Source organism: Rhodococcus sp. ARC_M5 (assembly GCF_022810405.1).
Lineage (GTDB): Bacteria > Actinomycetota > Actinomycetes > Mycobacteriales > Mycobacteriaceae > Rhodococcoides > Rhodococcoides navarretei.
On record NZ_JALGQE010000010.1, the window covers coordinates 1 to 183,494 of the forward strand.

Annotated in this window: 172 protein-coding genes, 3 pseudogenes and 1 riboswitch; of the genes and pseudogenes, 100 read left to right on the forward strand and 75 right to left on the reverse strand. The window is 62.9% G+C overall.

Annotation, left to right across the window (positions count from 1 at the left end; genetic code table 11):
* Positions 1 to 511: 511 nt before the first annotated feature.
* From MTX34_RS16370 to MTX34_RS16380, 3 genes are read right to left on the reverse strand one after another with little or no spacing between them, the layout of a single operon-like run.
* Positions 512 to 913 (reverse strand): RidA family protein, encoded by a 402-nt coding sequence (locus tag MTX34_RS16370; protein WP_243610058.1) that lies wholly within the window; start codon positions 911 to 913, stop codon positions 512 to 514.
* The gene (locus tag MTX34_RS16375; protein ID WP_243610059.1) at positions 910 to 1,707 is read right to left on the reverse strand and encodes an IclR family transcriptional regulator; all 798 of its coding nucleotides are present in this window, start codon (positions 1,705 to 1,707) and stop codon (positions 910 to 912) included. Before MTX34_RS16375 ends, MTX34_RS16370 begins: the two co-directional genes overlap by 4 nt.
* Positions 1,704 to 2,726 carry a sugar kinase gene (locus MTX34_RS16380; RefSeq protein WP_243610060.1) on the reverse strand — a complete coding sequence of 341 codons (1,023 nt, stop codon included), beginning with the start codon at positions 2,724 to 2,726 and terminating at the stop codon, positions 1,704 to 1,706. The genes MTX34_RS16375 and MTX34_RS16380 overlap by 4 nt, the downstream gene beginning before the upstream one ends.
* A gap of 121 nt (positions 2,727 to 2,847) precedes the next feature.
* On the opposite strand from MTX34_RS16380, the gene MTX34_RS16385 reads away from it, so the two are divergent.
* From MTX34_RS16385 to MTX34_RS16400, 4 genes are read left to right on the forward strand one after another with little or no spacing between them, the layout of a single operon-like run.
* On the forward strand, positions 2,848 to 4,137 hold the full coding sequence (locus MTX34_RS16385; RefSeq protein WP_243610061.1) for an amino acid deaminase: 1,290 nt from the start codon (positions 2,848 to 2,850) through the stop codon (positions 4,135 to 4,137).
* 14 nt (positions 4,138 to 4,151) lie between these two features.
* Positions 4,152 to 5,765 (forward strand): amidohydrolase family protein, encoded by a 1,614-nt coding sequence (locus MTX34_RS16390; protein ID WP_243610062.1) that lies wholly within the window; start codon positions 4,152 to 4,154, stop codon positions 5,763 to 5,765.
* Positions 5,762 to 6,400, forward strand: a complete 639-nt coding sequence (locus MTX34_RS16395) for a bifunctional 4-hydroxy-2-oxoglutarate aldolase/2-dehydro-3-deoxy-phosphogluconate aldolase (protein ID WP_243610063.1) — start codon at positions 5,762 to 5,764, stop codon at positions 6,398 to 6,400. Before MTX34_RS16390 ends, MTX34_RS16395 begins: the two co-directional genes overlap by 4 nt.
* The gene (locus MTX34_RS16400) at positions 6,397 to 7,839 is read left to right on the forward strand and encodes a GntP family permease (RefSeq protein WP_243610064.1); all 1,443 of its coding nucleotides are present in this window, start codon (positions 6,397 to 6,399) and stop codon (positions 7,837 to 7,839) included. Before MTX34_RS16395 ends, MTX34_RS16400 begins: the two co-directional genes overlap by 4 nt.
* Positions 7,840 to 7,873: 34 nt before the next feature.
* Here the strand turns inward: MTX34_RS16400 and MTX34_RS16405 are convergent, their stop codons facing one another.
* Positions 7,874 to 8,983: a hypothetical protein gene (locus MTX34_RS16405; RefSeq protein WP_243610065.1), complete on the reverse strand. Its 1,110-nt coding sequence runs from the start codon at positions 8,981 to 8,983 to the stop codon at positions 7,874 to 7,876.
* 70 nt (positions 8,984 to 9,053) lie between these two features.
* Positions 9,054 to 10,235 (reverse strand): NAD(P)/FAD-dependent oxidoreductase, encoded by a 1,182-nt coding sequence (locus tag MTX34_RS16410; protein WP_243595348.1) that lies wholly within the window; start codon positions 10,233 to 10,235, stop codon positions 9,054 to 9,056.
* Positions 10,236 to 10,504: 269 nt separating this feature from the next.
* On the opposite strand from MTX34_RS16410, the gene MTX34_RS16415 reads away from it, so the two are divergent.
* Positions 10,505 to 10,774, forward strand: a complete 270-nt coding sequence (locus MTX34_RS16415) for a hypothetical protein (RefSeq protein ID WP_243595349.1) — start codon at positions 10,505 to 10,507, stop codon at positions 10,772 to 10,774.
* 168 nt (positions 10,775 to 10,942) lie between these two features.
* Complete coding sequence (locus tag MTX34_RS16420; RefSeq protein ID WP_243610066.1) at positions 10,943 to 11,350, forward strand: VOC family protein; 408 nt, start codon at positions 10,943 to 10,945, stop codon at positions 11,348 to 11,350.
* A gap of 12 nt (positions 11,351 to 11,362) precedes the next feature.
* Here the strand turns inward: MTX34_RS16420 and MTX34_RS16425 are convergent, their stop codons facing one another.
* Positions 11,363 to 12,337, reverse strand: coding sequence for a sigma-70 family RNA polymerase sigma factor (locus MTX34_RS16425; RefSeq protein ID WP_243595351.1), 975 nt, complete (start codon positions 12,335 to 12,337; stop codon positions 11,363 to 11,365).
* 91 nt (positions 12,338 to 12,428) lie between these two features.
* Between MTX34_RS16425 and MTX34_RS16430 the strand changes: the two genes are divergently transcribed.
* From MTX34_RS16430 to MTX34_RS16445, 4 genes and pseudogenes are all read left to right on the forward strand, one after another.
* Positions 12,429 to 13,409: a GTP pyrophosphokinase family protein gene (locus tag MTX34_RS16430; RefSeq protein ID WP_243595352.1), complete on the forward strand. Its 981-nt coding sequence runs from the start codon at positions 12,429 to 12,431 to the stop codon at positions 13,407 to 13,409.
* 50 nt (positions 13,410 to 13,459) lie between these two features.
* Positions 13,460 to 14,929, forward strand: coding sequence for a DUF2079 domain-containing protein (locus tag MTX34_RS16435; protein ID WP_243610067.1), 1,470 nt, complete (start codon positions 13,460 to 13,462; stop codon positions 14,927 to 14,929).
* Positions 14,930 to 15,037: 108 nt separating this feature from the next.
* Positions 15,038 to 16,180, forward strand: a pseudogene (locus tag MTX34_RS16440) (sulfite reductase subunit alpha); the annotation flags it as partial.
* 78 nt (positions 16,181 to 16,258) lie between these two features.
* On the forward strand, positions 16,259 to 17,077 hold the full coding sequence (locus MTX34_RS16445; protein WP_243610068.1) for a hypothetical protein: 819 nt from the start codon (positions 16,259 to 16,261) through the stop codon (positions 17,075 to 17,077).
* A 21-nt stretch (positions 17,078 to 17,098) separates the two neighbouring features.
* On the opposite strand, the gene recD is transcribed toward MTX34_RS16445, so the two are convergent.
* From recD to recC, 3 genes are read right to left on the reverse strand one after another with little or no spacing between them, the layout of a single operon-like run.
* Positions 17,099 to 18,961 carry an exodeoxyribonuclease V subunit alpha gene (recD, locus tag MTX34_RS16450; RefSeq protein WP_243610069.1) on the reverse strand — a complete coding sequence of 621 codons (1,863 nt, stop codon included), beginning with the start codon at positions 18,959 to 18,961 and terminating at the stop codon, positions 17,099 to 17,101.
* Positions 18,958 to 22,275: a UvrD-helicase domain-containing protein gene (locus MTX34_RS16455; RefSeq protein WP_243610070.1), complete on the reverse strand. Its 3,318-nt coding sequence runs from the start codon at positions 22,273 to 22,275 to the stop codon at positions 18,958 to 18,960. Before MTX34_RS16455 ends, recD begins: the two co-directional genes overlap by 4 nt.
* Positions 22,272 to 25,538 (reverse strand): exodeoxyribonuclease V subunit gamma, encoded by a 3,267-nt coding sequence (recC, locus tag MTX34_RS16460; RefSeq protein ID WP_243610071.1) that lies wholly within the window; start codon positions 25,536 to 25,538, stop codon positions 22,272 to 22,274. The genes MTX34_RS16455 and recC overlap by 4 nt, the downstream gene beginning before the upstream one ends.
* 146 nt (positions 25,539 to 25,684) lie before the next feature.
* Here recC and MTX34_RS16465 point away from each other — a divergent pair, with 146 nt between their 5' ends.
* Both MTX34_RS16465 and MTX34_RS16470 read left to right on the forward strand, forming a co-directional pair.
* Positions 25,685 to 26,035, forward strand: a complete 351-nt coding sequence (locus MTX34_RS16465; protein WP_243610072.1) for a VOC family protein — start codon at positions 25,685 to 25,687, stop codon at positions 26,033 to 26,035.
* 171 nt (positions 26,036 to 26,206) lie between these two features.
* Positions 26,207 to 26,896 (forward strand): excalibur calcium-binding domain-containing protein, encoded by a 690-nt coding sequence (locus tag MTX34_RS16470; protein ID WP_243610073.1) that lies wholly within the window; start codon positions 26,207 to 26,209, stop codon positions 26,894 to 26,896.
* 6 nt (positions 26,897 to 26,902) lie between these two features.
* Here the strand turns inward: MTX34_RS16470 and MTX34_RS16475 are convergent, their stop codons facing one another.
* Together MTX34_RS16475 and MTX34_RS16480 are read right to left on the reverse strand one after the other, a co-directional pair.
* Positions 26,903 to 27,412, reverse strand: coding sequence for an O-acetyl-ADP-ribose deacetylase (locus MTX34_RS16475; protein WP_243610074.1), 510 nt, complete (start codon positions 27,410 to 27,412; stop codon positions 26,903 to 26,905).
* Positions 27,409 to 28,335 (reverse strand): ADP-ribosylglycohydrolase family protein, encoded by a 927-nt coding sequence (locus MTX34_RS16480; RefSeq protein WP_243610075.1) that lies wholly within the window; start codon positions 28,333 to 28,335, stop codon positions 27,409 to 27,411. The genes MTX34_RS16475 and MTX34_RS16480 overlap by 4 nt, the downstream gene beginning before the upstream one ends.
* A 61-nt stretch (positions 28,336 to 28,396) precedes the next feature.
* Between MTX34_RS16480 and MTX34_RS16485 the strand changes: the two genes are divergently transcribed.
* From MTX34_RS16485 to MTX34_RS16520, 8 genes are all read left to right on the forward strand, one after another.
* The gene (locus MTX34_RS16485; protein ID WP_243610076.1) at positions 28,397 to 29,071 is read left to right on the forward strand and encodes an NUDIX domain-containing protein; all 675 of its coding nucleotides are present in this window, start codon (positions 28,397 to 28,399) and stop codon (positions 29,069 to 29,071) included.
* Between the two features lie 24 nt (positions 29,072 to 29,095).
* Positions 29,096 to 30,286, forward strand: coding sequence for a hypothetical protein (locus tag MTX34_RS16490; protein ID WP_243610077.1), 1,191 nt, complete (start codon positions 29,096 to 29,098; stop codon positions 30,284 to 30,286).
* A gap of 91 nt (positions 30,287 to 30,377) precedes the next feature.
* Positions 30,378 to 31,679 (forward strand): hypothetical protein, encoded by a 1,302-nt coding sequence (locus tag MTX34_RS16495; RefSeq protein WP_243610078.1) that lies wholly within the window; start codon positions 30,378 to 30,380, stop codon positions 31,677 to 31,679.
* A 92-nt stretch (positions 31,680 to 31,771) separates the two neighbouring features.
* Positions 31,772 to 32,791, forward strand: coding sequence for a diiron oxygenase (locus MTX34_RS16500; protein ID WP_243610079.1), 1,020 nt, complete (start codon positions 31,772 to 31,774; stop codon positions 32,789 to 32,791).
* 62 nt (positions 32,792 to 32,853) lie between these two features.
* Positions 32,854 to 34,449 (forward strand): FAD-dependent oxidoreductase, encoded by a 1,596-nt coding sequence (locus MTX34_RS16505; protein WP_243610080.1) that lies wholly within the window; start codon positions 32,854 to 32,856, stop codon positions 34,447 to 34,449.
* 186 nt (positions 34,450 to 34,635) lie between these two features.
* The gene (locus MTX34_RS16510; RefSeq protein WP_243610081.1) at positions 34,636 to 35,445 is read left to right on the forward strand and encodes a hypothetical protein; all 810 of its coding nucleotides are present in this window, start codon (positions 34,636 to 34,638) and stop codon (positions 35,443 to 35,445) included.
* Positions 35,446 to 35,534: 89 nt separating this feature from the next.
* Complete coding sequence (locus MTX34_RS16515) at positions 35,535 to 36,836, forward strand: DUF2786 domain-containing protein (RefSeq protein WP_243610082.1); 1,302 nt, start codon at positions 35,535 to 35,537, stop codon at positions 36,834 to 36,836.
* A 21-nt stretch (positions 36,837 to 36,857) separates the two neighbouring features.
* Complete coding sequence (locus MTX34_RS16520) at positions 36,858 to 38,474, forward strand: AMP-binding protein (protein WP_243610083.1); 1,617 nt, start codon at positions 36,858 to 36,860, stop codon at positions 38,472 to 38,474.
* A 10-nt stretch (positions 38,475 to 38,484) separates the two neighbouring features.
* Here the strand turns inward: MTX34_RS16520 and MTX34_RS16525 are convergent, their stop codons facing one another.
* Complete coding sequence (locus MTX34_RS16525) at positions 38,485 to 40,080, reverse strand: ABC-F family ATP-binding cassette domain-containing protein (RefSeq protein WP_243610084.1); 1,596 nt, start codon at positions 40,078 to 40,080, stop codon at positions 38,485 to 38,487.
* A 363-nt stretch (positions 40,081 to 40,443) separates the two neighbouring features.
* Between MTX34_RS16525 and ehuB the strand changes: the two genes are divergently transcribed.
* Genes ehuB through ehuA form a run of 4 tightly spaced genes read left to right on the forward strand, consistent with a single transcriptional unit; the run spans position 40,444 to position 43,511 of the window.
* The gene (ehuB, locus tag MTX34_RS16530) at positions 40,444 to 41,334 is read left to right on the forward strand and encodes an ectoine/hydroxyectoine ABC transporter substrate-binding protein EhuB (protein WP_243610085.1); all 891 of its coding nucleotides are present in this window, start codon (positions 40,444 to 40,446) and stop codon (positions 41,332 to 41,334) included.
* A 23-nt stretch (positions 41,335 to 41,357) separates the two neighbouring features.
* The gene (gene ehuC, locus MTX34_RS16535; RefSeq protein WP_243610086.1) at positions 41,358 to 42,089 is read left to right on the forward strand and encodes an ectoine/hydroxyectoine ABC transporter permease subunit EhuC; all 732 of its coding nucleotides are present in this window, start codon (positions 41,358 to 41,360) and stop codon (positions 42,087 to 42,089) included.
* Positions 42,086 to 42,730: an ectoine/hydroxyectoine ABC transporter permease subunit EhuD gene (ehuD, locus tag MTX34_RS16540; RefSeq protein WP_243595373.1), complete on the forward strand. Its 645-nt coding sequence runs from the start codon at positions 42,086 to 42,088 to the stop codon at positions 42,728 to 42,730. Before ehuC ends, ehuD begins: the two co-directional genes overlap by 4 nt.
* Positions 42,731 to 42,749: 19 nt before the next feature.
* Positions 42,750 to 43,511 carry an ectoine/hydroxyectoine ABC transporter ATP-binding protein EhuA gene (gene ehuA / locus MTX34_RS16545; protein WP_243610208.1) on the forward strand — a complete coding sequence of 254 codons (762 nt, stop codon included), beginning with the start codon at positions 42,750 to 42,752 and terminating at the stop codon, positions 43,509 to 43,511.
* Positions 43,512 to 43,553: 42 nt separating this feature from the next.
* On the opposite strand, the gene MTX34_RS16550 is transcribed toward ehuA, so the two are convergent.
* A complete protein-coding gene (locus MTX34_RS16550) occupies positions 43,554 to 44,231 on the reverse strand; it encodes a vancomycin high temperature exclusion protein (protein WP_243610087.1) in 678 nt (225 codons plus the stop codon).
* 320 nt (positions 44,232 to 44,551) lie between these two features.
* On the opposite strand from MTX34_RS16550, the gene MTX34_RS16555 reads away from it, so the two are divergent.
* Positions 44,552 to 45,925, forward strand: a complete 1,374-nt coding sequence (locus MTX34_RS16555) for a dicarboxylate/amino acid:cation symporter (protein ID WP_243610088.1) — start codon at positions 44,552 to 44,554, stop codon at positions 45,923 to 45,925.
* A gap of 60 nt (positions 45,926 to 45,985) precedes the next feature.
* Here the strand turns inward: MTX34_RS16555 and MTX34_RS16560 are convergent, their stop codons facing one another.
* From MTX34_RS16560 to MTX34_RS16570, 3 genes are all read right to left on the reverse strand, one after another.
* Complete coding sequence (locus MTX34_RS16560; RefSeq protein WP_243610089.1) at positions 45,986 to 46,213, reverse strand: hypothetical protein; 228 nt, start codon at positions 46,211 to 46,213, stop codon at positions 45,986 to 45,988.
* A 5-nt stretch (positions 46,214 to 46,218) separates the two neighbouring features.
* The gene (locus tag MTX34_RS16565; protein ID WP_243610090.1) at positions 46,219 to 46,797 is read right to left on the reverse strand and encodes a DUF3558 family protein; all 579 of its coding nucleotides are present in this window, start codon (positions 46,795 to 46,797) and stop codon (positions 46,219 to 46,221) included.
* Between the two features lie 64 nt (positions 46,798 to 46,861).
* Complete coding sequence (locus MTX34_RS16570) at positions 46,862 to 47,551, reverse strand: DUF998 domain-containing protein (protein WP_243610091.1); 690 nt, start codon at positions 47,549 to 47,551, stop codon at positions 46,862 to 46,864.
* Positions 47,552 to 47,658: 107 nt separating this feature from the next.
* On the opposite strand from MTX34_RS16570, the gene MTX34_RS16575 reads away from it, so the two are divergent.
* Positions 47,659 to 48,000 carry a metalloregulator ArsR/SmtB family transcription factor gene (locus tag MTX34_RS16575; RefSeq protein WP_243610092.1) on the forward strand — a complete coding sequence of 114 codons (342 nt, stop codon included), beginning with the start codon at positions 47,659 to 47,661 and terminating at the stop codon, positions 47,998 to 48,000.
* 45 nt (positions 48,001 to 48,045) lie between these two features.
* Entirely contained in the window at positions 48,046 to 48,489 is a 444-nt protein-coding gene (locus MTX34_RS16580) for an SRPBCC domain-containing protein (RefSeq protein ID WP_243610093.1), read from the forward strand.
* 24 nt (positions 48,490 to 48,513) lie between these two features.
* Here MTX34_RS16580 and MTX34_RS16585 read toward each other — a convergent pair whose 3' ends face one another.
* Complete coding sequence (locus MTX34_RS16585) at positions 48,514 to 49,059, reverse strand: hypothetical protein (protein WP_243610094.1); 546 nt, start codon at positions 49,057 to 49,059, stop codon at positions 48,514 to 48,516.
* A gap of 145 nt (positions 49,060 to 49,204) precedes the next feature.
* Positions 49,205 to 50,224, reverse strand: coding sequence for an SMP-30/gluconolactonase/LRE family protein (locus tag MTX34_RS16590; RefSeq protein WP_243610095.1), 1,020 nt, complete (start codon positions 50,222 to 50,224; stop codon positions 49,205 to 49,207).
* 87 nt (positions 50,225 to 50,311) lie between these two features.
* Between MTX34_RS16590 and MTX34_RS16595 the strand changes: the two genes are divergently transcribed.
* Positions 50,312 to 50,965, forward strand: coding sequence for a DedA family protein (locus MTX34_RS16595; RefSeq protein WP_243610096.1), 654 nt, complete (start codon positions 50,312 to 50,314; stop codon positions 50,963 to 50,965).
* A gap of 4 nt (positions 50,966 to 50,969) precedes the next feature.
* Here MTX34_RS16595 and MTX34_RS16600 read toward each other — a convergent pair whose 3' ends face one another.
* A complete protein-coding gene (locus tag MTX34_RS16600; protein WP_243610097.1) occupies positions 50,970 to 51,230 on the reverse strand; it encodes a LuxR C-terminal-related transcriptional regulator in 261 nt (86 codons plus the stop codon).
* Between the two features lie 173 nt (positions 51,231 to 51,403).
* On the opposite strand from MTX34_RS16600, the gene MTX34_RS16605 reads away from it, so the two are divergent.
* Positions 51,404 to 52,654, forward strand: a complete 1,251-nt coding sequence (locus MTX34_RS16605; protein ID WP_243610098.1) for a TetR family transcriptional regulator C-terminal domain-containing protein — start codon at positions 51,404 to 51,406, stop codon at positions 52,652 to 52,654.
* A gap of 18 nt (positions 52,655 to 52,672) precedes the next feature.
* On the opposite strand, the gene MTX34_RS16610 is transcribed toward MTX34_RS16605, so the two are convergent.
* The 4 genes from MTX34_RS16610 to MTX34_RS16625 all read right to left on the reverse strand — a co-directional run bounded on the left by MTX34_RS16610 (position 52,673) and on the right by MTX34_RS16625 (position 56,310).
* A complete protein-coding gene (locus tag MTX34_RS16610) occupies positions 52,673 to 53,125 on the reverse strand; it encodes a hypothetical protein (protein ID WP_243610099.1) in 453 nt (150 codons plus the stop codon).
* 186 nt (positions 53,126 to 53,311) lie between these two features.
* Positions 53,312 to 54,058, reverse strand: coding sequence for a hypothetical protein (locus tag MTX34_RS16615; RefSeq protein ID WP_243610100.1), 747 nt, complete (start codon positions 54,056 to 54,058; stop codon positions 53,312 to 53,314).
* Positions 54,059 to 54,834: 776 nt separating this feature from the next.
* Positions 54,835 to 55,296 carry a Fic family protein gene (locus MTX34_RS16620; protein ID WP_243610101.1) on the reverse strand — a complete coding sequence of 154 codons (462 nt, stop codon included), beginning with the start codon at positions 55,294 to 55,296 and terminating at the stop codon, positions 54,835 to 54,837.
* A gap of 510 nt (positions 55,297 to 55,806) precedes the next feature.
* Entirely contained in the window at positions 55,807 to 56,310 is a 504-nt protein-coding gene (locus MTX34_RS16625) for a hypothetical protein (protein ID WP_243610102.1), read from the reverse strand.
* Positions 56,311 to 56,400: 90 nt separating this feature from the next.
* On the opposite strand from MTX34_RS16625, the gene MTX34_RS16630 reads away from it, so the two are divergent.
* The 4 genes from MTX34_RS16630 (at position 56,401) to MTX34_RS16645 (ending at position 59,340) form a co-directional block, all read left to right on the forward strand.
* On the forward strand, positions 56,401 to 57,903 hold the full coding sequence (locus tag MTX34_RS16630; protein ID WP_243610103.1) for an SAM-dependent methyltransferase: 1,503 nt from the start codon (positions 56,401 to 56,403) through the stop codon (positions 57,901 to 57,903).
* Positions 57,900 to 58,313, forward strand: coding sequence for a hypothetical protein (locus MTX34_RS16635; RefSeq protein ID WP_243610104.1), 414 nt, complete (start codon positions 57,900 to 57,902; stop codon positions 58,311 to 58,313). The genes MTX34_RS16630 and MTX34_RS16635 overlap by 4 nt, the downstream gene beginning before the upstream one ends.
* 5 nt (positions 58,314 to 58,318) lie before the next feature.
* Entirely contained in the window at positions 58,319 to 58,468 is a 150-nt protein-coding gene (locus MTX34_RS16640; protein ID WP_243610105.1) for a hypothetical protein, read from the forward strand.
* Positions 58,469 to 58,548: 80 nt separating this feature from the next.
* Positions 58,549 to 59,340, forward strand: a complete 792-nt coding sequence (locus MTX34_RS16645; RefSeq protein ID WP_243610106.1) for an acyl-CoA thioesterase II — start codon at positions 58,549 to 58,551, stop codon at positions 59,338 to 59,340.
* On the opposite strand, the gene MTX34_RS16650 is transcribed toward MTX34_RS16645, so the two are convergent.
* The 4 genes from MTX34_RS16650 to MTX34_RS16665 form a co-directional block, all read right to left on the reverse strand.
* Positions 59,328 to 60,806: a mannitol dehydrogenase family protein gene (locus MTX34_RS16650; RefSeq protein ID WP_243610107.1), complete on the reverse strand. Its 1,479-nt coding sequence runs from the start codon at positions 60,804 to 60,806 to the stop codon at positions 59,328 to 59,330. The two genes, MTX34_RS16645 and MTX34_RS16650, sit on opposite strands and share 13 nt — an antisense overlap.
* Before the next feature lie 102 nt (positions 60,807 to 60,908).
* Positions 60,909 to 61,880 carry an ABC transporter substrate-binding protein gene (locus MTX34_RS16655; protein ID WP_243595392.1) on the reverse strand — a complete coding sequence of 324 codons (972 nt, stop codon included), beginning with the start codon at positions 61,878 to 61,880 and terminating at the stop codon, positions 60,909 to 60,911.
* Positions 61,881 to 61,935: 55 nt separating this feature from the next.
* Entirely contained in the window at positions 61,936 to 63,033 is a 1,098-nt protein-coding gene (locus MTX34_RS16660) for an ABC transporter permease (RefSeq protein WP_243610108.1), read from the reverse strand.
* Positions 63,030 to 63,809 (reverse strand): ATP-binding cassette domain-containing protein, encoded by a 780-nt coding sequence (locus MTX34_RS16665; RefSeq protein ID WP_243595394.1) that lies wholly within the window; start codon positions 63,807 to 63,809, stop codon positions 63,030 to 63,032. Before MTX34_RS16665 ends, MTX34_RS16660 begins: the two co-directional genes overlap by 4 nt.
* Positions 63,810 to 64,216: 407 nt before the next feature.
* Between MTX34_RS16665 and MTX34_RS16670 the strand changes: the two genes are divergently transcribed.
* Entirely contained in the window at positions 64,217 to 64,942 is a 726-nt protein-coding gene (locus MTX34_RS16670; protein WP_243610109.1) for an SDR family oxidoreductase, read from the forward strand.
* A gap of 31 nt (positions 64,943 to 64,973) precedes the next feature.
* The gene (locus MTX34_RS16675) at positions 64,974 to 65,981 is read left to right on the forward strand and encodes a LacI family DNA-binding transcriptional regulator (RefSeq protein ID WP_243610110.1); all 1,008 of its coding nucleotides are present in this window, start codon (positions 64,974 to 64,976) and stop codon (positions 65,979 to 65,981) included.
* On the opposite strand, the gene MTX34_RS16680 is transcribed toward MTX34_RS16675, so the two are convergent.
* Positions 65,966 to 66,520: an AAA family ATPase gene (locus MTX34_RS16680; protein ID WP_243610111.1), complete on the reverse strand. Its 555-nt coding sequence runs from the start codon at positions 66,518 to 66,520 to the stop codon at positions 65,966 to 65,968. The genes MTX34_RS16675 and MTX34_RS16680 overlap by 16 nt on opposite strands.
* Positions 66,521 to 66,622: 102 nt before the next feature.
* Between MTX34_RS16680 and MTX34_RS16685 the strand changes: the two genes are divergently transcribed.
* The 5 genes from MTX34_RS16685 (at position 66,623) to MTX34_RS16705 (ending at position 72,793) form a co-directional block, all read left to right on the forward strand.
* Positions 66,623 to 67,627 carry a LacI family DNA-binding transcriptional regulator gene (locus MTX34_RS16685; RefSeq protein ID WP_243610112.1) on the forward strand — a complete coding sequence of 335 codons (1,005 nt, stop codon included), beginning with the start codon at positions 66,623 to 66,625 and terminating at the stop codon, positions 67,625 to 67,627.
* 10 nt (positions 67,628 to 67,637) lie between these two features.
* Entirely contained in the window at positions 67,638 to 68,993 is a 1,356-nt protein-coding gene (locus tag MTX34_RS16690; protein WP_243610113.1) for an L-fuculokinase, read from the forward strand.
* Positions 68,994 to 69,063: 70 nt separating this feature from the next.
* The gene (locus MTX34_RS16695) at positions 69,064 to 69,948 is read left to right on the forward strand and encodes a hypothetical protein (protein WP_243610114.1); all 885 of its coding nucleotides are present in this window, start codon (positions 69,064 to 69,066) and stop codon (positions 69,946 to 69,948) included.
* Between the two features lie 71 nt (positions 69,949 to 70,019).
* Positions 70,020 to 71,099, forward strand: a complete 1,080-nt coding sequence (locus tag MTX34_RS16700) for a S9 family peptidase (protein WP_243610115.1) — start codon at positions 70,020 to 70,022, stop codon at positions 71,097 to 71,099.
* A 68-nt stretch (positions 71,100 to 71,167) separates the two neighbouring features.
* Positions 71,168 to 72,793 carry a long-chain fatty acid--CoA ligase gene (locus MTX34_RS16705; protein WP_243610116.1) on the forward strand — a complete coding sequence of 542 codons (1,626 nt, stop codon included), beginning with the start codon at positions 71,168 to 71,170 and terminating at the stop codon, positions 72,791 to 72,793.
* 78 nt (positions 72,794 to 72,871) lie between these two features.
* On the opposite strand, the gene aztD is transcribed toward MTX34_RS16705, so the two are convergent.
* The 4 genes from aztD to aztB form a co-directional block, all read right to left on the reverse strand.
* Positions 72,872 to 74,107 carry a zinc metallochaperone AztD gene (gene aztD, locus MTX34_RS16710; protein WP_243610117.1) on the reverse strand — a complete coding sequence of 412 codons (1,236 nt, stop codon included), beginning with the start codon at positions 74,105 to 74,107 and terminating at the stop codon, positions 72,872 to 72,874.
* 83 nt (positions 74,108 to 74,190) lie between these two features.
* Positions 74,191 to 75,087, reverse strand: coding sequence for a zinc ABC transporter substrate-binding protein AztC (gene aztC / locus MTX34_RS16715; RefSeq protein ID WP_243610118.1), 897 nt, complete (start codon positions 75,085 to 75,087; stop codon positions 74,191 to 74,193).
* On the reverse strand, positions 75,084 to 76,307 hold the full coding sequence (locus tag MTX34_RS16720; protein WP_243610119.1) for a hypothetical protein: 1,224 nt from the start codon (positions 76,305 to 76,307) through the stop codon (positions 75,084 to 75,086). The genes aztC and MTX34_RS16720 overlap by 4 nt, the downstream gene beginning before the upstream one ends.
* Before the next feature lie 53 nt (positions 76,308 to 76,360).
* Positions 76,361 to 77,194: a zinc ABC transporter permease AztB gene (gene aztB, locus MTX34_RS16725; protein ID WP_243610120.1), complete on the reverse strand. Its 834-nt coding sequence runs from the start codon at positions 77,192 to 77,194 to the stop codon at positions 76,361 to 76,363.
* 21 nt (positions 77,195 to 77,215) lie between these two features.
* Between aztB and aztA the strand changes: the two genes are divergently transcribed.
* Positions 77,216 to 77,863, forward strand: coding sequence for a zinc ABC transporter ATP-binding protein AztA (gene aztA / locus MTX34_RS16730; RefSeq protein WP_243610121.1), 648 nt, complete (start codon positions 77,216 to 77,218; stop codon positions 77,861 to 77,863).
* Between the two features lie 7 nt (positions 77,864 to 77,870).
* Here aztA and MTX34_RS16735 read toward each other — a convergent pair whose 3' ends face one another.
* Together MTX34_RS16735 and MTX34_RS16740 are read right to left on the reverse strand one after the other, a co-directional pair.
* Positions 77,871 to 78,158 (reverse strand): hypothetical protein, encoded by a 288-nt coding sequence (locus MTX34_RS16735; protein WP_243610122.1) that lies wholly within the window; start codon positions 78,156 to 78,158, stop codon positions 77,871 to 77,873.
* 132 nt (positions 78,159 to 78,290) lie between these two features.
* Entirely contained in the window at positions 78,291 to 78,752 is a 462-nt protein-coding gene (locus MTX34_RS16740; protein WP_308198546.1) for a TerD family protein, read from the reverse strand.
* Between the two features lie 95 nt (positions 78,753 to 78,847).
* Here MTX34_RS16740 and MTX34_RS16745 point away from each other — a divergent pair, with 95 nt between their 5' ends.
* The 3 genes from MTX34_RS16745 (at position 78,848) to MTX34_RS16755 (ending at position 80,644) form a co-directional block, all read left to right on the forward strand.
* Positions 78,848 to 79,669 (forward strand): hypothetical protein, encoded by an 822-nt coding sequence (locus tag MTX34_RS16745; protein WP_243610124.1) that lies wholly within the window; start codon positions 78,848 to 78,850, stop codon positions 79,667 to 79,669.
* Complete coding sequence (locus tag MTX34_RS16750; RefSeq protein WP_032384867.1) at positions 79,666 to 80,043, forward strand: hypothetical protein; 378 nt, start codon at positions 79,666 to 79,668, stop codon at positions 80,041 to 80,043. Before MTX34_RS16745 ends, MTX34_RS16750 begins: the two co-directional genes overlap by 4 nt.
* 136 nt (positions 80,044 to 80,179) lie before the next feature.
* Positions 80,180 to 80,644, forward strand: a complete 465-nt coding sequence (locus MTX34_RS16755; RefSeq protein ID WP_243610125.1) for a nucleoside deaminase — start codon at positions 80,180 to 80,182, stop codon at positions 80,642 to 80,644.
* A 39-nt stretch (positions 80,645 to 80,683) separates the two neighbouring features.
* On the opposite strand, the gene MTX34_RS16760 is transcribed toward MTX34_RS16755, so the two are convergent.
* The 3 genes from MTX34_RS16760 to MTX34_RS16770 all read right to left on the reverse strand — a co-directional run bounded on the left by MTX34_RS16760 (position 80,684) and on the right by MTX34_RS16770 (position 82,375).
* Positions 80,684 to 81,112 (reverse strand): mandelate racemase/muconate lactonizing protein, encoded by a 429-nt coding sequence (locus MTX34_RS16760; protein WP_243610126.1) that lies wholly within the window; start codon positions 81,110 to 81,112, stop codon positions 80,684 to 80,686.
* A gap of 28 nt (positions 81,113 to 81,140) precedes the next feature.
* Positions 81,141 to 81,259, reverse strand: a riboswitch (SAM riboswitch).
* Positions 81,260 to 81,404: 145 nt separating this feature from the next.
* A complete protein-coding gene (locus MTX34_RS16765; protein WP_243610127.1) occupies positions 81,405 to 81,806 on the reverse strand; it encodes a hypothetical protein in 402 nt (133 codons plus the stop codon).
* 14 nt (positions 81,807 to 81,820) lie between these two features.
* Positions 81,821 to 82,375 carry a DUF3558 domain-containing protein gene (locus MTX34_RS16770; RefSeq protein ID WP_243610128.1) on the reverse strand — a complete coding sequence of 185 codons (555 nt, stop codon included), beginning with the start codon at positions 82,373 to 82,375 and terminating at the stop codon, positions 81,821 to 81,823.
* Positions 82,376 to 82,624: 249 nt separating this feature from the next.
* Between MTX34_RS16770 and MTX34_RS16775 the strand changes: the two genes are divergently transcribed.
* The 3 genes from MTX34_RS16775 (at position 82,625) to MTX34_RS16785 (ending at position 85,198) form a co-directional block, all read left to right on the forward strand.
* Positions 82,625 to 83,278: a hypothetical protein gene (locus tag MTX34_RS16775; RefSeq protein WP_243610129.1), complete on the forward strand. Its 654-nt coding sequence runs from the start codon at positions 82,625 to 82,627 to the stop codon at positions 83,276 to 83,278.
* Positions 83,279 to 83,371: 93 nt separating this feature from the next.
* Positions 83,372 to 84,610: a DUF6461 domain-containing protein gene (locus MTX34_RS16780; protein ID WP_243610130.1), complete on the forward strand. Its 1,239-nt coding sequence runs from the start codon at positions 83,372 to 83,374 to the stop codon at positions 84,608 to 84,610.
* A 210-nt stretch (positions 84,611 to 84,820) separates the two neighbouring features.
* Positions 84,821 to 85,198 carry a hypothetical protein gene (locus MTX34_RS16785; protein ID WP_243610131.1) on the forward strand — a complete coding sequence of 126 codons (378 nt, stop codon included), beginning with the start codon at positions 84,821 to 84,823 and terminating at the stop codon, positions 85,196 to 85,198.
* Positions 85,199 to 85,263: 65 nt separating this feature from the next.
* Here the strand turns inward: MTX34_RS16785 and MTX34_RS16790 are convergent, their stop codons facing one another.
* The 4 genes from MTX34_RS16790 to MTX34_RS16805 are packed head-to-tail and all read right to left on the reverse strand — an operon-like array spanning position 85,264 to position 89,526.
* The gene (locus MTX34_RS16790; protein WP_243610132.1) at positions 85,264 to 86,346 is read right to left on the reverse strand and encodes a glycerate kinase; all 1,083 of its coding nucleotides are present in this window, start codon (positions 86,344 to 86,346) and stop codon (positions 85,264 to 85,266) included.
* Complete coding sequence (locus MTX34_RS16795; RefSeq protein WP_243610133.1) at positions 86,343 to 87,194, reverse strand: sugar phosphate isomerase/epimerase; 852 nt, start codon at positions 87,192 to 87,194, stop codon at positions 86,343 to 86,345. The genes MTX34_RS16790 and MTX34_RS16795 overlap by 4 nt, the downstream gene beginning before the upstream one ends.
* Positions 87,191 to 88,372, reverse strand: coding sequence for a dihydrodipicolinate synthase family protein (locus MTX34_RS16800; RefSeq protein WP_243610134.1), 1,182 nt, complete (start codon positions 88,370 to 88,372; stop codon positions 87,191 to 87,193). Before MTX34_RS16800 ends, MTX34_RS16795 begins: the two co-directional genes overlap by 4 nt.
* Positions 88,369 to 89,526, reverse strand: coding sequence for a Gfo/Idh/MocA family protein (locus MTX34_RS16805; RefSeq protein ID WP_094741597.1), 1,158 nt, complete (start codon positions 89,524 to 89,526; stop codon positions 88,369 to 88,371). Before MTX34_RS16805 ends, MTX34_RS16800 begins: the two co-directional genes overlap by 4 nt.
* Before the next feature lie 211 nt (positions 89,527 to 89,737).
* Here MTX34_RS16805 and MTX34_RS16810 point away from each other — a divergent pair, with 211 nt between their 5' ends.
* From MTX34_RS16810 to MTX34_RS16855, 10 genes are all read left to right on the forward strand, one after another.
* Complete coding sequence (locus MTX34_RS16810) at positions 89,738 to 90,766, forward strand: LacI family DNA-binding transcriptional regulator (RefSeq protein ID WP_243610135.1); 1,029 nt, start codon at positions 89,738 to 89,740, stop codon at positions 90,764 to 90,766.
* Positions 90,767 to 90,882: 116 nt separating this feature from the next.
* Complete coding sequence (locus MTX34_RS16815; protein ID WP_243610136.1) at positions 90,883 to 91,752, forward strand: ABC transporter permease; 870 nt, start codon at positions 90,883 to 90,885, stop codon at positions 91,750 to 91,752.
* Between the two features lie 34 nt (positions 91,753 to 91,786).
* Positions 91,787 to 92,815, forward strand: a complete 1,029-nt coding sequence (locus MTX34_RS16820) for an ABC transporter substrate-binding protein (protein ID WP_243610137.1) — start codon at positions 91,787 to 91,789, stop codon at positions 92,813 to 92,815.
* Between the two features lie 9 nt (positions 92,816 to 92,824).
* Positions 92,825 to 93,634 carry an ABC transporter ATP-binding protein gene (locus MTX34_RS16825; protein WP_243610138.1) on the forward strand — a complete coding sequence of 270 codons (810 nt, stop codon included), beginning with the start codon at positions 92,825 to 92,827 and terminating at the stop codon, positions 93,632 to 93,634.
* Between the two features lie 127 nt (positions 93,635 to 93,761).
* On the forward strand, positions 93,762 to 95,684 hold the full coding sequence (locus MTX34_RS16830; protein ID WP_243610139.1) for a GAF domain-containing protein: 1,923 nt from the start codon (positions 93,762 to 93,764) through the stop codon (positions 95,682 to 95,684).
* Between the two features lie 138 nt (positions 95,685 to 95,822).
* Complete coding sequence (locus MTX34_RS16835) at positions 95,823 to 97,103, forward strand: hydroxymethylglutaryl-CoA reductase, degradative (RefSeq protein WP_222099951.1); 1,281 nt, start codon at positions 95,823 to 95,825, stop codon at positions 97,101 to 97,103.
* A complete protein-coding gene (locus tag MTX34_RS16840) occupies positions 97,100 to 98,104 on the forward strand; it encodes a hydroxymethylglutaryl-CoA lyase (protein ID WP_243610141.1) in 1,005 nt (334 codons plus the stop codon). Before MTX34_RS16835 ends, MTX34_RS16840 begins: the two co-directional genes overlap by 4 nt.
* A gap of 23 nt (positions 98,105 to 98,127) precedes the next feature.
* Entirely contained in the window at positions 98,128 to 99,486 is a 1,359-nt protein-coding gene (locus MTX34_RS16845) for an MFS transporter (protein WP_243610142.1), read from the forward strand.
* A gap of 29 nt (positions 99,487 to 99,515) precedes the next feature.
* Positions 99,516 to 100,751, forward strand: coding sequence for a CaiB/BaiF CoA-transferase family protein (locus tag MTX34_RS16850; protein WP_243610143.1), 1,236 nt, complete (start codon positions 99,516 to 99,518; stop codon positions 100,749 to 100,751).
* Positions 100,751 to 101,560, forward strand: a complete 810-nt coding sequence (locus MTX34_RS16855; RefSeq protein WP_243610144.1) for a MaoC family dehydratase N-terminal domain-containing protein — start codon at positions 100,751 to 100,753, stop codon at positions 101,558 to 101,560. The genes MTX34_RS16850 and MTX34_RS16855 overlap by 1 nt, the downstream gene beginning before the upstream one ends.
* A gap of 133 nt (positions 101,561 to 101,693) precedes the next feature.
* On the opposite strand, the gene MTX34_RS16860 is transcribed toward MTX34_RS16855, so the two are convergent.
* The 6 genes from MTX34_RS16860 to MTX34_RS16885 all read right to left on the reverse strand — a co-directional run bounded on the left by MTX34_RS16860 (position 101,694) and on the right by MTX34_RS16885 (position 107,717).
* The gene (locus MTX34_RS16860) at positions 101,694 to 102,527 is read right to left on the reverse strand and encodes a CoA ester lyase (protein WP_243610145.1); all 834 of its coding nucleotides are present in this window, start codon (positions 102,525 to 102,527) and stop codon (positions 101,694 to 101,696) included.
* Positions 102,524 to 103,687: an acyl-CoA dehydrogenase family protein gene (locus MTX34_RS16865; RefSeq protein ID WP_032393088.1), complete on the reverse strand. Its 1,164-nt coding sequence runs from the start codon at positions 103,685 to 103,687 to the stop codon at positions 102,524 to 102,526. Before MTX34_RS16865 ends, MTX34_RS16860 begins: the two co-directional genes overlap by 4 nt.
* Positions 103,688 to 103,711: 24 nt before the next feature.
* Positions 103,712 to 105,082 (reverse strand): MmgE/PrpD family protein, encoded by a 1,371-nt coding sequence (locus MTX34_RS16870; protein ID WP_243610146.1) that lies wholly within the window; start codon positions 105,080 to 105,082, stop codon positions 103,712 to 103,714.
* Entirely contained in the window at positions 105,079 to 106,296 is a 1,218-nt protein-coding gene (locus MTX34_RS16875) for a CaiB/BaiF CoA-transferase family protein (protein ID WP_243610147.1), read from the reverse strand. Before MTX34_RS16875 ends, MTX34_RS16870 begins: the two co-directional genes overlap by 4 nt.
* The gene (locus MTX34_RS16880; protein ID WP_222073815.1) at positions 106,293 to 106,841 is read right to left on the reverse strand and encodes a MaoC family dehydratase; all 549 of its coding nucleotides are present in this window, start codon (positions 106,839 to 106,841) and stop codon (positions 106,293 to 106,295) included. The genes MTX34_RS16875 and MTX34_RS16880 overlap by 4 nt, the downstream gene beginning before the upstream one ends.
* 132 nt (positions 106,842 to 106,973) lie before the next feature.
* Positions 106,974 to 107,717, reverse strand: a complete 744-nt coding sequence (locus MTX34_RS16885) for a FadR/GntR family transcriptional regulator (RefSeq protein ID WP_374639858.1) — start codon at positions 107,715 to 107,717, stop codon at positions 106,974 to 106,976.
* A 317-nt stretch (positions 107,718 to 108,034) separates the two neighbouring features.
* Between MTX34_RS16885 and MTX34_RS16890 the strand changes: the two genes are divergently transcribed.
* From MTX34_RS16890 to MTX34_RS16910, 5 genes and pseudogenes are all read left to right on the forward strand, one after another.
* Positions 108,035 to 109,051, forward strand: a complete 1,017-nt coding sequence (locus MTX34_RS16890) for an ABC transporter substrate-binding protein (RefSeq protein WP_243610149.1) — start codon at positions 108,035 to 108,037, stop codon at positions 109,049 to 109,051.
* A gap of 30 nt (positions 109,052 to 109,081) precedes the next feature.
* Positions 109,082 to 109,891, forward strand: coding sequence for an ABC transporter ATP-binding protein (locus tag MTX34_RS16895; RefSeq protein ID WP_243610150.1), 810 nt, complete (start codon positions 109,082 to 109,084; stop codon positions 109,889 to 109,891).
* A complete protein-coding gene (locus tag MTX34_RS16900) occupies positions 109,888 to 110,712 on the forward strand; it encodes an ABC transporter permease (RefSeq protein ID WP_243610151.1) in 825 nt (274 codons plus the stop codon). Before MTX34_RS16895 ends, MTX34_RS16900 begins: the two co-directional genes overlap by 4 nt.
* On the forward strand, positions 110,712 to 111,533 hold the full coding sequence (locus MTX34_RS16905) for an ABC transporter permease (protein ID WP_243610152.1): 822 nt from the start codon (positions 110,712 to 110,714) through the stop codon (positions 111,531 to 111,533). The genes MTX34_RS16900 and MTX34_RS16905 overlap by 1 nt, the downstream gene beginning before the upstream one ends.
* A 183-nt stretch (positions 111,534 to 111,716) precedes the next feature.
* Positions 111,717 to 112,277, forward strand: a pseudogene (locus MTX34_RS16910) (hydantoinase B/oxoprolinase family protein); the annotation flags it as partial.
* Positions 112,278 to 112,877: 600 nt separating this feature from the next.
* Here MTX34_RS16910 and MTX34_RS16915 read toward each other — a convergent pair.
* Positions 112,878 to 113,597 (reverse strand): alpha/beta hydrolase, encoded by a 720-nt coding sequence (locus tag MTX34_RS16915; RefSeq protein ID WP_308198542.1) that lies wholly within the window; start codon positions 113,595 to 113,597, stop codon positions 112,878 to 112,880.
* Positions 113,594 to 114,940, reverse strand: coding sequence for an MFS transporter (locus tag MTX34_RS16920; RefSeq protein ID WP_243610153.1), 1,347 nt, complete (start codon positions 114,938 to 114,940; stop codon positions 113,594 to 113,596). The genes MTX34_RS16915 and MTX34_RS16920 overlap by 4 nt, the downstream gene beginning before the upstream one ends.
* A 1,418-nt stretch (positions 114,941 to 116,358) precedes the next feature.
* Here MTX34_RS16920 and MTX34_RS16925 point away from each other — a divergent pair.
* Positions 116,359 to 117,750: an MmgE/PrpD family protein gene (locus MTX34_RS16925; protein WP_243610154.1), complete on the forward strand. Its 1,392-nt coding sequence runs from the start codon at positions 116,359 to 116,361 to the stop codon at positions 117,748 to 117,750.
* Between the two features lie 434 nt (positions 117,751 to 118,184).
* Here the strand turns inward: MTX34_RS16925 and MTX34_RS25770 are convergent, their stop codons facing one another.
* The 8 genes from MTX34_RS25770 to MTX34_RS16970 are packed head-to-tail and all read right to left on the reverse strand — an operon-like array spanning position 118,185 to position 125,421.
* Positions 118,185 to 118,718 carry a 2,4'-dihydroxyacetophenone dioxygenase family protein gene (locus MTX34_RS25770; RefSeq protein WP_308198543.1) on the reverse strand — a complete coding sequence of 178 codons (534 nt, stop codon included), beginning with the start codon at positions 118,716 to 118,718 and terminating at the stop codon, positions 118,185 to 118,187.
* On the reverse strand, positions 118,715 to 119,836 hold the full coding sequence (locus MTX34_RS16940; RefSeq protein ID WP_243610155.1) for an iron-containing alcohol dehydrogenase: 1,122 nt from the start codon (positions 119,834 to 119,836) through the stop codon (positions 118,715 to 118,717). Before MTX34_RS16940 ends, MTX34_RS25770 begins: the two co-directional genes overlap by 4 nt.
* Entirely contained in the window at positions 119,824 to 120,810 is a 987-nt protein-coding gene (locus tag MTX34_RS16945) for a transketolase family protein (RefSeq protein WP_243610156.1), read from the reverse strand. The genes MTX34_RS16940 and MTX34_RS16945 overlap by 13 nt, the downstream gene beginning before the upstream one ends.
* A complete protein-coding gene (locus tag MTX34_RS16950) occupies positions 120,803 to 121,633 on the reverse strand; it encodes a transketolase (protein WP_243610157.1) in 831 nt (276 codons plus the stop codon). Before MTX34_RS16950 ends, MTX34_RS16945 begins: the two co-directional genes overlap by 8 nt.
* Positions 121,634 to 121,663: 30 nt before the next feature.
* The gene (locus MTX34_RS16955) at positions 121,664 to 122,428 is read right to left on the reverse strand and encodes an SDR family NAD(P)-dependent oxidoreductase (protein WP_279393410.1); all 765 of its coding nucleotides are present in this window, start codon (positions 122,426 to 122,428) and stop codon (positions 121,664 to 121,666) included.
* Entirely contained in the window at positions 122,421 to 123,929 is a 1,509-nt protein-coding gene (locus MTX34_RS16960) for a tripartite tricarboxylate transporter permease (protein WP_243610159.1), read from the reverse strand. Before MTX34_RS16960 ends, MTX34_RS16955 begins: the two co-directional genes overlap by 8 nt.
* Entirely contained in the window at positions 123,926 to 124,438 is a 513-nt protein-coding gene (locus MTX34_RS16965; protein ID WP_243610160.1) for a tripartite tricarboxylate transporter TctB family protein, read from the reverse strand. Before MTX34_RS16965 ends, MTX34_RS16960 begins: the two co-directional genes overlap by 4 nt.
* Positions 124,435 to 125,421 (reverse strand): tripartite tricarboxylate transporter substrate binding protein, encoded by a 987-nt coding sequence (locus tag MTX34_RS16970; RefSeq protein ID WP_243610161.1) that lies wholly within the window; start codon positions 125,419 to 125,421, stop codon positions 124,435 to 124,437. Before MTX34_RS16970 ends, MTX34_RS16965 begins: the two co-directional genes overlap by 4 nt.
* A 123-nt stretch (positions 125,422 to 125,544) precedes the next feature.
* Between MTX34_RS16970 and MTX34_RS16975 the strand changes: the two genes are divergently transcribed.
* On the forward strand, positions 125,545 to 126,321 hold the full coding sequence (locus MTX34_RS16975; protein WP_243610162.1) for an IclR family transcriptional regulator: 777 nt from the start codon (positions 125,545 to 125,547) through the stop codon (positions 126,319 to 126,321).
* 512 nt (positions 126,322 to 126,833) lie between these two features.
* Here the strand turns inward: MTX34_RS16975 and MTX34_RS16980 are convergent.
* Positions 126,834 to 127,667 (reverse strand): LysR family transcriptional regulator, encoded by an 834-nt coding sequence (locus MTX34_RS16980; protein ID WP_243610163.1) that lies wholly within the window; start codon positions 127,665 to 127,667, stop codon positions 126,834 to 126,836.
* 90 nt (positions 127,668 to 127,757) lie between these two features.
* Here MTX34_RS16980 and MTX34_RS16985 point away from each other — a divergent pair, with 90 nt between their 5' ends.
* Positions 127,758 to 128,450: an SDR family oxidoreductase gene (locus tag MTX34_RS16985; RefSeq protein ID WP_243610164.1), complete on the forward strand. Its 693-nt coding sequence runs from the start codon at positions 127,758 to 127,760 to the stop codon at positions 128,448 to 128,450.
* Positions 128,451 to 128,771: 321 nt separating this feature from the next.
* Here the strand turns inward: MTX34_RS16985 and MTX34_RS16990 are convergent, their stop codons facing one another.
* Positions 128,772 to 129,266 (reverse strand): DUF4190 domain-containing protein, encoded by a 495-nt coding sequence (locus tag MTX34_RS16990; RefSeq protein WP_243610165.1) that lies wholly within the window; start codon positions 129,264 to 129,266, stop codon positions 128,772 to 128,774.
* Positions 129,267 to 130,184: 918 nt separating this feature from the next.
* On the opposite strand from MTX34_RS16990, the gene MTX34_RS16995 reads away from it, so the two are divergent.
* A complete protein-coding gene (locus MTX34_RS16995; protein WP_243610166.1) occupies positions 130,185 to 130,634 on the forward strand; it encodes a hypothetical protein in 450 nt (149 codons plus the stop codon).
* Here MTX34_RS16995 and MTX34_RS17000 read toward each other — a convergent pair.
* Together MTX34_RS17000 and MTX34_RS17005 are read right to left on the reverse strand one after the other, a co-directional pair.
* Positions 130,627 to 131,481 carry an SIR2 family protein gene (locus tag MTX34_RS17000; protein WP_243610167.1) on the reverse strand — a complete coding sequence of 285 codons (855 nt, stop codon included), beginning with the start codon at positions 131,479 to 131,481 and terminating at the stop codon, positions 130,627 to 130,629. The two genes, MTX34_RS16995 and MTX34_RS17000, sit on opposite strands and share 8 nt — an antisense overlap.
* Positions 131,478 to 132,509 (reverse strand): ParA family protein, encoded by a 1,032-nt coding sequence (locus MTX34_RS17005; protein WP_243610168.1) that lies wholly within the window; start codon positions 132,507 to 132,509, stop codon positions 131,478 to 131,480. Before MTX34_RS17005 ends, MTX34_RS17000 begins: the two co-directional genes overlap by 4 nt.
* Before the next feature lie 545 nt (positions 132,510 to 133,054).
* Here MTX34_RS17005 and MTX34_RS17010 point away from each other — a divergent pair.
* The 4 genes from MTX34_RS17010 (at position 133,055) to MTX34_RS17025 (ending at position 139,999) form a co-directional block, all read left to right on the forward strand.
* Positions 133,055 to 133,351: a hypothetical protein gene (locus MTX34_RS17010; protein WP_243610169.1), complete on the forward strand. Its 297-nt coding sequence runs from the start codon at positions 133,055 to 133,057 to the stop codon at positions 133,349 to 133,351.
* A gap of 274 nt (positions 133,352 to 133,625) precedes the next feature.
* Positions 133,626 to 135,596, forward strand: coding sequence for a class I SAM-dependent DNA methyltransferase (locus MTX34_RS17015; protein ID WP_243610170.1), 1,971 nt, complete (start codon positions 133,626 to 133,628; stop codon positions 135,594 to 135,596).
* Positions 135,593 to 136,885, forward strand: coding sequence for a restriction endonuclease subunit S (locus MTX34_RS17020; RefSeq protein ID WP_243610171.1), 1,293 nt, complete (start codon positions 135,593 to 135,595; stop codon positions 136,883 to 136,885). The genes MTX34_RS17015 and MTX34_RS17020 overlap by 4 nt, the downstream gene beginning before the upstream one ends.
* 3 nt (positions 136,886 to 136,888) lie before the next feature.
* Positions 136,889 to 139,999, forward strand: a complete 3,111-nt coding sequence (locus MTX34_RS17025) for a type I restriction endonuclease subunit R (RefSeq protein ID WP_243610172.1) — start codon at positions 136,889 to 136,891, stop codon at positions 139,997 to 139,999.
* Here MTX34_RS17025 and MTX34_RS17030 read toward each other — a convergent pair.
* Both MTX34_RS17030 and MTX34_RS17035 read right to left on the reverse strand, forming a co-directional pair.
* Positions 139,996 to 140,463, reverse strand: a complete 468-nt coding sequence (locus MTX34_RS17030) for a hypothetical protein (RefSeq protein WP_243610173.1) — start codon at positions 140,461 to 140,463, stop codon at positions 139,996 to 139,998. The two genes, MTX34_RS17025 and MTX34_RS17030, sit on opposite strands and share 4 nt — an antisense overlap.
* 150 nt (positions 140,464 to 140,613) lie before the next feature.
* Positions 140,614 to 141,399 (reverse strand): SDR family NAD(P)-dependent oxidoreductase, encoded by a 786-nt coding sequence (locus MTX34_RS17035; protein ID WP_243610174.1) that lies wholly within the window; start codon positions 141,397 to 141,399, stop codon positions 140,614 to 140,616.
* A gap of 86 nt (positions 141,400 to 141,485) precedes the next feature.
* Between MTX34_RS17035 and MTX34_RS17040 the strand changes: the two genes are divergently transcribed.
* The 5 genes from MTX34_RS17040 (at position 141,486) to MTX34_RS17060 (ending at position 145,679) form a co-directional block, all read left to right on the forward strand.
* Entirely contained in the window at positions 141,486 to 142,361 is an 876-nt protein-coding gene (locus MTX34_RS17040; protein ID WP_243610175.1) for a helix-turn-helix transcriptional regulator, read from the forward strand.
* Between the two features lie 56 nt (positions 142,362 to 142,417).
* Positions 142,418 to 143,191 (forward strand): hypothetical protein, encoded by a 774-nt coding sequence (locus tag MTX34_RS17045; protein WP_243610176.1) that lies wholly within the window; start codon positions 142,418 to 142,420, stop codon positions 143,189 to 143,191.
* Positions 143,192 to 143,273: 82 nt separating this feature from the next.
* Positions 143,274 to 143,843 (forward strand): hypothetical protein, encoded by a 570-nt coding sequence (locus MTX34_RS17050; RefSeq protein ID WP_243610177.1) that lies wholly within the window; start codon positions 143,274 to 143,276, stop codon positions 143,841 to 143,843.
* Between the two features lie 268 nt (positions 143,844 to 144,111).
* Entirely contained in the window at positions 144,112 to 145,209 is a 1,098-nt protein-coding gene (locus MTX34_RS17055; protein ID WP_243610178.1) for a serine hydrolase, read from the forward strand.
* Positions 145,206 to 145,679 carry a helix-turn-helix transcriptional regulator gene (locus tag MTX34_RS17060; RefSeq protein ID WP_243610179.1) on the forward strand — a complete coding sequence of 158 codons (474 nt, stop codon included), beginning with the start codon at positions 145,206 to 145,208 and terminating at the stop codon, positions 145,677 to 145,679. The genes MTX34_RS17055 and MTX34_RS17060 overlap by 4 nt, the downstream gene beginning before the upstream one ends.
* 19 nt (positions 145,680 to 145,698) lie before the next feature.
* On the opposite strand, the gene MTX34_RS17065 is transcribed toward MTX34_RS17060, so the two are convergent.
* Together MTX34_RS17065 and MTX34_RS17070 are read right to left on the reverse strand one after the other, a co-directional pair.
* Positions 145,699 to 146,223 carry a hypothetical protein gene (locus MTX34_RS17065; RefSeq protein ID WP_052055070.1) on the reverse strand — a complete coding sequence of 175 codons (525 nt, stop codon included), beginning with the start codon at positions 146,221 to 146,223 and terminating at the stop codon, positions 145,699 to 145,701.
* A gap of 26 nt (positions 146,224 to 146,249) precedes the next feature.
* Positions 146,250 to 146,771 carry a hypothetical protein gene (locus MTX34_RS17070; RefSeq protein ID WP_243610180.1) on the reverse strand — a complete coding sequence of 174 codons (522 nt, stop codon included), beginning with the start codon at positions 146,769 to 146,771 and terminating at the stop codon, positions 146,250 to 146,252.
* Between the two features lie 262 nt (positions 146,772 to 147,033).
* Between MTX34_RS17070 and MTX34_RS17075 the strand changes: the two genes are divergently transcribed.
* The 14 genes from MTX34_RS17075 (at position 147,034) to MTX34_RS17140 (ending at position 160,089) form a co-directional block, all read left to right on the forward strand.
* A complete protein-coding gene (locus MTX34_RS17075) occupies positions 147,034 to 147,699 on the forward strand; it encodes a hypothetical protein (protein ID WP_243610181.1) in 666 nt (221 codons plus the stop codon).
* On the forward strand, positions 147,699 to 148,346 hold the full coding sequence (locus MTX34_RS17080; protein WP_243610182.1) for a hypothetical protein: 648 nt from the start codon (positions 147,699 to 147,701) through the stop codon (positions 148,344 to 148,346). The genes MTX34_RS17075 and MTX34_RS17080 overlap by 1 nt, the downstream gene beginning before the upstream one ends.
* A gap of 98 nt (positions 148,347 to 148,444) precedes the next feature.
* Positions 148,445 to 148,975, forward strand: a complete 531-nt coding sequence (locus MTX34_RS17085) for a hypothetical protein (protein WP_243610183.1) — start codon at positions 148,445 to 148,447, stop codon at positions 148,973 to 148,975.
* 154 nt (positions 148,976 to 149,129) lie between these two features.
* Positions 149,130 to 150,113: a substrate-binding domain-containing protein gene (locus MTX34_RS17090; protein WP_243610184.1), complete on the forward strand. Its 984-nt coding sequence runs from the start codon at positions 149,130 to 149,132 to the stop codon at positions 150,111 to 150,113.
* Entirely contained in the window at positions 150,110 to 151,672 is a 1,563-nt protein-coding gene (locus tag MTX34_RS17095; RefSeq protein ID WP_243610185.1) for a sugar ABC transporter ATP-binding protein, read from the forward strand. Before MTX34_RS17090 ends, MTX34_RS17095 begins: the two co-directional genes overlap by 4 nt.
* A gap of 1 nt (position 151,673) precedes the next feature.
* Positions 151,674 to 152,726 (forward strand): ABC transporter permease, encoded by a 1,053-nt coding sequence (locus MTX34_RS17100; RefSeq protein WP_243610186.1) that lies wholly within the window; start codon positions 151,674 to 151,676, stop codon positions 152,724 to 152,726.
* A gap of 39 nt (positions 152,727 to 152,765) precedes the next feature.
* Entirely contained in the window at positions 152,766 to 153,860 is a 1,095-nt protein-coding gene (locus MTX34_RS17105; RefSeq protein ID WP_243610187.1) for a zinc-binding dehydrogenase, read from the forward strand.
* Between the two features lie 2 nt (positions 153,861 to 153,862).
* A complete protein-coding gene (locus MTX34_RS17110) occupies positions 153,863 to 155,041 on the forward strand; it encodes a DUF4380 domain-containing protein (protein ID WP_243610210.1) in 1,179 nt (392 codons plus the stop codon).
* The gene (locus tag MTX34_RS17115; protein WP_222100207.1) at positions 155,038 to 155,778 is read left to right on the forward strand and encodes an SDR family NAD(P)-dependent oxidoreductase; all 741 of its coding nucleotides are present in this window, start codon (positions 155,038 to 155,040) and stop codon (positions 155,776 to 155,778) included. The genes MTX34_RS17110 and MTX34_RS17115 overlap by 4 nt, the downstream gene beginning before the upstream one ends.
* A gap of 31 nt (positions 155,779 to 155,809) precedes the next feature.
* Positions 155,810 to 156,529 carry a FadR/GntR family transcriptional regulator gene (locus tag MTX34_RS17120; protein WP_094609877.1) on the forward strand — a complete coding sequence of 240 codons (720 nt, stop codon included), beginning with the start codon at positions 155,810 to 155,812 and terminating at the stop codon, positions 156,527 to 156,529.
* Positions 156,526 to 157,674, forward strand: coding sequence for a galactonate dehydratase (dgoD, locus tag MTX34_RS17125; RefSeq protein WP_243610188.1), 1,149 nt, complete (start codon positions 156,526 to 156,528; stop codon positions 157,672 to 157,674). Before MTX34_RS17120 ends, dgoD begins: the two co-directional genes overlap by 4 nt.
* 26 nt (positions 157,675 to 157,700) lie before the next feature.
* Complete coding sequence (locus MTX34_RS17130; RefSeq protein ID WP_243610189.1) at positions 157,701 to 158,327, forward strand: bifunctional 4-hydroxy-2-oxoglutarate aldolase/2-dehydro-3-deoxy-phosphogluconate aldolase; 627 nt, start codon at positions 157,701 to 157,703, stop codon at positions 158,325 to 158,327.
* Entirely contained in the window at positions 158,324 to 159,256 is a 933-nt protein-coding gene (locus tag MTX34_RS17135; protein WP_243610190.1) for a sugar kinase, read from the forward strand. The genes MTX34_RS17130 and MTX34_RS17135 overlap by 4 nt, the downstream gene beginning before the upstream one ends.
* A complete protein-coding gene (locus tag MTX34_RS17140) occupies positions 159,253 to 160,089 on the forward strand; it encodes an SMP-30/gluconolactonase/LRE family protein (protein WP_243610191.1) in 837 nt (278 codons plus the stop codon). Before MTX34_RS17135 ends, MTX34_RS17140 begins: the two co-directional genes overlap by 4 nt.
* Before the next feature lies 1 nt (position 160,090).
* On the opposite strand, the gene MTX34_RS17145 is transcribed toward MTX34_RS17140, so the two are convergent.
* Positions 160,091 to 160,486, reverse strand: a complete 396-nt coding sequence (locus tag MTX34_RS17145) for a RidA family protein (protein WP_037191120.1) — start codon at positions 160,484 to 160,486, stop codon at positions 160,091 to 160,093.
* A gap of 129 nt (positions 160,487 to 160,615) precedes the next feature.
* On the reverse strand, positions 160,616 to 162,541 hold the full coding sequence (locus MTX34_RS17150; RefSeq protein ID WP_243610192.1) for an NAD(P)/FAD-dependent oxidoreductase: 1,926 nt from the start codon (positions 162,539 to 162,541) through the stop codon (positions 160,616 to 160,618).
* A gap of 183 nt (positions 162,542 to 162,724) precedes the next feature.
* On the opposite strand from MTX34_RS17150, the gene MTX34_RS17155 reads away from it, so the two are divergent.
* From MTX34_RS17155 to MTX34_RS17170, 4 genes are read left to right on the forward strand one after another with little or no spacing between them, the layout of a single operon-like run.
* Positions 162,725 to 163,387, forward strand: a complete 663-nt coding sequence (locus tag MTX34_RS17155; RefSeq protein WP_032383742.1) for a nitroreductase family protein — start codon at positions 162,725 to 162,727, stop codon at positions 163,385 to 163,387.
* A gap of 29 nt (positions 163,388 to 163,416) precedes the next feature.
* A complete protein-coding gene (locus MTX34_RS17160; protein ID WP_243610193.1) occupies positions 163,417 to 164,979 on the forward strand; it encodes a class I adenylate-forming enzyme family protein in 1,563 nt (520 codons plus the stop codon).
* Positions 164,976 to 165,602, forward strand: coding sequence for a TetR/AcrR family transcriptional regulator (locus MTX34_RS17165; RefSeq protein WP_243610194.1), 627 nt, complete (start codon positions 164,976 to 164,978; stop codon positions 165,600 to 165,602). Before MTX34_RS17160 ends, MTX34_RS17165 begins: the two co-directional genes overlap by 4 nt.
* A complete protein-coding gene (locus MTX34_RS17170) occupies positions 165,592 to 166,725 on the forward strand; it encodes a serine hydrolase (protein WP_243610195.1) in 1,134 nt (377 codons plus the stop codon). Before MTX34_RS17165 ends, MTX34_RS17170 begins: the two co-directional genes overlap by 11 nt.
* Before the next feature lie 67 nt (positions 166,726 to 166,792).
* On the opposite strand, the gene MTX34_RS17175 is transcribed toward MTX34_RS17170, so the two are convergent.
* The 5 genes from MTX34_RS17175 to MTX34_RS17195 form a co-directional block, all read right to left on the reverse strand.
* Positions 166,793 to 167,824 carry a zinc-binding dehydrogenase gene (locus tag MTX34_RS17175; protein WP_243610196.1) on the reverse strand — a complete coding sequence of 344 codons (1,032 nt, stop codon included), beginning with the start codon at positions 167,822 to 167,824 and terminating at the stop codon, positions 166,793 to 166,795.
* Positions 167,825 to 167,961: 137 nt separating this feature from the next.
* Positions 167,962 to 169,065 carry an LLM class flavin-dependent oxidoreductase gene (locus tag MTX34_RS17180; protein WP_243610197.1) on the reverse strand — a complete coding sequence of 368 codons (1,104 nt, stop codon included), beginning with the start codon at positions 169,063 to 169,065 and terminating at the stop codon, positions 167,962 to 167,964.
* Between the two features lie 29 nt (positions 169,066 to 169,094).
* A complete protein-coding gene (locus MTX34_RS17185) occupies positions 169,095 to 170,141 on the reverse strand; it encodes an ABC transporter substrate-binding protein (RefSeq protein ID WP_243610198.1) in 1,047 nt (348 codons plus the stop codon).
* Between the two features lie 37 nt (positions 170,142 to 170,178).
* The gene (locus MTX34_RS17190) at positions 170,179 to 170,898 is read right to left on the reverse strand and encodes an ABC transporter ATP-binding protein (RefSeq protein ID WP_243610199.1); all 720 of its coding nucleotides are present in this window, start codon (positions 170,896 to 170,898) and stop codon (positions 170,179 to 170,181) included.
* Between the two features lie 3 nt (positions 170,899 to 170,901).
* Positions 170,902 to 171,756, reverse strand: a complete 855-nt coding sequence (locus MTX34_RS17195; RefSeq protein WP_243610200.1) for an ABC transporter permease — start codon at positions 171,754 to 171,756, stop codon at positions 170,902 to 170,904.
* 121 nt (positions 171,757 to 171,877) lie between these two features.
* Between MTX34_RS17195 and MTX34_RS17200 the strand changes: the two genes are divergently transcribed.
* On the forward strand, positions 171,878 to 172,408 hold the full coding sequence (locus tag MTX34_RS17200) for a GNAT family N-acetyltransferase (protein WP_243610201.1): 531 nt from the start codon (positions 171,878 to 171,880) through the stop codon (positions 172,406 to 172,408).
* Between the two features lie 150 nt (positions 172,409 to 172,558).
* Positions 172,559 to 173,584: a ParB/Srx family N-terminal domain-containing protein gene (locus MTX34_RS17205; RefSeq protein WP_243610202.1), complete on the forward strand. Its 1,026-nt coding sequence runs from the start codon at positions 172,559 to 172,561 to the stop codon at positions 173,582 to 173,584.
* A 141-nt stretch (positions 173,585 to 173,725) separates the two neighbouring features.
* Here the strand turns inward: MTX34_RS17205 and MTX34_RS17210 are convergent, their stop codons facing one another.
* Complete coding sequence (locus MTX34_RS17210; protein WP_243610203.1) at positions 173,726 to 174,553, reverse strand: SDR family oxidoreductase; 828 nt, start codon at positions 174,551 to 174,553, stop codon at positions 173,726 to 173,728.
* Positions 174,550 to 176,091, reverse strand: a complete 1,542-nt coding sequence (locus tag MTX34_RS17215; RefSeq protein WP_243610204.1) for an aldehyde dehydrogenase family protein — start codon at positions 176,089 to 176,091, stop codon at positions 174,550 to 174,552. Before MTX34_RS17215 ends, MTX34_RS17210 begins: the two co-directional genes overlap by 4 nt.
* 456 nt (positions 176,092 to 176,547) lie before the next feature.
* Here MTX34_RS17215 and MTX34_RS17220 point away from each other — a divergent pair, with 456 nt between their 5' ends.
* Positions 176,548 to 177,399, forward strand: a complete 852-nt coding sequence (locus tag MTX34_RS17220; RefSeq protein WP_243610211.1) for a CdaR family transcriptional regulator — start codon at positions 176,548 to 176,550, stop codon at positions 177,397 to 177,399.
* Here the strand turns inward: MTX34_RS17220 and MTX34_RS25775 are convergent.
* Positions 177,397 to 177,492: pseudogene (locus tag MTX34_RS25775) on the reverse strand (Glu/Leu/Phe/Val dehydrogenase dimerization domain-containing protein); the annotation flags it as partial. The gene MTX34_RS17220 and the pseudogene MTX34_RS25775 overlap by 3 nt on opposite strands.
* Positions 177,493 to 177,682: 190 nt before the next feature.
* Here MTX34_RS25775 and MTX34_RS17225 point away from each other — a divergent pair.
* The 4 genes from MTX34_RS17225 to MTX34_RS17240 all read left to right on the forward strand — a co-directional run bounded on the left by MTX34_RS17225 (position 177,683) and on the right by MTX34_RS17240 (position 183,163).
* On the forward strand, positions 177,683 to 178,840 hold the full coding sequence (locus tag MTX34_RS17225) for a CaiB/BaiF CoA-transferase family protein (RefSeq protein WP_243610205.1): 1,158 nt from the start codon (positions 177,683 to 177,685) through the stop codon (positions 178,838 to 178,840).
* Between the two features lie 107 nt (positions 178,841 to 178,947).
* Positions 178,948 to 180,090 (forward strand): TAXI family TRAP transporter solute-binding subunit, encoded by a 1,143-nt coding sequence (locus tag MTX34_RS17230; RefSeq protein WP_243610206.1) that lies wholly within the window; start codon positions 178,948 to 178,950, stop codon positions 180,088 to 180,090.
* Positions 180,091 to 180,296: 206 nt separating this feature from the next.
* A complete protein-coding gene (locus MTX34_RS17235) occupies positions 180,297 to 182,204 on the forward strand; it encodes a TRAP transporter fused permease subunit (protein ID WP_243610207.1) in 1,908 nt (635 codons plus the stop codon).
* 122 nt (positions 182,205 to 182,326) lie between these two features.
* Positions 182,327 to 183,163 carry an enoyl-CoA hydratase/isomerase family protein gene (locus MTX34_RS17240; RefSeq protein ID WP_374639885.1) on the forward strand — a complete coding sequence of 279 codons (837 nt, stop codon included), beginning with the start codon at positions 182,327 to 182,329 and terminating at the stop codon, positions 183,161 to 183,163.
* Positions 183,164 to 183,494: the final 331 nt, after the last annotated feature.

The window sequence follows — 183,494 nt, forward strand, 5'->3', positions numbered from 1 at the left end:
GTTAAGCACGCCGCCAGCGTTCGTCCTGAGCCAGGATCAAACTCTCCGTAAAAGACCTGCGAAACAACAACCCCCGAAAAGGGCTGCGAATCAGTCAAAGACATCAAGTCAAATCACTAGCAAAAAAACTCAACTAGCATTTCAAAACAACACCCGACAACAACCACCACAAGCGGATGGCTGATACATCGAATGCTTTCACCAAATAAAATTCGGCACTGACATTCATCGACACACTGTTGAGTTCTCAAAGAACACGCACACACCATCACTACCGTATGCACGGTAACTCCGGGGCTTACACGCTCGAACCCCAGACATGACTCATTACTTTCGAGCCTTGCCTGGGTTGGTCAGTGCATACTCCGTACAACCTCGTTGTCCCTGTCCGTGAAGACCGGGTCGGTGTCCGTGTCGCTCTGACTCGACAAAAGTTACGCGAAGACCAACGCATACGCAAATCGCCAGGTCAGATGTTATTTCCGTGTGAACATCTTGCGCACGGCGTCGATCAGATGATCGCGACGGCGTCTATCTCGACCAACATCTCTTCCCTGGGCAATCCGGTGAACACAGTCGTTCGACTCGGCAGGACGTCACCCGAGGTGTGCGCCGACACGAAGTGCCCGTAGGCGTCGTTCATGGTGGGAAAGTCTTCCCGCTTGGTCAGATAGACCCGCAACATCACGACGTCGTCGAACGTTGCGCCGCTGGCCTCGACGATGGCTTTGACGTTCTCGAGCGTGCGAGTGGTCTGCGCAGCGACATCACCTGGGTACAGATACTCGCTGGTGGTTGGGTCGACGGGCCCCTGCCCGGAGACCTGTACGAACGGTCCCTTGCGGACTCCCTGGGAGAAGGTATGGGCCGGCGCAGGAGCACCCGTGGTTCGAATTTCGATCTTCTCGCTCATTGCATCCCTTTCGTATGACTCGGATTTTCTGTCGTTTCGTTCCGTTCTCGGCTGGGTCGCCAGCCCAGTCCCTCGGAGATCGCCGCTGCCGCGCGTTGCACATCGGGGAGCGCCGCAAGCACCTGCTGGTGATCGAGCACCATGTCGGGCACGGACATCGACACAGCCGCAACCACGTCACCTGTTCCGTTGCGAACTGCGCAGCCGATGCAGTTGACGAAGGACTCGTGCTCCTCGCGATCTTCGGCGAAGCCTTGCTCCAGCACGAGTTCGAGCTCACGCAGATAACCCTCGGCCGTCGTGATGGTTCGTTCCGTGAACGGCGTGTAGGTGATGCCGTCTGCGATCTTCGCGCGCTCGGCCTCGGGGCGAGCGGAGATCAGAATCTTCCCCACGGCTGTGCAGTGCAGCGGTGCAGGCTTTCCGATCCGCGAGTACATACGAACGCTCTGTTGGGCGTCGAACTTGTCGATGTAGATGACAACGCCCGCCTCGTAGGTGGCGAGGTGGACGGTCTGACCGGTGATCGAGTTCAGTTCTGCCAAGTGCGGCCGCGCGATGGTCCGAACGTCACGCTGTTCCAACGCATGATTGGCGAGCTCGAACAGCCTGGATCCGAGCTGATATCGGTGATCCGCGTCGTGCTGGACGAATCTGTCGGCTTCCATCGTGCGAAGCAGCCGAAGCACGGTCGTCTTGTGGACCTCGAGCACCGACGCCAACTCGTCCAGTGATCGCGGTCCGTCGCCGAGCAAGCCGAGAAGTGTCATCGCGCGAGCGAGGCTTTGACTCACTGCGGCACCTCCGACCGACTCACGGCCATGGCTGCGTAGTCCAGCCTCGCCCAATCGGCGTCGTGCAGTTCCGCCAATTCGGTCAGCACCGCCAGGGGCAGCACCGACGCAATGTCGCCGTGCCCGGTCAGGGCTCCCGCTGCGCACAGATGCCCGAACCGAACACGCGCGACAGCACTCTTACCGAGCAACAATCCGGTCAGGTAACCGCCCGCGAAGGCGTCTCCGGCACCGATCTTTTCGACCACGTCGAGTTTCAGAGCAGGGACGTCGACCCGAGAATTTCCCTCGAACGCCGTCACCGTGTGTGCGTCGTTCTTGATGACCAGGTGTCGTGGTTCCGGAAACAATTCGCGTAGCTCGGCGGGATCGGACGTTCCGAACACGAGTCCTGCCTCGTCGGCACCCATCGACACCACATCGCTTCCCCGAACATGTTCACCGAGCACGCGTGCAGCTGCGTTCGGTCGAGATTTCCACAGAGCCTGCCGATAGTTCAGATCGAAGCTGACGACTGTGGGTGAATCCATCAGGCATCTCGTTAGGTCGGCCGCGGTTTCCGAGATGGCCACGGTGATTCCGGTGAAGTGAATCAAGTCTGCGCCGGCGATCAGGTCCGAAGCAGTATCGCGAATATCACTGGGAGACAAAGCACTCGCAGCCGAGCCGGCACGGAAGTACGTCATCGCACTGTCTCCGAACGCAAGGTCGTGACGGTCGCCGGAGCCAGAGCCGCGTTCCTTCACGTACATACCCGTGGGTCGCTCGGCGTCGATCGCCACACCGGAAGTGTCGACGCCCGCCCCTACCAGTTGCCGAACCAGGTATCGGCCGAATCCGTCGTCGCCCACTCGCGAAATCCACGATGCATCGACGCCCAGCTGGCCGAACACCCTGGCCACGTTGGCTTCCGCACCCCCGGACGTGCGGTGGAACACGGTCGATTGCTCCAGTGGGCCCGGCTCGGCAACCAGAACGACGAGGCCTTCGCCTACACACACCGCTCGTGGTGCTTTCACGTCGATCTCCTCGAACTCTTGCGGGAACGCTGACTTTCGTTGCAGACTACAAAGCATAAACACATTGCGCAACTAGCGTTGCAGAATACGCAACGTATCTGAGATTTCCCGGACCGAGGAGATGACCGTGATCGACACCGATGCCGTCGAGGCACTCAACCGAAGAGTGCTCGGACCCGAGCACAAGGCACTGCCCCCGAGATCGTGGGGACACACCATCGAGAGCTTTCTCGCCACGTCGCCACGGCTCTCCGAGTTCACGACGCCGATACTCACTTTGGATCGAGAGCGAATCGCATCGAACATCTCGGTCATGGCCGAGTGGACGGCGCGCGCGGGCGTGCTGCTCGCACCCCACGGCAAGACATCGATGGCCCCTCAACTGTGGAAGCAGCAACTCGACGCCGGTAGCTGGGCCATCACCCTCGCAACCGGGTGGCAGGTTCAGGCGGCGCGCGCGTTCGGGGTCGAACGTATCGTTCTTGCCAACGCCGAGATCGACCCGGTGGCATTGACGTGGATTGCGGCCGAACTGGATTCGCATCCGACCTTCGAGTTCTACTGCTGGGCGGACAGCGTGGCGACGGTGCACGAGATGGACCGCATTCTTTCGACGCAGGGAACCCGCCCGGTCTCGGTCGTGGTCGAACTCGGTGGCCCGCACGGCCGAACCGGCGCGCGCACGATCGAGGAGGCAACCGCGACAGCCCGTGCGATCGCGTCGTCCTCCCGGCTCACCCTGGCCGGGGTCGGCGGCTACGAGGGCGCACTGAGCCACGACCGCTCGGACAGTGGCCTGGGGGCAGTTCGGACATACCTCGACAACGTCGCTGCCCTCCATCGCGCCCTCGATGCCGAAGGGTTGTACGGCAAGCATGCGATTGTGACCGCCGGCGGGAGCGCCTACCAGGACCTCGTTGTCGAGCGGTTACATTCCCTCACCACCGGGGAGGGGGTATCTACCGACGTAGTGCTGCGCTCGGGAGCCTACGTGGTGCACGACGACGGCTTCTACTCGCAGATCTCACCACTCACTCCCGCCCGAACCGACGCACCACTGATGTCTGCGATGCACGGATGGGCACGCACGGTATCTCGTCCGGAGCCCGGGCTCGCACTGCTCGACGCAGGAAAGCGCGACTTCCCCTTCGACGAAGGAATGCCTGTCGCGCAACATATTCGAGGGACCGAGATCCTCGACCCGAGGGCCGAGGTCACCGCGCTGAACGACCAACACGCCTTCCTTCGACTCCCGGCCGAGGACAACACTGCGCTGCCGGTGGGGTCCGTCGTACGCCTGGGCCTGTCTCACCCCTGCACGGCCTTCGACAAGTGGCGACTCGTTCCCGTCGTCGACGACGCGGACGGCGAGGACCCCCACGTGGTCGACCTCGTGCACACATTCTTCTAGAGAGACGAAACCCAATGCCCAGCACTCTCTTTCGCGGTGCCGATGTCATCGACGGCACCGGAGCGCCACGTGTGCGTCGCGACGTTCTCGTGAGCGACGGAATCATCACATCGATCGCCGAACCCGGAACCGTGCCCGGTGCCGACAAAATCGTCGACGCCTCGCCGGGCCAGGTCCTCTCCCCCGGGTTCATCGACATGCACGCGCATTCCGACCTACGTTTGTTGACCGACCCCGACCACTTTCCGAAAATCAGTCAGGGCGTCACGACCGAGGTCATCGGACAGGACGGCATTGCCTACGCTCCGATCGACGACGCGACGCTCGACGTGGTGCGGCGTCAGATCGCCGGATGGAACGGCAATCCCGTCGACCTCGACTTCTCGTGGCGTTCGGTATCGGAGTACCTCACTCGCCTCGATCAGGGAATCACCCCGAATGCTGCCTACCTCGTTCCCCAGGGAACATTGCGATACCTGGCGGTAGGTGCCGATCAGCGACCCGCGACGCCGTCCGAGATAGCCCACATGCAGGAGCTGTTGGCACAGGGACTGCAGGAGGGTGCCGTCGGAATGTCCAGCGGTTTGACGTACACGCCCGGAATGTACGCGGACACAAGTGAATTACGTGCACTGTGTGAGGTCGTCGCAGAATTCGGCGGTTTCTATGCACCCCACACTCGTTCGTACGGCGCAGGGGCGCTCGACGCGTACCAGGAGATGCTCGACCTCTCCCGCGACACGGGATGCGCACTGCACCTGACGCATGCAACGATGAACTTCGGCGTCAATCGGGGCCGGGCACGCGAGTTTCTCGACCGCGTCGATTCTGCCATCGCCGACGGGTGCGACGTCACCCTGGATACGTATCCGTATCTGCCCGGAGCCACCACTCTGTCTGCGCTGCTACCGAGTTGGGCGATGTCGGGTGGCCCGGATAGCGCACTCGAACGACTCGGCGATCCGGACATGCGTCGACGCATCGCACAGGACGTCGACGTCGACGGGTCCGACGGCTGCCATGGCGTCACCGTCGAGTGGGAGACCATCCAGCTCAGTGGAGTGGCGAATCCGGAGCTCGATCGCTACGTCGGGCGCACGATGTCCGACATAGCGGCCGAGGCGGGTCGGTCCCCGGTGGACGTGTTCTTCGATTTCCTCCGCCGAGACGCGCTGGCCACCACCATCCTGCAGCACGTCGGCCACGAGGAGAACGTCCGAGAGATCATGGCGCATCCACGCCATATGGGCGGCAGCGACGCGATCCTGGTCGGCGAGAAGCCGCACCCACGCGCCTGGGGAACGTTTCCCCGCTACCTGGGTCACTACGTCCGGGACGAGCAGCTGCTCTCGCTGGAGGACTGCATCAATCACCTGACCGGTCGTCCCGCTGCGCGGCTCCGCCTGCGCGCCCGCGGCACGATCGCCGAGGGGCACGCAGCCGATCTCGTCCTGTTCGACCCGACGACCGTGCGCGACACGGCCACGTTCGAGAACCCGAAGCAACAGGCCGAGGGCATCAGCCACGTCATGGTCAACGGCGCGTTCGCCATCGACGATCGACGGCCCACGCATTCTCTGGCAGGCCACGCCCTGCGGATGAATCCCACCGGAAAGCAAACATCATGAATGCATTGACGACGATTCTCGAGGACCGCGCACTGTCGGTGGTCCGCGCCCCGCACATCTCCGATCCTGCTGCGTTGGCAGATGCGCTCGCGCGCGGGGGAATTCGTGCGCTCGAGCTGACTTTCACCACACCCGGCGTCCTCGAACTGATCCGCGCCGCATCGGACGCAGGTGCAGTCGTCGGGGCGGGCACAGTCCTGACCTCCGACCAAGCGCGGTCCGCGATCGATTCCGGGGCACACTTCGTCGTCACTCCCGGGCTCCGCCCCGACGTTGCCGCGATCGTCACGGACGCCGGGATCCCGCTGATGATGGGCGCGTTCACCCCGTCGGAAGTGATGACCGCCCTGGATCTCGGAGCGGATGCCGTGAAGATATTTCCGGCACGAACCGTCGGGCCCGCGTACTTCAAGGACTTGCTCGGCCCCTTCCCCGACGCTCGACTCGTTCCGTCCGGCGGAGTCAACGCAGGCAACGCCGCCCAGTTCCTGACATCCGGTGCCGTCGCAGTGACTGCAGGCACCGATGTGGTTCCACCGGCGTCGGTCGCGGCCGCCCAGTGGGACGACATCACCGCACGAGCACAGGCGTTCGTGACGGCTATCAGTGCAGACATCAAGGAAGGCTCGTCATGAATTCTGTGGTCGACTGGCTCAGAACCTCCACGCCCGGTCTACTCGTGTTGTGCGGCATCGCAATTGCCGTACTGCTCGTAGTGATCATCAAGGTCAAGCTCGAACCGTTCATCGCGCTGCTCATCGTCGGCCTCGGCTTGGCGCTGGCTGCCGGTTTGCCCGTGAACGAGATAGTCGGCACTGCGATCAAGAGCAACGAGTCGTTGCTGGAGACCGGATTCGGCGGAATTCTCGGTCACATCGCCGTCATCATCGGGCTGGGAACGGTGCTCGGCGCGATACTAGAGAAGTCCGGTGGCGCACAAGCACTGACCGCCAAGCTGCTGGGTGTCTTCGGAGAACGCGGAGCACCCGTCGCAATGGGTCTGCTGGGGTTGATCTTCGGCATTCCGGTGTTCTTCGACATCGGCATCTTCGTGTTGGCACCGCTGGTGTACGTGGCGGCGCGTCAGGGCGGAAAGTCGTTGGTGCTCTACGCACTGCCGATGCTGGCCGGCTTGTCCATGACACACGCTTTCCTGCCGCCGCATCCCGGACCGGTTGCCCTCGGCGGCTTGCTCGAGGTGAACCTGGGATGGCTCATCCTGTTCGGATTCGTCTGCGGCATCCCAGGATTCATCGCGGCCGGCCTGGTGTGGGGCAATTGGATCGGAAAGCGCATCATCGTGGATGTACCCGACGACTTCATCAACGACGGGGACGACGCGAGCTCCACCGAGGGCGGAGGTGCCGGAACGGTCACCACCAAGCGCCCCGTCGTCACGACGCCGCCGTCGGTGGGCACCATCGGAGCGATCATCGCCGTCCCGCTGGTCCTCATCCTCGGTGCCACGTTCGGCAGCATTCTGCTCGACCCCGGCAACCTGCTCGAAGTTCTGACGTTCTTCGGCACACCCGCCGTTGCGCTGCTCATCGCCGTGTTGATCGCGTTCTACGTGCTGGGAATCCGCCGCGGATCGACGGTCCAGGAACTGAGCAGACTGACCGGAGAATCCCTGCGTCCGGTGGGCATGTTGCTGCTCGTCGTCGGAGCAGGCGCGTTCTTCGGAAAAGTCATCTCCGCCACCGGGATCGGTACTGCCTTGGCCGACACCATGGCTGCTGCAGGTCTTCCGATCATCGTCCTGGCCTACATCATCAGCTGTGCACTACGCGTAGCGCAGGGCTCGGCGACAGTGGCCATCGTGACGACAGGTGGAATAGTCGGCCCCCTCGTGGCAGCTCAGGACTACTCGGCTCCGGCCGTCGCGCTGATCGCCATGTCCATCGCGGCGGGCTCGATCATCGCCAGCCACGTCAACGACGGCGGCTTCTGGATCATCGCGAAATTCTTCAACCTGACCGTCAAGCAGACACTGCAAACATGGACGGTCCTCGAAACGATCCTGTCCGTGGTCAGCTTTGCGGTCGCGGGAGTTCTCTTCGCGATCATCGCCTAGAGCCAGTGGCGCGATCGGGTGCCCTGGGCGGCACTCACTCGCGCCCCTGCGTCCGCACTTGATCACCGACGAAATGTGTGTTCTCCGCAGACATCTCCCGGCTACCGGATCGCCCGACCAGGTCGTCGATTCGGTCGTCGAGACTGTGCGCGCGGGCCATCGCGTCGGACGTGCGCGCCTCGGTCTCCGAGGACTCGACCACATTCGCGAGTCGAACCAGTGCGGCCACCCGTCCGGTCAACTGTGTCCACACCACTTCCAGTGCACCGCGACGGGATTCGACCTGGGCGGCGGTATCCTCATCCACCATCGTCTCACCGATTCGGTTCAGCTCCGCCGCAACAGCGCGCAACGACGTCGCATCGACCGAGATCTCGGTGAGCTCGACAAACAGATCCAGCTGATTGCGCTGGATCTCGAAGTACGTCGACTGCCACGCCGGCGACCGACGCACCCGATCGAACGAAGTGCCGGCCAGGAACAGCAAGGTGTCGTATCGATCGTCGAACCGGTCGTCCTTACGATCGACGAACTGGTCGACAAATCCGGTCGCCCACTCCACCCGGTCGGCCACCGGGGTCCTCCGGGCCAGCGAGCTCACTCGATCCGTGGCCGCGTCCACCAGTGACAGGCCACGTTCGGCGATCGGCCCGAACTTCTGAGGCGCGGGCGTTCTCGTCAGGGCGTCGAACACTGCGTCCCGCTGGTCCAGATCGAGATGCACACCCTCTCGCCGTTCTTTCCGCGCCGCACGCACTCCGGTGGCGTAGTGCCGATTCGACATCACCACGGTGGTGCGGTGGTGATTGATGCGCTTGGTCAGCTCGGCGACTCGCAGCCGGTACGCCAGAGCCGATCCAGGCTTGCTCGTCGTGTCCTTGGCGCGCCACCGATCGCGCTCGTCCACCAGACTGCGCAGCGCGCCGAAGCCTCCGATCGACGGCAGCGAGCGTCCGGCATGCCAACGGTGAACGAGCACTGCTCGGGTGGCCTCGTCGACCTGCCCGGCCGCGATGGCGATAGCGGCCGCATCGGACAGTGGCTCGGAATGGCCGGGCAGCCGGCAGTCCGCACAGCGGCTGTGAACCTCGTCGTCGAATCGGGCACGCTGTTCGGCCGACCCACTGCCATCGAACTCGGACATCGCTTCTCCTAGGTCACGCCGCATCGCGAGTGTCGTCTACGGATCGCTCGCACACGAGTGTTCCAGAACTTCAGATCAGACCGCGTAGCGATTGCTCGGTCTGCGGCTTCTTCTCGGCCAGCAGTGTGCGCGCCACGTCGAGGCCTTCCCAGACGTTCCACATGAGCACACCGCGAACGACAGCATCGTCATCGAGGTAGTAGACGACGCCTTCCTTGCCTACCGACTTCCAGTCCTCGACGACGTTCAGCGACATGGATACCGTGCCGATCGCCTGATAGCCGTCGTCGTAGACGTCGGAATAGAAGTACGGAGTGTACGAGTAGGACTCTGCGGCGCCGGCCATGTTGCGTCCGGCAGCCTTGCCCATCTCGGTTGCGTTGTCGACATGCTCGATGCGTCGGCGTCCCAGGATGGCGTCGGGATAGTTGGCCACGTCGCCCGCCGCGTAGACGTGTTCGTCGGCGGTCCGGAGGAACTCGTCGACGACGATGCCGTCGTCGACCGCCAACTCGGCAGTGTCGGCCAGTTCTGTGCTCGGACGGACGCCGAGACCGAACACGACGCCGTCCGCCTCCACGGTCGAGCCGTCGTCGAGCTGCAGTTGTACGCGCGCCGACGCCTCGGCACCGGAGACGACCTTGGTCCCTCGGCGCACGGTTACTCCGTGGCCGGCGAAGCCCTTGTCGAAACCGGCGGCCAGACTGGGCGGGAACATATGCCCGCCCAAGACGGCGTCGGACGTCACGAAAGTGACCTTCACACCCTGGAGTGACAGGGCCGCTGCGATCTCGGTGCCGATGTAGCCGCCGCCGACCACCGCAATGTGATCAGCGGTCTTCGTGAGCTCGCGTAGCGCTCGGTAGTCCGCAAAAGTGCGGAAGTACACAACGCGTGGGCTGGGGGCGAGTTCGAGCTGGTTCGGTACGGCTCCCGTGGCCAGAAGCAGCGTCCCGTACTCGTGGCGATCTCCCGATTCCGTCGTCACCGACGAGTTCGAGCGATCCAACGACACGACCCGAGTTCCGGTGTGCACCTCTGCACCGGTGTCGGAGACGGTGTCGAGCGGAACCTGATCACGGCCGAACTCAGGGTCGGTCCACAGCTTCTTCGACAGGGCGGGTCGCGTGTACGGCTCGTCCGGGTCCGCGCCGAGTATGCCGATGGTTCCCGCGTCGTCCTGCTCGCGGATTCCGCGAGCGGCGCTGTCGGCGACCATTCCCCCGCCGATGATCAGGTAGTCGTAACGCATCGTTCACTCCTCGAAAGTCGACGTGATTCGCTCCATGGGCTACCCGGGACAGCGCCGGGGCAATCTTCGCGCTGTTCGGCTCGACGAATCTCCTGGTACTGGAACCGACCGGACTGTATGCAGCATCACACCCCGAAGAGGTTGGCCCAGGCCCGTCGAGTGGGCATGTTGGTCATGGCGAGGAAACATCGTTTTTACTCGAGACGAGCTGTAACAGTTCCGGCCGACCGAACGACTCACACCTCAGGACGCGAACAAAAGGAGACGATGTGACTGTTCAGATCGATTCGCTCGCAATTGGCAACGAGACCGCCGATATCGCGACAGCCGACGTCGACCAGCTCTTCGACGAAGTTTCAACGCTGGACGCCACCATCCTCGACGCCATCGAGCGTCGCACCCGCCTTGCCCGCACACTCGCTGCGGCAACACCCGACGCCACCGCGTCGAGCCAGGAAACCGAGCCGTACGCCGAGCTGGGTAACGACGGTCACGTTTTTTCGCGCATGCTTTCCCGCCTCGCGCAGATCACCCGATAACGCCCCTTTCAGCTTCGCAGTCTGCGACCCCGCCGAGCACCTGCTCGGCGGGGTCGCGTCGTGTCGGGGCGGTGCGGCCGGTGACTTTTCGGATCTGCAGCTGTCAGTACGAGCAAGACCGTTGTTCGACGGTTCGAAGCAGCAGGTTCCCGCAGAAAAGGTGTATCCATGTCCCGAATGCTGTTCGCCAACATGCCCGTCCGCGATGTCGTCGCCACCCGCGCATTCTTCGAGGGTCTCGGATTCGAATTCAACGATGTGTTCAGCGACGAGAACTGTGCCTCGATGGTCGTCAGCGATCAGGCGACCGTGATGTTCTTGGCCACTTCTCGGTTCGAGGACTTCATCTCGGACTCGATCTGCGACACGGGCTCGGCTCGGGAAGTACTGATGTGTGTTTCGGCCGACAGCCGCGAAGAGGTCGATTCGCTCACCGACGCGGCGATCGCCGCGGGTGGATCGAAGTGGATGGAGCCCCAGGACCACGGGTTCATGTACGGCCGGGCGTTCCGAGATCTCGACTACCACGTGTGGGAAGTGATGTGGATGGACCCGTCGGCCGTCCCGGAGAGCTGACCGACCTTGTGCCTAGAGGCGGTCGGGTAAACCGAAGCGATCGAACAGACTCAGATCGAAGAAGCAGGCCACGTGCCCGACCCCTCTGGCATCGACATCGAGAACATGCAGCTGGAACGGCCGGTGCACACCGCCCTCACTCAGCATGTAGAGCCCGTACGCAGGTTGACCGTTGGCAGAGGTCGACACCATCCGCATATCCCCCGCCCCGTTTGCAGGGCAGTTGTTTCGAATGAGCGATCCGATCGTCTCGCCACCCTGGTACCACCCGACGAACGGCGGCATTTCCCACACCGCGTCCGAGGTGAACAATGTGACCAGTCGGTCGATGTCGTAGCTCTCGAAACACTCCACGTACTGGCTGAGAAGTTTCTGTAGCTCCGCGGATTCGATGGGCTCGACGTTGTCGAGCTCGGGCGCGATCTCGTCCAGGCGCTCCCGTGCTCGCTGCAGGAGGCTGTTGACGGCGGTCGTCGTCGTGGCGAGAACTTCGGCAACTTCCGACGCCTTCCACTGCAACACTTCGCGCATCAGCAGCACCGCGCGTTGCCGCGACGACAGATGTTGCAGGGAGGCGACGAAGGCGAGCCGCACGGACTCCTTGGCCACCACGATGGAGGCGGGATCAGTTGCATCCGCCAGATCGGAATCGGCGATCGGCTCGAGCCACGGAATCTCGTTGTTCTGCACGAGTTCGTCGGTGGGTCCGGAACTCGGTGCACCCAAGCCGGTCGGCAGAGGACGCTTCGCCCGACCCTCCAGCGCGGTGAGGCAGGTGTTGGTTGCGATGCGGTACAGCCACGTGCGCAGGGACGAACGGCCCTCGTAGTTGGCGTACCCACGCCAGGCGCGAATGTACGTTTCCTGCAGCAGATCCTCGGCATCGTGAATCGACCCGGTCATGCGATAGCAGTGCGCGAGCAACTCACGACGAAAGGGATCGAACTGCTGGACGAAGTCGTCCTTCTGATCCGAGGCCACGGTCATGCGGTAGAGCGTAAACCGGACCCGGTCGCGCCACAGGTCGAACGCGCGCCGCCGAAAGGATTGCCGACTCTTCTGCGTTAACCTCGGCATCGTGACATCGGCAACGAGTATCGACGACTTGGTCGAAGAGCTGTACCTGCAGCGTCGTCGAGCGTGGGAAGCCGCTCTCGTCACCGCGCAGAATTTCCTCGAGACCATCGCCGACGAGATTCTCGAGGACGTCGATCGAGACCGCTTGAATGCGCAGACGGCTCGCATCAAGGACCCGGGCAGATCGGCCGACAAACTGCGCCGCTATCTCTCCGAGGGGCGAATCGACGAGCCCACCGACGCGGACGCCGTCGCCGAGGCGTTGCCCGATCTGGTCGGCGTCAAGGTGCTGTGCAAGACCCCGCGCGATCAGCTGTCGTTCGTCGCTGCGCTCGAGCGAGCATGCAACGACCCCGAGTGTTCTGTGCGGTTCGCGCAACCACCCACCGACTACGTCGCCTTTCCCAAGCCGAGTGGCTACCGCGCGTACCACGCCGTGTTGGTCGTTCGAGTGGCCACACATCAGGGTGATCTCGACGTGAAGGTCGAAGTGCAGGTCAAGACCCGCCTGCAGGACGCCTGGGGCGAGCTGACCCACGAGGACATGTACAAGCCCGGTGAGGCACTCAAGCCGACCAAGAAGCACACCGATTACGCCGCGCACATGGCCCACCTGCTCGATCAGGTGGATGCGATGGCCGATGATCTTGCCGCGCAGCTCGACTCGTTGACAGCCGCGTCGAAGGATGGGGGCGTGCTCGCGGCCGACCCGATTCCGAAGGATCCGGACTTCATCAGCGCCAGGGTCACCCGCACCGGTCCACGCTATGCACTCGCCGTCGGCCCGGACGGCCGCAGGGGCCTCGTTCCCGCTCGATCGGTGAAAGCGGTCATCGGCTCGACCGACCGGATCGCCGTCAACGATTATCTCGAAGTGGGCGACTTCATCGATGTGGTCGTCGAGGACTCCGAGGATGCGCTCTACTATCACCTCACCTCGCAGCCGCCACGGCGCAAACCTGCGAAGAAGCGCAAGCGCTGACCTGGAGTTCTCAGGAACATCTCACGTCGGTCCGGTAGACATGCCTTCTCGTGACCACTACCGAGAATTCCACGGTCGTCACCGATGCCGACACTGTCGACACTGCGGCCGATACGAGAGGGTCCGCCAACCGGTACGCGAGGTTTCGCACAGCCGAGACGGTGGTGCCGGCCATCTCGTTCGCCGTTCTGGCGAGTCTGTACGCGACGATGTCCGTGCTGGGGCATCGCCAACTCCGCACATCCGGGTTCGATCTGGGGATATTCGTCCAGCAGATCGCGTCGTACTCGCAGTTTCGGGTGCCGACCTCCGACCTGCTCGGGACCGGGTTCAACACCCTGGGCGACCATTTCTCCCCCATCACCGCGTTGCTCGGCCCCGTCTATCGATTGTTCCCGCACGCCGAGACGTTGCTGATCGCGCAGGCCGTGCTGTTCGCACTGGCCGTGATCCCCATCGCTCGGCTGGCGGCTCAGAAGTTCGGCACGACCGTCGGCGTCGTGATCGCCGCGGCGTTCGGACTGTCGTGGGGTGTCCAGGCGGCGTTGAACTTCGACTTCCACGAGGTGGCGTTCGCGATGCCGCTGCTGGCGATGTCGATGGTCGCGCTGGTTCGACGCCGCTGGCTGCCTGCCCTGGCCTGGGCTCTACCTCTGGTATTCGTCAAGGAGGACATGGGCCTGACGGTGATCGTGATCGGCGCTCTGGTGGCATTGTGGACGACCGGAAGAACACGCATTCTGGGGGCGCTGACGGCTGTATGGGGGCTGGCCTGGGTGGTTCTCGCGGTCAAGGTGATCGTCCCGGCGCTCAGTTCGGACAACTCGTACGACCAAGGCTCCAAACTGCCTCCACTCGGTGAAGGCATCGCCGACACAGCGCACGGGTTGGTCGCAGGCGATTCCCGAGCGGCCACCGCCTTTCTACTACTCGCGGTCACCGGCTTCTTCGCCCTGCGATCCCCGCTGTTGCTGGTCGCCGTACCGACGATCGCGTGGCGCTTTCTCAGTGACAACACCAACTTCTGGAAGCCGATCTACCACTACAACGCGATTCTGATGGTCATCGTGTTCGTCGCCTTGCTCGACGCGTTGGCGCGTAGCCACCGGCACGGTCAACTCACCGAACGAGGCCGAAAGCTGATCGTCGCGTTCGTGGCAGCGTTCGCGGTGATCGCGTTGCCGTTCCTGCCCATGTCGCGGGTGGTGCAGGCGCAAGAGTGGACGATCGATCCGCAAGTGACGACCGTCCGAGAGATATCCGAGTCGATTCCCGCAGGCAATCGAGTGGCTGCGTCGAACAATCTCGTCGCACAGCTCGTCGCCGACCACGACGTGTCGGTCTTTCCGCAGCGCGCCACCGATTCGACCGTCCCGGATTGGATCGTCGTCAACCAGCAACGGCCTGCAGGGTGGCCGACGGACGAGACCGGGGATCTCCAGGCAGTCGACCGGGCGCTGTCGACCGGATACGACGTCGTCTACTCCGTCGACGGTATCGAGGTCCTCCACCGCCGGTGAGTCGTCCCGATTAGTGTTTGAGCCGATCGACCCCTCGCTCGACTCACCGTGACGACAATCGCAAGGCAGGTACAGATTATCGACGCTCGAACCGGCGATCTCGGCGCCACCAAGACCGCATCGAAGCGCTCGCCGTGGAATCGCAAGAATCCCTACCTCGCGCAGATCCTGAGCAACCGACGCCTGTCCGGTCCCGAGTCCGCCAAGGAAGTCCGGCATTTTGCGGTCGCACTCGGCGAGAGCGGCATCGCCTACGAGGCCGGCGACGGATTCGGCGTCAAACCGGTCAACGACGCGGCACTGGTCGCTGCCGTCATCGAGCGTCTCGGAGTGCCGGCCGACACCGCAGTCCACACGAAGTCCGGCGAGATCACCCTGGCCCACGCGTTGACCACGGACTACGAGATCGGTATCCCGTCGATGGATCTGATCGAGGCGGTGGCCGAACGCGCCGGTGACGCCGAACTCGACCACGTTCTGCAGAACGGCGACCGAGCATCGTTCGACGCCTGGACATGGGGTCGCGACGTCGTGGACGTTCTCGACCTCGATCGACCGGGCGCATTCGATCCAGCCGAATTTCTCGGTTTGCTGCGTCCACTGCAACACCGGGTCTACTCGATTTCGTCGTCACCGATCGCGCACGCGGGCACCGTACATCTGACCGTGTCCACAGTCCGGTACCGATCGGCCGAGCGTGATCGCGGCGGCGTCTGCTCGACGTATCTCGCCGATCGCGTCGGGGACGGACACCAGGCCGGGGTGTTCCTGTCGGCCAACAAGTCCTTCCGCCTCCCATCCGACGACACCCCGATCATCATGATCGGTCCGGGAACCGGAGTGGCACCGTTCAGAGCTTTCCTGCACGAGCGTCGCGCACGGGGCGCTACGGGCGAGAACTGGCTGTTCTTCGGCGATCAGCATCGGTCGAGCGACTTCCTGTACGAGGACGAGCTCGTCGATTTCGAGCGAGACGGCCTGCTGACTCGACTCGATCTGGCCTTCTCTCGCGACCAACCGCAGAAGATCTATGTGCAGCACCGCATGCCCGAGTCGGGTAAGCAGCTGTACGGGTGGCTCGAAGCAGGTGCGCACCTCTACGTGTGCGGTGATGCGGCCCGGATGGCCAAAGGTGTCGACGAGGCACTGCACGAGATCGTCGCCGAACACGGTGGTCGCTCCCCCGACGCGACCGAGGACTACGTCAACGACCTCAAGCGATCCAAGCGCTACCTGCGCGACGTGTACTGACGAGCCTTTCTTGTCGGACCCCCTCGCTACGGTCTCGGATACAGGCATCAGTTCTCGTCCGAGAAGAGGGTTTGCATCGTGACCGCACTGCAGAACGGCCATTTCGACTCCACCACCGCGCTCGCGTGGGCCACGTTCACCGAAAACCTGCATGCTCGTCTTCGGACATTGCCGCGGCGGGACTACATCACGATTTCGGCTGCACAGGCGAGTCCCGGGGAGCGTGGCTTGCGGCCGTACATCGATGTTGCGGCGACGGACGGCGGTCCGCTGGTGTCGGTGGCAGCGCTGCCGTCGCTGCTCTACCCGGATGCCCCCGACGCAACGGCCCTTGATGTGCAGCTCCTCAACTGCGGTTGGCTGGATCGAGGCAAGCCGGTCGCAGACGGGTCGATCATCGATCTCACGCGCACCGACGACCGAGCAGATGCGGCGCTCGTCGCGGAGATGATCACGCGCGCGTTCCGCGAGATCTGGAACGTGCCGCACCCGTCGTTCCTGAGCGCTTGGGGTGTCGGGGCCGACGGGACGTCGTCCGGGCCGGTCGACCTACAACGCGGATTCGTCGGTCGGACGGCCGGCACAGCGACCGAAAGCCCCTTGGAGACAACCGACGACGTTCCTGCCGAGCTGAGGTCACTGCAGGCGTTGTGCCAGTTGGTCGGTCGGCGCGTCGACGCGCGCACCGTTCGGTCGGTGTGCGCGGGCGGCGATATCGACGCGCTGAAACTTCGAGCACTGTCGCTGCATCGATCGGCTGCGGCACGCGCCCGCCGATCTGCGGACTCCGGCGCAGAGAACCCGGTCGCCGTGTCGAGAAATCTTGCGCGTACCTGGATGTTGGTCGCACGCAGCATCGAGGCCGTAACCACGGCGGACCGCCACGCGTGCCGCTGACGAGTTACAGAACCCGACGAACTACAGAATTCTTCGGCGCAACCCGCTCGCCCGCAGCACTTGACGCTCCACACCTGCCCGGATGGCCTGCTCGGTACCGATGACCCGGACGTGCGAGCGCGCCCGGGTGATGGCGGTGTACAGCAGTTCTCGGGTCAGCAGCGTCGATGCCTCGGCGGGCAGCAGAACCGAGACGGTGTCGTACTGACTGCCCTGACTGCGGTGGATCGTCATCGCGTAGACGGTATGTACCGAGGAGAGCACGTTCGGGTGGATCAACACGTGGCCGCGTCCTCGGGCGAACGCCGCCATCGGAGTTCCGTTGTCACCCATCACCACTACTCCGGTATCTCCGTTGTAGATCCTCGCTTCGTGGTCGTTGGCCGTCACCAACAGAGGTTGCCCGGGGTACCAGAGCGAGGGATCGAGAAACGTTCCGCTTCCTTCCCCTACCCACTCCATTGCTTGCCGGTCCCATCGCGAGACGCCCCATCGACCCTCGCGGTGCGCGCACAGGAGGCGGTGTTTCTCGAGCCCGAGCAGTGCTGCGGTGGCGTCTCCGCGTGCAGCGGCGGCGGTCACCTCGGCTGCGGTGTCCACAACGTCGGATCGCAGCGCATCGACGTCGTCGGGGCCCTGGAACGAAATCTCCTCCGCGCCCGACTCGAGCAGCGCCATCACGTCGTCGCCCCGACCGTCTCGCACGGCCACGGCCAGGCGGGCGATGGCCCCGCCGAACCGTCGGCCACGACTGAGCCGAACTACGCCGCCGCGCAATCGATCTCGCTCGAACCCGCTGAGAGCGGCCTCTGCAGGGTCCTCGGCCGCGGCGAAATCCTCGTCCACGAGCTGCGCCAGCACCGGATTCTCGGTGCCGGTGACCGGCCGGGCCACCAGATCTGCAAGCACTGCTCCCGCGTCGACCGACGTCAGCTGATCGGGGTCGCCGACGAGGATCAGCCGAGACTCGGGGCGCACCGCTTCGAGCAGTCGGCACATCATCGTCAACGACACCATCGAGACTTCGTCGACGACGATCACGTCGTACGGCAACCGGTTCTCGGCGTCGTGCCGAAACCTCGTCTTGCTGCCGGGCTTCCACCCCAGAAGGCGGTGGAGCGTCATCGCCTTCAGCTCCGCCGGAAGCTCGAGTAGATCGGCCTGTTCGGATACGGACTCCTGCAATCGGGCCGCGGCCTTGCCGGTGGGTGCGGCCAGTCCGATGCGTAGGTCGCTCCCGTGCTCGCGGACGAGCAGCGCCAGGATGCGCGCTACCGTATGTGTCTTTCCCGTTCCCGGCCCGCCGGCGATGACCGTGGTCCACTGCGTTGCCGCCAGGGCTGCAGCTATCCGCTGTCGATCGGGAGCGGCCGTCGGCAAACCCGATTCGTCCACGAACAGCGTCGAAAGGGCGTCTCTGATCTCGTCGGCACAGGCAGTCGGGTGGGACTGCGAACGAGCGTCGAGAACATCTCGAACGGTGCTCTCCTGCAGATGATATCGATCCAGGTACAGCAGCTCACCTTGATCTGTGTCGACCAGTTTCAGCGGCCTCAGCGGTCCATTCGAACTGCCGACCACCAGTGGGCTCACCCTCAGTGCTCGGAGTACGTCGTCGAGTTCGGGCCACGGAAGGACGCTCGGATCGACATCCGAATCCTCGTCGACGGTGACGTCACGCAGTCGTCGCAGATCCAGGCACACCGAGCCGGATCGCACCGAGCGCACGGTAAGGGCAGTGGCGAGCAGTACCAACTCCGACGACTCCCCGGCAAGGGCACCGAGCCGCAACGCCACGTGCACATCGGATGCCGACAGCACACCCGCGTCGTTGAAGACACGCAGAATCCCACTGCCGCGCAGCGCAATCGAGACCCTGGTCATCGGACCACCCTCCCGCCGAGCAGGTCCGACAGCTCCACCACCAGAGCTGCGGGCGGATCCCAGTCGAACACCCCGCACCCGGCGGGAGTCCGGGGTCCTACCATGCCCCGAACGAACAGGTAGCGAATGCCACCGAGGTGCACTGTCGGATCGTAGTCCGGTTGACGCCATCGCAGATATCGATGCAGCGCAACGGCATACAGGATGGCCTGCAGCGGATAGTGCGAGCGGATCATTTCCTGGGCCATCTTCTCGCGCGTGAAGTTACCGGTGGTCAGATCCCCCCGGGCGAGACGGTTCGTCTTGTAGTCCACCACGACGTACCGCGGTCCGGGCACGCGAAGAACCGAGTCGATACTTCCGGTGAGAAAGCCGCGCAGTGGTGTCGCTTCCAGATCGTCGAGCAGATCTGCGTACGACGCGAGCACGTCCGTCGGGTCGAGGTGGTGCCGCAACAGGCGCGCCACGGACTTCAGCGTGACCGTGGCTGCCACCGGATCGTCGCCGCCGGCCAAGGGCAGCTCGAAGTCGAGCTCGGCCAGATGATCGGACGGCGCTGTGTCGGCGAGGGTCCCGAATCCCAACGGTGTCTGCATCACCGGCAGTAGGGCCGCGGCCAGAGCTACCGGATCGACCTCGGCCATCCGCGCTGCGACAGCCGCTGCACAACGGCGCTCCAGTTCCGCGAGTAGATCGGGCGCGGAGGTGTCGACGTGTTCGAGCGCCTCGTGCACGAGCGTTCCGAACGCCGCACCGGCGGGCATGCCGTTCATCGGTGACGCAATTCCCTCCGGCTGTTCGCCCTCACCAACCGGTGGTTCCGCAGGCTCGTCGGTCTTCTCGGGGTGCTCGGCCTCGCTGGTCACTCCCGTCTCCGACTGGACGGGTGCGGCATCGTGAGCGTGAGCGGTCAACGCGGAGTACGACGTTCGACGCCACAGTAGGTCGAGGGTTCGATCGAAGCGTGCGGCAGCGACGTCGAAGTGCGCCTGTTCGGGTCGGATCCAGTGCTCGCTCGATGGTGCACCCGGGCCCACCGGTTCGACCGAGACGAGGTCGGCTGCCGACCCGACCCAGGATTGCAGCCGGTTCGCAGTCGTCGCGTCGTCGAGCACCTTGTACGACCGCTCCGGCTGCGCAATTCCGGGGATGCGACCGAACAGCATGCGGTGCAGCGAGGAGGTCGCGGTGTTCCGGCCCGGTGCCCACCACAGCACGATCTGGCTCTCGGCACGTGTGAGTCCGACGTAGAGCAGTCGCAGTTCCTCGCCTGCCTCCTCCTGATCGTTGAGCACCTTCCTGGCCGCGTACCCCGCACCGGACGGTCCGCCGACGTCTCGGATGCGTTCGCCGTTCTCGTGCAACAACAACGTCGACGGCTTGCTGAAGTACAACGCGTCCCAGGCATACGGGAGATAGACGACCGGAAATTCGAGTCCCTTGCTGCCGTGTGTCGTCATGATCTGCACTGCGGCGGAATCACTGTCGAGCCGGCGACTGCGATCGGTCGACCCGCCGGCCGCCGGTTCCTTGATGCGGTCCGTCAACCACCGGGTGAGGGCGGTGATTCCGAAGGACTCGGATACCGCTGCGCGATTGAGCAACTGGGCGATATGACGCAGGTCGGTCATCGTGCGCTCGCCGGCCTCGACCGCCAGCAGTCGGGCGTCGAGTCCGGACTGGGCCGACACCCTCTCGAACACTGCTGCGAATCCGGCCTGATCGAACAGCACCGAATACTCACGCAGTCGACTGCTGACCTGCGACAGAGCGTCCTCGGCCCCGGAATCGAGCTGTGCAGCAGTCCATCCGAGCAACGGTGTCAAGGCGGCGAGGCGAACGCGATCGGTGCGATGAGGTTGTTCGATCGCCTGCAGCAGCCACAACCAATCTCGGGCGCTCTCGGTGCCGAACACGCTGGTGCTGCTCGACACGACGGACGGAACCCCGACCGCGTCGAGTGCGTCCCGAATCAACGCCACCTGCTTGGTCGTTCGGGTCAACACGGCGATATCCCGCGGTTCGATCGACCGGGGCCCGTCGGGTCGATCGATCACGGCATGTCGGGACAGTAGCTCGACGATGTCCGCCGCAACGTCTGCCGCAACCCGAGATCGAAGTCGGTCCACTGCGGGAAAACCCTGCCGCAGTGGACCAGCGCCGGTTCGGGGGAGATAACGCACCCGCAAGGGAGGATGCCCGACCATGCGCGAGAGCGGGTTTCGCGCCTCGACTCGGTGCACCACGATGTCCTCGTGGCCGAGGGCTGCGCCGCCGTACAGATGATGCAGGGCGTCGAGCAGCCCCGAATCACTACGCCAGTTGGCCGTGAGCTCGTAGAGGTGGTCCGCGGTCTGCACCGCGTCGAGGTAGCTCAGTACCTCGGCTCCGCGGAACGCGTAGATGGCCTGCTTCGGATCGCCGACGAGGATCAGCGTCGTGAATCCGTGAAACGCCCGCCGCAGGATGTCCCATTGCATCGGGTCGGTGTCCTGGAACTCGTCGATCAACACGACGCGGTATCGATCTCGCACTCGCGCGCAGGCGGCCTCGCCGTGTACTGGGTCGGACAGCACAGAATGCAGAAGTCCGAGCAGATCGTTGTAGTCGCGCACCCCGAGTAGACGCTTGCGACGTTCGACTTCACGTCGTGCTTCGCGGGCGAACCGCACCCGCAGAGCGGGCTCGCGGTTGTCGTCGTCCAGGTCCTCGGTGTCGGGATACAGAGTCGACTGCTGGTCACCCACGGCCGCCAACGCCAACTGCTGAGCATCCCGCCTGCTGAATGCCGGTGCCTCGTCGTCGCCGCTGAACATCTGCAGATACAGATCGTCCACGACCTGCTCGAGGAGATCCGAGACCGATTCGACGAATGTCGATTCGGGTTCGCGTTCGCCCGCTATGCCGAGTCCGTCGAGCATTCGTTGGCAGAAGCTGTGGGTGGTGACGATGGTCCCGGCATCGAAGTCGGACAGAGCTTTTCGCAATCTTCCTCGACGCCTGTCCACTTCGGCGTCGTCGACGGCGGCCAGGAATGCCACGAGTGGATCCTCGGACGCACGAGCGGTGCCCGGGTCTGCCAGGTCGCGGGCGATCGACGCGAATCTGCTGCGGGTGCGATCCCGTAGTTCCTGGGTCGCAGCCCGACTGAACGTCACCAGGAGCAGATCCGAAATCTCGGCGATTCCTTCGGCGATGTAGCGCGCGGCCAACCCGACGATCGCATACGTCTTGCCGGTTCCGGCGCTGGCTTCGAGGACGGTCGTTCCGGTCGGCATCGAACCGAGCAGGTCGAATCCACGGGCGGTGGTCATGCATTTCCCATGTTCTCGGCGGCCAGCAACGGATCCCACAGCTTTCGAGCCAGAACGCCGAAGCGGCTGTTCTCGTTCGACGGCTCCGTCTCGTCGGCGAGCGGGACCGTCGCGAGCAAAGTCTGGAACGACAAGGTCGGACCGTGGACGTACCGCAACGATCGATCGGTTCCGTCCCCGAAGTCGCCGCGCCATGCCCAAGTGGCCGAGTCGTAGCCGTCCTCGATCGAACCGCCTCCGAACCGCTTCTCCGCGTACGCAGATGCGGTACCGGTCGAGATCGGCAGCGGCGACGCCAGTCCGCGATCGCGCAAGTCCACCAACTCCCGCAGCACGGCGACAGGGTCACGCGGGGCCCTCATCGAAGAGCGACGAGGCGGGCGCATCCCGCTCGCCCGGCCGATGGTGACGGCGGTCCACTCCCCTGTCTCCGATGCGGCTACCGCGAGCAACCGCACCCACGCGGCCAGTCGATGCTTGGCGGCCAGGCGCGAGTACGAGGAGCGCGCGAGAGTGTGGCCGTGAATTCCGGTGACGGTGCCGGTCAGGCGCCGTCCGTCGCCCAGCTCGACCGCGACGTCGATGGTCTCGGCCGCGCCCGTATGGAAGGGCGCGGCCGCGTCGGCGATGATCCCGACGATCTGTCTGATGTCGGACATCTCCCGTCGGCCCTGGTGGAACGGCGGCAGGGTGCCGCGCCGCCACTCTGCGTCGGCGAATTCTCCGATGTCACCGCCCGCGAGCACCGCGGCGAGCATCCGGTCGCCGATACTCCACCGGGACAACGGGTCCAGTTCGATGTCGAGACTGTCGGCAAGATCGTCCTCCAGCTCCGGAACGCGGAAGCCCAACCGTTGGCGCAGGAACGCCTGCACCGGATTCTCGACGAAGGCGATCAGTTCGGCGAGGCCGACGTCCCCGCGATGAGCCGGCGGGAGTGGATCGGGCAGGAAGGGTGTCGCCGGACCGGGCGTTCGTTGCTGAGACACCGCTCCGGCCAGGGCTACCGCGTCGAAACTGAACGGGTGCTCGGCCTCGAAGTTGAGGGGGTCGAACGGCTGCAGCGGATGCCGATGTTCGACGCGTCCGCCCGCGGTCGCCTCGAGCACGTCCATCAACTCGCGCAGTGGGATCGCGGGCGGCTTCGCCGATCCGTCGACGGGGTCCGCTCCGGTGTAGAACAGCAGTAGTTTCTCCTCGGCCGACATCACCGCGTCGAGAAGTAGTTGCCGATCCTCACTGCGGATGTCTCGTTCGCCGACGGCTGGGTCGCGGGCCAGAATGTCGTCGCCGTCGATACTGCCCACCCGGGGGAACACCTCGTCGTCGAGCCCGAGGAGCACCACCACCCGATGCGGTACCGATCGCATCGGAACCATGGTGCACACGGTCAGTTCACCGGTGCGGAAGTTCGCCCGGGTAGGTCGCCCGGCCAGTCTGCCGGCCAGCATCGCGCGCACGTCCGCGAGCCGAAGTTCGGCCGCGCTGCCGTGTTCGGTGGCGTCGGCTATCTCACGATGCGCTTGTGCCAGTTGCCATTCGTCGGCCGTGGGCACGTCGGCGAGGAGATCGAGGGCGCGGCTCAAGTGCTGCGTCCATTCGGCCACCGACGCCGGGCCGGCAAGCGTTCGGAGAACCGAGGCCAGTCGATCGACGAGTTCGGCGAAGCGGCCGGCAAGGGTGATGTCGTTGCTGTCGACGTCGTCGAGCGGCAGTGCGAGGTCGAGGTATTCGTTCCGAGTCTCGTCCGCGGCCACCCCCAGCAGGATGCGATCGAGCGCCGACTTGAAGGTGTTCTGCCGAAAGTTGTTCAAACCGAACGCTTCTCGTTGCCGAACCGTCAATCCCCAGCGGGCACCTGAGGTCGTCACCCAGTCGCGCAGGCGCTCGAGATCGTCGTCGGTCAACGAGAACTTCTCGCGCACCGGGCCACTGGCGGCGAAGTCCAACAGCTCGCTCGCCGTCACCCGTCCCTCCGAGAAATCCAGCACCGTGGCGACGACGTCGAGGATGGGATTGGTGCGGCGTAGGCCCCGATCGGCGAGGCGCACGCGCAGCCGATGCCCTGGATGTACCAGCGCCGCCTGCCCGAAGTTCGCGCGGATCAACGGCGCGTAGGTCTCGACATCCGGGCACATCACCAGGACGTCCCGCGGTTCGAGCGACGGGTCGTCGGTGAACAGATGCAGCAGCGACTCGCGTAGTACTTCGACCTGTCGCGCAGGCCCGTGACAAGCGTGAATCTGCACCGTGTCGTCGGCGGCGACTGTGCCGTCGCCGGAGGGAGGGGCGTCGGCCGTGATGTCCGATTGCACTCGCCCGAGCAGGGTGGGTGCCGGGTGCGGGCCGTCGTGGTGCACGGTACGAGTCGCCGCCGAAGCGATCACCGCCTGGAGTTCTCGCACGTCGCGCGACAGACTGGCCAACAGTGGGTGTTCGACGGCCAGAGCCGTCGTGTCGTCTCGTCGGCGAGTCACGCGCTGCCGATCGGCGAGGGAGTTCCACATGGTCGGGCTCGGATGCGGAATCCAGATGTGCACGTCGCGCGCGTGCGACAGCGCTCCGAGTATGTCGAGCTGATCGGTCGTCAGTCGGGTCGGGCCGAAAACCGACAATCGACTCGGTAGCTCCACCGATTCCGGTGCGTCCCGCAGTCGTTCGCATGTCTGCGGCAGTCGTTCGGCTGGACTCGGGCTGCCGATTCGCTCCCGCACCATGCCCCACACTCGTGGTTGCCAGAGCAGGTCCTCGTCCAGGTCGCCGCCGTGTCCGTCGGTGAAGCGTCCGGCGAACCAGTCGCGCAGCATCTGAGGTCGTTGAGATCCGTAGGTGCGGAACAGTTCTGCCACATGCGATGCCGTCGACCAACGGCGTCCCGCACGATGATCCTCGGAACCGGCCCCCAGGTGCTTGGACAGCACCGCGGCCCAGGGTTCGGTGCGGCACTCGTCGATCACCTCCAACGCGGTCCAGAGCACTCGGCCCACAGCCCAGGGGTCGTCGTCGGGATCGATATCGTCGACCGACGCGATGGCGCGCGACACCAATCGCGCCGGGCTCGGGAAGTCGATGTTGGCTGCAATGCCCGCACCCTCGGAGCTGCCCAGAGTGCTCGACAGTCGCTGAGTGAGCCAGCGCTCGACGCCCTTCGCCGGAACCGACACGATCTCGGGCGCGAATGGATCGTCCAATGGCACGGACAGAATGTCGGCGAGTGCAGCCGCCAGTGTTCCGGCGCGTTCGGCGCGGTGGAGCGTCAACACCGTTGCGGTCCCCTGCCTGCTCGTCCTGGTGCCCGATTTCGGGCTCGTGACGACCCTACTCGAGGCACCGACAGGTTCTGCGCGATGAGTTGGGTCGCCGGACCCGGTCCATATCTGCGAACCCGAACGAGACGAAGGAGAACGCAATGATCGAACATGCGCTTGCCGTGGTGGCGGTACGCGATCTCGACTCGGCGCGGGGCTGGTACGAGAGGCTCTTCGATCGCCGCGCCGACAACAATCCGATGCCGAGTCTGGTGGAGTGGCAGGTGGCCCCCGCTGCCTGGCTGCAAGTGACGGTCGATTCCGAGCGGGCCGGCTCGTCGTTGTTCAACGTTGCCGTCGGAGACATCGAGGTGTTCGTCGAGGCCGCTCGTTCCCGCGGCATTGACTTCGGCGACATCGTCGACGCGAACAAGGGAGTCAGACTGTCGACGGTCTCCGATCCCGACGGCAATTCGATCACGGCGATCGGCGGCTTTCGCGAGCAGTACTGATCGGCGGTTGCCGTTCTCTCACGGAATGTAACGGCGAACCCCGTCGGTGCGACATGGTGAACGGAAATGCGACCGACCGGTTCGATCAGAACGAGACGGTTGCTTCCGGTCTCGCGGGTCATATCTCGGCCGCGACATCGACACCTCTCGCGACCCGAACGGACCCTCCACATGACCAGCGCCTACCCGCCACCCTTTCAGCGTCCGGCACCCGAGGCACAGACGCCTCGCCGCCCCCTGCTCGGAAAGATATTCGCCTGGACCGCAATCGTTTTCGGGGCGTTCTTTCTGATCGGAGCGATCGTCTCGTTCGAGTTCGGTGCGGTACTGGTCGGCGCGTTGCTGGTCGGCACCGGAGTCATGTACCTGCGCTCGTCGCCCGCGCGGGGTAGCAAGGTCTGGGTGGTACCTGCCATCGCCGTCCTCCCCGCACTGTTCGTGATGGGGCTGACCACCACGACCGAACCCGAGACCACGACCGCCATCGCACCGGTCGCGGCCGTGCCCGCATTGCCGACCGTCACGACGACCGTCGCACCGACGCCCTCCACCACGACACCGGCCCCGACCACGACAACCGCGGCTCCGACGACCGAAGCCGTGGCCGCCGCCGTCGAGCTACCGACGACAACGGAGTACATCCCACTGCCCGATCCCGAGCCCGTGTACATCCCGGAGCCCGTCTACACACCTGAGCCGGTCTACACCGCCCCCGCGCCGTTGGCCACAGTGCCTTCCGTTGTCTCGTACGCCAATTGCGATGCGGTCCGTGCGGCGGGTGCAGCCCCGATCTACGCCGGGGATCCGGGATACAGCACCAAGCTGGACCGTGACGAAGATGGCGTCGGCTGCGAGAACTGACCACAGTCAACCCACCAAACGCCGCGTCAGGTCCGCCGCTTCTCGGGTGTAGGCGACCAGCATGACGAGGTCGACAGACGGCCGTGCTGCCTTGACGGCAACCACCTGCTGGGTGACGGCATCGTGCGTCGGCCATCCGTACGAGCCGCCGGAAATCAAGGGGAACGCGATGGACTTCAGGTTCATCGACGCCGCGAGAGCCAGACTGCGGACGTAGCACAGCCGCAGCAGTTCCGACCTGTCCTCGTGCGGGGAGTACCGCGGACCGACGGTGTGGATGACGCACGCTGCACGTAGCCGGCCCGCGGTGGTCGCGACGGCTGCGCCGACGTCGAGTCCGTGCGGCAGGGTGGTGGCCCGCAGTGCCTTGCATTCGGCGAGGATGTCCGGCCCGCCGGCGCGGTGGATTGCACCGTCCACTCCGCCACCACCGAGCAGTCGTGTGTTGGCGGCATTGACGATCGCATCTGCGGCCACGTCCGTGATGTCGCCCTGGACGACGTCGATGATCGTCATGAAATGTCCTTCGCTGCAATGATGTTCGAGGTGATTCGGTCGAGATCGTCGGCTCGCAACCCTGGGTAGCCGTGAACGATGTCGCGCCAGTCGCTCGGCACAGCCGATGCGCCCCAACGCGCTCCGAGGAGCCCTCCGGCTATGGCCGCCGTGGTGTCGGTGTCGCCGCCTGCGCGGACACACGATTCGAGAGCGGCGGGCAGGGGCCGATCCGAATCGGCAGACCGATGGATCGCCCACCACGCCGTCTGCAGAGCGTGCACCACCCAGCCGTTGTTCGGGAAGTCGGCCGGCTCCCCCTCCTGCGCCTGATGGATCAATGGTTGCCAGAAGTCGCGAACGTCGGGGACGGCATCGTCCAGAAATTCGGTCACGCCGTCGTAGGTCGAGTTCAGAACCGCGTATCGAATTGCGTGACTCCATAGTTGGCAGGCTTGACCGGCACGGGGGTCGGAATGGGTGAGGGCACTGATCCGCGCCGCGGCATCTCGACAGCCGGCCGGGTCGTCGAGGTAGGCGAGGGCAACCGGCGCCGTTCGCATGAGCGATCCGTTGCCGCCGGTTCTACCCGACAACGACGCTGCCACCGCAGTCATATCGGCACCATCGCGAGTCGGCCGCGACAGCACCAGACGAGTCTGGTTTCCCACGTCGGGAGGGTTCTGGGCGAACCAGTCGCGGAAGTGTGCAGCGATGTCGTCCACGTCGCCACCCTGCTCGAGTGCGCGCGCGACGCAGAGCGCCATCGAGGTGTCGTCGGTCCATTCCCCCGGGGCCCAGTCGAATGTGCCGCCGCCGATCATGGCGATGGTTGTCTCGGGCGTCGGATATCCGAACTCGTAGCCCGCGCCCAACGCGTCGCCCACTGCGGTTCCGAGCAGAACGCCCCTCGCTCGATCGTGCTGAACGTCCGTCAAGTGCATGAGTACCCCTTAGATCGATGTTGCGCTAACTATAGATCAGATTCGCGCTAAGATGCAAGGCATGACGTGGAGAGACCGAGGAGGCCAGGCCCTGATCGACTACCCGCGACCCTCGGTGGCGGTCGATGTGGCAGTACTGACCGTCCGCGAACGGCGATTGCATGTGGTCGTGGTGCCCTCGGAACGAGGCCTTGCACTGCCGGGTACGTTCCTGCACCCCGACGAGACTCTCGCCGACGCGGCCGACCGCGCGTTGAGGACGAAAGCAGGCATCGTCGACCTCACGTTTCATCAACTGAGAATGTTCGACGCCCCCGACCGCGACGATCGCGGCTGGGTGCTGTCGATGGCGCACAGCGCAGCAGTGTCGATCCGATCACTCACTCCGACAACCGAATCCATGCTTGTCGACGACACGAGGCCGGCGTCTCCGCTGGCCTTCGACCACGACGACATGGTGGCCGAAGCAGTGGACGACCTGCGCGGTCGTTACGCGCGTGAGGTCGATCCCGCACTGTTGATGGACGCGGAATTCACACTTCTCGAACTCCGCGAGCTGTACGAGATCGTCTTCGATCGCCCGCTGCCGAAAGACACGTTCCGACGCCACGTCATCGGTGCGTTGCAGGGAACGGGCACGACGTCGACCGTGGGCGGCGGGCGCCCCGCCGAACTGTATCGCCGCGCGGCGGACTCGACTCTCCCTCCGTCCACGGGCTCGTTCCTACTCGGCTGAGGGCATGGATCGACGAAACCGGACATGACAGCAGATAAGCTGCAAGCCATGGGATCGAAGCGGCCTGCCAACCGCGGACAGAAACGTGCAGAAAAGACCAAGGCCCGGCAACGGCGTCACCAGCAATCCCGACCGGCTCCGAGCGGTGTCGAGACCGAACGCATCGCCGATCTGATCGACGGATTCGTCGAATGGCTCGACGCGAGCGAGATGGCAGAACAGTCGGAGGCGATCTCTCGGCTCGTGTCGTCGACACTGACCCAGCTTGCCGGTGCTCGTCATGGCTTCTCCCCCAGTGCCTGGCTGCCCGCCGATGCGCACCTGCTGGTCGATGCGGCCGAACGCATCCTTCAGGAGGAGTCCGAGACGGCCGAGGACACCGCGGTCAATCTCGTTCTCACCTCGCTGCAGTACCTGACCTTCCTCGACGAGACCGATCTCTGGGACGGCAGCCCCGAGGAGTACGCGCACTGCATGGAAGACCTCTCGGACTTCCTCGAGGGCGACGAACCCGACATGCTCGATGCCGACGACATCGACCTGCCCGACGTTTCCCTGGCCCAAGAACTCGCGGCGATCTCGGGGCTGCCGCTGCTGCCTGCACTCGACGAGATCGTCGCGCGCGTGGCCGACGGATTGGCGGTGGGCGACGATGCCGACCTGCAGCGCGCCGTGGGCTCCGCCCCGCTCGATCCTGCCCGGCTCGATGCGGGTGCAGCGGTCGATTACTGGTCGACGGCCATCGCAACAGAACTCATTCGTATCGACGGAGACACCGCCCGGCCCGGCGACAATGCACATTCGCTGGCCGACCGTGGAGCCGAGACCGTGCACGAACTGGTTGCCGAACACGTCCGCGTGCAGCTGTCGGGAGATGGCGACGACCCCGATGTGTCACGGTCGTTGGCCAACACGTTCGCGGTGCAGACGCTTCTGGCCGCCATGACCGACGAGCTGCCGATCAACAACGAGGGCGAGGATTACGCCGAGCTGGAGGGCGAGGACCTGCGTACCGCGCAGCTGATCGACCACCGCGTTCGATCCCTCATCGAGCAGGGCATCCTCGTCAGGATCGAGGAGGTACTCGCCGTTCCGCACGCGTTGCGTCCGGCGGTGCTGGACGGTGTTGCCGAGGCGCAGCCGTTCGGAGCGATCGACGAGGAGTCGCAGGACGACCCGCTCTACGGCTCGGTCGAGGATTCGGCGTCGTCGTGACGGCCCCCGCGAGCGCCGAGACCGTGTCGGTGGTCGCCGCTAGCGTCATCGACTGTGCGTTACGTCAACGCGATCTGGGTAAGGAGCCGACATGAGCGATTCACTCGAGTTCGACTTCGACGTCGATGCTGCCTGGATGCAGTTCCAGCGCAAGCTCGGCGATTACGTCAGCGCGATGCGCGACGGCGATGCGCTGGTGATCGAGTCACGTTACGACACCACCGACGGCGTGCCCGACACCGCCGCCTGCGTGCAGTTCTACGCCTGGGATCTCGATATGGTCCGCTGCGAAATTCCGGCGAACGAGCACCTACACAGTAGCCGCGCCATCACCGACGAGCAGCGAGAAGCACTGGGCCAGATCGGCTTTCGCATGTCGGTCGATTCCGAGCCCACAGCACCGCACGTGGACCGCAATCGCTCGTGGTCCGATGATCTGGCAAAGAAGACCGTCGCGGTGTTCCGCGACATCTGGGGTCTGCCCCACCCGTCCTTCCTCGGCTCGCGCGCCACCGGTCGCTACGACGTCCCGAGTTTCGACGCCACCACTGCCGAGTCCGGCCCGACGATCGTTCCACAGTGTGTGCAGCCGAAGGGCAAGGAACACCTACAGCAACTCGTCGATCGAGCCCTGGAGCCATGGTTCGGTTTCCCGCCGGATCACGACCCCGACGGAGACATCCCCCTGCGGTTCGTGGGCGGCACCGCCTACGTGTCGGTCAAGCCCACCGAACCTGTGGTCGAAATCAATTCGACGCTGGTGCACGCTGTGTCGGGACGAACCCGCGCAGCCGAGTTGCTGGTCGATCTCAATCTGCAACTGCCCGATGTGATGCTGCACCTGGTTCAGGACTGCATCGTCGCGCAGGTACGGGTCAGCGGGTCACCCTTCGTCGCCGACCACCTGCTGTGGGCAGTGCGGATGCTCAGTCACGTGTGGGAGCAGGTCGACGAGAAGTTCGCCGAGGATTTCGGCGGCGCACTCGGGGAACCGACGCCACCGCCGATCGACGCGGAGGACTTTCCGGAGAAGCTGCTCGAATTGGTCGAGCTCGTTGCCCGATCCGAAGAACCCCTCGACATCGACACCGTCCTTGGATGTTGCTCTTCCGATCGCGATGTCGTCGTGTCCTACCTGCGCATCAGCGCCGAGCAGGAGGCCTCGTGGCGCGGTATGGCCGTCGCCGCGGATCTCGGTGACGAGCACTGCGACGTCGACGAGGCAGACCGAGAGGCCGGCAAGTGGGGACGCGTTGTAGCTGCTCTGCGCGAGGTACTTCGCAGCACACCCGAGCAGGTCACGCCGGTGGTCGACCCCTCGGCGATCCAGTTGCAGCTGTTCGAGACCGACGAGGTCGCGGAGATTTCCGACGAGCGTTCGGACGATCAGTAGACGGTAGACGAACAGGATTTCACTCGCGCGCTTCCCTTTCGTGTTAACTGGGGTTACATTAACTCTATGTTCGCACCTCGTTTGGAGAAGCCATGACACTGACGACAGGCACTACGTCCGTTTCGGTCGATACCGACGCCAAGGACGAACAGCAGTACAACGAGACACTCACGTTGCTGTCCGAGGGTTCTGTGCACAAGCACTTCGACCCGTACGTGGACATCGACTGGGAGTCCGAGAAGTTTGCGGTGCCCGCGAACGATCCTCGCTGGGTCCTTCCGGTCAAGACGGACCCGATCGGTGGCCACGCCTGGTACCGCGCGCTTCCCCTCGAGAAGCAGATCGAAATCGGCATGTGGCGTCAGGCCAACGTCGCCAAGGTCGGTCTTCAGTTCGAGAACATCCTGATCCGCGGCATGATGCAGTACGTGTTCTCGCTGCCCAACGGCTCGGCCGAGGCACGCTACTGCACCCACGAATCCATCGAAGAGTGCAACCACACCCTGATGTTCCAGGAGATGGTCAACCGCGTCGATTCCGACGCCCCCGGCATGAGTCGGCCCATGAAGATGCTCTCGCCGTTCATCCCGCTGTTCGCGACGCTGTTGCCCGAACTGTTCTTCGTCGGCGTCCTCGCAGGCGAGGAGCCCATCGACCACATCCAGAAATCGGTCCTGCGGTCCGGTGAAGACATCCACCCGATCATGCAGAGCGTCATGGCCATTCACGTCGCCGAAGAAGCGCGCCATATCTCGTTCGCACACCAGTTGCTGCGTCGCCGAGTCCCCAAGATGTCCAAGGCCGGACGGTTCTTGCTCTCGTTGGCCTTCCCGATCACGATGCGCATCCTGTGCGACGTCATCGTCATCCCGCCGAAGAAGTTCTGGACGAAGTTCGACATCCCGAAGCAGGTGAAGAAAGACCTGTTCTGGGGCACCCCGGAATCGCAGCATGCACTGCAGGACTACTTCGGCGATGTCCGCATGCTGGCCACCGACACCGGCATGATGAATCGTGCTGCTCGCCTGATGTGGAAGATGTGCGGAATCGACGGCAAGGCCTCACGTTTCCGTAGCGAGCCCGATCGCAGCTCGAGCCAGTTCGCCGCCTAGGTCTCCAGCCGCACAGCCCTCTCGCCGCTCAGCCTTCTTGCCTCTGCCGTCAGGAACCCCTCATGCCCCACGTCGTCACCCAGTCATGTTGCAGCGACGCATCGTGCGTCTACGCGTGTCCCGTCAACTGCATACATCCCACCCCCGACGAGCCGGACTTCCTGACGGCAGAGATGCTGCACATCGATCCGCAATCGTGCGTCGACTGCGGCGCGTGCGTTTCGGCCTGTCCGGTCGATGCCATTGTGCCGCAGGCAAAATTGACCGAGGCGCAACTGCCGTTCTTGACGATCAACGCGGATTTCTACAAGCAGGAGCGTCCCCCTCGGCCGATCCTGGCACCTGTGACGCCGGCTGCATCGGTCTCGCGGGATCGCCAGCCGCTTCGAGTGGCGATCGTCGGATCCGGTCCGTCGGCCATGTACGCGGCGGACGAGTTGCTCACTCAACCCGGCGTGAGCGTCGATGTCTACGACCGGCTTCCGCAACCGCACGGACTCGCTCGACTCGGCGTCGCACCCGATCATCAGAAGACGCGTCAGGTGTCGCGTCTGTTCGAAACCATCTCTGCGCAAGAGGGATTCACCTACCACCTCGGAGTCGAGGTCGGTAAGGACATCACCCACGACGAGTTGATGGACAGCCACCATGCCGTGATCTACGCAGTCGGGGCATCATCGGATCGCGAGCTCCGCATACCAGGCGCCGAACTGCCCGGGCGTACGTCGGCAACCGACTTCGTCGCCTGGTACAACGGGCACCCCGATCATGCGCACCGCACGTTCGATCTCTCACACGAGCGCGCCGTCGTCGTCGGTAACGGCAACGTGGCACTCGACGTCGCCCGCATCCTGACGATGAACCCGGATGCGCTCGCCCAGACCGACATCGCACCGTATGCCTTGGAAGCCTTGCGTCACAGCGCAGTTCGTGAGGTGGTCGTCGTCGGCAGGCGGGGTGTGGCGCAGTCTGCGTTCACCGTTCCCGAGTTCGCCGGATTGCTGACCGTTCCCGACATCGACCTGGCCATCGACCGCAGTGAACTCGCACTCGATCCGGTGACCGTCCGGCTCGCCACGACCGACGACCTACCCCACGCCGTGGCGCAGAAGCTTCAACTGCTCCGCCACGTCGACGAATCACCCGAACCCAGCGCCAGAAAGCGCATCACGCTGCGCTACCTGCTGTCCCCCACCAGCATCCTGGGCACCGACCGGGTGACAGGCATCGAGTTCGATCGCATGGGCCTGACCGTGGACAGCGACGACGTGGTCCGCAGCATTCCGACGGGGGAAGTCGACCGCATCGACGCCGGCCTCGTCCTCACGTCCATCGGCTACCGTGGCGTCGCTCTCCCCGGCGTTCCGTTCGACGACCGCGCCGGGATCATCCCGAACGCCGGCGGACGCATTCTGCAGGAACCGGGCGGACCCGTCGAGGTCGGCCGCTACGTCACCGGCTGGATCAAGCGCGGTCCCTCCGGGTTCATCGGGACCAACAAATCCTGCGCCCAGGAAACCGTCGGCCATCTCGTGGACGACTTCAATGCAGGCCGTCTCACCGACCCGATCGAGTTGCCCGACACCTGGCCGACCGAGTCGACCCGGGGCGCTCTGCAACGCTCGAAGGAGATGCTCTCGGCGCTGCGCCGGTCCTGATTACTCACCCCCCGGTTGGGATCAATGCGGCTTTCGGTCACTCCAACTGCAAGAAAGCCACATTCATCCAGGTGACGAAGGCCGCAGAACCGGGGAAAGCGGCGTGAGGTTGAACCGTCTACCATCGGGGTAGCTACAGTCATCGGCCACCGATTCACGGCGGGCCAACACCTCGAGGAGCACGAGATGCCGGCCCTGCGACGCATCTTCACCAGGACTGCTGTCCCAATTGTCGGTATCGCTGTGGCCTTGGTGTGCGCAGCACCGGCCCAGGCCTTGCCGACACCCGGCGACCTCTCGGATGTTCCGGCCCGAACCTCGCTGTCGTACGAACACATCCCGACGGGGACGTACGTGGGCAGCGCGGAGGACAGCTCGGCGCGCCCAGGACTGTCGACGGTCAAGCTCTACATGGCCGACTACGTCGTCCGCTTCGGCGACGGTTCGCCCAGAGACCTCGACCTGGCCGCCAGGATGGTCCAGGTCAGCGACGACGGTGCCGCTTCGACGCTCGACAACAAATACCCCCAGGCGATTTCGGCAACCGCCGCGGAATACGGACTCACCTCTACCTCGCGGGGCGGTTTCTGGGGCAACTCGTCCACGAGCACAGCCGACACCGTGCGATTCCTGGCGGCGAAGAAGCGCACCGATCCCGCCAGCCCCGTCCTCGCCTGGATGAACACCGCGGCTCCTGTGGCACGCGATGGAATGGTTCAGGACTGGGGCACCAAGCAGTTGTCCGGCGTGACCGGGACCAAGTGGGGATGGGCCGACGACCGATCGAGTGTGGTCGCGTCCGCGTCGATCGGCGATGATTTCGTCATTGCGTCCAATACATACGGACCGACCCGATCCAACACCGACGACGTCATGGCAGGTCTCGGCGGCGTCGAGTTGACGGCACCGCCGGCCGCCGCTCCTGTTCCGAACCTCCCCGTCATTCCCGGCCTGCCGTCGGTCGAAGAATTGCTGCAGATGCTCGCCCCTCGCTGATACGTTCGAAACTCTGTCGGACCCCTCCCCTACTCTGCGATCTACCGAAAAGTTCGGGGACCACACCGGGGGACGTGGAGGGGACGACGATGAGTCGTATCGATTCGGGCAGCATTTTCAAGTACACACACGCCACGAATAAGCGCGAGAGTGCCGATCCGCACGAATTGCTGGACAGCGGAATCGGTTTCGCCCAGTTGGGTTCGTCGGCGAAGGACATGACGCAGCTGATCGCGGAGCGCCTGTCCGCCGCAGACGAAACCGATCCGGCGTGTTCGGTGCACGATCGGGCGGCGACAATACTCGACGGCGCACTCGACACGGCTTTCGAGAACGGTTGGCAGCCTGCCGAACTGGTGCACGTGACGCGTCAATGCGCCGGAGGCGACGGCACAGTGGTCATGGTCGAGGCCATCGGCGCACACGCGGAGCGAAGCTCGGCCGAACGCCTCGCTCCGGATTCCTGGCGCGATCAACTGTCCGAGCTGCACATCGACCACGCGGGGGGCACGACTGCCGAGCGCCTTCGGCGGTGGCGTTCGTACAACCGACGATCGTCGGCACAGTCCTGGTACACCCTGTTGCTCGTACTCGGTTGCGCAACATGGTTGTTGCCCCTCGAAAAGCTCCTGCCTACCCCAGCTCGTTGGACATCGCAGTCGGTAGCAACCGGCCCCAGACCAGCCACGGACACGAAGATGCTCGGCAGAATCCGGGGGCTGCTGGCCAAGGCCGAGTCGACGCAATTCCCCGCTGAGGCCGAGGCATTGTCGGCCAAGGCCCAGGACCTGATGACGCGCTATGCGATCGACAGCGCGCTTCTCGATTCGGAGCACCCTCACAGCCTGATCGACGATGTCGTCACCCGACGCATCATGGTGAGCAATCCGTACTCCAAAGCCAAGCTGCTTCTGCTGCACTGCGTATGTCACGCAAACGGTGCCAGGACACTGTGGAAGAAGAAGTACTTGCTGGCCACCGTGATGGGTCTCCCCGTCGATCTCGATCTGTGTGAACTCCTCTACACCTCGTTGCTGGTCCAGTCGGCACGCGCACTCGACGAGGTGGCCGATTCGCCGGCAGCGAGGACCCGCAGTTTCCGTCACGCATTCTTGATCGCGTACGCCCACCGAGTCGGCGAACGATTGCACGAGGCGCGCAAGAGAGCTACTGCGGCTGCGACGCAACAACACGGATCGGCTCTGGTGCCCATCATGGCGGAACGATCCGACGCCGTGGACCGTGCCTACGCTGCCCGGTACCCGTCGACGAAAACGATCACGTTCGGCAGCGGCAATGCGGAGGGATCGTATGCCGGCCGTGCCGCCGCCGAACGCGCGGACCTTACCGGTGGGCGCGAGCGGATCGACAAATCCGATCTGGCCTCATGAGTGCGCGCTACATTGACTGCCATGACCGGTCTCGATACTCCCTTGACGCCCCTTCGCTTTCTCGAACGCGCAGCGGAGGTCCATCCCCACAAGACCGCCGTGGTGGACGGGCCGAGGACGTTCACCTACGAGCAGTTCGCCGCCGACGTCACCCGGCTCGCGCACGCACTGCGCGCGTCGGGTGTAAGCCACGGAGATCGAGTGGCGTACATCGCGTCCAACTCTGCAGAGCTGTTGTTCGCGCACTACGCCGTTCCCTTGGCCGGTGCCGTTCTGGTCGCAATCAACACCAGACTGTCGCCCGCCGAGGTTCGCTACATCTGTGACCATTCGGGTTCGGTTCTGCTGGTGGGTGATTCGGACCTGCTGACCGGACTCGGAACCGATCCCATCGCCGATTCGGTTCGTGAGATCGTCGAGACTCCCTCGGTGGACGGCACCTACGGCAAGTTGCCGCACACCACGCGATACGACGCTTTCCTGGGTCGTGGCTCGGACGAACCGATGGAGTGGGAGGTCGACGACGAGACCTCCACCATCACGATCAACTACACCTCCGGCACCACCGGTCGGCCCAAGGGAGTGATGTACACCCATCGCGGTGCCTACCTCAATTCGCTCGGAGAACTGCACCACCAGGGATTCGGGATCGACACTCGCTATCTGTGGACGCTGCCGATGTTCCATTGCAACGGGTGGTGCACCACTTGGGCCGTCACTGCTGCGTCGGGCACGCACGTCTGCCTTCGCGGTGTCCGCGGCGATGCGATCTGGTCCGCCATCGACGACGGCGTCGACCACCTCGCCGGCGCGCCGACCGTACTGACCACTCTTGCCACTGCAGCGCAAGCACATTCACTCGACCGGCCCTTGACCATAGTCACAGCGGGCGCTCCCCCTAGCCCGACGATCATCGGCAAGATTCGTGCGCTGGGAGCAACGCTCGTGCACGTCTACGGACTCACCGAGACCTACGGTCCGTACTCGGTCTGCGAGCCGAAGCAGGAATGGCTCGAACTGGACGGTGACGAGCAGGCCCGACGCTTGGCTCGGCAGGGTGTCGGGATGCTCACCGCCGACCGGTTGCGCGTGGTCCGGGAGACGCCTGGCCCCGGCGGAGCACTGATCGACGTCGAACCCGACGGCGTGGAAATGGGCGAGATCGTCATGCGCGGCAACAACGTCATGAAGGGCTACTACGCCGACACCGCCGGCACCGGGCAGGCGTTCGCGGGCGGCTGGTTCCATTCGGGCGATCTCGGGGTGATGCATCCCGACGGCTATGTTCAGTTACTCGATCGCGCCAAGGACGTGGTCATTTCCGGCGGGGAGAACATCTCGACGATCGAGGTGGAACAAGCGCTCGCCAGCCACCCTGCCGTCGCCGACGTCGCGGTGATCGGGGTGCCGGACGACAAGTGGGGTGAGCGGCCCAAGGCCTTCGTGGTGTTGGCACCGGGCGCGGAAGTGTCGGAGGCGGACCTCGTAGCGCACGTCAAATCTGCCATCGCCTCCTACAAAGCCCCTCGTGCAGTCGAATTCATCGTCGAGCTACCGAAGACATCGACCGGCAAGATCAGGAAGAAGGAACTGCGCGACGCTGAGTGGGGCACGTCCGCTTCGAAGATCAACGGGTAGCCCACTCCGGTCACGCCATCTGCACACCGGCGATTTGTGTGACCCCGCCCGTGCCGTCGAAGGACAACTGCCGAAACGCCACCTTCTCGACGAAGAACCTGTCGTGGCTCACCAGAATCACCGCGCCGGGAAACGCCATCAGGGCACGCTCGAGCACCTGGGTGCTCGGCAGGTCGAGGTGGTTGGTGGGCTCGTCGAGCACGATCACGCCTGCGCCGAACAGCAGACACTGCGCCAATGCAACTCGTGCCTTCTGTCCACCGGACAGAACACCGATCTTCGATTTGAGATCCATCTCGGAGAACTGCAGCAGTGTCAGAAAGCGATGGACCTCTTTCTTGGTCGCCGTCAGTGCGAGGCTGCCCGGCATCGCGTTGACCGAGTGCGACACCGTGTCGTCGAGATCCAGATCGGCGAGCACCTGGTTGTAGTAAATGAACGACGGTGCCTTGGTCTTCCATTTGATCTTGCCGCTGTCCGGTTGCTCGGCTCCGACGAGGATGTCGACGAGGGTTGTCTTGCCACAGCCGTTCGGTCCGGTGATGGCGATACGGTCGCCTCGATGCACGGTGAACGAGATGTTCTCGAAGAGTCGTTGCTCGCCGTAGCTCTTGGAGATCCCCGTGATCTCCGCCAGGTTGTCGTGGACGTGCAGTCCGCCGTAGATCGCGGTGACCACCGTGTCGACCGGGCGCGGACTCTTGCTCTTCTTGATGTTCGCGAGCCGCCGCTTGAGCACCCCGCTGGGGTTCTTCATTGCTTCCTTGCGATCGCTGATCGCTTCCTGCTCGTAGGCCAGCAACTGTTGCTCGTTGCTGAACTCGCGCTCGAGATTCTTGAGTCGAAACTGCTTCTGCTGAACGTATTCCGAGTAGCTACCGTCGTAGGTCTGCAGGTGATGGTTCTCGATCTCGACGATGCCGGTGACGACCTGTTCGAGGAAAGCGCGGTCGTGCGAGACGACCAGAAGCGCTCCTCGGAAATCACGCAACCAGCGCTCCAGCCACGCGATCCCGGCCACGTCGAGGAAGTTGGTCGGCTCGTCGAGGAGTAGAACATCCGGCGCTTCGATGAGAATCTTTGCCAGCGCCGCTCGGTTGCGCCAGCCACCGGACAACCGATCGACGGGCAATTCGCGCCGCTCGGTGTTGAATCCCAGCATCGACAGCACCGTGTCGATCTGCTGGTGATAGGTCCAGCCGCCGCTGTTCTCCATGGCGTCGAGTAGCTCGGCCTGGCGATCGACCAGCTTGTACATCTGCTTCTCGTCGAGGTCGCCCCCGAGTGCGGCTTCGACCTCGGCCAATTCGACCTCGATCGCGTGCACAGTGCCGAAGAGAGATTCGAGCTCGGCTTGGATGCTGCGATCGCCGTCGAGTTCGGAGAACTGCGAGAAGTACCCGATTCGCGCTCCCTCGGTGACATCGACCGTTCCGGAATCAGGTGTCTCGCGCCCGAGAAGGAGCTGCAGCAGAGTGGTCTTGCCCGTGCCGTTACGGCCGATCAGACCGATGCGATCGCCGTCCGCGAGGCGGAAGAACACCTCACGCAGCATCACCTTCTGGTCGTATCCCTTGGCAACATCGTTCAAGCGGATCCAGCTCAAGCGTTCACTTCTCCTGAAAACACGGGTCCGCTGAGTCGTCGAACCGGGCGCGCTCACTCTAACGTCGGCGTGTTTCGAATCGGATTTCGATCGAACGACGCATCGTTACAGTTTCGTTCTCATCGCCACCGAATCGCACTCTGTGGTGGCGATACGCGTCGGTCCGACAATTCAGCCAGCGCTGTGTGCTGGTCGTTCACGCCGAATTCGGAAAATCACCGTGCTACGTTCAAGTTCGGACAAAGCAATCCCCAAGCAGTACACAAGACTGCAACCGGTCCGGCCGAAGTGTTGCGCGTATCGCTCCCGGCACATCGGCGCAGGTCCGGTTTTCGCACAGTCAAGAACCGGAAGGCCCCACGCATGGCACACAGTGTGCTGAACACAGGCTCGACGAAGAAGATCATCACCACCCTCGCCGGTGCCGCACTCGTTGCAGGCAGCCTCGCAGGATGTACCTCCACCAACACCGACGACGGAGCCGATCGACTGCAGTCACTGCGCGATGCCGGCACCATCACAGTCGGCGTTGCCGGTGAAGCGCCGTACAGCTTCGAGGAGAACGGTGAATTGACCGGCGCAACAATCGCTTTGCACCGCGAGATCTTCGGCAATCTCGGAATCGACACCGTCGAGGGTGTCAACGCCGACTTCGGCGCACTGATCCCGGGCCTGCAGGCCAATCGATTCGACGTCGTCAGCGCGGGAATGTCGATCCTTCCGCAACGGTGCGAACAGGCCGCCTTCGGCGACCCCGAGTTCAATTACACAACCGCTCTGATGGTCCCGACGGGCAATCCGGCAGGTCTGACCGACATGCAGTCCGTCGCAGACAGTGGCCTGCGGTTGGCCACGATGACCGGAGCGATCGAGTCCGATTATGCCGAGGCACTGGGCATTTCGAGTCAGCAAGTCGCCGCACCGCAGGACGGAATGGACGCCGTCACCTCCGGTCGTGCAGACGTGTTCGCCCTTACGGCCATCTCGCTGAACTGGATGAAGACCAACAACCCAGATGCTCCGGTGGATGTCACCGAGTCCTTCGTCGCCGAGATCGACGGCGAGCCGCAGGTGGGAGCCGGTGCGACCGTATTCCGCACCGACGATCAGGAGCTGCTGGACGCGTACAACGAGGAGCTCGCGAAAATCACCTCGAACACCGATGCGTACCTCGACATCGTCGGGGACTTCGGCTTCACCGCCGAGGAGCTACCGGATCCGAGCTTGACCACCGCCATGCTCTGCGAGGGCTGATCGCTGCTGCAGGCTGATCGCCCGTGAACGAGAACATCGAGAACTTCCTGGATTCGTGGCCGCGAATCCAGGAAGGCATTCTCACGACCGTCTATCTGACCCTCGGCGGAGCCGCTCTCGCCTTCGCTCTGGCACTACTGCTGGGCCTGGCAGCGGGAAATCGGCACATGTACGTGCGCGCCCCCGCTCGCTTCGTCGTCGAATTCTTCCGGGGCACATCGTTGCTGGTTCAGCTGTTCTGGCTGTTCTATGTGTTGCCGCTGTTGGGTTTTCAACTCGAAGCCATGTTCTGTGGAATCCTCGCGCTCGGTCTCAACTACGGTGCCTACGGTGCCGAGGTGGTGCGCGGTTCCATTGCGGCCGTCGCGAAGCCGCAGTGGGAGGCCGCTCTGGCGCTGAACTTCTCTCCGTGGCAACGGCTGCACCGCGTCGTGTTCCCACAGGCATGGGTGCAGATGATTCCACCGCTGACGAACCTGCTGATTCAGCTACTCAAGGGCAGTGCGCTCGCCAGTTTCGTTCTGCTGCAGGACCTCACGTACCAGATCACTCAGCTGCGACGCACCACCGGCGACACGCTCTTCGCCTTCGGAGTCGGACTTGTCATCTACTTCATCATCGCCTACATCCTCACGCTGTTCATGAACCTGCTCGAGGTGCGGGCCAAAGGACGTCTCGGATCCGGGCCGTCGATGCGTGAAGTGCTGCGCCTGAAACCCGAACGCGCCGACCAGAATGTGGGGGTGGGTCGATGAGCGTCGACTGGAGCTGGGAACGCGCGTGGGACGCCCTGCCATTCTTGCTCGAAGGCTTCAAGATCACGCTGCTGGCCACCGTGCTCGGATTCGTCCTCGCTGCGACTCTCGGTCTGGTGATCGCGGTGGTACGCCACTCGGGGCCGAAATTCGTCACCGTTCCACTTCGGATGATCAGCGAGTTCATCCGTCTGACACCGCTGATCGTGCAGCTGCTGTTCGCGTACTACCTGCTGCCACAGTTCTCTGCGTTGCAGATCGGTATCACCGTCCTCGGTATCCACTACTCGACCTACATGGCCGAGGTGTACCGCGCCGGCATCGACGCCGTCCCTCCGGGACAGTGGGAAGCCGCTCGCGCACTGTCCTTGCCGAGTACCCGGACGTGGCGCGCGGTGGTCCTGCCCCAGGCAGTGCGCAGCACAACGCCTGCGTTGGGCAACTACGCGATTTCGATGTTCAAGGACACGCCGTTCCTGTTCGCGATCACCGTCGTCGAGATGGTCACAGCGGCGCAGCAATACGGCGCGAGCACGTTCCAATACCTCGAGCCGATCACGTTGGCCGGCGTCATCTTCCTGTTGGCGAGCTACCCGACATCGATCCTCATCAGAAGACTGGAGAAGTCCCTTGCCTACTGACGATTCGGGCACCGTACCGATGATCAAGTTCGACAAGGTGGTCAAGCAGTTCGGCGATCACGTCGTTCTCGATCATCTCGACTTCCAGGTTCGCCGCGGCGAACGCGTCGCGTTGATCGGGCCCAGTGGCTCCGGTAAGACGACGATTCTGCGTTTGCTGATGACCATCGAGAAGGTCAACGACGGTGTCATCTGGATCGAGGACGAGCCGCTGACGCATCAGCGCAAGGGCGACAAGCTCGTCGTCGCATCGGAGAAACACCTTCGGAAGGTTCGTACCCGCATCGGCATGGTGTTCCAACAGTTCAACCTGTTTCCCAACATGACTGTGCTGCAGAACATCACCGAAGCTCCCGTTCACGTACTCGGCAAGAGCAAGGCCGAGGCCACCGAGCGTGCGCGCGAGCTTCTGCAGACGGTGGGGTTGGCGGACAAGGAGAATGCACATCCGACCAAGCTGTCCGGCGGACAGCAGCAGCGCGTGGCTATCGCCCGGGCGCTGGCCATGGATCCGGACATCCTGCTGCTCGACGAGGTGACCTCGGCGCTCGATCCCGAGCTCGTCGCCGACGTACTGGACGTGCTGCGCACCATCGCCGAGACCACCGACATCACGATGCTCATCGTGACCCACGAAATGGGCTTCGCTCGCGACGTAGCCGACCGTGTTCTCGTCTTCGACGAGGGCAAGATCCTCGAGGAGGGACCGCCGGCGGACATCTTCAGCAACCCACAGCAGGAGCGAACGCAGCGATTCCTCAAAGCTGTTCTTGCAGAGTGACGAACGTGTGACCATGGGCTGGGTCGACTCGAACGGTCACACTCATCGGTTCGTGACATCGGCGAGAGAATCGACGGGCGGCGATACCACCACAGGGTCGCGACCCGACCACAGATCCAGCACGGCTTTGGGACGCGCCAACATCTCTCGCGCATAGTTACGCACCACCGCGAGGGTATTGCAGTCGATGCACTCCGCCGTGACTCCGTCGACGTCGAGGTCCATGTCCTCACACAACGCCACTGCTCGCGACACGTGGAGGGGCTGGCTGATGATCAGTCCACGCTCGACGCCGAACGTCTCCTTCGCGCGAGCGCACGTGTCGTAGGTGTCGATGCCGTGATCGTCTCCGATGATCACGCTCGGGTCGATTCCGTGCTCGACCAAGTAGTCGGTCATCGCTTGGATCTCGTTGCCGGAGTTGCCGTCTGCGTCACCGGAGACCAGAATTGCCTTGATCTTTCCCGCCGCCATCAACGCGATCGCAGTGTCGAGACGTCCGGAGAGAAACCGCATCGGCTTGCCGTCGCGCACCTGTGCACCGAGGACGATGGCCACCGGCGCGTCGGGCGCATCGTCGACGTCGTACACCTTCCCCGCCGTCGCGTATGCCACCCAACCGGCCGATGCCAGAACGACGGCAACCAGGGCGGCGACCACCGCACAGATGGCACGAACGAGACGTCCGGCCAATCCTCGGGGCTTCGATTCGGTACTCATGATCTCGTTTCGTCGGCGGGAAGAAACCTCAAGCTAACCCACGAAGACGGCGTCCGAGCGTCGCCGAGGCGCACCCATACCGATTCCACAGTGATCCCTCAGAGCCCGCCCCTGCTTGATTCCACAGTTCGGAGACGGAGTACCGTTCGGTCAGTGAATCCGCTGCTGACCTCTCGACGGTACGTCGACTTGCGTCTGCAAGCCAGCGCTACCTGTTGACGGTCCTCTAGACCGCAACCTCTGAAGTTCGGCCCATTCGGCCGACCAGCACTTCTGTCGCTCACCGCTGTCGACAACTCCCCTTTTCGAAAGGCATATCCATGTCTGCGCCCAGCGCTACCCGAACGCGCCGTGTCCCTACCTGGGCAACCGCGTTCGGTCCACAAATCGTTGCCGGTCTCATCCTCGGTGTCGTTCTCGGACTCGTCGCCCGCTCGATGCCCGACGCCGCCGACGGCAACGACAACTGGTTGGTCGGAACCCTGTCGACCATCGGTTCGAGCTACGTCAAACTTCTCACCGTCGCGGTGATCCCGCTGGTGTTCACGGCGATCGTCAGTTCCATCGCCAACCTGCGTGAGGTCACCAATGCTGCTCGTCTGGCGATCCAGACGCTGTGGTGGTTCGCCATAACAGCATTCATCGCCGTCATCATCGGCATCGTGATCGGCTTGGTCGCGCAGCCGGGCTCGCGTACCAGCGCGGGTGCCGAGTCGGCGGGCGATCCATCGAGTGTCGGGTCGTGGTGGTCGTTCCTCACCGGATTGGTGCCGAACAACTTCCTCGCACTCGGCGCGAAAACCACGGTCGCCGAGAGCGGTACCGCAACCACGTCGTTGAGCTTCAACATCCTGCAGTTGCTGGTCATCGCCGCGGCCATCGGAATTGCCGCTCTGAAAGTCGGCAAGAAGGCCGAGCCGTTCCTCGCGTTCAACGCCTCGTTGCTGGCCATCGTGCAGAAGGTGCTGTGGTGGATCATTCGCCTGGCACCGATCGGCACGGCGGCACTGATCGGCAACGCGGTGGCGACATACGGCTGGGACGCAATCGGTTCGCTCGGCGTGTTCACCGTGTCGATCTACATCGGCCTGGCCGTGGTCTTCTTCGTGGTGTACCCGGTGATCGTTCGCGCCCACGGCCTTTCGGTGCGCAACTTCTACTCGGGCGTCTGGCCTGCCACCCAGCTGGGCTTCGTCTCGCGTTCGTCGATCGGAACCCTTCCGCTCACCGAGCGCGTCACCGAACGCAACCTCGGAGTACCGCGCGAGTACGCGTCGTTCGCGGTGCCACTCGGAGCAACGACGAAGATGGATGGTTGCGCTGCAATCTATCCCGCGATCGCGGCCCTCTTCGTTGCTCAGTTCTACGGCATCGATCTCACCATCACCGATTACCTGCTGATCATCGTGGTCTCCGTGATCGGTTCTGCAGCAACGGCAGGCACGACGGGTGCGACGGTCATGCTCACCCTTACGCTGTCGACACTCGGCTTGCCTCTGGCCGGAGTCGGCCTGCTGCTCGCGGTGGAGCCGATCGTCGACATGGGCCGCACCGCAGTCAACGTGACAGGTCAGGCATTGGTGCCGACCATCGTCGCCAAGCGTGAGGGAATCCTCGACCTCGAGCGCTACAACGCTCCGCGGAACGGCGACCCCTTCGTCGACGAGGAAGCGGAAGTGGAACTCGCTCGCTGACAAGGTAAGTCGATTTGCGATTCCCGACGACCGAGCACCTGGGTCGTCGGGAATCGGCGTCTAACGCGGTGGTGTCAGCGCTTCGACAGTGGATGCAGTCTCGGCATCCGACGCCTCGACACTGGCGAAATAGTGCTGAAAGAACTCGCGCATCGTCTTGATGATCTCGATCTGCTGTTTGATCGCGAAGCGCGCGGAGCGTTCTTCGCCAACAGCCAGGCGATGGAACTTCGCTTGAAGTTGTCCGCGCCAGTGGACGAGATTGTGGTTCAGCCCGTACTGCTCCATCGTTTTCAGCGTCCCATCGATGCCGGAAAGAACGGTTCCAAATCAACTGCGTGTCGATTGACCTCGGTGCACGGTTCGCCCTCCAGGTCGCGTGAACCCTTCTTTTGCAGGTCGAGCACGATAAGACCATCGCCTGTACCGAACGCGACTGCGCAACCGACCAACTGCATGTCGTCGGCGTGGCGCAGTTGAGTTGCGGTGCGCCCGGACAATTTCAAGTCCACCCCGCGTACGAACGACGGGCTGAGCAGAAGTTCGTCGACGGACTCCAAAGACGACAGAACTGCAACGTAGTACCAGCTGTTCAGCGCTACCCCATCCCAGGTGCAGCCCTTCCAACCGGGATACGTCGTGATTCCTGCAAAGTCCGGGCGCTCGGTGCTGACGTCCAACCCACTCGCCGTCACTGCAGATTTGGGAATACTGCACAAATCGAATGGCTCCGGGCCGGCCACCACCGTCGTCGATGCCGCCGAGGAGTCTTCACTCGCGGCGGGTGTTTCCTGCGTCGAGCCCGCACAACCGGTCAGCATCACTGCCGAAGCACAGAGCACCGCCAGTCGGTGCCCACCCAGTAGCCGCATTCGTTCAACCTCTCGACGAAGACGTCACTGAACGGTTGGACGCGCCGCGAGCGCAATCGGTTCCCTAGACAGTCTGTGAGGTTCTGATCTCCTGTGCGCCCTCGGAAGCGAGGCTCCGGCGTTCCGCCGCCCACACCCACAGGGCCAGCGATATCAATGCGATCACTTCGGCTACGACGAGCACCCGCTCCACATAGCCGAGGGTGACCACTCGGTACCACGGGCGTGATCCGGTGGCGCCGACGGCGAGCGCATAGAAGATCGGGAGCAGAGTCACGACCGAAAGCGCGCTGAGTGCCATGGTCACTCGCGCACGAACCGCCCACACCCCGTCTCGAATCCACGGGCGAGAGAACGCGAACACCGCAACGGGGATGCTCACGAACGCGACCGCCGCGCCGAGTCGATGGATCGTGCCCCCGATGCTGAGCGCCGCATCGTTCGACCAATCCTGCTTCGGCACAGCGACAACGGCGACAAGTCCCACGGTCCACAACACGAGGCCGATCGACGCGGCGGAAGCGGGCCGAGTGAGGTGGTGCCGGAGTGCGACGGCGAGAGTGAGAGCCGAACCGAACGCGAGCAGAACGACGCCGATCGAGAACACCCACTGCTGCGCGCCGAGTCCGTATTCGCTGATCGTTCGGCGCAGATGGGAGGGCGTCTGCCATGCCGTGTAAAGATCGAGAACCAGCACCACGAGTGCGCCCAGAACGATCGACAGGGTGCCGATCAGGGCCGGTCGAATCGGCACAACGACTCCCCTTCCGGAAAGCGTCGATCGCCGTCCTCACACCATGGTGCCTGAAAGTCCGGAGTACCCCTTGACCTCGATGACAGGCAGGCATAACGTACAACCACATGGTTGTAGATGTGTTGAGTGATGCCGAGGTCGATCGCCTGTTCCAGGCCTTCGCCGACACGACGCGGCGCGACATCGTCGCGAAGGTCACTGTCGGTGAACGGTCCGTATCGGAGTTGGCGGCTCACTACGCCATGAGCTTTGCCGCTGTACAGAAGCACGTCGCGGTTCTCGAACGCGCCGCAGTAATCACCAAACACAAGCGCGGCAGGGAGCAGATCGTGCGAGTTCGATTGGACACCATCGCAAGAGCGCGAGCACTGCTCGACATTTACGAGGAGATCTGGCGACAACGCGTCGACCGGATCGATGACCTTGTTTCCCAGGACGAGAAAGGCTGAATCGTGCCGTTCATCAGTTCACACAAGGATGCAGAGAACCTGACAATGACCGTGATCGCGGAGTTCGACGCGAAAGTCGAACGCGTCTGGCAGATCTGGGAGGACCCGCGCCAGCTCGAACGGTGGTGGGGCCCGCCCACATGGCCTGCGACCTTTGTCTCGCACGACTTCGTTCCGGGCGGCAAGGCGTCGTACTACATGTCCGGGCCGGACGGCGAAAAGGCCGCCGGCTGGTGGCTTTTCACCGAAATTTCTTCTCCGACCACTCTGTCGTTCGATGACGGGTTCGCCGACGACTCCGGCGATCCGTCGTCGACGCTGCCCGTCACCCACGCAGTCGTAACTCTGGAGGACGTAGACGGCAGAACGCGCATGACCATCCGCTCGCGATTCGACAGCGCGCAACAACTCGAGGAGCTCGTCGCGATGGGCATGGAAGAGGGCATGAGTCTCGCGCTAGGTCAGATCGACGCCATCGTCGCCGAGTGATCGTGCAGCGTCGCGATGCGACCGTCATGCGATCAGCGCTCGACTGCTCCCCCACAGGCTGAAGCCGAGCAACAAGAAACCAGGCAGGACTGCACCGATCGTGTCGATCGAACTGTCGGCGGCACCCGCGGCGGCGAGGATCAGGGCGAGCACGCCGAGCACTGTCAACGCCGCGCCGAGGCCGGCAAAGAAACGTAGTTTCCACACCAGAGCGAGCGCGACGAAGTGCACGCCCACCACCGTCGAAATCCAGGCGACCGCAGCCTGCGGTGCATCGAGTGGACCGTTGATGATCGCGAGACCGCCGAAGATGGCAACCACCTCGATAGCGACCACAACCCAGTACCCGCGGCCGAAGCCGCCGCGGGTACCGCCCTCCGGTGCGGGGGCCGGAGGCACTCGCCACACCGCAAGAAGCACGGCGACCAACGCCACCACTGCGACGACGCGCACCCCGATGGTCAGCGTCGTCGAAAACGTATCCGAATTGACGAAGACGAAGACCAGTCCGAAAACGGCTCCGATGATCGAGCCGATCTTTTCGGGAGCCATGCGTGCGCCGGATTCCATGCGGCCCACCGTCGCACAGTTTCACCGCCCGAACAACGGGTCGACAAGCTGCGACCTGCCCTGAGCCAGATCGACGCCGATTGATCGTGGTGAATGAAACTTCGGTCTCTGCTACGAATTTCCGTGCACGTGCGGCGAAGCCGCTCTACTCCGGTACGGAACTGACGGTGAACGGCTCGACGGGCTCTCCCCCACGCTTGTCGAACTGACTGTTCACCACATACAGCCGATCGTCCATCGCCGCAACGGTTGTCGGGTACGCGAACGATGGGTCCGTGATCTCGCCGGTGACCGCGCCGGTTCGGCCGTCGTCGTCCAGATCGACCGTCGCGATGAGACCGTCGCGATTGCGAACGACGTACAAGGTGTCGTCGTCCATCTCGAGCCCATCGCCGTTGGTCAGCGTCGCACCACCCAGGTCGACCTGACTGACCTCTTTCGAGGTCTTGTCGATGCGATACAGGTTGCCGGTACTGGACTGCACGACGATCAACGCCGATTCGTCGTCGTTCTCGACGATTCCGTTGGCGTTGAATCCCTCCCCGTACGTGAACGGAGTGCCGTCGAAACTCACGAACGTCTCCATCGGAGCGTCCTGAGTTCCGGCCGTCATCTGCTCGACGGGAATGCGGAACAACGCCGGGCTCCGCGAGTCCGTGACGTAGGCATCGCCGTTGTCGGCAATGGCGACATCGTTGAGGAATGTCGCGTCGGCACCGAGCCCGTTGGTGAAGGTGGCAACCAGATCACCGGAATCGGCGTCGTACACCCACACCTTGCCGGTGGCTCCACCGGCGATGACCAAGTAGTCGGCGCGATCGTCGTCATCGGTCACGTCGATTCCTGCGGCCGCGGTGCGTCCGTCCGCGCCGCCCGGCAAGAAGACCGAGACATCCGGCGAGCCGTCGGTCCCACGAAACACTGCGCCGTCGGACGTGGACGTCACATAGAAGGTGTCGTCCGCGGCGGCGATGCCTTCGGGGAACACTGCGCTACCGGGCAGGTCGTAGACCGTCGCAGAGCCCGAACTCGGTGATGTCGACGCCGGCGCGGAGGAATCACTGTTAGTGGTCGGTGCCGGCTCCGCGGTATCCGAGGACCCGCAGGCGCTCAGCAACAATGTGGCGACGGCAACAGCAGGGGCGATACGAGAGACTCGGTTCACACGTCCGAGTGTTCCATATGTCTCATTCTCCAGGCATTTGTCCTGGTGAAGAGGTTTCCGGTCCGCCAGTTTCGTACAGTCGAGACCATGAGTGATCTCTCCTCCCTTGCCGCAGCCGACAGCGACCTCGGAGGGATCGCCGGTTGGGCAGTGAGTCTGATGGAGGCGATCGGCGGCCCAGGCGCCGGAATCGCCGTCGCAGCGGAGAACTTCTTCCCGCCCCTTCCCAGCGAGATCATCCTGCCCCTCGCCGGGTTCACGGCATCTCAGGGCGGCATGACGCTACTGAGCGCGGTGTTCTGGACGACGGCAGGCTCGGTGATCGGCGCACTCGTCCTGTACTGGCTAGGCATCAAACTCGGCCGCGATCGGATGTATGCCATCGTCGAGAAGATGCCGTTCGTCGGGACGGAGGATCTGACCAAGGCCGAGGACTGGTTCACTCGCCACGGCCGGTCCGCCGTGTTCTTCGGCCGCATGATTCCGATGGTCCGGTCGGGCATCTCGATCCCGGCCGGAGTGGCACGGATGCCGATTCTGCAATTCACCCTCTACACCACGCTCGGCAGCCTGATCTGGAACTCCATCTTCGTGCTCGCCGGCTACTTCCTCGGCGAGAACTGGCACTACGTGGAGAACTACGCCTCGGTGTTCCAGTACGTCGTCATCGGCATCGTTGTGGCGTTGATCGCGTGGTTCGTGGTGAAGAAAACGAAGTCCAGGCGCGTCGAGGTGCAGTAGATCCTCATAGCTCGTCGATATCGATGAACCCGTCCTGTAGAGCACGCACCAGCAACGTCGCTTTGGTCGGAGCAGTTCGCCCCACTGCCGTGTATTTGGCTCTGATGCGAGTCAGGTGTGTGTTGACGGTTCCCATCGAGAGATAGAGCGAGCGCGATGCCTCGGCTTTGGAATCCGAAATGAGCCAGGTCGTGAGCACTTCTACTTCGCGAGCGCTGAGCCGTGGGTCGGGTGCGTCTCCGACGCGGATGTCGAGCACTGTCATGGAGGTCCTTGATGTCGGGCACCACCGCTGTCCCGGTGGCGCGAGCACGGCCAATGACACCGCACTCACTCCGCTGCGTCACTCCGAGTAATGACCTAGGTTGCTCTCATCCGAGAGTGAATGCTGTCACCTGCGCCGCCGAGCTCGGCCTCACCTCGGTAAAGTCCGCCTCCATGACCGAGCTCGACGCGACCGCCGCCCACTTCGTCGAGGCGGGTATCGCATTGTTGATCGCGCATCCGCAGAGGATTCTCGAGCGCGGACTACGGATCGAGGACATCGTCCACGAGGCCGACTCGTCGACAGCAACGTTCTTCCGCAAGTTCAACACCAAATCCGACTTCCTCACCACGGTCGTCGAGCATCTGTCCCGAACACCCCTGCCCGCCGACGTTCGCGACACCGTTCACACGCAGATGACGAACAGCGGCGCATCGATTCGCGCAGCGGTGTCGGCGCTCGTTGCGCACTACTTTCCGGCAATCGTCGACCAGAAGAGCACCACTGCGACTCTTCTCGACCATGTTTTCCGCGGACCTGCTTCCGCGGCACTCGCCGGCGGCTACCGCCTTCGAGACGACGCCCTACTGGACGCGTTCGAGGCACTGTTCGATCCCGAAGGTGGGGCCTTTCGCCGTCCCTTCACGGCCCGATCGTTCGCTGTGACGGTCAATGCCCTCGTCGACGGATTTCGCATCCGAAGTCAGGTGGACCCCGCTTCCGTATCGGCAGACGTGCTGTCCGACGCGGTGCTCGCCTTCCTCGGGGCCGTCGTCGACACGTCGGGACATCATCAGCACCTCGATGATGTCGTGGGGGACGTCGGCGGAGTGCCGGTCGAGGAACGGCCGATGCCTCGTGATCCGCGTGCTGCGATCGTCACCGCTGCCCGTGACGAGTTCGGAAAGCGTGGCTATTTCATGACGCGTATGGACGACGTCGCCGATATCGCAGGAGTGCCGAGGGCGGCCTGCAAGACACTCTTTCCGACCAAGCCGTCCGTCATCGTTGCGGCGTTGCAGAGCCGAGTCGATCGTCTTCGCGAGTCGGTGGCCGACGACCAGTTGCTTGGCCTCGACGAGCTCACGATTCTGCAGAATCACATGCTGCGGTGCGCGCAACTCGCCGCCGACGAACTCGAATTCATGGACGCTCTCCTCGTCGCCGTCGCACACGACACGTACGGCGAGCCGGAGGGACTGATCTCGATCAAGGAGAAGCTCAACCTGCCGGCGATCATCGCACCGGTCATCGCACGAGGGCAGGACAGCGGTGTCTTCCGAAAGAGCTTCGGTCCAGTCGATCTCTCGGCAGGCATCACCAACACTCTGTTGATGCGGTGCTTCACCCGACGACAGAACAGCCCGCAGGACAACGCGACGTTTGTCGGTGAACTTCTCCTCGACGGACTCGGTACGCACTGAGCACCGACCGACTCCGTGTCATCGAACCCGCCGAATTCCGTCGGCGAAGTGGTCGAGGGCAGCGAGGATGTCATCTGCCTGCCACACCCGGTTTCGGCGACCCTTCGACGTCTGATGCAGAACACCGGCCTCGTCCAGCTTGTCGATCGCTCGCTGAGCCGCAATCTCGCTGACCCCGAATGTGCCTCGCACATAAGCGCTATCGACAACCGGTTGCGCTGCCAGTGCGTCGAGGAGTCGCCACACCACCGAGTCGCTACGTGCCCTTGTGAGTTCGGCGTACTCGGCCCTGGCGGCTGCAAGGTCGTCGACCAACCGCCGCCCACCGGTGACGGCATGGAAGGTAGCCCCAGTGAGACTGCGGACGATCGCTTCCACATCGCCCCTCCGATAGGCGTCGAGGCTCTCGAAGTAGTCGGCCGTATCGGTCAGCAATCCAGCCGAGAACGGAACCGTCACTCGCTCGGTCACCTCGGCCCTCCGAAGCATTCCGTATCTAGGACTCGGCCTCCATCCGCGACAGCTACTTCGCCGGGGAACCCATCCATGAGCGAACGGAAAAGTGTCGCGGTCGGGTCATACGTTGCCAGGTGCCAAATACCGCCGACGTTGTCCGTTCACCCGAATGCGAAAGCGGTTTGATCCTGCGGTAGTCGATCAGCAGTCGCCTTTAACTCCACCTGCTAAATCCACCCTTGCACTCTCCTGGAAACGGCAGGCCGATGACGCGATTTGCTCAACTACTTCCGGCCCGGGTAAAGGAATATCTGTAGCCTGCCTCATAACCAACTCGCGGACGCTAGTCAGGCTTACAAAGTAGTTTCCGAACACCATCTGGAAATCGGTAGCACTGTTACGGACGTCCTCTGATGCAACGAAAGAAATTAGGAGTTCCTCTTTCGCGAATTCCGCGAATTGATCTCGTAACAACTGCACCCCCGAGTCGTACTCGGCAATATCTGGTGACTCGCCACGCCCGAACAATTGAGCGACCTCTGCCGCTCTGAGCCGAACATCCTGCATGCTCGCAGCAAAATCGACATATGCGGCTGTACGCTGCTGCCGAAGATAGTCAGTCTGGTTCCGGGAAGCTTGCCCTTCGGCCTCCCGCTCGGCTGCATTGGTACTTGCGTAGTAGGTGCCGGCGATACCGGCTATCGCAACTAGTACCGTCAGCGCAGATGTGATTATTAAAGACTTGGTGGTGCTGCTGCGCGAGCTATTCCCCAGGGAAGTAGCTGTCGTATCTGCCAAGTCTGCCGCGTATCGCGTGGCGTCCGCCGAAATTTCGGCGGCACGGACAGTCCCCCAGTAGGAACCGTCGCCGGAGCTTTCCCGCAGTTCACGATCTCTCCGATTATTTGCATTCGCTAACTGACTACCGGGTCCGCGTCTTCTTGGCATGGCCGGAACTGTAACTCGGGGGTATACCAAATCCAACACGGTCCTTTAGCTCTGCCAGAATTCAACTGTTTGAATGAATCAGATATCCGCAGTTGCAGAATCTTAGAACAGAGTTATAAAGTCCGTCCATGAAAATCCGACACTTTGGACTTTGCGTGGGCGTCGCCATCGCAGCAGCGCTGGGATCAACCCCCGGACTCGCCCAGGCCGCACCAGACGCACCGTCCGCAATCAATGCGGCACCCAGCATTCCCCGGGCTCATTTGGACTCCGCTCTGGACCAAGTACGGCTTGGACTGACAGAGGTTGCGTGTTGGTTCGATCCGACTGCATTCACAGGAAGCGATGCGTGCGGTAGCGGCCCCTACCGTTGCCGCCCGGCAGCACCCAAGCCGAATTGTCCGCTATATCAGTAGACATACGCACGGATTTTCTCGTTTGTGCTCTACGTGGGCCTGATGTGTCAGCACGGTGGTCGAGCGCAACGAGGATCTCATCTGCCTGCCACACCCGGTTTCGGCGGGCCTTCACGTCCGATGCACAACCTTGGCCTCGGCCAGTTTGTCCATCGCACACTGTGCCGCGATCTCGCTGAAACCCGAATGTGCCTCGCACATATAGGTTGTTGATAGCCGGTTGCGCCACCAGTGCGTCGAGGAGTCGCCACACCACCGAGTCGCTACGTGCCACAATCCGATCGGCGCACTCGGACCTTGCGCCAGCGAGGTCGTCGACCCACCGCCGGCCACCGGTGACGGCATGGAAAGTGGCCGCGGTCAGACTGCGCACGATCGCTTTCCATCACCCCTCCGATAGGCGTCGAGGCTCGCGAAATAGCCGGCCGTATCGGTCAGCAATCCAGCCGACAGCGGAACAGTCACTCCCTCGGTCACCTCTACTCCACGGAGCATTCCGTGGATGATCGCTGGGCCGCTGCAGCCGTTTCCGTCCGTGAACGGGTGCATTGTCTCGAATTGCGCATGTGTGACGGCAACGTAAAGGATGACCGGCAGGTCCGAGCGGGCCGCGAATTGATCGTCCAGCGCGGCCGGACACCGATCGTGACGCGACGGTACGAATGTCGCGCGGTGCGGGCCGATCTCGGATCCCCCGATCCGTACCTCTTCGGTTCGCCACCGGCCTGGTCGAGGGTCGCCGCTGGGCTCCATCAGCGCATGGTGCATTGCCAGGACACTCGATGCATCGATCGACGTAGCCTCCCCGAGGGCAGCTTCCATGGCGCGCACGTCTGCCAAAACGGCCGACGCGTTCCGTGTTGTGGGCGAAACTAATTCGGCTAGCCAAGCCTTATTGCTCCAAGGTTTGGTATGTCGGGCTCACGCTCACGTCAAGGCCGTCCGGGATCCCCGAGCTTCTGTGCCGCCTTGCGTCATCCGCCGTCCATGCCGCAAGGCCCTCGATAGCAGTAGCCAGAGCAGCGACGACGTAGACGACACTGCCCGTGACCGTCTTTCGAAGGCTCTCGAGCTCTGCGATATCGGCTTGTCCTCGACTTGCCGGCTCCCGATCCACGACCTTGCGCACTCTGTCCAGCCTGGTTGCAGTCGGGGGATCATGCGCAGTGGATGTAGCGGCGAGACGCCAGGAGGTAAGTGCCTCTCGAACGAAGTGGCCGTGCGCTCCCCGCCACGCCGGCTTGCCGAGATCGACCAGTGCGTCGTCGATCGCACGCTGATCCTTCGACCGACGATCGAACGGGTTCCATCCCATGTCCACTCCCCACGCAGTCAGTCCTTCGGAATACGGTAACGACTGCCCATGAACACGAAGGCCGCGTATCCCAGAATCGCCACCACATAGAGCACCGTCGGCACCACGAAGACCCAGACGCTCACCGACGCATCGGTGGTCGTACCCGCAACGACGCATATCCAGGCGAACAGCAGTGCAGTCGCGACACCGATCCAGTCGAGGTCCTCGGACATCTTGCGATTCAGTTCGGGCCGATTATCGGCGGAGGTCCAGTACTCGTGCAGTCGTCGACTGGGCAGATTCACCATCTGGGCCGGGACCTTGGGAAGCCACCAGCCGACGCTCGCGAACAGCCCGATCATGACGAATCCGGTGCCGCCCATCGTGAGGAGAAAGGAAAGCTTCGAGTCCATCCGATCCACCTGACCGGATCCGTCGAAGTGAGCGGGTATCTCGTCGCCCGCGGTGACGGCGACCCAGGCGAGAACACCGATGAAGACGAGACTGGACAGCAGCAGGGCAGCGCGTGAGAACTTCATCGACAACCACTTTAGTGCCTGTGAGTCGCTCCGCAGGCTATGCTCCTGTGCCACAGACGGCACCTGTCCGCACCACTGCCGGAGGCATCGATGCCCAACAACGAGTTCGGGGACTTCCAGACCCCGATCGAGTTGGCGCGCGCGTTGGTGAACACACTGCCTCGACAACGGTGGACTCGCATCCTCGAACCCACCTGCGGTGTCGGGAACTTCCTGTCGGTGATGGCGCAGAGTCATCCCGAAGCAGAGCGCGTCGGGATCGAGGTACAGCCCGAGTATGCCTCTTCCGCATCACAATTCGGCAGGATAGTCACTGCGTCGATCTTCGACTTCGACCTGGCGGGTGATGTCGACTGGACATCGGAGCCAGGCCCGACTCTCGTCATCGGAAACCCACCGTGGGTGACCAACTCACAACTGTCGGCGCTCGATTCCATCAATCGCCCTTCCCGCGCGAACACCAAGAACGCTCGCGGGATCGACGCGATCACTGGAAGCTCGAATTTCGATATCGCAGAATTCATTTGGATCAAACTCGTCACCGAGTTCAGCGATAGACCGGTGACCGTAGCGATGATCTGCAAAACCCAGGTAGCTCGAAACGTTCTGTTGCACTGTGCTCGACACAGCCTTCCTGTTACCAGCTCGAGTCTGCGAATGATCGATGCGAAGAAGTGGTTCGACGCAGGAGTCGATGCCTGCTGGTTCACGGTCGAACTCGGGCCGGGCAGGACCGACTACACCGCGCATACATATCCGCGCGTCGACGCGTCACAACCGGACAACAGAATCGGGGTTGTCGACGGCCAACTGGTCGCGAACGTCGAGGCCTACCGACGCAGCAAGCAATTCGACGGTGCCAGCCCTCGCACCTGGCGGCAGGGCATCAAGCACGACGCCACCGCGGTGATGGAGTTGATCGAAAACGGCGGTCCACAAACCAAACTGGGAAGCAGCGTAAGCATCGAACCCGACTACCTGTTTCCATTGTTCAAGTGCACCGATGTCTACCGGGACAAGCTGAACTCGGTGTCCAGGTGGATGATCGTTCCGCAATCGCACACCGGTGACGACACCGCGCAGCTGGCGGACAGCGCGCCGAAGCTGTGGAAGTACCTGACCGACAACGCCGCCGTGCTCGACGGACGGAAGTCGTCGATCTACCGACGTCGCGCGCGGTTCTGCATATTCGGTGTCGGGCCGTACACGTTTGCGCCGTACAAGATTGCGATCTCCGGGTTCCACAAGATTCCACAATTCAGGATGGTCGGCCCCTACGACGGCACACCGGCAGTGTTCGACGACGCCACCTACCTGCTCCCTTTCGAGGATCCCGCATCGTGCGCAGTCGCCCACGCGCTACTGACCGGACCTGAAACCACCGATCTCATTGCTGCTCTGGCATTCTGGGACAGCAAGCGGCCGGTAACGAAGAAGCTTCTCCAACGCATCGACCTTTCGGCCATCGCCCGAGCAACGGATCCCGCCGCTCTTCGGGAGCGTTCCGCCACCTCCGCGGCCGCGCACGGTCTAGTGTTCGAGGCAGACTCGCTCACTCGCGCGGTCGATCTTGCGAGGGGACGCACACTGTGACAGCCGATCCCCCTCAGCGACAACCCGTTCCGGAGCTGGGGCTACTACTCATCGGCGGAGTCATGTTCCTCGTGGCTACCGTCGTGAGGTGGGATTGGCTGCTCATATCGTCCATTTTCCTCAGCGTGTTCGCCGGATTTGCAGCGTTGATCTCGCCACGATTGTTCCGTCTGAGTCGTCGAACCATCGCACTGCTCACCGTCTTCGGGCTCGTCCTTACGGGTATCGGTGCCGCGTACATGGTGAAGGACGCGTCGCAACCCGTCATCTTTTCTCCCGGGCTCCTCCTCTATCCAGGCGGAAGCCTCACGCTGTCCGGAATCATCAACCTGCTGTCGGGCCACTCGCAGAAGTCGCGCCGCCATGTATTGCGAGGCCGTCGATTGCGAGACGCCGACTCTCGCAACTGACGGACGTGACCCACATCTTCTACGCCGCGTATCAGGAACGCCCAACGAGGGCCGAACTTGTGCTTCCCAATCTGGAGATGCTCGTCAACGTGGTCTCCGTGATCGAGGACAGTTCTCTCGATCTGCAACACGCCGGCCTGATGCGCATTGCATAAGGGAGCCACCCTGTGAACCACCCGAATGGACCGGATAGTTTGAATCGGCACGAACGCCGATCGAGACCTACGGGAGAACAATGCATCCGTTCGACACAGCAGTCGCCCTCGAGACCATCGGCGACGGGACCTACCGCGGCAGTACGTCAGCGCCGTACAACAACATGGTCGGCCCGTTCGGTGGCCTCACTGCTGCAACGTTCGTTCGAGCCATCGAACTGCACCCGGAATGCCTCGGATCACCGGTCTCGCTCACGGTCAACTTCGCCGGTCCCGTCTCCGAAGGCGAATTCGAGATCTCCGCACGTCCGGTGCGAACCAACCGAAGCAACCAGCATTGGTATCTCGAACTGACGCAGAACGGTGCGGTGGCCACCACGGCTACAGCGGTGTTCGGGGCACGACGTGACACCTGGGACAACATCGAGGCGACGGTCCCTGACGTTCCCTCACCCGCCGACACGAAACAAGGCGGTCTTCCCGACGCCATCGCGTGGGCTCAGAACTACGAGATGCGTTTTGTTGCAGGTGCACTGAGCGAACAGGAGTCCGCAGACTCGACCGAAACTCTCTGGATCCGCGATACACCGCCGCGGCCGATGGACTTCGCAGCCTTGACCTCGCTGAGCGATGTGTTCTATCCACGAATCTTTCAGCGGCTGGGCAAGTACGTTCCAGCGGGCACCATCTCGTTGACAACCCACTACTTCGCGACGCCCGAGGATCTCGAGCAGCACGCCGACGGGTACGTCCTCGGCACCGCACGAGCGCGCCGGTTCCATCAGGGCTATTTCGATCAGACAGCCGAACTGTGGACCGAGGGCGGGAGTCTGCTGGCCACCAGCCACCAGGTGGTCTATTACAAGGTCTGAACCGCCGAGGACTGCTCCAGCACCCGGCGCACAGCGCCACGCGCACCGCCGTCCTGCAACGAACGCTTGGCTCGCTGATACGCACCTCGTAGTCTCGGGCTGGACACAAGATCCCCGAACACCGCTCGGTTGGTCAAAAACGCTCCCGGGTTGTCGTGGTCTTCCCACGACAACCGTTGCAAACGTTCGGCATCGGCGTCGATCATCGGAACGTCCCCACGCTCGTACACCGCACACCACCCGGCGAGGACCAGGGCGGCGTGATCGACGGATCGATCCTCGGCAAGCCGGTCGCGGATCACCGGCAGAACGAATTTCGGGATTCGCGCGGAGCCGTCGACGATCTGCCGTTGGAGCGTGTCACGAACCGCAAGGCTGGAAAATCGTTGCAGCAGTTGCCCGATGTAGGCATCGAGGTCGATGCCCGGTACCGGCGCGAGTGTCGGGGCGGCCTCGGCACGCATGTACGACGCGACGAATTGGCGCAGGTCAGGACTGGCCATGACGTCGTGCACGTGGGTGTAGCCGGCCAGGATACCGAGGTAGCTCATGGCCTGATGAGAACCGTTGAGCAGACGCAGTTTCATGTGTTCGTACGGGGCGACGTCGGCCACGAGTTGCACGCCGACGTCGGCGAAGGGTGGTCGACCGAACGAGAAGGAATCTTCGAGTACCCACTGCGAGAACGATTCCGACTGGACCGGCCACCGGTCGTCGATGCCGAAGTCACGTCGCAGGTCGTCGACGACGGTGGCCGTCGTGACCGGGGTGATGCGGTCGACCATCGAATTGGGGAATGCGGCCGTGGCATCGATCCAGTCGGCCAGGTCGCTGTCGTGGTGGCGAGCGAAAGACGTCAGCGCGGTGCGAGTGACCGTTCCGTTGTGGACGATGTTGTCGCAGGACATCACCGTGAACGGCGGAATTCCGTGGAATCGGCGGGTGGCGAGGGCAACGGTGAGAAACCCGAAGACACTCGACGGCGTGGAGAGGTCCTCGAGGTCGGCGAGCACCGCGGGATCGGTCGGCTCGAACACTCCGGTCACATCGTTCACGCCGTAGCCGGCCTCGGTGATGGTGAGCGAGACGATCATCGTGGCGGGTGAGCTGAGCAGGTCGAGCACTCCCTGCGGATCGTCGGGTGCAAAGACGAAGTCCGCGACCGAACCGACAACTCGCGCGTCGCGTCGGCCATCGGGGTCCACGGTCACGACGGTGTAGAGATGATCCTGAGCATCGAGGATCTCCCCGATTCGCCTGTCTCCCGGCAGGACTCCCACTCCACACAGCGCCCAGTCGAGATGACCGGCGGCGAGAAGGCGATCGAAGTAGACGGCCTGATGCGCACGGTGAAACGCACCGACCCCGAAATGGACCACGCCGCAGTGCAGTTCGTCCGCGTCGTACTCGGGCTTCGCGACGCCCGCAGGCAGATCCTTCGATGTGCTGCGACGAAGCTCGATCATGACAGGTCCTCGGGGTCGGACGAACGTGGTGCGCGGTGGCGCTCCCGGGCAGGTTCTGCCACCAGGAGCACCACCGCAGCTGAAGGGGTTACACGTCAGGGATCAGCATGACGACTTGTAGACGTACTGCGCACCTTCTCCATCGATGTTGTCGGCGGTGATGACGTGGAAGCCGGTCGAGATCTCGGCGGTCACCGGCTGGTCGTCGATGGCGGCCATCGCCTGCGCGACGCCATCGGTACCGATGGTGTCGGGCTGCTGCGCGATCAGTGCCTGCACCGTTCCTTCACGAAGCTGCTTGACCTGCGCGGGGCCTGCGTCGAAGCCGATGATCTTGACCTGATCCTGTTTGCCCGCCTGCCGAACTCCGGTCGCGGTGCCCTCGGCTGCGAACGTGTTCGCGGCGAAGATGCCGGTGATGTCGGGGTCCTTGGCCAGGGCGGCCGAGACTAGACGAGCAGCTTCGGCCGGGTCGTTGTGGCTGTATTGCACGCCGAGGTAGTCGAAGGCCGGGTTGGCACCGACGGCTTCCTCGAAGCCCTCCACTCGGGCGTCGGCAGTGGAGATCCCGGGATCGGTGGAGATGACGAGCACCTTGCCGCCGGCCGGGCTCAGCCGCTCGATCGCGTTGAACGCCTCGGCCCCACCGCCCTTGTTGTCGGACGAGATGGAGGAGACCGCGATGGACGGGTCTTCCAGGGTGGTGTCGACGAGAACGACCTTGATACCCGCCCTGGAGGCTGCCTCGAGGGGCGCCTGCATGGCGGCCACGTCGGTGGGCGCGATGAGGATCGCCGAAGGCCGTGATGCGACAACCGAATCCACGATCGGCTTCTGCAGGGTGGGATCGAACTTGACCGGGCCCTGCGTATCGACGGTGACGCCTGCATCCTTCGCCGCAGCTTCGATTCCGCACTGCATGCTGATGTAGAACTCGTCGCCGCTGACGCCCTGAATGAAGGCGATGTTGCCGCTGCCGCCACCGCTTCCGGAGTCGGACGAACAACCCGCCAGGAACATGGCGGAGACCGAAGCGACACTCAGTGCAACGACGGCGGTGCGTGATGTGATCATGGTCGACTTTCTTGTCAAGGGTTTGCGATAGAGGGAGTTTCGATGCTGGCCGGAGCTAGGGACTTCGGGACCAGAGTTTCTTGAGGGAGCTGGGCGATTGACCTCGGCTCGCTGCGTCACGTCGACGCTGATCGAAGTAGACCGCTGCGATGAGGACAGCACCGACGGCGACCTGCTGCCAGAACGGCTGGACTCCGACGATGACGAAGCCGTTCTGCAGAACGGCAGGAATGAACAGTCCGACGACGGTGCCGAACATGGTTCCGATGCCGCCGAAGAGGCTCGTTCCACCGATGACCACTGCCGCAATGACATTGAGGTTGGTCTGCGACTGACCGGCGATAGCCGTGGTGCCGTACTGCGACAGGGACAGAATGCCTGCCAGTCCGGCGAGAGTGCCCGAGAGTGCGTAGACCTTGACCAGGTGCATGTCCACCTTGATGCCGACGCGTCGAGCAGACTGCTCCTTGGAGCCGACGGCAAAGGTGTACAGACCGAACTTGGTTCGATGCAGCACGATTCCGAAGATCACCACGAGCACCAACGCGATGCTCGAAATCAGGGGAATGGTGGTGGCCGGGAAGTTCCCGTAGCCGATCGTGTCGACGAGAACCGGTGGTACGTCGCGGATGTCGACGCCCCCGGTGATGACCTGCGAGAGCCCGAGAGCGCCACCCAGGGTCCCGAGAGTCACGATCAGCGGAGGCACGTTGGCCTTACCGATCAGGAAACCGTTGAGCAATCCCCAGCAGAGGCCACACCCCAAGGCAACCACGATTCCGACGGCGGCTACTCCCCACCCGTCGCCGCCGATCGCGGCCATGGTCTTGGCCGAGACGACGCCGGAGAAGACGAGAACGGAGCCGACCGACAGATCGATGCCACTGGTGACGATCACGAACGTCATGCCGATTCCGAGAACGGCCAGGATGGATACGTTCTGGATGATCTGGCGGATGTTGCCCCACTCGGGGAAGCTGCCGGGAGCCATGATCGAGAACACGAGACAGATCGCAGCCAAGACGAGCACGATCTGGAACACCTGAACCCGGGCCAACTTACCGAGCGCTTCGACGAGATCGAAGGAGTGGCGAGACGGTTTGTCGCCGGGCGGGATCGGCTCGAGGGAGGGGCTGATGGTCTGGTTGGTCATCGTGTGGCTCCGGTGGTTGCGCCGGTCATCGCGCCGACGAGTTCTTCCATGGTCGTGTTCTTGGCGTCGAGGGTCGCCACGCGCTTGCCCATTCGCAGCACCTGCACCCGGTCGGCAACTTCCATCACGTGCGGCATCGAGTGACTGATGAACACCACGGCCACTCCCCTGTCCGCTACGCGGCGAATGGTGTCGAGCACGTTTCGGGTCTGCACCACGCCGAGCGCTGCGGTCGGTTCGTCCAGAAAGACAACACCTTTGGCCCAGGCCACCGCACGCGCGATCGCAATGGCCTGCTGTTGGCCACCCGACATGGCTCCGACCGGAACGGTGAGGCTACGCACGGTGGCTCCGAGTTCGTTCAACGCGTCCTGCGACTGCTTGCGCATCGTCGAGACATCGAGAAAGCCGAGATGGCCGAGCAGCCCTTTCGCGGGAAGTTCCCGGCCGAGGAACATGTTCTGCTGCGCGTTCAGGTGCGGCGCGAGAGCGAGATCCTGGAACACTGTCTCGATGCCGAGTTCGGCTGCGACGGTGGGGCTGTCGAGATCGACCGCGGTGCCGTCGAACAGGATCTCGCCGGTGTCGACGGCCAGGCTGCCCGAGAGCGCCTTGACCAACGTCGACTTGCCTGCGCCGTTGTCGCCGATGAGGGCGACGACCTCGCCGGGGTAGATGTCGAAATCGGCGTCGTCGAGAGCACGCACGTTTCCGAAGCTCCTCGACAATCCCCTCGCTTCGAGGATCGGTGTCGCAACAGGTGCAACGCTGGCCATGGATACTCCTAGGTCGAATCGAGAAGCTTGGATGCGGGATGTCCACCCCCCACCGGTGCCGGTGCAGCACGGTCGGTGATCGTGGTCTGCGAGGCAGGTCGAGCTCCCTGCGGGGCTCGTTGTGTAAACGAGTGTGACCCACGCAACCCGCATTGTCACGTGTTTCGCGAAAATTCATGTCACCGGTGACATGACACAAACTCTGCACACCGATCGAGCCGCACCGTCGGCCCGCTATCGGACCGCGCGGTACCGTCTCTGAACTGCGGGAATTTGCGATATGACCGATTTCTACACTGACGCAGCCGGGCTGGGGTACCGTCCATGACACCGATGACATACACGGCCTCCGAGAAGCCGATGACATCGATGACATGACCATTCGGAGACAGTGAAGGTAGACCCCCATGGCGAAGTTCGACGGCCGGAAGATCTTGGTGACAGGTGCCAGCGGAGGCATCGGATCGGCGACTGTCCGGCGGTTGATAGCCGACGGTGCCGACGTCGTCGCCGCGGGCCAATCGGTCGATGCACTGAACAAGCTGGCCGACGAAACAGGCGCAACGCCCCTGGCCTTCGATCTGACCTCCGAGGACAGCGTCCGCGAGGCTGTCGAAGGCCTCGAGCTGTACGGCGTGGTGAACTGCGCAGGATTCGGCGGCGAGATCGCCACGCCTCAAGACACCGACATCTCGATCTTCGACAAGGTCATCGCCATCAATGCGCGCGGCGCACTGTTGGTCATCAAGTACACCGTCCCGGCCATGATCGCGGCGGGTACCGGCGCCATCGTCAACGTCTCGAGCCAGGCGAGCCTGGTCGCCCTCACCGGCCACATCTCGTACGGCTCCTCGAAAGCAGCTCTGGACAACATCACTCGCGTTTCTGCACTGGAGCTCGGCCGACACGGGATTCGAGTCAACGGTGTCAATCCGACGGTCGTGATGACAGAGATGTCTGCGTTCTACTGGGGTCGTCCCGAGATCGAGGAGCCCTTCCTGGCTCAGATGCCGCTGGGACGGTGGGCCACCGAAGACGAGATTGCCGCGCCGATTGCCTTCCTGCTGAGCGATGATGCTTCCATGGTGACCGGAGTGTCGTTGCCAGTCGATGGCGGCTACACCAGCCGCTGACGAGACGATGACGAGCAGACGGGGGTAGATCATGACCACCATGCAAGACGTCGCGGCGCTGGCCAGGGTCAGTGCCAAGACCGTCTCACGGGTGTACAACAACGACCCTCACGTCGACCCCGATACCCGTGCCCGCGTCACCGAGGCCCTGAATTCGCTGAACTACGTGCCCAATACGATGGCCACGTCGTTCCGCAACGGTCAGGCGGCGGCCATCGGAGTCGCCGTCCCCGATATCGACGATCCCTTCTTCTCGTCGATCGCACGAGCCATCGAGGAACGCGCCCGCGAGGACGACATGGCCGTTCTGGTCACCAGCCTCGGTCATGACGGCGATCAGGAGCAGGCTCTGGTGGAGTCACTGCTGCGTAGGCAGCTGAGTGGTTTGATCATCGCGCCGACCGGTGCACATCACTCCTACCTGGAGCGGTGGATCGACAAGACCCCCACGGTGTTCGTCGATCGGGCTCCCGATGGACTCAAGGCAGACAGCTTCGTCGACGACGACCACGGCGGGGCGGTGTTGGCCACCGACCACCTCCTCGACCTGGGACATACCCGCATCGCGGTCATAGGTGACAGCGCCGGCATCCCGACCAGCCGAAACCGGCTCGAGGGTTATCGGGAGTCGTTGCACGCACGCGGAATCGACTTCGACGACACTCTCGTCGCTCTGGGTGTGTTGGACCGTGAGGATGCCCGGGTGGCATTGACCGACTTGATCGCACTCGAAAGTCCGCCTACCGCACTGTTTCTGTCCAACGCGCGAGTGGCGATGGCATGCGTTCCTGTTCTGCAGCAGATGAATTTGCTGCATCTGGCGTTCGTCGGATTCGGCGACTTTCCCCTTGCCGATGCAGTGATGCCACCGGTGACGGTGATCGATCAGAATCCCGCTCGTCTCGGCCGGTTGGCCATCGAGCGACTACTGGGGCGGATCGAGAATCCGAGCAAGCGCTACAAGCGCCGCAACATTCTCGGGGTCGAGCTGATCGAGCGTCGATCCTGCACGCCCGGAAACGATCACCGCTGCGACTGATCCTCGAGGGCGTGCGCGACCAGGTCGAACTGCAGCGGGGTCGACAGTTCAGCATCGACCCGCAGATGCGGAACGAGCGGCTTCTCTGCCGGGGCGTCCACCGCCCGATGTGCATCACGTTCCGCTCCGCGCGCGGCGCGTCGACGTGCCAGCAGCTCCGGTGAGCCGTCGACGTGCACGACCAACGTCGCAGCGGGGGCGAGCTGCACGACCAGCCGTTCCCACTCCGCGCCTGCGGTCAATTCGCGGGTGAAGGGTGCGACCAGAACAGGCCGCTGACCGATCTCCACGAGGTCGTGCGCAGCAGCGAGCAGCACTGCGTATCGGCCGGCTCGAATACGTTCCGAGTGCGGGCCCGCACTGTTCCAGTGCGGGCCGTCCAACACCGAATCCAGCTCGTCGAGAAGCGGATTGGTGAGACTATCCAAGTCGAGTAGGGCGGTTCCGAACCGTCTCGCCAACTCTCTACCGAGTGTCGTCTTGCCACTTCCCGCAGCACCGGCAACGACCAGAACCGGCAGCCGTTCGCGATCGATCACGGAAACGTCTTGACAGACATGAGTCATAGCGGGAATCATACAAGACAACGTTGTCTCGCACCGTTGCTACAGCAGACACTTTCCCTCCGATCGAGAGTTCACGTGACCGAGCGCGCAAGCATCAAAGACGTCGCCGCATTGGCAGGCGTCAGCTTCAAGACCGTCTCCCGCGTCGTCAACGGCGTGGACACAGTCTTGCCCGAGCTCCGCGAACGCGTCGAAGCCGCTGTGCAGACACTGAACTACGTCCCCAATTCGGCCGCACGGTCACTGAAGTCGGGATCGGGCAACACCATCGGTATCGTCGTCGACTCCATCGACGATGTGTTCTTCGCTTCCCTGGTCAGTGCCGTCGAGGATCGAGCCCTCGAACACGGACTCGCGGTGATCGTCGGCAGCACCGGGTTCGACGCCCAACGCGAACGTGACCAGCTCGCGTTGCTGGCCGGCCAGCACGTCCGCGGCATCATCCTGGCGCCGGTCGGTGACCACAGCGATTTCCTCGTGCCGCGTCGTCGAACACTTCCCACGGTGACCATCGACCGTTCGATCGCGGGATTCGATTCGGTCATCGTCGACGACTACGGCGCTGCCAAGCGTGCCGTCGAGAAGCTGGTCGAGGGCGGCCACACCCGAATTGCGTTGCTCGGCTTCGACGATCGACTGCAGACCGCACAGTTGCGCCGTGAGGCGTACTTCGATGTTCTCGCGGACCTCGGTCAGAAGCCCGAGGCCGCTCTCGCTCCCCCGGTGTCCCACGCCGCGGATTCGGTGCGGCCGGTGGTCAAAAAGCTGTTGGCACTACGTAACCCACCCACCGCCTTCTTCGTCGCCAATGCACGACATGCCACGGCCGTGGTCTCGGTGCTGCACGAGATCGATCGCACCGACGTCGCGATGGTGTCATTCGGTAACTTCTCGCTCGCCGACGCCGTCAGCCCGTCGGTGACCTGCATAGACCAAGACCCGTATCGCATCGGCACACTCGCGTTCGATCGCCTGGTCCAGCGGTTCGACGATCCGTACCTCGAACCGGAACAACAGGTCGCACCGACCACGCTGGTGGAAAGACTCTCGCATGCACTCCCCCTACCCGTACAGAAATGAGACCAACTCCGTGAACCCCAGACTTGTTGCGGGACTGGACCTCGGAAGCACCGGCGTCAAAGTACTCGTCACCGACGATGCCGGCACCGAACTGCTCATCGAGCAGAGTCCCACACCGTGGCGACACGGCCCGGGCGGAACCACCGACCTCGCTGCCGAGGACCTACTGACCACCATCGGGCAGTTGCTGTACGCCGTCGCGCGTCGACTGCCCGACGTCACCGGTGATTCGGCTGCCCGCATCGACGCCATCGCGGTGTCCGGAATGGGCGAGACGGGCTTCCTTCTCGATGAAGACAACGTTGTCCGCGCGCCGGCTTTCGCCTGGTTCGATCCGCGCGGTCAGCAGCAGGTCGACAACCTGCCGTCCGAGTTGCGCGATCAGTTCGCCGGCAAGACTGGCCTTCCCGTCGGCGTGCAGGTCTCCGTCGTCAAGATCGCACACCTTCGCGACAACGGACTGAGCTTGAACGGACTTCGCTGGTTCAACTTGCCGGAGTTCGTCGTACTGTCCCTCGGCGGGCGTGCCGTGGCCGACTACTCGCTGAGTTCGCGCACCGGACTACTGGATCAGGACACGGGTGAGCCGTGGGCAGAGATGTTGGCACACTTGGGCGTCGGTCCCGACTTCATGCCGCCGCTGGTCGACGCCGGAACAGATCTCGGAACCGCCGACGCGACAACACTTCCCGAGACGATCGCCGGCGCTCGATTGACCGTGGCCGGTCACGATCATCTCGTCTCCGCCGTATCCGGCGGAGCGATCCCCCACGACCGGTATCACGTGTCGATGGGTACCGCCGAGGTTCTACTGCGGGTACTCGACACCCCGTTGACCACCGCCGCACGGAGCAGGCTGGCCGAACATCTCATCAACTCGGTGCGCCACGTGGTGCCGGGCCAACACGTCCTCGTTGCCGGAGTCAAGACCGGCTTGCTGATGCGACGGGCGTTGCAGCTGTGCGACATCACCGACAGAGCCGGGCGCGATCTGCTGGATCAGCGAGTGTGCGCCTTGCCTGCGGGTGGGCCGTTCACCGACGGCGGTATCGACATCGCGGGTGCCCGCAACGACGACGGCGTTCTGTCCATCACGGTCCGCACCGACGGAATCGATTCGGCCGAGCTGTTCCGTTCGATTCTGTTGCACGGCAACGATGAAGTGGCTCGACTCATCGAGGCACTGGACGCAGAGGTGCCGCCCGCCCGGACGACATTGCTCACCGGCGGCTGGGCCGGGATGGCCAGCGTTCGAGACGCGCGAGCTCAGGTGTTGCCCGGCGTCTCGGTCTCGACCCGTTCGCAGGACACCGCCTACGGGGCAGCACTGTTCGCTGCCCGCCTACTGACGCTCATAGAAATCTGAGCCCACATTTCTGCAGTGAGACAACGTTGTCCCACCTGCGCTCGACCCCAACACCCACCAGGAGAAGAAGATGAACGAACTCACCACACTCGAACGTCGCGGAATGGCTGCCATCTCCACCGCAGACGGCAACATGCTCATCGTCGCCGGAGATCAGCGCAACGGCATGAAGGCCGTCATGAAGGACGCCACCGACGGACCGGGCTCGATCACCGTCGAGCAGCTCGCCGAAGCCAAGGCCGATCTGGTTCGCTACCTCGGCAATCACGCACCGGCGATCCTGCTGGACCCGGAGGTGGCACTGCCGAAGATCGTCGACGACGGTGTGCTCTCGCGGGGCACCGCTTTGGTGGTCGGCATGGATGCATCGGGCTTCGAGGAGACCGATGGTCTGCGCTACACCCGCTTCGTGGACGGCGTCACCCCCCGCGTCGTGCGTGACCTCGGCGGCGACGTCGCAAAGATGCTGTTCTACATGCGCCCAGAGAAGCAGGGCGTCGATTCCCGCGTGGCCGAGGAGATCCGCGACCTCGTCAAGGCGTGCTCCGCCGAGGGTCTACTCCTCATCGTCGAGATCCTCACCTACCAGCTCGAGAACGAGTCCGACGAGGACTACAAGGCCGGATTCGGCAAGATCATCGCCGACTCCACGCGCATCTCGGTCGAGTGCGGTGCCAAGGTACTCAAGCTCCCCTACCCCGGTTCCGCCGAGGCCTGTGCAGCCGTTACCGAAGCAGCACAGGGTGTTCCGTGGGCCGTGCTCTCGGCGGGCGTCGATCACGAGACGTTCATCGAGCAGGTCCGCATCGCCGTCGCCAACGGTGCCCGCGGAGCAATGGCGGGCCGGTCACTGTGGAAGGACAGCATGGCTGTCTCCGCCGAGACCCGCGAGGATCTACTCACCAACCGCGCACTGCCCCGACTGCGCGAACTGAACGAGGCCGTCGACAACTGACATCGTCCTTCGACCGAGCCCGGACACCCCGTCTCGGGCTCGGTCGACGCCGTTCTGGGTAGCGTGAACCCATGAACGACGTCTCGAAGCACATTCATATCGTCGCCGCTCCCGGCGTGTTCGCCGACCTCGCGACGGCGCAGGAATTGGTCGCCAGGGCGCTGTCGGCCCGAGGATTGACGGGCGGAATCGTCGACACCGCAACCGGTTCCGATGAGGTGATCGTCGTTCCAGGTGACGGAATCCCGATCGACATGTCGCCGTACAACAGTGCGGTTCGGGTCGACCTGGGCCAGTGCACACCGGACAGATCACCGGGCATCCGCACGCACATTCGCGGCCGCGGACTCGACGGTCTGCGGTTCGCGATCGACAGCGTGTACTTCCACCGCTTCCACCGCGGCACGATCCTGTCCTACGGAGACCACCCCGAGCAACGCGTCGAACTTCGGGTGCCCGAGGGCGACGGCCCGTTTCCTGTTGCCGTGCTGATCCACGGTGGATATTGGCGGTCGCGGTGGGAATTCGACCTGATGGACGCGATGGCCGTCGATCTGACCGCGCGGGGCTACGCCACGTCGAACGTCGAATATCGTCGCCCCGACGAACACGGGTGGGATGTGATGACCGGCGATGTCGCGTCCGCGATCGCAGCGTTGGAGACGGCACCCGGCGATCTGGATCTGTCCCGAGTAGTTCTGTTCGGCCATTCGGCGGGCGGTCAACTTGCGCTGCGAGCCGCGGCTGATTCGATGGGACTGACGGTGATACCTGCTCTCGCAGTGAGTCTGGCCGGTGTACTCGATCTGCGGGTCGGCGATGAGCGCTGGCTCGGCGAGGGTGCGGTGTCGAATGCGATCGGTGCGCGATTCGCCGGTGCGCAGGAGAGGTACGAGGCATCGTCGCCGATCTCGAGGCTTCCGCTCGGCGTCCCGCATCTTGTGGTGAGTGCCCTGGACGACGATCCCAATCTGCTCGAGATCAGCCGGGCGTACTACGCCGCGGCGTCGGCCGGTTCCGATTCGGTCGCCTCGATCGAGGGCCCGGGCGGCCATTTCGCCGTTATCGATCCCGCGTCGGACATCTATCGAGACACCGTTCGCGAGGTCGACGCCCGAATCCGAGGTACCCGCGACCACGCGTCCGAGTAAGTCCGTATCGTGCATGGTGTGACGCGCAGCACAACGACGTGTATGCCGAGACTTCAGGAGCGAGATCGATGAAGAGCACCATGCAGGACACCCCACTGTCCATCGGCCAGCTGGTTCGATTCGGGACGTCCATTCACTCCTCGGCCGAGATCACCACCTGGACCGACAGTGGCCCCACCACGGTGACCTTCGGGGAATTGGGAAGGCGAGCAGCGCAGCTGGCGCACGGCCTCCGGTCGATCGGCATCGACGACGATCAGCGCGTCGGAACGTTCATGTGGAACAACGCCCCGCACATGGAGGCCTACATGGCGATTCCTGCGATGGGTGCGGTATTGCACACACTGAACATTCGGCTCTTTCCCGAGCAGCTCACCTACATCGTCAACCACGCCGAGGACCAGGTGATCATCGCCGATGCGAGTCTGCTGCCTCTGCTGACGCCCCTGCTGCCGACGTTCGAGACCGTGCGTCATCTCATCGTCGTCGGAGTCGACCCGGCGCAGGTCACTGCACCCGACGGTATCGACGTGCTGGGCTACGAGGACCTGCTCGGAGGCAAGCCGGAAGAGTTCGACTGGCCGGAGCTCGACGAACGATCAGCTGCCGCAATGTGTTACACCTCGGGTACCACCGGCGACCCCAAGGGGGTCGTGTACTCGCATCGCTCCATATATCTGCATTCGATGCAGGCGTGCATGACCGACGCGATGGCGATCGCGCAATCCGACAAGGTCTTGGCCATCGTGCCGATGTTCCACGCGATGTCGTGGGGCCTGCCGTATGCAGCGCTGATGGTCGGTGCTTCGTTGATCATGCCCGACCGGTTTCTGCAGCCGGCCCCGTTGGCGGAGATGATGTCGACACTGCGGCCGACCGCCGCGGCAGCCGTTCCGACCATCTGGCAGGCTCTGCTCTCTCACCTGGACGAGCACCCGGCGGATCTGTCGAGTCTGCGTGACGTGGTGGTCGGCGGTGCCGCGTGCCCACCGAGCCTGATGAAGGCATTCCACGAGAAGTACGGGGTGCACATCTCGCAGGCGTGGGGCATGACCGAGACCTCGCCGCTGGGCACCTCCGGCAAGCCCGACGCCGGCCTGTCCCCGGAGGACGAGTTCGACTTGCGCTGCACGCAAGGGCGATTCGTTGCCGGGGTGCGAGCACGACTCGTCGGCGATTCCGGTGAGGTGTTGCCGTGGGACGGCAAGACCGTCGGCGAACTCGAGGTGCGTGGCCCATGGATCACCGGCAGCTACTACCGAGCCGATGCGGACGACAAGTTCGACGACGGTTGGCTGCGCACCGGTGACGTGGGAACCATCTCCGAGGGCGGCTACCTCCGCCTGACGGATCGCTCGAAGGACATCATCAAGTCCGGTGGCGAGTGGATCTCGTCGGTGGAACTCGAGAACCAGGTGATGGGCCATCCGGCCGTGCGCGAAGCCGCCGTCATCGGTGTGCCCGACGCCAAGTGGGACGAACGGCCTCTGGTCGCCGTCGTCGTGCGCGAGGGTGCGTCGGTGACGGCCGAAGAACTGAGAGAGTTCCTCGACAGTCGCGTCGCGCATTGGCAGTTGCCCGAACGTTGGACCTTCATCGACGAGGTCCCGAAAACCAGTGTCGGCAAATACGACAAGAAGAGGCTGCGGAGTTCCCATGCCGACGGAGCGTTGGAGGTCATCGAGTTGGTGTAGCGGCTCACCTCACTCTTGTGCGACAAGCCCGGTCGATGCGATGTGTCAGCAGCGACCGGGCTTGTATTGCGTCGAGGACTATCCGGTCACTCCGGTCAGTTCGTTGGGTGTGTGAGCGAGTTCGCCGGTGGCCGTGACCGTTCCGGTAGCCAGGTCCACAGCATGGACTGAGTTGTCGGCAGGCTCGGACACGTAAGCGGTGTCGCCCTGGACGAACAGAGCCGGCCGCGGCTCCTGCCATTCGGTGGGCTCTTCCCACGCGTCGACCACCGGGATGGTGCGTGTGACGGCCTTGGTGTTCACGTCGATGACGTGCAGCGCACCATCGGTACCGAGGACGATGGCCTCACCGGCCGGGCCACGCCCGAGAGAGCGGAACGTGTAGCTGGTGCCGAGGTCGACGAGCGACAATTCGCCGGTGACCGTGTTCGTCAGCGACACGCGGGTCGGACGCTCGAGTTCTGCATCGGGATCGACCTTGTAGTCGCCGAGGAGGATGGGTGACTCCTCGTCGCCGGCCTGGTTACCGATGCGGCCGTAGGTATCCGGGCTCTGCACCTTGGTGATGGCACCGTTGCGGTAGATCAGCAATCCGTCCTCGCAGCCGACTACGACGGTCTCGTCGGCGGCCACGGCTTCGCCGTGCACGCCTGGGCATTCTTCGTTGCGGGCGATCTCCTTGCGGTCGGCGTCGAGCACGACGATGCCGGTGCGCTCGTCCTCGTTGCCTACTGTCGTCAACAGCGATCCGTCCGAGAGCTCCACGGCCACGCCGTGATGCGCCTCGGGCGTGGTGTAAACCTCGGTCTCGGGCTTGCTACCCGTGAGCAGTGCCGCGGAATCGAACGCCTCGACCTTGCCGGTGCCGTCGTCGAACAGGACGGTCTTACCGTCGTGGCGGACGACGTGTCCCGGAGTTGTGGCATCGAACGCGATGTCGGTCAAGGCGGGGGTCGAGGTGTAATGCTCCGAGCCTTCGGTCCAGGTGCCGGCATCGAGCGCCGTGAATGCGCCTGAACCGCTGACGAACACATGGCGGCCGTCTCCAGCCGGGTTGAGACGAGTGAATCCCTCGATACCGCTGATGTCCTCGACGGTATCCAGAGTCTGGGCGTCGAGAATCAGTACTCCGCCGTCGTAGCTGGTTGCAATACGCGGCGTCGCTTCCGAGACGCTCTGCGCTGCTGCGGTTTCGGCAGTTGTGGTGGCCTCTGTTTCGGTGGCCGAGTCCGACGAGCAGGCCGCAAGGAGGGCCACCGAGGTGCCCAAGGCGATGACTGCGCCGACAGTTCGTTGAGTGCGATAGTTCTTCATGACTCAAAGAGGTACAGGTTTTTGCAAACGATTGTCAAAGAGCTTGATGCGCACGATTGCATGTGTCACAACGTCTTTCGACTCTAGGACAGACCGATGGCGATGGCGGCAGTATTGAACTCCATCATGTCGAGATATGTCGGAGCCTCGGAATTCTCGTCTCCGAGCGATTCGGTGTACAGCGAGACGACGTCGATCCGAACCCCCGCCTCCGACGCCATCACCTGCGCCAGTCGATCCGGTTGCGAGGTGTCGACGAAGATCGTCCGAACGCCTGCCTTCCGTACGGTGTCGGCGAGCTCCGACAGGTCGGATGCACTGGGTGACGCAAGAGTGGTCCCACTGGGAATCACAGCCCCCACCACCTCGAATCCGTAACGTTCCGCCAGGTAACCGAACACGTGATGATTGGTCACGAGCTTGCGTTTCTCGGGAGCAATCGCATCGAACTGCTCGGCCATTCGGGCGTCGAGTTCGACCAGTCGCGAATCATATTCAGTAGCAGCAGAATCGACATCAACGCCGTCGATGTTGGTCGTGATCGCGTCTCGGATCAATGCGACCACGCCGCGCATCCGTTCCGGGTCGGTCCAGATGTGCGGGTCCTGCGTCCCAGTAGATTGCCCGCTCACATACGGAATCGGGTCGGCGGCCGGGCCGGCCTCGACAATCGGGATCCCCTCCGCGCGGGCCGCATCGACAGTCGACACGATGCCCTCCTCCAACCCCAGCCCGTTTGCTATCACCAGATCGGCTCGCGAGACGCGGGCGGCGTCCGAGGCCGAGATGTCGAACGAGTGTGGGTCGGAGTTCGGCGGCATGAGCACCATCACCTCGGCCTGATCGCCGACGATGTTCGAGGTTATGTCGCCGAGAATGTTGGTGGTCACCACTATCGTCGGTGCCCCCGAGGTCCCGGAATCGGAGCACGCGCTCAGCAGCAGAAGCACCGGCAATGCCAATACCAGAGCCCGTTTCACGATCCGACCACACCGATCGAGGCGGGCATGAAATCGAAGTCGAATGTGCGCGCGACGCGGCCGCTGTCTCGATAGTCGATTTCGATCACGGCGTTCCCAGCCGGGTCTGCGACGTAGGCGCGGGTGCCTGCCACGTGAAGCGACGGCGCGGGGTCGGCCTCGTCGTAGGGTGCAGACAGCACTGGCGTCGAGGACATTTCGGCCCCGGTGATGGCGTCGAACACTCGAAATGTGCCGTCGGCCTGCAGAGACAGAATGGTTTTGCCATCGCTCGACACCCCGGTCGAGAGCGCCTCTCCCGAAGTGCGCGCCTGAACCCACTCGCCGGTTCTGGTGTCGAGCACCAGCACGCCGGTCTCGGTCGGGGCCGCGACCAGCGAGCCGCGTGTTCCTTCGGCGAAGGTGAACGCACGCTCGTCCAGGTTCGGGTACGGAAACTTCGTGGTGGAGAACTCGTCGTTCGTCGCGTCCACCTTGACCACGCCGTCTGCGCAGGCCACCACGAAGTAGCTCGAGAACACCGCCTCTCCGTGCATCTCGGGGCACGAAGCATCCAGCGCACGAACAGGATTGCCCGCGGAGTCGCGTAGCTCGAGTCCGCTGGGCAGATCGTCCTCGGTGCCACCGGTCGAGACTACGACGTGATCGGACAACGGGACGGCAATGCCGTGGTGGGGATCGGTGTCGACGGTTGCTGCGACCGCCGCGTCACCTGCACCGAGAGAATCGAAATCGACGACATCTGCCGTACCTGAACCGTCGAAGAAGACTGCAACCTTCCGATCTCCCGCGATGACGTGGGCGGGGCTTTCTCCCTCGAGCGCCCCGAGATCGACGGGATCCTTGGTGTACGAGTGCGAGTGGTCGCCGTGCTCGATGGTCCACGAACCCGGGTCGAGAAAACGTGCTCGGTCATCGTCTGTCGCGACGATGTAGCGGCCGTTGATCGTCGTCACGCGCGATGCATTCTCGACGTCGAACGAATGCACGGTCGCTTCGGTGGCGAGATCGAGCACATCGATCTTGCCCGAATCCGCATCGGCCACAACGAGCCTCGGCTCGGGACCTTGCACTTCGGTGGACCCGGCCTCGGCTGCCAGGTCGCTGCCCGGCTGAGCGGAACCAGTCGACTCGACGGGCGAGTCCTGGGCGGTGTCGGTACTGCCGCACCCGGCGACAACCAGTCCGACGACTCCGAGGGTCAGAACACTTCTACGCACGTACGCTCACTCCAAACAATCTATTGATAACGATTGTCGTTTACGATAGTCCACTATCGACTGTTCGTCCCAATCGACTCCCGAGCCGATCGAGCAGCGGCCACGACGAAGAACTGCAGCACCGCAAGGCCGGCGATTGTCGCACCGGCCGCGGTGTCGGCGTTCCAGGACACGAGGAGGCCGAACACCGTGGCCGACCATCCGAGGAGCGTCGCGATGATCATCGACACGGCAATGGACCGGCCGAACAGATATGCAGTGGCAGACGGGGCCACCAGCAATCCGAACACCAACAACGTCCCCACGATGCGGAAGGAGGCGACAACCGCCAACACCACCAGAGCCAGCAGCACGATATGCGCGAGGCGAGGCCGGAACCCGAACGTGTGAGCTTTGCGCTCGTCGAACACCAGAGCAACGAACGGTCGGTACGCGAGCACCGACACCGCAAGTGCAACCGCCGATGCCACGACCAGGAAGACCAGGTCGGCGTAGGTCGCCGACAGCACATCGCCGAACAGGAACGACGTCAGATCGGTGGCGAACGACCGCGCCCGCGAGACGATCACCACCCCGAGAGCCAACATTCCGACGAACAACAAGCCGATTCCGGTGTCCTCGGACAATCGCGAATTGCGCGTCACCCAGGCCACTCCCCCGATCATCGCGACCGCGCTGATGGCGGCTCCGACGAGGAGGTTGGCACTGAGAAGATACGCGACGGCGACCCCGGGGAGCATGCCGTGCGACACCGCCTCGCTCAGAAATGCCATGCCGCGCAACACAACCCAGGTTCCGACGAGGGCGCACAGAATCGAGACGAGCATGCCCGCAACAAGGGCGCGCTGCACGAACGAGACAGCGAAGGGGTCCAGTAGCCAATCCACGAGACCGAACCCTATGCGATAATGATTATCGTGAGCGAATCAGTAGTCGTGCAGTCCCTTTCCGTTCGGTATCGAAACACGACCGCTCTGCACGACGTGAGCGCCTTTTTCGAACCCGGTTCTCTCACAACTCTTGTCGGACACAACGGCTCGGGAAAGTCGACGCTGCTGCAAGTTCTGGCCGGAATCGTGGAGCCATCGACAGGGTCTGTGCATACCGGCATGCGACGCGTCACGTACGTGCCCCAACGCAGCGAGGTCGACGACCGGATGGCTCTCAGCGTCGGCGAGGTCGTTGCCATGGGCACCTGGCCTCGGCGCGGCCTGCTTGGGCGTGCGTCCGCTGATGATCGCCGATCCGTGGACCTCGCGCTCGAGCGACTGGGACTGACCGCGCTGCGCTCACGACGACTCTCGGCACTTTCCGGCGGGCAACGTCAACGCGCGCTACTCGCTCAAGCACTCGTCGAGCAGGGTGAACTCGTACTGCTCGACGAGCCCACCACCGGCCTCGATGCCGAGGCGCGACAGATCATCGACGGTGTGATCGACGAGGAGGTCGGTCGCGGCGCAGTTGTGGTGGTCGCGACACACGACGCAGACAGTGCGGGTCGCGCCGATACGACCATCACCCTGGGACGCGGTGAGGTCTTGTCGATCACTCGGTAGTGTCGCGCTACCCGCTCCAACCCCAGTTGTAGGGGTTCACCACGACTCGGTACCACGTATCGGTGTTCTCGACGTTGGTGCAGGGCACCACGACGTATGACTGCGACGCCTTCTCGAGCGACAGCGCCTTGTTGCAGAAGTACTGCCCACCTTCCCCGGACTGCTCGGCGCGATAGACGGGACCGTAGTGCCACTCGTCGGCACCGGCGGTCGCAACTCCCATCGTGGCTCCGGCTGCAATCGGAAGCGCGAGGAGTCCGGTCATTACTGCAATGCGTCGGCTGGTGCGGTTCATGGAGGGCCTTTCGTCGGTGGTACGGGCTGCACAAACGTCGGCGGCCGTATTCCGGTCACTGACTCGATCCCTTCATGGGTGACGTCGCGCGGACAACGAGTCGCGTTACCACTTCCGAGTGAGGAAGGTCGGCTAGCTGTCGACCTCGACGCCGTAACGCACAGCCAGTTCCGCCAATCCGTCGTCGTAACCCTGGCCGATGGGCCGGAAGCGCCAACCGCTCCCCCGGCGGTAGATCTCGGCGAGCAACATCGACTGTTCGGTCGTGGCCGCGTCGAGCACCGCCGTGGCGACAGTCGAATCGACTCCATCGAGGGACACCGACACCGCGCCGACGTTGCCGAACGTCTTGTCGCCGTCTGTGGCTGCAGCGATGACAATGCGGGCGCAGTCCTCGGGGACGAGCGTCAGATCGATCCGCACACCCTGCTCACTGTCACCGTCGATCGACATCGACACGGCACCGTCCGAAGTGGCCGGAGCGTTGTAGAACACGAAATCCTCGTCACTGGACACCAATTCGTCGTCGTCGACCAGGAATGCGACGCCGACCTCGCAGAGAACACCGACTCGTTCTTCACAGCCCCAACATATCGCGTAGTCGACGCACGCTCATCGCACCAGCTCGCTCTTCTTCCGGCAAAGAGTCGAGAAGGCGCGAGCCCCCGCGTCTTCCATAAGATGTGCGTGTGACTCCGCACCGCACAGATCGCGACCTCGCCGAAGTGATTCCACTGTTCGGTCGCCGGGGATCTCGTACCACCACCGCGGACTTGGCCGACGACGTCGAGCCAGCAGTCGAGTCCCCGGTCGAACGGGTGACGCCCCACGGCATCGAGCCCGCAACGCCAGACGCCGACGAAGAGTTGGCAGCGCTGACCGCATCGAAGCCGATTGCGCAGCTTCGCTCACTCCTCGGCTGGCTCGGTACGTCACGACCGATCACGGGCACGGGTGTTCCGCGGCCAGGGTCGGTTCGCGAGCTGGCGAAAGCCGTCGGAGTGGAGTTGGATGGGCGGGCATCGAGGTCGAAATCTATGCGAGAGATTCCAGGGTTGATGACACTGTGGGATGCGGCAAAGGCGGCCGGACTGATCGAGTTGACCTCCACCAGAGCCGTTCCCGGTCCACATGCCCATCAGTTTGCCCACTCACTTGCCAGCTCCCTGGCCGCTCACCGAACGGCACTCTCGCACGTCATCGGTCGTCACTTCTTCAGCGAGGATCCCCTCCGTCCGTCCCCGGCCGTTGATGTCGTTGCCGGACAGATCGTTCTCGCCGCGATGACGAGCACTCCGCGGACGCGGCTCCCGGCAGTCGGCCCCGTCGGTGCCGGGGATCTGTACGAACACATCGCGGCGTTGATACTTCGCGGCATGCTGGAGCAATTCATTGCCGACGGGTGGTTGGTCTGCGACGGCAAGTACACAGTGCCGCACCCTTTTCGCCCGGCAGTTCTGGATGCGATGACATCACTTCCCTACTACGAAACGGATGACACCAGCCGATGATCATCACCGGGTTGTTTTTCGCGGAGTACGCACGGGTCAGCGAAGACATGCTCGACATTCTCGGCGGCGTCTGGGATACCTGCACGGTTCCACGCGACACCCGCATGCTCGAATGCCGACTGGTCGCGCTGCTGCAGACGGGACCCGACGACATCGGTAAGGACTTTCCCGCGACACTCGAAGTGCTCGACGCGAACGGCGAACACATCGTCAATCAACGTGGCCTTCAGATCCCCGGCGCCGGCTTCACCGGGGAGAATCGCTTCTGGTTCCTACCGATGCAAATGGTGTTCCGCGACGAAGGACGGCACAACTTCATCCTCAGCGCCGGTGGGGCCACCGCGAGCGTCGGGCTTCGCATCGCCTTCGGCTGACGTCGGGACGCGATGCTCATGGCCGCGCCGACATCCGACCCCGATCGCATTCTCGGTACCCCTTGCTATGGGAGGCACCCAGGTCCTTTCGAGGACACGAATTGCATACGCTGTTTTTGAACACCGAGGAGAGCATGTGAACAGTCCATTGCGCGGAGACCAGTACTTTCTCGCACTTGCACTCGAACAGGCGAGGATCGGTTGGGAGGAGGGCGGGGTTCCCATAGGCGCGGCACTCGTTCACGATGGCGAAGTTCTTGCGGTCGGTCGGAACCGCCGAGTCCAGATGGACAGCGCAATCCGTCATGGAGAAACCGACTGCATCGAGCGAGCGGGGCGGCTTCCGGCGTCGGTGTACCGAAAGTCGGTGCTCTACACCACGTTGTCGCCATGCTTCATGTGCGCGGGAACCGCTCTGCTGTACGAGATTCCTCGGATCGTCGTCGGTGAGAACCGCTCGTTCGAGACATCGGAGAGCTTGCTACGCGAGCACGGCGTGCAGGTCGACGTCGTCGACAACGTCGAATGCGTGCAACTGATGGAACGCATGCTCGCTGAGCGCCCGAGCTTGTGGCTCGAGGACATCGGGAAGGACGCATGAGCGGTGCCGCCGAACCGGTTCTGTCTGTGCTCGGGTGACTCAGCGAACCAGCGCCTGCCAGGTCGCCTCGCCCGCGCGGTACCCCGCCTCGAACAGCCATGGCCACTCGGAGAAGTCCTCGGGATCGACCACCACAGTCTCGACACCGCCGTTCCCTCGCCGCTTCGGCATGTTCTCGGGGTGGAATGGGAACCGATCCTTCAGATACGCGGGCTCGAGACTTTGTCGGAATATCATCCACGTCCGCGGCGTGAAGCCTACTGCTTCAGCACGTTTCGCAAGGTCGATCCAGGCTTCGGCATTGGCGTACCTGCCTTCGAGCACCAGCCTTCGCGTCTCGATCATCGGGAACACGCCGTACCAGATCGGCGGGTAACTCAATAGCGTCTGGCACCAAGTACGACGGCGTTCCGGCGGAATGGGTTCCCACTTCGCCTGCGCTGCTTCGAGTTCGTCACTACCGGACATCGTTCACCTCGCCCCGGAGGTAAAGCCCTCCATCGACTTGCACGCCTGCGGTTGCGGGACGCGCCGGTTCTTCCCCTGGGGCACCCTGTCGATGGAGACGGGGTTGCCGAACAGCCGGCCAGGTACCTACGGCTATTGCTCTTGAACCTTCATCGACAATAGCCGAGGGGTACGGCTTGGACAACGAATTTCCATCACTGTCGACGTTCAGCTCGAATACCGATTCAGCCTCTGGACAGAATCTGCTCAACCACTCAGCGGCACCGCTCGACTCGGACCTCAGCACGAGATTTCACTTGCCCAGACCCTCCGCGATCTCCCCGATGGACTGCAACGTCCGCTGATCGGCATACTCGGCTTCATCGAAATAGCGCTTGAACACGGACCGCATCAGTTCGATGACCTCGATATGTTGCATCAACACGACGCGCAGTGATCGATCACCACTGAAAGCAATCCTCTCGAACTTTTCACCGAGCTGCCGGGCCGAATCCAAGGTGCCGAACGCCTCGACGTCGACCAAGTACTCCGTCTTGCGCGCCATGTCTCCTAAATGCCTGATGTAGGCAGCGCATACCTCGTCGCACTGGAACGCAACGCCTTCTGGAATCTCGAGCTCCCCGGCCTCTGCCTGCGTCGATAGCGACTGCCACTGCTGCATCGAAGCCGCCAGCTCGTTCGTTTCTGACCCCATCAGTTCCTCCCCAACTAGTTCGATGAAGGCATGGATGGCCGGAGCGAACGCGCCAACCGTTCCACCTCGACACACGGATCTCCGAGGGGCTCGGTCGCCAGAAAGCCGTCGAGGACGAGGTAGAACACGCCATTCAGGTGCTCGAAGACGATGCCGCAGTTGACCTCGTCGTACTGAGTAGTCCGGCGGAACCGCAAACCGTCGAGGCCCTCAATCGGCTCGAACTGCCCGAAACGTCCACTCCCACGCAGATAGTCCAGACTTTCAGTGGACGAGAAGATTCCGAGGTGATACCACGGCGTTGGCAGAGGGTTGGTCCAGATACACGTCATCCAGTCTTTTGAGATCGGCAGATCCCCCACCAAGTTCGATGACTTCGTCTCCACGGCCAACCCCGCGTCTTCGATGGCAGCGTCTGGGATGGTGCACGGATCCCACGCCCCGTTCGCCGGAGCGGTTGGCATCACCGATGTCGTCGACGGTGCTGCAACGGGTATGCCTTCGGTCGCCCCTCCGCAGCCGGTTGCCACCAGCATCACGCCGGCCGCACTCCCGATCAGCAATCGCATCTTGCTCACAGCACTCCGTCCATCGGAACCCACCCTTGATGTTGGACGCAGCTACCGCGACATCGGTTCCATCGGATCGGACACAGTTGTGCCTGGCGTTTCCCGATCGGTGCGACGATTGCCCCGCCCGAGTGGACACCGTCGCACCCCAGGGCGAAGCCGCGGCAGGGAACGAGCCATCCTTCGACGACCGGGCAACACTCCGTCCGAATTTCTCTACGAAGATCGGACATCCGTCATCATTGACGCGTGATCAAACAGGGAAGTGGTTTTGCTTTGCTCGGCGCGTTGATTGCAGTGCTGGGTCACTCGGCGACCGCGACTGCGGGGTACTCGGCGTACGTCTCCGGCGGGTCGTTCTATGGTCCGGACACCACGCTGGGGCCGTGGGTGCAACCCATTGTCGCTGCGTCAACCGGCGCAGTGGTCGGGATGCTCGCAGGCCTGGTGCTGTACCTGTGCGGCTTTCGATTCGCTGTCGATCCCTGTCGGCGAGTAGGGCTGGTCGGCGTTGCCGGTCTGATCGGAGTGACGCTGGGGATGACGCCCGTACTGATTCTGGTCGGAACAAGCTTTTCCGGTCTGAATTCGAGCGTCTCGACCGAGTACTTGCTGCCGATATACGCAGGCACCGGAGTTTTGGCCTACGCGCTCGGAGTCGCCTCGGTTCGGTTGCTGCTCAGGGCAAGTCACGATCCGTTGTCGTCCCGGACGACCAAGGTCGTGGCTGCCTTTCTCCCGGTAGGAGGTGTCCTCGCCACTCTCGTCGGAACGGGGACTGCCTGGATTCGCGGATTCTCTACGACGGCATCGACCTTCGTCGCCGTGATCGTGGCGGTGCTGTGCGTACTCGTGGCAACCTTTGCACTCGCGCGGGCGTGGGCGTTGCGGACGACAACGTAGAAGCTCGAGTGCTTTTATCTCGTTCGCAACTTCGTGGGCGTACGTGCCTGTCGCAAGCTGAATGTGGCGATGTGGTTCTGGGATGCTGGATTGATGGCGACTACGTACCGGGACTACCTATGGTTCAGAGACGAAGAATTCGGCGGATGGCGATCCAACGGACATGTCGTGAGCTTGATCCGGGATGCCACCGCCGACGGTGTTCTGGATGCATTAGGTGCCGTCGGTAGGCGGCGCACCGGTGTGGGCTATGCCGGCTTCGATCAACGGTCGAGGGAATTCGAGAGGCTGGGGCTGGTCCGACCGGACCCGAGCGCGGATCAGACCGTGCAGACCGTGGGCGTTGCCGACATCGGGAAGGGGTGGGTGCTGTTGATCCAGCAGAACAGTGACTACCTCGGTGTCGATGACAAGCTTTTCGGCCCCGTGACCGAGCACCACGAGGTGGTCAGCCATTTCAGCAACGTCAACGCCCTCACACGGTTCATGTGGTGGCGTGATGGGCAGCTCAAGGTCTCGTTCGAGCCGATGATCCCCACGGGGGACCTCGAGCGTGCTCGCACAGCTTCACCCGCCGAGGCTGCGACCGTGCTGGCACTCATCACCGAAGTCGGTGGCATCGATCTCGACGACTATTACGGAACCAGGACCGAGTTCTTCCATATCGAGGGATCCTTTGCCCTCGCTGAACGACTCACCGGAGTCGAAGTGAGCAAAGAACTACTCCGATCCGCCGTGTTCACCGTCGCCATGATGCCTACCAGCGCCGAACCGGAGGACCCATACGCTCACGAACTGCCCCCACGAACCCCGCTCCTCGGGAACCACACAACCTGGGATGAGGTACATCGGCTCTACCGATCCACGGCCGACGCGACTGTTCACGCAACGATGGTGCTCTCCGAAACCCAAGGCGGTGCCGAGGAACGCCACGAAGTCGAGTTCTGGTATTCGCCCTTCGACGGCACACGCCAAGTCGACGCTCACGGACTGCTGTCGGTCGTCGGCAACGCCGACCACTGGCACCGCGGCCCCTTCAACCCCGTCACCTCGCCCGAGGACCTCCTAGCCATACACCGTCGCTGGGAGCCAGAAACACCATTTCACGTCGTCATCGACCCCACCAGTCAGGCGACGCCCACCAAGGTCAACGGCAAACGAGCGTGGGAGTTCGTCTTCCCGCCCGGGTTCTGGGGCGGGCCACTCACGATCGCTTTCGACGCCCACACCGGCATCCCCCTACGCGCTGAAAGCACCCATCGCACCGAAGAACTCAGCAATGTGGTGCTCTACGAATCATTCAGCAACGACCTGTTCATAGTTCCCGACTGACACGCAATGGCCACCCGCACAACGGAAGTCGCCACCGCTGGTTGCACTGGTCGCGATCAAGTGGCAGAGAGCGTCGTCGGTACAGACGAACTTTGCCGGGCCCACTGACACCCTGGATCGGTTCGCATCACGATCTCAGGATTGCCTCGGTCGAAGCGGGCGGCCAGGCCGTTCTACCTCAAGACAATTCATGAACGAGAGAGGAAGCCGATGATCATCACCGGGTTGTTTTTCGCGGAGTACGCGCGAGCCTCCAACGACATGCTCGACATTCTCGGCGGCGTCTGGGATACATGCACGGTCCCTCGCGACACCCGTATGCTCGAATGTCGGCTGGTCGCGCTGTTGCAGACGGGACCCGACGACATCGGTAAGGACTTCCCCGCGACGCTCGAAGTACTCGATGCGAACGGCGAACACATCGTCAATCAGCGCGGCCTTCAGATCCCCGGTGCCGGCTTCACCGGCGAGAATCGATTCTGGTTCCTGCCGATGCAGATGGTGTTCCGCGACGAAGGAAGACACAACTTCATCCTCAGCGCCGGTGGAGCCACGGCGAGCGTCGGGCCTCGCATCGCCTTCGGCTGATTTCGGCCCACCATGCTCATGCCCGCGCCACCATCCGCTTCCGACTGCGTTCTCGGTGCCCCTCGCTATCGGACTTCATTGGCCAAACGCCGTCCAGCGTCGATCAACCACCGTCGTGGATCCGCCATGGCCGTCTCCCCACTGCCGGCAAGTTCCGTCAGCGACACGGTCCGCACCTCGACGTCCGAATCCACCGCCCCGGCGACCACCGCCACCGGAACTGAAGCGTCCGAACACATCTGGACCACATGTCCGACCAGTTTGCCCGTCAACGACGTGCGATCGAACTTGCCCTCACCCGTCACCACGAGGTCCGCTGCAGAAACAGCAGCCGACAGTCCTGTCAGCTCCGACACCCGTTCCGCACCGCCGGATACACGAGCCCCCAGCGCGCACAGCCCAAATCCCACTCCGCCCGCAGCACCGGTCCCCGGCATGAACGGGTCGGCCGGCAAGCCGGCGTCGGCGAGCAACTCGGCCCAGCGCTGCAATGCCCCGTCCAGCATCTCGATATCCGCGGCCGACGCACCCTTCTGCGGCCCGAAGACCTGTGCGGCACCGTCGGGTCCGAACAACACCGCGCGCGTATCGGTCAGCAATTCGATGTCGGACGGCACTCCCGCGAGGCCCGACGCATCCACCGACCGGGCGGCCAGCAGACCGGCACCGCCCTCCGGAACGTCCTGACCCGATTCGTCCAGCACCCGAACACCCAGTGCCCGGAGCACTCCCAACCCACCGTCGGTGGAGGCCGAGCCCCCGAGTGCCACCGAGATTCGATCCGAACCGCACTCCCGGATCACCTCTCCGAGCCCGCGCGTCGTCGCGGTCAGTGCATTCAGCGACTCCATCATCGCGATGCCCGAGGACTCCGCCAGCTCGATCACCGCCCGGCCGCTCTCGAGCGTCAAACATCGCGCGTCGACGGGCCGACCGTCCGGGCCGCAGACACCGGACACCGACGACCACGTCGAGCACGCCGAGCACGCTGCAAGCACATCGAGTGTCCCTTCGCCCCCGTCGGCCTGCGGCATCGACACCAGGTCGTCACCGTTGCGGACAGCCGCCCACCCCTCGATCAGTGCCGCGGCGGCATCGACGGCGTCGATGGTGCCTTTGAAGGAATCGGGGGCGAAGAGAACTCTCATGCGATCAGACTGGGCAGAACCAGATCGCGGTAGCGCTGCTTCATCGTCTCGATCACCTGGTCACCGTCGGTCGCCCACACAGCAGCGTTGAAGATCTCCACTTCTACATCACCCCGGTATCCAGCGCCTCGAACCCATCGGCCGATGGACTCGAAGTCGATCACACCATCGCCCATCATTCCGCGCGAGAGGAGGGGGTCGGCTTCCATCGGCACCAGCCAGTCGCACACCTGGTACGAGCTGATGCGGCCACGATCACCAGCAATTCGGATCAGTGACTCCAGATCCGGATCCCACCACACGTGGAAGGTGTCGACGACGACGCCCACGGCCTCCACTGGGTGCGGCTCGGCCATCGACAATGCTTGTCCCAGTGTGGAGATGACCGCGCGGTCGGCCACGAACATCGGATGCAAGGGTTCGAGCGCGATGCGCACACCCCGCTCGAGTGCGTACGGAACGAGCAGAGCCAGCCTCTCCTCCACCCGAGCCCGAGCTCCGGCAAGGTCGCGATCGGGGATGCCACCCATGACCATCACGAGCTCGGGTGCCCCGAGTTCGGCGGCTTCGTCGAGAGCGCGACGGTTGTCGTCGAGACCGTCGTCGTCGATCGCCGTGAGGAACCCGCCGCGACACAGGCTCGACACCCGCAGACCGGCGTCCGAGATCAGCTTGGCCGACTCACTCACACCGGCTTCCTGAATTCGATCCCGCCACGGACCTATTGCACCCAGCCCGGCTCGAGCGGCACCGTCGACGGCTTGCTTCAGCGTCCAGGCGTTCGTCGTCTTGGTGTTGAGAGACAGTGCTGCGTAGGGGTTGTCGAGGTCGAACGGTGCGATACTCACGACGCTGCCCCGTTCAGTTCAAGGTAGAGCCCCATGCGGTGCGCGGCCAGCGATGGATCCGCCAGCAACCCTGCGCGATCGGCCAGGACGAACAGCGTCGTCAGATGCTTCACGCTGCGTCCGGATGCCAAGCCGCCCACCATCGAGAACCCAGGTTGCTTGCCGTTGAGCCACGACAGGAACGCAATTCCGGTCTTGTAGTAATACGTGGGAGCGCCGAAGATGTGCCGGCCGAGTTCCTGCGTCGAGCGCAGAATATCCTCGGCGCGAGCCGTATTGCCGAGGTCGAGTTCCTGCAATGCCGTCGACGCCGCGGGGTATATACCGGCGAAGATGCCGAGCAGCGCATCCGAATGATGCTGTCCGTCACCGATGATCAGCTCGGGGTAGTTGAAGTCGTCGCCGGTGTAGAGGCGGACGCCGTCGGGTAGCCCGGCTCGCAAGGCGATCTCGTGCTGGGCGTCGAGCAACGACACCTTCACGCCGTCGACCTTGGATGATTGCGAGGCGATCAGGCTCTCGAAAGTCGCAGTGGCCGAGGGGATGTCTGAGCTCCCCCAATACCCGGCGAGCGCCGGATCGAACATCGTTCCGAGCCAATGCAATACGACGGGATCGTCGACCTCGTCGAGCAGGGTCGAGTAGACCGACAGATAGTCGTCGGCAGACGTCGCGACCCGAGCCAGAGCGCGTGAGGCCATGATTATGACCTTCGCGCCCGACTCGGTGACCACCGCGATCTGCTCGCGGTAAGCGTCGAGCACGGCAGCAAGACCGTCCTTGCCCGACGGCAGTGTGGCGAGGTCGAGCTGATCGGTTCCCGCACCGCAGGCGAGTGACCCGCCGACGCGAGCGGCTTCGGATCCGGAGCGGCGGATCAGCTCGGACGTCGCGGCCCAGTCCAGGCCCATGCCGCGCTGGGCGGTATCCATCGCGTCGGCGACGCCCAGTCCGTAGGACCAGAGTTCGTGGCGGTAGGCCAGGGTGGCGTCCCAGTCGATGTCGGCGGGAGCCCCAGGAGTGTTGTCCCCCATAGCACTAGGGATGACGTGTGCGGCGGCATATGCGACGCGTGAGGTGATGGGTGCGGTGGGTTTGATCCACTCGCCCGGTTCGCCGAGCGCGTAGAACCCGTGGCCCGGGAGGATGATCGACACCCGGGAGTCGACGGCGGTCACAGCGCGATCTCCGGGACGTCGAGGCGGCGGCCCTCGGCGGACGATCGCAAACCGAGCTCGGCCAACTGAACACCGCGGGCGGCGGAGAGCAGACCGTAGCGGTGCGGTCGTTCAGCGACGACGTCGCGCAGGAACTCTTCCCATTGCAACTTGAAACCGTTGTCCAGGTCGGCGTTCGCGGGGACCTCGAGCCACTGGTCGCGGAACGGTTCGGTGACGGGCAGATCTGGATTCCACACAGGCTTGGGGGTGTGCGAACGATGCTGGGCGACGCAGTTGCGCAACCCCGCGACCGCCGATCCGTGCGTGCCGTCGATCTGAAATTCGACCAGTTCGTCTCGGAACACTCGCACCGCCCACGACGAGTTGATCTGGGCGACAACGCCGTTCTCCATCTCGAAGATGCCGTAGGCGGCGTCGTCTGCGGTGGCGGCGTATTCGTTGCCCTGCTCGTCCCAGCGCGTCGGGATGTGGGTGGCGGTCTTCGCGGTGACGGTCTCGACCTTGCCGAGTATGCCTTCGAGCACGTAGTTCCAGTGGCAGAACATGTCGACGACGATGCCGCCGCCGTCCTCGGCCCGGTAGTTCCAGCTGGGTCGTTGGGCGGGCTGACCGTCGCCCTCGAAGACCCAGTAGCCGAATTCGCCTCGTAGGGAGAGGATGCGGCCGAAGAATCCTTCGTCGACGAGCCGCTTGAGCTTGACCAGTCCTGGGAGGTAGAGCTTGTCGTGCACGACGCCGGCCGTGATGCCCGCGTTCTGCCCGATGCGGGCCAGTTCGATGGCTTGTGTCAGTGTTTCGGCGGTCGGCTTCTCGGTGAAGATGTGCTTGCCGGCTTTCATCGCCGACGAGAGTGCTTCGGCGCGCCGCGAGGTGACCTGGGCGTCGAAGTAGATGTCGATGGACGCGTCGTCGATGACGGATGCGCTGTCGGTGGTGTACTCGGCGATACCGTGCCGGGTGCAGAGCTCCTGGAGCTTGGCTTCGTTGCGGCCGACCAGGATCGGCTCGACCTGGATGCGCGTGCCGTCGTCGAGGAGGAGTCCACCGGCGTCGCGGATGGGCAGGATGGACCGAAGGAGATGCTGACGGTAGCCCATGCGGCCGGTCACGCCGTTCATGGCGATGCGCAAGGTACGGGTTGGTGTGGGCATGAGAGATTGCCCTTTCTGTGCACTGATGACGAAGGACGTGGGACGACGGCGAGCCATGACGGATGGGGCCGTATCGACGGTGTGGCGGAAAGTCCACTACGCGTCGTGAGGAAAAGTCAGCTTCGGAATGCGCTTTCCAAGCTATGCTGTCGGAGTCGATCGGTCAAGAGGTGACCGGCGATCGGAATGATTTCGCAGGGGGTGAGTGTGCATGGCCGCAGTACGACTCAGCGATGTGGCCGCGGCGGCGGGCGTCTCGCAGGCCACCGCGTCGCGGGTGCTCAACGGCTCGTCACGAGTACCCGGCGAGGGTGTGGCCGATCGCGTGCGCGCAGCAGCGGCCGATCTCGGCTACATCGCCAACGCTCAGGCCCAGGCGCTGGCCCGGTCGTCGACGGGCTTGATCGGGCTCGTGGTGCACGACGTGGCCGACCCCTACTTCTCGTCCATCGTTCGCGGCGTGCAGAACGAGGCTCGCGCGGCCGACAAGCTGGTACTGCTGGCCAGTACCGAGCGCGATTTCGCTCTCGAACGGCAGTCGGTCGCCACCTTCATCTCGCACCGCGCCGACGCCATCATCCTGGCCGGCTCGAGGCAGAGTGGCGACTTGGACCGAGCGTTGGAGCAGGAGTTCGCGGCATACCGCGACAACGGCGGCAGGGTGGTGGTGATCGGGCAACCGGTGCCGTTCGCCTCGGCGGTCGAACCCGAGAATTTCGCCGCATCGGCGGCTCTGGCGCAGGCCCTGCACGAACACGGCCATCGCCGCTTCGCGATCATCGGCGGACCGGGAAACATCCGGACCTCGACCGATCGTCGCAACGGCTTCGTCGAGACACTGTGCACACACGGCCTCACACCGGAAATCGAAGTGGCCGGGGACTTCTCGCGAGACGGTGGCTACAGCGCCGCGCGGCGCCTGGCGGCTGCGCTCGAACTCTCCCCCGGCCACGGCACACCTCCCTGCGTATTTGCGGTCACCGACGTCATGGCCATCGGGGCAATCGCAGCGTGGCGCGAGCTGGGCCTGAGCGTGCCGGAGGACGTCTGCGTCGCAGGATTCGACGACATCCCCACCCTGCGGGATCACTCCCCGAGCCTGACGACCGTCGCTCTGTCGTTGGTCGATATCGGCGAACGAGCCGTGCAGCTCGCCCTCGATCCGCAGAGTCGCCCCGGAAGCCGGGAGTGGGCACCGGGGACCGTCGTCCTGCGGCGCAGCACTGCCCTGAACAGCTGATTGTCCGAATTGCTTGACACTGTGGGCGCAATCACACTACGTTGGGCGACAGCTTCGGAAAGCGCATTCCAGCGGGAGTAGACGGACCCGCCCTCCTACTAGCTCGAGGACTCCTTATGACGACAACATCGTCGGTCGAAGTCCGTTCTGCCACTGCGTCGGTTCCTCCACCCGCACCGACCCGTCGTCGACGGTTCCCTTCGCTCCGCAATACCTGGTCCGGTCTGTGGCGGCCACTGGCACTCGTGGCTGTGCTCGTCGCCGCCTGGTGGGCCGTCACCGCCTCCGAACTCGTTGCGCCCTATATTCTCCCGTCACCCGGTGACACGTGGTCGACGATGGTGGACAACGCCTCCTACCTCGCCGGCCACACCTGGGTGACCACCTACGAGACCATTGCCGGCTTCGTCATCGCATCGGTGGTCGGCATCGCCGTCGCGGTGGTGATGATCTACTCGTCCTCGATCGAGAAGACGATGTATCCGCTCATCCTGTTCGCGCAGGTGATCCCGAAGATCGCCATCGCGCCGCTGTTCGTCGTGTGGCTCGGCTTCGGCCCCAGCCCCAAGATCCTCGTGGCCGTCCTGATGGCGTTCTTCCCCATCGTCATCGCTGGAATGGCGGGATTGCGTTCCGTCGATCCCGAGATCCTCGAACTCACCTCGACGATGGGTGCGAGCAAGTGGAAGACGTTCTGCAAGGTGCGTTTTCCCGCGTCGCTGCCCCAGCTGATGTCCGGCCTGAAGATCGCCGCAACACTCGCGGTGACCGGAGCGGTGGTCGGTGAATTCGTCGGTGCCAACGAAGGTCTGGGGTACGTGATCCTCCAGGCCAACGGAAACATCGACACAGCAATGCTTTTCGCTGCACTCATCATCATGTCCCTACTGGGAATTCTCCTCTTCCTGATCATCGAGATCGGCGAGAAATTCCTCATCCCCTGGCATGCATCGCGTCGCTCCACCGCGTCCGTCGGCGCTGTGTGACCGCATGATCTCCCTACATCGAAGGACACATTCCATGAAGCTCAAGAACGTTCTGGTGGCGACCGTCGCGTCGTCCGCTCTGTTACTCGCCGGATGCAGCGGAGGAGGTGGCGGCGAGGAAAAGGCCCCTGGCACCGACGGTGAGACCACCGCGACCTCGCTGATGCTCAACTGGTATCCCTACGGCGAGCACGCCCCGTTCTACTACGGCGTGCAGGAGGGAATCTTCGCCGAGCACGGTATCGACCTCACCATCACCGCCGGCCAAGGATCCACCAAGACCGCCCAGGCAGCGGGCTCGAACCAAACCGACTTCGGCTGGGCCGACACCGCGGCCGTGATGTCCAACATCGACAAGGGCGTGAAGGTCAAGAGTCTCGGCGTATTCCTGCAGACGACGCCGTCGGCTGTGCAGGTCTACGCGGACGGACCGATCCAGACCACCGCCGACCTCGCCGGCAAGACCATCGCCGTGTCCGCAGGTGACGCCCCCACCACCACATTCCCCATCTTCCTCGACCGCGCCGGAGTTCCCGAGGACCAGGTTCAGCAGCAGAGTCTGGACTCCGCAGGCAAGATCGCAGCGATGCTCTCGGGTCAGGTCGACGGTCTCATCGGCTTCGCACACGACCAGGGGCCCAACATCGCGAACAAGTCCGGACGCGAGATGCGCTATCTCCGCTACTCCGATGAGGGTCTGAACTTCTACAGCAACGGCCTCATCGCCAACACGTCGACCATCGAGAACTCGCCGGAGCTCGCTCAGGCGATGGTCGACGCCACCCGCGAGTCGTTCGAGGCAGCCATTGCCAATCCTGAAGCGGCCGTGGCGTCGATGGTCGGTAAGGACCCGCAGACTCCGCCGGAGTCGGTGCTGCTGCAGCAATGGCAGGAGACGATCCCTCTGCTCACGACCGAGAACACCGAAGGAATGGCACCGGGCGTCAACAGTGACGAGGACTGGGCCAACACCATCAGCATCCTCAGCGACGCCGGACTCACCGAGACCGGAGCCGAGGCGTCGACGTACTGGGACTCCAGCTTCACCTCCAACGAGGAATGAGACGCAATCATGAACGCCATCACCAGTGAACGGCCGACAACGATGACCGAAACCGCGGTATCGGTGGACAACCTGACCGTCCAGTTCTCCTCCAAGCGAGGTGACGTCACCGCTCTCTCCGACGTCGACCTACAGGTCGGCAGGGGCGAATTCGTCTCCATCGCAGGGCCGTCCGGCTGCGGTAAGTCCACCCTTCTCAAGGTGGTCGCCGGTCTCACCGGTGCCTCTCGCGGTTCGGTGGAGTTGGCAGGCAAGGAGGTGCATGGCCCCCAGCGCAACATCGGTTACGTCTTCCAACGCGCGGCGCTGCTGGAATGGCGGACGGTGCGGAAGAACATTCTGCTTCAGGGTGAGATGCGCGGGATGAACCGCAAGGCCGCGGCCGCGAAAGCCGATCAGCTCATCGAGATGACCGGTTTGACGGGCTTCGAGGGAGCTCTCCCCCACGAGCTGTCCGGCGGCATGCAGCAGCGCGTATCCCTGTGCCGTGCACTGCTGCACGAGCCGGAGGTGCTGCTCATGGACGAGCCGTTCGGTGCGCTGGACGCTCTCACTCGCGAGAAGATGAACGTCGAACTGCACCGCATCTGGCGGGAAACCGGAACGACGGTCATGCTGGTCACCCACTCCGTCGCCGAAGCGGTCTACCTCGCCAACCGGGTGGTCGTCATGAGCCCGCGGCCGGGTCGAATAGTGGACATCCTCGACGTCGACCTGCCGGTGCATCGGGACTACAGCGCAACGATGGAGAAACCCGAATTCATCAGTGTTGCAAATACTGTGCGTGATCTCCTGGGAGCGACAACGAGCGCGGACTGAGCGCTCACGCACGACAGCCCCTGCAGACCTGTTCGGTCTGCAGGGGGCTGTTCGTTCGGACGGTGACCGGCTCTCGTCGACGCTCGACGAGTCGATTCCCCTGCTGGATTGACTAGGCTCGGCATTCATGACGACCCTCGATCTATCCCGCGTCATCTCCCGAATCGCCGACGCAGTATCGGGCGTATCGGACGACGGTGACCTCTCAGCGTTGCTCGCTGAACTGGAGATCGATGACCGGACTCGCACCTACATTCTCGACCGCGCTCGCTCGACTCGCGAAGAGCTCACTCGATTGCGCCGCCGTGAGTACGAACTCGGTGCCCTGTTCGCCACCGCACGCGACCTCGCCGAAGTCCGCGACATAGACGGGCTGTTGGAACGGCTCGTGTCCCGGGCACACGACATGATGGGCAGCGACGTCACCTACTTGTCCGAGTTCGACTCGGAAACAGCGGACCTGCACGTGCGGAAAACGAATGGATCGGTCACTCCTCAGTTTCGGCGTTTGCGGGTGCCTGCTGGTACAGGCCTTGCCAGCCGAGTGGCCGAGTCGAGAAGCGCGCAATGGGTTCGCCGCTACAGCGAATACGACGAGGGGACTCACGACACCGACATCGACGATGCCGTGTCCCTGGAGGGCATCGTCTCCATACTCGGGGTACCGATGCTCTCGGAGGGCCAGGTTCTCGGCGTGTTGTTCTCCGCCACCCGGCAGGAGCACGTCTTCGCGCCCGAACAGATCGCACTGCTCTCGGCGCTCGCCGACCACGCGTCGATCGTCCTCCAATCTGCAAACACCCTCGCCCGCCTTCGCGCGTCCGAGGATGATGCCCGCAGCGCGCTGCGCCGGCTGACGGACCACGTCGCGGTGCGTGATCGCTCCAACACCGTCCATCAAGAGTTGGTGCAGGCAGTGCTCGTCGGTGGCGGATTCACCGAGGTGACAACGACTCTGGCGAAGGCTCTCGGTCGCTACGTCACCATCGTCGATGCCGACATGCGAGTGCTTGCCTCCTCGGAAGCGGGCGTACACATTCCGGCTACTCTCAGCACACCGAGCATCGTGCGCCTCGCCATCGACCGCAGTCGCGCCACCGGCCACTGCTCGTACATCGAGTCCGACGGCTCCGATTTTCAAGTCGTGGCGGCAGTGACCGCTGGCGAGCTCTTCTTCGGCGCAGTCCTACTCAGTACAGGCGATTTGGAGTTGGGGCCGGTCGACGACCGAACGATCGAACGGGCAGCACAGGTGGCTGCACTACTCACGTTGCAGCAGAACGCAGTCGACGACTCCGACCGACGCGCCAGACACGAACTGATCGCGGACGCACTCGACCCATCCGCCGGGCGCCGGCGCGACTTCGATCGACGCGCTCGCGCCCACCACGTTGATGCCGCCACTCTCGACACAGTGCTGCTTTTCGTTGTCCCGCTTCAATCACGTTCGATCGCAACATCTCTGATCACGACACGCTTCCGAGAGGGTGGCTTGGTCAGCACGTACTCGGACGCCCTCGTTGCACTTATACACAGTTCGGCACCTGCCGAGGCGGCCGCGGACGCACGGCAGTCGCTTCTCGCCGGAGGCGTTAGCCCGGTTCTTGTAATCGTTCCTCCGCGAGCCGACTCGGTCGAGCGACTGTCCGCACGGTTCGAGGTCGCCCAACGGACTGCTCGATTGCTGGAAGCCCTGGGCATCGACGACCGGGTGGTCACCACCGAAGCGTTCCTGCCGTACATCGCAATGTTCGGATCGCAACCCGAAGCAGTACACACCTTCATCGACCACATCATCGGACCGGTCATCTCCTACGACCAAGCTCACGGCACCGATCTTCTCGTGACACTGCGTGCGTTCGTCCGCAGCGATTCGAGCCCGACAAAGACTGCACGGGCCCTGAACTATCACACCAACACGATTCTTCAGCGACTCGACAGAGTGAGACTGATACTCGGAGACAACTGGCGTGACGACGAATCTCTGTTCCGTATCTCCACGGCAGTGCGACTCGAGGCCCTGCGAGTATCGACCAGTCCACACCCATAGGTTCAGCGCCCATTTTGAGCGCCGATCAATGTGTCGAAACTACATATCCCAAGTCACATGCCGTACGTAACGTTGCGCTCGCTCACCAAAGAACCTCGTCTTCACCGACAGGTCCAACCGAACGCGCGGAGGATCGAAGTGCCGATCAGTAGTCGAATTGCAGGATTCAAAGACTTGTCACCGGTGGAACGTCGCCGCGCACTGTCGGATCGCACCGGCCTCGATTTCTCGACGTTCGCCTCACTGGACCCCACCACAGGATTGTCCGTAGAGCAGGCCGACCACATGGTCGAGAACGTTGTCGGTGTGCTCGGCATCCCCGTGGGCATTGCCACCAACCTAGTGGTCAACGACCGCGAGTATCTGGTGCCCATGGCAACCGAGGAGCCCTCGGTCGTGGCGGCCGCCAGCAACGCGGCCCGGATGACTCGTCCGCGCGGCGGTTTCACTGTCTCGCACACCGGCCCGGTCATGCAGGCACAGATTCAGTTGCTCGATGTGCAGGATCCCGAGGCGGCTCGACTCCGGATTCTCGAAGCCCGTGACGACATCCTCTCGTTGTGCAACGCACAGGATCCGACTCTCGTCCGATTCGGCGGCGGAGCCCGTGACCTCACGGTCCGCGTCCTTTCCACCCGCACGGGAATTCATGTCGTTGTACACATCGTCGTCGACGTACGAGATGCCATGGGTGCCAATGCGGTCAACACGATGGCCGAGGCAGTAGCACCGCGTGTCGCCGACATCGCGGGCGGCCGGTCGCTGTTGCGAATTCTCACCAACAAGGCAGACCTCCGCATCACACGGGCCCGTGCAGTGTTCGATCGCGACCTGCTGGGCGGGCCGGAAGTGGTGGACAACATCATCCATGCCTCTGCATTCGCAGAAGCGGATCCTTACCGCGCCGCGACTCACAACAAAGGCATCATGAACGGGATCAGCGCGGTGGTGCTGGCCACCGGAAACGACACCCGCGCTGTCGAGGCCGGGTGTCATTCGCACGCCGTCGGTGCCGACGGCCGCTATACGGCACTCTCGCATTTCGAGAAAACAGCGGACGGCCACCTGTCTGGAACGCTGGAAGTCCCCATGGCCGTCGGCCTTGTCGGAGGTGCCACAAAGGCACACCCGGTTGCACGGACGGCAATCGAAATCCTCGGTGTCACGTCGTCGACCGAACTGGCATCGGTGATCGCCGCCGTCGGATTGGCCCAGAATTTGGGAGCATGTCGGGCGTTGTCTGCGGAGGGCATACAACAGGGTCACATGAGACTGCATGCAAGAACCGTTGCTGTCACCGCCGGTGCGACGGCAGACGAATTGGACGATGTCGTACAGCGGTTGATCGGCGACCGATCGATTCGCGTCGAGCACGCCGAACTGGTTCTCGGAGAACTACGCAACGGCAGCTTGGTATGACGCCGGTTCCCGACGCCGCGCGTAGCCCGCGACCTGACGTTCATCGTGATCCGGCGTTACCCGCAGCAGTGCGCGTCTACGAAGTCGGTCCACGCGACGGTTTGCAGGCCGAGCCCCACATCGTGCCGACCGCGACGAAGGTCGAGTTCTGCCGACGACTCGTTGCAGCCGGCGTGACGAATCTCGAACTCACCAGCTTCGTCTCTCCTCGTTGGGTGCCGCAACTCGTCGATGCCGAAGATGTGATGGCACAAGCGAACTTGCCGCAGTCAGTCCGTCAGGTTGTGCTGGCCCCCAACGCACGCGGGCTGGATCGAGCACTGACATCCGGAGCCTCCGAGATCGCCGTGTTCGTCAGCGCAACCGAGACATTCGCCCAGAACAACCTCGGTACATCCGTTGCCCATTCCTTGTCCATGGCCGAGACCGTTGTTGCAGGTGCCGCGGCAGCCGGCGCAGCCACTCGCGGATACGTCTCCATGTGCTTCGGCGACCCGTGGGAAGGGTCGGTGGATCCCGTACGCGTCGCCGATGTCGCCGAACGATTGATCCAGATGGGGGTGGGTTCGGTGTCACTGGGTGACACGATCGGAGTCGCGACGCCCGCGCACTTACATGCTGTGCTCGACGCTGTTGTCGAACGCGGCATTGCCGTCGAGCAGATTGCCCTGCATCTACACGACACCTACGGGCAGGCACTCACCAACGTCTACGCCGGACTCTTGGCTGGGGTAACCGAATTCGACTCGTCTGCAGGAGGTTTGGGCCGCTGCCCGTACGCCCGCGGTGCCACAGGGAATCTGGCCACCGAGGATCTCGTGTGGATGCTCGACGGACTCGGCATCGACACCGGGATCGACCTCCACGCCATGGCCGACGTATCCGTATGGCTCGCAGAGCGCCTGGACCGGCCGAGCACGTCGGCAGTCGTTCGAGCTCTGTCCGCAGCACGCACCGGTGCTCCGCAGCACGGCAACACAACGCTCTCACCCATCCGCTGATTGCATCTCCCCTAGGAACTGACATGTCCAACACCCAAGGCCTCCCCGAGGCCGACGCCAAAACCAAAGAGCAGCGCCGCCATGCCGTCATCGGCAGCTCGGTGGGCACCATCATCGAGTGGTACGACTTCACCCTCTACGGCCTCGCTTCGGCACTGGTGTTCGCGCCGTTGTTCTTTCCCGGTGCGGGAGATCTCGCCGGCATGCTGGGCGCGTTCGCTGCATTCGCAGTCGGGTTCGGCGCACGGCCCATCGGCGGTCTGATCTTCGCGCACTACGGTGACCGCGTCGGACGCAAGATGACGCTCCTGGTCACCTTGATGATGATGGGCGTCGCAACGACGTTCATCGGGCTCCTCCCCACAGCCGAATCCATCGGCGTCTGGGCACCTATCCTGCTCATCGTGCTGCGTATCTTCCAAGGTGCAGGAGCCGGTGCCGAATTCGCAGGTGCCATGACCATGGCCAGCGAATCCTCCGACCCCCAACGCCGCGCGTACACTGCCGGATTCCCCGGTGCCTCGGTCTATATCGGAATGGCACTGGCAACAACAACATTCGCCCTGCTCACCTTGCTGCCGGATGAACAGTTCCTGTCGTGGGGCTGGCGTGTCCCCTTCATTGCCAGCGCCGTGATCGTCGCGTTCGCACTGTATTTCCGTTTGCGTGTCACCGAGACCGCCGCATTCGAGGAGGCCGAGAAAGACGGTGCCGTGATGAACTCCCCGTTGGCCGGGGCCATCAAGAACCACTGGCGCGTACTGATCTGCGGCATGGCCCTGTTCACGTTCACGCTGCCGTGGGTCTACATCGTGCAGACGTTCTCGGTCTCCTACGTCACCGGTACGCTCACCGTCAATCCGACAGCGGCATTGGTCGCCTTGATCGTCGCAGAGCTACTGACCATCCCTGCCACTCTGTACTTCGGCAAACTGGCGGACCGCATTGGCCGCAAACCAGTTCTCCTCGGCGCGGCCGTGTTCGGCATCGTCCTCTCCTTCCCGCTGTTCTGGCTGTACGGGACCGAGAACATTCTGCTGGTCGGTGTCGGCCTGGTCCTCGGTCTCGCGATCATCCAGGGCGCAACGATCGGCGTCTCCGCTGCGCTACTCGCCGAGATCTTCCCGACGAATGCTCGCTGGAGCGGTATCGCAATCTCTCGTGAAATCCCGGCAGCCGCAGTCGGCGGTACCGCGCCTCTCGTCGCCACGGCACTCGTCGCGACATCCGGCGGAAGCCCTTGGCTGGTAGGCGCATACCTGATGGGGCTCAGCATCATCGGATTGATCGGAATCGCATTCCTGCCCGAAACTTTGCCCTCGAAGGTCGACGCAGACACACTGGATCCCATCATGGTCGCGGACGTCGAACCCGTCAGCTGATCTGCACCGAGAATCAACGGAAGAGAATTATGACTTCGCTAGCTCCCGACTTCGTAGGCGACGCCGGATCCTTGTCCGGCGTGGTGGTACTCGATCTATCCCACGTGCTGGCCGGCGCATATGCAGCTCAGATGTTTGCCGACTTCGGCGCAACCGTGATCAAGATCGAGAACCCGACAGGTCCCGACGTAGCTCGCGGCTTCCCGCCGTACCTGAAGACCGACGACGACGAGTTCAGCGCCTATTACGCCCAGTACAACCGAGGCAAGCTGGGCCTGACGCTCGATCTGCGTGCCGACGAGGGCAAAGCCGTTCTGAAGGACCTGGTGGCCAAGGCCGACGTACTGATCGAGAACTTCCGGCCCGGCACAACCAAGAAATTGGGAATCGACTACGCCGTGTTGGCCGAGATCAATCCCAGGCTCGTCTACCTCGCTATTTCCGGGTACGGCCAAACAGGCTCTCGCAGCACACGTCCGGCGTTCGACAATACTGCGCAGGCGGCGGGCGGATTGTGGTCGATGAACGGTCAGGTAGGCGAGGATCCCGTGCGCGTCGGGGTCACCATCGGAGACCTCTCGGCAACCATGTTCGGTGTGATCGGCGCACTCACGGCGCTACGCCACGCGGAGCGGACCGGAGTCGGTCAGCTCGTGGACGTCGCCCAGGTCGACAGCATCGTGGCGATGACAGAAACAGCCGTTGTCGACTACACCGTCGACGGTAAGACGGCAGTGCCATCAGGAAACAAACATGCCTGGGTGAGACCGTACGAACTGTTCCCCTGCGCCGACGGGCAGGTGTTCTTCGGTGGCTACACCGACAAGCTGTGGAACGCCAGCTGCGAACTGTTCGGTACACCGGAGGCTGCGGTCGATCCCGAGATCGACACCATGCGAAAGAGATTCGATCCCGACGTCTATGAGCGCAGAGTCAAGCCGCTGATCATCAGCTGGTTCGACGGACGAAAGCGATCCGAACTCGAAGACCTCGCTGGAGCAGTCATCCCGCTCACTGCCATCAAGAACATCGGTGAGGTGGTGGACGACGAGGGCACCGCGGAACGTGACATGATCGTCGAAGCCGACTACGGGAAGTTCGGCACACTCCGAATGTTCGGGCAACCCATCAAGATGGGCGTTACTCCCGCGAACCCTGCACGCAGAGCGAACGGACTTGGTGAGCACACTGACTCGGTCCTCGCAGGATTGGCCGGGTACTCCGCGGAACGAATAGCCGACCTGCGCAATGATGGCGTCGTCTGATGGCAGTGGTCCGCACCGACGAGATAGGACTTACCCCCGCACTCGCCTACCGGGGAACATTCGCTGCTGATGCGGCAGAGCCGAACCCAAGCGGTGAGCTTCCTCCAGGATGGGAGGGGATCTACTTTCCATTCGACGCCGAACTGGACGCGCTCCGGCCCGACGGCTCCCCAGCCGACGACGGAGTGCTACCGGTAGTCGATCTGCCTCGACGCATGTACGCGGGCGAGGACACCGTCTTTCACCGGCCGATCCACTACGGCGATGCTGTAGAGCAAACAGTGACGGCCGGCTCGATCACTGAAAAACAGGGGCGCGGTGGACGCCTTGTATTCGCCGATGTAGAACGCACCTACAGAGTGGATGGCGAACTCGCGATATCGAGTGTCTGGCACGACGTGTTTCTCGACGCCGCGAAGCCCGGTGACACGGCCAAGCCCCCGACACCAGCACCTGACGTCGAGTGGTTGTGGTCGGAACCGCTTGTTCTCGATTCACGGCAATTGTTCAGGTACTCGGCGATGACCTTCAATACTCACCGCGTTCACTACGACCGAGACTGGGCACGATCGATCGAAGGACTCGATGATCTACTGGTGCACGGGCCCCTGATACGAATGCTGCTGCTGGACTTTGCGCTTCGATCACAGACTGCTGCGCGGCCGCGCAGCTTTTCCATTCAGATGCAAGCACCGATGTTCGTCGATGCTGCTGTCCGCATGGTGGGTAACGAGACCGACAGCGGTAGCGAAGTATTCCTGCTGGACTCCGAGGATGGAGTACTGGCTCGCGGGAGTGTCGACACCTGAGGTACCCGGAGTCCCCGATCGCCTCATCCGGCACCGTGTACAAATCCTATGGCGCAGCCGACGCGGTGCGAACGACGCCTCGAACCGGTGGGGCCACCGCGAGCGTCGGGCTTCGCACCGCTTTCGACTGATGTCAGGTCCTGATTGTCTCCCGCGCGGCTCCTCGCTCCACCACTCGGCGAGCAGTTCGGGCCACAGCCTCGTCGATCAGGAATCCCTTGCTGTCCACGGCCACTCCTGAGGTGGCATGTTCCAGGTCTGCCAGCAATTCCTCTGCTTCCCGTACCTGGTCTTCGGACGGCACGAACACCCTTCGCACAGGCGCGAGTTGAGCCGGATGAATACACGCACGGCCGACAAAACCGAGACCGGCCAGGGTGCGCGTATCAGCCTCGAACGCATCCGCATCGCGGAAGTTACGCGAGACAGCAGCAGGCGGCGGATCGATTTCTGCCGCCACGCTGGCTGCCACCACCTGAGCACGCGCGAATGACAGTGACTCCGCGGAACCGTCGACGCCCAGATCCGCGGCGAGGTCCACTTCCCCGATTTGGAGAAACTTGACCCGAGGCGCACGAGCAATCTCGAGAGCCGCGAACACCCCGGCGGCCGTCTCGATGAGGGGCGAGACCACCGCGCTGCTGCCACTCAGTAGAGCATCGGCCTGCTCCACCTCGCGAGCAGACGACACCTTGGGCAGCCAAATGCCGGTCAGGTTCGGGTGCAACACCGCTCGAATATCGTTCTCCTGCAATGGCCCTGGGTTCACCCGCACCCAGATCTGCACGTCGCCCGGATCGCAGGCAGCAACCCACTCGGCCACCGTCGCGCGGGCGTGATCCTTGTTCGCCGCAGTGACGGCGTCCTCGAGATCCAACACCACCGCGTCGGTGCCCGATGCCAGTGCTTTGTCGAAGCGCTCCGGGACGTCCCCGGGAACGTAGAGGTAGGTCAGAGCCGTCCTCATCCGATGACGCCCGTGCCCGCGACGAGAGACTTCGCGATGACAGTCCGCATGATGTCGTTGGTGCCCTCACCGATGGCCATGAGCGGGGCGTCGCGGTAGAGGCGCTCGACGACGAACTCGGTGGAATAGCCGTAGCCACCGTGGATACGCATGGCTTCGAGGCTGGCGGTGATGGCGGCCTCGGAGGCGAAGTACTTCGCCATGCCGGCCTCCATGTCCACCCGCTTACCCGAATCCGCCTGTGATGCAGCCCAGTACGTCATCAGACGTGCAGCCTGCAGCTGGGTCGCGATGTCGGCGATCTTGAGCTGGATGGCCTGGAACTCGGCGATGGGCTGACCGAATGCGGTGCGCTGCTTCGCGTATTCGAGCGCAGCATCATAGGCGGCCTGAGCGATACCGACACTCCGTCCGGCGATGTTGAGGCGACCGATCTCGAGACCGGACAGTGCTTGCTGCAAACCACGACCCTCCACACCACCGAGAACCGCGTCGACGGGAACGCGCACATCGGTGAACGTGATCTCACACGACTCGGTGCCCTTGTAACCGAGCTTGCCCATGTCGCGCTGCACCTCGAAACCGTCGGTCGTGGTGTCGATCAGCAGCAGCGACATGCCCTTGTGAGCCGGCGTGGTCGTGGTGTCGGTCTTCACCAGCACCGGAAGCACATTCGCGTGGCGTGCGTTGGTGATCCACGTCTTGGCACCGTTGACGACGTAGTGGTCGCCGTCGCGCTTGGCGGTGGTCTTGATCCCCTGCAGGTCGGTGCCGGCACCGGGCTCGGTCAGACCGACGCCCGTTCGCCACTCACCGGACGCGAGCTTGGGCAGCAGAGTCTTCTTCTGCTCCTCGGTGCCGTGCTTGCCGATCATCCAGCACGACAGGTTGTGGCTGCCGAGAATGCCGGCGACGCCCATCCATCCGCGGGCCAGCTCCTCGTACACCAGGGTGAACGAGACCTTGTCGAGGTCGAGGCCGCCGTACTCCTCAGGCGTCGTGATCCCGAACAGGCCCATGGCCTTCATGTGCTCGACGATCTCCGTGGGGTATCGGCCCGTCTTCTCCCACTCGTTCGCGACGGGGATGATTTCCTTGTCGACGAAGGTGCGCAATGCTTTCCGGAAGGCCGTCTGCTGCTCGTCGTACGTGAAGTCCATGATGATGTCCTGTCGGTTGAAGTGTCAGGGTGCCGGCGCGATGGCTGCGGCGAGATCGAGAATGGCGGTCAAGTCGGTTTCGTCGACCAACCCGAGGACGCGGTCGGCCAGCTCGGTGGCACGAGAGTCGTTGCCGCAGTTGCCGAGAAACTTCTCCAGCAGACGGTCGTCGCTCAGCGGGAACCCGGCGGATCCCTGACTGCCGCCGACGGAGGCGTCGAGCACTCGTCCGTCGGTGAGCGTGAGAACCGCCCTGCCCGACGCGGCCGCCGCGGGAACCTCGGACGGGAGGTTCGTCACCCGTACTTTGCGGGCGGTGACCAGGACGTCCTCGCGTCCGATGGATTCGTCGGTGTACGTCGAGACGGTGATCGCTCCGTCGTGCAGCAACGCAGCCACACTCCACGGGAGGTCGAACTTGCCGTCGTAGGTACTGCGCGGCGACGCGACGCCGGTGTTGGGTCCGCACACGAACGGACTCGAATCGGGGTGAACGAACACCTCGATATCGGCCACGTCGCTTGCTTGAACCGCCCTGTCCCCGAGCGCCTCCGTCACTGCGTCGAGCGTCACGTGCATCAGCTGACAACTCGGATACGGCTTGATGCCGATCCGGGTGGCTTCCCACCGCGTGCCGAGTCCGTCCGTCAGTGCCGCGAAGTTCGTCGGCCGATCGGTCAGCGCTGCGTAAATTCCGCGTCGACCTTCGAGAACCGACGACGGACCGGTCGCACCGGCGGCCGCGAGTCTAGCAGCCAGAACACCGTTCATGCTCGCCGATCCGGGGTGCAGCGCCTTGGTGTCGGCGTCGGTATCGAGAAACTCGAGCAGCCCCGAGCTGGACGATCCAGCGATGCCAAGAGCGTTGACCAACGTCTCGGTGTCGAACTTCGAGAGGTGTCCGGCTACGAGCGCGGCCGTCAACGGTCCCACCGCTGCCGTGGCATGCACGCCGCGAGCGTGGAATCCGTGCGGACTGACTTCACCGAGGCGACAGGCGGTTTCGAGACCGAGAGCCGCGGCGGTCAGCACATCTGCACCCGAGGCCGATACCTGCTGTCCGACGGCGAATGCCGCAGGAAGCGATACCGCCGTCGCGTGGACCAGTGCGCCCGCATGCGTGTCGTCGAAATCCAGAGAGTGCAGCATCACCCCGGTCGCGAAGGCGGCTGCCGGCGCGGACAGTCCGCGAGTACCAGTGAGTGGCCGGGCTTCCTGCGGCCCGCCCAGGGCGTCGGCCACCGTCCAGCCCGGTCGGCCATAGCCGAGACGTTGGGCCGCAACGGTATTGCCGACGCCGTCGAGTAGGTGACGCGCGGCCGCGTGTCGGACGTCCTCGGACAGATCGGCAACGGTGACACCCGATGCCCACTCCGCCAGGATCGTCGAGGTCACGCCCGCACCTCGTCCTTCGCCGTACCGAACGCACCCTCCGCCTTCAGTTTCGCGACCCGTTCGTCGTCGTAGCCCAGTTGGTCGCGCACGATGTCGTCGAAGTGCTCGTTGCGCTGCGGCGCGCGGCGATACTGCTTGGCCTCGGAACCGAAGTTGACCGGGGACGCGACCTGACGCACCGTGTCGTACACCGGATGATCGGTCTCGACCACGAGATTGCGCGCAATCGTGTGGGGTTCGGTCAGCGCATGCTCGACGTCGTTGATCGGCCCGGTCGGAACCCCGGCAGGGCCGAGTTTCGAGAGCCAGTGATCGACGGTATTGGTGGCGAACACATCTTCCAGGATCGGCAGCAGCACGTCCTGATGCTTGCCGCGCAGCGAGAAGTTGCTGAACCGTGGATCGGCACCGAGGTCCGGGCGATCGATGGCAACAACCAAACGGTCCCAGAACTTCTCCTTCGCGCAGCCGACGATGAGCCAGCCATCCGTTGCCTCGAAGGCCTGAAACGGAACCAGAGACGGGTGGGCCGAGTTCTTCGTACGGATCGGCTCGAAGCCGGCGTTGAGATGCCAGGTCGCGGGATAGGTGAGCAGAGACATCGCGGTGTCGTACAACGAGACGTCGCAGTCCCCACCGATGCCGTCGCGTCGGGCAGCGTGCAATCCCGAGAGCAGCGAGATCGCGGCGACGAATCCACCGGAGTAATCGACCAGGGACAGACCGGATTTGGTGGGCGGGCCGTCCGGGTCGCCGGTGACGCTCATCCAGCCTGCGAGACCCTGCAGAATGTAGTCGTAGCCCGGCTCTTTCGCGCGCGGACCGGTCATGCCGAAGCCGGTGAGGCTGCAGCACACGATCGCGGGATTGAGGTGCTTGAGCTGGTCGTAGGTGATGCCGATCTTCTCGGGCACGTCGCCGCGGAGGTTCGAGTAGACGGCGTCGCTGGTGCGGACGAGGTCCTCGAACACCGCTCGACCGCTCGGGGCCGAAAGGTCCAGTGAGAGAGAGCGTTTGTTCCGGTTGAAGCTCTCGAAGAACAGAGAGTCCTCGCCCTCGTTGTAGGGCGGAACGTAGCGGCCGACGTCCCCGCCGACACTCGGGTCCTCGATCTTGATGACATCCGCGCCCAGATCGGCCAGATGCAGGCTGCCGAACGGGCCTGCGCCGTACTGCTCGAGGGAGATGATGCGGACGTCTTCGAGTGGCCTCATGCGTCGGAGTCTTTCGTCGTGGGGAGTTCGAGCGGTCCGTTCTTCGCTTCGGGGAAGTAGTTCTGCCCGATGCCACTGTCGCGGGTGGCGACCATGACCGAGCGCTTCCACGAAATGACCTCAACGCCATCCTGATTGAGGCCGCGGGTGATCATCGAAACGATGCCGGCGTAGGGGCGCGACTCGGATTTGCGCAACCCGGTGCAGATGCTTTCGGCGTACAGGGTGTCACCTGCGTAGACGGGGTGAGACATCTTGATGTCGGTGAAGGCGAGGTTCGAGATCGCGTTCTGACTCATGTCGATCACCGAAAGCCCAAGCACCACAGAGACTGTGAAGCCGGAGTTGACGATGACCTTCCCATCGGTGATGGGATTCTGCGACGCCAGATGCGCGTTGAAGTGGTTCTGGTTGGTGTTGAGCGACAGCAGGGTGACCCACGTGTTGTCGGTCTCCGAGATCGTCCGCCCGAAGGGATGTTGGTAGACGTCCCCCACGGCGTAGTCGTCGAAGAAGCGCCCCAGAACGGCCGGATGGATTGCCACCGTGTCTCCTCGTGTCAGTTTGGCGAGTGCCTTACCTAGACCATAAACATCAGATGTTTACGGCGTCAAGGGTTCGACGAAACCGGTGGACGACAAGTTTTGCGACGAATCGCTCCGTAAAGAGCAGATGTTTCAGGAGGTGCGCAGTCGGTCCATCTGTCGGTACGAGTCGCCGAGGTGGTCGAGGTGCTTACGCATCAGGTCCATCGCAGCCATGGAATCCCCGGCGGCCACCACGTCGAGCAGACCGCGATGGTCGCTGTCGACGCACTGCCAGAAGCCCTCGGGTGCGTGGTCGCGGCCGAAGCGGCCGGATAACACTCGGAATACGGGAGCCGTGATGAGCTCGAGCAGCGGGTTGTGCGCTGCACGGAGCAGGACCAGGTGGAATTCCTGGTTCTTGGTGAACGTTTCTGGGCCCTGCACGTCGTTGGGGTCGAAGATCGACGCGTTGAGCTGCTCGAGATGCTCGTCGGTGCGGCGGAACGCAGCGATGCCGGCGGCCGGCACCTCCATCAGGTTGCGCACTTCCATCAGCTGATCGACCGTGACGGTCTCGGCGGCGGCCATCAACGCCACACCGGTTTCCAGGTGCTCACTGATGTGCCCGACGCTGGGGACGGCCACGAAGCTCCCCCCGGTCACTCCCCTGGTCGTCTCGATCAGATTTTGGCTGGCCAGCGACCGGAGCGCTTCTCGGATGGTGCTGCGTCCGACGCCGAATTCAGCGGTCAGCTCGGCCTCGCCGGGTAGCCGCTCTCCCGGTTGCAGCTCACCCGACAGAATGCGAGCACGAAGATGGCCCGCAAGAACCGCGTACGCGGGGACGCTCTTGGCTGAGCCCTTGAGCGATGCCGGTTCGGCCACTTTTTCCACCTGCTTCTCGACGACGGCTGACGATGGGCCCGAGCCTAGCCTGGCGGGTCTATCGACATGCACCGATCACTCGCAGAGCGGCCATCACGTCGATTCCACGTCATACATCAGACTTTTGAGGCCCGAAACTGCGCAGATTGATGCGTTGTTGCCCAAATATGCGCCTCTTGACTGCCTATATATCTTATGTTTAGGTAGACGCCAGCTGTTACTTAGGTCTCACCACACCTGACGTTGTGGCACCCGACATTCCAGACCTCGGCGATACGCGGACTACATCCATTCCGTGCGACGCCGATCATCCAGCGAGGACGCAGATGCACTTACGCCGAGCCACGTCCATCATGGCAGCACTGACGCTGTCCACTGCATTGGTGGCCTGTGGATCCGATCCCGGTCCCGACGCGGACCCGGCCAACCCGGTCACGATCGACGTCACCGTCTCGGCAGCGGCCGAAATCTACAGCATCCCTTGGCTTGTCGCGCAAAAGCAGGGACTGTTCGAGAAGCACGGTGTGATCGTGGAGAACATCGTGCCGGGCAAGGGCGGCAGCGCGACGATGCGAACCCTGCTCGACGGCAACATCCCGATCGGCGAGGTCAGTTACCCGTCGATCGTGCAGGCGGATGCGGCCGGCTCCGAGCTGCGCATCGTCGGCGGCGGCACCCAGGGGCCGTATCCGATGAACTTCTATGCGCTCGCCTCGAATCCGAACATCAACACCATCGAGGACGTGCGTCGCTGGGCCTACACCCGACCCAACTCTGCGTCCGACGCCCTCACGCGCCTCATTCCCTCACTCGCGGGCGTCGAACCGGGACAGATCGAGCGGGTTGCCTCCGGCGGAATCGGTGAAGGCTTCGCACTGCTCGAAGCCGGAAACGTCGATATCGCCCTCGTCCCCTCAATCGTCGCCGAACAGCGACCCGAGGACTTCAAGCTGATCGTCAGTAGTCCCGACTACATGTCGCGGTTCCTGCAGTCGACGATCACCACGACCAAGGACTACGCCGCGAGCAACCCCGGCGTCGTGCGCGCGATCAACGCCGGCTACACCGAGGCGGTCGCGTCGATCGAGGCCGATCCTGTTGCCGCTGCCCAGATCTACGCGAACTACACAGGCTTCGACGTCGAGTCGGCCACCGCAGTGGTCGAACGCGCGTCCTCGGTCGGCACGTGGGGCGGCGGCTTCGATACAGCGTCCGTCGAATCCGCCCAGGACGGCGTGGAAGCGTCGGGGAGCGATCGCGTACCCAATTTTTGCACTCTGTTCGACCCGGAGTTCCTCGCCGAAGGAGTCGAGAACGATGTTCCCGGCGACTGCGACTCCTGACAGCATTTCCCACCACCAGAAGGTAGCGACGTGACCCAAGCAGCGACTCGACCCCGCCCCGACACCACCTCCGCCATCGCCGTCGCATCGTCGGTGTCGCGACACTTCGGCGACGTGACTGCCCTGCACGAGATCGACTTGTCCATCGGCCGAGGCGAATTCGTCTCCGTCGTCGGCCCCAGTGGCTGCGGCAAGTCCACTCTGCTCGAGGTGTTCGCCGGATTGCAGGATCACGACGGCGGCACCGTGCACGTCGACGGACAACCGCTGACCGGCCCGCGGTCCAAGACGGCAGTGATCTTCCAGGAATCGGCGACGTTGCCCTGGCGGACCGTCCGCGACAACGTCGCGTTCGCTCTCGAAGTCCGGGGCGTGGGCAAGAAGGAACGTCGGTCCCGCGCCGACGACTTGCTGAACACTGTGGGGCTGAGCAAGTTCGGCGACCACTACCCCACCCAGTTGTCCGGCGGTATGCGCCAACGTGTGGCCATCGCGCGCTGCCTGTCCATGGAGCCCGATCTGATTCTCGCGGACGAGCCGTTCGGTGCACTCGACGAGCAGACGCGACTGGTGATGTCGTACGAGCTACTCAAGATCGTCGAAAAGCTCACGTGCGGAGTCTTGTTCATCACCCACAGCATCCAAGAGGCGGTTCTGCTCTCGGACCGGGTGCTGGTGATGAGTGCGCGACCCGGTCGATTCATCGACGAGGTGGACATCGACCTCCCGCGTCCACGATCCGAAGATGTACTGGCCAGTCCCGAGGCTGTTGCTCTGCACGAACGTATTTGGTCGCGGCTACGGGACGAGGCCAAGAAGACGATGAGCATCGAACCATGAGTGCCCCCACGCGCGAGAGCACGCGCGCCTCTGTGGTTCCCGGATACATCCGGCCTGCCCCCTCCAGACAACTCGGTCTCCCCGCATGGGGATGGACCGTGCTCATCCTCGTCGCCGCACTTGTGGCCATCGACATCTCGGCACGGTTCTTCGCCTCACCGCTGGACATCGTTCCGGTGACCGACATGATCTCGACGTCGCTGAGTCTGCTGACCGACCCTGACTTTCTGATCGACGAGTTGGGACGGACGCTCGGCATCATCGTTCTGGCGTTTGTGCTCAGCTCTGTGCTCGGTGTCGCCGCCGCCTACGTTCTGTGGCGGTACGAGTTGTGGGACAGAGCGTTTCAGCCGTATCTCAACGTCTACTACGCTGTCCCGACGTTTGCGCTCTACCCCATCATGGTGGTGTTGTTCGGCGCCGGTGTGGCTCCGATCGCCATCCTGTCCACCATCTTCGCCTTCGGTGTGGTGGCGTTGAACGCACGTACCGGCTTCAACTCGGTGTCGCCGATCGTCACCAAGCTCGGCAAAACACTGATGCTCACACGGTGGCAGTACTTCCGATCGGTTCTGCTTCCGTATGCGTTGCCGAGCATCGTGACAGGACTCAAGCTCGGGCTCTCGTACGCCGTCATCTCGGTGTTGGCCAGTGAGTTCATCCTGTCGACGCAGGGTCTGGGCCACTTCATCTCCATTGCCTACGACGGGTTCGACATCGCCGACATGTATGCCGGGATCCTCATCGTGGCGCTGATCGCATTGCTCTCGACCTCGCTGATCTCTCTCGCGCTCAACCGATTCGATTGGAGGCGCCGCTGATGAGCAGCACCTTGGACAGAGTAGCCACCGCCCCGACCGCTCCCCCGAAGGCCGTCTCGTCCGTAGGCCGCGACAACGCCCGACGGTTCCTCCCTCCCGTGGTCGTGGCCGTCCTCGCGGTGCTGATCTGGTGGGTCGCGGCCGTTCTGGTCGACAGTCTCATCTTCCCGACGCCTGCCGAGGCCATGGCCTCGCTCGTCGAGGACCTGGGCAAGGCAGACTTCCGCGCCAATGTCGGCGACTCGCTGCGCATTCTCGTGCTCGCGTTTCTGGCCAGCACGGTCGTGGGTTCGCTGCTCGGGCTGACGCTGGGACTGAGCCCGTTCTGGACCAGAACCATCGCCCCGATCGTCTACTCGATCAACAGCATCCCGAAGATCGTGCTGTACCCGATCTTCCTGTCGTTCCTCGGTATCGGTGCACTGAGCCGATTCGGCTTCTCCTTCTACGCCGCCTTCATACCGATGTTCCTCGTCGCGGTCGAGGCCACAGCATCGGTCCAACGAATCCACCTCAAGATGGCCGCATCATTGCAGGTGAGCTGGCCCAGGTTGATCCGTCAGATCGTGATTCCGGCAGTGCTGCCCGCGCTGGCAACCGGTATGCGCATGACATTCGGCTTGGCTTTCCTGGGTCTGCTTCTCGCCGAGATGTTTTCGTCGTCCAATGGCATCGGATACGAACTGCTTCGCAACGTCAGCCTGGTGCGCATGGAGAACATCATGGGTACCGTCGTGTTGATCCTGGTGATGGCACTACCACCAACGATTGCCCTGCAGTGGTTGGAAAGCCGCATCACGTCGAAATACGGCGGTCGGTGAAGGAGACCCGCGTATCGCTGCTGAATCGATTGGTTATGCCCCAGGGCGTCGAACAGTTCTGAGCCAATGATGCCCACCTAGAGCGGTCACTATTGCGGCGCGAAGCTAGCAGTAGTTGATAGAGATGCCAGAGCTAATCGCATACTCCGACTTTCGCAAACAGCGATGCCGTCCAGGGCCACCATTGTGCACGACCAGCGTTTGATAGTTCCGCCGACCAAGCTGTGGGATCAGGGCGCCCCAACGCCTCATCGTCGACTCCACCGGGACCGGACCGCATGCCAAGGGCCCGATCAATCACTGCGGCGATTATGCCGACGGCAACTCTCTCGCCAAAGGGCTTGCGCCGATGCTCCGTGACCTCGCAGAATCCCCCAAACCTATGGCCGAGCTCGAGGTCCACGAGGGCGTCATCTCACTCACTCATCGAGATCAAGTTCCCGAACGAAGGCACGCCGATCCTCCTGGCTCCGACCAATGCTCGTATGTTCGTCATCCTGCGTCTGCTCGGTGGGCTCGCCGGCGTCGTGGCGCAAGCAGTGGACGGCAACATGCCTGCCGATCAGGAGACCATCCGTTACACGGGCGAGTACGGCGACGGCAACTGATACGTCGTACCGGAGGTGCCCGGCGACGGTTCGGGTGGGCACCACTATGTGGACAGCGAAGACACCATCTGTGTCGTGCCCGATTCTCGCAAGCTGCCCACCGAGTTCACCGAAAGCCGCCTCCCGTTTCGTTGAATAGCTCGGTCTGGCTGAAGATTCCGGCGGTGCCAGGCGCTACCGCGGCAGGTCCGTCCGATACACCACGTTGTCTCCGTGCTCCATGTGTGCGGGAACCAGGTCGCTGTAGGCACCTCCGCGACTTGTCATCGGTGCGAACCGCTCCTTCGGGAAGTCGGGAAGCATGAGACGCGAGCATGGGGTTCAGATCGACGTCGTCGACGCCCCCCGATTCGTACAGCTCATGGATCGCATGCTGGCGGAGAGACCAGGCCTGTGCTTGAAGACATCGACGAAGAGGCATAAGCAGTACACCTGACCAACAACCAACTCGTGTCGCTGTCGAGGAGGGACTGGCCCTACTTCGGATGCTCCTATCGATGTCAATGGGCGGTCCCGTTCGAGCATGAGGCGTTATTGCTGTTCCAGCCATCCGTCCAACGTCGGCGAAGGCACGGGAGATGGTCCGGACGCCCGGTTTGAAGACTGGTCGTCCGAACCAGCTCCACCGGGGTCACCGACAGGCCACGGCGGCGTTGAGATAGCGCCAGGCGCAGCTGTAGGTAGAAAAGTCCACGCCCTTCATCAGCTCCGTCACACTCGTCCGTGGCGGCACGCGTCACCGAATGTTCGACAGAATATACGCGGTACGTTCAGGTTCGAGAATCATTACGTCGTGCCCGCAGTCGATGTCGATCCAGTTCCAGTCCCGGTTCGCCTGGATCCAGGCCCGAACATCTGCCAACGGAGCGTACGAGGGTGCGGTAGCAGCGACATACGTGGCAGGGATTCCGTTCCCGACGGGGTGGTGCAGCCGAACCGAGGTAGTGAAAGTAGCAAACGGATGAGGTGATAAGCGATTCCTAATCCATTCCGCCTGTGGATGATCGAGGGGAATACCGAACGACGTGGTATCGAAGTTCGGTAACACCACTGCGCGACCGTTGTCGACTGCAAGCGCTTCACGGGCAGCCGCGGATGCATTGTCGAGTTGACTCAGCGGAGTTTCGCCGTCGAACAGAATCATTGCATCGATGTAGACAAGGTGGTCGATACGCTCGGCGATTCGATCGGCGACTGCTGTGACCACTGCGCCGCCAAAACTGTGGCCCACCAGCACAACATCATTGAGGTCGGCATATTCGATGTGCTGGACAACATCTTGGACAAAAGTTTCCAGGGTGATGTCGTAGCTCAGCAGGTGACTGCGTTCCCCCAAACCCGTCAGCGTCGGTGTTGTGACCGCGTGTCCTTCGGACCGCAGCCGAGCGGCAACGTCGTTCCAACACCATCCGCCGTGAAACCCCCCGTGCACCAAAACATACGTTTTTGTTGTCACTGCAACCTCGACGACTTGTCAGTGGCTTTGGTAGGCAACGCCGTTTCGGTAGGCAACGGGGCCTTGTGAATATCTTCCAATGACTGCTTGACGGTGTCGACCTTGAACGCAAGAAGACCGACCATGAGAGCAAGGATCAGCAGGACGACGAGAGCGATGACTGCCTCTGGCCCCCAATACTTGACCAGAGCCACCGTGATGAAGGGCATTGCAATGGCAGCGGCGCGACCCGACATGCTGGCAAATCCGGTACCCCTGAGACGCAAGCGGGTCGGGAACAGCTCTGGCGTGTAACCGAACTGACCGAGCGAAACGAAGAAGTACACCGCGGTGACGAGAGCAAACCCGAGTCCGATGACAAATATGTCTTCACGTGCGAACGCAAATGTGATTCCGAAAACGATTATCGCGGCGCAGGAAAAGATGAGTCCTTTGGTGCGAGAAACTTTGTCGGCCAGCACTACGCACACCAGCGACCCCACGAGCGCGCCGACACTCATTGCAGTGGTGAACGCGAGCGATCCGGTGATAGACATGCCTTGGTTCACCAAGAATGTCGGGATCCAGGATACAAATCCGTAGACGGTCACGTTTATCGTCACAATCAGCAGGGATGCGACGAACAGCCTGCTTCGCACCCCACGAGCAAAGAGAGCACTCAGTGGCGTCCGCGATTGAGTTCTTTTCTGAGTCAGGTGTTGATCCGACCGCACAGGGGGCAGAGGCCCATGAGACGCTGCGACCCGTTTCTCGATGCTGGCGATCACTTCTTCGGCCTCCTCGTGACGGCCTTGAGCTTCGAGCCAGCGCGGCGACTCCGGCATGTTTTTTCTGGCGACCCAGACGGCCATGGCGGCAACACCTGCAATGCCGAACATGTATCGCCACCCCAAGTTGGGGATCACGAACAGGCCCACCACAGAGGCCACCGGAAGTCCGGTCGCGATGACCGTTGACAACATCGCTGCCCATCGTCCGCGGCGCTCCGGCGGGACGAATTCACCCAGCATGCCCATTGCCACAACAAGTTCAGCTCCCAGGCCCAACCCCATGATCAGACGCATCGAGATGAGAAATTCGATGTTCGGCGCGAATGCGGCTGCAAGCGACGCCAAGCCGAAGATCAGGAGATTGTACTGATAGGCGACCTTTCGACCCCACCGATCTCCGACGAGCCCACCCGCTGCAGCACCTACCATCATTCCGACGAACGTCGCAGACATGAAAATGGCGTTCTGGTCGATCGTGGAGAAGCCTTCGTCGGCCATGGCGGCTATCACGCCGCCGGCGAGGTAGATGTCGAAGGCATCGATAAACGCGCCCGCGCCGATCAACCCAAGCATTGACCAGTGGAAAGACGATATCGGTAGTCGGTCGAGACGAGGCCCCGAGTTGACTACGTGCTGATGTGTCATAGCTTCTCCAGTGCCCTGTGGGCAGCATTGTCGTGGATGACTCGTGGGTTGTGGTGATCGAGGTCGGTAATTTCGCACAGGCGTGATTCCGCAAGGGTGGTTAGAGAATGGTGCGACCGTGATGAAGAAGTTGAGAGGCTGACCACATTGCCTCCGCAATGAGATGCACGTTACATCAAGGTCACTGTAATCATATGAGGTTTAGGCCGTCAAGGGTGCGTTTCGGCGTGTTTTGGTGGGCTTAGCGCGGCCAGCAGACGGACGTTCGAGGTTAAACATCTGATCTTTGACGATGCCCTGACACATGAGACGGCGCACCAGGCAAGTTGGTCACGACGCACGCGGCCCTGACTGCCAACCTTCCCGAGCGAAGCCTCCACGGTGAGCTGCAGCAAGATGCGCGTCTACCCCACTGGCGTCGAACAGCGAGGAGTTCGATCTCGGGCGCAGCACGACTCGTGAGGCCGTTAGCGCTCTGGCCGGTCGAAATCTGACCCAAATCACCCGCGAATTACCAGCTTCAGCAAATTCGTTGTCGAGCCCGGTCGCCGCATCCGTCTTTTGATTGCATGGCGGAAGATCCGGACGCGACCACGCACCCGACGCGTTCCGGAAGTGCGTCGGGCGTTGATCACCGTGCTGTCCCCGAAGTCGCCTCCTCGGGTGAGTCCATTGCGGCAATGTCGCTTATGCGGCGACACCTCGATCATCTCGTCGACGATTACCTACAGATGGACCACATCTGAGATGCTCGACCCTGCCTCGGGATGCGCATACATCAGATAATTGATCTCGATCCATATCTGGATTCACGCACGACCGGCCCTCAGCGCCAGCATGCCACCCATCAATGCAGCCCTTGACACCTGATACATCCGATGTTTATGGTCGGCAAGACGGAATTGACCACTTGTCGCGGAGGTAGGCAAGGAAGTGTCGATGCGTCAAGCCCGTCCTGGGACGGTTTTCGCACATCGCATCAAGCGTGACGCTCATCGACCTCCGTTGAGTTGCAACATCATCGGCATCGGCAACACCTCATCTTGGCTGCTGCCGATGGCCACCAACCAGAATTATTCCAACCTCTTGCCTCGCAGAACCTGAAGACGGAAAGTCATGTCGTCTCATACTTTTGGTTGACATCACTTGTTGCACTTTGCATTTCACTCCTAGGCAAGACTGTGAACGGCACTTGAAGCTCGCGATTATCGACATCACGATGATCGAACCGCTCTGTGCGGGCGCACCCTGTACCCGAAACTCAGATCATCTCGGCTACGACGACAGCGCACCGCAGAACCCAGCGCACAAGGCGCATTCGGAACTATCGACGCGGAGACGACGGCATGAACTCGACAGAACTGGTCCATTGGGCACACGGTTTGACTCTCGGTGCCATTCCTACCGAGGTGCAGCACAGTGCAACGCGGCATCTGCTCGACGGCATCGGAAATGCGATTGCAGCCAGGCGCCTCGGATACGGGGTGCCTGGTTGGACGGTCGCTGAATCATTGGGCGGGCCCGAAGAGGCACAACCGCTGACCGGAACGCGTGCGCTTTCGGCGCCTGCCGCCGCGATGTCCAGCGCGATTCTGGTGCACTCCATAGACTACGACGACACACACGCAGGCGGCGTAGTCCATCCAACAGCGATCACATTGCCCGCAGCGTTCGCAGTCGGGCAACAAGTCGGTGCGACGGGTGCAGATGTTCTACTCGCCGGCGTCGTCGGACTCGAAACCGCTTGTCGGCTCGGCAGTGTCAGCCCACATGGTTTCCACGCGGGAGGCCTGCACGCCACCGCGGTAGTGGGTCCCTTGACCGCTGCGCTGGTGTCCGGACGCCTTATGGGTCTGACAACTGCGCAATTGATCGCCGGTCTAGGAATCGCGGGTTCGTCGAGCAGCGGGCTCATGGAGTTCCTCGAGACTGACGCCAACACCAAGTCATTGCACCCTGGAAACTCCGCACTGAACGGCATCATCGCCGCTCGCCTGGCGCAGGCCGGGGCGACGGGCCCGCACTCTGTGCTTGAGGGAAAGTGGGGCCTCTATGCCACATTTTCCCGTCGCGCCGTCGACCTCTCCGTCATCACTGACGCGCTCGGGAGCCGTTGGGAAACTGCCAATATTGGAATCAAGTCCTATCCGAGTTGCCAACTGATGCATGTCACGCTCGATGCCATCTCGGCCGCAGTATCTGCGAAAAATGTGGATGCCTCGAAGATTTCGGACATCGAAGTACACGTGCACCCGGATTCACGGACCTTCGTCTGCCGAGACAGTGCGGGCGTTACGCCCCCGGTCAGCACGTACGACGCCAAATTCGATCTACCGTGGAGCGTCGCAGCCCTTCTGCACGACTCTGCTGTGGACATCGGCACTTATACCGAAGAGTCCATCGGAAGGCCCGACGTCATGGCGACGGCGCGCATGGTGCGCGTCATCGACGCGCCGACCGACGGACCGGCAGTGGCCGCTCCGGGTCGCGTAGTTGTGAAACTGACAGATGGTCAGGTGCTTGTTGGTACCGTGCCCGGCAGTCGTGGCGGAGCCGCCTTCCCATTGACAGACGAGGATCTACGAGCCAAGTTCACCGCGAACTGCGGTGGCCATCCATTGGCAAAAGAATTGGCAGACAGAGTTTTCGGACTATCTGACGAGAGTCGGCTCGACGGCATTCTGGCACTCACCGCCAACATCACGTTCGGCACTGAAGCAGCCGTCACATCGTTCTGAACGTCACGAGACCGATCGTGGCCACCCCTGTCGTAGTGGCGGGACATGCTCCATCCAAGACCATGGTGAACGCGATGACCGTGCAGTAGGCAAGGCATCTCTTGGACTTTGCAGTGAAGGCAGTGAATCCTTTCCGTGCTATGTGGCAACGGATTTCACCGGATTCGCAGTACCGTGTACGGCATAGGAGGGTGCGCGGATAGCGCTGAAGCTTGCCCACCCTGCCCGACGATGGCCGCCGGGCGGATTCTTCCACCACGCTGGATCAACGGCTTGATGAGATTCTCGGTGCCGATCGGCTCCCTGCATGCGCAAGGGAGGAGTCCGCCCGCCTCGACAAGGGGAGCGATTTACGGACGGACCGAACGTAACTCCCGTGCCAACGAGCCTCGGTTCGGGTGCTTTGGGGTTGACCGAGGAGGTGGGCCCAACACTCAGCGAACAAATTGGTCGACGTACTCCACCCCGAGGCCGACCTCCGCGTAGTGGTTTCGTGCTGCTTCGAGTTTGGTGAAGACGTCTTCGTATCCCACTGCATTGCCTTCAGGGTCGACGTACACGTATGTACCGGTCACGTGAAACAGGGTGACCATCTCGTCGACATCTTCGGGCACCACGAGGGTGTGTGTTTCTCCGGGCGGCTCGAAAGCGTAGCCATTTGTGTCCGCGACCCAGTCGTGCTCCAGGTAGTGCCACCTGCCCTTTAATGGGAAAGCATGAACGGGGCCCGCGTGGCGATGTCGTGACAGCACTCCACTGCGCCTGACACGCAACAGATTCACGAAGTACCCCTGTGTAACGGACAGTAGAAGAGGGCGAAAACTTACCTGCTCAGCCTGCGGAACCCAGAGGCGCTCATCTGTGTTTTCAAGGTCGAGCACTTGTGGGACTACCAAGTCGTCGACCATTCCGCGTGGTTGATCACCTCGGAAAGGCTCTACAACACCTTGTTTCGGTCCAGCCATCATGCGGTCCTTCCGTTGGCGTTCAAATCAGTGCTTGCGTCTACCTCGACTTTGTCGATGGCCACCATCAAAGAGGCGAGCGACGGATAGGGGTCGCAGTTTGCCCGGTGCGGCGAATCGAGTACCGATTGCGCGAGGACGCGCCTGTTCGCATCGGAGGGCTCGGTGTCGAGCTGGGTAAGCGAACACGGCAAACCGATCGCGGCCACGTATTGCCGTACCGCCGCATAGGATGCGTGATCCTCGTGTGCAAGTTGCACGAGGAGGCCGTACGCAACGTGAAAGCCGTGCAAGTGGGCGTCCGAACCTGGGCACGCCATGAGCCCGCGAGTCATGGCGTGCGCCATGGACAGTCCACCGTTCTCGAATGCCATCCCCGACATCAGTACACACGCCTCGACCACCCGCTCCACAGCATCCGGCGAACCAGACACAGCATCCGCTCCGTGTGTTACCAACTCGTCGAAACATCCGTCAGCAATGAATGCCGGCAGTGCGAGTGCGCGCTGGCGGTGCGAGTTCAGGCCCGCAGCGCGCGCGCATGCCTCGGCTTCGAACTTCTTCGCCAGAGCATCACCGATTCCGGAGAGAAGGAAGCGGATGGGTGCGGCTGCGATAACTGTCGTGTCCACCACGACCAACTCTGGGTTCGCCTGCATATGAGGCGTATCGACGAGTTGATGTTGTTCGTCGTACAAGGCGATGACGCGGGAGGTGGGACCGTCATTCGACGCGATCGTCGGTACGGTCACGATCGGCACGTCGAGCGTGCGCGCAATACCTTTTCCCTGGTCGAGGACCTTGCCGCCGCCCGCGGCAACTATTACGTCCGGCGAGTGCGAGCGAGCATGCTTGGTAAGCGTATCGATATTCGACCACGTCACCTCGCCGTCGACGCTTTTCATCAAGGTCGCGACCCCAGCTTCATTCAGCGATGCTGCAAGCCGGACGCCGATCGTGTCGGCCAACTGCATGTCGACTAGCAGGTATGCGCGGCTTCGACGTAGCGCGACTAGATTTCCGACTTTGTCCAATGCACCCGGGCCTTGGACGTACCGCGTCGGGGCAACAAACGTGCGCAGCGCCGGAGGGATAGGTGCCGCAGCGCTCAGTGCTCCCACCTCCCGGTCACAGCGGCTTCAGTGATCGCATCGACGTCGAGGCCGAACATTGCATCGAGGTACGTTTGCGAACCGCACGGGTGGAAGCGGTCCTGCAAGCCGATGCGTACCACGGGTCGGTGGTCGATGCCGGAGTCGTAGAGGCTCTCGAGAACGAGAGTGCCGAGCCCGCCAGTACGCAAGTGATTCTCGACGGTTATCAGGCGGGGCACCTCGGACGCGAATTCGACCACGCCCTCGACGTCGAAAGGTTTGATGGTCGGAACGTGCAATACACCGACGCTGACACCCTGAGTTTCGGCCAGACGTGCGGCGTCGAGCGCGCGAGCGGTCATGAAGCCGGTGCTGACAATACCCACGTCACTGCCCCGACGCAGAACCTTGGCCTTCCCGATCTCGAACTCGTAGTTCCCGTCGAGGACTACAGGCACCTTTCCGCGCAGGTTCCGGATGTAGAAGGTGCCGGGCGTCGACGCCGCAGCGGTTACGACTTGCCGGAGCTCGACCGCATCGCAGGGGTCGATGACCGTGATGTCAGGTATCGACCGCATGACGGCGAGGTCTTCCAATGCCTGGTGGGTGCCGCCGTATGGGTTGACCAGCCCTGGGGCACCGCCCATGACTTTGACGTTGGCTTTGCTGTGCGCGCATGCAACGGCCATGAAGTCCAACGCACGGCGGGTGAGGAATGCCGCGTACGTTGCCGCGAACGAAACCTTTCCTACTTTGGCGAGCCCCGCCGCGATCATAATGGTGTTCTGTTCCGCCATTCCGGCATTGAAGTACCTGTCCGGGAACGCGTCTTTGAAGGGGAGGATGTCGCTGTATCGACCCATGTCGGCCGTGATGCCGACGATGTCGGAATTAGTGGCACCGAGCTCCGCCAGTGTGTTGCCGAACGGCGCCACCTCGTACGGGCCGACCACGTCGGCCACTTCTCCCATGCCTCCGCTGCGGCCTTTCAGCTCAACCATGGTTCTCCTCCAGCTCGTCCATCAAATTGGTCCATTCGTCTTGTGCGACGCGAACGAAGTGCGCGCGTTCGCGGGCGACGAGGGTGGGTACCCCGTGCCCCGGAGTCGTTCGCAGGACCACGACTTTCGGTCCGCTGCATTCGCGTAATTCGTCGATCGCGGTGACCAGAGCCGCCATGTCGTTGCCATTGACTTCTCGTGCGGACCACCCGAAAGCCTTCCACTTGTCGGCAACCGGTTCGATCGGCATCACCAACGCACCGTCGGCCTGAATGCCGTTGCAGTCGACGAAGGCCCACAGGTTGTCGAGCTCAAATCCACCGGCAGCCATTGCTGATTCCCAGGTCGATCCTTCTTGGAGTTCACCGTCTGACAGTTCCACGAGAACGCGTGCGGAGGAGCCGTCCAATCGCAGGCCCAATGCCATACCGACGCCCTGACCCAGTCCGTGGCCGAGTGACCCGCTGGTGATCTCAACGCCAGGCGTCTCGTCGAATGTGCTCATGGGAAGTTCGCTGCCGTTCAAGGCGTAGGTCGCGAGATCTTCCTCGTCGAGCACGCCGATCTCGGCCAACACCGCGTACAACGCTATCGAGTAATGGCCTGTCGACAGGAGAAAACGATCCCGCGCAGGATCATCCAGCTGCTGTGGGTCGAATCGAAGTTCACGGAAATAGACCGCAGCAAGTAAGTCGGCGATGCCCAGGCCCTGCGCGATGTACCCCTCGCCTTTGTCTGCGGCCATGCGGAGCATTCGGCGGCGCAGCGAATACGCTGTGTCCTCCAGCTCCGCCACAGATTTGGTTGCGATTTCAGTGGTCATGACAACTAAGCTCATTTCTGTTGATTTGGATCAGTAGAAGGTGCCATCAATGATGGTTCCGCCATCGACGGGTATGCAGGCACCGTTGATGTACGAGGCCGCCGGTGATGCCAGGAACACAGCGACGCTTGCGATTTCGTCGGGATTACCGAGGCGGCGCATAGGTATCCGACGCGTCATGAGCTCTTCGTCCAAGAGTCCGTTCTCGAAACCCGAACGCATCATCGCGGTTTCGATAAATCCTGGGGCGATAGCGTTCACACGTATTCCATCTGGACCCCATTCGGCAGCGAGTGTGCGTGTCAGCCCGATGATTCCAGTCTTCGCAGCGTTGTATGCCGCGCGTTGCGGCATGCCGAGGCTCGAACCCAGGGATCCGAGATTGATCACCGACGGCGCGTCGGATGCCTGCAACAGGCCGTGCAAAACACGGGAGCATCGGAACGTGCCGCCAAGATTGACATCGAGTACCGCGAGCCATCGCTCGGTGCTGAGTTCCTGAGTGGCACTGCGCGTAATGAGGCCTGCGTTGTTCACAAGAACATCCAGCCTCCCGCCGCCCCACTCCGCGGTGGCAGCGGCCATCTTCGCTACTGCACGGTCGTCGGTGACATCAGCTGTGGTCCAGTCGACAGCCTCGTCGCCGAATTTTTTGCGGAGGCTGATACCGGCGGCTCGGACGGCGTCCTCGGCAACGTCCGAGAGCATGACTCGGTAGTCGCCGGTCAAGAAAGACTCGGCCATGGCGAGACCAAGGCCCTGAGCCGAACCGGTTATGAGGACGTGTCTAGGCATGGAGGTCACCGGCAGCTACTTTCGGTCGTGAGTTGGCTGCTCGGCGTTGCCGAACGAGGGAGTACACGATGGACGCGAGCGCCAGGGCCAGGATGGCGGCCGTGAGTGGCTGCAGCATCCAACTCAAACTGCCGTCGCTGTTGATCATCGACCTGCGGAAGTTCTCCTCGGCAAGCGGACCGACGATCACCGCGATCAGGAGCGGGGCAACCGGATAGCCGCCCTTGGTGAGCAAGTAGCCGAGCAGTCCGGCTGCAAGCATGACGATCACGTCGAACACGTTGGTGCGCACCGCGTACGATCCGACGACTGAAAACACGATGACAAGAGGCCACAGGTATCCCGGTGGAATCTGTATGACTCGGACCCACAGTTTGATTCCAGCCAGGCCGATGACAAGCAGACACACGTAAGCCAGGGTCATGGCAACGAATGACCCGTAGATCAACTCCGGATTGCTCTCGAATAATCCGGGCCCCGGTTGTACGCCTGCAATAATGAGCGCCCCCAGCAGGACTGCGGCTTGGGTGTTACCCGGAATGCCGAGCGCGAAGGTGGGCACGAGCGAACCCATGTTGCTGGCGTTGTTCGCGGACTCGGCCGCGGCAACACCGCGAGGGTCGCCCTTACCGAACTGCGACGAGTCCTTAGCGAAACGCTTTGTCTCGTTGTACGCCATGAAGCCGCCGACGTCCCCGCCGACACCAGGAAGAAGCCCGGTGACGAAACCAATACCTGTGGACCCTCCGACAGTGGGACCCAGGCGTTTGAGCCAACCTTTGCCCAGTCCGAACGAGCCGATCGACTGCTTGCGAGTTTTCGTCCCACGCATTCGCTCCAACTGGTTCAGCGCTTCGGCGACGCCGAATATGCCGACGAGGAGCGGGATGATCTCGATCCCCCCAGAAAGCTGCGTGCTCCCGAAGGAAAATCGTGGGAAACCGGCAATCGGGTCAAATCCGATGAAAACGATGAGAAGCCCGAGAAGGGCGCTGACGAACCCCTTCGAGATGGGCGCTTCGCCGCTGATCGAGGCGATGATGGTGAGAGCCAATACCGCTATAGCGAAATACTCGCCGGAACCGAAGTTGAGGGCATAGTCGGCCAACACCGGTGCGAACAGCGCGAGCAGGATTGTCCCGACGAGCCCGCCGATGACGCTCGCCACCAGAGAAATCGTCAACGCTTGCCCAGCTCGGCCCGTCTGCCCCATTGGGTAGCCGTCGAGCGTCGTTGCCGCCGAAGAAGGGGTCCCTGGGGTTCGGATCAATACTGCGGGTATCGCGCCGGAGTAGCACGCGCCGTTGTAGATGCCCAAAAGGAGTACCAACCCGGTGAGCGGATCGAGGCTGAACGCGAAAGGAAGGAACAACGCCATTCCTACGGTGGCCGACAACCCCGGCACGGCACCGATCGCGATACCCAGCAGCACTCCAAGGGGAATCATGATCAAGACGTCCCACGACGCGATCGCGACGAACCCGTCGCTCCACCCGCTCACAGTGTGACGCTCCCGATGCGTGTGGCGGGGAGAGGTACCTCGAGCCCGTAGCGGAACAGCACGTACACGCCGACGCTCATCAGGACAGCCATGGGGAGCACGACCAGAGGCCGGCGGATCCCGATGAGAGCCATCTCGGCCATGAGAAACAGAGTGGTAGCGACCAGGAATCCAAGTGAACGAAGCGACAGGATGTAGGCAAGGGCGAACACGAGGGTCGCTACAACGCGAACTGCCCCGCCCCCTCGGGGTAAGCGTTCGTGTGCGTCACGGTGCCACAGCAGGAACACTGAGAAGATGACAAGCCCGATCCCTACAAGTTGAGGCAGCGCGCCCGGACCGGGGTCCGAGCTCAGTCCAGGCTCGGGAAGCGTTCGCGCACTGATGATAACGGCGATCCCCAGCGCAAGGGTGAGCAGCGGCGCTACCGGTGAACCCGGAGAGTGAAGCGCGTCGACCTCAGCGGGGTCCTTACCAAGGACCTCCGCGTCGCCGGTTGGACTTGTCACTTGCCCAGACCAAGTTCGTCGATCAGGCTGCCGTAACGCTCGTACTCGTCCGCGAGGTAGCCATCGAATTCAGTGGCGTCCATGTAGGAGGCGTTACTGCCCTGCCGTTCCAGGAACTCCTGGAATTCAGCAGATTCGAACGCCTCACCGAAGCAGTCGCTCAGCGTCGCCACGACGTCTTCGGGAGTTCCGGCGGGTGCTGCCAGACCGTAAATGGATCCGCCTTCGACGTCGATTCCTTCCTCGGTCAGGGTCGGCGCGTCGGGCATAGCGTCGATTCGCTCGTCGGAGGCAAGGGCCAGCGCAACTAAGTCGCCGCTTTCGACTTGGCCGAGGACGTTCGACGCATTGGATACGAGTAGGTCGACCTCGCCGCTCAAAGCGGCGGGGATGGCCGCTGCGTCACCGCTGAAGGGGACGTTGACGAGCTGGCCCTGCACGTTCTCCGCTCTGGCGACGTCTTGGAAAGTGATCGCATACGGGCTGGCCGGGCCGGAAGTGGCGACGCGGATACGCTCGCCGTTCCTGGCCGCTGTGATGACGTCTTGCACCGAGGTGTACGGCGATCCTTGCCGAACAAAGAATCCGTGAGGATCAACGATAAAGCGAATGATGGGCGCGAGGTCTTCATGCGTCACGTCGCTCAGTCCCATGTGATCGAGCGCGCTGATCTCGGTGGGCGTGGTGCCGAGGGTGTAGCCGTCCGGCTCTGCTCCACGAACCGATTGCAGGGCAATGGCCCCTGAACCGCCCGGTTGGTTGCTGATGATGATGCTTGTCCCGCAAGTGTCTTCGGCCGCGGATGCGAGTGCGCGCGTATTGACGTCCGTCGATCCTCCCGCATCGAATCCGATCACAACTTCGATGGTCTGCGATGGAAAATCACTGTCCTGCTGCGCTTCTGCGCCACATGAGGTCAGCGTCAACGCAGATGCGGCGACTGCCGCCAGGCCGGCCGACCGGATGCTGGGTCGTTTGCTCATCGGGGCTCCTCTTACGACAACTTTGTCATTCCGGAATCCGGATGTATCATCCGGAATACGGTTTAGTGTGGTCTGTGTCATAGAAGCTGTCAAGATGAAGCTTGTATCGAGAAGGGGGATGGCATGCCTGCCGAAGCTGGGCGAATCGATCCGAAGAATCATGTGGCGTCTGTGGCCAAAGCGTTGGCACTGCTGGAGTTGTTCGGCGACGCAAACGAACTGAGCCTCAGCACACTTGTCGAACGAGGCGGGTATACACGGACCACCACACACCGACTCCTGTCGACGATGGAGCTGGCCGGGTGGCTCGAACGCTCGTCCGACAAATACCGACTGACGCTGACGGTGTTTCGGTTGGGCAGCACTGCCGTCAACGGTTTGCAACTGCGCAACGAGGCGAGTCACGTTCTGTCCGAGCTGGCGTCTCACCACGGTGAGGATGTGTACCTGGTGGTGCCCGACGGTCCGCGTGCGGTGTGTTTGGAACGGATCGAGGGCAAGACTCCGATTCACATCATGGTTCTCGACGTCGGCCGTTCCCTGCCCCTGTTCGTTGGGGGCGGTCCGGTCGCCCTGCTTGCTCACCGCGAGGACGAATTCCTACCCCGCGTCCTGAGCGACGGGCAATGCGTGACGCCCACCGGCCAGATTCTGGATGAAACGACCTTGCGCCGAACACTTCTCGAGACACGTACTCGTGGTTACTCCCGCAGCATGGAAGACGTGACTCATGGCGTCGGAGCGTTCGGTGCCCCAATCTTCAACGATCGCAGTGTTGCGGTCGGCGCAATCAGCATTGGTGCCATGGTTGAGAACTTGGTTACGCGTGAGGCCGAACTGAGCAGCGGACTCCTACAAGCCGCTCTCGAGATTTCGAAACGCATGGGGTACGTCGGCTAGGTTGCTGCCCTCCGCGGTGAACATGGACGATGGGTCGCTGCATGCGTGACTCGCCGTCATTGCCGACGCGGTGTCGGGGGTGCATGTCTTGATGAATCCAGTCCCGCGAGGCCACCTTGCGGGCTTCAGCGGAGGGGAAGGCGTCTTTTACATCCATTCCCAGTAGACGGCCCTCATGAAGCTTTCGACTTTCCGTTGCCTGCGTTCGATACGGCGCAGTTGGCTAGTTTTGCTGCAGGGACCAAGTCCTCCGCAAGTAGCGTTGCGCAGTAATCGGATTCGCTCCCCCTGGGGTGTGAGTGCGGTAGTGATGCCATGGGCCGCAGAGTCCCCTTGGGGCGCACTAAAGAACTCAGAGGCTTCTCTTTGCGTTCATCATCGACAATCTACGAAAACCCATCACTTGCTTGTGCGGCTCCCAATGATCGACGAGACATTCGATGACCGATTACGACTGGTGACCCGGTCGGTAATCGCAGTGGGTCGGGCCACGCCAAGAGCGCTCCGGCCCGTCACTCGAACCCAGCACCGACGGCCGACCGGACCAACGCCGATACCGCCGGCGATCGGACTTCGGCCGGCCACGCAATGACCGTCGTGATCATCGGCGCGTCAACGACAGGCACGGCCACATGCTCGGGCCACTGCCACGCGCGACTCGATGCTGGAATCACCAGCAGCGCCTGACCCAGCGCGACCAGCTGGGCGATCTGCGCTTGACCGCGCACCTCAGGCCCGGGCCCCTTCGGATAGGTGCCGTCGAGCTGCGGCCACCGGGCCATCGGTAGATCCGGGACGTCACGGATATCGTCCATGGCCAGTTCGTCTTTCGCGGCCAAGGGGTGATCACGCGGAACGATCGCGACCTGCCCCTCGGCGAGGAGGTCCTCGGAGTCGAATCCGACGAGGTCATCGACGGGGCGATGCATCAACGCCACGTCGGCATCACCGCGACGAAGATATTCGGCCTGCTCACCGACTTCACACAACATGACTTCCACGTCAGCGGGGTGCGCTTCGAGAACGCGGCGTAGGAGCTCGTGCGACGCACCGGCTTTGGTCACCAGCTTGACTCTGGCACCGGCCGCTCGTGCTCGCTGCGCTGCCGCAGCGACCGCGTCGAGCGCCGTCGCAGCGTCCCTCAGGAGCACGGCACCGGCAGCAGTGAGTGAGACTCCGCGACGATTCCGATCCAGGAGGGCGACGCCGAGTCGACGCTCCATCCTGCTTATCGCTCGCGAGAGCGGTGGCTGGGCGATCCCCAGGCGCTGCGCTGCGCGTCCGAAGTGCAGCTCCTCGGCAACGGCGATGAAGTACTGGAGTTCGCGTGTTTCGAGATTGTCCACTCGAACAGCGTAGCTGTGATACCCGTTGAGTATCACTGGTTGGTCGATCGGTATTGGACGCACCTGCGCTCGACGCCGACCATGGACCGCATGACAACAAAGACCGCGCTCGTCACCGGTGCCAACAAAGGGATCGGCTTTGCTATCGCACACGGACTCGGACTGCAGGGAATCAGAGTAGGAGTCGGGGCCCGCAACGATGCACGACGACAGGACGCGGTCGACAAGCTTCGCGCTGCGGGCATCGATGCCTTCGGAGTCCCCCTCGATGTCACGTCGGACGACAGCGTTGCGGCCGCGGCGGACTCCATCAGCGACCTGGACATACTGGTGAACAACGCAGGCATTTCCGGCGGCTACCAACAGAATCCGACGACGCTTGATATCGACGTCTTGCGGACTACGTTGGATACGAACGTTTTCGGAGTCATCCGAGTGACGAACGCACTACTCCCGACGCTTCTCCGGTCGGCCTCGCCACGCATTGTCAATGTCTCGAGCAACATGGGCTCGCTCGCGCTACAGACCGGCCCGATAATGGCGGCATATGCTCCATCCAAGACCATGGTGAACGCGATGACCGTGCAGTACGCACGGCAGCTCGCGGACACTACGGTGATCGTGAACGCATGCTGCCCAGGTTACGTGGCAACGGATTTCACCGGATTCGCATCCACACGCACGCCGGAGGAGGGTGCGCGCATCGCACTGAAGCTCGCCACCCTGCCCGACGATGGCCCGCGGGGCGGATTCTTCGACGACGCCGGATCGGTGGCCTGGTGAGACTCTCGGTGCCGATCTGATCACCGTGATCGCGGCGATGTGCACCGGAGCAGACAGTATCGACGACATCCGACTCCTCCGATCCGGCGGCAGGAGACACCTCTTCGACTCCATTTATGCACCCTCGACCGTCGCAGAGTTGCTGCGCGGGCACGGCTTTGTCCCGCGCGCAGGTAGACCTAAACCCATTCCGCTGCTGCGCCTGAAACGCTTATTCGAGTAAGTGCGCCGTATGGGTACCCCCCAATGCAGCGAAGCGACCGCCGCCCAGGCAAGCGCCGAACTACACCGGCGCTTGCCGCTTCATGGAGTGCCGTACTGCTACTCGGAGCACGCCTCGATTTGCGACGAAGTCTCAGCGTTCCCGAGGCAATCCAAACCACTGTCCAAATCGTCGACAGCTCCGAATACAATCGTGATGCCCCAGATCCCGAGGGCGATCGCAAGAATAGACACAACGATGCCTGAGATCGACGTCTTCTTGTTGGTAGCTTTGTTCTTTCGCACCCTGGAGAGTCCCGCAAAACCGAGCGCAAGACCAATAATCCCCAGGATCAGGCAGATGAAACCGGTGAAGGGAATGATGCCGAAGACCAGTCCCACGACCGCCAGGATGAGCGATGCCAGACCGAGGCCGTTCTTCTCCGGATTGACGGGTTGCTGCGGTGCATACCCTTGGTTGTATCCCTGCTGCGGTTGCCCATATCCAGGAGGCTGAGCCTGTGAGTACATGTTTGGGTCGTAGTTCTGCCCGCCCTCGTTAGAGCCAGCCGGGTATTCCGGATTCGTCATCGTTGCCCTTTCGTAGTAACTCATGTCACATCGATAGAATCCCGAAGTTCGTTACTGCGTTCGACGAAACAAATCTCGGCTAGGCACGCGACCGACTCTGGACGAGGTGTACGTCGCGTCCAGGTGCCAGCGAACGATGCGATCGTCGTCGAAATCCGTCGCCCGTCCAACGGATGGTATGAATTGCACTCAACCAGCGCACTGATCTGGCGGCCCACTTGCTGGCTCGAAGTAAAGCACTAGGAAAAATGCTTGGTTGTTCTTGTGCCGCACGTCGAGGCCGTCGCCAGGCAGGCAGCATCCATCTCGCCTACTTCCCTTTTGCTCGTGTGCGGTCCTCGGCGGAGAAAGCCCACACCGAAGGCACGCCGTGAACGGACGACCGCTCCCGATGCTTGTAGTCCGCGATCGAACCGTCACGTGAGCGAGCCGAGCCAGAACCGCTGATCGCCAATTGAATTCAGTGTCTACGTATCTCGCTTCCTCATTGGTACCTTCACTCTGCCCGTATCAATCTGCACAACGAGCCACGTCACCACACCGGTTGCCGACCAGCCCACAACGAGCACGCTGTCCAGACATGTGTTCGTGGTTCGTGGTCTTCTCCAGTCCATCGCGTGTGATGCCGTCATCGTGCCCACCAGCTCGAGCTTTCGCCCCCGCGAAGCGTGGTTCTCAGTTCTCGGCGTCACAAACCGCACGGCCCCGGATGGTGCGACAAACGATCGAGCACGGCTCTTGCCCACCGCCTCGAATCACGGCCCCGCGTGGCTGCTGAATGCGGCTCACGACGGGCACAGATCGGTCGACTGGTGGTCGACGGTCTCACGGCCGCGTTCGGCAGAATCGCGGCCGATCTCGCATTGAACAGCCTCGGTGACGGTCGGGTTCGTCCCCTCGTTGCTCTTCCCGCTTTGGGCGTGGGTCAGGATGGATATACGGGTGTCCGAGGAGGTGATCCGCGCTCTGCATTCGACGGCGATGGCGTTTGTCGCGCATTCGGACTTCGACGTCGTGTTCGTGGTCGAGAATGCAGCCGACTACGCTGCGTTGCAGTCCATACGCAAGGCCGCATCGAACGAAGGGCGTGATGAAGCCCGCCGGCTGGCCGAGCTCGTTGCAAACGGTGACGTCGCACTGTTTCTTGGGGCAGGCGTCAACATTCCCAAAAGCCTGCCTGACCGTCTGCCCGGCGTTCGGCTTCTCAACGCACTCGGCCGACGGTCACCTATCGCAGACTCTTATCTGAACCGCCGGAATCAGGTTAATCTCCACACCCTCCACTCGGAAGCGAAAGGCGTGATCAGAAACTTCACTGACCAAAGGACAGTGCTTCGTACGCACACTGCGTACAAACACCGATTACCGCGCACTCCACTTCGCGTCACTTAGCATGCGCTAACATGGCAAGGTCTTGAATACCTTCGGCCAGCTTCTCATGCTCGCCACGAGGATAACTCACCGCATTAAGTCCATAGACCTCAGTGAAAAGATAGCGCTTGTACGCTGGAATTTCACCGTCGGTAACGATGACGTGCCCTGGACTGCGCCCGTGCACTCCAAAAAGAGACGACAATATTAGCCTTAGATCTGGATCATTTACGCTGTATCCAACAAATAGCGCCATTCGAGTCAAGAGCAGCGACTGTAGGACATCGAGCGCGAGAACCCCGTCCCGCCGCATTGACACATATTCACTCTCTGTCAACACAATTTTGGATCCTTGCTTTACCGATCCATGTAGCTTTAAAATAATATTTTTACCCTGCCGTATTGCGTTGTCAATTCCAGGTTCATAGAATTGGATAGGATCATAGCCGCCCACCACAGCGCGCTCAAGAATATGGTCAAAATTGGTGGTAACTATCACGGGGGGCGCTAAATCAATTAGAGCGGCATGCAGCCCAGAGGGCTGAAATTGATCACCCGGCGGACCGTCACAGAGGTTTGCGATGGTATCACGATAGTGATTTCCATTTCCGTCGCGCTTTGCTATATAAGAAATATGTTCGGCAGCCTCAAGATACTTTCCCTCCCCTATCAGTGGGTTGACTGCAGACGCTAGCTCATCCGTTGAGCAGATCTCAGCGGCCAACGACTGCAGTAGCTTCTGCCAGTCTAACGGGCGTGCGCCTTGCCCATTTTCACTAGACATTGACGCCCCGGCACCGACAAAAAGTACTACATTCGAGCTACCAACCTGCTGCACCAGGTCTTTGGGCCATGCCATTGAATTCATAGAGAACGTCCATGCCCTTCGATCGAAGCAAGATTCTCCAGGAGCCTGTCGCCTATCGCAGCCAACCTCACTGAATATCTTTTTTGCTGACTAAACTGCGCTCCAGTCAGTCCATCCGATGAAGTGAGGCCAAAAATCGGAGCATGCGCAGTCTGCGCTAAAGGCACCATTGAGAACATATAAGGCACCACACCGAGATCGTAATCTGCAATTTCGGTACCTAGACTTTTGGCGAGAAGTTGGGCCCGTTCAGGAATCTGCTTCTTATACAAGTCATAAGCTTGCACTGTCCGGGCTTTGCCCTCCGTGGATCTTGTTAGATACTCCTGGGTTGTGTAACCCGCGAATACCGCCCGTACCCCAGGATGCTCCCACATTTGTATGCGCCCGGATTCGAGATCGGGATTTTCGCTTAGCGTTGCCGCCACACCACGAGAATAGGTCTTGCTCCAATTCGTGAACCAAGTTTTTAGATTATCAAATGAGTACAAGCTGAATAGATCTGGCGAAACTGGCGTGATGAAGACATCAGATCCAATAAGGACAGAGCGGTTAAGTGCGCCGAGACTTGGTCCGACATCAAATATAACAAAATCATAGTTTGCCGAGTCTACGAGCTGAGAAGCCCAATGCGACCTAACTGCTGCACCATAGTTTCCGCCCGCGAAGGAGGTCCACGATTCGCTCAGGATGTCTTCGAGGAGAGAAAGAAAAGGATGGCCGGCCAAAACATCGACTTTAAAGTTTTTACTCCGAATTACTGGAATATTCTTGTCGATCTCGGAGTTTCCAATTCGCAATTGGTGAATTGTCTTCAGAATTGTCCGATCATTAGCATGGCTTGAGTTAGAGTAGATATCACCCCATTCAGACTCCGAAAGCAGGATTTGGGTCGAATTACACTGCGGGTCACAGTCTACGAACAATACGCGAGCGGATCGTTTAGTAGAGAGATAGTACGCCATGTTGACTGCCAGAGTGGTTTTTCCGACGCCACCTTTATTATTAAAAAATGCGATCGACTTCATCTTAGGCATCCTCCCTACCGAGTCGCTCGCGCCGAGCGATGATACGTCACGCTACCTTATCAACAGAGCTTGAGGAGCACGGCCCTGTCCGCGGCAACTTCTTCACTTGGAACCTGCAAAAATAATGAGCCACGACGAACTGCCAGATCAGACTTTCACATCGTTAGTTACTTCTCGCAGTCAGGCAACGACACTTGTAAGAACCAAGGCATCCGCGCAAACAACCTGGAAGCTGGTCGCTAGACTTTTGTCAGAGCTGTTAAGCGGCCCAAACATATCCATTCACTGTACTGCGAGATCTAGGCTGAGGCGTCTCGCAAGGTAACGACCCGATGCGTCGAGATTTCCAAGTCCTAGTTTGCCCATGAAACCACTGGTCTCATAATGATTAGGGATCCTTTACCGGTCTCAGCCCCGCGCCCTGATGAGCGCCAACAGGGATTCAAGCCAAGTCCGCTCACAAACCACCCTGCGAAGTGGACGCACGTACTATTGACCCATAACATAGATTGCATGGTAGTAGCAGACCCGCTACCCTCCACAACATGGCAACCCGCAAGAACATCAACGCTCTGACCGAACTCGGAGCTCGGCGGCGTGCGCTGCGCGCCGAGCTCGACGCCATCGACGAGGACATCAACAAGGCGCTTAACAAGACTTACAAGGAGGGCTACACCTGGCCGGAACTTATGGAAGCGTCGTCCCTGTCCCTCGGAACACTGCGCGTGCGGCTGCAAAAGCTCGGCCTAACAGACCCCACAGCGGCGACGCGCCGGACCGAATCAACGCCCGTTGCACGCGAGCGGAAGGCAGCCCAGCGAGCAGCGCAAACCGCAAAGTGACCAAACCTTGTGAATTACCGAGAGCCATGGTCGGCTCTGCTGGGTGCCCGGGTCCTAAGTCGTCGCGCCGCTTATCTCCGGCTGCCGCGCTGCCGACCTTGGCCCGCAGAAACGCCGAGTCGGACGCCTCAACCTCCTTTGTGAACGTCACACCGACCGAGGACCACGCTCACCCCCTCGACTGACGCCTCGCGGCTCGACACCTCCCCGCCCATGAACCCACGTGAGGGTAACTTTCAGTGCAAACGCACTCATCGAGGAGACCGCACCACTGATGGACAAGACAAACGCAGCCCTGATCTGGAACATCGCGAACTTGATGCGCGGACCGTTCCAACCGAACCAGTACGGGGATGTGATCCTGCCGCTGACCATCCTGCGCCGCCTCGATTGCGTCCTCGACCCCACCAAAGCCGCGGTCCTCGCCGAATTCGAGAAACGCAAGCATTCGAGTGTTGCGCTCAAACCCTTCTTGACCGCGAAATCGGGTTACTCGTTTTACAACACCTCCAAGTGGGACTTCGCAAAGCTAGCCGCAGACCCAGAGGGGTTGGCCGACAACCTGGTCGACTACATCGCAGGGTTCTCCTCGAACGTCGGCGACGTCTTCGACGGTTTCGGCATGGACGCGTTGATTGCGGACCTGGACAAAAGAAACCTCCTGTTCCTGATCGTCAAAGAGTTCGCGAACGTTGACCTGCATCCCAACGCGGTCTCCGCCCACGATATGGGCTACATTTTCGAGGAGCTGATCCGCAAGTTCGCGGAGTCCAACAACGCCCAGGCCGGTGACCACTTCACCCCACGTGAGGTGATCCGGCTGATGGTCGAATTGCTCTTCCAGAACGACGACGAAGTACTCACCAAAGCCGGCATCGTCCGGACCATCTACGACCCTGCCGCCGGTACCGGCGGCATGCTCTCTGTCGCTGACGAGCACCTTCACGATATGAACCCCAAGGCCCGCCTCGTGATGTACGGCCAGGAGATCAACGCTCGCTCCTATGCGATGTGCAAGTCCGACATGATCATCAAGGGCCAAGACATCGACAACATCTACCTCGGCAACACCCTCACCGACGATCGATACTCGGGAAACACATTCGACTACCTACTCTCCAACCCGCCCTTCGGCGTCGAATGGAAATCTGCGCAAGAAGCAGTAACCGACGAACACGACAAGCGGGGACACGCCGGACGATTCGGGCCGGGCCTACCCAGGGTCTCCGACGGATCGCTCCTGTTCCTGATGCACCTGATCTCGAAGATGCGCGCCCCACGTGATGGAGGCAGCCGATTGGCGATGGTGCTCAACGGATCCCCACTGTTCACCGGCGGAGCCGGATCGGGCGAATCGAACATCCGCCGCTGGATCATCGAGAACGACCTGCTCGATACGATCGTGGCGCTGCCGGTCGACATGTTCTACAACACCGGCATCAGCACCTACATCTGGATCCTCGACAACAACAAACCCGCCGACCGCAGGAGCAAAGTCCAGCTGATCGACGGGTCGACCATGTTCGCGAAGATGCGCAAATCCCTGGGCTCCAAGCGCAAAGAGCTCCGGCCCGAAGACATCATGACCATCGCCCAGCTGTATATCGACCAGGTCGACGACCCTGGTAGCGCTGATGAGCCGTCGCGGTCGAAGGTGTTCAACGGTGAGGACTTCGGCTACTCGACCATCACAGTCGAGCGACCCTTACAACTGCGGTTCGAGCTCACCGCGGACAAGGTTGACGAGGTCCTCGCCCAGAAGCCAATCGAAAAGCTCAAGGCGGGGGAGCAGGCTGCGATCCGCAGTGCATTGACCGGCCTGATCGGTTGGGAGTGGAACGACCGCGATGGCTTCGTCGACGAACTGAAGAACGCGTTACGCAAAAGCGGGATCACCAAACCTGCTGCGGCTCTGGTCAAGGCGATCTGGTCGACAGTCGGCGAGCGCGATGACAACGCGGTGGCCTGCGCCGACTCCAAGGGAAACCCCGAACCCGACCCGGCGCTGCGTGACACCGAAAACGTGCCGCTCACCGAAGACATCGACGAGTACTTTGCCCGCGAAGTCCTGCCACACGTACCTGATGCGTGGATCGACCACGACAAGACGAAAATTGGCTACGAAATTCCCTTCACCCGCCACTTCTATCGCTACATTCCGCCGCGGGACCTGACTGAAATCAAAGCCGACCTGGAGATTCTCGTCAAAGACATCACCGAAATGCTCGCCGAGGTCGGGCAATGAACTGGCCCGTGTACGCCGATTACAAGGAGTCGGGTGTGGCGTGGCTGGGGGAAGTTCCTGCGCACTGGTCATTGCGACGACTCGGGAGTCAATTCGCGGAACGTAAGACGACAGTAAGTGACCAGGACTACGAGCCGTTGTCCGTCACCATGTCAGGTATCGTCGCTCAGCTTGACACTGCTGCGAAAACCGACAATGGCGAGAATCGCAAGCTTGTGCGGGCTGGGGACTTTGTCATCAACAGCCGGTCGGATCGTAAAGGGTCGGCGGGGCTGGCCGTCCGCGATGGGAGCGTGTCCGTCATCTCGACTGTTCTCAAGCCCAGAGCAATATCGGGCCGGTTTGCTCACCACCTACTCCGAAGCGCGGCTTTTCAGGAGGAGTACTACAGGTTCGGTTCTGGAATAGTTGCCGATCTTTGGTCGACGCGATACTCAGCGATGAAGATGATCAGGTTGGCAATACCTACCGCGGCGGAGCAAGAGAACATCGCGGACTTCCTGGACCGGGAGACCGCCAAGATTGATGCACTGATCGACAAGCAGAACCAGCTGATCACTACCCTGCGCGAAGACCGCACCGCCACCATCACACACGCGGTCACCAAAGGCCTTAACTCCGAAGTCGAGACGATTGGCTCCGGCGCTGCATGGCTGGGTAGCATCCCCGCGCATTGGACTGCACCACAGCTCGGCATGCACGCGGCTGTGGGCAATGGTGCGACTCCCTCGCGAGAGAGGGTTGATTTCTGGACGAGCGGCACCGTGCCATGGCTCAACAGCAGCCATGTGAACCGTGATGAAATTACCGATGCAGATCAGTTCGTAACCGCTAAGGCACGCACTGAGTGTCATCTGCCTCTAGTCTCGGCAGACTCGGTTTTGGTTGGATTGACTGGCCAGGGTAAAACGCGAGGGATGGCCTCGATCCTTAGAACTCCGGCCACGATCAATCAGCATCTTGCGTACCTGACTCCTACTGGATCTTCTCTAGATTCAGAGTATCTGCACAATGTGCTGGTCTCGGCCTATCGAGTGCTCAGAGACGTCAGCGAGGAAAACGGAAGCACTAAAGGCGGACTCACGTGCGCTGCTCTGCGAAAACTTCGCATTCCAGTTCCACCCGTTGACGAGCAACGAAGAATTGTTGCGTACCTCTGTGCTGCGACAGCACGGATCGACCTGCTTACCAGGAAGTCAGCGGAAGTTGTCTCAACGCTGCGCGAATATCGTTCAGCGCTGATTACTGCTGCGGTGACCGGCAAGATTGATGTTCGAGAGGCTGCATAGGTTATGGCTCAGCACAACGAGATCGAGTTCGAGCGGGAGATCTGCGAGCACTTGGCTGCCCACGGCTGGTTGTACTCGACCAGCGACTCCGGTTACGACCGAGAGTTGGCGTTGTTCCCCGAAGACGTGTTCGGTTGGCTAGCCGACACCCAACCCGAGCAACTGGCCAAACATCTCAAACCAGATCTGACGGGTTCGTCATTGAAAACTGCCAAACACGGTGTGTTGCAGGCGCTGGCAAGGACACTCGACGCCGATCCCGCGAAGGACGGCGGCACCCTGTCGGTGCTGCGGCGGGGATTCAAGCACATCAATGCCAAGTACTCGATGTGTCAGTTCGCGCCGAACACAACTTTGAACAATACCACCGCCGAGAAGTACAAAAAGGTGCGGCTGCGGGTGATTCGGCAGGTGCACTACTCAAGGAGCTCTAACAACAGCATCGATCTGGTGTTCTTCGTCAATGGATTACCTGTCGCCACGGCGGAATTGAAAACCGATTTCACGCAGAACATCACCGACGCGGTCCTGCAGTACAAGAACAACAGGCTCCCGAAGGGCGAGCCGCTGCTGGCCTTCGGATCACGTGCGTTGGTGCACTTCGCGGTTTCCAACAGCGAGGTAGAGATGACCACCAAGCTGGCCGGGCCCGGCACGGTCTTCCTGCCGTTCAACCGCGGCAACAGTCACCACAGGGGCAACCCAGCCAACCCCGAAGGCTCTCCCACTGCGTACCTCTGGGAGACGATCCTGCAGCGCGACACATGGCTGGACATCCTCGGACGGTTCATGCACCTCGAAATCCGCGACAGCGTGGACCCGATCACGGGAAAGAAGTCACGGAAGAAGACGATGCTCTTCCCTCGGTATCACCAGTGGGAAGTCGTCACCCTTCTCGTCAAAGCCGCTCGCGCCGAGGGACCCGGCCACAAATACCTGATCCAGCATTCGGCCGGGTCCGGAAAGACCAACTCCATTTCGTGGTTGGCGCATCGCCTTTCGGGGCTGCACAACGCCGAAGATGAGAAGGTGTTCGACTCGGTCATCGTCGTGACCGACCGCACTGTCCTCGACTCCCAGCTGCAGGAGGCGATCAAGCAGATCGACAAGGTGCATGGCGTCGTCGCTCACATCGACGGGCTCGGCGGCTCGAAATCGAAGTTGCTCGCTGATGCCCTTGCGGCACGGACACCGATCATCATCGTCACCATCCAAACGTTCCCACACGCCTTGGAGGCGATCGCCGACCGCGCCGAACTGGCGTCGCGCTCGTTCGCGATCATCGCCGACGAGGCACACTCCTCGCAGGCAGGGGAGGCCTCGAAGCGGCTCAAGGACGTGCTTTCGCCGGGAGAACAGGCGGAGCTCGACGACGGCGGCAGTTTCGATACGCAGGACATCCTGGCGGCGCAGATGACTGCCCGGGCATCGACCCCGAACGTCTCGTTCTTTGCGTTCACGGCCACCCCGAAAGGCAAGACCCTGGAGCTCTTCGGGCGCCCCGGCCCGGACGGGCTACCGGCCCCGTTTCATCTGTACTCGATGCAGCAGGCCATCGAGGAGGGCTTCATCCTCGATGTACTGTCCAATTACACCCCGTACAAAACGGCGTTCCGTCTTACCCACAACGGCCGGGCCTACGAGAGCGATACCGACCGCACCGGCGGGACCGTAGCGGTGAAAACCGACGGGCCGGCGGATCAGAATCTGGTGGACAAGTCTGCGGCCATCACGTCGGTGATGAACTGGGTCAAGCTGCACCCGACGAACATCTCTCAGAAGGTGCAGATCATCGTCGAGCACTTCCGGGCCAACATCGCCTGGCGGCTCGACGGCAAGGCGAAGGCGATGGTGGTCACCTCCTCCCGCAAAGCTGCTGTGCGGTACAAGGTCGCGTTCGACAAGTACGTCGCCGAGCACGGTTACACCGACGTCGCCGCATTGGTCGCATTTTCGGGGGAGGTCATCGACCCCGACTCGGGGCCGGACAAGCTGACCGAAACCTCGATGAACCCGGGGCTCGAAGGCAGGGATCTGCGCGATGCTTTCGACACCGACGACTACCAGGTGATGTTGGTGGCCAACAAGTTTCAGACCGGGTTCGACCAGCCTTTACTGGTGGCGATGTACGTGGACAAGAAACTCTCCGGTGTGGCGGCGGTGCAGACACTTTCCCGGTTAAACCGGACCCTGCCGCCGAAGAAGGATCAGACGTTTGTTCTGGACTTCGCCAACGATCCCAGGGACATCGTCGACGCCTTCGAGCCGTACTACGAGGCCACCACTCTTTCGGGCGTGACCGACCCGAACATCATTCACACACTGGCCAGCAAACTGGACATGGCCGCGATCTACACCGACAGCGAAGTCACCGGCTTTGCGGACGCCTTCGTGGCGAATAAGGGCAACAACGCCCTGACCCGGTGGATCACCCCGGCTCGACAACGCTTCCGTGACGGCGAGACCCTGGCTGTCACCGACAACGATCAGACTGCACGCGATGAGCTGGACATGTTCCGCAAGGACGTCTCGACCTACATCAAGCTCTACGATTTCCTGTCCCAGATCGTCGACTACGAGGACCCGCAGCTCGAAGCCCGTTCGCGGTTCCTCAAGCATTTGGCCCCGACGATCACAAGCGAGCAGATCAACCACGAAATCGACCTGTCGACAGTCCAATTCGACTACATCGATCAGCACAAGCAAGCCACGGCCAAAGCCAAGCTCACGGGGGAGGCCACGGTCGATCCGATGCGTGAGGCCGGCAGCGGCACGGTACGCGACCCCGAACTGGTGCGGATCGAGGAGGTGATAACTAAAATTAATGACCTATTCTCAGGAGAGCATACTCAGGCGGATACTCGCGCGGTTGTCACCCACATCCGAGACAAACTGACAGGGAACGAGACGCTTCGAGAACAGGCTCAGGCGAATTCACTTGCACAGTTCTCGGCAAGCCCCGATATCAGCTGGGTCTTTACCGGAGCCGTGATCGAAGCCATGAAAGCGTCTGAGGACCTTTCGGGGCAGATCCTGTCTAGCGAAACCATTTCTCGGACGTTGCTCGACGAGCTGCTACCTGGAATCTATCGAGCGCTCCAGAAAGTTACTTAGTCGAAATCGCTACGCTTTTCGCTTAACCCGGGGAGAGCAGTGGGGAGTTTAAATTGGCCCGCGCCGTACGGGTCGAGTCGTGTCGTCCTGGCATGTCCCCAGTAAACGGAGGTATCTCGCTTTAAAGTCTGGTTGCCCAGCAGCATGCCCGACCGATTGCGTCCACCGCTGACGACGGTGATGCCCGAGGCCGGGTGTAATTCGAGTATTGCCTCCGGACCGATACCCCGGAAGCCGGCCACACCGATGGACGTCAGAAACGCGTCGACCGGCTCTTCGACAGTCCTGTCGGCCGATGACTCGGGAACGTGCGGGGTCGAGATGCCGTCGAGCAGCTCCTGCAATGACGTCCACCCTTCGAGGGCTGCAAGAACGAAGTACTTGACCTCATCGGACAGCTCATTGTCCGCGTCGATCACCACATCGACGAGTGGCCTGTCGACAGCATTGTCGGCAACGGGCACCGGCACTCCCCTGTTCGTTCTGATGGCTAACCAGACCCCACAGTTCCATATGGTGCCGACAGAGCGCAGGGACATGACCCAACTCCGATTCACCGTCAGCTCGAGCCTGGGAAGGTTGGTCTCAGGAAGGCACGAACGTGAGGATCAGGTTCAGGCCCCCGAACCGCAGTCGACGGGCACGATCGCCCCGGTCACCGCGGAAGCCCTGTCACTGAGGAGCCACGCGGCGGCCTCGGCAACTTCGCGGGCCTCCGCCATGCGACTCATCGGTGACGCAGCGCTACTGGCTGCAATGACACCGGGTGTCTTCGCCTCCCATTCGTCCATCATTTCTGTTGCAGTTCCTCCGGGCATCAGACCGTTGACACGGATTGCCTCAGGGGCCCAGGTGACCGCGGCGGTTTCGGTGATGCTGTTGAGCGCCCGCTTCATCGCCCCGTACGCAGGAAGCGGCGGAACGGCACGGCGGCTGCCGATGCTCGAGGTGTTCACGATGGCACCGCCTGCACTCCGACGCATAAGGGCGGCTTCGGCATTCATCGCGGTCCAGTGGGCGCGGAAGTTGACGGTGAACTGCTCGTCGAGGTCGTCTTCGGTGGTGGTGTCGAGGGGACCTATCTGCTGCTGGTTGACGCCACCATTGTTGAACGCCCCGTCGAGTCGTCCGTGCAGCTGCTCGACGCGGGCGACGGCGGCACGGATGCTGTCGGAGTCAGCAAGGTCCATGGAGACCGCGTCGGCGGTACCCCCGGCCGTTCGGATTCTCGTCACGAGCTGATCGAGAGCATCGATGTTGCGGGCGGCGAGCACAACCGCAGCTCCCTCAGCCGAGAATAGTTGAGCCGCAGCGGCACCGATTCCTCGGCTTGCACCGGTGATGAACATGACTTTGCCGGACAGGAGGCCGGCTGTACTGGAAGTTGTTTCGATGGTCATGGTGCAAGCATCGAGGCGCATCGACACCGGATACAGGCACAAACGGTACTAGGGTCCGACGCTCGACTCGGTGCACAATCGAACTCATGGACAAGCAGGAACTCGGGGCGTTTCTCCGGAGTCGCCGCGAAAAGCTTCAACCGCAGGATGTCGGTCTACCGTCAGGCCCTCGCCGCCGGACCCCGGGTCTTCGCCGCGAAGAAGTTGCCGTGCTCGCGCATATTTCGACGGAGTACTACGTGCGCCTCGAACAAGGCCGCGCACCACGCCCGTCGGCAGAGGTGCTGGCAGGCATCGCGGCCGCCCTGTACCTCGACGACACCGAGTCCGACCATCTGCACGCGCTGGCGGGCACCGCGCCTGCGAGGTCAGGTGTGCATCGGCGCGATGTTCGGCCCAGCATTCTCACGCTCCTGGAACGGTTACCGCAGACCGCCGGCATCGTCATGTCGGCCGCGTTCGAGGTTCTCGCCTGGAACGATCTCGCCGCAGCGCTCATGGAAGATTTCGGTGCCCTGACCCCTCGTGATCGCAACCTTGCCCGCAAAGCTTTTCTCGGCACCGAGCAGCCGAGCGAGCGGCTCTACGGCATTTCCGACGACGTCCACTTCCGCCACAGCGTGGTCAACGAACTCCGCACCGCACTGACCCGGTATCCCACGGACGAGACCGTGTCCGACCTCGTCGCGGAACTCCTCGACGGCAGCCCCGACTTCGCTCGACTGTGGGAACGACACGACGTCGCAGTCTCCCCCGCCCTGCGAAAGACCTTTCGGAACACCCCCGTTGGAGAGATCACGGTGGACTGCGATTCGCTGAAACTTATCGAACTCGACCAGCACCTGATCCTGTATACCGCTGCTCTCGGCACCCCTGATGCCGACAAGTTAGCGCTACTGGCAATGATCGGACCGCAGGGAACTGATCACCGCGACGAACCAGCCGGGACCCGCACCGAGTGACCTTGTCCGGGTGACGGCAGCGTCGAACTGTCGGTACCCGATGCTTCGATGGCGGTATGTCACGACTCGACGAGGGGTTCCCGCCTCCCACGGCCTGTGTGCAGTGGTGTCAGCACCGCAGCTACGACCTGCATGTCCTCGACGACGGCGTGGAGGTGGACCTGGATTGGTGGAACGGACACCTCGACCGAGCAGGTCATGATTTTCGACTGCGCGGCCGCAACCTCGATGGCGAAATCGTCGAATACGGCGGTGCCACCGTGCAGCGCAACGATCTGCGAATCGGCACCGATCTAGCTGTAGGCGAACATGATTCGCTCGGACTGCTGTTTCTCTGTGCGGCCTGGCAGGGCAGCCATCGGCACCGCAGAGCGATGCGGCGATTCCCGGATGTCATGAACCCGCACCTCAGCCGTCCCGACGAGAATCCCGTCGCGAAGACTCTCGCCGTGCTCGACAGTTGCGTCCGCAATCGCGTAGTGCCCGACCATCCGAACTCGACCTGGTCCGGCTGGCCTGATGCCCCTGGTGTGGGAATGTCCTTGATGGCCACGTTCCTGTGGGCCGTGAAGGCGTCGGTCCACGGCGGCCCGGCGCAGCTGATCGACCAATACGGAGTCTCGACACTCATCCACGAAGGGTGGCTCGAAGATCCGTCGGTCACCGGCTTCACTCGTCGTCGTTACGACCGCTACGTCGAACTCATCACCGCATGGGCCACCGACATCGGTACCAGCCCCGAACTCGTCGAAATGTGGCTCGTGCAGCGCTGGAGCGCCCGACTGAACGAAGCCCGACACGGCCGCTACACCGCGCCCACATTGTTCTGAACGGTCGAGTACCGACGCACCTGAGACCGACTTGAGCCCGCTCGTGACGACGCCCCCGACGGCAAGCGGCCATGATGTAGCGATGAGCATGCAGCTGCACGGGCGACTCGGTCAGGTGCATCCCAGATGGTTCACCACGGCATTCTGGGTGATCCTCGTGGTGTCCACGTATTGGTTGGTCTTCAACTCGGATTGGCAATGGTGGCTTCTGCTCGCCGCATTCGGCGGAGCGGCCAATTACTGCTGGTGGCGGGTGCGACGGCCGCAAAAGCTGCGCGCATTGTGGGCACTGGCCTGTGGCCTGATCGCTACTGCCGCCCTGCTTTCCGCCGGGTGGGCCCTGCTGACTCCTTTCTCGGTGTCCACTGAAAGCGTAGGAAACAACCGAGTCGTCTGCGGCTCCATCGTGAACAGGGTCCAGGGCGACGACCTCCGCGAAACCGACGGCACGTCGGGAGAACTCATCGTGCGGGATCGACCGATCCCACAGAGCGAGTTTGTACGCGTATGTGCCAACGATGCGGACTACCGCACGAGTGACTTAGTGGGGGCTACCGTCATCGGGCTGTTGTTCGCCGTTCGCGCGACCGGCCACCTCGTTCGGCGAGCTGACATCGCGACGGACGAGGCGGCACAGCCGTTCAGGTCGTGAACCGTTCACGGCGTCCTCGGCAGCCTCACTTTCCTCACCCGACTGGCATCGACAATCGGTACAACATCTCGCGCGAAAGCAGTCCCTACGGAAAGAGTTTTGACAACACGACACCGGCGGACGTGGGTGCAGGTGCTACCGCGCCATTCCCACCGACGCACTGTTGGCACTGACAGGCATCGGATGGAGATCAGAAGCGGGGTTGTCAGGACACTCGACCATCTTCTATGGTTATCCGTAATTACGGAATGACGGATAGGAGAACTCAATGAGACGCTCGATCTGGATCTCGACGACCTGCGCGGCCGTGCTGTTGGTAGGCGGATGCGCCACCGCCGCCGACTCGAATGCCGCCACTCCAACGCCGGAGAACTGCGCTCCCGTCACCTCGACGGACCTCGCCACCGAGGACGGGTGGATCGGACTGATCGATCAAGCACCCGACACCATCAGCCTTGTCATCGACGACGGCCGCGGCCGAACCGTCGAACATCGTGCCGACCAGGAACAGGTGCTCGCATCGGCGATCAAGGTGGTGCATCTCGCCGCCTACGCCCGAGCAGTCACGGACGCCACCATCGACCCGAACGAGCAGGTGCTGCTTACTGATTGGGAACGCTGGTACGTACCCGGTACCGACGCCGGCGCGCACCCGGCCGCCTTGGACAGGCTGGGCATCGCGAACGACGGCATCGCGGCCACAGATCCCGAGGCCACGGTACGCATCGACGACATGGTCACGGCCATGATCCAGGAGAGCGACAATTCGGTTCCCGACTATCTCCGGTATCGACTGGGCGACCGAGCGATCGTCGACGCCGCCGCGACCGGAGGGTGGGAGAACTTCCAGGTACCGAGTCTGGTGACCGACATTCTGTCGCTGTACGACCCGGCCCTCGCCGACGGTAACCGATGGGAGACCGCGCAGATGTGGGCATTCGACCCGCAGTTCCGGGCGCAGGTCAGCGCAGCCATCCAACCCTCGACCTACGAGGAACAAGCCGACCGAGTGCAGAGCACCTTCCGCGGCGGCTCGGCAGAACAACTCAACGGGATGTATCGCGCCTTCACCGACGGCACCTTCGGCGATGCGTCCGACACCATTGTGCGCCAATTGGAATGGCAGCCCGCAGGCGACAGCGTTCGCGGAGTCGGCTTCAAGGGCGGCAGCCTCGCCGGCGTTCTGACCCAGGGATTCGAGCTTCGCCGCAACGACGGAACAGTCGCCACCACAGTGTGGCTGATCGATGGCCTTTCCGCGGACAGATTCGATCAGGCCATGACCCAATTCGGCGTACAGCAGCAACTCATCGTCGACGCGATGCTCTCGCCCGAGGTACTCGACCGGATAGCCTGCGTGGTGTGAGCGCAGAGTTCGAATCGAGACTGGCAGAGCTGGAGGCGCGCGTTGCCGAGCTGGAACGGCGCGACGCTCCCGAGCAGCTCGAGGCCGCCCCGTCGACGGGCGGCATGATCGCCTACCAAGGCGACGTCCATCTGCACGGCACGGTCCGCTGGGACATCGGCTACTCCCCCGACGCCATCGTGGAATTACCCGTTCCGTCGGCATCAGAAGTGCTCGCTGCTCTGGGACATCCGGTGCGGTTGCAGATCGTGCGGACACTACTGCGCGGCCCCGCGAACGCGGCGGATCTCCTCTCAGCAGTGGGGCTCGGCTCGTCCGGCCAGATTTATCACCATCTCAAGACGCTCAGTTCGGCGAACATCGTGGAGCAGCACGGCCGAGGAGACTATCGAATCGCCGCCAAACGAGTTGTGCCCCTATTGGTTTCGATGCTCGCTGCCGCGGATATCGCTGGCGATCTGGGTACGTGAACGCCCATAGCATCGCGTGTCAGGGCACGAACAACACACCCAACCCGGGAATCAGAGCGTTCGATGCCGGCGGGGCTTGCCACTGCTCCCGATTGTGAGTGACCGTCACGACCACCGGGCCAGCCCCGGTCTGCGCGGTCACTTCGAGAGGCAGATTGACCGGATATCTCGGCTCCGCGTTGATCGGTAGCGATGGGTTCTCGAGGGCTTCCCAGTGCCGTAGATCGACCGCTCCGACGGCTCCGGTGTCGAGATTGCGCCAGTTCACCGTCAGGAAGCGGTAATTGAACTGGTAGTAGTACGGCCTGATGGCGGCGGCCGCGAAGCGCACCTCACCCGGCTTCTCACCTACTGTCGCCTCGATCGGAATCGTCTGAACGAGTCCGCCCGGGACACCGGCCGGACCGAACTCCGGCCCCGTGACGACAGGAACCAGAAGCTCGGACGTCGTGGGTGCCGCCGTTGCCGTACCAGCGCCGACACCCAGAACCAGTGGCACGGAGAGCGCCAGCGCAACTACTCCGCGTCGTAAAGATGTTCGCATTGTTTGCCTTTCGATACGCGTTCGGATCAGGGGACGTAGATCAAGCCTTTGCCCGGGATCAGCGTGTCGGCGTAGGGCTCGCCGTCGTAGTAATCGCGGTAGTGGGTCACGGTGATCTCGACCCAGCCACTTCCGGTGGGCAGAGCTACTTCGCGCGGGTACTGCTCACTGTGTAGCGGCGGCAGGTCGTTGAGCGGGCCCGGGTTGGGGTTGTCCTGCCAATGCCGAAGTCCCGCGCTTCCACGGAAGCCGATGTCCCAGTTTCGCCAGTTCACACCGAGACTTCGGTACGGATACTGGTCTGCATACGGCGCGATATTCGCCGCGGACAGCAGCAGAACACCCGGCTCGGTACCGACCGTGGCCTTCATCGGAATGGTCTGAAACAACCCACCGGGCACGGCACCGGGTGCGATCTGGAAACCGGTGACCACCGGAATCTGGAGCAGCGTGGTCTGCGGCGCTGCCACGGCCGTTCCCGCGCTGCCCAGAATCAGTGGGATCGTCAGTGCGATCGATACGACCGCTCGCCGCAATGACTTTGGCATACTGCATACCTTTCGCTCATGTCGCACAACGAGATACCGGGTCGTTCGTGACATCGAACCAAGAACTCCAGGTTGAACCTGAAACATCAAGTGGTTCTTGAGTCTTTACCCGACCCACCCTCGCAGCCAGAGCGACAAAAGGACCGCTCGTATACCGATTCGTGACGGGGTCGTGACACGAACGACGTTAACAGACCACTTGGCCCGTTCGATTCAATGATCAGAGGTGACGCACTCCGCAGCCACCGGTGAGGACCATCGAATGAGGCAAGTCCGCACAATCGTGGCCACATGCGCGCTGATCGCCGCTACTGCTTTCGCAGCCACGGCCTGCGGCTCCGAGGAGCAGGCGAGCGCCGAAGCAGCGCCCGTCACCAGCTCAGCTGCTCCGTCGGCAAACGGGTACTCCGACTCCGACGGTGGAAGCGGCGCAGGCGGAATCGCACAGGCTCCAGACGTAGCCACCCCAGCACAAGCGATTCCCACTGCCGCGGGCACGCCAGCCGTATCGCCCGCCCCGAACCGCGACGATGTCAATGTCGATGCACGCGACTTCGAGCAAGCCGGAGGACAGTACTTCTTCCAGTCCCCCAGCGGGAACGTGCTCTGCGGATTCAACTCCTCCAATGCGCCCGGGACCATAGTGGGCTGCCAGGTCCGCTACTCGGTGCCGGGCAACACCGGCCGCGAGTGCCTCAACACCGAGAACAACACCTACGGGGTGAAAATCAACCAAGACGGCACCGTCGAACAGATCTGCACCAATCAGGGCATCTTCGTCGGCGGACCTGAACGCCCTCGAGTCTTGGAATACGGCCAGGTCATCGGAGTCACCGGCACATTCTGTCGCTCCACCGAGGCCGGCATCACCTGCTACGACGGCGACCGAGGCTTCATGATCTCCCGCGACGTCAACATCGCATTCTGATGAGGGAGTTCTGGAAACTCACGCTGACCGCAGTGCTCACCACTGCGGCACTGACGGCGTGCGGCAGTCAGGAAACACCCGCTGCTGATCCGGCCCCAACCACCAGTGTGGCCGTACAGATGCCCGCGCCTCCGCAGGTGACCATTGCTGCGCCGACCGACTCCACCGATGGCGACTCGGAAGGTGTGACAGAAGCACCACAGGCGCCCGAATCGAACCCGACCGCTGCCGATCCCGCGAACAACACGGCTCCCATCACCCCCGTCGACCCCGCCCGATACAGCGCGTACGGCAATCAGGTGGGCTGGAAGTCGCCGTCGGGCAACATCTATTGCAAGATCGGCGACAGTGAATTTTCGTCCGGTTGCCAAGCAACAGACGCTCCGATACCCGACGGCGCGAACTGCGTCACCCCGTCGTTCACCATCGACCAACTCGGTAAGGGCTTCTACATGACCCCGGGGAAGGTGACGCCGACCTGCTTCAACCAAGGCGAGTTCGGGGTCGAGAACGCACAACCGTTGGAATACAACACATCCATCACCTTCAACGGGTTCACGTGCTTCTCTCGCGTCGAAGCGATGATCTGCGACGCAGGCGGTGGACACGGATTCGTGTTGTCAATGCAACAGGCGACGTCGAACTGATGATGGGACACAGCAGGTGCACCGTCGTCGCCGCCGCCATTACGTGTGCCGGCTTTCTCCTGACGGGATGTGGCAGTTCGGACGCACCGACGGATGCGATGCCGTCGGTCATCCCCACCGTGGTCGCGGGTGCGCCGACAACATCGACGGGCGCGTCAGAACAACCCTCCCAGCCGCCGAGAAGCAACGATCCCGACTCCGGTTCCGTCGCAACACCATCGACCGAGACCATACCGATCACCCCCGTCGACCCGGCCGTGTACGCCGCGCCCAATGACCAGGTCGGTTGGAAGTCGCCGTCGGGCAACATCTTCTGCAAACTCGGATCGACCGCGTTCTCGTCCGGCTGCCAAGCCACAGATGCGCCGATACCCGAGGGTGCGGACTGCGACAAGCCACCGTTCTCGGCCGACGAATTGAGCAAAGGCTTCTTCCTGGATCCCGGGCTGGTGACGCCGGTGTGCTTCAACCAGGGCGCATTCGGAGTCCAGAACGCTCGATCACTCGACTACAACACGTCCATTTCGCATCTCGGCTACACCTGCTACTCCCGAGTCGAGGCCATGATCTGCGACGCGGGTGACGGACACGGATTCGTGCTGTCGATGCAACAGGCGACCTGGAAGTGATCGGCACTCACACTGCCCCGATACGGGAGACCAGACGACAGAAAACACCAGGTCCAGACCCGGCGGAAAAATAAATACTAATTTAGTATTGACGTAGATGGGTGGCATGGGTCACTGTGAAGGGACAAAGTCGTCTTCCGAACATCGAGGTCATATGCAGTTGAAGTGGAAGCTCGGTGCCGTTCTCGGTGCTGCGCTGGTCGCCCTCTCGGCAACGGGCTGCGCCGACCGGATCGGTGAGAACGGACGGATTGCGGTCGTCTACCTCAATGCGGAGGGGTATTACGCCGGCGTGGCCCGCGGTGTGGACGACACCTTTTCCGCGGTGGGCGACTCGCCTCAACTCCTCGAGGCCAACATCCGATCGGACGCGTCGCAGGAAAGCACCTTCGTCGACACCGTCGCGTCGGTCAAGGCCAACGCACTCATCATCTCCCCCGCGTCGGCCACCGCCTCCATCCCCGCGCTGGAACTCGCACACGAGAACGACGTGCCGATCATCTGCTACAACACCTGCGTCGAGGACTCCGCTGCGGAGCGGCTGGTGTCGGCGTACGTCCTCGGCGATCCGAAAGAGTTCGGTGCGGCGTCCGGACGCCAGATGGCAGCTCACTTCCAAGAGCTCGGACTCACCGAACCCAAAGTGGCCGTAATCAATTGCGAGCAGTTCGAGGTCTGCATCGAACGTCGGATCGGTTTCGAGGAAGCACTGACAGCAGCAATCCCGGGGGCAGAGATCGTCGCCAACCAGGAGGGTCTGACCCTCGATGAGGCAGTGCAACGCGCCGAACAGGTGCTCACCTCCTCCCCCGACATCAACGCCTTCTACGGCGAAGCAGGATCACAGACCATCGGTGCCGTCCGTGCCGTCGAGTCGCGCGGACTGTCCGGCAAGGTCGTGGTGTTCGGCGGCGACATGTCGACCCAGGCGGCCGGAATGCTGCAGAACGGCAGCATCCTCAAAGGCATCGCCGACATCTCGGGCATCAAGGTCGGCGAACTGGCGGGCAACGCAGCACTCGAGGTGCTCGACGGAAACCTCCCGCCCGACATGATAATTCGCGCGCCTATCGACGAGTACGTCGGACCGGATGCAGGCGGCGAGTGGATCGAGACGCACCCGGACGGCATTCCGTGACCGGCCGCAGCGTCACCGACGACCAGAGCCCGCGCCGAGAGGACACCATGAAAGACCAGGCACGCCCCGGCACGGACATCGTCGCCGAGATCGAAGGACTGACCAAGCACTACACGGGAGTTCGCGCCCTCACCGACGCCTCCATCACCATCGCCGTCGGCGAAGTCCGAGCCCTGTTGGGACGCAACGGAGCCGGCAAATCGACGATGATCCGGCTGCTGTCCGGAGTCGAGATCGCCGACGCCGGAACGATCCGCATCGACGGCGCGCTCCTCGGAGACGGTGGCGTCCGGGAGTCGACCAGCCTGGGCATCGAAACCGTCCACCAGGAACTCAGCCTCGTTCCGTCACTGACGGTTGCGGAGAACATGTTCCTCGGCGTCTGGCCCCGCTCCGGCGGCCGAATCGACTACGCGCTGATGCAACGCGAAACCGCAAGCGTCTTCGACGAACTCGGCCTGGACATCGACCCGCTCAGCCGAGTCGAAGCACTGCCTCTTGCCGAACAGCAATTGGTGGAGATTTGCCGAGCTGTCCGTCGACGCCCTCGGCTGCTCATTCTCGACGAACCGACCAGCGCACTCGCCGCTGCGGAAGTTCAGGTCGTGCTGCGCACCGTCACCCGCATCGCCTCCACCGGCGTCGCCGTGGTGTACGTCAGCCACCGACTCGACGAGATCCGTCAGGTCGCCACCACCGCAACGGTCATGCGCGACGGCCGCATCATCGACACCGTCTCGCTCGCGGAAGCCACCACCGCGCAGGTCGTGGACCTCATGGTCGGGGGCATCACCGAGACCGAGGTGCGCGTCGAACGTCACGTGAACCGCGCCGACACTCCCCTGTTGTCGGTCCGCAACCTTTCTCTGCCACCGAAGATTCGGGACGTGTCCTTCGATGTCCACGCCGGTGAGGTACTCGGCCTGGCCGGGCTGATGGGATCGGGACGCACCGAATTGCTCCGCGCGATTGCCGGATTCGACCCTATGGTCTCGGGCTCGGTTGTGGTGGAGGGGAAAACGGTCGACTCCGTCTCGCCGTCGAACATGAAGAAGCTCGGCGTCGGTATGACCCCAGAGGACCGTAAAGGTGCCGGCATCATCCCGATGCTGGGAGTCGACGAGAACATGGTGATGTCCGACATGCGCAGCGTCAGTCGTGGACCAACCATCGACTACAAGCGAGTTCGATCGGCAGCAGCGGACCTCATCTCCCGCTTGTCGATCGCCACCGCCAAGGGTGCCACCCCCATCGTCAACCTGAGCGGCGGCAACCAGCAGAAGGCCGTCATCGGCCGCTGGCTGCACGCGGGCAGCCGCATCCTGCTGCTGGACGAACCGACCCGAGGTGTGGACGTCGCAGCCAAGGCCGAGATCTATCGCCTCGTACGCGAACTCGCCGACGGCGGTGCCGCCGTCGTGTTCGTCTCCGGCGAACTCGAAGAAATACCACTGGTCTGTGACCGCGTCATAGCCATTCGCGGCGGAGAGGTCGCCGACGAGCTGACCGGATCCGCCATCACCATCGATTCCGTTCTCGCCGCCGCCATGGCGGCGTGACGTGACGACCCCGAGCGACGACGAGAGAAGGACCGACATGGTCACCATCGACAAGGACCGCCCCGCAGGCGACGGAACGAAGAAGAGCAGCTGGCTGAGCTCACGCTCGCACCAGCTGAACGAGATCGGGCTGGTCGTCGCGATCATCGCCCTCTACATTGTGCTCGGCCTCACCGCCGCTGGATTCATGGACGGTGCAAACCAATTGGGCATCCTGCGTGACGCGGCGACGATCGGTATCGCCGCGTGGGGCGTGACGCTGGTGATCATTGCCGGTGAGATCGACATCAGCATCGGACCTGCCGTCGCCTTCGCATCCGTGATCGTCGCGATGGGTAGTGCCACATGGGGATTCGGCGTCGTCGGTGCCGTGCTGCTCACCTTGGCACTCGGCATCGCGTGGGGCGCACTGGCAGGCTGGCTGGTGGCGGCCTTCAAGGTCCCGTCCTTCATCGCCACACTCGGATTGTGGAGTGTCCTGGGTGGTCTCGGGTTGTACCTCACGGACGCCCTACCCGTCGTGCTGCCCGAAAGTGGCCTGTTCGACCTCCTCGGCGGTTCCATCCTCGGTATTCCGACGTCGGCAGTCGTCATGCTCGTTCTCTTCGTCGCGTTCGTCTACATCGCCAAGTTCACCGCCTACGGCCGCTCCATCTACGCGATCGGTGGCAACGCGTCCGCCGCTCGACTGTCGGGTATCAACCTGACAAAGGTCCGGATCCTGCTTTTCGCCACCACCGGATTGCTCTCGGCCATCACGGGAATCCTGCTCGCTGCACGCTTGGGAGCCGGCTCCGGAAGCGCCGGCTCCGGGCTCGAGTTCGACATCATCGCGGCCGTCGTCATCGGCGGCGCAGCACTCGCCGGTGGACGCGGCACCATGCTGGGCACTTTCCTGGGCGTAGTTTTCATCACGGTGATCGGCAACGGTCTTGTGCTCCTGGGCGTGAACTCGTTCCTGCAGGACGTCATCCGCGGCGTCATCATCGTCGGTGCCGTTCTCATCAACGCACTCATCGGCCGGCGCAGCGCCGCGGCGATGCGAACCTCCTGACCACACCGTCCCAACCAAGAATTTCAGCAGGAGAACATCGTGACCACAGTCGAGCAAGATTCCCCCGTCGTCCCCGAGACGATGACCGGCATCTACCTCCCGGGCGACTCCACCACGGAACGACGTACGGTCTCCGTGCCCACACCGGGACCGGGCCAGCTGTTGGTGGAGGTCGGTGCCGCCGGTATCTGCGGTACGGACATCAGCTACATCTACCGGGAGTACAAGACGCACCGCGGGATCGATGGACCCGCCTACCGCGGCGTCGTCTCCGGTCACGAGCCGTCGGGTCGCGTGGTTGCGGCGGGACCGAATTGCGCACGGTTCACCGCCGGAGATCGGGTCATCGTGTACCACATCGCCGGCTGCGGGCTCTGCGACAACTGCCGCCGCGGGTACTACATCAGCTGCACTGCGGATTCCCGTGAGTCGTACGGCTGGCAACGTGACGGGGGCAACGCCCGCTACGTTCTCGCAGAAGAGCGGACGTGCGTCCCACTGCCCGAGGAGTTGTCGTATGTCGACGGTGCCTTGATCGCATGCGGATTCGGCACCGCGTACGAAGGTCTACGACGTGTCGGAGTCAGCGGAGAGGGCGATTTGCTGGTCGTCGGGTTGGGACCGGTCGGATTGGCGGCCGGCATGATCGGGCGCGGGATGGGCGCACGACGAGTGGTCGGCGTCGAGTTGTCCGAAGTACGCCGCACCTGGGCGGACTCCCTCGGGATCTTCGACGCCACTGTCTCCCCCGACGAGGCCGACGCCCTTCTCACCGAGATGAGCGGTGGTGCCGGGTTCGGTTTCACCATCGACGCCTCGGGCTCGGCACCGGGCCGCACTACCGCCGTGCAACACGCGGCCGAATGGGGCCACGTCTCGTTCATCGGTGAAGGTGGCCGCTTCGACACGGAAGTCTCGGACACGTTGCTGCACAAGCAACTGACGCTGCATGCCTCCTGGGTCACGTCGCTGCAAGCAATGTCCGACCTTGCCCACAACCTGGTCGCCTGGGGTCTACGACCAGAGACGGTGGTGAGCGATCGCTTCTCCCTCGACCAGGCCGAGGAAGCGTTCGCTCTGGCCGCCGGCGGCAGTCGAGGCAAAGTCGTGTTCGTCTCGAATTCGGTTCGGTGACAATGCACATGCCCGCGGAGGTCGCCACCGAGATCGACGAAGGCGGTGGCTCTCGACCCGACGTCGTGTGGATCGACAACGCCGTACTGCGCCTCGGGTTCGTCCCCGCACTGGGTGGGCGCTTGCTCTCGATGCGCATGCGAGGCCAGGAGTTGTTGTGGCGGAACGCGTCTCTGCTCGATGACGCATTGCATCCGGTCGGGTCACATGTCCCCGAACCCGTGTCCGGCGCGATGAGCCTGTGGAACAACTACGGCGGCGACAAGACATGGCCGGCACCGCAGGGCTGGTCGGCGTCGACCGAATGGGCGGGACCGCCGGACCCCGTACTGGATTCCGGCTACTACGACTGGACCGTCGACCGCACCGACAAGTCGACAACCGTGACCATGACCAGCGGCCACGACCCACGGACCGGCCTCACCGTCACGCGCGCGGTCAGCGTGACCCGCGGGCAGAGCGCCTACGACGTGCACCTGTCCGCGCAGAACACCTCCGAGAACAACGTGCGATGGGCGCTGTGGAATGTCACCCAGCGCGCGGGCGGCGAACCCGGGTCCGGCGGTGTGGACATCGGCATCGAGCCCGGTGATCACCGAACAGTCGAGTTGGCCGTCGGCACCGGCGCACCGCGAGTGGACACTCTGGGCACCGACCGACTACACGTGGCGCACCAGGACGTCGTCGGCAAGGTCGGTGTACCCGGAGCCAGCGGATGGTTGGCGCACAGCGCTTTCGGCACCACCGCGACCCAGACGTTCACCGTCGACCCGACTGCCGAGTATCCGGACCAGGGCTCGCGGGTCGAGGTCTGGATGGAGCACCCCCTCACCCACCCGATCACCCACCTGGGTGGCCTGCACCCCAGCGCTCGCATCGTGGAGATCGAACTGCTCGGCCCCTCGACCGCACTGGCACCGGGTGATCGCACCGACTACCGCTACCGCAGTGGCGTCTCCGAAGGTTCGGGCGACGTCCGCGCCGTCACTTCGGTCGGACACTGGGAAGGCGACGACCGCTTCTGCAGCTACATCTCCGGCCACCTGGTCGTCGACGGTGAGGCCGTGGCATCTGTTCGGGCGGGCGATGCTCTTACCATCGCGGTTGTCGGTGATGTGATGCTGCGGGACCACACGGGAACCGACTACGACGTGACCCCGGCACGGAAGGACACTCCATGACACGCACCGTTCTCATCACCGGCGCGGCCGCCGGTATCGGTGCCGCGACGGCCCGTCGGATGGCGGCATCGGGGTGGTCTGTCGCGTTGTTGGATCTCGACGATCGAGTCGATGAGGTTGCAGCAGAGATCGCGTCGGCAGGTGGGCGAGCTCTCGCGTTCGTCGGCGATGTCACGTTAGAGAACGATTGGAACGATGCGCTGGAGCAGGTGCACGTCGAACTCGGTCCCGTCGACGCCCTCGTGAGCAACGCCCTCGCCACCGATCGGGTGCCGCTGCACGAGATGACGCTGGCCTCGTGGCAACGGCAACTGGACGTCAACCTGACCGGAACGTTTCTGGGTGTCCGGGCATGCTTGGCCGACCTGCGGCGAGATCGCCGAGGCTCGATCGTGCTCGTCTCCTCGGTGCACGCCAACTTCGGGCTCCCCGCCGTCCCTGCCTACGCGGCAACCAAGGCCGGGCTGACGGGTCTCACCCGCCAGCTCGCGACCGAATACGGTGGCGAGGTCCGGGTGAACTGTCTGCTGCCCGGACCGGTGCTGACCGCGCAGTGGGACGGGATCTCGGATGCAGACCGCGCAGCCAGTGCGGCCCAAACCGCGACCGGCCGACTCGGACAACCGGACGAGGTGGCGGCGCCGATCGAATTTCTGCTCGGCGACCAGGCGTCGTTCATCACCGGAACCACTCTCGTCGTCGACGGCGGGTGGAGTATCACCAAGAATTCGGCATGAGCGACAGTACCGATGGCGTGAAGGGGATCGCATGACGGGCTACACAGGACGCGGATTGCACGGCACCACAGTCGAACTGCTCGGCTCACGCATCGTGGACGGCACCATCACCCCTGGTGAGACCCTCGACCTCCGCGCTCTGGGCTCGGAGATGGACCTGTCGATGACCGCGCTACGGGAGGCCATCAAGGTGCTTGCCGCGAAGGGTTTGCTCGATTCTCGGCAGCGACGCGGCACCTTCGTCCGTGACCGGGCCGCATGGAATGTGCTGGACAGTGACGTCATCCGGTGGCGGCATGCCGCGGGCGATGCGGCGGCAATGCTCACCGAGCTGGCCGAGGTTCGCGCCATCATCGAACCGTCGGCGGCAGGCCTCGCTGCGCTGCGCCGCACCGACGACGATCTCGCCGACTTCGAGGCAGCGCTCGACAACATGGAGGCAGCGTCATCGGCCGGTGCAGACCAGGCGGCCGCGGCCGACCTTGCCTGGCACGCGATACTGCTGCGCGCGGCCCACAACGAAATGCTCGCCAGCATGAGCATCTTCGTAGAACCGGCCTTGATGGTTCGAGACTCGTTGGTGCACAACCACACCGAAGACAATCCGGTTCCCAGCCACCGCGCCGTCGTCGACGCCATCAGAGCGAGCGATGCGGCCGGTGCGGTCGAGCTGACCCGTGCGCTTCTCGACAAGTCCGTCGACGACCTGTCGCGCGTGCTCGAACTGATCAACAGCAAGGACCACGAGTGAAGATCACTGCAATCGACACGTTTGCTGTCGCACCCCGCTGGCTGTTCTGCCGTGTCGAGACCGATGCCGGCATCGTCGGGTGGGGTGAGCCCGTCGTCGAGGGCCGCGCCGACACGGTGCGCGCCGCCGTCCGAGAGCTGGCCGAGCTCCTCATCGGCCGCGATCCCCGCACGGTCGAAGCGCACTGGCAGGTGATGACGAAGGGCGGTTTCTATCGCGGCGGACCGGTACTGTCCAGCGCAGTCGCCGGACTGGACCAGGCACTGTGGGACATCCTCGGCAAATCACTCGACGTGCCCGTCCACCAACTGCTCGGCGGCGCGGTGCGCGACCGAGTCCGCGTGTACGGATGGATCGGCGGGGACGAACCGGCCGAGGTGGCCGACGCAGCCCGGGCGCAGATCGAGAACGGGCTGACTGCGCTGAAGATGAACGCGTGCGGCCGAATCGGGCGTCTCGCCACCGCAGCCGAACTCGATGGTGTGGTGGAGCGCGTCTCGCAGGTTCGAGCGGCGATCGGCGACGGCAACGACGTGGCGATCGACTTCCACGGCAGGGTCGGTGTCGCGGATGCGCGGCGACTGCTGCCGGTGTTGGAGCCGCTCCGGCCGCTGTTCGTCGAGGAACCGGTGCTCCCGGAATTCGCACACCGACTCCGAGACATCGTGTCCAGCAGCAGTGTTCCGATCGGCACCGGCGAACGGTTGTTCTCACGCGCGGAGTTCTTACCCGTCCTCGAAGCCGGCGTGACCGTCGTTCAACCCGACATCTCCCATGCGGGCGGCATCTCCGAGGTGCGGCGCATCGCCACGCTCGCCGACACTTTCGGGGCTCTGCTGGCACCGCACTGCCCACTCGGTCCGATCGCGTTGGCGGCGAGTTTGCAAGTCGCGTTCGCAACGCCGAACTTCCTGCTGCAGGAGCAGTCCATCGGCATTCACTACAACGAAGGCAGCGCGGAACTGCTCGACTATGTGCTCGACCGGTCGCCTTTCACCTTCGTCGACGGTCACGTCGAGCGTTGGACCGCAGCAGGTTTGGGCATCGAAGTCGACGAAGACGCTGTACGTCGCGCAGATGCCGTTGCCGAGAGCTGGCACGGCCCGATCTGGCACCACCCGGATGGTTCGTTCGCCGAATGGTGACGAGCTCTACAGAAACGAGAACTTCCATGACCCTGTTGGACGACCTTCGCGAGCACCGATTGCTGGGCATCATCCGCGGTACCGACGCCGCAGCGTCCATCGACACCGCCCTCGCCCTCGCCGACGAAGGGGTCCGCCTCTTCGAGGTGTCACTGACGTCGGCCGACGCACTGCGGGTCATCGAGACTGTTGCCGCTCGCCTCGACGGGAAGGTTCAGCTCGGGGCCGGCACAGTGATCGACCCGGCGGACGTGGCGCGGGTACGAGACGCCGGCGCGACCTACGTCGTCACCCCCGCCGTCGCACCGTCGGTCGAAGTTGCTGTCGCCGCGGGTATTCCGGTGCTGTGCGGCGCACTGACACCGACGGAAGTGGTCACGGCCGTCGGCCTCGGCGTCGACGGCGTCAAGATCTTCCCGGCGTCGGTCTTCGGACCGCAGTACTTCAAAGATCTGCGGGCACCGTTTCCGGATGTGCCGCTCATCCCGGTCGGCGGGGTCGGGGCCGACGCAATCGCGGCGTACTTCGCCAACGGGGCCACTGCTGTCGGCGTCGCCAGTCCGCTGTGTGGCGACGCTCCGAACGGTGGCGATCTCGGCGGACTTCGCGAACGCGCGCGTGCGTTTCTCGACGCTGTTAGAACCGACCAATGACTGCCGACCTCGACGTCGTGACCATCGGTGAGTCGATGGTGGCAGTTCGGTGTGCAGGCCTGATCAAGTTCGGTGGCGCAGCGACCGTCGCGATGGCCGGGGCAGAGACCAACGTCGCCATCGGTCTCGCTCGGCTCGGCCATCGAGTCCGCTGGGCCGGACGGGTGGGTGCCGACGAATCCGGCGAACTGATCCTCCGCACACTGCGAGCCGAGAACGTGTTGACGGAAGGCGTGGTTCGCGATCCCGATCACGCCACCGGGCTGGTGATGTTCGAGCAGCGCCTGCCCGACGTCACCCGCGTCGAATACCACCGCGCAGGCTCGGCCGGATCACGGCTCACCCCTGCCGACGCCGATGCTGCGTTGACCGAGTCGCCTCGCATCCTCCACCTCACCGGCATCACGCCCGCTCTGTCGACGGATGCCGCCGCCGCGATCGAGACCGCTGTGCGGCGGGCCCGCGCCGACGGTGTGATCGTGTCGTTCGACGTCAACTTCCGGTCCCGGCTGTGGGACCTGGATTCAGCGTCCGCGGTGCTGCGTCCGCTCGTTCTTGCTTCACGCATCGTGATCGCATCCGAGGACGAATTGAATCTCGTCGCAACGCATCCGGACGAACTGCTCGACGCCGGGGTGCACGAGGTCGTCATCAAGAGAGGGGCCGACGGTGCCGCCGTCCACACCCGCGATGGCGTCGACGAAGCGCCCGGCCACCAAGTGACAGTCGTCGATTCCATCGGAGCGGGCGACGCTTTCACCGCGGGATACCTGTCCGGTCGCCTCGACGGGCTGTCCATCACAGGACGACTCGCTCGAGCTAACACATTGGGAGCGTTCGCAGTATCGAGCCGCGGCGACTGGGAGGGGTTGCCCACACGCGGCGAGCTCGATCTGATCACCACCGAATCCGGAGCGGCGCTGCGATGACTCTCGTGGGTGAATGGGCACCGCTGTCCGACGCGCGATACGAATTGGGCGAAGGAGCAAGACCCTCGGGAGCCGGATTCGTGTTCGTCGACCTACTGTCCGGCGCGTTGATTATGGATGATGGCTCGGTGCTGCACGACCTGGACGTACCGCTCGGGGCGGTCGCACCACGGCCGGGTGGAGGATGGATTGCCGCTGCGGGCAACGGGATCGCGTTCCTGGACCGGTCCGGCGGCGAGGTCGAGTGGGTTGCCGACCTGCTGGTCGACGCACTGGTGCCGATGCGCATGAACGACGGGGTCGCCGATCCGCACGGCCGATTCTGGGCAGGTGCCATGCCGTACGGAGACCATCCCGGTACCGGGTTCCTCGTGCGCGTCGACGTCGACGGCAGGACTCATCGCGTCCTCGACGGACTGACGATTCCGAACGGTCCGGCCTTCTCCGCGGACGGATCCGTCATGTATCTGGCGGAGAGCACGGCCGGAGTGATCACCCGGTACGACGTGGCCGACGACGGCAGTCTCCTTGCCCCAACAGCTTTCGCCGAAGTCGGTGACGCCAATCCGGATGGAATGACCGTCGACGCCGACGGGTGCCTCTGGTCAGCGCTGTGGGGTGGGCATCGTCTTCATCGGTATGCGCCAGACGGGGAACTCGTGGACGTCGTTCCGGTCCCTGCCTCTCAACCGACCAGCATCGCCTTCGGCTCGGGGCGCATTCTGGTGACCAGTGCTACGACCGGCCTCGACGAGCCGGGTCCTTGGGACGGTGCGACCTTGATTACGTCCACCACCGTAGGCGGTGTGCCGACCGCGATGTTCGGCCGTTGACCTACCCGACCGCGGTGCCCTCGAGTTCGACCAGCAAACTGGGAATCGCGAGCCGGGTCACCCCGAGCAGGGTGCTGGTCGGCTTGACGCCCGCCGCGCCCAGCCGCGCTGCCAAATCGCCGTAGTGCGGCAGCAACGCGTCGACATCGGTGGTGTAGACGTTGAGCCGCACGAGATTTGCCAAGGACATATTCGCTTCGGCGAGAACGGCTTCCATGTTGTCGAGGCACAGGGACAACTGCGCGCCCATGTCATCGGGGTGCTGAGGCGAACCGTCATCGCCCGTCGCTGTCTGGCCGGAGAGGTAGAGCGTCCGAGCCTGCCCCGAGACGATCTCCCCCTGGTTGAATCCCATGTCCACCGACCATCGCACCGGGTTGACTGCCGTTCGTTCCATCGCGGCGCGCTCCATTCGATCGTTCGGGTGAGTGTGCACCGTCGAGCCTTGCACGGAATTTGGACATCGTCGGCGTTATAGGCCCATACGGTCTTGCGTACTAACGGCGTTCAGTCGACATCCACCTGATCAGCGAGCCTCGTCCAGTCGAGGCTCCATGACAAAGTCGTCGAGATCAGCCCGCCGCGTCATCTCCCAGTAGTCGACGATGCGCCACGGCAGCGTGGAGACCACGCGTCCGGCGTCGTTGCGGTACCAGTTGTCCATGCCGCCGTGCGACCAGATCATCTTCGCGTGCGCCTCGTCGTGCTTGCGGACATACTCCGTCTCCACGTCGGCCTTGCACTCGATGGCCCCGATCCGCTTGTCCACCATGTCGATCAGCACATCGATGATGTAGCGCACCTGACATTCGGCGATGGTGATGTAACTACCCCCGTGACCCAGCACGGTTCCGGGACCGCAGGTGATGAAGAAGTTCGGAAAGTCCGGGACGGTGATGCCGAGGTACGCGTGCGCATCCTCGGGGCCCCAGATATCTCGAATGGACTCCCCCGATCGTCCGCGCACATCGATCGGCGTCAACAGCTTGTGCGTCTCGAAGCCCGTCGCGAGGATCACGACGTCGACCTCGGTCTCCGAACCGTCCTGCGCAACAACCGAGTTGGTGGTGATGGACGAGACTGCGTCGGCGATGAGGGTGACGTTGTCGCGCTTGAGCGCGGCGTACCAGCCGTTGTCGAGCAACATCCGCTTGCCGAAGGGTGGGTAATCGGGAAGCGACTTCTCGATGAGGTCCGGTCGGCCGTCGAGTTCACGTTCGATGTAGCGGGTGAAGACGCGTCGATGGGCGTCGTTCACCGGGTTGATCGAGCGCTGCGGATGCTCCCACTCGGGATCGACCTGCAGCGAGCTGTGCACCCGATCGTTGAAGTTCCAGGCCAGCCTGGTCCGGTACCACAGCCGATACAGCGGAACGACATCCATCAGGTAGTTGGCATCGTCGCCCATCTCGGTGAAGTACACATCGCTCGACGACACCCACTGCGGCGAGCGCTGAAAGACCGTGGCATGCCCCACCGTCGACGCGATGGCCGGCAGCACCTGCATGGCACTGGCCCCGGTTCCGACGATGGCGACACGCTTACCGGTCAGATCCAGATCGGCCGGCCAGTTCGCCGTGTGGAAGATCGGGCCGTCGAACGACTCGAGCCCGGGAATGTGGGGCACCTTCGGCCGATTGAGCTGGCCGGTAGCGGTGATCACCACGTCGGCGGTCAGCGTGTTGCCGTCGACCGTCGTGACGGTCCAGCCCTGCCTCTCCGCGTCGTACTCGGCGGTCGCCACCTCGGTGTCGAATCGAATGCGTTGCCGCAGATCGTGTTCGGAGGCAACGTCGCTGAGGTACTGCCACACCTCGTCGCGCTTGCCGAAGTGGGTGCTCCAGGCCCGCGGCGCGAAGGAGTAGGAGTACAGGTGACTGGGGGTGTCGACGCCGGCACCGGGGTAGGTGTTCTCGAACCAACCACCGCCCACGTCGGAGTTCTTCTCGAGCACTGTGTGACTGATGCCCGCGTCATGCAGCTTGATGGCCGCGAGCATTCCGGAGACGCCGGCACCGATGACGATGACCGACAGATCGTTCGGAGCCGCCACGGGAGTGTCCGCGACGGTGAAGCCCATGTCCTCGGCGACCATGACGCCGAACTCGGGCGGAACCTGCTCACCGACGGCCACGCTGATCATCTCGACGAGGTGCTCCGAGTCGGGTGAGGGCACCGCCATGGGCGCGCCCTCGTGGAACGCGCAGATCACATCGAGCGCTGCGGAACGGATGCGGTCGGCAACTGCATCATCGAATCCGCCCGTGTCGTTGTTGTCCATCCCCCGACTACGCGTAGGGCGATACGGATCGGCGAGCCACATGGGATCGCCGGTCAACTGATAGAGCACCGCCACCAGCGTGGGCAGGTTGGCTGCGGTGAGAGCCCGCGAGAGTCGGTCCCGATCGACTCCACCCACGGTCTCCGCTGCCGTTGCTGCGTCTGTGGACACCGGTACCTCCTGTTGCGCGCTGCTCAATCCGACTCCGACAGCTCAACTAACCACGGTTAGGCAACCTCGCGCAAGGGATTCGTGGTCTCGAAATTCGCAGCACCTGAACCCTTGACAATGTGGCCCACGCCACACGATGCTTCATGGCACTACCTAACAGCGGACAGGCGAAGGGAAACACCCATGGAACTCACCGAGGCGATGCGCACCACCGGCACCTGCAGGCGGTACCTCAGCGATCCTGTTCCCGACGAGGTGTTCAAGGCCGCGTTCGACGTCGCCCGCTTCGGCCCGCAGGGCGGCAACCGTCAGCCCGTGCGATGGATCGTCGTGCGCGACGCTGCCCGCAAGCAGGCCCTCGCTGACCTCTACCTCCCGATGTGGGACGCCTACTTCGCCGGCATCACCGGCGGAACCGTAGCCGTCGGCGCATTGCCCAAGACCGTGCAGGACGCCGACTACTTCGCCCGCCACCTGGCCGAGGTGCCCGCCATCGTGGTGGTCTGCGCCGCGCTGGACGGACTGCATCCCACCGACCACGAACTCGGCCGACTCTCCGTCGTCGGCGGCGCGTCCATCTACCCGACGGTTCAGAACCTGTGCCTGAGCCTGCGCGATCAGGGCGTCGCGACCGCGGTGACGACGTTGCTGTGCCACGAGGAGCCCGCCATTCGCGAGCTACTCGGCATCCCGGACGACTACATCACCGCCGCACACATCGCCGTCGGCTATCCCGAAAAGTCGTTCCCGCGCAAACTCACTCGCGATCCCGTCGAGCAGATCGTTGCGGCAGAGACTTTCTCGCAGCCGATGTTCGACTCCGCTGCCCTCTCCCCTGCCCTCTGAATTACGCTTCGAACCTTCAGGAGATCGCCGTGCCCGGTACTGCCATCCACCACCGCTCCCCCATCGGCCGCGCCACCATCGGCGATCAGCTGCGTCGCCATGCGCGGACGCAGCCGAACAAGGTGGCGTTCATCAGCTACGCGGCGGACGGCACCCGCGAGGTCACCACCTACGGCGAACTCGATTCTCGCGCAAACCAGTTCGCCAACCTGCTGGTCGATCTCGGGGTGACAGCAGGTGACCGCGTCGCATCGATGGCTCGTAACAGCGTCGACGTGGTGGTGGCGTACTACGGAACCCTCAAAGCGGGTGCGGCCTTCACCGGCATCAACGTGATGTACCGCGCGGCCGAGGTGAAGCACCAACTCGCACACGCGGAACCGACTGTGGTGGTGGCCGACCCGGCCTACGCCGAGATCATCTCCTCGGTGAAGCCGGACACCACCACCCTGGTGACGTTCGGTACCGAGTACGCCGCGCTGACGGCGAACACCCCGTCCACCGAGCCCGGCGTCGACATGGACGAGAACGACGTCGCGATGGTCATCTACACCTCGGGAACCGAAGCGGCTCCCAAGGGCGTGATGATCCCGCACCGCAACTTCCTCATCTCCACCGCGCCCGCGTGGAGCTGGGGCCTGCGCACCGGACCGGAGGACACCTGGCTGTTCGTCATGCCCTTCCACACCATCGCCGGACTCGGCTCGATGACCACCCTGACGCTGATGGGTGCCACTCTGGTGCTGCCCGCAACGGTCGATCCGGCTCAATCGCTGCGCATCATCGCCGCCGAGAAGATCTCCGTCATCGCGCAGACGCCGACGTTCTATCTGGCCTTGGCCCGTGATGAGCAGTTCGGGCCCGAGTCCGTGAGCCAGGTCAGGCGCTGCCTCACCTACGGTGGCCAGGTGTCACCGCACACGATCAGCGCCTGGGCCGCCGCAGCACCCGAGGCCATCTGGGGCACCTACTGGGGACAGTCGGAACTCTCGCAGCTGGGCTCGGTCGGCTGGTTCTCGACCCTCGACGACATTCCCGACGGCGACGCGTCGTGGATCGGGAAGCCCGTCACCCACCTCGAGATCAAGGTCGTCGACCCCGCGGGCAACGAAAGTGAGATCGGTGAATTGCTCTGCCGCACTCCATCGGTGATGCTCGGCTACTTCAAGGACCCCGAGCGCACGGCCGAGGTATTCAGGGACGGCTGGGTACACACCGGCGACATGGTGCGCATCGACGCCGACGGCAACCTGTTCTTCTACGATCGGATGAAGGACATGATCAAGTCGGGAGGGATGAACGTGTCGTCGCAGGAAGTGGAACGCACCATCCACACGCACCCGGACGTGCTGCGCGCCGCCGTCGTCGGAGTTCCCGACCCGTACTGGTCCGAGGCCGTGACCGCCTTCGTCATCGCCCGCGACGGGGTGACCGCCGACCCGGCCGCGATCATCGAGTTCTGCCGCACCGAGTTGGCGTCGTACAAGGCTCCGAAGTCGGTACACATCGTGGCCGAACTACCCGTCGACCCGCAGGGCAAGATCCTCAAGCGTGAACTGCGACTGCTGGCGGCGGTCGAGGAGACCGTATGACGCAGCCGGCTGATGTGAGTCCACTGCCTCGCCAGATCCGCACGCGCCAGCGGCGAGACGACATCGTGGCCAACGCCGCCAATATCTTTGCGCGTGAGGGCTACTCGAACGTGGGGATGCGCGATATCGCCGACGCCGTCGGTATCAAGGGTGCCAGCCTCTACCACCACTTCCCGTCCAAGGAAGACATCCTCTTCGCGATCTGCCTGACGGTCACCCAGGAACCGGCCGAGGAGAACCTGCCGCTGCTCGACGCGGCCGGAACGCCTACCGAACGCCTGTCGTCTCTGGTGCGCGCGCACCTGGTGCATCTGAATCGGCGACGGGTGGAATACATCGTCGGCCTGCACGAGTTGGCCTCACTCACACCCGAGCACCGCACTGTTATCGAGGATTATCGCCGTCAGTACCAACGACGCGTCCGCGATGTCATCACCGCCGGAATGCGCAGTGGTGAATTCACCGTCCCGGATGCGCGTCTGGCGTCGTTCGCCCTGACCGACATGCTCAACGGCATCAGCAACTGGTTCCACGACGGCGGCGAACTCAGCATCGAGGACGTCGCCGACAACTACGTCGAACTAGCCGTTCACCGCGTTCTGGGGGCATCACATGGCAATTGACGGTCACTGCGAGCCCGAATTCGCGGCGGTGCGTGACGCGCTTGCCGCCAACGTCGAGAGCGGAGCGGAACTCGGCGCGTCTGTGGTGGTCGACATCGACGGCCACACTGCCGTCGACCTATGGGGCGGGTATCGCGACACCGAGCGCAGCCTGCCCTGGGAGTCGGACACGATCACCAACGTGTGGTCGACGACCAAGATGGTGACGTGCCTGGCGGCGTTGATGCTGATCGACCGTGGAGTGCTGGATCCCGACGCGCCGGTCGCGACGTACTGGCCCGAGTTCGCAGCCGCAGGCAAGGAGAACATCGCGGTTCGGAACCTGTTGTCGCACACCTCCGGAGTATCGGGATGGGACCGGCCGTTCAGCGAAGAGGACCTCTACGACTGGGAACTCTCGACCTCGCGCTTGGCCGCGCAGGCTCCGTGGTGGGATTCGCGCACCACATCGGGGTATCACGCAGCCAGTCAGGGTCATCTGATCGGCGAAGTCGTCCGCCGCGTCACCGGAAAGTCGTTGCGGCAGTTCGTCGCCGACGAGATTGCGGGTCCTCTCGGTGCCGACTTCCAGATCGGTGCCGCCGAGGCCGACTGGAATCGAATCGCCGATGTGGTTCCGCCGCCCCCGCCGACCGGCGATGCCGTGCCCGATCCGACGATGGTGCGTCGCAGGACGTTTCTCGGACCGTTGGTGCAGGCCTCGTCCGCGAACACCCCGGCGTGGCGTGCCGCGGACATGGGTGCGCTGAACGGGCATGGCAACGCACGCTCGGTTGCACGAATCCTATCGGTCGTCTCCCGCGGCGGAACCGTCGACGGCGTAAGGCTGCTCAGCCCCGGCACGATCGACTCGATCCTCGAGGAGCAGTCCAACGGAGTCGATCTGGCGCTGGGCATTCCGTTGCGCTTCGGCCTGGGTTTTGCTCTGCCGCAACAGGAATCGATGCCCTACATCCCCGACGGCAAAATCTGCTTCTGGGGTGGCTGGGGCGGATCGCTGACCGTTCTGCACCCGGAGTCGAAGCTGACCATCTCGTACGTGATGAACCGAATGGGTCCCGGCATCATCGGTTCGGAGCGAGCGGAGCAGTACGTGCGCGCGGTGTACGACGGCCTCGCCTGACTGCACTCAACGGGTCTAGGGCGTGTCTGCTGAAGGTGAGACGGCATCGCGTCCACCACTGCTCTCCTCAGTCGATGTCGAGGATGATTTTCCCGTAGGCGGTGCGCGCAGCCAACTCCTCGTGCGCTTCCCCGGCGCGATCCAAGGCATAACGCGAGTTGATACGCGGGCGCAGCACCCCCTTGCCGACGAGATCGAGCACAGTACGCATCTCGTCGCGCGTCTGGGTATGCGAAGAGATGTAGGAGATCTGGCGGCGGAAGAACTCGATGATGTCGAACTCGACGACCTCACCCGCGTGCGCACCGATCGACACCAGACGGCCGTACGGGCGCAGCATGAACATCGACTCGGTGAAGGCTGTCCCTCCTACGCCGTCGAAGACCAGCTCGACCCCGCGTCCACCGGTGATCTCGTCGACGGCGGTGCGCACATTGGTTGTCGTGTAATTGATGACGTGATCGGCACCGTCAGCGGTCGCCTGAGCCAACTTGTCGTCTCGGCTGGCCGTACCGATCACGGTCGCGCCGGCTGCCTTGCAGACCTGAAGTGCAGCCGATGCAACGCCACCCCCGATCGAATGGATCAGCACGGTCTCTCCCAGCTTCAGCTCGGCGCGGATCATGAGCGCGTGCCAGGCGGTGCCGAATGCACTGAGTGCGGCTGCCGCCTCACCGAAGTCGACGTTGTCGGGAAGCGTCAGGCAATGGTCGGCCGGTGTCAGGATCTTCTGCGCGTACGTGCCCGGTATGTGCTCTCCGAGCAATTTGCGGTTGACGCAGATGTTCTCCATGCCCCGTTGACACCACTCGCAGTGGCCGCAGGTGCGAATGTAGGAGACGGCTACGCGCTCACCGATCCGAGCAGGGTCCACGCCGTCGCCGACCAGGGAGATAACGCCGGCACCCTCCAGGCCCAAGGTGTGCGGCATCGCGAAGTCGAAACGCGAGACGCCCTCGCGCACATCGATGTCGACGTGGTTGAGCGCGGTCACCTTCAGATCGACCACCACTTCACCGAATCCCGGAATCGGATCCGGAAGCTCCTCGATCTTCAGGACTTCGGGGCCGCCGTACTCGCGGAATACCAGTGCTTTCATGCCATCTCGTCTCTCCTAGTGCGCATCTTCAGAGTACGGGAGGGCCACCGGCGTAAACGAGGCAGCGGTGGTGGTCGGTCTCCGAAGTCGCACTGTCGATCCAGCCGGCGATGTCGAACCAGCGATGGCGCGCGAATCTATCTGGCGGGAACCGTGATTCCTCGCGCGTCGAGGATAGGTCGAACCCCCTCGGCGAAGTGGTACGCCTCCTCGAGATGCGGGTAGCCCGAGAGGATGAACTCGTCGAACCCGGCATCGTGGTACTCCCCGATCAGGTTCGCGACCTCCTCGTGCGAACCGACCAAAGCCGTTCCTGCGCCGCCACGAACCAACCCGACACCGGCCCACAGGTTCGGGTATATCTCAAGCGACTCCTTGCTACCACCGTGCAACGCGGCCATTCGACGCTGCCCTTCGGACTGCGAGGACGAGTGCAGCGCATGCGTCTGAGACACCTGCTCCTCGGGAAGCTCGTCGAGGAGCTTCTGCGCGACGGCCCAGGCCTCGTCGGACGTGTCGCGGCTGATGGTGTGCAGGCGAACGCCGTAGGTGAGCTTGCGGCCCTCGGCGTCCGCGAGCGCCTGCACTTTCTCGATCTTGGCGCGAGCGTCGGCCGGCGGCTCGCCCCACGTCAGGTACGTCTGAACCCGCTTGGCCGCGACGGCCAGAGCCGGCTCGGAGGAGCCGCCGAACCAGAACTCCGGCAGCGGGTCCGGTGCTTCGGACACCCGCGCATCGGCAACCTTGAAGAACTCACCCTCATGATCGACCGAGTTCTCGGTCCAAATACGTTGTACGAGTTCGAGAAACTCGTCGGTGCGAGCGTATCGCCGGTCATGGTCGATCCAGTCCCCGAAACGACGCTGCTCGACGTCGTCGCCGCCGGTGACGATGTTGAACAACACTCGACCCTCCGAGAACCGCTGCAACGTCGCCGCCTGCTGCGCCGCCAACGTGGGCGGCGTGAGGCCGGGACGGAAGGCGACAAGGAACTTCAACCGTCGGGTGCTCTGCAGTAAAGCAGCAGTGGTCAACCACGCGTCCTCGCACCATGTTCCAGTCGGAGTCAGCACCCCCTCGTAGCCGAGGCGGTCCGCGGCCTGAGCCACCTCGGTGAGGTACCGCAACGACGGGCGACGGAACCCGGCCGGTTCGCGGAGGTTGCCGGATGCGTGGGACGCGCCGACGATGGAGCGGCCGTCGCCTGCAGTGGGAAGGAACCAGAAGATGCGTGCGCTCACGAGTGGAACTCCTACGGCGTGGTGGGTGATCAGTTGGTCGAGGCGGTCGCGTCGGCGATAGCGTCGTTGTAGCGCGTGTCGACGAAGTCCGCGAACGTGTTGCCTCCGGGGATACTTCCGCTCTGGACGAACGCATCGAAGAGCGCCCGCTCGGATTCGATCACAGTGTTGTCCAAAGCAATTGCGGGTCGCTGGCTTCGTCCCTGCGCCAATTCACCCGCAGCCGGGTCGATGCCGACGGCCGCGGAGTACGCCGCCGCCCACTCGGCCGGATTGGCGTCCGCCCATGCGGACGCCTTGGCGAGACGAACCACGAAGTCCTGCAACGCCGTGTTCTTCGCGGGATCGTCCAGTGCCTGCTGCGAGGCGATACCGAAGCCGTAACCGTTGGCCACACCCTCGGCGGTAGTCAGCGTCTTCGAGCCGTTCTGCACCTGCGCAATCGCGGTGAACGGATCCCAGATCGCCCAAGCATCGACCTCGCCCGAGGTGAATGCCGTCAGCGCATCGGCAGGCTGAAGGAAGACCAACTGCACGTCGTCTGTGGTCAACCCTGCCTTCTGCAACTGCAGCAGGACATGACCGTGCGCGGAACTTCCCTTGCCCACCGCGATCTTCTTGCCCCGCAGGTCTGCGAACGACGCAAGAGTCGAATCGGCAGGCACGAGGATCTGATCGCCACTCGCATCGTTGGTGTAGGCGGAGACCACCTTGATCCGTGCGTTGGCTGCCACACCGAACAGCGGAGGCGTGTTACCCGTGACCGCGAAGTCGATCTGTCCTGCCGTCGCGGCCTCCACCTGAGGCGGGCCGGAAGTGAAGGTGGAGAACGCGACATCGTAAGGAGCCGAGTCGAGCTCACCCGATGCCCGAAGCAGGGCTTCGGTGCCACCCTTCTGATCGCCGACGTCGAGGGTGACTGTGGCGAGCTGGTCGTTGGAGACGAGTTCGGGGGCTGCGGTGGCCGTAGTATCGCTGCCACGGGAGACGCAACCGGTGAGCCCGGCGACCGTCAAGGTCAGGGCAGCGAGTATCCCGACTGTCCGCAGCGATCGAGAACGAGCGTGTGACGACATGCGTGAAAGATCCTTCTTATCAGTGAAATTGATGGCGTCAGTGGACGCCGAGGGCACCGAGCAAGTGAGTGCGAATGCGAGAGAATCCGGCTGTTCCCCGGTCTCGGGGACGAGGCAAGTCGACGGGGACGGTCTCGGCCACGGCACCCCCGTCGAGCACCACCACTCTGTCCCCCAACGCGATGGCCTCGTCCACGTCATGGGTGACCAGCAAGATGCCGAAGCCGTGCCGTCCCCACAGATCGAGCAGGAGCGACTGCATGGTCAGTCGAGTGAGTGCGTCGAGCGCGCCGAACGGTTCGTCCAAGAGCAGCAGTTCGGGCTCCCCCACCAACGCCCGCGCCAGCGCAGCGCGCTGAGCTTGCCCACCGGACAACGTGAGTGGCCAAGCGTCACGCTTGTCGGCAAGTCCCACCTCATCGAGAGTCGCGTCCGCAGCAGTCAACGCGTCGTTGCCGGTGACTCCCGCTGTGTTCAGACCGTAGGCCACGTTCTGACGAACCGACCGCCACGGGAACAGGCGTGGTTCCTGGAAGGCCACCGCGGGGTGCCCATCGACACGCCGCTCCCCTGTGTGATCCGTCGACAGTCCCGCCAGGACACGCAGAACAGTCGACTTGCCGGAGCCGGATCGTCCGACCAGCGAGACGATCTCACCACGCTCGATGGACAGGTCGACGCCCTTCAACACGTGACTGGATCCGTAGAACTTGTCGATGCCGTGCAGGGTGGCGACGGAGGTCGTCGTCGTAGTCATGAATCAAGCATCCAATCGGTAACGGAGGGATCGTTTTTCGAGGATTCGCACGATTCCGTCGGTGGCGATTCCCATCAGTGCGTAGACGACGAGTCCGAAGATGATGGTGTCCACACGCAGGAAGTCCCGCGCATTGTTGATGATGTAGCCCAACCCGGATTCGGCGTTGATCTGCTCGGCCACGATCAACGACAACCAGGCGATGGCCAACGATTGCCTCAATCCCACCAACAACTGTGGGGCGATGCTGGGCAGGATGATCGTGGTGAACCGCTGACGCCACGAGAAACCGAGTACGACGGCCGTGTCCAGGAAGTCACGATCGATCTGACGGATGGCCGAGAACGTGTTGAGGTACAGCGGAAATGCGACTCCCAGAGCGACGAGGAGGATCTTGGGAGTCTCGCCGATCCCGAACCACAGAATGAACAGCGGGATGAGGCCGAGGTGCGGTAACGCGCGAAGCATCTGCAACGGCGGGTCGACCGTTGCCTCGGCGAGCTTGGACAGTCCGACGAGCGCTCCGAGCGCCACCCCGATCAGCCCGCCGATCAGGAGTCCCTGAACAACACGCGTTCCGGAAATAGCCAGAGCGTCGGCCAATTCACCGTTACGCAGCAATTCCAGACCCGCATCGAAGATCAGTGACGGTGCGGGCAGCACTCGTTCGGAGAGGACTCCGGCAGCACTGGCGATCTGCCACAGGACGAGGAGGACGACGGGCGACAGGGCGCGCAGGACGGTCCATCGGTACCGCTGCCACGCAGAGTCTTTCGGCGAGACGGGTGCGGAGCCGACGTCGGAGGCGTCGCCGTCGCGCGTGTCCACGGGTCCCGCGGGAGCGGCGTACGACGTCATGACCATGGGTACAGGCCTTCCGGTTGAGTGCGAGTGGTGTCGAGTACTCACACTCGGTCACGCCGGGCTCTACGACCAGGGTTCGAATCAGCGTGAATGCAAGTCGGGCAGACTTGCTCTCATGACCGTCGAGCCCATTCACACCGAACGCCTGACGCTGCGTCTGTACGAACCCGACGACGCAGACAGGGTTCTCGCCTACTACAGCGATCCAGAAGTCTGCCGCTATCTGCTCCACGAAGCGTGGACCCACGCCGATGCGGTTGCGGCGGTGGGTAAACGGATGAAGCGGCAAGGATTGCACACCCAGGTGCTGGCGATGGTCGTCGAACACGAGCGAACGGTGGTGGGCAACGTCGAGGCCTGGTTGATCGACGGTTCCCCGGCGCTCGTCGAGCTCGGGTGGACGTTCTCCCCCGCCGTCGCGGGCCGCGGATATGCCACCGAGGCGGTCAACGCGTTGATCGAGCACGTGTTCTCGATACCCCAGATCCACCGCGTCAGCGCACAGCTGGACGGACGCAACGACGCGTCGGCCCGGTTGGCGGCCCGCGTCGGGATGCGTCAGGAAGCGCACTTTCGCCAGAACTGGTGGTGCAAGGGTGAATGGACGGACACCCTCGTGTACGCGATGTTGCGCGAGGATCGCTGACGTCCATCATGCAACGTTCACCTCTGCGTCGGTTCCGCGACATCGGCCGGTGACCGTGGTGCGACAGTCTCCGGGGAACTTCACTCGAACTCATGGGAGTTTCACCGAATGGTCTCGCGTCGCAGAGCTGCTCTACTGGGCACACTTGCATTGATCTCTGTTGTGTCCACGTCGATGGGTGCCGTTGCCACGGCTGCCCCGGTTCGGACCGCATCTCCGCTGTGCCAGGTCGCAGGCCTGCTTCCCTCCGGATCTTCGGCGGGCCTCGGTTACCAATGTGCAGAAGCGGGTGAGCTTCTGAATCTCCCGATCGGTGAGGTGCGCGCGACGCAGCCCTCGCTCGGGTACGACGAGGTGTACTACAAGCTCGGTCGCTACACACTCGGCAAGGACGAAATCAACAAGAAGTTCGACGACTGGTGCGAGGCCAACGGCCAGGAAGAGGCCGCCTCCGCGTTACCCGATGCACGACTGGACAACCCGTCGTCGTTCACCTGCACCGTCCCCGTCGGCCAGGAAACGCCCGACACCATCGCGCCGATGAAGACCGTTGTCATCGGGCCTGGTGGCGTGCCGTACCTGACCGACGGACACCACACGCTGACCTCGTTCTACGAAACGGCCGACGGTGGACCGAATCTGCATCTTCGACTTCGGGTGGTCGCGAACCTCAGTGACCTGAGCACCGCCGACTTCTGGGCGCGAATGAAGGCCGAGAAGTGGGTGTGGAACTACGACGTCGACGGCAACGAGGTTCCGGTGGAACAACTGCCGTCGGGAGTCGGTCTCGCCAAGTTCCAGAACGACAAGTACCGCAGCCTGACGTATTTCGCGCGCGACATCGGGTTCACACCCGGAACCATTCCGTTCCAGGAATTCTATTGGGGTGCATGGGTGCGCGACTCCGGTGCCGTCGACATCAGCGGATGGGACAGCACCAACCTGGCGAGCTACCTGAGCACCGTCGAGTCGGTGTCGCGCGCCCAGGTCGCCGCACCGAAAGACGCGGTGATCGACAGTGGCCGCACCGCAGCGGAACTCGGCGCTCTGGGCGCGTGGAACGACGGGAAGGCAGCCTCCAAGGGCGAATTCGGAAAGCTGTCGGCACCGTACTCGGACGACAAGCCGGGCAAATTGGCCTACGCATTGCAGTACAAGATGGGACTGCCGAAGTAGTTCGTCCTTCGACCCGACCGGTGCCAGGTCAGGTACGACAGTTCTGGAGCCACCGATTCCTTACCCAGAACGAGCTTCTCATGCGATGTGGGCTTATTCAGCACATACCGCACTGGCGGTGACAGTTCGAGGTCACGTGGCCTAGTTGGTTTCGATGCGGTCCAAGTAGGCCTTTCGAGCATTGCTATCGACATCCTGGAGCAGGACGTGCTCGGCGCGCAAGACTTTGATGATCGGAGCGAGCATTCGGCGCGGCAATACGTTCTGAAGCTGACTGACCTTGCCGGCGAGACGAGTCACCCGAACCTGTGGCTTCGGGTGGGCGATGAGATCGGCGATCGCGTCGGCAATCTCCTGTGGTTCCGCGTTGCGCAGCAACTTCGGCTTGCCGGCACCTAGCGTCAACTCCGTATTCACGAATGTCGGCATGACGCAGGAGAATTCGACTCCACTGTTGCGGTATTCCCGGCGCAGGGTCTCGGTGAGTGCCTTCACGGCGTGCTTCGTCCCGCAGTACGCGGCCACACCGGGGAAGTAGCCTTCCCCCGCCAGCGACGCGATATTGATGACGTGACCAGCGCGGCGCGGCAGCATCCGTTGCAGTGCCTGCTTCGAACCCCACATGACGCCGAGGACGTTGATCTCGACCTGACGTCGGGTGATCTTGTCCGACTCCTCGTGGAACCATCCGGTCGGCATGATGCCGGCGTTGTTGACCAGGACGTCGATGGGACCGAGTTCGGACTCGACCATATCCAAGAACTCGGCAAACGATGCGGGGTCCGTGACGTCCAGTCGCGCGTACGCCGTGATGTCGAGTTCGGTGACAGCCTCTTTCATCTGCACTTCGTCGATGTCTCCGATAGCGACGCGGGCACCGTCTGCGACCAGGCGCTTGGCCGTGTCGAAGCCGATGCCACGGGCACCGCCCGTGATTGCGATTACCTTGCCGGAAATGTTGCTGCTCATGCGTGGTCCTTGTCCTTTGTGCGGCCGAGGATTCGGCCGAGGTCTCGTGCAACCAACATGCGCAGTAGTCCACCCACTGCTTTCATCTTGGTCGGGCTGTAGGGGTACCAGAGTGGTTCGGCGTGCAACGTCGGAACTCGCGGTGCTGTTATCGACTGAACCCGGCAGTACTTCCGAACGCCTTGTGCCCCACCCAAACGCGCCCCGACACCGGAGTCCTTCCATCCGCCGTGCGGCAGCCCGAACTCGAACAAGTTGATGAAGGCGTCGTTGATGTTGACTGCGCCGGCCTCGATCTGTCGCGCAACGGCCATGCCGCGTTTGATATCACTGGTCCACACCGTTGCGGACAGGCCGAACGGTGAGTCGTTCGCCAGCCGGATCGCCTCGGCCTCATCGGCCACTTTCATCACCGGGATGGTCGGACCGAACGTCTCGTCCCGCATGCAGGCCATCGAATGGTCCACGTCGACAAGGACAGTGGGCTCGTAGAACGTGCCGGTCGAACCCGGTTTGCCTCCGGTCACAGCGCGCGCCCCCGCTGCGATGGCCGAGGTGACTTGACCGTCGACGATCGTCTGCTGATCCGTAGTCGCCAATGCGCCCACGTCGTGGGCAAAGGACCGGTCGTCGGCACCTTGGCGTAGCGAGCCGACTTTCCGTGCGAGCTTTGCGACGAACTCGTCGTAGATCGGGGCTTCCACGTACACACGTTCGACAGAGATACACACCTGCCCAGAGTTCATCAGTCCGCCCCAAGTGACACCGTTGACCGCTCGATCGACGTCGGCGTCGGCCAGCACGATCGCCGGATCCTTGCCGCCGAGTTCGAGGCTGTACGGCTTGAGTTGCCCGGCGCAGGCCTGGGCGATCTTGCGACCCGTCGGGGTGGAACCGGTGAACTGGACGTAGTCGACCGCGTCGACCACCGCTTCGCCAGTAGCGCCCAGCCCGGTGACAATTCTCAGTATCGGCGGCGCGCCGATGTCAGTCCAGCCGCGCTCGATCAGCTGCGCAGTCAGCGGTGTCACCTCCGACGGCTTGATCAGCACGCCGGCGCCGGCCATCAGTGCGGGGATGCCGTCGATCAGCGGCATGACCAGCGGAAAATTCCACGGGGTGATGATTCCGACGACAGGATAGGGCCGAAAAACCTTGAGCATCTTCTTCTGCATCGTCAGGAGTCCATGTGCCCCGACCGACTCGTCGGCCAGGAATTTCGCGCCATTGGAGTTGTAGTAGTTGATCAAATCGGCCATCATCGGCGCTTCGATTCGAGCTTCCGCCCGCGGTTTTCCGGTCTCGGACTGCAACACATCGGCGATCTCGTCGGCGTGATCGAGCAGCCAGTCGCGGAACTTCGCCAACCACGTGCTGCGCCCCTTGGCTCCGAGTGCCTCCCACGCAGGCTGCGCTGCGCGCACGTCACCGACGATCCGTTCCACTTCGGCTCTGCCGACGTTCGGTACCGTTCCGACCGCTCGGCCGTCTGCCGGATTCACGATCTCGATCTGCGGGTCTGTCGTAGTTGCGGACATTGTCCCTCTACTCCTCGATGGCAACAAGAAGTCCATCGTCATTCTTTTCCGAGTGCGTCGATAGAGAGAAATATCCAAGTAGCCGAGTCACGATTGTGCGCGGTGCACAATTGTGGGGTGACCGATTTCAACCCGACGTCCTGGATCGGCGAGCTCGCGGCGAATCTGGTGAAGATGAGCGACGTTGCCGCCGTCATACAACGTCTCAACGACGAAATAGCTGCGGAACTGCCCCTGTTCGACTCCGACCTCGAACTTCGCCGCGACCTCGACGCCAGCACCGCAGGACAACTGCGGGCCTTCGTCGCGTATTTGCTTGCCGATGCCGATGACGTGCGTCCTGCAGTCGAGGCTGTGCACCTCGCCTGTACGATCGCGCGCCGAGGAATGGAGCTGTCAGTTCTGCTCCGGATCTACCGGCATGGGCAACAGGCTGCACTTCGGTATGCGAACGAGATGATCGAGACCCAGGATTGGCCCGAGGAAGGCCGGGTCGAGATTTTGACCGAGGTCTGGTCGCGCGCGACCGACTGGTTCAGCTTGTGCGTCGAGCAACTGATCACCGCTTACGCGGAAGAGCGTGAGCGATGGCTGCGCAGTGCGCTCACGCGGCGAAGGCAACAGGTCGAGGCGGTCCTGCGCGGAGACGCCGTCGACGTGACCGCGGCGGAAACCTCACTCGGCCATCCACTTCGACGCCGCAACACCGCACTCGTCATCATTGCCGACAGCGAAACCGACGGCACGACAGGGCTCGAAGAATCAGCTGTCCGGCTGGCCGCAGTATTGGGCGCGCCCCGACCGCTGCTGGTCCCTGTCGGGTCGCGCACCCTCTGGGCTTGGCTCGCGACCGACCACACACCCGATCTGACTCTGTTGAACGCGACCACACGTCCCAAGGACATACGGATCGGTATCGGCATCACCGCCAACGGAGTAGAAGGCTTCCGGTCCAGCCACCGGGAAGCTGTTGCGGCACTCCAGGCCGATGCACGCCAGCTCGTGTTGTACTCGGATGTAGAACTGGTCAGCCTGCTCTCCGCAGATCGAACGGCACTGTCGACCTTCATCGACCGCACTCTCGGACGGCTGGCAGACGATGTCCACGCCCCGCTTCGGGACACCGTGATCGCCTACCTTGCGGAGGGTGTCGGCGGTGCCTCGACAACACTCGGCCTGCATCGCAACACCGTTCGCTATCGACTAAGGCAAGCCGAGGACCTTCTGGGACACAGTCTGGAAACCGGAAGACTGGAACTGCACCTTGCCCTGGTCTGCGCAACCGCCGACACACAGAGCTTGAGCTGACCGACAGAACCGCATCACTGCCGCTTCGGAACGCCCTTTCGGGTGGAAGTCCGATCCGCTTCAGCCTCCGCCGATGGGAAGTCCGGTGAGCGCGAGGAAGTCGTGGACCCAACGTCGTCGACGCCATCGACGACGAACGCCGCCGCATCGAGCGCGTTCGTGCAGCGTAAAGGAAATCTATGCCCATCAGGCATGGATAACTGGCATATGAAGTCTTAGACAACAGGTACGTGCTGGACCAGAGTGATAGCGAACACATTCGCCAAACGATGGGATCTACTTCATGTCCAGAGCACCGTTGTCCGGAATCACAGTGATCGAGCTGGGTCACTACATTGCCGGACCGCTCTCTACCCAGATCCTCGCCGACCACGGGGCACGAGTCATCAAGGTGGAACCCATGGGTGGGGAAGCCGCGAGATCGGTGTTTCCCATCCACGAGCGGGAGAGCGCGTATTACGCCGCTGTCAACCGGGGCAAGGAGTCGGTGACCCTGGACCTGAAGCTAGAGGAGGACATGCGCCTGTTCGAAGCGATGTTGGCATCAGCTGACGCGTTCGTGACGAACTACCGCATCGCGACGCTCGAGAAGCTGCAGCTCACTCAGAAGCGACTCTTCGAAATCAATCCACAGCTGGTGTTCGTGCCCATCAGCGGTTACGGATTGGACGGTCCTTTGGCAGACAGGCCGGCGTTCGATGGCGCGATCCAGGCAGCGAGCGGCCTCATGCACGTGACCGGTGAACGCGGCGGTCAGCCCTTGCGTAGCGGCCTGTTCGTCCCTGACCACGTTGCTGGCATGCACGCGGCGTTCGCAGTACTGATGGGAGTTCAGGCTCGACTGTCCTCGGAAGTCGGGGGTGTGTACGACATTTCGATGTTGGACGTCACCGCGAGCATGCACCTGTTCAACTTCTCGCTTGTCGAGCAGTTCGGCGAGTCGCCGACGCGCATGGCGAACGCAAGTCTGAACACGTTCAGTGATGTGTTCGAGGGTTCGGACGGCTTCGTCTACATCGCAGCTGTGACTGATGCGATGTGGTCGAACCTCTGCGAGGTGATGGACCGCGCTGAACTCGCCGAACCCGGCACCGGATACCCCTCGGTTCACGACCGTCGAAACAACTACGACTACCTGGTGGGTGCGGTCCAATCGTGGGCTGCCACGAAGTCGATCGATGAGATGCAGGCCCTTCTGCTCGAGAACAACATCCCGTTCGCCCCCATCGCGACCGTAGATGAAGTACTGGAGAACGAGCAGCTTCGTCATCGCGGCAAGTTCATCGACGTCAAGTACAACGACGAGAGTTTCACGACGTTCGGACCGATCATTCCCACGCCCGCGGTGCCCAGCCATCACGTGGGCAGCGCCGGTGAGTGCAACGAGAGCATCCGCGAAGAGTTCGGTTCGCGAACTGTGCCCGCTGACGTCTTCTCCTGACCGAGAGCCACATCCCCATCGGCGACCGAGAAGGTATGCCGCGAATTCCATGACCACGCAGTGAGTGGACACCCCGTCTACTTGAAACCGATAAGCAGGCACTGAAAATGACTCACATACATCGCCGATACTTCGCGCCTCTCGCCCTCGGCGCCGCGGTGCTCCTCGCTGTCAGCGGGTGCAGCGGTCAGGTGGGTGGAGCAAACGCAGCACGCTCCGACGGGCTCCTCACGATCGCCACATACCCCGTGGGTTCGGGAACCTACAACGAGCTTGCCGCGGTATCTGACGCGATGACTTCGGAGACCGATCGGTCCATCCGTCTCATTCCCGCGGACACTGGACCAGGTCGAGTCACCATGGTGATGGAAGGGCTGACGGACCTCGGTCGTCTGGGTGAGGAGTACTGGGACGCCTTCGAAGGTGCGAATGATTTCGCCACCGAGTCATGGGGGCCCACGGAGCTGAACGTGGTGTGGCACATTCCTGCATCGCTCGGAATCGCCGTCCCGGAGGACAGCGATATCAGGGTGCCAGCGGACCTCGAGGGTGTGCGCGTTCCCTACGTCGTCGCGAACCCTTCGGTGAACAACAAGATGGACGCAGCGTTGGCGTTGGGAGGCTTGACTCGGGACGACGTCGAAGAGGTGACCATCGGCGGCTACTCCGAAGTTCCTGAAGCTCTGCGGGCCGGACGGGTCGATGTCATCCCCTTCAACTCGACGGCGTCAGCGATGCGAGAGCTGGACGCCCAGTTCGGGTTCAGATGGCTGGATCTGGAAGCCGCCGATGCACCAGCAACTGAGGCGACCGGCGAGATCGCGCCGACAGTGACCATCGAAGAAGTCATGAATGCGGCCGGGATGACAGACGGAGCGAGTGCCGATGCGCTGACGTACGGGATCCCGATCGTCGCACGGCCCGACCAGGACGCAGACTTCGTCCATCAGTACATCGTCGAGTTGGTCGGAACGTTCGACACCTACGCCGACAGTCTGACAGGAATGGGCAGTCACAAGATCGAAAACGTCGCTCACGAACCCTCGGTAGTTCCGTTCCACCCTGGACTGGTCCGGTTCCTCGAAGAGAACGATCTGTGGACCGCGGAAGCAGAGCAGAAGAACGAGGAGCTGAACTCGCGTGCAGACTCCCTCAGAGCAGAGTGGAAGAAGTACATCGATCAGACGCCGCAGGACGACGTCAACGATGTGACCTGGACGCGTTGGAAAGAAGCACGCGTGGACGACTAGGAGTCCTCGGAGCCAGTCGGGGCCGCTACCAGCGAGCTCGCAGAAGCACAGTGCCGCCCACACGCCCTATCGCCCTCCGCACGAGGGAGTGGAGCACACCCCAGACGCGCGAAAACACCTGCCGTGCAATCTATTGAACTGAATGGAAAATGATGAGGGAAAACCTTTCGCCGACATCGAAGTCGGTCATTGTCGGTCTGACGATCATGGGAACCACGGTCGCTCTCAACCGCGCCTTCGATCTGAATCTCGGGGGCATCGTTCTCTTGAAGAACTCGTTCCTGTTCTTCATCCTCGCGGCGTTCCTACCGATCGTGTTCATCGCCTTCGCCGCATCGAAATCCGCAGCATCACGTCGGCTTCCCGTCTACGACGCGGTGCTCGCCTCGACGGCCTTCACCGTCTGCTTCGCGCTCGGCCTGAACGGGGAGAACATCATCACCCAGGGCTGGGACTTCAACGCACCCACGTGGGGAACCATCGCCGCCATCGCGCTGTGGGGTCTCGTGCTCGAGGCGCTGCGGCGAACCGCCGGAATGGTCGTGACCGTGATCGCTCTCGCGTTCTCTCTCTATCCGATGGTGGCCTCTGCCATGCCCTGGCAAGTGTTGCGTGGCCCCTCGTTCAGTCTCGAACGCACGGCACAGATTCACGCCATGGGCAGTGACTCGATTCTCGGACTCCCGCTCCAGGTCACCGGCACGATCTTGATCGGCTTCTTGATCTTCGGCGTGATACTGCAGCATTCCGGGGGTTCGCAATTCTTCTACGATCTGGCGCAGGCCGCGTTCGGGCGGTATCGCGGTGGATCAGCCAAGGTCTCTATCTTCTCCTCAGGCTTGATGGGCATGGTCAGTGGTTCCGCTGTATCGAACGTCCTCACCACCGGACCGATGACGATCCCGGCCATGAAACGCTCCGGCTTCACCTCGCGATACGCCGCAGCTGTGGAGGCGAGTGCGTCGACCGGTGGAACCATCACCCCTCCTCTCATGGGCTCGGCAGCTTTCCTGATGGTGTCGTTCATCGGAGTTCCATACTCCGACATTGCCCTGGCAGCGGCGATACCTGCGTTCTTGTTCTTCCTCGGCATCTTCGTGCAGATCGACGCCTACTCGGCCAAGCAGGGTTTCGTCGGTGGATCGAGGTCAGGGGCCTCGGTGCTCGGGCGGACCTTGGTGGGCGGTTGGCCGTACGTGACAGCTCTCGTCGGCCTGGTGGCGCTGCTGGTTCTCACTCAAGATGAGACGCAATCACCCTTCTGGGTGGTGGCCTTCCTGCTCGTCTTCGTGGTGGGGCGCCACCTCACCGCTCGCCGTTCTGGCGGCGATCTCCTGAAGATCCTCTTCGAATTCATGCTCGACGCGGGGAAGACGATCGCTCAGATCGTCGGCATCATCGCGGGCGTCGGACTCATCGTCGGAGGACTCTCGATGACAGGTGTGTCGTTGTCGCTCGCTCGAGAACTGGTGTCCTCGGTGGGAGGAAGCGTCATTCTGATCCTCCTCGCGGGCGCGATCACGTCATTCGTGCTGGGAATGGGAATGACCGTTTCTGCGGTGTATGTCCTTCTCGCGATCGTGATGGCTCCGGCCTTGGTCAAACTGGGGGTGGACCCGATCGCCGCTCACCTGTTCGTCATCTATTGGGCGACAGTGTCCTACATCACCCCGCCCGTAGCAGTGGCTGCGTTCGCGGCCTCCGGCATCGCCAAGAGTCCTGCAATGTCGACGGCATTCATCGCGATGCGTCTGGGGGCGGTGAAGTACCTGGTTCCGTTCGCGTTCGTCTACAACCCTGCGCTCGTGGCGCAAGCCGGCCTCGGCGAGATCGCGTACACGGTCCTCTTCGCCGCCGCAGGAGTCTTTTTCCTGGGTTGCGCGTTCGAAGGATGGGCGATCGGAGGCGGGTGCCGCCTCACGCCCATCCCCCGTGCGCTGGTGGGGCTCGCCGGACTGGCCGCGTTCATTCCGGAACCGATCTCCAGTGTCTCCGGGATCATGTTCGGCGCTGCGATCATCGCTTTCTTGCGCACGCGCTCTCAGAAGCACAAAGACGATCACGTTCCCACAAAGAGTCGTGCCGATCGGATGACACCGGCGCAGACCCTCTGATTCGAGTCACTACCCGAACGACACCACCGCTTCTCCCTGGAGCGACCGCCGACGCTGGGTGACGGACAGCCACAGCCGTGAAGGCTCTGACGTCACTCGATCACTACACATGTGGAGGATTCATGGAAGACACGAACTTCGAAGGCCTCGCGGAGATCGCTCGCGACTTCTCGGCATTCAAGGTCCTGTATCAGGAGAACCTCCCGGACCGGGTGCACCTCATGATGGATCGGCCTGAGGTAAGGAATGCCATGGACGAGACATGGGTCAGCGAGTTCCACGCAGTGTGTGACTGGCTCGAGCAGAACCCGCGCACCCTGATCATCTCGGGAACGACGTACGAGGACCCCAAGAGCGGTTCGCAGAAAGGCGTGTTCGCCGCCGGCGCCGACCTCCGGCAGATGCGAGAGCGTCGACGAGACCACGCGCTCCGGGGGATCAATTCTCGGCTGTTCCATCGCATCCACGAGTTGCCGATGCCCGTGATCGCCGCGATGGACGGGTTCGCGCTGGGAGGGGGTGCTGAACTGGCGTGGGCCTGTGACTTCCGCATAGCTACGCACAGCCTCGAGATCGGGCAAACCGAGGTCGGTCTCGGTATCTCCGCTGCCGCCGGCGCCATGTGGCGTCTGAAGGAACTCGTTGGGGAGCCCATCGCACTCGACATGCTCTTCACCGGGCGCATCTTGAACGCCGACGAGGCGTTGGACCTGCGCCTCGTCACAGAGCTCCACGACCCGGAGAATCTCCTGGTGGGAGCGCACGCTCTTGCTGACCGAATCGCGTCGCAGGATCCTCTGGCCGTACGCATCACCAAGCGCGTGTACCACATGCCGAAGTCGGCTCATCCTCACGTCGACGACCTGGCGCAAGCAATTCTGTTCGAATCGGAAGCGAAGTTCGAACGCATGCAAGCGTTCCTCGACCGCAAGAGCCGTCGGACAGCCCAGGAGGACTAGGTTGTGCACCCGGACACGAGTGTGTTCGGGTCACGCCTCGCATGTAGCCAGACCACTACGCTCGGGATGACCGTGGCACGAGCGTGCCGGATCCTCAGGCTCACCGCACTCACGTGATGGACTTGATCCGCAGCCCGTGCTGATGTGCTCCCGTCCCGATCACTGCGGTCGTGGTTGAGGTCGAACTGTTCATCAGGGTGGAGGTGTCAATGGACATCGGGAAGTGACCACAGGCGGTCACGAGAACTGCCCATGGGTGGCCAACAAGAACTGACCGGTGGCGGACACGAATCTGCCCATGTCGGGTTTGTCCGCCACCGGTCGAGCATCA

What these genes read in the sequence shown, in the direction of transcription:
- MTX34_RS16370 (WP_243610058.1), bottom strand. Translation starts at nt 913, where the DNA reads ATGAGCGAGAAGATCGAAATTCGAACCACGGGTGCTCCTGCGCCGGCC.
- MTX34_RS16385 (WP_243610061.1), top strand. Translation starts at nt 2,848, where the DNA reads ATGACCGTGATCGACACCGATGCCGTCGAGGCACTCAACCGAAGAGTG.
- MTX34_RS16390 (WP_243610062.1), top strand. Translation starts at nt 4,152, where the DNA reads ATGCCCAGCACTCTCTTTCGCGGTGCCGATGTCATCGACGGCACCGGA.
- MTX34_RS16395 (WP_243610063.1), top strand. Translation starts at nt 5,762, where the DNA reads ATGAATGCATTGACGACGATTCTCGAGGACCGCGCACTGTCGGTGGTC.
- MTX34_RS16400 (WP_243610064.1), top strand. Translation starts at nt 6,397, where the DNA reads ATGAATTCTGTGGTCGACTGGCTCAGAACCTCCACGCCCGGTCTACTC.
- MTX34_RS16405 (WP_243610065.1), bottom strand. Translation starts at nt 8,983, where the DNA reads ATGTCCGAGTTCGATGGCAGTGGGTCGGCCGAACAGCGTGCCCGATTC.
- MTX34_RS16410 (WP_243595348.1), bottom strand. Translation starts at nt 10,235, where the DNA reads ATGCGTTACGACTACCTGATCATCGGCGGGGGAATGGTCGCCGACAGC.
- MTX34_RS16420 (WP_243610066.1), top strand. Translation starts at nt 10,943, where the DNA reads ATGTCCCGAATGCTGTTCGCCAACATGCCCGTCCGCGATGTCGTCGCC.
- MTX34_RS16425 (WP_243595351.1), bottom strand. Translation starts at nt 12,337, where the DNA reads ATGACCGTGGCCTCGGATCAGAAGGACGACTTCGTCCAGCAGTTCGAT.
- recD (WP_243610069.1), bottom strand. Translation starts at nt 18,961, where the DNA reads ATGACCAGGGTCTCGATTGCGCTGCGCGGCAGTGGGATTCTGCGTGTC.
- MTX34_RS16455 (WP_243610070.1), bottom strand. Translation starts at nt 22,275, where the DNA reads ATGACCACCGCCCGTGGATTCGACCTGCTCGGTTCGATGCCGACCGGA.
- MTX34_RS16465 (WP_243610072.1), top strand. Translation starts at nt 25,685, where the DNA reads ATGATCGAACATGCGCTTGCCGTGGTGGCGGTACGCGATCTCGACTCG.
- MTX34_RS16470 (WP_243610073.1), top strand. Translation starts at nt 26,207, where the DNA reads ATGACCAGCGCCTACCCGCCACCCTTTCAGCGTCCGGCACCCGAGGCA.
- MTX34_RS16475 (WP_243610074.1), bottom strand. Translation starts at nt 27,412, where the DNA reads ATGACGATCATCGACGTCGTCCAGGGCGACATCACGGACGTGGCCGCA.
- MTX34_RS16480 (WP_243610075.1), bottom strand. Translation starts at nt 28,335, where the DNA reads ATGCACTTGACGGACGTTCAGCACGATCGAGCGAGGGGCGTTCTGCTC.
- MTX34_RS16485 (WP_243610076.1), top strand. Translation starts at nt 28,397, where the DNA reads ATGACGTGGAGAGACCGAGGAGGCCAGGCCCTGATCGACTACCCGCGA.
- MTX34_RS16490 (WP_243610077.1), top strand. Translation starts at nt 29,096, where the DNA reads ATGACAGCAGATAAGCTGCAAGCCATGGGATCGAAGCGGCCTGCCAAC.
- MTX34_RS16495 (WP_243610078.1), top strand. Translation starts at nt 30,378, where the DNA reads ATGAGCGATTCACTCGAGTTCGACTTCGACGTCGATGCTGCCTGGATG.
- MTX34_RS16500 (WP_243610079.1), top strand. Translation starts at nt 31,772, where the DNA reads ATGACACTGACGACAGGCACTACGTCCGTTTCGGTCGATACCGACGCC.
- MTX34_RS16505 (WP_243610080.1), top strand. Translation starts at nt 32,854, where the DNA reads ATGCCCCACGTCGTCACCCAGTCATGTTGCAGCGACGCATCGTGCGTC.
- MTX34_RS16510 (WP_243610081.1), top strand. Translation starts at nt 34,636, where the DNA reads ATGCCGGCCCTGCGACGCATCTTCACCAGGACTGCTGTCCCAATTGTC.
- MTX34_RS16515 (WP_243610082.1), top strand. Translation starts at nt 35,535, where the DNA reads ATGAGTCGTATCGATTCGGGCAGCATTTTCAAGTACACACACGCCACG.
- MTX34_RS16520 (WP_243610083.1), top strand. Translation starts at nt 36,858, where the DNA reads ATGACCGGTCTCGATACTCCCTTGACGCCCCTTCGCTTTCTCGAACGC.
- ehuB (WP_243610085.1), top strand. Translation starts at nt 40,444, where the DNA reads ATGGCACACAGTGTGCTGAACACAGGCTCGACGAAGAAGATCATCACC.
- ehuD (WP_243595373.1), top strand. Translation starts at nt 42,086, where the DNA reads ATGAGCGTCGACTGGAGCTGGGAACGCGCGTGGGACGCCCTGCCATTC.
- ehuA (WP_243610208.1), top strand. Translation starts at nt 42,750, where the DNA reads ATGATCAAGTTCGACAAGGTGGTCAAGCAGTTCGGCGATCACGTCGTT.
- MTX34_RS16550 (WP_243610087.1), bottom strand. Translation starts at nt 44,231, where the DNA reads ATGAGTACCGAATCGAAGCCCCGAGGATTGGCCGGACGTCTCGTTCGT.
- MTX34_RS16555 (WP_243610088.1), top strand. Translation starts at nt 44,552, where the DNA reads ATGTCTGCGCCCAGCGCTACCCGAACGCGCCGTGTCCCTACCTGGGCA.
- MTX34_RS16560 (WP_243610089.1), bottom strand. Translation starts at nt 46,213, where the DNA reads ATGGAGCAGTACGGGCTGAACCACAATCTCGTCCACTGGCGCGGACAA.
- MTX34_RS16565 (WP_243610090.1), bottom strand. Translation starts at nt 46,797, where the DNA reads ATGCGGCTACTGGGTGGGCACCGACTGGCGGTGCTCTGTGCTTCGGCA.
- MTX34_RS16575 (WP_243610092.1), top strand. Translation starts at nt 47,659, where the DNA reads ATGGTTGTAGATGTGTTGAGTGATGCCGAGGTCGATCGCCTGTTCCAG.
- MTX34_RS16580 (WP_243610093.1), top strand. Translation starts at nt 48,046, where the DNA reads ATGACCGTGATCGCGGAGTTCGACGCGAAAGTCGAACGCGTCTGGCAG.
- MTX34_RS16585 (WP_243610094.1), bottom strand. Translation starts at nt 49,059, where the DNA reads ATGGAATCCGGCGCACGCATGGCTCCCGAAAAGATCGGCTCGATCATC.
- MTX34_RS16595 (WP_243610096.1), top strand. Translation starts at nt 50,312, where the DNA reads ATGAGTGATCTCTCCTCCCTTGCCGCAGCCGACAGCGACCTCGGAGGG.
- MTX34_RS16600 (WP_243610097.1), bottom strand. Translation starts at nt 51,230, where the DNA reads ATGACAGTGCTCGACATCCGCGTCGGAGACGCACCCGACCCACGGCTC.
- MTX34_RS16605 (WP_243610098.1), top strand. Translation starts at nt 51,404, where the DNA reads ATGACCGAGCTCGACGCGACCGCCGCCCACTTCGTCGAGGCGGGTATC.
- MTX34_RS16615 (WP_243610100.1), bottom strand. Translation starts at nt 54,058, where the DNA reads ATGCCAAGAAGACGCGGACCCGGTAGTCAGTTAGCGAATGCAAATAAT.
- MTX34_RS16620 (WP_243610101.1), bottom strand. Translation starts at nt 55,296, where the DNA reads ATGGAAGCTGCCCTCGGGGAGGCTACGTCGATCGATGCATCGAGTGTC.
- MTX34_RS16625 (WP_243610102.1), bottom strand. Translation starts at nt 56,310, where the DNA reads ATGAAGTTCTCACGCGCTGCCCTGCTGCTGTCCAGTCTCGTCTTCATC.
- MTX34_RS16630 (WP_243610103.1), top strand. Translation starts at nt 56,401, where the DNA reads ATGCCCAACAACGAGTTCGGGGACTTCCAGACCCCGATCGAGTTGGCG.
- MTX34_RS16645 (WP_243610106.1), top strand. Translation starts at nt 58,549, where the DNA reads ATGCATCCGTTCGACACAGCAGTCGCCCTCGAGACCATCGGCGACGGG.
- MTX34_RS16650 (WP_243610107.1), bottom strand. Translation starts at nt 60,806, where the DNA reads ATGATCGAGCTTCGTCGCAGCACATCGAAGGATCTGCCTGCGGGCGTC.
- MTX34_RS16655 (WP_243595392.1), bottom strand. Translation starts at nt 61,880, where the DNA reads ATGATCACATCACGCACCGCCGTCGTTGCACTGAGTGTCGCTTCGGTC.
- MTX34_RS16660 (WP_243610108.1), bottom strand. Translation starts at nt 63,033, where the DNA reads ATGACCAACCAGACCATCAGCCCCTCCCTCGAGCCGATCCCGCCCGGC.
- MTX34_RS16665 (WP_243595394.1), bottom strand. Translation starts at nt 63,809, where the DNA reads ATGGCCAGCGTTGCACCTGTTGCGACACCGATCCTCGAAGCGAGGGGA.
- MTX34_RS16670 (WP_243610109.1), top strand. Translation starts at nt 64,217, where the DNA reads ATGGCGAAGTTCGACGGCCGGAAGATCTTGGTGACAGGTGCCAGCGGA.
- MTX34_RS16675 (WP_243610110.1), top strand. Translation starts at nt 64,974, where the DNA reads ATGACCACCATGCAAGACGTCGCGGCGCTGGCCAGGGTCAGTGCCAAG.
- MTX34_RS16695 (WP_243610114.1), top strand. Translation starts at nt 69,064, where the DNA reads ATGAACGAACTCACCACACTCGAACGTCGCGGAATGGCTGCCATCTCC.
- MTX34_RS16700 (WP_243610115.1), top strand. Translation starts at nt 70,020, where the DNA reads ATGAACGACGTCTCGAAGCACATTCATATCGTCGCCGCTCCCGGCGTG.
- MTX34_RS16705 (WP_243610116.1), top strand. Translation starts at nt 71,168, where the DNA reads ATGAAGAGCACCATGCAGGACACCCCACTGTCCATCGGCCAGCTGGTT.
- aztD (WP_243610117.1), bottom strand. Translation starts at nt 74,107, where the DNA reads ATGAAGAACTATCGCACTCAACGAACTGTCGGCGCAGTCATCGCCTTG.
- aztA (WP_243610121.1), top strand. Translation starts at nt 77,216, where the DNA reads ATGATTATCGTGAGCGAATCAGTAGTCGTGCAGTCCCTTTCCGTTCGG.
- MTX34_RS16735 (WP_243610122.1), bottom strand. Translation starts at nt 78,158, where the DNA reads ATGAACCGCACCAGCCGACGCATTGCAGTAATGACCGGACTCCTCGCG.
- MTX34_RS16750 (WP_032384867.1), top strand. Translation starts at nt 79,666, where the DNA reads ATGATCATCACCGGGTTGTTTTTCGCGGAGTACGCACGGGTCAGCGAA.
- MTX34_RS16760 (WP_243610126.1), bottom strand. Translation starts at nt 81,112, where the DNA reads ATGTCCGGTAGTGACGAACTCGAAGCAGCGCAGGCGAAGTGGGAACCC.
- MTX34_RS16765 (WP_243610127.1), bottom strand. Translation starts at nt 81,806, where the DNA reads ATGGGGTCAGAAACGAACGAGCTGGCGGCTTCGATGCAGCAGTGGCAG.
- MTX34_RS16770 (WP_243610128.1), bottom strand. Translation starts at nt 82,375, where the DNA reads ATGCGATTGCTGATCGGGAGTGCGGCCGGCGTGATGCTGGTGGCAACC.
- MTX34_RS16780 (WP_243610130.1), top strand. Translation starts at nt 83,372, where the DNA reads ATGGCGACTACGTACCGGGACTACCTATGGTTCAGAGACGAAGAATTC.
- MTX34_RS16785 (WP_243610131.1), top strand. Translation starts at nt 84,821, where the DNA reads ATGATCATCACCGGGTTGTTTTTCGCGGAGTACGCGCGAGCCTCCAAC.
- MTX34_RS16790 (WP_243610132.1), bottom strand. Translation starts at nt 86,346, where the DNA reads ATGAGAGTTCTCTTCGCCCCCGATTCCTTCAAAGGCACCATCGACGCC.
- MTX34_RS16805 (WP_094741597.1), bottom strand. Translation starts at nt 89,526, where the DNA reads ATGCCCACACCAACCCGTACCTTGCGCATCGCCATGAACGGCGTGACC.
- MTX34_RS16810 (WP_243610135.1), top strand. Translation starts at nt 89,738, where the DNA reads ATGGCCGCAGTACGACTCAGCGATGTGGCCGCGGCGGCGGGCGTCTCG.
- MTX34_RS16815 (WP_243610136.1), top strand. Translation starts at nt 90,883, where the DNA reads ATGACGACAACATCGTCGGTCGAAGTCCGTTCTGCCACTGCGTCGGTT.
- MTX34_RS16820 (WP_243610137.1), top strand. Translation starts at nt 91,787, where the DNA reads ATGAAGCTCAAGAACGTTCTGGTGGCGACCGTCGCGTCGTCCGCTCTG.
- MTX34_RS16825 (WP_243610138.1), top strand. Translation starts at nt 92,825, where the DNA reads ATGAACGCCATCACCAGTGAACGGCCGACAACGATGACCGAAACCGCG.
- MTX34_RS16830 (WP_243610139.1), top strand. Translation starts at nt 93,762, where the DNA reads ATGACGACCCTCGATCTATCCCGCGTCATCTCCCGAATCGCCGACGCA.
- MTX34_RS16840 (WP_243610141.1), top strand. Translation starts at nt 97,100, where the DNA reads ATGACGCCGGTTCCCGACGCCGCGCGTAGCCCGCGACCTGACGTTCAT.
- MTX34_RS16845 (WP_243610142.1), top strand. Translation starts at nt 98,128, where the DNA reads ATGTCCAACACCCAAGGCCTCCCCGAGGCCGACGCCAAAACCAAAGAG.
- MTX34_RS16850 (WP_243610143.1), top strand. Translation starts at nt 99,516, where the DNA reads ATGACTTCGCTAGCTCCCGACTTCGTAGGCGACGCCGGATCCTTGTCC.
- MTX34_RS16855 (WP_243610144.1), top strand. Translation starts at nt 100,751, where the DNA reads ATGGCAGTGGTCCGCACCGACGAGATAGGACTTACCCCCGCACTCGCC.
- MTX34_RS16860 (WP_243610145.1), bottom strand. Translation starts at nt 102,527, where the DNA reads ATGAGGACGGCTCTGACCTACCTCTACGTTCCCGGGGACGTCCCGGAG.
- MTX34_RS16865 (WP_032393088.1), bottom strand. Translation starts at nt 103,687, where the DNA reads ATGGACTTCACGTACGACGAGCAGCAGACGGCCTTCCGGAAAGCATTG.
- MTX34_RS16875 (WP_243610147.1), bottom strand. Translation starts at nt 106,296, where the DNA reads ATGAGGCCACTCGAAGACGTCCGCATCATCTCCCTCGAGCAGTACGGC.
- MTX34_RS16890 (WP_243610149.1), top strand. Translation starts at nt 108,035, where the DNA reads ATGCACTTACGCCGAGCCACGTCCATCATGGCAGCACTGACGCTGTCC.
- MTX34_RS16900 (WP_243610151.1), top strand. Translation starts at nt 109,888, where the DNA reads ATGAGTGCCCCCACGCGCGAGAGCACGCGCGCCTCTGTGGTTCCCGGA.
- MTX34_RS16905 (WP_243610152.1), top strand. Translation starts at nt 110,712, where the DNA reads ATGAGCAGCACCTTGGACAGAGTAGCCACCGCCCCGACCGCTCCCCCG.
- MTX34_RS16920 (WP_243610153.1), bottom strand. Translation starts at nt 114,940, where the DNA reads ATGCTTGGGTTGATCGGCGCGGGCGCGTTTATCGATGCCTTCGACATC.
- MTX34_RS16925 (WP_243610154.1), top strand. Translation starts at nt 116,359, where the DNA reads ATGAACTCGACAGAACTGGTCCATTGGGCACACGGTTTGACTCTCGGT.
- MTX34_RS25770 (WP_308198543.1), bottom strand. Translation starts at nt 118,718, where the DNA reads ATGATGGCTGGACCGAAACAAGGTGTTGTAGAGCCTTTCCGAGGTGAT.
- MTX34_RS16945 (WP_243610156.1), bottom strand. Translation starts at nt 120,810, where the DNA reads ATGGTTGAGCTGAAAGGCCGCAGCGGAGGCATGGGAGAAGTGGCCGAC.
- MTX34_RS16950 (WP_243610157.1), bottom strand. Translation starts at nt 121,633, where the DNA reads ATGACCACTGAAATCGCAACCAAATCTGTGGCGGAGCTGGAGGACACA.
- MTX34_RS16955 (WP_279393410.1), bottom strand. Translation starts at nt 122,428, where the DNA reads ATGCCTAGACACGTCCTCATAACCGGTTCGGCTCAGGGCCTTGGTCTC.
- MTX34_RS16970 (WP_243610161.1), bottom strand. Translation starts at nt 125,421, where the DNA reads ATGAGCAAACGACCCAGCATCCGGTCGGCCGGCCTGGCGGCAGTCGCC.
- MTX34_RS16975 (WP_243610162.1), top strand. Translation starts at nt 125,545, where the DNA reads ATGCCTGCCGAAGCTGGGCGAATCGATCCGAAGAATCATGTGGCGTCT.
- MTX34_RS16985 (WP_243610164.1), top strand. Translation starts at nt 127,758, where the DNA reads ATGACAACAAAGACCGCGCTCGTCACCGGTGCCAACAAAGGGATCGGC.
- MTX34_RS16990 (WP_243610165.1), bottom strand. Translation starts at nt 129,266, where the DNA reads ATGAGTTACTACGAAAGGGCAACGATGACGAATCCGGAATACCCGGCT.
- MTX34_RS17000 (WP_243610167.1), bottom strand. Translation starts at nt 131,481, where the DNA reads ATGAATTCAATGGCATGGCCCAAAGACCTGGTGCAGCAGGTTGGTAGC.
- MTX34_RS17005 (WP_243610168.1), bottom strand. Translation starts at nt 132,509, where the DNA reads ATGAAGTCGATCGCATTTTTTAATAATAAAGGTGGCGTCGGAAAAACC.
- MTX34_RS17010 (WP_243610169.1), top strand. Translation starts at nt 133,055, where the DNA reads ATGGCAACCCGCAAGAACATCAACGCTCTGACCGAACTCGGAGCTCGG.
- MTX34_RS17015 (WP_243610170.1), top strand. Translation starts at nt 133,626, where the DNA reads ATGGACAAGACAAACGCAGCCCTGATCTGGAACATCGCGAACTTGATG.
- MTX34_RS17020 (WP_243610171.1), top strand. Translation starts at nt 135,593, where the DNA reads ATGAACTGGCCCGTGTACGCCGATTACAAGGAGTCGGGTGTGGCGTGG.
- MTX34_RS17025 (WP_243610172.1), top strand. Translation starts at nt 136,889, where the DNA reads ATGGCTCAGCACAACGAGATCGAGTTCGAGCGGGAGATCTGCGAGCAC.
- MTX34_RS17035 (WP_243610174.1), bottom strand. Translation starts at nt 141,399, where the DNA reads ATGACCATCGAAACAACTTCCAGTACAGCCGGCCTCCTGTCCGGCAAA.
- MTX34_RS17040 (WP_243610175.1), top strand. Translation starts at nt 141,486, where the DNA reads ATGGACAAGCAGGAACTCGGGGCGTTTCTCCGGAGTCGCCGCGAAAAG.
- MTX34_RS17045 (WP_243610176.1), top strand. Translation starts at nt 142,418, where the DNA reads ATGTCACGACTCGACGAGGGGTTCCCGCCTCCCACGGCCTGTGTGCAG.
- MTX34_RS17050 (WP_243610177.1), top strand. Translation starts at nt 143,274, where the DNA reads ATGAGCATGCAGCTGCACGGGCGACTCGGTCAGGTGCATCCCAGATGG.
- MTX34_RS17055 (WP_243610178.1), top strand. Translation starts at nt 144,112, where the DNA reads ATGAGACGCTCGATCTGGATCTCGACGACCTGCGCGGCCGTGCTGTTG.
- MTX34_RS17065 (WP_052055070.1), bottom strand. Translation starts at nt 146,223, where the DNA reads ATGCGAACATCTTTACGACGCGGAGTAGTTGCGCTGGCGCTCTCCGTG.
- MTX34_RS17070 (WP_243610180.1), bottom strand. Translation starts at nt 146,771, where the DNA reads ATGCCAAAGTCATTGCGGCGAGCGGTCGTATCGATCGCACTGACGATC.
- MTX34_RS17075 (WP_243610181.1), top strand. Translation starts at nt 147,034, where the DNA reads ATGAGGCAAGTCCGCACAATCGTGGCCACATGCGCGCTGATCGCCGCT.
- MTX34_RS17080 (WP_243610182.1), top strand. Translation starts at nt 147,699, where the DNA reads ATGAGGGAGTTCTGGAAACTCACGCTGACCGCAGTGCTCACCACTGCG.
- MTX34_RS17085 (WP_243610183.1), top strand. Translation starts at nt 148,445, where the DNA reads ATGCCGTCGGTCATCCCCACCGTGGTCGCGGGTGCGCCGACAACATCG.
- MTX34_RS17090 (WP_243610184.1), top strand. Translation starts at nt 149,130, where the DNA reads ATGCAGTTGAAGTGGAAGCTCGGTGCCGTTCTCGGTGCTGCGCTGGTC.
- MTX34_RS17110 (WP_243610210.1), top strand. Translation starts at nt 153,863, where the DNA reads ATGCACATGCCCGCGGAGGTCGCCACCGAGATCGACGAAGGCGGTGGC.
- MTX34_RS17115 (WP_222100207.1), top strand. Translation starts at nt 155,038, where the DNA reads ATGACACGCACCGTTCTCATCACCGGCGCGGCCGCCGGTATCGGTGCC.
- MTX34_RS17120 (WP_094609877.1), top strand. Translation starts at nt 155,810, where the DNA reads ATGACGGGCTACACAGGACGCGGATTGCACGGCACCACAGTCGAACTG.
- MTX34_RS17130 (WP_243610189.1), top strand. Translation starts at nt 157,701, where the DNA reads ATGACCCTGTTGGACGACCTTCGCGAGCACCGATTGCTGGGCATCATC.
- MTX34_RS17135 (WP_243610190.1), top strand. Translation starts at nt 158,324, where the DNA reads ATGACTGCCGACCTCGACGTCGTGACCATCGGTGAGTCGATGGTGGCA.
- MTX34_RS17140 (WP_243610191.1), top strand. Translation starts at nt 159,253, where the DNA reads ATGACTCTCGTGGGTGAATGGGCACCGCTGTCCGACGCGCGATACGAA.
- MTX34_RS17145 (WP_037191120.1), bottom strand. Translation starts at nt 160,486, where the DNA reads ATGGAACGAACGGCAGTCAACCCGGTGCGATGGTCGGTGGACATGGGA.
- MTX34_RS17155 (WP_032383742.1), top strand. Translation starts at nt 162,725, where the DNA reads ATGGAACTCACCGAGGCGATGCGCACCACCGGCACCTGCAGGCGGTAC.
- MTX34_RS17165 (WP_243610194.1), top strand. Translation starts at nt 164,976, where the DNA reads ATGACGCAGCCGGCTGATGTGAGTCCACTGCCTCGCCAGATCCGCACG.
- MTX34_RS17170 (WP_243610195.1), top strand. Translation starts at nt 165,592, where the DNA reads ATGGCAATTGACGGTCACTGCGAGCCCGAATTCGCGGCGGTGCGTGAC.
- MTX34_RS17175 (WP_243610196.1), bottom strand. Translation starts at nt 167,824, where the DNA reads ATGAAAGCACTGGTATTCCGCGAGTACGGCGGCCCCGAAGTCCTGAAG.
- MTX34_RS17185 (WP_243610198.1), bottom strand. Translation starts at nt 170,141, where the DNA reads ATGTCGTCACACGCTCGTTCTCGATCGCTGCGGACAGTCGGGATACTC.
- MTX34_RS17190 (WP_243610199.1), bottom strand. Translation starts at nt 170,898, where the DNA reads ATGACTACGACGACGACCTCCGTCGCCACCCTGCACGGCATCGACAAG.
- MTX34_RS17195 (WP_243610200.1), bottom strand. Translation starts at nt 171,756, where the DNA reads ATGACGTCGTACGCCGCTCCCGCGGGACCCGTGGACACGCGCGACGGC.
- MTX34_RS17200 (WP_243610201.1), top strand. Translation starts at nt 171,878, where the DNA reads ATGACCGTCGAGCCCATTCACACCGAACGCCTGACGCTGCGTCTGTAC.
- MTX34_RS17210 (WP_243610203.1), bottom strand. Translation starts at nt 174,553, where the DNA reads ATGAGCAGCAACATTTCCGGCAAGGTAATCGCAATCACGGGCGGTGCC.
- MTX34_RS17215 (WP_243610204.1), bottom strand. Translation starts at nt 176,091, where the DNA reads ATGTCCGCAACTACGACAGACCCGCAGATCGAGATCGTGAATCCGGCA.
- MTX34_RS17220 (WP_243610211.1), top strand. Translation starts at nt 176,548, where the DNA reads ATGATCGAGACCCAGGATTGGCCCGAGGAAGGCCGGGTCGAGATTTTG.
- MTX34_RS17225 (WP_243610205.1), top strand. Translation starts at nt 177,683, where the DNA reads ATGTCCAGAGCACCGTTGTCCGGAATCACAGTGATCGAGCTGGGTCAC.
- MTX34_RS17230 (WP_243610206.1), top strand. Translation starts at nt 178,948, where the DNA reads ATGACTCACATACATCGCCGATACTTCGCGCCTCTCGCCCTCGGCGCC.
- MTX34_RS17235 (WP_243610207.1), top strand. Translation starts at nt 180,297, where the DNA reads ATGGGAACCACGGTCGCTCTCAACCGCGCCTTCGATCTGAATCTCGGG.
- MTX34_RS17240 (WP_374639885.1), top strand. Translation starts at nt 182,327, where the DNA reads ATGGAAGACACGAACTTCGAAGGCCTCGCGGAGATCGCTCGCGACTTC.